The organism is Actinobacillus porcitonsillarum (assembly GCF_003101015.1).
Lineage (GTDB): Bacteria > Pseudomonadota > Gammaproteobacteria > Enterobacterales > Pasteurellaceae > Haemophilus_A > Haemophilus_A porcitonsillarum.
Map to the genome: position 1 here is coordinate 1,065,001 of NZ_CP029206.1, position 230,686 is coordinate 1,295,686.

The 230,686-nt window shown below is 39.8% G+C and carries 197 protein-coding genes, 3 tRNA genes, 2 rRNA genes, 1 pseudogene, 1 CRISPR repeat array and 3 riboswitches (2 of these 207 running past the window's edge); of the genes and pseudogenes, 131 read left to right on the forward strand and 72 right to left on the reverse strand.

The features are described 5' to 3' along the window. From DDU33_RS05310 to DDU33_RS05350, 8 genes are all read left to right on the forward strand, one after another. Window positions 1-439, forward strand: a 23S ribosomal RNA gene (locus DDU33_RS05310); it begins 2,455 nt to the left of the window's first position. Window positions 440-597: 158 nt separating this feature from the next. Continuing rightward, window positions 598-713, forward strand: a 5S ribosomal RNA gene (rrf, locus tag DDU33_RS05315). A 191-nt stretch (window positions 714-904) separates the two neighbouring features. Beyond that, complete coding sequence (locus DDU33_RS05320; RefSeq protein WP_039895535.1) at window positions 905-2,494, forward strand: ABC transporter substrate-binding protein; 1,590 nt, start codon at window positions 905-907, stop codon at window positions 2,492-2,494. 156 nt (window positions 2,495-2,650) lie between these two features. After that, window positions 2,651-4,252, forward strand: a complete 1,602-nt coding sequence (locus DDU33_RS05330) for an ABC transporter substrate-binding protein (protein ID WP_108923573.1) — start codon at window positions 2,651-2,653, stop codon at window positions 4,250-4,252. Between the two features lie 88 nt (window positions 4,253-4,340). Next, on the forward strand, window positions 4,341-5,345 hold the full coding sequence (locus tag DDU33_RS05335) for an ABC transporter permease subunit (RefSeq protein WP_108923575.1): 1,005 nt from the start codon (window positions 4,341-4,343) through the stop codon (window positions 5,343-5,345). Between the two features lie 23 nt (window positions 5,346-5,368). Beyond that, window positions 5,369-6,259 (forward strand): ABC transporter permease subunit, encoded by an 891-nt coding sequence (locus DDU33_RS05340; protein ID WP_005818569.1) that lies wholly within the window; start codon window positions 5,369-5,371, stop codon window positions 6,257-6,259. Window positions 6,260-6,267: 8 nt separating this feature from the next. After that, on the forward strand, window positions 6,268-7,245 hold the full coding sequence (dppD, locus tag DDU33_RS05345; RefSeq protein ID WP_108923577.1) for a dipeptide ABC transporter ATP-binding protein: 978 nt from the start codon (window positions 6,268-6,270) through the stop codon (window positions 7,243-7,245). Between the two features lie 12 nt (window positions 7,246-7,257). Beyond that, a complete protein-coding gene (locus tag DDU33_RS05350) occupies window positions 7,258-8,241 on the forward strand; it encodes a peptide ABC transporter ATP-binding protein (protein WP_005818575.1) in 984 nt (327 codons plus the stop codon). Between the two features lie 84 nt (window positions 8,242-8,325). On the opposite strand, the gene groL is transcribed toward DDU33_RS05350, so the two are convergent. From groL to pyk, 4 genes are all read right to left on the reverse strand, one after another. Further along, window positions 8,326-9,969: a chaperonin GroEL gene (gene groL, locus DDU33_RS05355; RefSeq protein WP_108923579.1), complete on the reverse strand. Its 1,644-nt coding sequence runs from the start codon at window positions 9,967-9,969 to the stop codon at window positions 8,326-8,328. A 110-nt stretch (window positions 9,970-10,079) separates the two neighbouring features. Further along, complete coding sequence (locus DDU33_RS05360) at window positions 10,080-10,370, reverse strand: co-chaperone GroES (RefSeq protein ID WP_108923581.1); 291 nt, start codon at window positions 10,368-10,370, stop codon at window positions 10,080-10,082. Between the two features lie 134 nt (window positions 10,371-10,504). Continuing rightward, complete coding sequence (locus DDU33_RS05365) at window positions 10,505-11,872, reverse strand: alanine/glycine:cation symporter family protein (RefSeq protein WP_108923583.1); 1,368 nt, start codon at window positions 11,870-11,872, stop codon at window positions 10,505-10,507. A 104-nt stretch (window positions 11,873-11,976) separates the two neighbouring features. Further along, a riboswitch (glycine riboswitch) is annotated at window positions 11,977-12,086 on the reverse strand. A 216-nt stretch (window positions 12,087-12,302) separates the two neighbouring features. Next, window positions 12,303-13,742: a pyruvate kinase gene (pyk, locus tag DDU33_RS05370; RefSeq protein ID WP_108923585.1), complete on the reverse strand. Its 1,440-nt coding sequence runs from the start codon at window positions 13,740-13,742 to the stop codon at window positions 12,303-12,305. A 126-nt stretch (window positions 13,743-13,868) separates the two neighbouring features. On the opposite strand from pyk, the gene sixA reads away from it, so the two are divergent. The 3 genes from sixA to fis all read left to right on the forward strand — a co-directional run bounded on the left by sixA (window position 13,869) and on the right by fis (window position 15,841). Next, window positions 13,869-14,357 (forward strand): phosphohistidine phosphatase SixA, encoded by a 489-nt coding sequence (gene sixA / locus DDU33_RS05375; RefSeq protein ID WP_108923587.1) that lies wholly within the window; start codon window positions 13,869-13,871, stop codon window positions 14,355-14,357. Between the two features lie 215 nt (window positions 14,358-14,572). Then, window positions 14,573-15,541, forward strand: coding sequence for a tRNA dihydrouridine synthase DusB (gene dusB / locus DDU33_RS05380; protein ID WP_108923589.1), 969 nt, complete (start codon window positions 14,573-14,575; stop codon window positions 15,539-15,541). A gap of 6 nt (window positions 15,542-15,547) precedes the next feature. Then, on the forward strand, window positions 15,548-15,841 hold the full coding sequence (gene fis, locus DDU33_RS05385) for a DNA-binding transcriptional regulator Fis (protein ID WP_005818589.1): 294 nt from the start codon (window positions 15,548-15,550) through the stop codon (window positions 15,839-15,841). Window positions 15,842-15,904: 63 nt separating this feature from the next. On the opposite strand, the gene DDU33_RS05390 is transcribed toward fis, so the two are convergent. Then, entirely contained in the window at window positions 15,905-18,376 is a 2,472-nt protein-coding gene (locus tag DDU33_RS05390) for a TonB-dependent receptor (RefSeq protein WP_108923592.1), read from the reverse strand. A gap of 145 nt (window positions 18,377-18,521) precedes the next feature. After that, window positions 18,522-18,716, reverse strand: a pseudogene (locus DDU33_RS05395) (hypothetical protein); the annotation flags it as partial. 210 nt (window positions 18,717-18,926) lie between these two features. Between DDU33_RS05395 and DDU33_RS05400 the strand changes: the two are divergent. Then, the gene (locus tag DDU33_RS05400; RefSeq protein ID WP_108923594.1) at window positions 18,927-19,889 is read left to right on the forward strand and encodes an SEL1-like repeat protein; all 963 of its coding nucleotides are present in this window, start codon (window positions 18,927-18,929) and stop codon (window positions 19,887-19,889) included. A 141-nt stretch (window positions 19,890-20,030) separates the two neighbouring features. Here DDU33_RS05400 and metE read toward each other — a convergent pair whose 3' ends face one another. The 5 genes from metE to DDU33_RS05425 form a co-directional block, all read right to left on the reverse strand. Next, entirely contained in the window at window positions 20,031-22,301 is a 2,271-nt protein-coding gene (gene metE, locus DDU33_RS05405) for a 5-methyltetrahydropteroyltriglutamate--homocysteine S-methyltransferase (protein ID WP_108923596.1), read from the reverse strand. A 226-nt stretch (window positions 22,302-22,527) separates the two neighbouring features. Next, on the reverse strand, window positions 22,528-23,718 hold the full coding sequence (locus DDU33_RS05410) for a BaiN/RdsA family NAD(P)/FAD-dependent oxidoreductase (protein ID WP_108923598.1): 1,191 nt from the start codon (window positions 23,716-23,718) through the stop codon (window positions 22,528-22,530). Further along, the gene (locus DDU33_RS05415) at window positions 23,718-24,068 is read right to left on the reverse strand and encodes a DsrE/DsrF/TusD sulfur relay family protein (RefSeq protein ID WP_005818595.1); all 351 of its coding nucleotides are present in this window, start codon (window positions 24,066-24,068) and stop codon (window positions 23,718-23,720) included. The genes DDU33_RS05410 and DDU33_RS05415 overlap by 1 nt, the downstream gene beginning before the upstream one ends. Before the next feature lie 63 nt (window positions 24,069-24,131). Further along, the gene (locus DDU33_RS05420) at window positions 24,132-25,427 is read right to left on the reverse strand and encodes an NCS2 family permease (protein ID WP_108923600.1); all 1,296 of its coding nucleotides are present in this window, start codon (window positions 25,425-25,427) and stop codon (window positions 24,132-24,134) included. 33 nt (window positions 25,428-25,460) lie between these two features. Beyond that, the gene (locus DDU33_RS05425) at window positions 25,461-26,447 is read right to left on the reverse strand and encodes an oxidoreductase (protein ID WP_108923602.1); all 987 of its coding nucleotides are present in this window, start codon (window positions 26,445-26,447) and stop codon (window positions 25,461-25,463) included. 59 nt (window positions 26,448-26,506) lie between these two features. Between DDU33_RS05425 and ybaK the strand changes: the two genes are divergently transcribed. Further along, window positions 26,507-26,980 carry a Cys-tRNA(Pro)/Cys-tRNA(Cys) deacylase YbaK gene (gene ybaK, locus DDU33_RS05430; RefSeq protein ID WP_005818599.1) on the forward strand — a complete coding sequence of 158 codons (474 nt, stop codon included), beginning with the start codon at window positions 26,507-26,509 and terminating at the stop codon, window positions 26,978-26,980. A gap of 77 nt (window positions 26,981-27,057) precedes the next feature. Here the strand turns inward: ybaK and DDU33_RS05435 are convergent, their stop codons facing one another. The 4 genes from DDU33_RS05435 to DDU33_RS05450 all read right to left on the reverse strand — a co-directional run bounded on the left by DDU33_RS05435 (window position 27,058) and on the right by DDU33_RS05450 (window position 31,204). After that, entirely contained in the window at window positions 27,058-27,684 is a 627-nt protein-coding gene (locus DDU33_RS05435; RefSeq protein ID WP_108923604.1) for a YfgM family protein, read from the reverse strand. Between the two features lie 25 nt (window positions 27,685-27,709). Then, complete coding sequence (hisS, locus tag DDU33_RS05440) at window positions 27,710-28,984, reverse strand: histidine--tRNA ligase (protein ID WP_039895541.1); 1,275 nt, start codon at window positions 28,982-28,984, stop codon at window positions 27,710-27,712. A 93-nt stretch (window positions 28,985-29,077) separates the two neighbouring features. Next, window positions 29,078-30,190 (reverse strand): flavodoxin-dependent (E)-4-hydroxy-3-methylbut-2-enyl-diphosphate synthase, encoded by a 1,113-nt coding sequence (ispG, locus tag DDU33_RS05445; protein WP_005818603.1) that lies wholly within the window; start codon window positions 30,188-30,190, stop codon window positions 29,078-29,080. Window positions 30,191-30,199: 9 nt separating this feature from the next. Next, a complete protein-coding gene (locus DDU33_RS05450) occupies window positions 30,200-31,204 on the reverse strand; it encodes a RodZ domain-containing protein (protein ID WP_108923606.1) in 1,005 nt (334 codons plus the stop codon). Between the two features lie 213 nt (window positions 31,205-31,417). On the opposite strand from DDU33_RS05450, the gene DDU33_RS05455 reads away from it, so the two are divergent. Continuing rightward, window positions 31,418-32,968 carry a SulP family inorganic anion transporter gene (locus DDU33_RS05455; protein WP_108923608.1) on the forward strand — a complete coding sequence of 517 codons (1,551 nt, stop codon included), beginning with the start codon at window positions 31,418-31,420 and terminating at the stop codon, window positions 32,966-32,968. A 57-nt stretch (window positions 32,969-33,025) separates the two neighbouring features. On the opposite strand, the gene DDU33_RS05460 is transcribed toward DDU33_RS05455, so the two are convergent. Continuing rightward, on the reverse strand, window positions 33,026-33,679 hold the full coding sequence (locus tag DDU33_RS05460; RefSeq protein ID WP_005818608.1) for an OmpW/AlkL family protein: 654 nt from the start codon (window positions 33,677-33,679) through the stop codon (window positions 33,026-33,028). 251 nt (window positions 33,680-33,930) lie between these two features. On the opposite strand from DDU33_RS05460, the gene clpB reads away from it, so the two are divergent. Further along, complete coding sequence (gene clpB / locus DDU33_RS05465) at window positions 33,931-36,504, forward strand: ATP-dependent chaperone ClpB (RefSeq protein ID WP_108923610.1); 2,574 nt, start codon at window positions 33,931-33,933, stop codon at window positions 36,502-36,504. 155 nt (window positions 36,505-36,659) lie between these two features. On the opposite strand, the gene DDU33_RS05470 is transcribed toward clpB, so the two are convergent. Further along, window positions 36,660-37,052, reverse strand: coding sequence for a helix-turn-helix domain-containing protein (locus DDU33_RS05470; protein WP_108923612.1), 393 nt, complete (start codon window positions 37,050-37,052; stop codon window positions 36,660-36,662). Between the two features lie 133 nt (window positions 37,053-37,185). Here DDU33_RS05470 and DDU33_RS05475 point away from each other — a divergent pair, with 133 nt between their 5' ends. Together DDU33_RS05475 and DDU33_RS05480 are read left to right on the forward strand one after the other, a co-directional pair. After that, window positions 37,186-37,707 carry a zinc ribbon domain-containing protein gene (locus tag DDU33_RS05475; RefSeq protein WP_108923614.1) on the forward strand — a complete coding sequence of 174 codons (522 nt, stop codon included), beginning with the start codon at window positions 37,186-37,188 and terminating at the stop codon, window positions 37,705-37,707. Further along, entirely contained in the window at window positions 37,707-38,417 is a 711-nt protein-coding gene (locus DDU33_RS05480; RefSeq protein ID WP_108923616.1) for a hypothetical protein, read from the forward strand. Before DDU33_RS05475 ends, DDU33_RS05480 begins: the two co-directional genes overlap by 1 nt. Before the next feature lie 232 nt (window positions 38,418-38,649). On the opposite strand, the gene aspA is transcribed toward DDU33_RS05480, so the two are convergent. From aspA to purM, 3 genes are all read right to left on the reverse strand, one after another. Further along, the gene (aspA, locus tag DDU33_RS05485; protein WP_108923618.1) at window positions 38,650-40,077 is read right to left on the reverse strand and encodes an aspartate ammonia-lyase; all 1,428 of its coding nucleotides are present in this window, start codon (window positions 40,075-40,077) and stop codon (window positions 38,650-38,652) included. Window positions 40,078-40,209: 132 nt separating this feature from the next. Further along, window positions 40,210-40,488 carry a DUF1294 domain-containing protein gene (locus DDU33_RS05490; RefSeq protein WP_005818612.1) on the reverse strand — a complete coding sequence of 93 codons (279 nt, stop codon included), beginning with the start codon at window positions 40,486-40,488 and terminating at the stop codon, window positions 40,210-40,212. Between the two features lie 73 nt (window positions 40,489-40,561). Then, window positions 40,562-41,596: a phosphoribosylformylglycinamidine cyclo-ligase gene (gene purM, locus DDU33_RS05495; protein ID WP_108923620.1), complete on the reverse strand. Its 1,035-nt coding sequence runs from the start codon at window positions 41,594-41,596 to the stop codon at window positions 40,562-40,564. 249 nt (window positions 41,597-41,845) lie between these two features. Beyond that, window positions 41,846-41,890: riboswitch (PreQ1 riboswitch) on the forward strand. Between the two features lie 3 nt (window positions 41,891-41,893). On the opposite strand from purM, the gene queC reads away from it, so the two are divergent. Genes queC through DDU33_RS05510 form a run of 3 tightly spaced genes read left to right on the forward strand, consistent with a single transcriptional unit; the run spans window position 41,894 to window position 43,604 of the window. Continuing rightward, on the forward strand, window positions 41,894-42,559 hold the full coding sequence (queC, locus tag DDU33_RS05500; protein ID WP_108923622.1) for a 7-cyano-7-deazaguanine synthase QueC: 666 nt from the start codon (window positions 41,894-41,896) through the stop codon (window positions 42,557-42,559). Continuing rightward, complete coding sequence (queD, locus tag DDU33_RS05505; RefSeq protein WP_108923624.1) at window positions 42,552-42,974, forward strand: 6-carboxytetrahydropterin synthase QueD; 423 nt, start codon at window positions 42,552-42,554, stop codon at window positions 42,972-42,974. The genes queC and queD overlap by 8 nt, the downstream gene beginning before the upstream one ends. A gap of 9 nt (window positions 42,975-42,983) precedes the next feature. Next, on the forward strand, window positions 42,984-43,604 hold the full coding sequence (locus DDU33_RS05510; RefSeq protein ID WP_108923626.1) for a 7-carboxy-7-deazaguanine synthase QueE: 621 nt from the start codon (window positions 42,984-42,986) through the stop codon (window positions 43,602-43,604). A 52-nt stretch (window positions 43,605-43,656) separates the two neighbouring features. Here DDU33_RS05510 and nfuA read toward each other — a convergent pair whose 3' ends face one another. Beyond that, entirely contained in the window at window positions 43,657-44,256 is a 600-nt protein-coding gene (gene nfuA / locus DDU33_RS05515; protein WP_005818619.1) for a Fe-S biogenesis protein NfuA, read from the reverse strand. Between the two features lie 429 nt (window positions 44,257-44,685). Between nfuA and DDU33_RS05520 the strand changes: the two genes are divergently transcribed. The 17 genes from DDU33_RS05520 to DDU33_RS05600 all read left to right on the forward strand — a co-directional run bounded on the left by DDU33_RS05520 (window position 44,686) and on the right by DDU33_RS05600 (window position 60,835). Beyond that, window positions 44,686-46,035 (forward strand): Na(+)-translocating NADH-quinone reductase subunit A, encoded by a 1,350-nt coding sequence (locus DDU33_RS05520; RefSeq protein WP_108923628.1) that lies wholly within the window; start codon window positions 44,686-44,688, stop codon window positions 46,033-46,035. Between the two features lie 2 nt (window positions 46,036-46,037). Further along, complete coding sequence (locus DDU33_RS05525) at window positions 46,038-47,273, forward strand: NADH:ubiquinone reductase (Na(+)-transporting) subunit B (RefSeq protein WP_005818623.1); 1,236 nt, start codon at window positions 46,038-46,040, stop codon at window positions 47,271-47,273. Further along, window positions 47,273-48,043, forward strand: coding sequence for a Na(+)-translocating NADH-quinone reductase subunit C (locus DDU33_RS05530; protein ID WP_005818624.1), 771 nt, complete (start codon window positions 47,273-47,275; stop codon window positions 48,041-48,043). Before DDU33_RS05525 ends, DDU33_RS05530 begins: the two co-directional genes overlap by 1 nt. After that, window positions 48,043-48,666: an NADH:ubiquinone reductase (Na(+)-transporting) subunit D gene (locus DDU33_RS05535; RefSeq protein ID WP_005818626.1), complete on the forward strand. Its 624-nt coding sequence runs from the start codon at window positions 48,043-48,045 to the stop codon at window positions 48,664-48,666. Before DDU33_RS05530 ends, DDU33_RS05535 begins: the two co-directional genes overlap by 1 nt. A 1-nt stretch (window position 48,667) precedes the next feature. Beyond that, window positions 48,668-49,264 (forward strand): NADH:ubiquinone reductase (Na(+)-transporting) subunit E, encoded by a 597-nt coding sequence (gene nqrE / locus DDU33_RS05540; protein WP_005818628.1) that lies wholly within the window; start codon window positions 48,668-48,670, stop codon window positions 49,262-49,264. A 10-nt stretch (window positions 49,265-49,274) separates the two neighbouring features. Next, window positions 49,275-50,504, forward strand: coding sequence for an NADH:ubiquinone reductase (Na(+)-transporting) subunit F (gene nqrF / locus DDU33_RS05545; RefSeq protein ID WP_108923630.1), 1,230 nt, complete (start codon window positions 49,275-49,277; stop codon window positions 50,502-50,504). Between the two features lie 152 nt (window positions 50,505-50,656). Continuing rightward, a complete protein-coding gene (locus DDU33_RS05550; protein WP_108923631.1) occupies window positions 50,657-51,703 on the forward strand; it encodes an FAD:protein FMN transferase in 1,047 nt (348 codons plus the stop codon). A 13-nt stretch (window positions 51,704-51,716) separates the two neighbouring features. Further along, window positions 51,717-51,968, forward strand: a complete 252-nt coding sequence (gene nqrM / locus DDU33_RS05555) for a (Na+)-NQR maturation NqrM (RefSeq protein ID WP_005818632.1) — start codon at window positions 51,717-51,719, stop codon at window positions 51,966-51,968. A gap of 119 nt (window positions 51,969-52,087) precedes the next feature. Then, on the forward strand, window positions 52,088-53,257 hold the full coding sequence (gene mnmA, locus DDU33_RS05560; RefSeq protein ID WP_108923633.1) for a tRNA 2-thiouridine(34) synthase MnmA: 1,170 nt from the start codon (window positions 52,088-52,090) through the stop codon (window positions 53,255-53,257). A 13-nt stretch (window positions 53,258-53,270) separates the two neighbouring features. Further along, on the forward strand, window positions 53,271-53,750 hold the full coding sequence (gene trmL, locus DDU33_RS05565; protein WP_108923635.1) for a tRNA (uridine(34)/cytosine(34)/5-carboxymethylaminomethyluridine(34)-2'-O)-methyltransferase TrmL: 480 nt from the start codon (window positions 53,271-53,273) through the stop codon (window positions 53,748-53,750). A gap of 24 nt (window positions 53,751-53,774) precedes the next feature. Next, on the forward strand, window positions 53,775-54,296 hold the full coding sequence (locus tag DDU33_RS05570; RefSeq protein ID WP_108923637.1) for a TIGR00645 family protein: 522 nt from the start codon (window positions 53,775-53,777) through the stop codon (window positions 54,294-54,296). A gap of 88 nt (window positions 54,297-54,384) precedes the next feature. Continuing rightward, window positions 54,385-55,755 (forward strand): glutathione-disulfide reductase, encoded by a 1,371-nt coding sequence (gene gorA, locus DDU33_RS05575; protein ID WP_108923638.1) that lies wholly within the window; start codon window positions 54,385-54,387, stop codon window positions 55,753-55,755. Window positions 55,756-55,876: 121 nt separating this feature from the next. Next, a complete protein-coding gene (locus tag DDU33_RS05580) occupies window positions 55,877-56,731 on the forward strand; it encodes a hypothetical protein (RefSeq protein ID WP_108923640.1) in 855 nt (284 codons plus the stop codon). Window positions 56,732-56,839: 108 nt separating this feature from the next. Beyond that, window positions 56,840-58,384, forward strand: a complete 1,545-nt coding sequence (trpE, locus tag DDU33_RS05585) for an anthranilate synthase component I (RefSeq protein WP_108923642.1) — start codon at window positions 56,840-56,842, stop codon at window positions 58,382-58,384. A gap of 14 nt (window positions 58,385-58,398) precedes the next feature. After that, entirely contained in the window at window positions 58,399-58,983 is a 585-nt protein-coding gene (locus tag DDU33_RS05590; RefSeq protein WP_005818648.1) for an aminodeoxychorismate/anthranilate synthase component II, read from the forward strand. 35 nt (window positions 58,984-59,018) lie between these two features. Then, a complete protein-coding gene (gene trpD, locus DDU33_RS05595) occupies window positions 59,019-60,023 on the forward strand; it encodes an anthranilate phosphoribosyltransferase (protein ID WP_108923644.1) in 1,005 nt (334 codons plus the stop codon). Between the two features lie 59 nt (window positions 60,024-60,082). Continuing rightward, window positions 60,083-60,835, forward strand: coding sequence for a class I SAM-dependent methyltransferase (locus DDU33_RS05600; RefSeq protein ID WP_108923646.1), 753 nt, complete (start codon window positions 60,083-60,085; stop codon window positions 60,833-60,835). Window positions 60,836-61,095: 260 nt separating this feature from the next. On the opposite strand, the gene DDU33_RS05605 is transcribed toward DDU33_RS05600, so the two are convergent. Continuing rightward, window positions 61,096-61,410 carry a hypothetical protein gene (locus DDU33_RS05605; protein WP_208620297.1) on the reverse strand — a complete coding sequence of 105 codons (315 nt, stop codon included), beginning with the start codon at window positions 61,408-61,410 and terminating at the stop codon, window positions 61,096-61,098. A gap of 131 nt (window positions 61,411-61,541) precedes the next feature. Here DDU33_RS05605 and DDU33_RS05610 point away from each other — a divergent pair, with 131 nt between their 5' ends. Both DDU33_RS05610 and DDU33_RS10950 read left to right on the forward strand, forming a co-directional pair. Then, complete coding sequence (locus tag DDU33_RS05610) at window positions 61,542-61,931, forward strand: helix-turn-helix domain-containing protein (RefSeq protein ID WP_108923648.1); 390 nt, start codon at window positions 61,542-61,544, stop codon at window positions 61,929-61,931. 136 nt (window positions 61,932-62,067) lie between these two features. Next, window positions 62,068-62,334: a hypothetical protein gene (locus tag DDU33_RS10950; protein ID WP_208620298.1), complete on the forward strand. Its 267-nt coding sequence runs from the start codon at window positions 62,068-62,070 to the stop codon at window positions 62,332-62,334. Between the two features lie 553 nt (window positions 62,335-62,887). Here DDU33_RS10950 and DDU33_RS11035 read toward each other — a convergent pair. Then, window positions 62,888-63,109 carry a 4Fe-4S binding protein gene (locus DDU33_RS11035; RefSeq protein WP_420807412.1) on the reverse strand — a complete coding sequence of 74 codons (222 nt, stop codon included), beginning with the start codon at window positions 63,107-63,109 and terminating at the stop codon, window positions 62,888-62,890. A gap of 50 nt (window positions 63,110-63,159) precedes the next feature. On the opposite strand from DDU33_RS11035, the gene rdgC reads away from it, so the two are divergent. The 4 genes from rdgC to DDU33_RS05640 all read left to right on the forward strand — a co-directional run bounded on the left by rdgC (window position 63,160) and on the right by DDU33_RS05640 (window position 67,592). After that, a complete protein-coding gene (rdgC, locus tag DDU33_RS05625; RefSeq protein ID WP_108923652.1) occupies window positions 63,160-64,068 on the forward strand; it encodes a recombination-associated protein RdgC in 909 nt (302 codons plus the stop codon). 273 nt (window positions 64,069-64,341) lie between these two features. Continuing rightward, window positions 64,342-65,556: an aromatic amino acid transport family protein gene (locus tag DDU33_RS05630; RefSeq protein ID WP_005820023.1), complete on the forward strand. Its 1,215-nt coding sequence runs from the start codon at window positions 64,342-64,344 to the stop codon at window positions 65,554-65,556. 151 nt (window positions 65,557-65,707) lie between these two features. Then, window positions 65,708-66,922 carry an aromatic amino acid transport family protein gene (locus DDU33_RS05635; protein WP_108923655.1) on the forward strand — a complete coding sequence of 405 codons (1,215 nt, stop codon included), beginning with the start codon at window positions 65,708-65,710 and terminating at the stop codon, window positions 66,920-66,922. A 49-nt stretch (window positions 66,923-66,971) separates the two neighbouring features. Beyond that, window positions 66,972-67,592, forward strand: coding sequence for a beta-phosphoglucomutase family hydrolase (locus DDU33_RS05640; protein ID WP_108923657.1), 621 nt, complete (start codon window positions 66,972-66,974; stop codon window positions 67,590-67,592). A gap of 31 nt (window positions 67,593-67,623) precedes the next feature. Here the strand turns inward: DDU33_RS05640 and rnt are convergent, their stop codons facing one another. After that, entirely contained in the window at window positions 67,624-68,274 is a 651-nt protein-coding gene (gene rnt, locus DDU33_RS05645; protein ID WP_108923659.1) for a ribonuclease T, read from the reverse strand. Window positions 68,275-68,347: 73 nt separating this feature from the next. Next, window positions 68,348-68,755 carry a lactoylglutathione lyase gene (gene gloA / locus DDU33_RS05650; RefSeq protein ID WP_005820016.1) on the reverse strand — a complete coding sequence of 136 codons (408 nt, stop codon included), beginning with the start codon at window positions 68,753-68,755 and terminating at the stop codon, window positions 68,348-68,350. Between the two features lie 82 nt (window positions 68,756-68,837). On the opposite strand from gloA, the gene DDU33_RS05655 reads away from it, so the two are divergent. Genes DDU33_RS05655 through DDU33_RS05665 form a run of 3 tightly spaced genes read left to right on the forward strand, consistent with a single transcriptional unit; the run spans window position 68,838 to window position 72,577 of the window. Continuing rightward, a complete protein-coding gene (locus DDU33_RS05655) occupies window positions 68,838-69,659 on the forward strand; it encodes a hypothetical protein (protein WP_108925255.1) in 822 nt (273 codons plus the stop codon). A gap of 3 nt (window positions 69,660-69,662) precedes the next feature. Then, on the forward strand, window positions 69,663-72,383 hold the full coding sequence (locus tag DDU33_RS05660; protein ID WP_108923661.1) for an intermembrane phospholipid transport protein YdbH family protein: 2,721 nt from the start codon (window positions 69,663-69,665) through the stop codon (window positions 72,381-72,383). Further along, window positions 72,380-72,577, forward strand: a complete 198-nt coding sequence (locus DDU33_RS05665) for a YnbE family lipoprotein (protein WP_005820011.1) — start codon at window positions 72,380-72,382, stop codon at window positions 72,575-72,577. The genes DDU33_RS05660 and DDU33_RS05665 overlap by 4 nt, the downstream gene beginning before the upstream one ends. Before the next feature lie 33 nt (window positions 72,578-72,610). Here DDU33_RS05665 and folK read toward each other — a convergent pair whose 3' ends face one another. The 4 genes from folK to thiB form a co-directional block, all read right to left on the reverse strand. Then, complete coding sequence (folK, locus tag DDU33_RS05670) at window positions 72,611-73,090, reverse strand: 2-amino-4-hydroxy-6-hydroxymethyldihydropteridine diphosphokinase (RefSeq protein WP_005820009.1); 480 nt, start codon at window positions 73,088-73,090, stop codon at window positions 72,611-72,613. A gap of 12 nt (window positions 73,091-73,102) precedes the next feature. Continuing rightward, window positions 73,103-74,626, reverse strand: a complete 1,524-nt coding sequence (gene pcnB, locus DDU33_RS05675) for a polynucleotide adenylyltransferase PcnB (protein WP_420807413.1) — start codon at window positions 74,624-74,626, stop codon at window positions 73,103-73,105. Between the two features lie 64 nt (window positions 74,627-74,690). After that, on the reverse strand, window positions 74,691-75,137 hold the full coding sequence (gene dksA / locus DDU33_RS05680; RefSeq protein WP_005820006.1) for an RNA polymerase-binding protein DksA: 447 nt from the start codon (window positions 75,135-75,137) through the stop codon (window positions 74,691-74,693). 190 nt (window positions 75,138-75,327) lie between these two features. Then, window positions 75,328-76,320: a thiamine ABC transporter substrate binding subunit gene (thiB, locus tag DDU33_RS05685; protein ID WP_108923665.1), complete on the reverse strand. Its 993-nt coding sequence runs from the start codon at window positions 76,318-76,320 to the stop codon at window positions 75,328-75,330. 40 nt (window positions 76,321-76,360) lie between these two features. Then, window positions 76,361-76,466, reverse strand: a riboswitch (TPP riboswitch). Window positions 76,467-76,732: 266 nt separating this feature from the next. Between thiB and DDU33_RS05695 the strand changes: the two genes are divergently transcribed. The 6 genes from DDU33_RS05695 to DDU33_RS05720 all read left to right on the forward strand — a co-directional run bounded on the left by DDU33_RS05695 (window position 76,733) and on the right by DDU33_RS05720 (window position 85,162). Then, window positions 76,733-77,719, forward strand: a complete 987-nt coding sequence (locus DDU33_RS05695) for an amidohydrolase family protein (RefSeq protein ID WP_005821970.1) — start codon at window positions 76,733-76,735, stop codon at window positions 77,717-77,719. A 274-nt stretch (window positions 77,720-77,993) separates the two neighbouring features. Then, window positions 77,994-79,760, forward strand: coding sequence for an aspartate--tRNA ligase (gene aspS, locus DDU33_RS05700; RefSeq protein WP_108923667.1), 1,767 nt, complete (start codon window positions 77,994-77,996; stop codon window positions 79,758-79,760). A gap of 63 nt (window positions 79,761-79,823) precedes the next feature. Further along, on the forward strand, window positions 79,824-80,417 hold the full coding sequence (locus DDU33_RS05705; protein ID WP_108923669.1) for a Maf family protein: 594 nt from the start codon (window positions 79,824-79,826) through the stop codon (window positions 80,415-80,417). A 96-nt stretch (window positions 80,418-80,513) separates the two neighbouring features. Further along, entirely contained in the window at window positions 80,514-82,778 is a 2,265-nt protein-coding gene (gene cas3, locus DDU33_RS05710; protein ID WP_420807407.1) for a CRISPR-associated helicase Cas3', read from the forward strand. A 39-nt stretch (window positions 82,779-82,817) separates the two neighbouring features. Continuing rightward, on the forward strand, window positions 82,818-84,173 hold the full coding sequence (locus DDU33_RS05715; RefSeq protein ID WP_244175301.1) for an SIR2 family protein: 1,356 nt from the start codon (window positions 82,818-82,820) through the stop codon (window positions 84,171-84,173). 11 nt (window positions 84,174-84,184) lie between these two features. Continuing rightward, window positions 84,185-85,162, forward strand: coding sequence for a helicase HerA domain-containing protein (locus tag DDU33_RS05720; protein WP_208620288.1), 978 nt, complete (start codon window positions 84,185-84,187; stop codon window positions 85,160-85,162). Here the strand turns inward: DDU33_RS05720 and DDU33_RS05725 are convergent. Continuing rightward, the gene (locus DDU33_RS05725; protein WP_012478345.1) at window positions 85,106-86,080 is read right to left on the reverse strand and encodes an IS30-like element ISApl1 family transposase; all 975 of its coding nucleotides are present in this window, start codon (window positions 86,078-86,080) and stop codon (window positions 85,106-85,108) included. The two genes, DDU33_RS05720 and DDU33_RS05725, sit on opposite strands and share 57 nt — an antisense overlap. 340 nt (window positions 86,081-86,420) lie before the next feature. Here DDU33_RS05725 and DDU33_RS05730 point away from each other — a divergent pair, with 340 nt between their 5' ends. The 8 genes from DDU33_RS05730 to cas2 all read left to right on the forward strand — a co-directional run bounded on the left by DDU33_RS05730 (window position 86,421) and on the right by cas2 (window position 94,233). Further along, the gene (locus DDU33_RS05730) at window positions 86,421-87,326 is read left to right on the forward strand and encodes an ATP-binding protein (protein ID WP_208620289.1); all 906 of its coding nucleotides are present in this window, start codon (window positions 86,421-86,423) and stop codon (window positions 87,324-87,326) included. Between the two features lie 137 nt (window positions 87,327-87,463). Continuing rightward, entirely contained in the window at window positions 87,464-88,141 is a 678-nt protein-coding gene (gene cas5c, locus DDU33_RS05735; RefSeq protein WP_108925258.1) for a type I-C CRISPR-associated protein Cas5c, read from the forward strand. Then, window positions 88,138-89,925, forward strand: a complete 1,788-nt coding sequence (gene cas8c / locus DDU33_RS05740) for a type I-C CRISPR-associated protein Cas8c/Csd1 (RefSeq protein WP_108923676.1) — start codon at window positions 88,138-88,140, stop codon at window positions 89,923-89,925. The genes cas5c and cas8c overlap by 4 nt, the downstream gene beginning before the upstream one ends. Window positions 89,926-89,927: 2 nt before the next feature. Continuing rightward, window positions 89,928-90,791, forward strand: a complete 864-nt coding sequence (cas7c, locus tag DDU33_RS05745) for a type I-C CRISPR-associated protein Cas7/Csd2 (protein ID WP_108923678.1) — start codon at window positions 89,928-89,930, stop codon at window positions 90,789-90,791. Next, on the forward strand, window positions 90,791-91,456 hold the full coding sequence (cas4, locus tag DDU33_RS05750) for a CRISPR-associated protein Cas4 (RefSeq protein WP_108923680.1): 666 nt from the start codon (window positions 90,791-90,793) through the stop codon (window positions 91,454-91,456). The genes cas7c and cas4 overlap by 1 nt, the downstream gene beginning before the upstream one ends. 28 nt (window positions 91,457-91,484) lie before the next feature. Further along, window positions 91,485-92,693, forward strand: coding sequence for an HNH endonuclease (locus tag DDU33_RS05755; RefSeq protein ID WP_157951829.1), 1,209 nt, complete (start codon window positions 91,485-91,487; stop codon window positions 92,691-92,693). 153 nt (window positions 92,694-92,846) lie between these two features. After that, complete coding sequence (gene cas1c / locus DDU33_RS05760; protein ID WP_108925261.1) at window positions 92,847-93,860, forward strand: type I-C CRISPR-associated endonuclease Cas1c; 1,014 nt, start codon at window positions 92,847-92,849, stop codon at window positions 93,858-93,860. A 79-nt stretch (window positions 93,861-93,939) separates the two neighbouring features. After that, a complete protein-coding gene (gene cas2 / locus DDU33_RS05765) occupies window positions 93,940-94,233 on the forward strand; it encodes a CRISPR-associated endonuclease Cas2 (RefSeq protein WP_005821472.1) in 294 nt (97 codons plus the stop codon). A gap of 176 nt (window positions 94,234-94,409) precedes the next feature. After that, a CRISPR array of direct repeats spans window positions 94,410-96,836; the repeat unit is 32 nt; unit sequence GTCGCTCCCTTCGCGGGAGCGCGAGTTGAAAC. Window positions 96,837-96,979: 143 nt separating this feature from the next. Here the strand turns inward: cas2 and DDU33_RS05770 are convergent. The 6 genes from DDU33_RS05770 to focA form a co-directional block, all read right to left on the reverse strand. Next, window positions 96,980-98,137, reverse strand: coding sequence for a chorismate mutase (locus DDU33_RS05770; protein WP_108923685.1), 1,158 nt, complete (start codon window positions 98,135-98,137; stop codon window positions 96,980-96,982). 127 nt (window positions 98,138-98,264) lie between these two features. Then, window positions 98,265-100,295: an oligopeptidase A gene (gene prlC, locus DDU33_RS05775; protein WP_108923687.1), complete on the reverse strand. Its 2,031-nt coding sequence runs from the start codon at window positions 100,293-100,295 to the stop codon at window positions 98,265-98,267. An 88-nt stretch (window positions 100,296-100,383) separates the two neighbouring features. Beyond that, a complete protein-coding gene (gene pflA / locus DDU33_RS05780) occupies window positions 100,384-101,124 on the reverse strand; it encodes a pyruvate formate lyase 1-activating protein (protein WP_005821478.1) in 741 nt (246 codons plus the stop codon). A gap of 114 nt (window positions 101,125-101,238) precedes the next feature. After that, complete coding sequence (locus tag DDU33_RS05785; protein WP_108923689.1) at window positions 101,239-102,051, reverse strand: 5'-nucleotidase, lipoprotein e(P4) family; 813 nt, start codon at window positions 102,049-102,051, stop codon at window positions 101,239-101,241. 138 nt (window positions 102,052-102,189) lie between these two features. Beyond that, a complete protein-coding gene (gene pflB / locus DDU33_RS05790) occupies window positions 102,190-104,514 on the reverse strand; it encodes a formate C-acetyltransferase (protein ID WP_108923691.1) in 2,325 nt (774 codons plus the stop codon). Window positions 104,515-104,609: 95 nt separating this feature from the next. Beyond that, the gene (gene focA, locus DDU33_RS05795) at window positions 104,610-105,434 is read right to left on the reverse strand and encodes a formate transporter FocA (RefSeq protein WP_108923693.1); all 825 of its coding nucleotides are present in this window, start codon (window positions 105,432-105,434) and stop codon (window positions 104,610-104,612) included. A 202-nt stretch (window positions 105,435-105,636) separates the two neighbouring features. Between focA and DDU33_RS05800 the strand changes: the two genes are divergently transcribed. Next, complete coding sequence (locus tag DDU33_RS05800) at window positions 105,637-106,134, forward strand: YqaA family protein (protein WP_039896265.1); 498 nt, start codon at window positions 105,637-105,639, stop codon at window positions 106,132-106,134. A gap of 59 nt (window positions 106,135-106,193) precedes the next feature. Here DDU33_RS05800 and DDU33_RS05805 read toward each other — a convergent pair whose 3' ends face one another. The 3 genes from DDU33_RS05805 to dinB all read right to left on the reverse strand — a co-directional run bounded on the left by DDU33_RS05805 (window position 106,194) and on the right by dinB (window position 108,782). Continuing rightward, the gene (locus DDU33_RS05805; protein WP_005818871.1) at window positions 106,194-106,586 is read right to left on the reverse strand and encodes a YgiW/YdeI family stress tolerance OB fold protein; all 393 of its coding nucleotides are present in this window, start codon (window positions 106,584-106,586) and stop codon (window positions 106,194-106,196) included. Between the two features lie 173 nt (window positions 106,587-106,759). Beyond that, the gene (gene htpX / locus DDU33_RS05810) at window positions 106,760-107,626 is read right to left on the reverse strand and encodes a protease HtpX (RefSeq protein WP_005818870.1); all 867 of its coding nucleotides are present in this window, start codon (window positions 107,624-107,626) and stop codon (window positions 106,760-106,762) included. A gap of 82 nt (window positions 107,627-107,708) precedes the next feature. After that, window positions 107,709-108,782 carry a DNA polymerase IV gene (gene dinB / locus DDU33_RS05815; protein WP_005818869.1) on the reverse strand — a complete coding sequence of 358 codons (1,074 nt, stop codon included), beginning with the start codon at window positions 108,780-108,782 and terminating at the stop codon, window positions 107,709-107,711. 112 nt (window positions 108,783-108,894) lie between these two features. Between dinB and DDU33_RS05820 the strand changes: the two genes are divergently transcribed. Next, complete coding sequence (locus tag DDU33_RS05820; protein ID WP_005818868.1) at window positions 108,895-109,809, forward strand: LysO family transporter; 915 nt, start codon at window positions 108,895-108,897, stop codon at window positions 109,807-109,809. A gap of 134 nt (window positions 109,810-109,943) precedes the next feature. Next, window positions 109,944-111,596 carry a putative transporter gene (locus tag DDU33_RS05825; RefSeq protein ID WP_005818867.1) on the forward strand — a complete coding sequence of 551 codons (1,653 nt, stop codon included), beginning with the start codon at window positions 109,944-109,946 and terminating at the stop codon, window positions 111,594-111,596. Between the two features lie 59 nt (window positions 111,597-111,655). On the opposite strand, the gene DDU33_RS05830 is transcribed toward DDU33_RS05825, so the two are convergent. Further along, a complete protein-coding gene (locus DDU33_RS05830) occupies window positions 111,656-112,966 on the reverse strand; it encodes an isochorismate synthase (RefSeq protein ID WP_108923695.1) in 1,311 nt (436 codons plus the stop codon). A 133-nt stretch (window positions 112,967-113,099) separates the two neighbouring features. Here DDU33_RS05830 and DDU33_RS05835 point away from each other — a divergent pair, with 133 nt between their 5' ends. The 5 genes from DDU33_RS05835 (at window position 113,100) to priA (ending at window position 118,973) form a co-directional block, all read left to right on the forward strand. Further along, window positions 113,100-114,317 carry a pyridoxal phosphate-dependent aminotransferase gene (locus DDU33_RS05835; protein ID WP_108923697.1) on the forward strand — a complete coding sequence of 406 codons (1,218 nt, stop codon included), beginning with the start codon at window positions 113,100-113,102 and terminating at the stop codon, window positions 114,315-114,317. A gap of 66 nt (window positions 114,318-114,383) precedes the next feature. Beyond that, window positions 114,384-115,277 (forward strand): EamA family transporter RarD, encoded by an 894-nt coding sequence (gene rarD, locus DDU33_RS05840; protein WP_108923699.1) that lies wholly within the window; start codon window positions 114,384-114,386, stop codon window positions 115,275-115,277. Next, the gene (gene rarD, locus DDU33_RS05845) at window positions 115,271-116,149 is read left to right on the forward strand and encodes an EamA family transporter RarD (protein ID WP_108923701.1); all 879 of its coding nucleotides are present in this window, start codon (window positions 115,271-115,273) and stop codon (window positions 116,147-116,149) included. Before rarD (DDU33_RS05840) ends, rarD (DDU33_RS05845) begins: the two co-directional genes overlap by 7 nt. Then, window positions 116,142-116,762, forward strand: coding sequence for a LysE family translocator (locus tag DDU33_RS05850; protein WP_108923703.1), 621 nt, complete (start codon window positions 116,142-116,144; stop codon window positions 116,760-116,762). The genes rarD (DDU33_RS05845) and DDU33_RS05850 overlap by 8 nt, the downstream gene beginning before the upstream one ends. Continuing rightward, on the forward strand, window positions 116,763-118,973 hold the full coding sequence (priA, locus tag DDU33_RS05855; protein WP_108923705.1) for a primosomal protein N': 2,211 nt from the start codon (window positions 116,763-116,765) through the stop codon (window positions 118,971-118,973). 32 nt (window positions 118,974-119,005) lie between these two features. On the opposite strand, the gene DDU33_RS05860 is transcribed toward priA, so the two are convergent. Next, on the reverse strand, window positions 119,006-121,129 hold the full coding sequence (locus DDU33_RS05860) for a TonB-dependent siderophore receptor (RefSeq protein WP_108923707.1): 2,124 nt from the start codon (window positions 121,127-121,129) through the stop codon (window positions 119,006-119,008). 86 nt (window positions 121,130-121,215) lie between these two features. Here DDU33_RS05860 and DDU33_RS05865 point away from each other — a divergent pair, with 86 nt between their 5' ends. Then, the gene (locus DDU33_RS05865; protein ID WP_012478345.1) at window positions 121,216-122,190 is read left to right on the forward strand and encodes an IS30-like element ISApl1 family transposase; all 975 of its coding nucleotides are present in this window, start codon (window positions 121,216-121,218) and stop codon (window positions 122,188-122,190) included. A gap of 197 nt (window positions 122,191-122,387) precedes the next feature. On the opposite strand, the gene fhuB is transcribed toward DDU33_RS05865, so the two are convergent. The 4 genes from fhuB to DDU33_RS05885 form a co-directional block, all read right to left on the reverse strand. Next, on the reverse strand, window positions 122,388-124,352 hold the full coding sequence (gene fhuB, locus DDU33_RS05870; RefSeq protein WP_108923709.1) for a Fe(3+)-hydroxamate ABC transporter permease FhuB: 1,965 nt from the start codon (window positions 124,350-124,352) through the stop codon (window positions 122,388-122,390). Further along, a complete protein-coding gene (locus tag DDU33_RS05875; RefSeq protein WP_244175302.1) occupies window positions 124,346-125,245 on the reverse strand; it encodes an iron-siderophore ABC transporter substrate-binding protein in 900 nt (299 codons plus the stop codon). Before DDU33_RS05875 ends, fhuB begins: the two co-directional genes overlap by 7 nt. A 1-nt stretch (window position 125,246) precedes the next feature. Beyond that, a complete protein-coding gene (locus DDU33_RS05880; protein WP_108923711.1) occupies window positions 125,247-126,011 on the reverse strand; it encodes an ABC transporter ATP-binding protein in 765 nt (254 codons plus the stop codon). A gap of 133 nt (window positions 126,012-126,144) precedes the next feature. Further along, complete coding sequence (locus tag DDU33_RS05885) at window positions 126,145-126,888, reverse strand: YdcF family protein (protein ID WP_108923712.1); 744 nt, start codon at window positions 126,886-126,888, stop codon at window positions 126,145-126,147. 141 nt (window positions 126,889-127,029) lie between these two features. On the opposite strand from DDU33_RS05885, the gene DDU33_RS05890 reads away from it, so the two are divergent. The 6 genes from DDU33_RS05890 to DDU33_RS05915 are packed head-to-tail and all read left to right on the forward strand — an operon-like array spanning window position 127,030 to window position 132,810. Then, a complete protein-coding gene (locus DDU33_RS05890) occupies window positions 127,030-127,998 on the forward strand; it encodes a polysaccharide pyruvyl transferase family protein (protein WP_005820282.1) in 969 nt (322 codons plus the stop codon). Further along, window positions 127,988-129,178, forward strand: a complete 1,191-nt coding sequence (locus tag DDU33_RS05895) for a lipopolysaccharide biosynthesis protein (protein ID WP_108923714.1) — start codon at window positions 127,988-127,990, stop codon at window positions 129,176-129,178. The genes DDU33_RS05890 and DDU33_RS05895 overlap by 11 nt, the downstream gene beginning before the upstream one ends. A 2-nt stretch (window positions 129,179-129,180) precedes the next feature. Then, complete coding sequence (locus tag DDU33_RS05900; RefSeq protein WP_108923716.1) at window positions 129,181-129,951, forward strand: glycosyltransferase family 25 protein; 771 nt, start codon at window positions 129,181-129,183, stop codon at window positions 129,949-129,951. Further along, window positions 129,951-131,129 carry a hypothetical protein gene (locus tag DDU33_RS05905; protein ID WP_108923718.1) on the forward strand — a complete coding sequence of 393 codons (1,179 nt, stop codon included), beginning with the start codon at window positions 129,951-129,953 and terminating at the stop codon, window positions 131,127-131,129. Before DDU33_RS05900 ends, DDU33_RS05905 begins: the two co-directional genes overlap by 1 nt. Further along, a complete protein-coding gene (locus tag DDU33_RS05910; protein WP_108923720.1) occupies window positions 131,129-132,010 on the forward strand; it encodes a glycosyltransferase family 2 protein in 882 nt (293 codons plus the stop codon). Before DDU33_RS05905 ends, DDU33_RS05910 begins: the two co-directional genes overlap by 1 nt. Beyond that, window positions 132,010-132,810: a glycosyltransferase family 2 protein gene (locus DDU33_RS05915; protein WP_108923722.1), complete on the forward strand. Its 801-nt coding sequence runs from the start codon at window positions 132,010-132,012 to the stop codon at window positions 132,808-132,810. The genes DDU33_RS05910 and DDU33_RS05915 overlap by 1 nt, the downstream gene beginning before the upstream one ends. A gap of 48 nt (window positions 132,811-132,858) precedes the next feature. On the opposite strand, the gene msrA is transcribed toward DDU33_RS05915, so the two are convergent. Further along, the gene (msrA, locus tag DDU33_RS05920) at window positions 132,859-133,365 is read right to left on the reverse strand and encodes a peptide-methionine (S)-S-oxide reductase MsrA (protein ID WP_108923724.1); all 507 of its coding nucleotides are present in this window, start codon (window positions 133,363-133,365) and stop codon (window positions 132,859-132,861) included. 25 nt (window positions 133,366-133,390) lie between these two features. After that, entirely contained in the window at window positions 133,391-134,050 is a 660-nt protein-coding gene (gene yczE, locus DDU33_RS05925; protein WP_005820289.1) for a membrane protein YczE, read from the reverse strand. A 253-nt stretch (window positions 134,051-134,303) separates the two neighbouring features. Between yczE and DDU33_RS05930 the strand changes: the two genes are divergently transcribed. From DDU33_RS05930 to DDU33_RS05965, 7 genes are all read left to right on the forward strand, one after another. Further along, complete coding sequence (locus DDU33_RS05930) at window positions 134,304-135,566, forward strand: NupC/NupG family nucleoside CNT transporter (protein WP_108923726.1); 1,263 nt, start codon at window positions 134,304-134,306, stop codon at window positions 135,564-135,566. A 103-nt stretch (window positions 135,567-135,669) separates the two neighbouring features. Beyond that, on the forward strand, window positions 135,670-136,446 hold the full coding sequence (gene deoC / locus DDU33_RS05935; protein ID WP_108923728.1) for a deoxyribose-phosphate aldolase: 777 nt from the start codon (window positions 135,670-135,672) through the stop codon (window positions 136,444-136,446). Window positions 136,447-136,658: 212 nt separating this feature from the next. Further along, window positions 136,659-137,378, forward strand: coding sequence for a purine-nucleoside phosphorylase (deoD, locus tag DDU33_RS05945; RefSeq protein ID WP_005822742.1), 720 nt, complete (start codon window positions 136,659-136,661; stop codon window positions 137,376-137,378). Window positions 137,379-137,528: 150 nt separating this feature from the next. Beyond that, on the forward strand, window positions 137,529-138,470 hold the full coding sequence (gene argC, locus DDU33_RS05950) for an N-acetyl-gamma-glutamyl-phosphate reductase (protein ID WP_108923732.1): 942 nt from the start codon (window positions 137,529-137,531) through the stop codon (window positions 138,468-138,470). A 24-nt stretch (window positions 138,471-138,494) separates the two neighbouring features. Further along, window positions 138,495-139,349, forward strand: a complete 855-nt coding sequence (gene argB, locus DDU33_RS05955) for an acetylglutamate kinase (RefSeq protein WP_108923734.1) — start codon at window positions 138,495-138,497, stop codon at window positions 139,347-139,349. A 169-nt stretch (window positions 139,350-139,518) separates the two neighbouring features. Then, window positions 139,519-140,700, forward strand: a complete 1,182-nt coding sequence (locus DDU33_RS05960; RefSeq protein WP_108923736.1) for an aspartate aminotransferase family protein — start codon at window positions 139,519-139,521, stop codon at window positions 140,698-140,700. Window positions 140,701-140,954: 254 nt separating this feature from the next. After that, entirely contained in the window at window positions 140,955-151,814 is a 10,860-nt protein-coding gene (locus DDU33_RS05965) for an ESPR-type extended signal peptide-containing protein (RefSeq protein ID WP_108923738.1), read from the forward strand. Between the two features lie 200 nt (window positions 151,815-152,014). On the opposite strand, the gene fbp is transcribed toward DDU33_RS05965, so the two are convergent. The 4 genes from fbp to DDU33_RS05985 form a co-directional block, all read right to left on the reverse strand. After that, window positions 152,015-153,019 (reverse strand): class 1 fructose-bisphosphatase, encoded by a 1,005-nt coding sequence (gene fbp / locus DDU33_RS05970; protein ID WP_005819889.1) that lies wholly within the window; start codon window positions 153,017-153,019, stop codon window positions 152,015-152,017. 188 nt (window positions 153,020-153,207) lie between these two features. Then, entirely contained in the window at window positions 153,208-154,479 is a 1,272-nt protein-coding gene (locus DDU33_RS05975; RefSeq protein ID WP_108923740.1) for an NRAMP family divalent metal transporter, read from the reverse strand. A 269-nt stretch (window positions 154,480-154,748) separates the two neighbouring features. After that, window positions 154,749-157,355 carry an aminopeptidase N gene (gene pepN / locus DDU33_RS05980; RefSeq protein ID WP_108923742.1) on the reverse strand — a complete coding sequence of 869 codons (2,607 nt, stop codon included), beginning with the start codon at window positions 157,353-157,355 and terminating at the stop codon, window positions 154,749-154,751. A gap of 200 nt (window positions 157,356-157,555) precedes the next feature. Then, window positions 157,556-158,875 (reverse strand): MFS transporter, encoded by a 1,320-nt coding sequence (locus tag DDU33_RS05985; RefSeq protein WP_005819883.1) that lies wholly within the window; start codon window positions 158,873-158,875, stop codon window positions 157,556-157,558. Between the two features lie 328 nt (window positions 158,876-159,203). Here DDU33_RS05985 and mfd point away from each other — a divergent pair, with 328 nt between their 5' ends. The 5 genes from mfd (at window position 159,204) to DDU33_RS06010 (ending at window position 164,142) form a co-directional block, all read left to right on the forward strand. After that, complete coding sequence (mfd, locus tag DDU33_RS05990) at window positions 159,204-162,659, forward strand: transcription-repair coupling factor (RefSeq protein WP_108923744.1); 3,456 nt, start codon at window positions 159,204-159,206, stop codon at window positions 162,657-162,659. A gap of 44 nt (window positions 162,660-162,703) precedes the next feature. Then, complete coding sequence (locus DDU33_RS05995) at window positions 162,704-163,513, forward strand: Cof-type HAD-IIB family hydrolase (RefSeq protein WP_005819842.1); 810 nt, start codon at window positions 162,704-162,706, stop codon at window positions 163,511-163,513. 182 nt (window positions 163,514-163,695) lie between these two features. After that, window positions 163,696-163,771 (forward strand) — tRNA-Gly (locus tag DDU33_RS06000). 195 nt (window positions 163,772-163,966) lie between these two features. After that, window positions 163,967-164,053, forward strand: a tRNA-Leu gene (locus DDU33_RS06005). Window positions 164,054-164,066: 13 nt separating this feature from the next. Then, a tRNA-Gly gene (locus tag DDU33_RS06010) sits at window positions 164,067-164,142 on the forward strand. Window positions 164,143-164,258: 116 nt separating this feature from the next. Here the strand turns inward: DDU33_RS06010 and DDU33_RS06015 are convergent. Then, window positions 164,259-164,588: a DUF5339 domain-containing protein gene (locus DDU33_RS06015; RefSeq protein WP_005819899.1), complete on the reverse strand. Its 330-nt coding sequence runs from the start codon at window positions 164,586-164,588 to the stop codon at window positions 164,259-164,261. Between the two features lie 420 nt (window positions 164,589-165,008). Here DDU33_RS06015 and DDU33_RS06020 point away from each other — a divergent pair, with 420 nt between their 5' ends. From DDU33_RS06020 to DDU33_RS06105, 18 genes are all read left to right on the forward strand, one after another. After that, window positions 165,009-166,559 carry a cytochrome ubiquinol oxidase subunit I gene (locus DDU33_RS06020; protein WP_005819901.1) on the forward strand — a complete coding sequence of 517 codons (1,551 nt, stop codon included), beginning with the start codon at window positions 165,009-165,011 and terminating at the stop codon, window positions 166,557-166,559. Between the two features lie 12 nt (window positions 166,560-166,571). Next, entirely contained in the window at window positions 166,572-167,708 is a 1,137-nt protein-coding gene (cydB, locus tag DDU33_RS06025) for a cytochrome d ubiquinol oxidase subunit II (RefSeq protein WP_108923746.1), read from the forward strand. A gap of 9 nt (window positions 167,709-167,717) precedes the next feature. Further along, the gene (locus tag DDU33_RS06030) at window positions 167,718-167,816 is read left to right on the forward strand and encodes a cytochrome bd oxidase small subunit, CydX/CbdX family (protein ID WP_005821133.1); all 99 of its coding nucleotides are present in this window, start codon (window positions 167,718-167,720) and stop codon (window positions 167,814-167,816) included. A gap of 11 nt (window positions 167,817-167,827) precedes the next feature. Next, window positions 167,828-168,115 (forward strand): cyd operon protein YbgE, encoded by a 288-nt coding sequence (gene ybgE / locus DDU33_RS06035; protein WP_039896173.1) that lies wholly within the window; start codon window positions 167,828-167,830, stop codon window positions 168,113-168,115. 44 nt (window positions 168,116-168,159) lie between these two features. Continuing rightward, entirely contained in the window at window positions 168,160-169,434 is a 1,275-nt protein-coding gene (locus tag DDU33_RS06040) for a tetratricopeptide repeat protein (protein WP_108923748.1), read from the forward strand. A 114-nt stretch (window positions 169,435-169,548) separates the two neighbouring features. Then, window positions 169,549-169,947 (forward strand): tol-pal system-associated acyl-CoA thioesterase, encoded by a 399-nt coding sequence (gene ybgC, locus DDU33_RS06045; protein WP_108923750.1) that lies wholly within the window; start codon window positions 169,549-169,551, stop codon window positions 169,945-169,947. A gap of 24 nt (window positions 169,948-169,971) precedes the next feature. Continuing rightward, window positions 169,972-170,652, forward strand: coding sequence for a protein TolQ (gene tolQ / locus DDU33_RS06050; RefSeq protein ID WP_005821128.1), 681 nt, complete (start codon window positions 169,972-169,974; stop codon window positions 170,650-170,652). A gap of 72 nt (window positions 170,653-170,724) precedes the next feature. Further along, window positions 170,725-171,165 carry a colicin uptake protein TolR gene (gene tolR / locus DDU33_RS06055; RefSeq protein WP_005821126.1) on the forward strand — a complete coding sequence of 147 codons (441 nt, stop codon included), beginning with the start codon at window positions 170,725-170,727 and terminating at the stop codon, window positions 171,163-171,165. Between the two features lie 17 nt (window positions 171,166-171,182). Further along, a complete protein-coding gene (tolA, locus tag DDU33_RS06060) occupies window positions 171,183-172,565 on the forward strand; it encodes a cell envelope integrity protein TolA (RefSeq protein WP_108923752.1) in 1,383 nt (460 codons plus the stop codon). A gap of 19 nt (window positions 172,566-172,584) precedes the next feature. Further along, window positions 172,585-173,862: a Tol-Pal system beta propeller repeat protein TolB gene (tolB, locus tag DDU33_RS06065; RefSeq protein WP_108923754.1), complete on the forward strand. Its 1,278-nt coding sequence runs from the start codon at window positions 172,585-172,587 to the stop codon at window positions 173,860-173,862. A 20-nt stretch (window positions 173,863-173,882) separates the two neighbouring features. Beyond that, on the forward strand, window positions 173,883-174,365 hold the full coding sequence (gene pal, locus DDU33_RS06070) for a peptidoglycan-associated lipoprotein Pal (RefSeq protein WP_005820194.1): 483 nt from the start codon (window positions 173,883-173,885) through the stop codon (window positions 174,363-174,365). 169 nt (window positions 174,366-174,534) lie between these two features. Continuing rightward, complete coding sequence (locus tag DDU33_RS06075) at window positions 174,535-175,929, forward strand: basic amino acid/polyamine antiporter (RefSeq protein WP_108923756.1); 1,395 nt, start codon at window positions 174,535-174,537, stop codon at window positions 175,927-175,929. Window positions 175,930-175,941: 12 nt separating this feature from the next. Then, a complete protein-coding gene (locus DDU33_RS06080; protein ID WP_108923758.1) occupies window positions 175,942-176,718 on the forward strand; it encodes a DUF998 domain-containing protein in 777 nt (258 codons plus the stop codon). A gap of 14 nt (window positions 176,719-176,732) precedes the next feature. Beyond that, a complete protein-coding gene (gene argE / locus DDU33_RS06085; RefSeq protein ID WP_108923760.1) occupies window positions 176,733-177,866 on the forward strand; it encodes an acetylornithine deacetylase in 1,134 nt (377 codons plus the stop codon). Window positions 177,867-177,906: 40 nt separating this feature from the next. Next, window positions 177,907-178,593 (forward strand): thermonuclease family protein, encoded by a 687-nt coding sequence (locus tag DDU33_RS06090; RefSeq protein ID WP_108923762.1) that lies wholly within the window; start codon window positions 177,907-177,909, stop codon window positions 178,591-178,593. Then, window positions 178,586-179,776, forward strand: coding sequence for an aminotransferase class V-fold PLP-dependent enzyme (locus tag DDU33_RS06095; protein WP_108923764.1), 1,191 nt, complete (start codon window positions 178,586-178,588; stop codon window positions 179,774-179,776). The genes DDU33_RS06090 and DDU33_RS06095 overlap by 8 nt, the downstream gene beginning before the upstream one ends. Window positions 179,777-179,876: 100 nt before the next feature. Further along, window positions 179,877-180,851: a 6-phosphofructokinase gene (pfkA, locus tag DDU33_RS06100; protein ID WP_005820183.1), complete on the forward strand. Its 975-nt coding sequence runs from the start codon at window positions 179,877-179,879 to the stop codon at window positions 180,849-180,851. 77 nt (window positions 180,852-180,928) lie between these two features. Then, a complete protein-coding gene (locus DDU33_RS06105; protein WP_108923766.1) occupies window positions 180,929-181,642 on the forward strand; it encodes a YwiC-like family protein in 714 nt (237 codons plus the stop codon). A 29-nt stretch (window positions 181,643-181,671) separates the two neighbouring features. On the opposite strand, the gene DDU33_RS06110 is transcribed toward DDU33_RS06105, so the two are convergent. Both DDU33_RS06110 and pepA read right to left on the reverse strand, forming a co-directional pair. After that, window positions 181,672-182,736 (reverse strand): AI-2E family transporter, encoded by a 1,065-nt coding sequence (locus tag DDU33_RS06110; protein ID WP_108923768.1) that lies wholly within the window; start codon window positions 182,734-182,736, stop codon window positions 181,672-181,674. A 287-nt stretch (window positions 182,737-183,023) separates the two neighbouring features. After that, window positions 183,024-184,520, reverse strand: a complete 1,497-nt coding sequence (gene pepA, locus DDU33_RS06115) for a leucyl aminopeptidase (protein WP_108925267.1) — start codon at window positions 184,518-184,520, stop codon at window positions 183,024-183,026. A gap of 189 nt (window positions 184,521-184,709) precedes the next feature. Between pepA and lptF the strand changes: the two genes are divergently transcribed. The 7 genes from lptF to DDU33_RS06150 all read left to right on the forward strand — a co-directional run bounded on the left by lptF (window position 184,710) and on the right by DDU33_RS06150 (window position 192,065). Then, entirely contained in the window at window positions 184,710-185,813 is a 1,104-nt protein-coding gene (gene lptF, locus DDU33_RS06120) for an LPS export ABC transporter permease LptF (RefSeq protein ID WP_108923770.1), read from the forward strand. Further along, window positions 185,814-186,893 carry an LPS export ABC transporter permease LptG gene (gene lptG, locus DDU33_RS06125; RefSeq protein WP_108923772.1) on the forward strand — a complete coding sequence of 360 codons (1,080 nt, stop codon included), beginning with the start codon at window positions 185,814-185,816 and terminating at the stop codon, window positions 186,891-186,893. A 3-nt stretch (window positions 186,894-186,896) separates the two neighbouring features. Beyond that, complete coding sequence (locus DDU33_RS06130; protein ID WP_108923774.1) at window positions 186,897-187,775, forward strand: NAD(+) kinase; 879 nt, start codon at window positions 186,897-186,899, stop codon at window positions 187,773-187,775. A 176-nt stretch (window positions 187,776-187,951) separates the two neighbouring features. Next, complete coding sequence (gene glyA, locus DDU33_RS06135) at window positions 187,952-189,217, forward strand: serine hydroxymethyltransferase (protein WP_108923776.1); 1,266 nt, start codon at window positions 187,952-187,954, stop codon at window positions 189,215-189,217. 58 nt (window positions 189,218-189,275) lie between these two features. Next, window positions 189,276-189,914 carry a phosphoribosylglycinamide formyltransferase gene (gene purN / locus DDU33_RS06140; RefSeq protein ID WP_108923778.1) on the forward strand — a complete coding sequence of 213 codons (639 nt, stop codon included), beginning with the start codon at window positions 189,276-189,278 and terminating at the stop codon, window positions 189,912-189,914. Between the two features lie 110 nt (window positions 189,915-190,024). After that, window positions 190,025-190,690: a response regulator gene (locus DDU33_RS06145; protein ID WP_108923780.1), complete on the forward strand. Its 666-nt coding sequence runs from the start codon at window positions 190,025-190,027 to the stop codon at window positions 190,688-190,690. After that, window positions 190,683-192,065, forward strand: a complete 1,383-nt coding sequence (locus tag DDU33_RS06150) for an ATP-binding protein (RefSeq protein WP_108923782.1) — start codon at window positions 190,683-190,685, stop codon at window positions 192,063-192,065. The genes DDU33_RS06145 and DDU33_RS06150 overlap by 8 nt, the downstream gene beginning before the upstream one ends. A gap of 47 nt (window positions 192,066-192,112) precedes the next feature. Here the strand turns inward: DDU33_RS06150 and ruvB are convergent, their stop codons facing one another. The 4 genes from ruvB to DDU33_RS06170 form a co-directional block, all read right to left on the reverse strand. After that, entirely contained in the window at window positions 192,113-193,111 is a 999-nt protein-coding gene (gene ruvB / locus DDU33_RS06155; RefSeq protein WP_005820159.1) for a Holliday junction branch migration DNA helicase RuvB, read from the reverse strand. Between the two features lie 3 nt (window positions 193,112-193,114). Then, window positions 193,115-193,717, reverse strand: coding sequence for a Holliday junction branch migration protein RuvA (ruvA, locus tag DDU33_RS06160; RefSeq protein ID WP_108923784.1), 603 nt, complete (start codon window positions 193,715-193,717; stop codon window positions 193,115-193,117). 90 nt (window positions 193,718-193,807) lie between these two features. Beyond that, complete coding sequence (paeA, locus tag DDU33_RS06165) at window positions 193,808-195,106, reverse strand: polyamine export protein PaeA (RefSeq protein ID WP_108923786.1); 1,299 nt, start codon at window positions 195,104-195,106, stop codon at window positions 193,808-193,810. A gap of 39 nt (window positions 195,107-195,145) precedes the next feature. Then, window positions 195,146-195,784 (reverse strand): TIGR01621 family pseudouridine synthase, encoded by a 639-nt coding sequence (locus DDU33_RS06170; RefSeq protein WP_108923788.1) that lies wholly within the window; start codon window positions 195,782-195,784, stop codon window positions 195,146-195,148. Between the two features lie 47 nt (window positions 195,785-195,831). On the opposite strand from DDU33_RS06170, the gene DDU33_RS06175 reads away from it, so the two are divergent. Beyond that, entirely contained in the window at window positions 195,832-196,464 is a 633-nt protein-coding gene (locus DDU33_RS06175) for a histidine phosphatase family protein (RefSeq protein WP_108923790.1), read from the forward strand. 43 nt (window positions 196,465-196,507) lie between these two features. On the opposite strand, the gene DDU33_RS06180 is transcribed toward DDU33_RS06175, so the two are convergent. The 9 genes from DDU33_RS06180 to DDU33_RS06220 form a co-directional block, all read right to left on the reverse strand. Beyond that, the gene (locus tag DDU33_RS06180; RefSeq protein WP_108923792.1) at window positions 196,508-197,131 is read right to left on the reverse strand and encodes a LysE family transporter; all 624 of its coding nucleotides are present in this window, start codon (window positions 197,129-197,131) and stop codon (window positions 196,508-196,510) included. Window positions 197,132-197,135: 4 nt separating this feature from the next. Further along, a complete protein-coding gene (locus DDU33_RS06185) occupies window positions 197,136-197,609 on the reverse strand; it encodes a phosphatidylglycerophosphatase A family protein (protein WP_108923794.1) in 474 nt (157 codons plus the stop codon). A gap of 8 nt (window positions 197,610-197,617) precedes the next feature. Next, a complete protein-coding gene (gene thiL, locus DDU33_RS06190) occupies window positions 197,618-198,577 on the reverse strand; it encodes a thiamine-phosphate kinase (protein WP_108923796.1) in 960 nt (319 codons plus the stop codon). 60 nt (window positions 198,578-198,637) lie between these two features. Further along, window positions 198,638-199,072 (reverse strand): transcription antitermination factor NusB, encoded by a 435-nt coding sequence (nusB, locus tag DDU33_RS06195; protein WP_005820144.1) that lies wholly within the window; start codon window positions 199,070-199,072, stop codon window positions 198,638-198,640. Between the two features lie 42 nt (window positions 199,073-199,114). Then, window positions 199,115-200,443: a type IV pilus secretin PilQ gene (gene pilQ / locus DDU33_RS06200; protein ID WP_108923798.1), complete on the reverse strand. Its 1,329-nt coding sequence runs from the start codon at window positions 200,441-200,443 to the stop codon at window positions 199,115-199,117. Between the two features lie 9 nt (window positions 200,444-200,452). Beyond that, window positions 200,453-200,842 (reverse strand): pilus assembly protein PilP, encoded by a 390-nt coding sequence (locus tag DDU33_RS06205; RefSeq protein WP_108923800.1) that lies wholly within the window; start codon window positions 200,840-200,842, stop codon window positions 200,453-200,455. Window positions 200,843-200,859: 17 nt separating this feature from the next. Further along, entirely contained in the window at window positions 200,860-201,276 is a 417-nt protein-coding gene (locus DDU33_RS06210) for a hypothetical protein (RefSeq protein ID WP_244175303.1), read from the reverse strand. Between the two features lie 94 nt (window positions 201,277-201,370). Beyond that, a complete protein-coding gene (locus tag DDU33_RS06215; RefSeq protein ID WP_108923804.1) occupies window positions 201,371-201,904 on the reverse strand; it encodes a hypothetical protein in 534 nt (177 codons plus the stop codon). Next, window positions 201,892-202,572, reverse strand: coding sequence for a hypothetical protein (locus DDU33_RS06220; RefSeq protein WP_108923806.1), 681 nt, complete (start codon window positions 202,570-202,572; stop codon window positions 201,892-201,894). The genes DDU33_RS06215 and DDU33_RS06220 overlap by 13 nt, the downstream gene beginning before the upstream one ends. Before the next feature lie 124 nt (window positions 202,573-202,696). Here DDU33_RS06220 and DDU33_RS06225 point away from each other — a divergent pair, with 124 nt between their 5' ends. The 4 genes from DDU33_RS06225 to DDU33_RS06240 all read left to right on the forward strand — a co-directional run bounded on the left by DDU33_RS06225 (window position 202,697) and on the right by DDU33_RS06240 (window position 208,053). Next, window positions 202,697-205,303 carry a penicillin-binding protein 1A gene (locus DDU33_RS06225; RefSeq protein ID WP_108923808.1) on the forward strand — a complete coding sequence of 869 codons (2,607 nt, stop codon included), beginning with the start codon at window positions 202,697-202,699 and terminating at the stop codon, window positions 205,301-205,303. Window positions 205,304-205,557: 254 nt separating this feature from the next. Continuing rightward, the gene (aroK, locus tag DDU33_RS06230) at window positions 205,558-206,079 is read left to right on the forward strand and encodes a shikimate kinase AroK (RefSeq protein WP_005820134.1); all 522 of its coding nucleotides are present in this window, start codon (window positions 205,558-205,560) and stop codon (window positions 206,077-206,079) included. Window positions 206,080-206,112: 33 nt separating this feature from the next. Beyond that, window positions 206,113-207,201 carry a 3-dehydroquinate synthase gene (gene aroB / locus DDU33_RS06235; protein ID WP_108923810.1) on the forward strand — a complete coding sequence of 363 codons (1,089 nt, stop codon included), beginning with the start codon at window positions 206,113-206,115 and terminating at the stop codon, window positions 207,199-207,201. 3 nt (window positions 207,202-207,204) lie between these two features. After that, window positions 207,205-208,053, forward strand: coding sequence for a Dam family site-specific DNA-(adenine-N6)-methyltransferase (locus DDU33_RS06240; RefSeq protein WP_108923812.1), 849 nt, complete (start codon window positions 207,205-207,207; stop codon window positions 208,051-208,053). 11 nt (window positions 208,054-208,064) lie between these two features. On the opposite strand, the gene DDU33_RS06245 is transcribed toward DDU33_RS06240, so the two are convergent. Both DDU33_RS06245 and DDU33_RS06250 read right to left on the reverse strand, forming a co-directional pair. Next, window positions 208,065-208,289, reverse strand: coding sequence for a sulfurtransferase TusA family protein (locus DDU33_RS06245; RefSeq protein ID WP_005820131.1), 225 nt, complete (start codon window positions 208,287-208,289; stop codon window positions 208,065-208,067). 10 nt (window positions 208,290-208,299) lie between these two features. Beyond that, entirely contained in the window at window positions 208,300-209,337 is a 1,038-nt protein-coding gene (locus tag DDU33_RS06250; protein WP_108923814.1) for a YeeE/YedE family protein, read from the reverse strand. 311 nt (window positions 209,338-209,648) lie between these two features. On the opposite strand from DDU33_RS06250, the gene thrS reads away from it, so the two are divergent. The 13 genes from thrS to DDU33_RS06315 all read left to right on the forward strand — a co-directional run bounded on the left by thrS (window position 209,649) and on the right by DDU33_RS06315 (window position 227,085). Further along, a complete protein-coding gene (thrS, locus tag DDU33_RS06255; protein WP_005820128.1) occupies window positions 209,649-211,580 on the forward strand; it encodes a threonine--tRNA ligase in 1,932 nt (643 codons plus the stop codon). Between the two features lie 176 nt (window positions 211,581-211,756). Next, window positions 211,757-212,470, forward strand: a complete 714-nt coding sequence (uppS, locus tag DDU33_RS06260) for a polyprenyl diphosphate synthase (protein WP_275936203.1) — start codon at window positions 211,757-211,759, stop codon at window positions 212,468-212,470. Between the two features lie 12 nt (window positions 212,471-212,482). Then, complete coding sequence (locus DDU33_RS06265; protein WP_108923816.1) at window positions 212,483-213,358, forward strand: phosphatidate cytidylyltransferase; 876 nt, start codon at window positions 212,483-212,485, stop codon at window positions 213,356-213,358. 11 nt (window positions 213,359-213,369) lie between these two features. Beyond that, a complete protein-coding gene (gene rseP / locus DDU33_RS06270) occupies window positions 213,370-214,686 on the forward strand; it encodes an RIP metalloprotease RseP (protein WP_005820125.1) in 1,317 nt (438 codons plus the stop codon). A 58-nt stretch (window positions 214,687-214,744) separates the two neighbouring features. After that, complete coding sequence (bamA, locus tag DDU33_RS06275; protein ID WP_108923818.1) at window positions 214,745-217,132, forward strand: outer membrane protein assembly factor BamA; 2,388 nt, start codon at window positions 214,745-214,747, stop codon at window positions 217,130-217,132. A gap of 74 nt (window positions 217,133-217,206) precedes the next feature. Beyond that, a complete protein-coding gene (locus tag DDU33_RS06280) occupies window positions 217,207-218,061 on the forward strand; it encodes an OmpH/Skp family outer membrane protein (protein WP_005820123.1) in 855 nt (284 codons plus the stop codon). Further along, window positions 218,061-219,083: a UDP-3-O-(3-hydroxymyristoyl)glucosamine N-acyltransferase gene (gene lpxD / locus DDU33_RS06285; RefSeq protein ID WP_005820122.1), complete on the forward strand. Its 1,023-nt coding sequence runs from the start codon at window positions 218,061-218,063 to the stop codon at window positions 219,081-219,083. The genes DDU33_RS06280 and lpxD overlap by 1 nt, the downstream gene beginning before the upstream one ends. Before the next feature lie 36 nt (window positions 219,084-219,119). Further along, the gene (fabZ, locus tag DDU33_RS06290; RefSeq protein ID WP_005820121.1) at window positions 219,120-219,584 is read left to right on the forward strand and encodes a 3-hydroxyacyl-ACP dehydratase FabZ; all 465 of its coding nucleotides are present in this window, start codon (window positions 219,120-219,122) and stop codon (window positions 219,582-219,584) included. A 31-nt stretch (window positions 219,585-219,615) separates the two neighbouring features. Next, window positions 219,616-220,410, forward strand: a complete 795-nt coding sequence (gene lpxA / locus DDU33_RS06295; protein ID WP_005820120.1) for an acyl-ACP--UDP-N-acetylglucosamine O-acyltransferase — start codon at window positions 219,616-219,618, stop codon at window positions 220,408-220,410. A 153-nt stretch (window positions 220,411-220,563) separates the two neighbouring features. After that, window positions 220,564-221,662 (forward strand): peptide chain release factor 2 gene (gene prfB, locus DDU33_RS06300; RefSeq protein WP_108923820.1). Its coding sequence is split into 2 segments (ribosomal slippage): window positions 220,564-220,638 and window positions 220,640-221,662, totalling 1,098 coding nucleotides; the frame shifts between segments, so codons are not numbered across the junction. An 88-nt stretch (window positions 221,663-221,750) separates the two neighbouring features. Continuing rightward, window positions 221,751-222,728 carry an AEC family transporter gene (locus DDU33_RS06305; protein WP_108923822.1) on the forward strand — a complete coding sequence of 326 codons (978 nt, stop codon included), beginning with the start codon at window positions 221,751-221,753 and terminating at the stop codon, window positions 222,726-222,728. Between the two features lie 20 nt (window positions 222,729-222,748). Continuing rightward, window positions 222,749-226,222 (forward strand): DNA polymerase III subunit alpha, encoded by a 3,474-nt coding sequence (dnaE, locus tag DDU33_RS06310; RefSeq protein WP_108923824.1) that lies wholly within the window; start codon window positions 222,749-222,751, stop codon window positions 226,220-226,222. A gap of 38 nt (window positions 226,223-226,260) precedes the next feature. Then, complete coding sequence (locus DDU33_RS06315; RefSeq protein ID WP_005820116.1) at window positions 226,261-227,085, forward strand: alpha/beta hydrolase; 825 nt, start codon at window positions 226,261-226,263, stop codon at window positions 227,083-227,085. A gap of 50 nt (window positions 227,086-227,135) precedes the next feature. Here DDU33_RS06315 and DDU33_RS06320 read toward each other — a convergent pair whose 3' ends face one another. The 3 genes from DDU33_RS06320 to purT are packed head-to-tail and all read right to left on the reverse strand — an operon-like array spanning window position 227,136 to window position 230,305. Further along, window positions 227,136-227,888 (reverse strand): esterase family protein, encoded by a 753-nt coding sequence (locus DDU33_RS06320; protein WP_005820114.1) that lies wholly within the window; start codon window positions 227,886-227,888, stop codon window positions 227,136-227,138. A 9-nt stretch (window positions 227,889-227,897) separates the two neighbouring features. After that, window positions 227,898-229,076 (reverse strand): ATP-grasp domain-containing protein, encoded by a 1,179-nt coding sequence (locus DDU33_RS06325; protein WP_108923826.1) that lies wholly within the window; start codon window positions 229,074-229,076, stop codon window positions 227,898-227,900. Between the two features lie 47 nt (window positions 229,077-229,123). Then, window positions 229,124-230,305: a formate-dependent phosphoribosylglycinamide formyltransferase gene (purT, locus tag DDU33_RS06330; RefSeq protein ID WP_108923828.1), complete on the reverse strand. Its 1,182-nt coding sequence runs from the start codon at window positions 230,303-230,305 to the stop codon at window positions 229,124-229,126. A gap of 231 nt (window positions 230,306-230,536) precedes the next feature. Between purT and DDU33_RS06335 the strand changes: the two genes are divergently transcribed. Then, window positions 230,537-230,686: the 5' end (the start) of a TonB-dependent receptor plug domain-containing protein gene (locus DDU33_RS06335; protein WP_108923830.1), read on the forward strand. The gene runs 1,788 nt beyond the window's last position; the window shows 150 of its 1,938 coding nt (coding positions 1-150); it begins with the start codon at window positions 230,537-230,539; the stop codon falls past the right edge of the window.

A 230,686-nucleotide genomic window follows, 5' to 3' on the forward strand; every position in this document is an offset into this window, starting at 1 on the left:
CCGCCCAAGAGTTCATATCGACGGCGGTGTTTGGCACCTCGATGTCGGCTCATCACATCCTGGGGCTGAAGTAGGTCCCAAGGGTATGGCTGTTCGCCATTTAAAGTGGTACGCGAGCTGGGTTTAGAACGTCGTGAGACAGTTCGGTCCCTATCTGCCGTGGGCGTTGGAGAATTGAAAGGGGCTGCTCCTAGTACGAGAGGACCGGAGTGGACGCATCCCTGGTGTTCCGGTTGTGTCGCCAGACGCATTGCCGGGTAGCTACATGCGGAAGAGATAAGTGCTGAAAGCATCTAAGCACGAAACTTGCCTTGAGATGAGTTCTCCCAGTCTATAAGACTGTAAGGGTTGTTGGAGACTACGACGTAGATAGGCATGGTGTGTAAGTGTAGTGATACATTGAGCTAACGTGTACTAATTGCCCGAGAGGCTTAACTATACAACCTCAAGCGTTTTTGGAAGGAACGTGAGAGAGTTGATAAGCGAAAAGCTTAAACGAACTAAACAAAAAACGAATAAAGATACTCAGACAGCTTGTTTCGAATTAAGATTAAAGAAAGAACAAAAGAAAAGAGATAACAATCATCGACCGGATATTCTGGCGACCATAGTGCGGTAGTTCTACCTGACTCCATTCCGAACTCAGAAGTAAAATGCCGTAACGCCGATGGTAGTGTGGGGCTTCCCCATGTGAGAGTAGGGCATCGCCGGATTGAATTAAGGAACCCTGAGCTTAGAGATAGGCTTGGGGTTTTTGCTTTTTTATATTCTTTTAGTATTCGATTTACTCATATCCATAGATCATTTTGCATATTTCCTAAAAATCTTTTTTTCTAAACGTTGATCATTTTAGAGAGTAAAAGTAAACTCCAAGCTATAAATTTAAATTTATAACAGGAATAACATAAAAAAGCTTTCACAACTCTCTTTACTTGCTTTACTTACATTGTCGGGAGCTGCACTCGCAAATCCCAAAACATTCACCTACTGTATTGAAGCTTCTCCAGCTTATCTGAACCCTCAGATTGGAACAGATGGTGCAACTTTAGACACATCTCAAGCACTTTATAATCGCTTAGTGGATTTTGAGCGTGGCACAACAAATTTAATCCCTTCTTTAGCCGAAAAATGGGATGTTTCTAAAGATGGCAAGATCTATACTTTCTACCTACGCAAAGGCGTAAAATTCCACTCAAATAAAGAATTCACACCGACCCGAGATTTTAATGCTGATGATGTGATTTTTTCTTTCAGCCGTCAGCTAAATAAAGATCACTATTTCCATAAAGTATCGGGCGGAAGCTATGAATTCTTCTTAGGCATGGATATGCCAAATATCATTGAGCGAATTGAGAAAATCGACGACCACAAAGTAAAGTTCGTACTTAAAGTACCGAATGCGCCTTTCCTGGCAAATATCGCGATGGATTTTGCTTCCATTTTCTCGGCGGAATATGCCGATCAGATGTTAAAAGCAGGAACACCGGAAAAAGTCGATACCCAACCGATTGGAACGGGTCCTTTTGAGTTTGCAGGCTTCCAAAAAGATGCTTATGTTCGCTTTAAAGCCTTTGAACAATACTGGCAAGGTCGTTCTAAACTTGATCGTCTTGTCTTTAGCGTAACGCCTGATGCTACGGTGCGTTATGCAAAATTGCAGAAAAATGAATGTCAGGCAATGCCATATCCGAATCCGGCAGACATTGAACAGATGAAAAAAGATGATCTTTTAAACTTGCTCACTAAATCCGGCTTAAATATCGGTTATATCACGATGAACATGGACAAAAAGCCGCTGGATAATCAAAAAGTTCGCCAAGCTTTAAATTATGCAGTAAATAAGAAAGCGATTTTAGAATCCGTTTATCAGGGCACAGGCGTGGTTGCGAAAAATCCAATGCCACCGACAATTTGGGGCTATAATGATGAAATCCCTGAATATGAATATAACCCGGAAAAAGCAAAAGCCTTGTTAAAAGAAGCCGGTTTTGAAAATGGCTTTGAGACAGAACTTTGGGCAATGCCGGTTGCTCGCCCTTATAACCCAAATGCACGCCGCATGGCTGAAATGATCCAAGAGGATTGGAAGCAAATCGGTGTGAATGCCAAAATTGTGAGTTATGAATGGGGAGAATACCTCAAACGTATGGAAAACGGTGAGCATATTACGGGTATGATGGGCTGGACGGGCGATAATGGCGATCCAGACAATTTCTTAAATACATTACTCAGTTGTCATGCGGTTAAAGCCGGATCGAATTATGCCCATTTTTGTCATAAAGAGTATGATGAATTAGTCACAAAGGCAGCACAAGAATCAAATAAAGAAAAACGTGCGGAAATGTACAAAAAGGCACAAGTGATTGCCCATGAACAAGCACCATGGTTGCCAATTGCTCACTCAACAACCTATTTCCCGGTTCGTAAGGAGGTTCGCAATTATGTGGTAAGTCCTTTTATGTCACATAATTTCTATGGAGTCGAATTAGAATAGCCTTTATTTTCTTGATAAGCGGTTGAATTTCTGTGAAATTTTGCAAAATTTCCATGAAATTTAACCGCTTTGCTTTTAAATAGCTTGATGTTAAGCCAAAAATAAGTATATTCAATAAATCTTTCATTATTATGTATAACACTTTGGGAGTGAGCCATGAAAAAATTAGCGAAATTTTCATTAATGAGTTTAGCACTTGCTTCTGCAACGGCAGTGGCTGTGCCAAAAACGTTTGTTTACTGTTTAGAAGCATCGCCGACTTACATGAACCCACAATTTGCCACAGATGGTGGCACATTTGATGCGATTGGTCAGACTATCTTTAACCGTCTTGTGGATTTTGAAGATGGAAGCACAAATGTGATTCCTTCTTTGGCTGAAAAGTGGGATGTTTCTGAAGATGGTAAAACATACGTCTTTCATTTACGCAAAGGCGTAAAATTCCATACGACTAAAGATTTCAAACCAAGCCGTGATTTTAATGCAGATGACGTTGTTTTTTCATTTAACCGCCAATTAGATCCAGCGCACCCATACCACAAAGTTTCAGGTGGAAATTATGAGTATTTCACCAGTATGGATATGCAAAATATCATTGATAAAGTGGAAAAAGTGGATGATTACACGGTTAAAATTAGCTTAAAAGTGCCTAACGCCCCATTTTTAGCCAATTTAGCGATGGATTTTGCTTCTATTTTCTCGGCAGAATATGCAGATCAATTAGCGAAAGCCGGCACACCGGAAAAACTTGACCAAAACCCGGTGGGTACAGGTCCTTTCCAATTTGTTGATTATCAAAAAGACTCACAAGTGCGCTATAAAGCCTTTGAACAATACTGGGAAGGAAAAGCAAAAATCGACCGCTTGGTCTTTGCTATTACGCCGGATGCTTCAGTACGAATGGCAAAATTACAAAAAGGCGAATGTCATGCTGCACCTTATCCAAACCCGGCTGATTTAGACGCATTACAAAAAGATCCGAACATCAATGTAATGAGCCAAGCAGGTCTAAATATCGGCTATTTACACTTTAATACACAAAAAGCACCTTTTGATAATGTTAAAGTTCGCCAAGCTTTAAACTATGCAATTAATAAAGATGCGATTATCAAGTCTGTATATCAAGGTGCGGGCGAAAAAGCGAAAAACCCAATTCCACCAACAATGTGGAGCTACAATAATGACGTAGTGGATTACGACTACAACCCGGAAAAAGCAAAAGCCCTATTAAAAGAAGCCGGCTTTGAAAACGGCTTTGAAACAGATTTATGGGCAATGCCGGTTTCTCGCCCGTATAACCCAAATGCACGCCGTATGGCTGAAATGATCCAAGAAGATTGGAAAAAAGTTGGCGTGAATGCGAAAATTGTCAGCTACGAATGGGGCGAATACATCAAACGCCAACGTGATGGCGAACATAAAACAGGGATGATGGGCTGGAACGGCGATAACGGCGATCCGGACAACTTCCTCAATACGCTATTAAGTTGTGCAGCTGTAGAAGCTGGGGCGAACTACGCAAAATTCTGTAACAAAGATTTTGATAAACTTGTCACAGATGCGGTACAAACCACAGATAAGGCAACACGTACAGAACTTTATAAAAAGGCACAAGTTCTCTTTAAAGAACAAGCACCATGGGTAACGATTGCACACTCAACAACCTACTTCCCGATTCGTAAGGAAATTTCAGGTTATAAAGTAAGCCCATTCAGCTTACATAATTTCTACCGTGTTGATTTTGTCGAAACAAAATAATATGCCTTAATAGGATGGCACAATAGTGTGCCATCTTTTAAAACAAGCGGTTTAAATCGCTTCACATTTTGCAAGATTATTATTCATTATGTTTTCATTTATTTTAAAACGCATTTTAATGGTCATTCCGACTTTTATTGCGATTACGTTAATTACTTTTGCGCTGGTGCATCTTATCCCGGGGGATCCGATTGAAATCCGCATGGGAGAACGCGGCTTAGATCCTGCGGTTCATGCTCAAATGATGGCACAACTCGGGCTAGATTTACCGTTGCCGGAGCAGTATTTCAACTATATTAAGGGTGTATTACAAGGCGATTTAGGTAATTCGTTTCGTAATAACGAACCCGTCTTAAAAGAATTTTTTACTCTTTTCCCGGCGACCGTTGAACTCGCTTTTTTTGCTTTGTTATGGTCTTTAATTTTGGGGATCTTTTTAGGCGTGATTGCCGCAGTGAAAAAAGATTCGTGGATTTCCCACGTCGTGACAACGCTTTCTTTAACTGGTTATTCCATGCCAATTTTCTGGTGGGGCTTAATTCTAATTCTTTACCTTTCCACACCGTTAGGGCTACCTGCATCGGGACGTTTACCTTCAGAGTTTTGGATTGAAGCCAATAGCGGATTTATGCTTTACGATACTTGGGTTTCAGATGAACCGGGAGCATTCATTGCTGCCATTAAATCTTTAATTTTACCGTCAATTGTACTTGGTACGATTCCTTTAGCGGTTGTCACTCGTATGACTCGCTCTTCTATGTTAGAAGTGTTAGGCGAAGATTATATCCGTACCGCAAAAGCCAAAGGGCTAAGCACAACCCGTATTGTCATTATTCACGCATTGCGTAATGCCTTAATTCCTGTAGTCACTGTGGTTGGCTTGATTGTGGGGCAACTTCTTTCCGGTGCGGTATTAACGGAAAACATTTTCTCATGGCCGGGGATTGGTAAATGGGTGATTGATGCGATTAACGCACGAGACTACCCGGTATTACAAGGTTCGGTATTGATTATTGCGACAATCATCATTTTAGTGAACTTACTCGTTGATGTCGTTTATGGCATTGTGAATCCACGTATTCGCCATACTTAATAAAAATTTAGGAGTGATTTTTAATGTCCTCAACAACACTTTCAGCGCCCGTACCCAAAACGCCATTACAAGAGTTTTGGTACTATTTCTGTCAAAACAGAGGGGCGGTTATTGGTTTAGCCTTTATTGTAATTGTGCTTTTTATGGCAATTTTTGCCGAATGGGTCGCACCTTTTGATCCGATTGCACAAAATCGTTCAGCATTACTGCTTCCCCCAATGTGGTTTGAAGGCGGTAACGCAAGCTATATTCTCGGTACGGATGATATTGGGCGAGATATTCTCTCTCGCATTATCCACGGCGCAAGACTTTCCGTCTTTATCGGGTTAATCATTGTGGTTATGTCTTGTGTACTTGGCGTTATTTTAGGCTTATTGGCAGGTTACTATGGTGGTACGTTGGATATCCTTATCATGCGATTTGTCGATATCATGCTTGCTATACCAAGCCTTTTATTAACCATTGGCGTGGTAACGATTCTCGGCCCTTCACTGATGAATGCAGCCATTGCGATTGCGATCGTCTCGATTCCAAGCTACGTGCGTTTAACACGTGCTTCGGTGATGAGTGAAAAAAATCGTGATTATGTGGTTGCCTCACGTGTTGCTGGTGCGAGTGTATGGCGGTTAATGTTTATCGTTATTTTACCAAACTGCTTAGCACCGCTTATCGTACAGATGACCATGGGCATTTCTAATGCCATTTTAGAGCTAGCAGCACTCGGTTTCTTAGGTATCGGCGCTCAACCACCTACACCGGAACTTGGCACAATGCTTGCTGAATCTCGAGGCTTTATGCAATCGGCAAACTGGTTAGTGACTATCCCGGGTTTAGCGATTTTATCTTTAGTGCTTGCCTTTAACTTAATGGGCGATGGCTTACGTGATGCCCTTGATCCAAAACTCAAACAATAGGAGGAAAGATGAGTTTATTAGAAGTGAAAAATCTTTCCGTCCATTTCGGCAGTGAAAAAGCCCCCTTTAAAGCCGTTGATCGCATTAGCTACACGGTAAATGAAGGCGAAGTATTGGGCATTGTTGGCGAATCGGGATCGGGTAAATCGGTAAGCTCGCTTGCCATTATGGGGCTGATTGATTTCCCAGGGCGAGTGATGGCGGAAAATCTTACCTTTAACGGCAACAACTTACTTGCCTTAAAACCAAAAGAAAAACAAAAAATCGTAGGGGCTGATGTTTCTATGATCTTCCAAGATGCCATGACGAGCTTAAACCCCAGCTACACCGTAGGCTACCAAATTATGGAAGCCTTAAAAGTGCATCAAGGCGGCTCAAAAGCCTCTCGCCGTGAACGTGCGATTGAGCTTTTAACCATGGTAGGAATTCCCGATCCGACTTCTCGTTTAGATGTCTATCCGCATCAACTTTCGGGCGGTATGAGCCAGCGTGTCATGATTGCTATGGCAATTGCTTGCAATCCGAAATTATTGATTGCCGATGAACCAACAACCGCTTTAGACGTTACCATTCAAGCACAAATTATCGACCTTCTGCTTGAATTACAACGTAAAGAAAACATGGCACTGATTTTAATTACCCACGATCTTGCGTTAGTGGCAGAATCAGCTCATCGCATTATTGTGATGTATGCAGGGCAAGTGGTTGAAGAAGGGAAAGCCGAGGAAATCTTTAAATCGCCTCTACACCCTTACACCCAAGCCTTATTAAAAGCCTTGCCGGAATTTGCTGAGGGGAAATCTCGCTTACAATCGTTGCCGGGCGTTGTACCAGGGAAATACGACCGCCCACAAGGCTGTTTGTTAAACCCTCGTTGTCCGTATGCAACAGAGCAATGCCGACAACAAGAGCCTGAATTACGAATGGTCAATGGCAGACAAGTGAAATGCCATACTCCGCTTAATGCGGAAGGATTACCTGCATAATCGGAGAAAAATATGCAAAAAACAGAACAAAATTCACCGCTTCTTGATGCAAAAAATCTAAAAAAATACTATCCGGTTAAGCAAGGCATGTTCAAAAAGCCAAAGCTGGTAAAAGCCGTTGATGGCGTATCTTTTACGCTCGAACGTGGCAAAACCCTTGCTGTGGTTGGCGAATCAGGTTGTGGAAAATCAACCCTTGGGCGCATGCTCACCATGATCGAACAACCGACAGAAGGCGAGCTTTTTTATAACGGGCAAAATTTTCTAGTCAATGATAAAGAGACCGCTGCTTTACGCCGTAAGAAAATTCAAATTGTGTTCCAAAACCCGTACAGTTCTTTAAACCCACGTAAAAAAGTGGGCGATATTTTAGAAGAACCGTTGCTTATCAACACTGATCTTTCTGCTAAGGAACGTAAAGAAAAAGTGTTGGAAATGATGGCAAAAGTGGGGCTAAAACCGGAATTTTATGACCGCTATCCGCATATGTTTTCAGGCGGACAACGTCAGCGTATCGCTATTGCACGAGGCTTAATGTTACAGCCGGATATTGTGGTGGCAGATGAACCTGTCTCAGCGTTAGATGTATCTGTACGTGCGCAAGTGTTAAACCTTATGATGGATTTACAAGAAGATATGGGACTCTCTTATGTCTTTATTTCTCACGATTTATCGGTGGTAAAACATATTGCAGATGAAGTGATGGTCATGTATTTGGGTAGATGTGTGGAACAAGGTAATGTAAACGAGATTTTTGAAAATCCTAAGCACCCTTATACACAAGCCTTACTTTCGGCTACACCAAAATTAAATCATGAAGAGCGACAAGAGCGCATTAAATTAACCGGCGAACTCCCAAGTCCGCTTAACCCACCAAAGGGCTGTGCTTTCCACGCACGTTGCCGATTTGCCACAGAGCGCTGTCGCATTGAACAACCGCAATTAGAAACCTATGCAGATGGTCGAAAAATTGCTTGTTTTGAAGTGGTATCGTGAGAAAATAAAACCAGTAATTTACTGATTTGTGAAAAATTAAAGCCATTAGGAATAATCCTAATGGCTTTTTAAATGGAGGGAGAATTACATCATTCCGCCCATGCCACCCATACCGCCCATTCCAGCGCCTAGGTCAGCTTTTTCTTCTTTTGGTAGGTCTGTTACCATACATTCCGTGGTAATCATTAAACCTGCGATAGAGGCCGCAAATTGTAATGCAGAACGGGTTACTTTAGTTGGGTCTAAGATACCCATTTCTAACATATCGCCGTATTGTTCTGTACCTGCATTGTAACCATAGTTACCTTTACCGTCTTTTACATTACGAGCGACAACAGATGCTTCTTCACCAGCGTTTGTTACGATTTGGCGAAGTGGTGCTTCCATTGCACGAAGTGCTAAGCGGATACCCACGTTTTGTTCTTCGTTATCGCCTTTTAGGGTCTCAGCGACTTTGCTTGCAGCACGAACTAATGCAACACCACCTCCTGGTACGATACCTTCTTCCACAGCAGCACGGGTTGCGTGAAGGGCATCATCTACACGGTCTTTTTTCTCTTTCATTTCAACTTCTGTTGCCGCACCGACTTTGATTACTGCGACACCGCCAGCTAGTTTAGCCACACGCTCTTGGAGTTTCTCTTTGTCGTAGTCTGAGGTTGAGTCTTCGATTTGTTGGCGGATCTGTGCAACACGAGCTTTGATTTGTGCTTCATCGCCAACGCCATCAATGATGGTGGTGTTGTCTTTTGAAATCACCACACGTTTTGCCTGACCTAACTCTTCGATAGTCGCTTTTTCAAGTTCCATACCGATCTCTTCAGAGATAACTGTACCCGCAGTTAAAATCGCAATGTCTTGTAACATTGCTTTACGACGATCGCCAAAGCCAGGTGCTTTCACTGCAGCCACTTTCACGATACCACGCATCGTGTTCACAACTAAAGTTGCTAATGCTTCGCCTTCGATATCTTCTGCGATAATCAATAACGGTTTGCCCGCTTTTGCTACTGCTTCTAATACAGGTAGAATTTCACGGATATTTGAAATTTTCTTATCCACTAAAAGAACGTATGGGTTTTCTAATTCTACTGTGCCTGCTTCTGGTTTATTGATGAAGTATGGCGATAAGTAGCCACGGTCGAATTGCATACCTTCAACCACATCTAACGCATCTTCTAAACCTGTACCATCTTCAACGGTAATTACGCCCTCTTTGCCCACTTTTTCCATTGCTTGAGCAATTAATTTACCCACAGTGCTGTCTGAGTTTGCAGAAATTGTACCCACTTGTTCAATCTCTTTTGAGGTTTCGCACGGTTTAGAGAGCGATTTTAACTCTTCAACAACGGCTGCCACCGCTTTGTCGATACCACGTTTTAAATCCATCGGGTTCATACCTGCGGCAACGGCTTTTAAGCCTTCATTTACAATAGCTTGAGCCAATACGGTTGCAGTAGTGGTACCGTCACCTGCCGCATCGTTTGCTTTAGAAGCCACTTCTTTAACCATTTGCGCGCCCATATTCTCGAATTTATCTTCTAATTCGATTTCACGAGCAACAGATACACCGTCTTTAGTGATGGTTGGTGCACCAAAGGCTTTGTCTAATACTACGTTACGACCTTTCGGGCCTAAAGTTACTTTTACTGCATCTGCTAATACATTTACGCCCTTTAACATTTTTACACGAGCGTCATTACCAAATTTTACGTCTTTTGCTGCCATTTTTTATTCCTTGTAGGGACACACTGCGTGTGTCCGTGATTAATTTGTAAAAATATTTAATGATTTAACCGCTTGTTGTAGCTGGACACACGCAGTGTGTCCCTACAAATTTATTCAACGATCGCTAAAATATCGTTTTCAGAAAGAATTAACACTTCTTCGCCATCAATTTTTTCTGATTTCACGCCATAACCTTCGTTAAAAATAACCGTATCGCCAACTTTAACAGCTAACGCTTGCACAGTGCCATTTTCTAAAATACGGCCAGTACCAACGGCAATAACCTTACCACGGGTTGATTTTGTTGCCGCAGAACCGGTTAAAACGATACCACCTGCAGATTTAGTTTCAACTTCTTCACGTTTTAAAATTACTTTATCGTGTAATGGACGAAGAGCCATAATTATTATCCTCTGAGTTAAAAATAAAATACTTTACGCTTATAAGCGTAACAGTTTGCTAGATTGGGGATAGAAAAGTGATTTTCAAGAGAAAAATGAAAAAAAAACACGCCGAGTGGCGTGTTTTTAAGTGATTACATAATTTCTCCCTTTTTCAAGCGGAAGAAATAGCTTTTTGTTTCTTCAATGATCACTTTACGTAAAGCGATAAGCGCAATGAGGTTAGGGAAAGCCATCAGACCATTCACAATGTCAGCAATAGTCCAAATTGTTTTGAGTTCTAAGAATGGTGCGGCAGCAATTAAGGCAACAAAAAGGATACGGTAAAATTTAATCCCTTTTGTTCGTCCATTTGTTAAGTAAACAAAGCAGCGCTCCCCATAATAGCACCAGCCAAGAACCGTGGTGAAAGCAAAGAAAACTAACCCTACGGTAACCACAATTGCACCAAATGAGCTATCTAAACCTTGCGTAAAGGCTTGTGTGGTTAATTCTGCTCCTTGTGTTTGACCATTCCAAGTTCCTGTAAGAACAATAACAAGACCTGTCATTGTACATACGATAATGGTATCTAAGAAAGTACCTGTCATAGAAATCAGTCCTTGGCGAACCGGCTCTTTTGTTTGTGCAGCAGCCGCCGCAATAGGGGCTGAACCTAAGCCGGATTCGTTAGAGAAAATTCCTCGTGCGACCCCGAGTTGAATTGCTTGCATGACGGTAAAGCCAACAGCACCACCTAAAGCCGCTTGAGGATCAAATGCCGCATGAACGATTAAAAGAATTGCATCCGGCAATTTTTCAGCATTTAAAATTAAAACACAAACTGAAGCGATTACATAAGAAACCGCCATAAATGGCACGATCACACTTGCGATTTTAGAGATACGTTTTACACCACCAAAAATAATTGCGATGACAATGATGGTCAGTACAATGGAGCTAAACACAATAGGAATATCAAAGGTCGCTTCTAAAGAGTGTGTAATACCGTTTACCTGTGGGAATGTCCCAATCCCGACTAAGGCAACTAAGACACCAAAGAAAGCAAAAGCTTTGGCTAACCAGCGCCAATTTTTACCCATACCCATTTCGATATAGTACATTGGACCACCAGCGATAAAGCCATCTTTATCTCGGCCTCTGAATTTGATCGCTAATAACCCTTCTGAGTACTTTGTTGCCATCCCTAATAAGGCAATAAGCCACATCCAGAATAATGCCCCCGGACCTCCCGAATGAATTGCCGTTGCAACACCAACAATGTTACCTGTTCCGATGGTTGCAGCAAGAGCCGTGGAAAGTGAAGCAAATGCAGAAATATCGCCTGTTTGTCCTTCACTTTTCTCTGGCTTAAACATGTAGACAAAAGCACGTAATAATTGTGAAATCTGAATGCCTTTTAATGCCAGTGTGAAATAAATTCCTACACCGGAAAGGAGGATAAGCAGGGGAGCTCCCCAAATAAAACTACTGATTTGACTTAAAATAGTGTCGATTGACATTTGATAATTCCTCGTAAATTCGGTTTACAAGGAAAGAAAAGCGAAATGCAAGCGGTAAGAAAATGCAAAAATTTTGCAAAATATGACCGCTTGTTAAGATAAAACTTTTCTCCCCTGTCCTTTTGCCTGAGCGTTTCACATTAGTTGCCTAATATTTTCGCCTTCGGCGTCCATTTTCTGCATCTGCAGATTGGATCTCTCCAAGGGTTCGTCCAGTAACAGTCCTCGCATATAATATGCACCTGAAAGAGTTTACCTCGTCGGTGAAATGTTAATTCATTTCTCTCCAGCTACCTTCATCCGAACATTCTCTTTTAAAAAGAGGTAGAAGATTCTATCAACTCTTTTGGATTCGTCAAGCGTTGCAGAAAAAAATAAACCCACGTAGTTACATGAGGTAATTACGTGGGTTTAAATTATTCAGAATAAATTATTCAACTTTTAAGATACGGCAAGTATTTGTGCCGCCTTCTTTTAACTCATCACCGTGAGTAAGAAGCACTAAATCGCCGCTTAATAAGTAACCTTGTTCTTTTAATAATGCGATAGCTTTTTTCGCACCATCAATAGTACGGCTTTCTTCATCGTAGAATACCGGTGTTACACCGCGGTATAACGCACAACGATTTAACGCACGTTGGTTACGAGACATTGCATAAATTGGTAAACCAGAGCTGATACGGCTCATTAATTTTGCTGTTTCGCCTGAGTGAGTTAATGCAACAATCGCAGATACGCCTTCTAAGTGGTTTGCGGTGTACATTGCAGACATTGCAACAGCTTCATCAATGCTTGCAAATGTGCCTTCCATACGGTGGCGAGAGATGTTGATGCTAGGCATTTTTTCTGCACCTAAACATACTTCTGCCATTGATTTAACCGTTTCAACCGGGTAATCACCATTTGCAGTTTCGCCTGATAACATTACTGCATCAGTACCATCTAATACTGCATTTGCCACATCCATAACTTCCGCACGGGTTGGCATTGGTTTCTTAATCATTGATTCCATCATTTGTGTTGCAGTAATAACCACACGGTTTAATTTACGTGAACGACGGATTAAACGTTTTTGTACACCAACTAATGCTGCATCGCCAATTTCAACACCTAAGTCACCACGTGCAACCATGATTACGTCTGCACCTAAGATGATATCGTCCATTGCTTCTTCAGTTGCAACAGTTTCAGCACGTTCTACTTTTGCTACGATTTTCGCATCTAAACCTGCTGCTTGTGCTAATTGACGAGCATAGTTTAAGTCTGCGCTTGATTGAGGGAATGAAACCGCTAAGTAATCAACGCCGATTTTCGCAGCTAATTTGATGTCTTCTTTATCTTTTTCTGTCAATGCTGGCGCTGATAAACCACCACCTAATTTGTTGATCCCTTTGTTGTTTGATAATGGACCACCAACAGTTACTTCAGTGTGTACTTTTACGCCTTCAACCGCTAATACTTTTAATTGAACGTTACCGTCATCTAATAAAAGAATATCGCCCGGAACAACGTCATTTGGTAGATTTTTATAATCTAAACCAACAGCTTCTTGATGACCTTCACCACGTGGTAAATCTGCATCTAAAGTAAATTTGTCGCCGATATTTAAGAAAATTTTACCGTCTTTGAAAGTTGACACACGGATTTTAGGACCTTGTAAGTCACCTAAGATCGCAACCGTTTTACCTAATTTTGCTGCAATTTCACGTACTTTGCTTGCACGTTCCATATGATCTTCAGGCACACCGTGAGAAAAGTTCATACGAACCATATTTGCACCGGCAGCAATAATTTTCTCTAATGTATTGCCACGGTCTGTTGCTGGACCTAAAGTGGTTACAATTTTGGTTCTTCTTAATTTTCTAGACATTGATTACTCCATAGAATAGTTTAGATTTTGAAAAAATTTTCTTTTGCAGTAGTTAAACAGCACAAAACGGCGTACATTATACGCCTAAAAAATACGAGTGGGAATAAAAAATAAAGGGGATTTATTATGAAAATCTGGATTATGCGCCATGGCGAAGCAGGATTTAATGCTTTAACCGATAGCCAAAGAAAACTGACTGAGGCTGGAAAACGAATGGCTTACCAACAAGGGATTTATTTAGGAAAACAGCTAAATAATGAGCAAAATTATTTAGATAAAATTATTGTTAGCCCTTACTTACGTACACAAGAGACCTGGGATGAAGTTGAAAAGGGGATGCAAGCGGTTGGATTTATCCCATCTTTTGCAAATGTGATTGAAACCTGGGAAGGCATTACGCCAAGCAGCTCGCCAGAACAGGTAAGCGATTATTTAGCCTTTCTTGAAAGCGAAGGTGCAAAGCATGTTCTGTTGATTTCTCATTTGCCGCTGGTTTTTGATTTGGTTCAGCATTTAACGCAGTATCAGCAGAGTGTTCATTTCTACCCTGCTGTTTTGGCTGAAATTGAGTGGGATGGCATGATTGGAAAGCTACTTACCGTTGAAAAACCATAAATGATGGTAAAAAGTGAAAAAATTTGATTTTTTTCGTGTTTGGCTAAAATTTAGGCTTCCAAAATGCTCAAAAAATGCGTATTATACGCCCCCTTGACTAAAGAAGTCGATTCTTTAGTTGAGGAAATAAACAAAAGTACGATTTTATGTACTTTTACAATACTTCTGTGTAGATATTATTTTGTGGTTAAGTGTGAAATAGGCAAAGGGTTAATATGCGAATTGGACAATATGAATTTAAAAGCCGTATTTTCCTCGCGCCCATGGCTGGCATTACTGATCAGCCATTCCGCCGTTTGTGTAGCCAATTAGGTGCAGGCTTAACCTTTTCTGAAATGATGTCTACCAATCCTGATGTATGGCATACTGAAAAATCCAAATTACGTTTAGCACATCATCGTGATATTGGCGTAAATGCCGTACAAATTGCAGGAGCCGATCCAACTGAAATGGCAGAAGCTGCGAAAGTAAATGTTGCGTATGGAGCAGAAATTATTGATATCAATATGGGATGTCCGGCTAAAAAGGTTAATAAAAAAATGGCAGGCTCTGCCCTTTTACGTGAGCCAAAATTAGTTGAAAACATTTTAAAAGCAGTGGTAAATGCTGTTGATGTACCTGTCACGTTAAAAATAAGAACAGGTTGGGATTTGGAAAATCGAAATTGCTTAGAGATTGCTCACATTGCTGAACAGTCGGGTGTTTCTGCTTTAACGATTCATGGTCGCACACGAAGTTGTTTATTTGAGGGTGTGGCAGAATACGAAAGTATTAAAGCGGTAAAGCAAGCTGTTTCAATCCCTATTATTGCTAATGGTGATATTACTTCGGCTGAAAAGGCAAAAGAGGTTCTTGATTATACGGGGGCTGATGCTGTAATGATTGGTCGAGGCGCTTATGGTCGCCCTTGGTTATTTAAGGAAGTGAATGATTTTTTAGAGCATGGAGCATATTCTTCTTTATCGTTAGATAAAAAATGCCATTTGATGTTACGACATGTTACCGCTCTTCACCAATTTTATGGAGAAGAAAAAGGGTATCGTATCGCACGTAAACATGTGGGATGGTATAGTGAGAACTTATTGCCGGGCTCAAATTTTAAACGTACTTTCAATGCATTAGATACGACAAAAGCTCAAATAAAAGCATTGGAAGATTTTGTAGAATCTCTTTTAATTGGATAGAGGAAAATGATTGAACAACCAGTAAACAACCCATTAACAGTAACAATGCTGAATGCACAAGCTCAACAAGTGGTAAAACCGCTTCGTGATAATGTTAAAGCAGCATTAAAAAATTATTTAGCGCAGTTAAATGGTGAAGATCCAACAGAATTATATGAATTAGTGTTATCTGAAATCGAACATCCAATGTTAGATATGGTAATGCAGTATACTCGTGGTAACCAAACTCGTGCAGCAACGATGTTAGGTATCAACCGTGGTACATTACGTAAAAAATTAAAAAAATACGGTATGGGTTAATCTGACTGTTTATTTCATTATAGAAACCTCACAATGGGCTAACCATTGTGAGGTTTTTTTAGCTTAAAACTTATAGTTAAAACCTACATTGAAATTACGTCCAATTTGGGGAATATAGGGTAAAAAAGTTTCATGGGCATATACAGCTTCATTCAGTAAGTTATTCGCTTTGAGGAAGAGTTCGTACTCGCCTTTTGCTAATTTGTTCTGATAAGTGAGCCCAAGATTCAGCATATTATGCCCTTGCGTGACATTTTCAAATTTTGAAATGCGATGTTGCGTAAAGACACGGTAATACTCTAATTCACCGTTGAGGTTTTCAGTAAAATCACTTTTAATACGAGCCCCGACACGAATTGGTGGAAGTCGTGGGGTGTACATTTTAGCTTGCTCTTCATACACAGGCTCTTGTACACGAATTTGACGCTCAATTCCCATCTCATTTCTGACTTTAGATGCTGCTCGCCATAGTTTCATTTTAGGGTTTTCCTGCATTAGCTTTTCTACTGCTTTGGTAAATTCAGGGTTATCAACATAGCTCACTTTATCACTGGTGCGAATATCGTGAGCTTTTAAGTAACCTTTCACGTAATCACCGAATAGGCTGATATGATGTTTTGGTGTAACTTGATAACCAAAATTAACTTCCACACCATAGAAGCGAGCAGGAGCTTGCATATAGCGATTAATGCGTAAATCGCTATCTTGCTTCATTGAAGCAGGACCTCTCCCTGAATTGAGTGTATAGAGATAGGTATAGTTATCAAAGTTGTATAAGAATCCACTCAAATAATAGCTAAATTTATCGCCTTCATAACTTAACCCTAAATCAAGGTTATTGGATTTTTCTTTACTTAGCCCTTTATTACCCATTTCAAATGAGTTTGTTGCCAAATGCATACCGTGTGCATACAGCTCTTGTGCATTAGGAAGCCTTTCTTGGTGCGAAGCGGTCAGAGAGAGTTTATGATTTTCTTTAAATGCCCAATGCGCACCTAACGCAAAAGAGTGTGCTGTTTTTTTATGTGCTTGAGTTAAAGCATAGTAATTATCCATGGCATGAGCTGTTTCCGGTCTTTTACTATCAATATATCCAAGAGAGAGAAACTCATTACGTACTTTTTCATGATCGTAATCTTTGGTAACTTTTTGTTTTTCTAAACGAGCAGAGGCTTCAAAGGTAATATCATTCCATTGATAGCTTTCTAAACCGAATAAACTCCAGTTCTGCATTTTGTTATTGTTTAGTAACTGCTGTACGCCACGATGTTTGTGGGTTGCTGAATCCTCTGGGGATAATGCACTATTTTTTTGTTCAAGGTATTGAATGCCCCATATTCCCGTTAAATTCCCGATTGGGCTATGTACAAATTCCAGACGAGTGGTAAGCCCTTTATTTTTAAAGAGATTTGCTGCTTTTTCTCCCTCTATTTCTCCGTGCTGATAATTTACACGGCTTGCGTTAAATCTCAATTTATCAACATACTTAAAAGGTTCGATAATCTCGCCTCTAAAATCGTAACGCTGACTTTTCAAATCGACATAAGGCGTAGCTGACAAACCATGGGCATGACAATCCGCCATATTTACACCCGGATTAGCCCAAAAGAGATGTTGATCATCAGCAAGTTCAGGGTAAGGGAATAAATAGGGATATTGTTGTTTAACACTTTCATCAATAATCCTTACCGCACAGCCTTCATAAATATGATTATGAGCAGGTAATCCATATTTATTTTGGCGTTCGGTATAGGCAAGCCCTAAATAGCCTTTTTCATGAATCCAAGATATGCCAGCCGTGCCAACTTGTGATTTCGCCCAACTTTCAGGGACATGTGAAAGATTTTGATAGCTCATCTCTCTACGATTAAAAGCTTTTTTATCTGCATAAGTGCCATAACGATAATGTGGCGTTTTGTAGTTCCCCGCTTGTTTTGATAAGCCTTCAAGATGAACGGCTATACTCGGATGAATGGCAAAGGTAACACCTGCTGTGGTCAATTTTTCATTGTTATTGGTATTAAAACGGAAACCCACCTCGCCCTTAAGTCCATTCTGCGGCATAAAATTCGGAATTTTATTATCAAGTACGTTGATTACTCCAGCAGCATTGCCTGAACTGTATAGCAAGGTAGAAGGCCCCCTAACGATTTCAACTTGTTTAGATAATGTTGTATCCACCGTTATCACATGATCCGGCGACATAGTGGACATATCCACCACATCACTATTATTTTGTAATATCTTGATACGCTTGCCTTCTTGCCCACGAATAATCGGCGCTGAAGCACCGCCACCATACTGGTTAGAATGAATTCCTAACTCACTAGATAAAGCATCTCCAAGTGTTGTTGATTTCTGTTTGAATACTTTTCCATCTATCAGTTTATCACTTACATTCGGGCGATCCCCTAGCAAGTTACTCTCCGCCACTTTGGCTTCGACTTGAATTTCCTCAAGTTCCGCCCCTTCTTCTGCATATGCACATACAGAAAAAAGCGAAATTATGGAAAGCGTTATAGCATTTTTTTTCATTTTGTCTCCTTAGATAATTAACCATATTTTTTTTATGGGATAATAAATAAAAAGGAGAATAAAATCAATTAAAGCTTAATTTTTTTATGGGTTTGATAATAAGAAAAAGGGCGTTAAATATAACGCCCTAGAGTAAATCTTAAAATTAACCCAATTCCTTCCTCAATTTCTTCGTCACCTCCACCATCACTTGCAACTGCTCAATGGTTTCTTTCCAGCCACGGGGTTTTAAGCCGCAGTCTGGGTTTACCCATAAGCGTTCTTTTGGTACGACTTTCAAGGCTTTGCGCAACAAGTGTTCGATCTCTTCCGCTTTTGGAACGCGTGGGCTGTGAATGTCGTTTAACTCGGAATAACACATATGGGAGGGGATTATGGGAGGCATTTGGCTCCCCTTTGTTTTATTAAACGGTAAACAGCTCCAAATTGCTCATAAATTCAACACCCATTACAAAATCCAATAAAAAACCACTGATTACATCTTGATTGCATTTTGTTTTTTTTTTGTATAATTTCACTATCTTAAAACTATCGTCAAAAGGAAAACAAAATGACACTTCGTAAAACCCTACTTTCTACCTTATTACTCTCTTTTACCCTTATTGGAAATGTTTATGCTGAAACAGCAGAAGAGAAATTTAACAGAGCATATCAATATATCGAACAAGAAAATTATCAAGTGGCTTTTCCTATGTTTAAGGAATTGGCTGAACAAGGGGATGCAGGAGCTCAATATAATTTAGGCTTAATGTACGACAATGGGTATGGTGTTAGCCAAGATTATAGCCAAGCAGTCAAATGGTATCAAAAAGCGGCTGAGCAAGGGGTGCTACAGGCTCAATTTAATTTAGGTTTTATGTACGAAAAAGGAGACGGTGTTCGCCAAGATTACCATCAAGCAGTCAAATGGTATCAAAAGGCAGCAGAACAAGGGGATGCAGAGGCTCAATTTAATTTAGGTAATATGTACAGCAAGGGACGAGGTGTTAACCAAGATTATCATCAAGCAGTCAAATGGTATCAAAAAGCCGCTGAACAAGGAGATGCAAAAGCTCAATTTAATTTAGGCGTAATGTACGACAACGGACGAGGGGTTAGCCAAGATTATCACCAAGCGGTTAAGTGGTATCAAAAAGCGGCAGAACAAGGATTGGTTGATGCGCAATACAATTTAGGTAATATATACATATACTTTACCCAAGATTATCAACAAGCAGCCAAATGGTACCAAAAAGCAGCTGAACAAGGATTGGCTGATGCTCAATATAATTTAGGTGTAATGTACGGAAATGGATATGGTGTCAGTCAAGATTATTATCAAGCATTCCAATGGTATCAAAAAGCGGCTGAACAAGAGTTTGCAAAGGCTCAATTCAATTTAGGCATAATGTTTTACAATGGACAAGGCGTTCAACAAAATGATGCTGCTACAATAATATGGTTTGGAAAGGCTTGTAATAATGGTAGCCAAGAGGCTTGTGATGCTTATCGTCAATTAAGAGAGATGAAATAATCTATCTAGCAAAGTTGAGTACAAATTTGGGCTAATGTGATTAGCTCTGCAATAAATCAATCTCATTTTTTCAATGATTTCAATAAATTAAATGTAGGGGCGAAATATCTTTCGCCCCATTGCACCACAAAATCTGCTAGATCAACCCAATTCCTTCCTCAATTTCTTCGTCACGTCCACCATCACTTGCAACTGTTCGATAGTTTCTTTCCAGCCTCGGGTTTTTAAGCCACAGTCTGGGTTTACCCATAAGCGTTCTTTTGGTACCACTTTCAAGGCTTTACGCAACAAGTGTTCGATCTCTTCCACTTTTGGTACGCGTGGGCTGTGGATGTCGTACACGCCCGGTCCGATGTCGTTCGGGTATTTGAAGTCAGCAAAGGCGGTGAGTAATTCCATATCGGAGCGTGAGGTTTCAATGGTAATCACGTCCGCATCTAAGCCGGCAATTGCTGGCAAAATGTCGTTGAACTCGGAATAACACATATGGGTATGGATTTGGGTGTCATCTTGCACGCCCATATAGCTTAAACGGAAGGCTTCACCCGCCCATTGCAAATAATCGTCCCAATCTGACCGCTTGAGTGGCAAGCCTTCACGGATGGCAGGTTCATCAATTTGGATCACTTTGATCCCAGCCGCTTCTAGATCCAACACTTCGTCCGATAACGCCACGCCGATCTGTTTGCAGACCGTTGAGCGTGGAATATCGTTACGCACGAACGACCATTGTAAAATCGTCACAGGACCTGTCAGCATTCCTTTCATCACTTTGTTGGTGAGGCTTTGGGCATATTGCGACCAACGCACCGTCATCGGTTCAGGGCGAGCTACATCGCCATAAATCACAGGCGGTTTGACACAACGTGAACCGTAACTTTGCACCCAACCAAACTTGGTAAAGGCAAAGCCGTCAAGCAATTCGCCGAAATATTCCACCATATCGTTACGTTCCGCTTCGCCGTGAACCAGCACATCTAAGTCTAACTCTTCTTGGCGGCGAACCACATATTCGATCTCTTTTTTCATCGCCGCTTCGTAATCCACAAGGCTTAAATCGCCTTTCTTAAAGCTCGCACGGGCGTGGCGGATTTCGCTGGTTTGAGGGAATGAACCGATATTTGTCGTTGGTAAAAGCGGTAAGTTTAGCCACGCATTTTGCTTCGCAATACGCTCTGCAAATGGCGATTGACGGCGATCCGCTCCTTCAGGCAAGTTGGCTAAACGAGCTGCCACTTCTGCACGGTGGATCTCTGTTGATGTCGCACGGGCATCAGCCGCCGCTTGGCTTGCGTCTAATTGCGCTTGTACCGCTACACGACCTTGTTCAAGTGCGGTCTTAATTACCGACAATTCTTCGACTTTTTGTAGCGTAAAGGCAAGCCATTGATAAAGTTCAGGTTTATTCGCTTGTAGTTGCGTTTCCACCGCTAAATCATAGGGCGTATGCAACAATGAACAGCTTGGAGCAACCCATAAACGCTCGCCGAGCTTCGCCTTTAACGGCTCAAGCAGATCTAACGCCTGATTTAAGTTCGCGCGCCAAATGTTACGCCCGTCAATCACCCCGGCAGACAGCACTTTGCTGTAATCTTCAAAGGCGGCAAGCTGTTCAGGCGAACGGATTAAATCTAAGTGCAACCCATCAACCGCTAAGCCTTTGAGCAACTCTGCGTGTTCTGCCACCGAACCGAAATAGGTCGCTAATAACAATTTTGCATTCACTTGGCTTAATTCTGCATAGACCGCTTGATAAGCTGCCAGCCACTCCGCCGGTAAATCTAAGGCTAAAGCAGGCTCGTCAATTTGGATCCATTCCACGCCTTCCGCTGCAAGTGCGGTTAAAATTTCACGGTAAACGGGGACAAGTTTGTTTAATAACTCAAAACGATTGAAGGCTTCGCCTTTCTCTTTGCCTAACCAAAGGAAGGTTAATGGCCCGACAATCACAGGTTTGACATTTAAGCCTAAGGCTTTCGCTTCACGGATTTGATTAACGTAGTGAGCTGGGTTGGCTTTAAATTCGGTGTTTTTGTGGAACTCAGGTACGAGATAGTGATAGTTGGTATCGAACCATTTGGTCATCTCAATAGCAAATTGATCTTTGTTACCACGAGCCAGCTGGAAGTATTGAGAAAGCGTTAAATTTTGGCTGTCAAAACCAAAACGAGCAGGAATTGCCCCCGTTGCCACTTGCAGATCTAAAATATGATCGTAAAAAGTAAAATCGCCCACCGCCACGAAATCAGCATTAGCTTCTGCTTGGTGTTTCCAATTTTTTTCACGCAAGGCTTTGGCTAAATCTAATAAATCTTGTTCTGCAATTTCACCACGCCAGTAACGTTCTTGTGCAAATTTTAATTCACGTTTCGCCCCAACACGTGGAAAGCCTAGAATGTGGAATGTTGTCATAATATGCTCCTATTTATGGATGAATTTAAATTGGATTCATCATCTATGAAATATGATTATTATGCAACTTCATAATTTTCAATATTATCATGAAACTTATTCATGCTGAAACCAAGAGGAAAGCGGTTAATTTGTAAGAGTATTTTGATGTTATATTGATGTTTCTGTGGTGGCTTTAAGGCAAATGTATAACACCAAAACAGTCTGAAAAATTAACCGCTTGCTTTTAATACGAATGAATAATGCCTTCAGCACAAGCGAAAGCAGAAGACCAGGCCCATTGGAAGTTGTATCCCCCTAGCCAGCCGGTAACATCAAGAACTTCACCGATAAAGTAGAGACCTTTCACGTGTTTGGCTTCCATCGTTTTCGATGAGATATGATCGGTATCCACGCCCCCCATCGTAACTTCAGCTGTGCGATAGCCTTCGGTTCCGTTTGGTAAGAATTGCCAATGATGAATAAAAAGTTCTAGCGAGATCAACTCCGTTTTGGATAATTGAGCAATCACTTGATCTTTTAACATTTTTTGTTCAAACCAAAGTTCTACGAGCTTTTTCGGTAAATAGCGACTTAACACCGTTTTTAGCTGCAATTTTGGCGAAGATTGACGTAATTCGAGTAAGATCTCTAAAATGTCATTATCAGGCAGTAAGTCAATTTCGACACTTTCGCCCAAGTCCCAATAATTTGAAATTTGCAGAATGGCAGGGCCTGATAAGCCTCGATGTGTAAATAACATTTGGTTATTAAAGGTCATTCCTCGATTGCTCACGCTGACCGGTAATGAGATACCGGATAACTCGGCAAAAGGTTTATCGTTTTCTTTCCACGTAAAAGGCACAAGGCTGGCTCTTGGTGCTATAACCGGAATATCAAATTGTTCGGCAATTTTATAGCCAAATGGGCTTGCACCGAGAGCCGGCATTGAAAGCCCGCCGGTTGCGATGACAAGATGAGGCGTTTGATAGCTTTCACAAGCGGTCTGAATTTGGAAAAAATCTGCAATTTTTTCAACAGAAATGACCGCTTGTCTGAGTTGAATATCTACTTTGCCTTTTTCACATTCTGTTTGGAGGAGATCAACAATTTGCTGAGCGCTTTCATCACAGAAAAGTTGTCCGAGTTCTTTTTCGTGGTAGGAAATCCCATAGCTTGCAACTAAGCCGATAAAATCCCAGTTGGTATAACGAGCTAGAGCGGATTTCACAAAATGGCGATTTTGGCTTAAATAATGATGAGGTGTAACCTCTAAATTGGTGAAATTACAGAAGCCACCGCCCGACATTAAGATTTTGCGTCCAATTTTTTTGCCTGAGTCTAATACAATGACCTTTTTGCCACTTTGCCCCAGTTGAGCGGCGCAAAATAGCCCGGCAGCCCCTGCGCCGATGATCACAACATCAACATTTTTCATTAGAAATTTAATACCTTATCTGCTTCCATTGTCCAATCGGCAAGTTCGCTTAATGTGCCGATCTCCACGCCTTCCGCTAATGGAAGTTCTGTAATACCTCGTGCGTTTGTGCAGGTTTTACAAAGTTTGATGGTTGCGCCTTGAGAGGTTAAGATTTCCAGCATCTGCTGGATATGGTAGCCTTCTGCCGGATTTTGTTTGGCAAGCCCGCCGATAACCGCATCAGACATTAAAAATAGCTTGATTTGGGCTTTATGTTGTTCTTGAATTTGTAGTGCTAGGCGCAGGCTGCTGAAGAAAGCTTCATTGCCATAAGGTGCGGCGTGAACGATAAAAAGTAATTTTTGCATAGGTTATTCTCCATTTTTCCATTGAATGTAAAAGAAGACGCCATTTTGCGTCTTCTTGTTTGATTAACCAACCCAGATAAATTTTGCAATAAAGAGTAGAGAAACGACAGCAACAGAAGGGTTAATTTCTTTCCAACGACCGGTACAGCCTTTCATCACGCAGTAGCTGATGAAGCCAAAAGCAATGCCTTCTGTGATGGAGTATGTAAACGGCATCATTGCTGTTGTAATGAACGCTGGTGTTGCTTCGGTTAAATCGTCCCATTTTACTTCAATAAGGCTGGAAGCCATTAAAATGCCGACAAAGACTAAAGCGCCAGCGGTAGCATAAGCCGGTACTAATCCTGCGAGCGGAGAGAAGAAAATGGTTAAAAGGAATAACAGACCGACCACTACTGCGGTTAAACCGGTGCGACCGCCAACCGAGACACCAGAGCCACTTTCAATATAGGTACTGATAGCTGAAGTTCCCATAAATGAGCCAACCATTGCGGCGCTACTATCGACTAATAATGCCTGTTTCATTCTAGGGAAGCGACCTTGTTCATCAGCAAAGCCGGCTTTTGTGGTTACGGCAATTAAAGTGCCTGATGAGTCAAAGAGATTGACAAGCAGGAATGAGAAAATAATGCCGAGTAAGCCAACATCTAAAGCGCCGGCAATATCAACTTGCCCAACAACGGCTTCTAAACTTGGTGGCATAGACATCACGCCGTTGAAGGTTACGGCAGGATCGAAAATTAACGCTAAAGCGGTAACAACCGCAATTGACACTAATACGCCGGAGTGAATACCTTTAGCGGCTAAGATCACAATAATGAAAAAGCCTAATACGCCCATTAACACTTTTGGATCGTGTAAATCGCCAAGGGCAACAAGGGTTGCTTCATTTGGAATAACCAGCCCCATATTTTTAAAGCCGATTAAGGCAATAAATAGCCCAATACCAGCCCCGATACCGACACGTAGTCCAAGCGGAATGGCAGACATAAACCAGTAGCGAATTTGTAAGATTGTGAGTAAAAATAATCCGACTGAACCGAGGAAAATTGCACCCATTCCCACTTGCCAAGAGTAGCCGAGCTTTTGAACAACCACAAAGGCAAAGAACGCATTTAGCCCCATTGCAGGTGCTAAAGCAATCGGTAGGTTACTGAATAAACCCATCGCAATAGTTCCGAATGCGGCAATTAAACAGGTGGTCACGAATACTACTTGTGTATCCATTCCTGCCACGCCAAGAATAGAAGGGTTTACAAAAACAATGTAAACCATCGTAAAGAAAGTGGTAATACCGGCAATAATTTCGGTTTTTGCATTACTGCCTTTTTCTTTTAACTGAAAGAGTTTTTCCAACATAATTTATCTCTTTAAATCTCAAACCAAAGGTGTTTAATAATCTAATACTTGCGCCAGAAGCTCAATGGCTAAAAAGGCTAAGCTGAATTTTTGTTCATCGGCAACAGACCAGAATTGCAAGCTATTTTCTGATTTTGATAATAACTGGCTGATTTGAAGGGCGTTTTGCTCTTCATCTTCGCCATTTTTCACGGCGGTAACGATGTTTTCTTCATTAAATTGTAGCCAGTTTTGAGCTTTCCAGCTTTCGCTTATTGCTTCAACATCAAGTGCATACTCAGATTGTACCGAGATCATTTGTGATATGCCGTAAAAGACCGGCACTTGCACTGAATGGAATTGCACAGAAGCGGTTAAATTTGGTAAAACTTTTGCAAGTTGTAGCTCAAATACACGAGAGAACGGTAATTTTTTCTCATCGCCTTGAACGTTGGCAGGCACTACGTCAAAAGCAATACGTTCAGCATTTTCATCAAATGGAATGCCATTGAGTAAACGTGCAGTTTGACCGGCAAGCTCTTTGACTTTTTCATCGCCAAAATAAGCAGATGGGAGCAAAGAGGTAACAAAAATATGTTGTAAAGGGTAATCTAATAAAGGTTTTAACGCTAACGCTAATTGTGAAATTTGTGGATTAGCAAGGGCAACGATATTTCGCTCACGTAAATTTGCTAATGCTTCATCATTCACACTTGGCACAATAACGGGTACATTACCGATTAGCGCAGTAATGCCATATAAATCTAAGATAATACAGCCTGCTTGAGTGGCTTTGGCAAGCACTTCGGCTTGTGCCATTGGCGCAGCAAAAAGAACGTGTGTGAATTGCGACCAATCTAAATTATCTAATTCAAATTGTTCAACGGCTTTGGCTCCTAGGCGTAAGTTTTGTTCTTCGCCGAAGGGTTCAAGTTCCACGGCGGAAACTTTATCTAAAGTCAAATCGCTGTTTTCTAAGGCTTCAAGTAATTTCTCAGCTAAGGTAAAATCAGCGGCAATGGCAAGATGAATATTGGACATTTTATCTTCCTCTTTAGCTATTAAAAACTGATTATACCTTAAATTTACAGGAACGGACGATGACACCTGCAGTAAACTTACTTAAAAAGCAAAAAATTTCTTTTACGTTACACCCTTATGAACACGATCCCAATAATACAAACTTTGGACAAGAAGCGGTTGAAAAGTTAGGCATTGATGCCAATCAGACCTTTAAGACCTTGTTAGTGGCAGAAAACGGCGATCAGAAAAAACTTGCCGTGATGGTTGTGCCGGTTTCAAGTACACTCAATTTAAAACGTGCGGCACACGCATTAAATGTGAAAAAAGTGGAAATGGCAGATAAAGATATTGCACAAAAAACTACGGGCTATTTATTAGGTGGTATTAGTCCATTAGGGCAGAAAAAACGTTTAACCACGGTTATTGATAAATCAGCCGAGCAATTTGCAACGATGTTTGTATCCGGCGGGAAGCGAGGATTAGATATTGAACTTTCGCCACAAGATTTGGCAAAGTTATTGGATGCAAAATTTGAGGAGATTAAGGAATAATTTTTCTCCTTGTAAAGAAAATCCCCTTAAAGTATGTTTTAAGGGGATTTAAATTTTTTAAGTTATTGATCAACAAATTAAAGATTATTGATTTTTAAATCAATTAACGCTTTTTCTGATTCACTTGTTGCTGTTGTTTTTAGTTGCTCATAAGCACTTTTTGCTGCAGCTTTATCGCCTTTTGCAGAGAGAATATCTGCGCTTAAAAGTTGTTTACGAGATTCCCATGCGCTTCCTTGAATTTGTGCAAGAACAGCAAGTGCTTCATCGTATTGTTTAAGTTGGTAGCCAATTTCAGCTAAACGGAAGCGAATTACAATTTGTAATGTTGCATCATTCGTTGCAGAAAGCGCATTTTGAAGTAAGGTTTGTGCTTTGGCATAATCTGCTTGCGCAATAGCTTGCTTAACTTCTTCTAATTGTGCAAAAACAGCATAGTTAGTTCCTTTCGCTTCTTCCAAAAATTTTGCGACAAGCGGTTGATTTTTAGCTGGATCTTGCAGATACGCTTCCATTGTATTTTGGTAAGACGTTGAAGCCTGTATTGCTGATTCAACTTGATGTTTTTTCCAGAAATTCCAGCCAAAAGTGGCGGCAGCACAGATAAAAATTGCTAATAAAATAGGTGTACTGTTTGCTTTAAACCAATTTTTAGCTTCTTCAAATTGTTGTTCTTCGGTTTTATTAAGGTATTCGCTACTCATTTGATATTAGATCCTTATTGATAGATTATGAAAAACGTTTTTGTAATTCAGCGACTAATGCTGTTTGAGGAACTGTAATTTGTTCCATACCGCTACGAAGATCTTTGATCACAACGGTTTTTTCGGTAACTTCGCTTTCGCCGATCACTAATGCGAATTCAGCTTCCAGTTTATCTGCACGTTTAAATTGTTTTTGGAATTTACCGCCAGAGCAGTGTGTCATAACACGTAAGTCCGGTAATTCTGAACGTAATGTTTCTGCAATTTGGAATGCATTAAGTGTTGCACCTTCGCCTGAATAAACAATGTAAACATCGACTGCTTTTGCCACGGGTACATCTTTATTCACTTCTTGTACTAATAGCACTAAGCGTTCTAAGCCCATTGCAAAGCCAACGCCCTGAGTTGCGTGTCCGCCTAATTGTTCCACTAAACCATCGTAGCGACCACCACCACAAACCGTACCTTGTGCGCCAAGTGCAGAGGTTACCCATTCGAAAACGGTTTTATTGTAGTAATCTAAACCACGAACCAATTTAGGATTTACTTCATATTGAATACCCATCGCATCAAGTAGTGAACAAAGCTGTGTAAAGTGTTCACGGCTTTCCTCATCAAGGTAGTCTAATAATTTAGGCGCATCATTTAGGACTTCTTGTAAGGCTTGATTTTTCGTATCTAAAATACGTAATGGGTTTTTAACCAAACGTTCTTTTTCTTCATCGCTCATAAGTGATTGATGTTGTTCTAAAAATGCAACAAGAGCAGAACGGTAATTTGCACGAGCTTCTAAAGAACCAATCGAATTTAGTTGTAATGACACGTGTTGATCAATGCCTAACGCTTTCCATAAACGAGCCGTTAAAATAATCAATTCTGCATCAATTTCTGGGTTTGGGATCCCGAACACTTCCACACCGGCTTGGTGGAATTGGCGGTAACGCCCTTTTTGTGGACGCTCATGGCGGAACATTGGTCCCATATACCATAGGCGTTGTTCGTTATTGTAGATCCAGCCTCGTTCGATAGCTGCACGTACACAACCTGCTGTCCCTTCAGGGCGTAGGGTTAATTGTTCATCATTATCCCAAAAGGTGTACATCTCTTTTGAAACCACATCGGTTACTTCGCCAATTGCACGTGCAAAGAGCGGTGTACTTTCTACAATTGGCATACGCACTTCAGAATAGCCATAGCTTGCCAATACATTGCGTACTTTGGTTTCAACCCATTGCCATAAAGGGGTTTCGGTTGGAGAACAATCGTTCATACCACGAATTGCTTGAATTGTTTTTGCCACAATATTGTCCTTATTTTTACACCGAGTTAATCTCGATGATCATGTAAAAAAGTGAACAGCACGAGAGAACCCCTCGTGCCATTTAATGATTTTTTATGCCTTAGTCATCATAATACGTTGCGATTGTTCTGCAACTCGCGCGCGTATTTTAGCTTCTAGTTGATCAATCAGTTTATCGTTATCAAAACGTTCTTTTTGACGAACACCATCAAGGTAGAAGCCACTCATTTTATTACTGCCGGTAACACCTAAGTCAGAAATGAGAGCCTCTCCCGGTCCATTAACAACACAACCGATAATGGAAACGTCCATCGGCGTTAAAATATCTTCTAAACGTTGTTCTAGTGCATTCACAGTTGCAATCACGTCAATTTCTTGGCGAGAGCAAGTTGGACAGGCGATAAAGTTAATCCCACGTGAACGAATACGGAGAGATTTTAAAATATCAAAGCCGACTTTTACTTCTTCTACGGGATCGGCTGCAAGCGAAATACGTAAAGTATCGCCAATGCCTTCTGAAAGTAACAATCCTAGCCCAATTGCAGATTTTACCGAGCCGGCTCTTGCGCCACCTGCTTCTGTAATGCCTAAATGTAACGGTTGCTCAATTTGTTTTGCAAGTAATCGATAAGATTCGACCGCTAGAAAAACATCAGAGGCTTTTACGCTTACTTTAAATTGATCGAAATTGAAACGATCTAAAATATCCACGTGGCGTAAAGCACTTTCTAATAATGCTTCCGGAGTAGGTTCGCCGTATTTTTCTTGGAGATCACGCTCTAGTGAGCCAGCATTTACCCCAATTCGAATAGGAATGTTTTTATCTTTTGCACAATCAACAACGGCACGAATCCGATCTTCATTACCGATATTACCCGGGTTGATACGTAAGCAGTCTACGCCATATTCAGCGACTTTTAAAGCAATGCGGTAGTCAAAATGAATATCGGCAACAAGTGGGACATTGACTTGCTGTTTAATCAGTTTAAATGCTTCTGCCGCATCCATTGTAGGTACTGAAACACGTACAATATCTGCACCGACACGCTCTAATGCTTTAATTTGATTTACGGTCGCTTCAACATCAGTTGTTCGTGTATTCGTCATTGATTGAACGGTAATAGGCGCATCGCCGCCGACCGCAACATTACCTACCCAAATCTTTTTAGATTCACGACGTTTAATCGGTGAATGATTTAATGACATAATTAATCCTTATTGAGCTAAAGGTAATTTAATGCGAGCAACACGACCATCAATTTTTAGCGGAACTAATTGACCTTTATAATAGAGTTTAACATTAGCTGGAGCGCCAATGGTTAAGCGATATTGCTCATTTCCATTAAAGGCTAAAACTTCGCCATTAGTATAAAGTTTTTCAGCTAAACTTTTTTTACTTTTCGTATTTTTTACGGTAATCCAGCTCTCTTTTCCAGTAATTTCAATACGTAATTCATCATTAGATACTGCAGCAGGTTGCTCTGTTTCTACTGGATTGGTTTGAGTTTGTTGCAGCACATTCGCACTCTCAATTTGAGGCGCTACTTCTGTTGCAACAGGGGCAGGTTGTGTAGCCAGCTCTTGTGTTGTTGGTGTAGGAGCCGTTTCAGACGATTGAGCAACTTGAGCTACTGGTTGAGCAGGTTGTTCATTTGCTGGCGCAGCTGTATTAGCAACGACTGTTTCGGTATTCGTTGTAGCCGGTTGAATAATAGGTTCAACTTGAGTAGCCTGATTTGTGTTAGCTGGTGTTGGAGTTGCTTCAACAGGAATAGCATTATTAACGAATTGATCGCGATTTTGTTGCTCCGCTTGATAATCTTGCCACCACCATAGTAGTGTCATACCAATAGCTCCCAACAATACGAAGATTGTAAGGTATTTTACCCATTGATTTTGTGATTTTTGTACAACTTTCTCTGATGATGTTTTATGTAAAATTTCTTTAGGAATGGTTACTTCGCCGTAGTTTACACTTGATACCAGTTCTTCTGGTAAGCGTAAGAAACGAACATAGTTACGAACATAGCCTCGTACAAAAGTTGGAGCAACGTTCTGTAAGATAAAAATATCGTTTTCTAATGATTCAAGATGTGACTTTTTCAGATTTGTTTTTTGCGCAACATCTTCAATAGAAAGATTTAATGCTTCGCGTGCGCTTTTAAGTTGCTGCCCGAGTGATAAAGTTGGTTGAGACGTGGTATTAATTGATTCAGTCATAACTAAGCTCTTAATATAAAATACACAAAATTATTCGGAAGTTTAAAGAGGTAACGCTCATTTTGCAATCCAATCTACAGAAATTTGCAAAAAAATTCATTATAGCGGTCATATTTTACTAAATTTTTGCCAAAATCTGATATATGGCAAAAAATTTAGGAAAAATCAGGCGTAGAATATCCACCATAAATGTTTCTATCTTGGTAATTTGATATGTCGGAAAATAGTAAAGCTCGCCTTCTGAAACAAAATTTTGCATCCGGTCTCGTTGTCTTTTTGGTCGCCTTACCACTTTGTTTAGGGATTGCTTTAGCATCAGATGCACCTCCGCTATCGGGTATTATTTCAGGTATTGTCGGGGGGATTGTCATCGGTTGGCTAAGTACGTCACATATTAGTGTTTCTGGTCCAGCGGCAGGGTTAGTGGCGATAGTGGTTGCGACTATTAGCCAATTAGGTTCGTTTGAACTTTTCCTTTGCGCCGGCGTGGTTGCAGGTGCGATTCAGCTTTGTTTAGGCTTTATGCGAGCAGGGAGTATAACCAATTATATTCCTGTCGCTGTGATTGAAGGTATGTTAGCTGGGATTGGTATTCTGATTATTTTCAAACAGCTACCTTATGCTTTGGGAACAGAGGAATTTTCATTAAGCAGTACAAATTCATTTATCAACATTCATCTTGGTTCGTTAATTATTGCGTTGGTTTCTATTTTCATTATGTTGGGTTGGGATTCCTCGCCAAAATTGAAAAAAGTAAAATGGCTTCCTTCAGCACTTATTGCGGTATTGGTCAGCGTTATCATTAACCGTCTTTTTATTTCATCTGGCAGTTATTTAGCCATTCCTGAAAATCAGCTTGTTCAGCTTCCTGTGCCGCATTCCTGGGATGATATGAAACATTTAATTGTATTACCTAATTTTAGCGGTTTTACAAATAGTATTGTTTGGATCACTGGGGCGACAATTGCTGCTGTTGCATCTATTGAAACATTATTGTCTGTGGAAGCGGCAGATCGTCTCGATGTTAAGCGCCGAATTACCGACTCCAACCAGGAATTACGGGCGCAAGGCGTGGGTAACATTATTTCTTCTTTAATTGGTGGTCTTCCAATTACGGCTGTGATTGTTCGTTCGTCAGCGAATGCAAATGCTGGTGCGACACATAAAATATCCGCCATTATTCATGGTATTTTATTGCTAGTTTGCGTGTTAATGATCCCTTCTATTTTAAATGAGATCCCATTAGCGACCTTGGCAGCAGTCTTAATTTTAGTCGGTTATAAACTAGCAAGACCTTCTACTTTCCAACACTTTTGGCAAAAAGGGATCTACCAATTTATTCCTTTTATCGCAACGATGATCGCAGTGGTGTTATTTGACTTATTAAAAGGAGTTGGATTAGGTTTAATTATCAGTATCCTATTTATTCTTCACGGTAATATGAAGCGTGCTTACTATTTAAGTCGTGAGGAATTAGCTGATGCTTCACAGATAACCCTTAATTTGGCGGAAGAGGTTTCGTTTCTAAATAAAGCGGCAATTAAGAAAACATTGAAAAATGTGCAACCTAATTCAACGGTCATTATCAACGCTCAGCATACATCTTATATTGCCTGTGATGTGCTTGAATTAATTGAAGATTTTGCCAATATTTATGCTAAAGAAAATAATATACATGTTGTATTGAAGGGCTTTAAAGCGGATTACGATAACCAAGTGGATCAAACAACGAATATTCGAGTTGAGCATCATCATCGCATCTAATAAAAATAGGCTAATTTTTCAAAAAATTAGCCTATTTTTTATGTGTTTAGCAGTCTATTAGAAACGAACACCAAAACCTGCAAAATACACAAGCGGATCAAGTTTAAGTTTTACTTCATGATCTGCTCCTAGAGCACTAAATTTCGCCGTAGTTTTGATATGGGTATACCAAGCAGCCGCATTAAAATAGAGATTGTCTGTTAATTTCACATCTACCCCTAAGTTAGCAACTGGTCCGAATGAGTGTTTTTTAACATCTAAGTTAGTCACAGCTGGATGAACAGATTTTGCGTGATAGAAGCGGGTATAGTTTAAACCTGCACCAACATATGGACGCACTTTAGAATCGGCATCAAAGAAATAGTATTGCGCATATAGGCTTGGCGGTAATTGTTTAACAATTGCCACACGGCCTAGATTTTCACCAGCACCTAAAAGAGGCACTTTAGCATTGATTTTATGTGAAAATGGTGTTGCACCGAGTAGTTCAATACCAATATTATCAGTGAACATATAGGTACCAGTTAAACCCAATTGTGTATTGTTTTTCACATTTAAATCGACATCAATTGGTGTTTTTGTAGTAGAACTTGAATTTGCATCTACGGTAACTGCACCTGCTCTAAAAATTACACTTCCTGCTTGATGCGCCATTGCTGAACTTGCAACTAATGCACCACCTAAAATAATTGCTAATGTTGTTTTTTTCATAAGTAAATCCCTCTAAGTTATCTCTACCTAAAGATAGGTAGATTGCGCTAGTGTAAATAATTTGAATAGAATGTTATTGATAACGATCAAATTTTTAACATTTACACACTCCGAATGGGGTATTTATTTTATTTTTGTGATCTATTTCACATTTTCTCTTGAAATTTTTTAGGCTATCTCCATTTATTGTAGTGCTGAAGTTTTGCACAAAATGCAAAATCGGTACAGATTAAAAAATGAGAGGAAATGATATGAACTTTGAAAAATTCACAACAAAATTACAAGAAGCGATCGCAGAAGCGCAGTCCTTAGCGGTTGGCAAAGATAATCCTTATATTGAACCAGCTCACTTACTTTATGTACTTTTAAAACAGCAAGATGGCTCGATTGCCCCTTTGTTTACGGCTTTGAATGTGCAACCGCAACAATTAAATAGCGAATTAGAGGCAATTTTACACCGCTTGCCTCAGGTACAAGGCGGAAATACACAACCATCGCAGCAACTTATTCGTTTACTAAACCAATCTGATAAGTTGGCGCAACAATTTGGCGATAGTTTTATTTCATCAGAACTCTTTGTGCTTGCAGCTTTGGACGATAACGGTGATTTAGGAAAATTATTTAAGAAATTTGGTTTAACAAAAGAAAAAGTCACACAAGCCATAAACCAAATTCGAGGAGGAGAAAAAGTGAATAATCAAAACGCAGAAGAAACCAGACAAGCATTACAAAAATATACGATTGATTTAACAGAGCGTGCACGTGCAGGTAAATTAGATCCTGTTATTGGTCGTGATGAAGAGATCCGCCGCACCGTGCAAGTGTTACAACGCCGTACGAAAAACAACCCTGTTCTTATTGGGGAACCTGGTGTGGGTAAAACCGCTATCGTTGAAGGTTTAGCACAGCGTATCGTAAATGGCGAAGTGCCGGAAGGTTTAAAAAATAAACGTGTGTTATCGCTTGATATGGGGGCATTAATTGCCGGTGCAAAATATCGTGGCGAATTTGAAGAACGCTTAAAAGCGGTATTAAATGAATTAGCCAAAGAAGAAGGGCAAGTAATCCTCTTTATTGATGAAATTCATACAATGGTCGGCGCAGGTAAAACCGATGGGGCAATGGATGCAGGCAACTTATTGAAACCATCCCTTGCTCGTGGTGAATTGCACTGCGTGGGAGCGACAACTTTAGATGAATACCGTCAATATATTGAGAAAGATGCCGCATTGGAACGCCGCTTCCAAAAAGTGTTGGTAGATGAGCCAACTGTTGAAGATACGATTGCGATTTTACGTGGTTTGAAAGAACGTTATGAAATTCACCATCACGTACAAATTACCGACCCAGCGATTGTGGCGGCAGCAACCCTTTCACATCGTTATATCTCAGATCGCCAATTACCGGACAAAGCGATTGATTTAATTGATGAAGCGGCTTCCAGCTTGCGTATGGAAATTGACTCTAAACCAGAGCCATTAGATAAACTTGAACGCCGTATTATTCAACTTAAATTAGAACGCCAAGCGTTACAAAAAGAGGAAGACGAAGCAAGCCGCCAACGCCTTGCAAAATTAGATGAAGAATTGACCGCTAAAGAGCGTGAATATTCGGAATTAGAAGAAGTTTGGAAAGCAGAAAAATCAGCTTTATTAGGCACGCAGCATATTAAAACTGAGTTAGAAAATGCACGTATTGCATTAGAACAAGCTCGCCGTGAGAGCAATTTAGAAAAAATGGGCGAACTTCAATACGGTAAAATCCCAGCCCTTGAAAAACAACTTCAAGAAGCGGTAAAACGTGAAGAAGAAGGTGGCGATAACCATTTACTTCGCACTAAAGTAACCGATGAAGAAATTGCCGAAGTGCTTTCAAAAGCGACTGGTATTCCGGTTTCTAAAATGATGGAAGGCGAAAAAGACAAATTACTCCGTATGGAAAATGTGTTACACGCCCGTGTGATTGGTCAAAACGAAGCGGTTGAAGCTGTTGCCAATGCGATTCGTCGTAGCCGTGCTGGATTATCTGATCCGAATAAACCAATCGGTTCATTCTTATTCTTAGGTCCAACTGGGGTAGGTAAAACAGAACTTTGCAAAACGTTAGCGAATTTCTTATTTGACGATCCAGACGCAATGGTGCGTATTGATATGTCAGAATTTATGGAAAAACACAGCGTGTCTCGCTTAGTCGGTGCGCCTCCGGGTTATGTAGGTTACGAAGAAGGTGGTTATTTAACCGAGGCTGTTCGCCGCCGTCCATATTCGGTGGTATTGCTAGACGAAGTAGAAAAAGCACACCCAGATGTGTTCAATATCCTGCTTCAAGTGTTAGATGATGGACGTTTAACAGATGGACAAGGTCGTACCGTAGATTTTCGTAATACGGTTGTGATTATGACCTCAAACTTAGGTTCGCACTTGATTCAAGAAATGCCAGAAGCAAGTTATGCGGAATTAAAAGAAGTCGTGATGTCTGTGGTATCACAACACTTCCGCCCAGAGTTTATCAACCGTATTGATGAAACAGTGGTGTTCCACTCACTTGGACAAGAGCATATTCGTTCGATTGCACGTATTCAATTAGAACGTTTAATCAAACGTATGGCAGAACGTGGTTATGAGGTAACCATTACCGATGCAGCAATTGACCATATCGGTAAAGCAGGATTTGATCCACTCTTCGGTGCTCGTCCACTTAAACGTGCGATTCAACAAGAGCTTGAAAACCCATTAGCACAGCAAATTTTAGGCGGTAAATTATTACCAAATAGACCTGTTGTAGTCGATTACCAAGATGACAATTTAGTGATTAAAAATAGTTAATGACGATAAAAGGGAGCTTCGGCTCCCTTTTCACTTATGCAAGCAGTTGAATTTTGCTTGCTTAATGGAAAATGGAATTAGGCGAAAAAAATTTAACCCCATTAATTTAGCAGACACATCAATGTTGAATTGTCTATTCACTAGAGCTTAAGCTACTACTTATTCTTAAGTAGTTCATTCATTTCTAATAAAAGTTTATTTTCCCTTTTCAAATTCTCAATTGTTTCAGCTTGATGGGCAATTATTAATTGTTGGCGTTGAATCTCAAGTTGCATATCACTATTTGCGTTGCTAAAAAATGCATTATTAAATGAACTTGTATTTGTAGAATTAGCAAATTGAAACTGAGCTTCACCATAAGAAAGCAATTCCAATACATCAACACCTAAAACATCGGTAATTTGTTCTAAACGATCTAAATTCAGACGTGTATCACCACGTTCAATTTTTGCATAACCTTGAGTGGACATATTCAATTTCATCGCCATTTCCTCTTGAGTCCATTGATGGCTTTCACGTAAATAACGGATTTTTTCATTTGTTTTCATAAATAAGTACTTTCTGTATAGGTAAATCAACAATTTAGGAATGTGAATTTTACTCTTAGTTGATTGTAGCATTGAATTTGAGAAATGTATAATTTGTCTAATTTTTATCTATTCGTTAATATAAGGAAATCAAATGGAAAATGAAACAATAATCCTTGCCCTAAGAATCATTGCCTCACTATGCTTTTGGGGCTTTATATTAACCTTTCTATTTAAAGGGATTAAATATCTTTATCTACGCTTCATAAAAAAACAACCTGTTGATATATCTTTTGATAAGCCAATGTCTGATGAAGAGAAAATGAAAATTGCACAAGAAATTGGTGAGAATAAACACAAAAATTCTATTTTTCAGACAATATATAACGTCCTGTTACTAATAATAGCAACACCTTTTTTATTAATTGGTAAGTTAATTAAAGGTGTTATTTATGTATTCATAAAACGTTGCCCAAAATGTAAAGCAGAACAAATTGAAGAATTAGGTTCTAAAGAGATTGATAGATGGCTTGATTATAAAAAAGTCGATGAACGTCTAGCATCAGGAAAAACTAAAACAAGGCATGTACAAGTAACTAAGGTAAAAATTCGATACGATTATCGTTGTAAAAACTGTGGACACCATTTCAGTGAAACAGCTACTAGAGAAAAATAATGCTTACAGAAAAATTTAAACACACAGCTCTTTCTTTTGCTGGCTGTGATGGTGGAAATCCAAAATCTGATGTATGGTTCTGTGGCTTAGAATGGGGCGGAGAACAAAAAGAACTACTTGATCCAGCCATTGATGAAAACAGTATTTATTCTTGGTCATCTGAAGAGTTTGAAGGTGCGTGGACTGCACAATACAATCAAAAAATTTGCTGGTTTCTATGGTATTTTCATAATTTAGAGTGGAACGAAAGAGAAAATAGCGAAATTTTTGTTAAACGGCATCATATTCTTTATAGCCAAAAAGAAAATGGCATAGGTTTTAAAATGAATATGTTACCAATCAGTTTTCCTAATCGAAATAGTGTTAATTGGAATGAAACTCTTCAAGAATTAACGGGAATAAATTCATTTTATGAATACCGAGAATGGTGTGTTACATATCGAGGGGAATTTTTTAGAAAAATCGTACAAAAATATCAACCCAAAGTCATTGTTTGTACTGGAATTTCTGAGGTAAATAATTTTGCCCGCTTTTTCACAGGGAAACCAGATTTTACTTATTCGGATAATTCAGAGCTAAAAATTGCCTATACTAAATTTGAAAATGCACTAATTTGTGTTAGCCCATTTTTTGGTGGGGCATCAGGTATTAATTCCTACGAAAAAATGGAAATTCTAGTAAATGATATCAAACTGCAATTAGAAAAATAACTACGATAATAAGGTATGAAAGAGCTGAGCTGATTTGATCTGGTAGATCCTCCAGAGTTCGTTGCCCGTTTTGCCAAATCTCCCCTAACCCCTCTTTGCTAAAGAGGGGTTAGGGGAGATTTGTAGAAATCAAAATCGGAGTGAGAGAATACAAAATCCCGGTGAATCACTTCAGTTATCAAGCGGTCATCTTTTTGCAAACTTTTGCAGAAATACGACCGCTTTATTTAACTTATTCTTCTTCCGTAAACTTCGCCGCTTTATAGGTTGGGTTCATTAAGTTTTCCACAGAGAGAATATCATCAAGTTGTGCTTCAGTGAGTAAGCCCATTTCTAACACCACTTCACGCACGCCTCGTCCTGTTTGAGCACAGATTTTACCAACAATATCGCCATTGTGGTGACCGATGAATGGGTTGAGATAAGTCACAATGCCGATTGAGTTAAACACGTAGTTTTGGCAAATTTCGCGGTTTACGGTAATGCCATCAATACATTTATCGCGTAAGTTCACGCACGCATTGGCAAGGATGTCGATAGATTCAAACATTGCTTGTCCAATTACAGGCTCCATTACGTTTAATTGAAGTTGTCCTGCCTCGGCAGCAAAGGTAATGGTGGTGTCATTGCCAATTACTTTAAAGCAAACTTGGTTTACCACCTCAGGCACAACTGGGTTTACTTTAGCAGGCATAATTGAAGAACCTGCTTGTAATTCAGGTAAGTTGATTTCATTTAAACCTGCACGAGGGCCTGAAGAGAGCAAACGTAAGTCATTACATACTTTTGAAAGTTTTACCGCAGTACGTTTTAACGCGCCGTGAACCATCACATAAGCACCGCAGTCAGAAGTTGCTTCAATTAAGTTTTCAGATAATACGCAAGGTAAACCTGTTACCTCAGAAAGATGTTTAACAACTAAATCAGAATAGCCTTCAGGGGTATTTAAGCCCGTGCCAATCGCAGTTGCACCAAGGTTCACTTCAAGTAATAATTTCGCTGTGCGTTTTAAATTGCGGACTTCTTCATCCAGCAACACCGCAAAGGCTTTAAACTCTTGACCGACGGTCATTGGTACCGCATCTTGTAATTGTGTGCGTCCCATTTTTAATACACCAGCAAATTCTTCAGCTTTTGCTTCAAAACCTTTTTGTAAGTAACGGACTTTTTTAATTAAGTGCATAATGCTGTTATATACAGCAATACGGAAGCCCGTAGGGTATGCGTCATTAGTTGATTGGCTCGCATTAACGTGATCCATTGGATTCACAATTTTGTATTCGCCTTTTGCATGACCAAGGATTTCAAGGGCAAGGTTTGCGACCACTTCGTTAGTATTCATATTAACCGAAGTACCTGCACCGCCTTGATAAACGTCTGATGGGAATTGATCCATGCAACGTTTATTGACAAGGATTTCATCACAAGCCTGAACGATCGCTTTGGCAATTTTTTTCGGAATCGCACCAAGTTCGCCGTTTGCAAGAGCCGTTGCTTTTTTAACCATAACCATGCCACGTACAAATTCAGGAACATCAGAAATGGTATTTTTGGAAATATTAAAGTTTTCAACCGCTCTTAATGTATGAATCCCCCAGTACGCATCATTGGGTACTTCTCTTTCGCCTAATAAATCCACTTCAACACGAACGTTTTTCATATAAACCTCAAAAAAATTTAAGTAATCAAATCGGGGGAGATCATAACGATTTTAGAAAATAGAAAATGTGATATAGATCACATTTCTTGAAGGCGATACAGGATATAAATTCACTATTCGGATTAGTTTTTTTTATGAATGGAACAGGTGGAGAAAGTAAAGCGTAGGTAAACCAAGCAACCAAAATAGCCCAGATACCACTACGGCAGTATGAAATTGCCAATGTTTTGTTTTATGTTTGATATATTTCATTGCTAAAAATGTACCAATAAATCCACCTGCAACACAAAGGGAAAGTAGATAGGATTCAGGAATACGCCATTCGCCTTGAATGGCCTTTTGTTTATCTCGGTACATGAAGATAAAGCTCACTAAATTGATCACGAGAAAGCAAATAAAAAAGAATTGCATAAGAACCTCAATAAAAAACCGCTTGTGAAATGATATTAACACAAGCGGTCTATTTTCTTTTATTTTTTACGAATTAGAGGATTTCGACTTGTTCAGTACCTTCGCCTAAAGCTTCGATTTTACCGATAACCCACACTTTTTCGCCAGCTTGATTTAACACAGCTAATGCTGTTTCAGCTTCTTTTTCCGGTAGCGCAATAACCATACCGACACCGCAGTTGAAAGTACGGTACATTTCATAACGGCTGATATTGCCTTTTTGTTGTAACCAATTAAAGATCGCAGGCCATTCCCAACTTTTTTCTTGGATAACCGCTTTTGTATTTGCCGGTAAAACACGTGGGATATTTTCCCAGAAACCGCCACCGGTTAAGTGAGCAATCGCATGAACATCTACCTGTTTGACTAACTGAAGCACTGATTTCACATAAATTTTAGTTGGTGCTAATAAATGTTCACTCAGTGGTTTACCTTCTAAGTCATCTGTCGCTTTTGCACCACTGATTTCAAGTACTTTACGAATTAAAGAATAACCATTTGAATGAGGGCCGCTTGAAGCTAAAGCAACTAGCACATCGCCGGCTTTTACCGCTGAGCCATCAATGATTTCTGATTTTTCAACAACGCCAACACAGAAACCGGCTAAATCGTAATCGCCTTCGTGATACATTCCCGGCATTTCGGCAGTTTCACCACCAACTAATGCACAACCAGACATTTCACAACCATCTGCGATGCCTTTAATCACATCTGCCGCCACATCGACTTCTAATTTACCTGTCGCATAATAATCTAGGAAGAAGAGCGGTTCCGCACCTTGTACGACTAAATCATTTACGCACATTGCAACTAAATCTTGACCGATCGTATCGTGTTTATTCAGATCAATGGCTAAACGTAATTTTGTTCCTACACCGTCTGTACCTGAAACTAAAATAGGTTCTTTATATTTTGTCGGTAATGCGCATAATGCACCGAAACCGCCTAAGCCTCCCATAACTTCAGGACGGCGAGTACGTTTTACATCGCCTTTAATGCGTTCGACCAATTCATTACCAGCGTGAATATCAACGCCAGCGTCTTTATAGCTAAGTTGTGTGTTGCTCACAGTAAAAACCTCAACAGAGTATATTGGATAAAATCGGGGGGATTATACCATTAAGCAAACGTTTGCGGTATAGGAAATTCGGAAAATCTTATGTAGTTGTTTTGTAAATAGCGAAGAAATCCCCGCATTACAAAGACAAATTTCGAAAAGTCATCTATAATTTACCACTCATTAAGCGGTTAGATTTTGCGATAAATTAACAAAAAATGAATGTATAAAAATCAGCAAAAATCAGACCGCTTTACTTTTAATCTCGTGGTTCGAAAACCTCCCACGCAAAAAAACTAAGGATACAAAATGCAACAACCTCAAAAAGCGATCGTCATTTTTTCTGGCGGTCAGGATTCGACTACCTGCCTTTTTCAAGCTATTGCGGAATTTGGTAAGGAAAATGTGGAAGTTATCACTTTTCAATATGGGCAACGTCATGCGATTGAACTCGAAAAAGCGCAATGGATTGCTCAAGATCTTGGTGTAAAACAAACTCTCGTTGATACTTCACTTATCAAAGCGATTACTTCAAATGCGTTGATGGACGAGCAGGCAAAAATAGAGCAACAAGGCGATAAACCAAATACGTTTGTGGATGGTCGCAATGCGCTTTTTTTACTTTATGCTGCAATTTACGCAAAAGGACAAGGCATTCAAACAATTTTTACAGGCGTATGTGAAACAGATTTTAGCGGTTATCCGGACTGTCGTGATGTTTTTGTTAAATCAATGAATGTAACGCTCAATTTAGCCATGGATTACAACTTTAACATTCGTACGCCATTGATGTATTTGACGAAAAAAGAAACATGGCGATTAGCGGATCAGCTTGGCGCTTTTGATTATATTCGTGAGCATACTCATACTTGTTATTTAGGCGTTGAAGGCGGCTGCCATACTTGCCCAAGTTGTTTATTGCGTGAAAAAGGGCTAAATGAATATCTTGCAGAGCGAGGAGAAAAGCATGTTTAAAATTGCTAAAGAATTCAGTTTTGACATGGCACATATGCTCGATGGGCATGATGGGAAATGCCAAAATTTACATGGACATACCTATAAATTACAAGTTGAGGTAACGGGTAATTTACATCTTGATGGTGCAAAAAGAGGGATGGTCATGGATTACTCAGATTTAAAAGCGGTGGTTAAACAGCATATTTTAGATCCTATGGATCACGCTTTTATTTACGATTTGCAGAGTGAGAAAGAAACTAAAGTTGCACAATTACTGATGGATTTAGATTCTAAAGTGTACGGTATTCCAAGCCGCACAACGGCGGAAGAGATGGCAAAATATATGTTTGAAAAACTTGCCAACGTTGGGCTACCTGTCAGCCTTATCCGTTTATGGGAAACGCCAACCTCTTATTGTGAATATAGCCGATAAGGATATGTGATGATTTTTAGTACGATTACCTATCCTATTGTTGAAATTTTTGAGAGTTTACAAGGTGAGGGATTTAATACGGGGATGCCGAGCATTTTTATCCGATTTGGCAAATGTAATTTAACCTGCTCATGGTGTGATACGCCTTATCATCAATTTGACAGCTGGACATTACCCCAAATTTTGGAAAAAGTAGAAGGCTATCAGGCAAAAAACATTATTATTACAGGAGGAGAACCGACTATCCAACCTAATTTGACGGTTTTGCTTGATGAATTAAAACGCCGAGGTTATTTTTTAGCGATAGAAACTAATGGGCTAAAAGATATTCCAAGCCAAATTGATTATATCGCAACAAGCCCGAAGCGATTGTATGCTGAAAAGTATCAACGCCGTTGTATTCCCTTTGCGCATGAAGTGAGAATTGTTGCAGATGAGAATGTGATCGCTTTTTGTGAACAAATCGAAGCACAAATTAATGCGGAGCGTTATTATCTCTCTCCTTGTGAGGTTGAAGGAAAAATGAACTTACTTGAGACCATTACACAGATTGGTTTGCTGAATCAACGTAAAAATAAACCTAAGTGGCAGCTAAGTATTCAAACACATAAAATTGTGGGGATTGAGTAAAGCATATCTAGTCTAATATACAAAAAGGTCGAACAAATGTTCGACCTTTTCTTTAATAGTAAGAGTGTTCACCATGTTGATGTTCTGTCACATCTTTTACGCCTGCTAATTCATCAGGGAATTGGAGCAGAAGTTGTTTTTCGATACCTTCTTTTAAGGTTACATCAACCATTGAGCAACCATTACAGCCACCACCAAATTGTAAGATTGCAAATTTATCTTCAGTGACTTCAATCAAAGTAACTTTACCGCCATGGCTGGCAAGTTGAGGGTTGATTTGGGTTTGAATAACGTAATCTAAGCGTTCAATAAAAGGCGCATCATCTGCAACTTTACGCATTTTGGCATTAGGTGCTTTTAATGTGAGTTGTGCTCCCATTGGATCCGTTACATAATCAATTTCAGCTTCATCAAGAAATGGTAAGCTAATTTCATCAACAAATGCAGAAAAACCATTATATTGGAACTCTGTATCGGTATCTTCTACGGCATTTGGTGGGCAATATGACACACCACACTCAGCATTTGGTGTACCCGGATTAACGACAAAGATACGAATGTTAGTACCTTCTTCCTGTTGTTCTAATAAACGGCGAAAATGAGTTTGAGCCGTTTCTGAAATAGAAATGTGAGTAGTTTGTTCTTGTTCCATATTCTTTCTCATCTTAAATAATTGAGTAATTTTATAAAGTATTCTACGCCTTATCCTATTGTGAATCTAGCTTAAATTAAGCAATTTAAACAATAAATAAACATAATCATCTTTCATAAAGAACCTCTAATCATTTGGAGGTAGGTATTTATTCGTGTTTACTTGATATATTGATAAAGTTCAATTATTCAAGAGATAAAATGTAAAAAAATTGTGTTTTTATGGAAAGATGCTCCTGTTTTGGGGTAGAATAGGGTGTTTATTTTACCTCGTGATAACACGGTGTAAAAATCTGATTTGAGAAATTTGGTAACTTTAGGAATAAGTGGGGGAATTCGTTTATTTCTACATTGAAGTTACAGCTCAAGAGAAGGGGTTGCGAGTTTTCGCAATCGTATTTTTAACCCAAGAAAAAGTAGTGCAAATAATATGATTACAATCAAAAAAGGCTTGGATTTACCGATTGCAGGTAAGCCGGCACAAGTAATCCATAACGGCAATACCGTTAATGAAGTTGCGATCCTTGGCGAAGAATATGTAGGTATGCGTCCTTCAATGAAAGTCCGTGAAGGCGATGTTGTCAAAAAAGGTCAGGTTCTTTTTGAAGATAAAAAGAATCCAGGCGTTTTATTTACAGCACCTGCAAGTGGTACTGTGGTTGCGATCAACCGTGGTGAGAAACGTGTTCTTCAGTCTGTGGTGATCAAAGTTGAGGGTGATGAGCAAATTACCTTTACTCGCTATGATGTGGCGCAATTAAAAGCCTTAACCGCTGAGCAAGTAAAACAAAATTTAGTGGAATCAGGTTTATGGACTGCGTTCCGTACTCGCCCATTCAGTAAAGTACCTGCATTAGATGCGAACCCATCTTCTATTTTCGTAAATGCAATGGATACGAATCCATTGGCAGCGGAGCCGGAAGTGGTTTTAAAAGAATTTGAAGCCGATTTCAAATATGGTTTAACGGTATTAACTCGCCTATTTGAAGGGCAAAAACCCGTTTATTTATGTAAAGATGCGGATAGTAACATTCCTTCAAGCCCAGCGATCGAAGGTGTAACCATTCAATCATTTAATGGTCCTCATCCTGCTGGCTTAGTAGGTACACATATTCACTTTATTGATCCGGTTGGTGCAACCAAACAGGTATGGCACTTAAATTACCAAGATGTTATTGCAATTGGTAAGTTATTTACTACTGGCGAATTATTTACTGATCGTGTGATTGCTTTAGCTGGTCCACAAGTGAAGAATCCTCGTTTAGTGCGTACTCGTTTAGGCGCAAATCTTTCACAATTAACGGCAAATGAATTAGAAGTAGGCGAAAATCGTGTGATTTCCGGTTCAGTTCTTTGTGGTGCGAAAGCGTTTGGTCCGGTCGATTATCTTGGTCGTTATGCATTACAAGTTTCTGTCATTGCTGAAGGTCGTGAAAAAGAGTTTATGGGATGGATTTCTCCACAAGCTAATAAATTCTCGATTACACGTACTGTGTTAGGTCATTTCGGACGTAAATTATTTAACTTTACAACGGCTGAAAATGGTGGCCATCGTGCAATGGTTCCAATTGGTAACTATGAGCGTGTTATGCCATTAGATATTATCCCGACATTATTACTTCGTGATTTAGAAGCGGGGGATACAGATTCAGCGCAAGCGTTAGGTTGCTTAGAGCTAGATGAAGAAGATTTAGCATTATGTACTTTCGTTTGTCCGGGTAAAACCGATTATGCTCCACTCTTACGCCAAGCGTTAGATAAGATCGAGAAGGAAGGTTAATAATGGGTTTAAAAAATCTTTTTGAAAAAATGGAACCTGCATTTTTACCTGGCGGTAAATATGCAAAGCTCTATCCATTATTTGAAGCAATGTACACACTAATGTACACGCCAGGTTCTGTTACACGTAATACAACCCATGTACGTGATGCATTGGATTCAAAACGTATGATGATTATTGTTTGGTTAGCGTTACTTCCTGCCGTATTTTACGGTATGTATAACGTTGGTCATCAATCAATCAATGCAATTTTAAGCATGAATACCACCGTTGAAGCATTAGCAGCAAAAGACTGGCACTATGTGTTAGTTCAAATGTTAGGCTTAGATGTTTCTGCAACAGCCGGTATTGGCAGCAAAATGGCGCTAGGCGCAGTATTCTTCTTACCAATCTACTTAACCGTATTTGCGTTAGGTTCATTGATTGAGATTATTTTTGCGGTTGTGCGTGGTCACGAAGTAAACGAAGGTTTATTCGTAACAACCATTCTTTTTGCGTTAATTGTTCCGCCAACATTACCTTTATGGCAAGCCGCTTTAGGTATTACGTTTGGTTTAGTGGTTGCGAAAGAAGTATTTGGTGGCGTAGGTAAAAACTTTATGAACCCGGCTTTAGCAGGTCGTGCGTTCTTATTCTTTGCATATCCAGGGCAAATTTCAGGTGATTTAGTTTGGACTGCAGCAGACGGCTTCTCTGGTGCAACCGCACTTTCTCAATGGGCAGTGGGTGGCCAAGCAGCACTTAAACATGTTGCAACAGGCGAACCAATTACTTGGATGGATGCTTTCTTAGGTAATATCCCAGGTTCTATGGGCGAAGTTTCAACAATCGCATTAGCAATTGGTGCAGCAATTATTGTGTTTGCCCGTATTGCTTCATGGCGAATCATTGCAGGTGTAATGGTTGGTATGGCTGGCATGGCAACTTTATTTAACCTCATCGGTTCAGATACTAACCCATTATTCTCTATGCCTTGGCATTGGCACTTAGTATTAGGTGGTTTTGCAATCGGTATGTTCTTTATGGCAACGGATCCAGTATCTGCGGCATTTACCAATAAAGGTAAATGGTGGTACGGTATTTTAATCGGCGTAATGGCTGTGTTAATCCGTGTTGCAAACCCTGCATACCCAGAAGGTATGATGTTAGCGATTTTATTTGCTAACCTATTTGCTCCGATCTTCGACTACTTAGTGGTTCAAGGTAACATTAAACGTAGAAAAGCGAGAACTGCATAATGGCTAAATTTAATAAAGATAGCGTAGGCGGTACTTTAACCGTCGTTGTGTTGTTGAGCTTAGTCTGTTCTCTTATCGTAGCAGGTGCAGCTGTAATGTTAAAACCTGCTCAAGAGATCCAAAAACAGCTTGATAAACAAAAAAATATTTTACAAGCGGCTGGTTTAATGCAAAAAAATACCAATGTTCAAGAAACCTATGCAAAATTCATCGAACCTAAAATCGTGGATTTAGCAACAGGCGATTATGCTGAAGGTATTACCAATTTTGATGCAAAAGCGGCAGCAAAAGATCCTGCTCAAAACGTGAAAATCGCACAGGCTGATGATAAAGCTGGCATTAAAACTCGCGCAAAATATGCTGAAATTTATCTTGTAAAAGATGAAAGCGGTAAAGTAACTCAAGCCGTGTTACCAATGTATGGTAATGGTTTGTGGTCTATCATGTATGGTTTTGTTGCAGTACAACCTGACGCCAACACAATCAATGGTATTACTTACTATGAACAAGGTGAAACAGCAGGTCTTGGTGGCGAGATTGCAAATCCAAACTGGCAAAAATACTTTGTAGGTAAGAAATTATTTGATGAGCAAGGCAATGTCGCTTTAACTGTTGCTAAAGGAGCTTCAGCAAATAAAGATCATGGTGTAGATGGTCTTTCCGGTGCAACTTTAACTTCAAATGGCGTTGATGGTTCATTTAAATATTGGTTTGGTCCACAAGGTTTTGGTCCATTCTTAGCAAAATTTAAAGCAGCAGGAGCTAACTAATGGCTAGTAACAATCTTAAAAAATTATTGTTATCGCCGGTAGCGGATAACAACCCGATTGCATTACAAATCTTAGGTATCTGTTCTGCACTTGCGGTAACCACTCAGTTACAAACAGCAGTAGTAATGGCGATTGCAGTAAGTTTAGTAACAGCTTTCTCAAGTATGTTTATTTCAATGATTCGTAACTATATCCCAAATAGTATTCGTATCATTGTGCAAATGGCGATTATTGCATCGTTAGTAATTTTGGTGGATCAAATTTTACGAGCTTATGCTTATGATCTTTCTAAACAGTTATCCGTATTCGTGGGTTTGATTATCACAAACTGTATCGTAATGGGACGTGCTGAAGCATTTGCAATGAAATCTGCACCATTAGAAAGCTTTGTAGATGGTATCGGTAACGGTTTAGGTTACGGTGTTATTCTTGTAATCGTGGCATTCCTTCGTGAATTAATTGGTTCAGGAAAACTCTTTGGGGTAACTATTTTCCAAACGGTTCAAGATGGTGGTTGGTATCAAGCTAACGGCTTATTCTTATTAGCACCAAGTGCGTTCTTTATTATTGGCTTCTTAATCTGGGGCTTAAGAACGTGGAAACCAGAACAAGTGGAGAAATAAGATGCAAGAATTACTTAGTATTTTTGTGAAATCAGTATTCATTGAGAATATGGCGCTTTCTTTCTTCCTTGGTATGTGTACATTCCTTGCGGTGTCTAAGAAAGTATCAACAGCATTTGGTTTAGGTATTGCGGTAATTGTAGTATTAGGTATTGCTGTTCCTGCAAACCAAATTGTTTATGAAAACGTCCTAAAAGATGGTGCGCTTGTTGAAGGTGTAGATTTAAGTTTCTTAAACTTTATTACCTTCATTGGGGTAATTGCTGCATTAGTTCAGATTCTTGAAATGGTGTTGGATAAATTCTTCCCTGCACTTTATAGCGCATTAGGTATTTTCTTACCATTGATTACAGTAAACTGTGCAATTTTTGGTGCGGTATCATTCATGGTTCAACGTGAATATACGTTAGGACAATCAGTTGTTTACGGTATCGGTGCAGGTACAGGCTGGATGTTAGCAATCGTAGCACTTGCCGGTTTAACAGAAAAAATGAAATATTCTGATGTGCCTGCAGGTTTACGTGGTCTAGGCATTACCTTTATTACCGTTGGCTTAATGGCGTTAGGCTTTATGTCATTCTCAGGTATTCAACTATAAGGAGTAGATTGTGGATAGTAATTTTATTTTCGGTATTATCGCATTTACTGCTCTTGTATTAGTGCTTGCGGTTATTATCCTTTTCGCTAAATCGAAATTAGTTGATTCAGGCGACATTACGATCTCTATCAATGAAGATCCATCAAAAGCGATTACCTTACCGGCTGGTGGTAAATTACTTGGCGCATTAGCGAGCAAAGGCATTTTCGTTTCATCAGCTTGTGGTGGTGGTGGCTCTTGTGGTCAATGTATCGTAAAAGTGAAAAGCGGTGGTGGTGAGATTTTACCAACTGAGCTTTCACACATTACTAAGCGTGAAGCCAAAGAAGGTTATCGTCTTGCTTGCCAAGTAAACGTGAAGAGCAATATGGATGTAGAACTTCCAGAAGAGATCTTTGGCGTGAAAAAATGGCAATGTACCGTTATTTCTAACGATAACAAAGCGACTTTCATTAAAGAGCTTAAATTAGCAATTCCAGAAGGCGAAGAAGTACCATTTCGTGCCGGTGGTTATATCCAAATTGAAGCAGATCCGCATACAGTTAATTATAAAGACTTTGATATTCCTAAAGAATATCATGAAGACTGGGATAAATATAACTTATGGCGCTATGTTTCTAAAGTGGACGAGCCAATTATCCGTGCTTATTCAATGGCTTCATATCCGGAAGAGAAAGGCATCATTATGCTTAACGTGCGTATTGCAACGCCTCCACCAAGCAATCCGGATGCACCTCCAGGTCAAATGTCTTCATACATTTGGTCATTAAAACCGGGTGATAAAGTAACGATTTCTGGTCCGTTTGGTGAATTCTTCGCCAAAGAAACCGATGCAGAAATGGTATTTATCGGTGGTGGTGCTGGTATGGCACCAATGCGTTCACATATCTTTGACCAATTAAAACGTTTACACTCTAAACGTAAAATGTCATTCTGGTATGGTGCACGTTCTGAGCGTGAAATGTTCTACGTTGAAGATTTCGACCAATTACAGGCAGAAAATCCAAACTTTACATGGCATGTGGCACTTTCAGATCCACTTCCTGGTGATAGAGAAGACTACTTCCGTGGCTTTATTCATAATGTTCTTTATGAAAACTACCTGAAAAACCACGAAGCACCGGAAGACTGTGAATACTACATGTGCGGACCTCCGATCATGAACTCTTCTGTGATCAAGATGTTAAAAGATCTTGGTGTAGAAGATGAAAACATCTTATTAGATGACTTCGGTGGTTAATAAACGATCTTAATAATTGAGAGATAAGCGGTTAAATTTGTAAAATGTTTTGCAAATTTGACCGCTTTTACTTTACCTTTCTCAATCCCCTAACTATCAGACTTATGCTATAATCGCCCAAGTTTTTATCTAAGATTTTGGTGAGTAAATAAATGAAAAAACTCCTTTTAATTTTAACCACACTTTTTGCTTTAACAGCGTGTAAACCAGAACCAAAACAAATTGCCTTTGAAGGTAAAACAATGGGAACAACTTACCACATTAAGTATATTGATGATGGTAGTGTGAAAAATTTACCTAAAGCCGAAGAGGTTCAAGAACAGCTTGATCAGCTTCTTAAAACGGTAAATGATGAGATGTCCACTTACCAAAAGGACTCTCAAATTACGCAATTTAACCAATCTCGTGAGGTAAATGTCCCTTTTAGCGTCTCTACGGATTTCGCTAAAGTGGTTGAAGAGGCAATTCGATTAAATAAAGTTACCGAAGGAGCCTTAGATGTTACCGTAGGTCCATTAGTGAATTTATGGGGGTTTGGTCCGGATAAACGTTTAAATAAAGTACCAAGTGCCGAGCAAATTGCAGAACGAGCAGCACGAGTCGGGATTGAAAAAATTTCTGTGGCGTTTGGTGATAACGATCGCAAAAATGGTAAAGGTTTACTAACTAAAAAAGTGCCAGAGCTTTATCTTGATCTTTCTGCAATTGCAAAAGGGTTTGGCGTAGATAAACTTGCTGAACATCTTGAAAAACTTGGTTTAGCAAACTATCTTGTTGAAATCGGCGGCGAATTACGTGGTAAAGGCAATAATTTACAAGGTCAAGCGTGGAAAATTGCGATAGAGCAACCAACCTTTGCACAAGGTCAAGCGGCTCAAATTACCGTGCCATTACACAATTTAGGTATGGCAACTTCAGGAAATTATCGTAATTATTTTGAAGATGAACAAGGCAATCGCTTATCACATATTATTGATCCGAAAGCATTAGAGCCTGTTCGCCACAATTTAGCCTCAATCACGGTTCTTGCACCAACAACAATGACCGCTGATGGCTTATCCACAGGGCTTTTTGTTCTAGGGGCAGAAAAAGCGCTTGAAGTCGCAGAGCGTGAAAAATTACCTGTTTTCTTAATTATTAAAAACGGGGAGACATTTGAGACACAAATGTCGAGCGAATTTAAGAAACTCATTAACTAATCGTGGAGTAAATATGGAAACGATATTATTAACTTTTGGCTTTTTTATTGCGGTAATTTTTGCCATGTCGATTGGCTTTATCATTAAAGGTAAAACAATCAAAGGCAGTTGCGGTGGGATCACTGCATTAGGTATGAAAAAAATGTGCGATTGCGAAGAACCTTGCGATAATCTGAAATCAAAAATCGCAGATGGTACAGCAGATCCTAACGAAGTTGCTCGTTTTGAAAAGAAAGCCGAGCCACAATTCTACGAAGTAAAATAATGTGATATATCAAGCGGTTAAATTTGTAAAAATTTTTGCAAAAATAACCGCTTGCGGTATATCCATATCCTTTTTTAATCATAACGTGCTTCGCCTTTAACGAAGTAAACGGGAGAACTATGTCAAATTCTAATCTATTACAATCATCTACTTATGATTCACATTTTCCGCCTTTAACGGAAGAACAGCGTGCTGAAAATGCCAAGAAAAAAGTTATTATCGGTATGTCCGGCGGGGTGGACTCCTCGGTTTCGGCTTTTATTCTTCAACAGCAAGGCTACCAAGTTGAAGGCTTATTTATGAAAAACTGGGAAGAAGATGATGATACTGATTATTGTACTGCGGCGGCTGATTTAGCAGATGCCCAAGCCGTTGCGGATAAACTCGGTATGAAGCTACATAAAATTAATTTTGCCGCAGAGTATTGGGATAATGTTTTTGAACACTTTTTAAGTGAATATAAAGCAGGGCGTACTCCAAATCCGGATATTTTGTGTAATAAAGAAATTAAATTTAAAGCATTTTTAGAATATGCAGCAGAAGATCTTGGTGCAGATTATATTGCAACCGGGCATTATGTCCGCCGTTCGGGCGATGATGAGAATGCGCAACTTTTACGTGGTTTAGATACGAACAAAGATCAGAGTTACTTCCTTTACGCATTAAGTAAAAAGCAAGTGGGGCAAAGCCTTTTCCCCGTTGGCGAAATTGAGAAGCCAATTGTGCGTAAAATCGCAGAAGATCTCGAGCTTGCCACAGCGAAGAAGAAAGATTCAACCGGCATTTGCTTTATTGGAGAGCGTAAATTTAAAGATTTCTTAGCTCGTTTTCTGCCAGCGCAACCGGGTGAGATCAGAACGGTAGATGGCAAAGTCGTTGGTCGCCACGATGGGTTAATGTATCACACACTAGGGCAACGTAAAGGGCTTGGCATTGGTGGTGTGAAAGGGTTAAGTGAAGAGCCATTTTATGTGGTAGAAAAAGACCTCATCAATAATGTGTTAGTGGTTGCTCAGGGACATGATAACTCAGCTTTACTTTCAACCGGATTGATTGCCAGCCAGTTAAATTGGGTTGATTTGCAGCCAATTCGTGAAAACTTACGCTGTACGGTAAAAACGCGTTATCGCCAAGAGGATATTCCGTGCGAAATCCACCCGATTGATGATAATACGATTCGTGTGATGTTTGACGAACCACAAATCGCGGTAACCCCAGGGCAATCCGCCGTATTTTATTTAGGCGAGGTTTGCTTAGGTGGCGGAATCATTGAAGAACAATTGAAGTAAGTGGTTGCTTAAAATGTTAGATATTGTGTTATATGAACCTGAAATTCCACAAAATAGTGGGAATATTATTCGTCTTTGTGCTAACTGTGGCTTTCGCTTACATATGATTGAGCCTTTAGGCTTTACGTGGGACGATAAAAAATTGAAACGCTCCGGTTTGGATTATCACGAGTTTGTCGATATTCAGAAATATAAAAATTTTGATGATTTTTTAGATCGAGCTAAGCCTAAACGTTTATTTGCGCTTACTACCAAAGGCGAGCCTAATCATAGTGATGTACATTATGAATTGGGCGATTTTTTGATGTTTGGACCTGAAAGCCGTGGGATTCCAAAAGCGATTTTAGATACGTTACCGATGTCGCAAAAAATCCGTATCCCAATGTGTAAAGATAGTCGTAGTATGAATTTATCTAATTCGGTCGCTGTTGTCGTCTATGAAGCGTGGCGACAATTTGGCTATGCTAATGCAGTACCGAGACAACCTATTTAATTAAATTTTTTAGGTAAAATATTTATGAGTAGAGAATTACAAACGAGACAGAGCATTTTAGGTAATATTATTTTTGCCAGCCGTTGGTTACAACTGCCAATTTATTTAGGCTTGATTATTGTGCAAGGTATTTATGCCTATAAATTTACGAAATCGCTTTATAGCCTTATCATGAATCTGAATGAGATGGATTCAGACACCATTATGTTGGCAGTGTTGAATTTAATCGATGTTGTCATGATTGCAAACCTGTTGGTTATGGTAATTGTTGGTGGATATGAAACCTTTGTTTCAAAACTTAATGTTGATGAGCATCCAGATCAACCAGAATGGCTAGATCACGTGAATTCGACTATTTTGAAAGTAAAACTTTCAATGGCAATTATCAGTATTTCATCTATCCATTTATTACAAACATTTATTAACGCTCATAAGCTTGCGGATAAAACAATTATGTGGGAAGTGATTATTCATATCGCTTTTATTATTTCAGCGATTGCGATGGCGCATATTGATCGTGTACTGAATAGTGCGCATAAACATTAGACCTATTGCAACAATTTAACATCTTTTGTAAAAAGTGATTAGAATTAGCCCGCTTGTATTTTAACTTTTAAGAATTAAGGAACAGATGATGACTAAACATTACGACTATATTGCGATTGGCGGTGGTTCAGGTGGTATTGCTTCTATTAACCGAGCGGCGAGCTATGGAAAAAAATGTGCCATTATTGAAGCAAAACATTTAGGTGGCACTTGTGTAAATGTGGGCTGTGTGCCTAAAAAAGTGATGTTTTATGGCGCACAAGTGGCAGAAGCGATTAACCACTATGCACCTGATTATGGTTTTGATGTGAGCGTCAATCAGTTTGATTATGCTAAATTAGTCGAAAGCCGTGAAGCCTACATTAGTCGAATTCACATCTCTTATAATAATGTGTTGGCAAAAAATAATGTAGATGTGCTAAATGGTTTCGCCAAATTTAAAGATGCGAAAACGATTGAAGTCAGTTATGCCGATGGTTCATCAGAATTAGTTACTGCAGATCATATTTTGATCGCAACAGGTGGTCGCCCAAGTATTCCAAACGTAAAAGGGGCAGAATATGGGATTGATTCTAATGGCGTGTTTGCTTTAACTTCGCTACCAAAAAGTGTTGCGATTGTGGGAGCAGGTTATATTGCAGTGGAATTGGCCGGGGTATTAAGAAGCTTTGGCGTAGAAACGCACTTATTTGTTCGCCAACATGCGCCATTACGTAGCCAAGATCCGCTGATTGTAGATACGCTATTAGAAGTATTTGAGCAAGACGGTATTCAATTACATACGCAAGCGATTCCGCAAGAAGTGATTAAAAACAGCGATGGATCTTTAACTTTAAAATTAGAAGATGGTCGTGAAACTCACACTGAAATGCTAATTTGGGCAATTGGTCGTGAGCCGGCAACGGATGTGATCAATTTAGAGGTAACGGGCGTTGCAACAAATGAACGTGGCTTTATTAAGGTTGATAAATTCCAAAATACCAATGTTGAAGGCATTTATGCGGTAGGCGATATTATTGAAGGTGGAATTGAATTGACACCGGTTGCAGTTGCAGCAGGCCGCCGTTTGTCAGAACGCTTATTCAATAATAAGCCTAATGAACATTTAGATTATAACCTTGTTCCAACGGTTGTATTCAGCCACCCACCTATCGGCACAGTTGGTTTAACCGAGCCACAAGCCATTGCACAATATGGGGCAGAAAATGTGAAGGTTTACAAATCGTCTTTCACACCAATGTATAGTGCTGTAACCCAACATCGCCAGCCTTGCCGTATGAAATTAGTATGCGCAGGTAAAGATGAAAAAATTGTCGGTTTACACGGCATTGGTTTTGGCGTGGACGAGATGATTCAAGGTTTTGCTGTTGCCATCAAAATGGGGGCAACCAAAGCAGATTTTGATAATACTGTTGCAATTCACCCGACAGGTTCAGAAGAATTTGTTACAATGCGATAATTTTTATACAGAAGAGAAACCCTATATAAACTATATAGGGTTTACTACGTTTTCTATTTAAAATTTTGCAGATAGTGTTTTGGCAATTTTGTACTCGGATTATCTTATAGGACATAAATTTATGAATAAAATCTTGGCTTTTTGTGGCTTAAGTTTCATTTTCTTTATTTCATCTTGTGATCGCTCAATTGAATCTCGATTAAGTGAACAAGAAATCAATACAAATAGAGCTGATAATGAGGTAGAAAAAGCAGAAGAAAAAATGATTACAACTGAAAAAAGTAGTCAGAGTATTGAAAACAATAAGGTTGGAAATCATTCATTAGTCCCAAATGAGGCTAAAGTAACTCCGGAAAGCAAATCTAATATTGAAATGGTTTTACCAGAAAAAACAAAAATAGTCTCTAATAAAATGGAAGAAACTAAAACCGAAAAAGATCATTCTGTTTTAACAAGTGAAGAGTCTCGTAGTACGATTAAAAGCATATCTAAACAAGATAAAATAGAAGCTCTGCCTAAAGGAACAAAAAATCCAAGAATTGAGACATCTTTAGCTAAGGCAGAAGAAAATAAAAAAGGGCAAGCTAAAAGAAGTGCACCAATAGAGGTTAAAAAGCAGCCTCAGACAACTAAAGTGGATAAACAAAGCAAAATTGAAGCTACAACAGTGGCAACGAAGGAAAATAATCAAGTAGTTAAACAAAATAAAACGGATACTACAATTAAAGAAGATAAATCCGCACTCAAAAACCAAATTTCGAAGGTTAATAAAAAAATACCTGAAAATGATGGTACCTACGAAGATGGGAAACTTGTGAGTAATTTCTCCGAGGAAGAATTACGTTTAGGTGCTCAAAAGCCATTATCCAAAGAAGAGATTAAATATTTCAAACTGCAATGTCGTTATGCATTGATGTCAGAACAAGATATCATTGAGAATGGTTGTCAGAGTAAAAAAGTAGCAATTTCTCGTTAATTTTAAATAGCACAAAGTCATTTGTGCTATTTTTTTATGAAGAGCTTGACAAAAGTGTTTTGTACTAGTTTAATAGTACAAAATCATAAGCCAAAAGGATAATAAAAAATGGCAGTGCAAATTCAACAAACCTCCATTCCTTATTTTGCGGATACCACTTCCCTTTATCACACACTATGCGGCAATCGTCCGCATACCTTATTGCTGGATTCAGCAGAAATTCAAAGCAAAAATAGCCTAAAAAGCCTGCTCTTTGCTCAATCTGCGCTACATATTTCTTGTATGGGGCAAACAGTTTATTTTGAACCGCTAACCCCAAATGGCAAAGCAGTTATTCCACAAATTAAAACAGCATTAGAAAATTTAGCACCTGCGCCAATTTGCGAAATTTGCTCTGAATCTAACTGCTTGCAAGCGGATTTCCCGTCTATTCCTCTTCATTTAGATGAAGATAGCAAACTTAAAACAACAACTATTTTTGATGCACTACGTGTTGTGAGCCAATTATTTAAAGAGACTGAATTTCCTATCTATTTAGGTGGGCTGTTTAGCTATGATTTGGTGGCAAATTTTATTCCAATGGAAGGTATTTCGCTCAGTGATGATGGCTTAAGTTGCCCGGATTATAGCTTTTATTTGGCGGAGCAGTTGGTCTTTATCGATCATCAAACCGAGCAAGCAACTTTGCACACCTTCTGTTTTGATCCGAATGAACAAGCTCATTTGCAACAAAAAGCGGTCGAATTTACCGACAAATTAGCAAATATCGAGCCTTTTGATATCACGTCTGAAAAAGTTGAGGCTGAAGTCCAAGAGAATTTAGATGATGAGGCATTTAAGCAGATCGTTTGCGATCTTAAACATCACATCAACATCGGCGATGTCTTCCAAATCGTACCTTCTCGCCGTTTTAGTTTGCCTTGCCCGAATACACTTGCGGCATATCGCCAGCTGAAAATCAATAATCCAAGCCCTTATATGTTCTATATGCAAGGCGAAAACTTTACGCTGTTTGGCGCTTCGCCGGAAAGTGCATTGAAATACGCAGAGCATAACCGCCAACTTGAGATTTACCCTATTGCCGGTTCTCGCCCTCGTGGCTTTGATGAAAACGGCAATATTGATTTAGAGTTGGATTCTCGCTTAGAGCTAGAACTTCGTTTAGATCAAAAAGAGTTGGCAGAGCATTTAATGCTAGTGGATTTAGCCCGTAATGATGTGGCTCGAGTAAGTCAATCCGGCACACGCAAAGTGGTGGATTTAATGCAAATCGACCGCTATTCGCAAATTATGCACTTAGTTTCTCGAGTAGTAGGAACGCTTCGTACTGATTTAGACGCACTGCACGCTTATCAAGCCTGTATGAATATGGGCACGCTTACCGGTGCGCCAAAAATCAAAGCAATGCAATTGATTTATCAATTTGAAAAACAAAAACGGCATAGTTACGGCGGAGCGGTGGGCTACCTTACTTCTGAAGGCAATTTAGACACCTGTATCGTGATTCGCTCCGCTTTCGTGCAAAACGGAACGGCGTATGTTCAAGCCGGTTGTGGTGAGGTGCTGGATTCCGATCCGCAATTAGAAGCAGACGAAACCCGCCACAAAGCAAGAGCGGTGCTAAAAGCAATTCAACAAGTTAATCAAGGTTAGGCAAGGAGGAAAAAATGGCAAATATACTTTTCGTGGATAATTTTGATTCCTTTACTTACAACCTTGTCGATCAGTTTAGAGAATTAGGTCATCAAGTTACGATTTTCCGCAACGACTATCCACTGCAAGATTTTTTAGCCAAAGCACAGAATACCGAAGATTGCTTGGTAGCACTCTCTCCCGGGCCGGGTAATCCAGCAGAGGCTGGCAATCTATTGGCAATTATTCAGCAGTTAAAAGGAAAAGTCCCGATGATCGGTATTTGCTTAGGACACCAAGCGATTATCGAAGCCTTAGGCGGCGAAGTAGTGCATACCGGCACAGTTCTGCATGGCAAGGTGTCTAAAATCGAACACGATAATCAAGCGATGTTTGCTGGGATCAACAATCCAATGCCGGTGGCTCGCTACCACTCGTTAATGGGCGATAAACTCCCCGAAGAATTGGAAGTGAATGCGTGGTTTGGGCATATTGTGATGGCAATCCGCCATAAAACATTGCCGATTTGCGGTTTCCAATTTCATCCCGAATCTATTTTGACGGTGGAAGGCACAAAATTACTCAAACAAGCGATTGAATGGCTTATCAAACAAAAATAATATTTTGCACTCAATCGAATAATAAGGAAGAACATATGCAAACCGAACAACTTTTGGAAAAACTTTTCAATAAACAACCGCTTGCACAACAAGAAGCACAATTTTTCTTTACCGAAATTATGCAAGGCAAGCTAACTAATGAACAGCTTGCCGGAGCGTTAATCGCCTTAAAAATTAGAGGGGAAACTATCGAAGAGATTTCAGGTGCGGTTTCTGCAGCACTTGAAAATGCACAGCCGTTTCCAACACCGGATTATGCTTTTGCCGATATTGTAGGAACGGGTGGCGATGGGCATCACACCATCAACATATCAACGGCAAGCGCCATTGTAGCGGCAACAATGGGCTATAAAATCGCCAAACACGGCAGCCGTAGCGTATCCAGTAAAACGGGGGCAAGTGATGTGCTATCCGAATTAGGCATTAACATTATGGTTTCGCCAAATATCTCTCGCCAAGCCCTTGATGAAATTGGCGTTTGCTTCCTCTTTGCACCGCTTTATCACAGCGGATTTAAATATGCCGTACCGGTTCGACAAGCATTGAAAACACGCACGCTGTTTAACATTCTCGGGCCGTTGGTTAATCCGGCAAGAGCAAAACGCCAATTATTAGGTGTTTATTCGCCGGAAGTCCTTGAAATTTATGCCCAAACGGTAAAAGCGTTAAATCACGAACATACCATTGTTGTTTATGGTGCTGGGCTTGATGAAGTGGCGGTACACGGCGAAACGCAAGTGGCAGAAATTGAAAATGGACAAATTCGCTACTACACGCTTACCCCAGAAGATTTTGGTGTACAACGACACAGCCTAGAAAGTTTACGAGGCGGAGAACCTGCGGAAAATGCCGCCAAAATTACCGCTTTATTACAAGGAAAAGGCGAAGCGGCGCACATTGATGCCGTTGCCGTCAATGTTGCAATGTTGATGAAAACCTTTGGCGAAAGCGATTTAAAGCTCAATGTGGCAAAAGTAAAAGCTGTTTTAGCCAGCGGTAAAGCATTTGAAACCTTGCAAAAATTAGTAAAATACCAGTAAGATACACGCCCGAGATAATCTTCGGGCGTTTTATTTTATTTGCTAACGAGAGGCCATCTGTGAAAAAAAGCATCTACGACACTCCTATCTTTTTTGAACGCTATCAACAACTTCGCCAAAATCCTATCAGTATGAATGAAGTGGTGGAAAAGCCAACAATGTTTTCCATGTTGCCCGATCTCAAAGGCAAAAAAGTCTTAGATTTAGGCTGTGGTACGGGTGTACATTTAGCGCATTATTTACAGCTTGGTGCAAAGCGTGTCGTAGGGCTGGATTTGTCTGAATTGATGTTAAAAAAAGCCACAGACGACCTCTCTTTACAGTGGAAAAAAGGGCAAGATTTTGACTTTCACTGCTTGCCAATGGAGGCGTTAGAGCAGATCGAAGAAGCCGAATTTGATGTGATTACCAGTTCGTTTGCATTTCACTACATAGAAGATTTTTCAGCATTACTTGCAAAAATTTCGGAAAAATTGACCGCCTGTGGTACGCTTATTTTTTCCCAAGAACATCCAATCGTTACTTGTTATCGCCAAGGCTATCGCTGGGAGAAAAATGAACAAAAACAACAAGTTGCATATCGCTTGAATTATTATAGGGAAGAGGGCGAACGAGATCGGAGCTGGTTTCAACAAGGTTTTAAAACTTATCATCGAACAATAGCAACGATTTTTAATCAGCTCATTCAAGCAGGATTTGAAATTACTCAGGTAGAAGAGCCCATGTTGGCAGCCCAACCTGAATGGCATCATGAATTCAAAGATTTGCAACACCGCCCACCATTGCTTTTTATTAAAGCGGTCAAGAAATAAGGAAAATTTGCTTGTGGGTTAAGTGGTTTCTCAACCGCTTATTCATATAATAAATCTATAAAAATTTAACCCAATGATTTATTTTGCTTTGGCTTGTAGTTTTTTGCGGATTAGCTACACTTGCGGAAGTGTTAAGGCGAAGCTTTTTAAGCGAGTATCTAGTAGCCTTACTGATAATAAAGGACGTTGAACAACTTAACCTTGATTAATCCTTTTGAATAAAAGAAAACCCGATAGAGTATCGGGTTTTCTCTTTTAGTTTAATATAAAACGTATCCTTTAGCTCGTAAGTTTTTTACTTCATCTTCCCAAGCTTGTAATTCTTGTGGGGGAACGCCATAACGATAACCGTCTGCTTTCATGCAGCTTATAATAAGTGTTGTTTTTTCCGTAACTTCAACCTTATTCATACCAACATCATAGGTGCATTTAGCGAATTTGTTGTTGGCATCATGTAGGCTAACACCTTCTTTAAACCATCTGTTAGTTGGTTTTTCAGGCATAGGATGCATTTGTGCACAAGCAGCCAAAGTTGAACAAATAGCTATAAGTGTGGTTAGCTTCAAGATTTTCACATCAAACTCCTTTGGTATCAATATTGGTAAAAAATTGGCGTAATGATATACTTAGCCTAATTTTCAATCCACTCACTGAAAGAGCAATTTATCACTCTTTCAGTACTAAAAAATAACTAAAAAGGTCGTTTATGGAAACCTATGAAAAAATCAAAATGATGAGAGAAATGAACCAATGGACGCAGGAAGAAGTGGCTGAAAAATTGGGAATGTCCACAACAGGTTATGCCAAAATTGAACGTGGTCAAACGAATGTGAGTGTAGAAAAATTAAAACAAATCGCCCAAATCTTTAATATCAATATTGCCCAGTTATTAGATGACAATGAAAAACTTGTTATTTGTTCCATTGGCGATAACCATTCAAATTATAATAATTATTTTGGAATGAATGAAAAACTTATCGCGCAAAATGAAAAACAACAACTAGAAATTCAATTGAAAGATGAGTTGCTTAAACAAAAAGATGCAGAAATCACCGCTCTTAAAGAATTAATTGAACTTCTAAAAGGCACAAAATAACACTTCCCTTTTACCCAATGTACAAATACACCAAACTCACCGAACACCTTAAACATTTGATTGAAACAGGCGAATTGAAACCACACGAGAAATTACCGTCTTTGTGAGATCAGGTGTAACGTTCGGGGGGAGTTTGATGACGGTGTTAAACGCTTATCAAGAGTTAGAGGCTCAAGGGATAATTTATTCGGTGCAAAAGAGCGGTTATTTTGTTGCACCTTTTTACCTATCTTCTCGTCCGAACGCCAACAGTGAAATTAGGTTGAACAAACAAATCGAAATTAATTCGTTGGTGTTTCGTTATCTGAAATCCATTCAAGTTATGGATATTGTGCCTTTGGGGTCGCCTTTTCCAAGCTACGATTATCTTAATCCGCCCAAATTGCTACAAATTCTAAGTTAGCTTAGCCGTGATAGAACGCAAATTGGGCCACCGCCTATGTTGTCGGGCAATGCGTAATTATTCAACCACTCCCATTCCAATCGCTGTTACATAACAAGCGATTTTACATTCCTTACCCATTTTAAATTCAAACCGCTCCGATCACTGTATCTAATCTTGATTTTTATTTTGTTGAGAATTATTATCGTTTATTAGGTCTTAAAGAAAGGAGATAGTTAATTGATGAAAAAGAATGTAATTATAATATCAGGCATTGTATATAGCCTTACTCAATATATTTTTGTAAATATATAATCGTATGATTTATGCTAATACAAAATTGCGGTTCATCTGAGTAAAATAGGAGAGTGTATGATATGTTATCGGCACTATTATTGGAATAATTATATACTATATATTTAATTATGTTACGGGGTATGAATTAAAAGGAGTTATAGGGTTTGTTATTTTTGTGAGTTTAACAACTTTAGGTTGTGTTTATTTTCCAAAATTGATAAAAAAGATGGAATAGAGACATTATTGTCAATTAGCAAATTGATATATTTTAAAAAAATCACTCCATTCGTAACCCAATCGCTGACATATAACAAGCGATTTTACATTCCCTACAACCGTTACATTTTTCAGTATCAATATCTAATTGCGCGGAAATCGCATTTGGAGCAGGTTTGTTGGCTGGTGTGCTTTTTTGAACGCTATGAGCTGTAATGTTTGGGCGCAGGCGGATGTTTGCTTTAAAAGTAAACAATGAAAAATAACAAAGTGTTTTCCTCAAAATTCAAGTAAAATAGCTTATCTATTGAAATTTATTAAGAAGGAAGCGGAATGTGGTTTAAGAACGTTATGATCTACCGTTTAACGAGCGAGCTTGCGTTAAATGAGAGTGAATTAGAAGCACAATTACAACAAACAAAATTTACCCCTTGCCAGCAGAGCGATATGCAAAAATTTGGCTGGTCTCAACCGCTTGCAGGCTCTGATCTGCATTATTTTTCTCAAGGTAAACAGTTTTTATTCGTTTCTCATAAAGAAGAAAAGTTGTTACCGGCAAATGTGGTTAAGCAAGAAACAGAAGCAAGAATTAAAGAGTTAGAAGCGAAAGAAGCTCGTCAATTGAAAAAAACGGAAAAGCAGGCAGTAAAAGATCAGGTTGTTTCTGTTTTATTGCCTCGAGCATTCAGCAAACATCAATTTACGGCAATGTGGTTAGATTTAGAAAATCAGCTGGTTTATGTCGATGCCGCTTCAGCAAAACGGGCGGAAGATACGTTGGCATTACTGCGTAAAACATTAGGTTCATTGCCGGTTGTCCCTCTTTCATTTATTTTGCCACCGGCAGAAGTGATGACCAACTGGATCGCCAAAGGGCATACACCGGCATGGGTAACGTTATTAGAAGAGGCGGAACTCAAATCATTTGAAACAGAAAGCGTGATCCGTTGCAAACGCCAAGATTTAGAAAGTGAAGAAATCACCCCACATTTACAAGCGGGTAAATTTATTACCAAACTTGCAATTGATTGGGAAAATCACTTCTCTTGTGTGTTAAACGAAGACGGCACATTAAGCCGAGTGAAATTTGCCGATGAAATTCGAGAAAAAAATGATGATATTCTCAAAGAAGATATTGCCCAACGCTTCGATGCGGATTTCTTGCTGATGACAGAAGAATTAAAACTGTTTACACAAAAAATCAGCGAAGAATTTGGGGGCATTAAAGAGGGAATGGCTTAACGAAGTTTGTGCTATAAATAAAAAATCCCGATGTTATGCAATAGTTGCATTATAGGATGGACGCCACACCGGCGTCCATTTTTTTTGGATAAGAGATATTCATTGTAATAATTACTTCTTACATGCTCTTTTCATTCTTTTGACTAATAAATAATCTAGTGTAAACAAATGTTTACGAAATGAAAAATATTTTACATTTTTAGCATATTTTTGTGGAAAAAACGCTTTTTTCTATTAAAATCGGGTTGTTCATTTTTATTGACAGGTGTTTATATGAAAAATAAAACATTAGGAAGCACCTTAATCGTTGCAGGAACAACGATTGGTGCGGGTATGCTTGCAATGCCACTGACTTCAGCTGGGATTGGTTTTGGTTTTACCGTGGCGTTATTAGTCGCTTTATGGTTATTGTTGTGCTTTAGTGCGTTATTGTTTGTGGAAGTTTACCAAACCGTAGAAAGTGATGCGGGGATTGGGACTTTAGCGGAAAAATATTACGGCACTTTTGGTCGTATTGTGTCGACCACCGTATTGATCGTTTTCTTATATGCGATTTTGTCCGCTTATGTTTCGGGCGGTAGCTCAATTTTAGCTGGTGTGTTGCCAACTATTGTGGATGCAGAAACCACGACCAAAATTGCCGGTGTGATTTTCACGGTGTTTTTTGGCTCCTTTATTGTTATCGGTACAACCAGCGTGGACGTGATCAATCGTATCTTGTTTACCACAAAAATTTTGGCGTTTGTGTTGGTATTGTTTTTGCTGTTGCCAAAAGTCTCTATTGATAACTTATTGGAAATGCCGATTAACAATGCGTTATTGATTTCGGCAAGTCCTGTGTTTTTCACGGCATTTGGCTTCCACGGCTCAATTCCTAGTTTGAACAAATACTTAGAAGGCAATGTTAAAGCATTACGTATTTCTATTTTAATCGGAACGTCTATTCCGCTTATCGCTTATATTTTATGGCAGTTGGCGACCCACGGCGTATTAAGTCAAACGGAATTTTTGAAAATCTTAGAACAAGATCCAACCTTAAATGGTTTAGCCGAAGCGGTGCGTCAAATTACGGGTAGTACGATGATCAGTGTTGTGGTTAAAGTGTTCTCGGCATTAGCGTTAATTACCTCTTTCTTAGGCGTGGCATTGGGCTTATTTGAAGCCTTAGAAGATTTGCTCAAACGTGTGAAAATCAATGCAGGGCGTAAAACCTTAGGCTTATTAACCTTTATTCCGCCAATGCTTTTTGCCTTCTTCTATCCAAAAGGTTTTATTACCGCATTAGGCTATGCAGGGCAAATGTTTGCATTCTATGCGATTGTGTTACCGATTGCGATGGTTTGGAAATTACGTAGCCAATCGCCTGATTTAGCTTATCGTGTGAAAGGCGGCAATGCTTCCTTGCTTATTGCTTTAGTAATCGGGGTATTTATTGTGATTGTACCGTTCTTGATTGAACAAGGCTGGTTACCGCAGGTTGTGGGTTAATGATTGCGGTTTCAAGCGGTGGAATTTGGGTAAAAATTTGCAAAAATTTAACCGCTTGCACAAAATAAAATGTAGGGACACACTGCGTGTGTCCGTTGTCGATATGGCGGACACACGCAGTGTGTCCCTACAAATTTATATAGGAGAAAAAATGAAGAATAAAATTTTAGGTAGTGCTTTAATGATTGCAGGTACTACCATTGGTGCCGGTATGCTTGCGATGCCGCTGACTTCAGCCGGTATGGGCTTTGGTATGACTTTGGTATTATTAGTGGGATTATGGCTATTACTCACTTACACAGGCTTACTCTTTATGGAAGTTTACCAAACCGCTAAACGACCTGATGTCGGGGTTGCAAGCCTTGCAGAACAATACTTTGGGATGACAGGGCGTGTCTTAGCCACAGTAAGTTTGCTTATTTTGCTCTATGCGTTATTAGCCGCTTATATCACCGGCGGCGGTTCGTTAGTGTCAGGATTACTGCCTGAAGCAGAGGGGGATACTAACCTTAAAATCGGGATTTTATTATTTACCTTTATTTTAGGCGCATTTGTTGTTGTGGGCATTAAAGGTGTGGATGGTTTAACCCGTTTACTCTTTATCGGTAAAATTATTGCCTTTGTTTTTGTCTTACTGATGATGTTGCCAAAAGCAAAATTAGAAAATTTAACCGCCGTGCCATTAGATAATTTACTCGTGATTTCAGCCGTGCCGATTTTCTTTACATCATTTGGTTTCCACGTGATTATGGGCAGTATCAACAGCTATCTTGAAGCGGATATTCGTAAAATTCGTGTCGCGATTTTAATTGGTACCTTGATCCCACTTTCAGCCTATTTATTATGGCAATTGGCAACCCACGGTGTATTAAGTCAAAATGAATTTGTTACCTTACTAAACCAAGATCCAACCTTAAACGGCTTAGTAAAAGCGACAAGCCAAATTACAGGCAGTACAATCTTAGGAGAAATGGTGCGAATTTTCTCCGCACTTGCGTTAATTACCTCTTTCCTTGGCGTTGCGATGGGCATTTTTGAAGGGGTTAGCGATTTATTAAAACGTGTCAGATTACCGCACAACCGCTTTATGCTTACGCCATTAACCTTTATTCCGCCACTTGCCTTTGCTTTATTCTATCCAAACGGCTTTATTGCAGCATTAGGTTACGCCGGTTTACTCTTTGCCTTCTATGGATTGATTTTACCGATAGGCTTAGCGTGGAGAACACGTCAGTTACATCCTAACTTGCCTTATCGTGTCGCAGGTGGAAATATCGGTTTAGTGTTAGCCTTTATTATGGGGATCATCATTATTGTCATTCCATTCTTAATGCAAGCAGGGATTTTACCGAGCGTTGCAGGTTAATTTTATTGAATATGCCCCTTGCGAGGGGCTTTTTTATGAGGCAAACAAAATGTTAAAAGAAGAGATTTTAGATCAATACCAAGCATTGATTTTTGATATGGACGGCACCTTGATTGATACGATGTCAAGTCATGCACTTGCTTGGGAAAAAGCCGGAAAAGAACTCGGCTATGATGTAAAAGGCGATGTGATGTATCAATTAGGCGGTGCTACCTCCTTTACTATTGCAAAAGCAATTATGGAACAATATCAAGTGCCCGCGCATTATTTAGAGCAGTTTGTGCAAATAAAACGAGAAATCGCAACGCAAATGATTTTGGAAAATGCGACTTTGTTACCCGCTTTTGACATCGTGAAAAATCAATTTGGGAAAAAACCAATGGCATTAGGCACAGGCTCCCATCGAAAATTAGTTGAGTTACTGTTTAATCGCTTTCAATTAACGCCTTACTTTCAAGTCGTGGTAGATTCCGAAGATGTGACAAAGCACAAGCCCGATCCGGAAACATTTTTACGCTGTGCAGAAAAATTGGGCGTGAAGCCAGAACATTGTTTAGTCTTTGAAGATGCTGATTTAGGTATACAAGCAGCATTAGCCGGTGGAATGGATGTGTTTGATGTCAGAACACAGAAGATTACGAAGGCTGGTATCATGGAGGATTTTAAATAGATAAAAATCCCAGAAATTTCTGGGATTTTTGTTAAGCATTTTGTGGTGGAACTATGGGATATCCACCGAGATCTTTTAGGCGATTGACCATAGTACAGAACAATTCTGTGGTTTTTTCTGTGTCATATAATGCAGAATGAGCTTGTTTACCATCAAAGGCGATATTTGCCATTTGGCAAGCCTTAACCAAAACCGTTTGACCATACATAAAACCTGCAAGTGTCGCAGTATCAAACATGGCAAAAGGGTGAAAAGGATCTCGTTTTGCATTGATTCGTTTAGAGGCAGCTTGCAAGAAGCCTTGATCAAAAGCCGCATTATGTGCCACGATAACCGCACGTTGGCAGCCTTGGTCTTTCATGGCTTTACGCACCATTTTAAACATTTCAGGAATGGCAATATTTTCAGGGACAGCCCCACGTAGAGGGTTATCAATATCAATGCCGTTAAATTTGAGCGAGTCTTGGTTGATATTTGCCCCTTCAAATGGCTGAATATGATAGTGGCATTTTTGATCGGGCACTAAATAGCCGTTTTCGTCCATTTTTACCGTAATGGCAGCAATTTCTAATAGCGCATCCGTTTGGGCATTTAAGCCTGCCGTTTCAACATCAATAATAACCGGCAAATAACCACGAAAGCGGTTCTTTAATAAGTGATAATCGGGAGTTTGTTGTTCCATAAACAGAGATAAACTTCTATCGTCAAATAAAAAGGCACGAGTCGTAACCCGTGCCGACAAAATCGCTTAAAGATTAGTTACCTAAAGCGTCTTTTGCCTGTTTGTTTTCAATAAATTCAATTTTGTAACCATCCGGATCTTCCGCAAAAGCGATAACGGTTTTACCGCCTAATACCGGACCCGGTTCACGTGTAATTTTACCACCTGCAGCGCGGATAGCTTCTACGGTGCTATAAATGTCATCAACACCAAGAGCAATATGACCATAAGCAGTGCCTAGTTCATAACTCTCTACACCCCAGTTATAAGTTAGTTCAATGACCGCACCTTCGCTTTCATCGCTATACCCAACAAAAACGAGCGTATATTTATATTCTGGATTTTCACTTCGGCGAAGTTCTCTCATTCCTAAAACTTCTGTATAAAATTTGACAGAACGTTCCAAATCGCCAACGCGTAGCATCGTATGTAAAATTCGCATTGCTAAATCCTCTTAAAAGTTAAAAAAACGGAGATATTATGGCATAATTCTACTTTAAAATCATTTTTCTATGCTGATTATTATGTCCCATTCTCACGATTCTGAAAAAAAATATGAAATTTCAAGCCACGCCTTTTTACCTATGGGGGCAATGCTTTTTATCGAAATGGTGGTAAATCACTATTTTGCGCCTGCCAACATGATTTTTATTTCGCCTTATCTATTGGCTTTTTTTATTGCGGTATTGATTAGTCTTTTTGTTTTTTGGAAAGGGCAAATTTGTCCGGGGCAAACTGGTCGCTTGACCTTTGTCTTTAAATTTTTCTTGTTATTTGCATTAGGCAACTTAGCCTATTCGCTCGCTTTCACGCCTAAACATACACCTTTACTCATTGCGGGGATCTCCTCACTAATCTTAACTTTAGTCTATTGGTCGTTACCTGATGAGGAAAAACTGTATAACACGATAATGTACTGCGGTTTTGCTATGGTTGCTGTGGGAGCTATTTTATATTTGCTTGTGTATTGGGTAGAAATCCCGTCTTTATTTAACTGGGTTAGAGCCAATAATTTTGCTCAGTTGTTACTTGGGATTTTATTAGCAGGCTGGTATATGATGTTGGCAAAAAGTCGCTTAGACGTTTTTTTCAAATTGCTTGTTCAACTGGCACTTTTGGTTTTAGTCTTGAATTATTTTTGGGTTGCATTTGTCTTATACCAACAGTTACAAATTATGCCTGAAATGAGCTTAATGCCTTATGTTCTGTATTTTGCATCGCAATTTGTGATTTTTGCTTGCCTCGCTTGGTTGTTGCTTGGCAAAGGCGAAAAACAGGTTAAAAACCCGTTAGGTTGGTCATTAGCGACTTTCTGTGCCATGCTTTATCCTTTAACCAATATCTAATTTATGCTCAAACGCATCTTCGTTGCTTTTGTTATTTTATTTGTGCTACTGCTTGTAGGTAGCACGATGTTGCTTACCAGTAGCCAATTTAGCACTGTGGTAAATACTTTTTTACCAAAAGAGTGGCAAATTTCGGTTGAAAAAGGTGGTTTTCAACTTCAGCAAGAAGGTGCATCTCTTCCTCAGTTCACGCTTCGTTATCAGGCATGTTCACTTGCCACAGTAGAGGATATACAGCTGAATTGGGGGATCTCGAAAAAATTAACCGCAGAACGAGTGTCTTTGGATTACAGCTGCCTGATGAATATGCCAACTTCAGACACAAAACAAGAGACGTTTTCACTTAATCCTATTTTGGCACTATTGCCTGAAAGCGAAGTGATGGTTAAATCGCTTGTATGGAAAAATGTTCCTGAAGATCTAAATCCTCGATTAAAGCAACTCTTGAATGAATCCACACAGCTAAATGTGGCGTATACGCAAAACATTTTAGCGGCTAAAGTGATGCAACAAGCGGTTCAATTTGATGGAAAATTTGCTAATAACCAATTAAGCGGTAATCTTTTTTATCAACCTTCCGGTGAAGAAAAGCATAATCTATTATTTTCTACCCAGCTTGGCGATAATTTGCTTGCCATGCCAAAACAATTTGAAGGCGATTACCATTGGCAGCTGCCTAAAACCTTAATCAGCAATGAAGAATTGCGAGCAGGAAGTGTCTTGCTTAATTGGACTCCCAATGAAGAAAATGCGTTAGTCGGGACGCTCGCATTTACGTCAGAAAAACAGCCTAAAAATACCTTAAAGCTACCGTTTAAATTTGACTTCAATGCTTTGGATATTTACCAAGGGAAATTTAATTGGGAATGGCTAAAAGATTTTCCTATCAATGGTTCAACCACGGCAACGATTACGCCGAAAAATTTACTCAAGGGCGAGATTTTCCCTATTCAGACACAATTTAGGGCTAACTTTTTCTCCCACGATAAACATACCTTAAGTATTGCAACCACAAAAGGCGTGATTAAAAGCCCTCATGAATTTGATTTGCCGTTTACGTTATCAGGCTATGTAAAATACAATTCGTTTCGTTTGTTTAGTCAAGCAACAATTCAGGCAAATGAAAAAGGAATGCAATTTTCGCCGAAGTCAATGTTCCATATTATCAGCGGTAAAGAGCGTTTACTCACGATAAAAGAATTGACGATTCCGTTAGGTAATATCCGCTTTGATCGCTATGGGGTAACTGGGCGTTTCCAAGCGAGTTTTAAAGGCGAAACGCCGGACTTCCAAGACATTGATTTACATTTAGATGGCTCTGCAAATCATTTCAAAATGGGGCTGCTGGACTTTTTCGATAACTATGCCGGAAAATCTCATCAGCAAGATTTATGGCAATGGCGGTTATCGGGGAATGCACATTTAAAAGCGCTCAATAGTAAAATTGCCTTAGACGGAAAAGGGCAGTGGCATTCAAATTTGGTTCAAATTAGCCAGTTAAACGGCAAGATGGCACAGGTAAAACATAAAAGTATTTTTATTCCTCAAACCGAATTGCGTTTAACATCGCCGGTTAAATTTGCCTATGAAAAATGGCATTTAATGGGTGGTGCTGAGATTATTTCACCCGAAATTCAATTTAATTATGGTGGAAAATTATTACGTCCAAGTACTAAATTGAATTTTGATGGAGAAATTGAAAAATTACGTTTTAACGGGCAAATTCAAGCTGGAAAAGTTGGTCCGATACAACTTTCTGCACAACGTCATTTAAATGAAAAATCCTCACGAAGTTCTTTCCAAGGGCAACTTCGCTGGGATAAACAATCGGCAAATGTTTTCCAACCGTTAATTCCGCCAAGACGTAATTGGATAATCAAAGCCGGCACAGTAAGCGGATATACTGATTTTCATACCTTAGCCACAGAGGAAGGCGGATTAGTTGCAAGCGGTCAAATTTCCATTAAAAATGGCGGATTGTCATTACCTAATGGTGAAATTAACGGCATTGAATTCACTTTGCCTTATGCGTTAGATCGCGGACAATTTAAATTTGGAGAAAAGCAACCAATTGCCGTCACCATTGCAGAAATGAATTTGGGATTACCCATTTATGATATTCATCTGAATATAGATGGTTATTACCCTTATTCTGCTTCAAAACCGCTTAATTTAAGTAAGCTGACGATGCAATTATTGGGCGGGAACCTAATGGTGGAGCGTTTGTCTTTACCACAGCGAGAACCGGCTTACTTAAAATTAGAGAATATTGATTTTGAGCAGATAATGTCGCTCATGCAATATCAACAAATTGATTTAAAAGGGCGGGCAAGTGCGGTATTACCATTTTGGTTAAATGGCGATCCTTGTTATATTTGTGATGGTTTATTAACGCAATCAGCCACTTCTAATTTAAAAATTTCGCCAGAACTGATGGCGGCAATCTCAAAAAGTAGTGGTTATTCAGAACAAATTTTGTTGTATCTCCTAAATGATACACGGATCAATGATTTACGTAGTTTAATCAACGTTGGCAAACAAGGCGATATGGTGTTAGATGCTAAACTTAAGCTCCAACTTAACCAACAAGAGAAAGCAAAAGTGAATTTTAATTACAACCATAAAGAAAACATTTTTCATTTATGGCATTTAATCAATACCGGTTCTTATGTTGAACAGGGTATTGAAAATAATCTTTATCAAAAACTGGATAATAAAAAATGAAACCATTGATTTTATTTGCAATGTTAATCCTAAATTTAACCGCTTGTACGCCTAAAATTCAGTTAGAAACACCGGCAGAAGGGATTACAATCAATATGAATGTGGTTGTTGATCATAAAATTGAGGTCAAAATGGATGAGCAATCAAGGGCTGTGATTACAACAAGCGAGAATTTAGAAGAGCAAGCAGAATAAAAATGCTTCCCCTCATAAGCAAGGGGAAGCATTTTAATTAAAAGTAACCATTTGATGATTTTTAAACGTTTGGTAGAGATCTTCTAATTTTTCGCCCTGTGGCAAGATCAATTCTGGCGATAAATCATAGAGCGGTACAATTACAAATTCACGGTTTTTCATTTCAATATGCGGCACGATTAAACGCTCATTTTGAATTTGCTCATTGCCATAAAGGAGAAGATCTAAATCAAGCGTTCTTTCTCCCCATCTCCGTAAGCGAACACGCCCTTGCTGATTTTCAATTTGTTGTAATCGATCAAGTAAATCTAAAGCGGCTAGATCTGTTTTAAACTTAGCAACCGCATTAACGTAATCCGGCTGATCTTGAGGGCCTAATGGTTTTGAGCCATAAAAAGGGCTTACCTCAAAATCAATTGCAAATGTTTTTAACGATTCAACCGCTTGTTTTAGTTGTTCTAACGGATTATCAAGATTTGAGCCGAGAGCAACGTAAACTGTTTTTAATGTCATACTCATCTCTTTTTATTCCGCTTTATTGCTGGTTTTTTTCTTACGGCGAAAGGTTTTACGGCGGCGTTTTTTCTTCTCTTCATCTGCTACATGTGGTAATTTTTTAACCGCTTGTAACATTTCTGCACGTTGTTGATCGTTGCTAAATTGGAATTCATGCCACCAAGCCGACAGCTCAACGAGATCGCCCCCTTCAATTTCTGCACGCATAACCAGTAAATCGAAACCGGCTCGGAATTTTTGTGCCTCTAACGTTTGTAAAGGACGTTTTCCTGTGCGGCGAGTCATTTGAAATTGAAGTGCCCAGATTTCACGAATTACCCCTGTATGACGGCGGTGTAATGCCACCGATTTACAGCTTTCATCTAAAATATCGTTGGCGGCTAACATCATCGAATCGTGGTTATTTAAGCCACCTTCGTTTTTAAGCTCATCAATTTTTTCACGTAATGGATACCAGAAAAGCGCCGCAAATAAGAATGCCGGATTAACCGGTAATTTATCTCGAATACGCTCATCAGTTGAGGTTAGCGCTTTGGTAATCATACGCTCTGCATTTGAATCTTGCTTTTCAGTAAAAAACGGCATAAGTACCGGGAAAAGCGGTTCAAATAACGCATATTCACGCAATAATTGATAAGTTTTTAACCCTGCACCGGATTGCAATAATTTTAACGATTCATCAAATAAACGTGCCGCAGGGATCATTTTCAGTAATGGTGCCATTTCTTTGATCGGATCAGCTGTCGCACGATCTAAGAACATATCTAATTTTGCCATAAAGCGGATGGCACGTAACATACGTACCGGATCTTCCTGATAACGCTGAACAGGGTTACCGAGTAAGCGTAATTTGCCTGCGTTTAAATCTTCCAATCCATTGAAAAAATCGTAGATTAAGTTATGGCGAGGGTCGTAGTAAAATGCATTAACGGAAAAATCTCGGCGTTCGGCATCTTCACGCATGGTGCCGTAAACATTATCACGTAAAAGCATACCGGCATCGCTGATTTTAGAGATTTTGTCATTGGTATGATTTTCATGACCTGCACGGAAAGTGGCAACTTCATAGATTTCACGTCCAAAGACAATATGTGCCAAACGGAATCGGCGACCGACTAAACGGCACTGACGACCAAAAATCTTTTGCACTTCTTCCGGACGAGCATTGGTTGAAATATCAAAGTCTTTCGGTTTTTTACCTAGCAGTAAATCACGGACACATCCCCCGACAATGTAGGCTTCATATCCTGCTTTGTGGAGTTTTTCAACGATAGATAATGCTTGCTTTGGAAAATCTTTTGTCGTGATTTGGTGATGTGCGGCATTGATCGTAAATTTTTTATGTAGGATATGCGAAGGAACTTGCTCTTGTGCTCGTTTGTTTTTAGCACGAGACGCTCGTTCAGATGAAACCTGTGCTGAACGAGTAGGACGGTTATCTATTTTCTTTTCTTGTTGAATGGCATTAACATCAGAAGATGTTTTACCTTTTTTAGAACGAGAAAAAAAGGATTTAAGATAATTAAAAATAATTCACCTCAATCTGGTATTACAAGTAAATAACGGAGAATGTTCAATCACTCTCCGTTGCTTTTGATTATAAACCCATTTGTTTCTCGCGGATTTCAGCGAGAGTTTTACAGTCGATACATAAATCTGCTGTTGGACGAGCTTCTAAGCGTTTTAGACCAATCTCAACGCCACAGGTTTCACAGTAGCCGTATTCATCTTCTGAGATTTTATGAAGCGTTTGTTCAATTTTCTTTAATAATTTACGTTCACGATCACGGTTACGTAATTCTAAACTGAACTCTTCTTCTTGAGTTGCACGGTCTGCCGGATCTGCAAAGTTTGCTACTTCTTCTTGCATTTGGCTCTTCGTGCGTTCAGCTTCTTCCATGATTTGCGCATGCCACGCTTTAAGAATTTTAGTGAAGTGCTCTTTTTGCGCTTCATTCATATATTCTTCGTTTTTCTTTAATTCGTAAGGTTTAACACCAGCTAATGCTAATAAACCTAAAGACGTGGTGTTTGCCACTGCCATAGTACACTCCTGTTGTTGGAATTATTCCCATAAATGGATTCGAGAGTCAAAAATAATTCGGGGATATTTTAAGGTCGCTATTGATATCAGAACTTATCCCGTTTGGCAAATACTTTTTTGAAAAATTGAATTTATTTACGATGAAAAATAAAACAAAATGGAGAATCCTTCTCCATTTTGCAATACTTTCTTATTTTGTGACCGCTTGCTGCCACGTTGCTAACCAATTGCGAATAACATCACTATTGGGCTGTTGGTTATCTAATATGTTGATTTTAGGCAATGCACTCAATTTCGGGTCTAAATCGCCTGAAATCACGGGTTTCATAATATTCGCTTTAGCAATAATTTTTTGTGATTCCGGTTTATGTAAGAAGCGTAAAAATTGTTGCGCAAGTGCTTTTTGTGAACTGCTTTTTAAAATAGCGGCTAATTCTACTTGGACTAAATGCCCTTCTTCAAAAATCGCCGCCACATTTTTGTCATCATTTTCATACCATTGATGATAAAGCGGAGAGGTTGTATAGCTTAACACTAAATCCGCTTCGCCTTTTAAATAAGCTCCATAAGTTTCAGACCAACCTTTGCCAATAGTCACGGTATGTTTGGCTAATTTTTTCCAAAACTCTGAAATGTTGCCTTTTGAGGAGAGGGCTTGATTTACCCACACTAAAAAACCACGTCCTACGGTGCTGGTTCTTGGATCTTGATAAATAACTCTTAAGTCTTGGCGCTCCATCAGCTCTTTTAAGGAGGTTGGTGGATTTTTTAATTTTTCTTTATTGTAGATAAAGGCATACTCCCCGTAATCGTAAGGATAGAACGTATGACTTTTCCACATAAACGGGAGCGATAAATCTTGAGTTGTGAGGTCATTTTCTGCAAATAACCCACTTTTTTCTGCTTCAGGTTGGGTAAAGTTATCAATACCGACAACCACATCTGCTTTCGTTTTATTGCCTTCTAAACGGACACGGTTTAGCATGGTAACGCCGTTTTCAAAAGGGAGAAAGCGAACATCACATTCACAATCTTTTTCAAATAATTTTTCTAATTCGGCTGCCGGCCCATATTTAGAAGCGAAGGAATCGTAGGTGTAAACATTTAATACAGGCTTTTCAGCAAAAGCAGAAAGAGAGGTGGTGAGAGCAGAGAGTGCGATAATAAATTTTGTTGGTTTCATTTTATAGCCCTTTGTTTGATGCAAAGGATTTCGGGAAGAATATGATGATCTTCTCAAATCCCTACGCTGATATTAGTCAGTTCAGGTTCTACGGATTGATAATTGCTATCTCTCAGCCTTCAAATAAGGCACTCCGATGAGAACGTTGGGATTTTATGCAAAAAAAAAGAGAAATTCAACCGCTTGCAAACGTTTGCTTTTTTCAAAAAAATCGTTATACTATCGCCCTAGTCCAAACACAGGAACTAGAAATGAATCTTCATACATTAACTCCATATACTTTTTCTCAGCTACACTTCAATCTACGAGGTGTAGCTCTTTTTTTATTCATTTCTATTGTTATTTTTTAATTAAAGATCGCTTTATTGAAGCGGTTTTTTTTCGCCTAAATTTTACAAGAGGATAGCAAATAATGAGCCAGTTGATTCGTACCCTAAAAGGACATATTCGTGATGAAATTATCAAAAAAGGCGGTTGGGTAAATGCACACGCACATGCCGACCGTGCTTTTACAATGACGCCAGAAAAGATCACGATATACCAAAATGCGAATCTGCAACAAAAGTGGGACTTGGTTGATGAAGTAAAACGTCAATCAACCGTTGATGATTATTACCGCCGCTTTAGCCAAGCGATTGAACTGATGATCTCACAAGGGGTTACTGCATTCGGGACCTTCGTTGATATTGATGGCGTTTGTGAAGACCGTGCGATTATCGCCGCACACAAAGCACGTGAGGTTTACAAAAGCGATATTATTTTAAAATTCGCTAACCAAACCTTAAAAGGTGTGATTGAGCCGACGGCAAAAAAATGGTTCGATATCGGTTCTGAAATGGTTGATATGATTGGTGGCTTACCATACCGTGATGAATTGGATTACGGCAAAGGCTTAGAAGCGATGGATATTCTTATGGATAAAGCAAAATCGCTTGGCAAAATGTTGCACGTTCACGTGGATCAATTTAACACACCAAAAGAAAAAGAGACCGAACAACTTTGTGATAAAGCGATTGAACACGGTATGCAAGGGCGAGTGGTGGCTATTCACGGGATTTCAATCGGGGCGCATCCAAAAGAGTATCGCAAAATGCTTTATCAAAAAATGCGTGATAGCCAAATGATGGTAATTGCTTGCCCAATGGCGTGGATTGACAGTGGTCGTAAGGAAGATTTACAGCCATTCCACAACGCTCTAACACCGGCAGATGAGCTTATTCCTGAAGGCATTACCGTGGCGATTGGCACAGATAACATTTGTGATTATATGGTGCCATTATGTGAAGGCGATATGTGGCAAGAGCTTAGCTTACTTTCTGCAGGTTGCCGTTTCACAAATTTAGAAGAAATGTCTAATATCGCAAGTATCAATGGGCGTAAAGTTCTCGGGCTTCTGTAAAGCTATGATGTAAATACAAACTCCAAACTTTAAAAAGACTACGTAGGGGCGGGGTTTATCCCCGCCCGTAAACGCTCTCTGATGATTAGGGTGGGGATAAACCCCACCCCTACAAATGAAATTAAATATTTATGTCATAAAAACATAATATTTACAAATTGTCTTAAAAATTAGACCGCTTATTCGTTATTCTCTCCAAATCCCACCGATTTTCCGTTATAATCCCAAAGATTTTTTCAAAATAAAACCTATTTCAGATTTAAAGGATAATTTTATGATGCGTTCTCATTATTGCGGTGCGTTAAACCGTTCGCACGTTGGTCAAGCGGTTACATTAAGCGGTTGGGTACACCGTGTACGTAACCTTGGTCGTTTTATTTTTATGCAAATTCGTGACCGTGAAGGAATTGTACAAGTTTTCTTTGATGAAAAAGATGAAGCCATTTTTAAAGTCGCTTCTGCATTACGTTCAGAAGCTTGCGTGCAAATCCAAGGTGAAGTGATTGCTCGTGATGAAGCACAAATCAATAAAGAGATGGCAACGGGCGAAATTGAAGTGCTGGTAAAAAATGTTTTGGTTTATAACAATGCCGATGTTTTACCGCTCGACTTCAACCAAAATAATACCGAAGAACAGCGTTTAAAATACCGTTATTTAGATTTACGCCGTCCTGAAATGGCAGAAAAATTAAAAACACGTGCCAAAATTACCAGCTTTGTGCGCCGTTTTATGGACGATCACGGCTTCCTTGATATTGAAACGCCAATGCTTACTAAAGCAACGCCTGAAGGTGCTCGTGACTACTTAGTGCCAAGCCGTGTGCATAAAGGTAAATTTTATGCCTTGCCACAATCGCCTCAGTTGTTCAAACAATTGCTGATGATGTCAGGCTTTGACCGTTACTATCAAATCGTAAAATGTTTCCGTGATGAAGATTTACGTGCAGATCGCCAGCCTGAATTTACCCAAATCGATGTGGAAACTTCATTTATGACTGCAGAAGAAGTCCGTGCGGTAATGGAAGAGATGATTCACGGTTTATGGTTAGATCGCTTAAATGTCGATTTAGGTAAATTCCCAATGATGACGTGGCAAGAAGCGATGGATCGTTTTGGTTCAGATAAACCGGACTTACGTAACCCATTAGAATTAGTGGATGTTGCCGATATTCTGAAAAATGTTGAATTTAAAGTGTTCAATGAACCGGCAAATTCTCCAGATGGACGTGTAACCGTATTAAGAGTGCCAAATGGTGCAACCTTAACCCGTAAACAAATTGATGAATACACTCAATTTGTCGGCATTTACGGTGCAAAAGGCTTAGCGTGGGCGAAAATTAACGATGTGAATGCAGGTATGGAAGGTATCCAAAGCCCTGTGGCAAAATTCTTAAATGAAGAGGTGTTTAACGCGTTAATTGAGCGTACATCGGCACAAAGTGGCGATATTCTTTTCTTCGGTGCAGACAAATGGCAAGTCGTTACCGACTCAATGGGTGCATTGCGCTTAAAAGTGGGGCGTGATTTAGGCTTAACCGACTTAACGGCGTGGAAACCATTATGGGTGGTTGATTTCCCTATGTTTGAACGTGATGATGAAGGTAATTTATCGGCAATGCACCATCCGTTTACCTCTCCAAAAGGATTATCGCCGGAAGAACTAGCGGCAGATCCGGTCAAAGCGGTCGCAAATGCTTATGATATGGTTATCAACGGCTACGAAGTGGGCGGCGGTTCAGTACGTATTTTTGATCCGAAAATGCAACAAACCGTGTTCAATATTTTAGGCATTAACGAAGAAGAACAAGCGGAGAAATTTGGCTTCTTATTAGACGCATTAAAATTTGGTACACCGCCACACGCAGGTCTTGCGTTCGGTTTAGATCGTTTAACGATGTTGATTACCGGTACAGAAAATATCCGTGATGTGATTGCCTTCCCTAAAACAACAGCGGCAGCGTGCTTAATGACAGAAGCACCGAGTTATGCAAATCCGCAAGCGTTGGAAGAGTTAGCGATTGCAGTAACAGCAAAAGAATAAATCAGTTTAGTAAATGCGGTCAGATGACCGCATTTTTTTATCGCTTAATTTTGGAAAATAAAGATGAATAAAACCATTTACCTTGCTTCAAATAGTCCTCGAAGATGGGAAATCTTACAACAATTAGGATTAAATCTTTTAAGAATTGAAGGGGAAATTGATGAAACCCCTTACGAAAATGAAGAAGCAAAAAGCTACTGTTTACGGATTGCCGAAGCAAAAAATAAAGCCGCACAAGCGGTTCATTTTACTCAAAATCTTGCAGATTATCCTATTTTAACAGCCGATACGACCGTTTCTATTCATAACCAAATTTTGGGAAAACCGAAAGATAAAGACGATGCTTATCGTATGCTTAAATTGCTTTCAGGGAAAACGCATCAGGTTTTTACTGCCGTTTGTGTCAGCTACCAAGGTAAACAATTTTCAGTGCTTCAAACCAGTGATGTCACATTTAAAACGCTCACAGATCAAGAAATTCACGCTTATATTGAAACCAAAGAGCCTATGGATAAAGCAGGCGCTTATGGTATTCAAGGATTAGGTGGGATTTTTGTTCAGCATTTATCAGGTAGCTTTACAGGCGTAATGGGATTACCGGTTGCAGAAACGGCAGAGTTGCTCAGACAATATAATTTAAATCTTTTGATAAAATAAAAATCTTGATCTACTTCTCAAAAATAACTTTTACTAATACACATTTTATTTATCTTTTTATAAGATAAAAATAAATACTAGTATATGAGAGAAGATATGATTTATTACGCCCATTCCGTTGAAAACCAACCCGAATCCCAATGGCAAACCTTAAGCAACCATCTTTCCCAAGTTGGCGAGATGGCGGCGGGATTTGCCGCTGTTTTTGGAGCGCAGGAAACCGCCCGATATACCGGGCAGCTGCACGATTTGGGCAAATATACGGAAGCGTTTGATAAACGGTTGCACGGAGGTCCTTCTGTTGACCACGCCACCGCAGGTGCGAAAATTGCGATAGAACGGTTCGGCGACAAGGCAGGTAAGTTGATGGCGTTCTGCATTGCTGGCCACCATGCCGGTTTGGCTAACGGCGATGGCGAGGGCGATAACCGCCGCACTTTGACGCAACGCCTTGCCTTGTCTTTCGGCATAGACATTCCCAAGCTTGATCCTGTTTGGCAGCAGGAAATCACCCTGCCGGAAAAGCTGCCCGCACCGCCCTTGAAGGCCGACGCTCATCACAAATGGTTTTTCTATGCCTTCTTTACCCGCATGCTGTATTCTTGCCTGGTGGATGCCGATTTTCTCGATACCGAGGCCTTTTATGTTTCCCGTTCCGTTGAAAAAAACACCATACAACGCGGCGGCCATCCCGATTTAAACGCCTTGCAACAGCGCTTCAACGTCTTTATCGAATCTTTCAGACGGCCTACCGAACAGGCGGCGACCGAAGCCGAACAACGCCGCGCCGAGCTTAACCGCCTGCGCAGCAACATTCTCGACCATGCCGTCGCCCAAGCCGGCGAGGCACCCGGCCTGTTTACCCTTACCGTGCCCACCGGTGGCGGCAAAACCTTCACTTCGATGGCATTTGCTTTGGAACACGCCAAGCGTTACGGTATGCGGCGCGTGATTTACATCATCCCCTTTACCAGCATCATCGAGCAAAACGCCGCCGAGTTTCGCAAGGCCTTCGGCGATTTGGGCGAAGCCGCCGTGTTGGAACACCACAGCACCTTCGACGACAGCAAGCTCAAAAACCAGCACAGCAAAGACAAGCTGCGTCAAGCCTCCGAAAACTGGGATATGCCCGTGGTGGTAACCACCGCCGTGCAGTTTTTCGAATCGCTGTTTGCCGACCGCTCCTCGCGCTGCCGCAAGCTGCACAATATCGCCGGCAGCGTGATTATCCTCGACGAAGCGCAAATGCTGCCGCTCAATCTGCTGCTGCCCGTGATGCAGGCCATCAAAGAGCTGGCGCGAAACTACCGTTGCAGCGTGGTAATGTGCACCGCCACCCAGCCCGCCGTACAGGCCGAACACGGCTTTTACCGCGGCTTTGAAAATGTGCGCGAAATCGCCCCGAATCCGACCGCACTTTTTGAGCAACTGCGCCGAACCACCGTGCAGCACATCGGCCTGCAAACCGATGTCGACCTGTTGGAAAAGCTCGGGCAACACCGGCAAATGCTCATCATCGTCAACAACCGCCGCCACGCCCGCAGCCTGTATGACAGCGCCAAACAGCTTGACGGCGTGTTCCACCTCACCACCCTGATGTGCGCCAAACACCGCAGCCAAATGCTGGAAACCATCCGAGGCCGTCTGAAAAACGGCGAACCCTGCCGCGTGATTGCCACTTCTTTAATCGAAGCGGGCGTCGATGTCGATTTCCCGCTGGTGATGCGCGCCGAAGCCGGGTTGGATTCCGTCGCCCAAGCCGCCGGACGCTGCAACCGCGAAGGCAAAAGGCTGCCTGAAGAGAGCTTTGTTTGGATATTCCAGCCCGAAGCGCAATGGAAAGCTCCTGCCGAACTCGGGCTGCTCTCCGGCGTGATGCGCTCCGTAGTGCGGCAGTATGCTAGCGATTTACTGTCTGTGGAGGCTATCGCCAGTTACTTTAGCGAAGTCTACCAACTCAAAGGCGCTGAGCTGGACCAGCGCCGAATTCTCGCCATGCACCACAACGCAGGCAGCAGTCTCAACTTCCCCTTCCAAACCATCGCGGCAAAGTTCCGCATGATCGAAACCCATATGCAGCCGCTCATCATCCCGTTCGACGATGAGGCAGAACGCCTGATCGACGGCCTGCGCCACGCCGACCAGATCGGCGGACTGTTGCGCAAACTCCAGTACTACACAGTGCAAATCCCCGAAAGTGTGCTAGACGCCTTGCTGAAAGCCGGACGCATTGAAGCCATCAACGAACACACTTTCGGCAAGCAGTTTTACAGCCTAATCGGGCTGGATTTGTATGATGAAGTGGCGGGGTTTTCTTGGGAGGATAGTAACTTTATTCATTCTGAGAATTTTGTTTTTTAATTGATGTGTAGTGTTTTTTATAAAATAGGAGTATTGAAAGTGAATGAAAAGATTAATGTTATTAAAGTTCGTGATGACTATGAACCAATAAAATTTGAGCCAATAGATGGCTCGGAAAAATTTAAAGTTTGTGAAAATCAAAAATCCTCATGGACTGATGGAGAGTTTAGCAGCAAAGATTTACGCAGCAGAATTGAGCCTTGGCTTACTTCACTTTTCCAATCTGAACATCTTTCCTTGCTCATAGGTTCAGGATTAACTCACGCAGTACACTACTTAGCAGCAGGAAGAGGTGCTGCAGGAATGTCTGCTTTGAGTTTAAGTAACTATGAAGATGAAATAAATAATAAAGCAAAAGAATCTGCAAACAAGACGGGTCGAAAAGAAGGTAATTTGGAAGATCAGCTTCGTGTTGCGAATGAATTACTGCGTGGATTGGAAATTTTAGGTGATTTAAAGGCTGATAGTTTACGTAATGAATTAAATAAAGGAATGACAAACTTTTCCCAATCAATTTTAAATAGTGAAAACGGTATTGCAACAGCTAGTGATGAAAAACGAGAAGCGGCGTTTAATGCCTTAGTTACTTTTCTGATGAGTTTTGCCAGCCGAATTGGTGTGCGCGATCGTTTAAATATTTTCACAACAAACTATGATCGTTTGATTGAAGCAGGAGCTGAAATTGCAGGTTTGCATTTATTAGATAGATTTCTGGGAAATCTTATGCCGATTTTCCGTTCTTCGCGTTTAGATCTAGATATGCACTACAACCCACCTGGAATACGAGGAGAGCCAAGATATTTGGAAGGTGTTGCTCGCTATACAAAATTACATGGTTCTGTAGATTGGGTGCAGACAGATCGAGATATACGTCGTATTGGGTTGCCATTTGGTGCAACTGATATTACTCCTTTCTTACAAGCTCCAAGTTTGAACGGTGCAACCGCTAATGAGTTAATGATTTATCCAAATGCGGCTAAAGATAGGGAAACAGCAGGTTATCCTTATGTGGAATTATTTCGAGATTTTGCATCTGCTGTTTGTCGTCCAAATAGTGTATTGGTAACTTATGGATACAGTTTTGGAGATGAACACATTAATCGGGTCATTCGCGATATGCTGACCATTCCTTCAACGCATTTAGTTGTCATTTCTTATGATGATCCACTTGGTCGTATTATGCAAACTTACGAAGAGATGGGAAGACCTTCTCAAATTAGTTTGATGATTGGAGCAGAATTGGCTGATTTAACTAAGCTGACACAAAATTATCTACCAAAGGCAGCGATTGATAAAACGACATTTCGAATGAGTGAATTGTTAAAGCAGCGTATGGGGGCAGTTCAATCAGAAAAAGAACAAATCAACCAAGAAGATAATAATGATTTGGTATAGGGAGATTTATCATGAGTTTATCACCTTTAGCTTATACTGATTCTTTGCGTATTGGTACGATTGATTTTGTATCACCTGATGAAATTAAAGTGCTGTTGGATATAGAAGCGCCTGATGGCGTTGCTCTCAATACTGGTACGCCTCGCCCCTTTCCTCGTATTAACGGTTATGTGCTTATTCCAAGTGACGCTGGTTACTTGGTTGCACAAGTAGAGTGGATTACGATTGAACGTTCTCAATATCCGAAGCGTAAAGGAGTGCAGGATTTTGGCTTAATGGACTTACCTTATCCATTAAGAAAAATGAGCTTAAATCCGTTGGGTTGTTTATTTTATGCGGATAGAAGTTCGGACGGCAAAGAAAATTATCGCTTTCAGCGAGGTGTTGAGAGTTATCCAACCGTTGGTGCGCCTGTATTGTTACCAACGCAGGCTCAACTTAAAGCCATTGTTGAATCGGGTGATAACCGTTCTGTTTTGATTGGTCATAGTCCATTGGCGGCTAATGCTGAGGTAATGATAGATCCAGACAGGATTTTTGGTCGTCATTTGGCGGTTTTAGGAAATACAGGTAGCGGAAAATCTTGCTCTGTTGCGGGGCTGATTCGTTGGTCTTTAGACGCAGCAAAACAAAATAAAGGTTCGGATCCCAATGCTCGTTTTATTGTGCTTGATCCGAATGGCGAATATGCGAATACTTTTCGAGATATGGGGCAAGTTCGGGTATATGCAGTTGAGCCAATTGAAGAAATTGAGCAATTGCAGATCCCTTTGTGGTTTTGGAATAGTGCTGAATGGAGTGCTTTTACTCAGGCAAGTGGTAAAACTCAGCGTCCAACATTAATTCAGGCTTTAAGATCGGTTCGTGATGGTGCATTAAATACAGTTGCTACACCTAGTTATGAGATGCGTCGTTATTTACGTCTTGAATTGTCAAACCAAGTGCAACGATTTTTTGAAGTAAACTTCATAAGGTGTTTTCCAACCTAAACATTTACGTGGTCGTAAATTCAGTTTATTGATCACCTGTTGAATATCAACTTCGCTCCACTGATTGATGTCTTGGTGCTTCGGAAAGTATTCACGAAGTAACCCATTTGTATTTTCATTCGTTCCCCGTGTCCACGGTTGATGCGGCTCGGGGAAGTAAAATTCTACACCCAGTGCTTCTGTTACCAAACGATGTTGGGCAAATTCTTTACCACGGTCTGGCGTAATTGACCGCAATATATGTGAATCCAGCAATTCAATCATGGCTTTTTGGACTGCTTCGGCTTTTTTGGCAGGAATTTTCTTCACCAACTCAAAACGACTTTTGCGTTCCGTCAGCGTCAGCAAACAAGCTCCACCCGCTTTACCCAGTACGGTATCGGCTTCCCAATGTCCAAAGCGACTGCGATTTTGCGCCGAAATGGGACGGTCGTTCAAATGGTTGGATATCTGAATTTTGCCACGTTTTTCATGATGATTTTTTGTATGCCGTGTTTTGCCTTTGTGGCGCAGTTTGCGACTGGCTTTGCGTTCGCCTATATCAAACAACCCTGAATAAATACCACGATAAATGGTTGAATAACTAATGGATAATTCAGATTTTTCCAATTTTAATCGTGCGCTGATTTGTTCGGGCGACCAGTTTTCTGTCAGAAACTTTTCTTGCACCAAATTGAAATATTCAGGCTGCTCTAATTTGCGCTGTGCTTTGCTATTTTGACGATGCTTCAAATAGCTGTTTTGTGCGTTCGTTGCACTGTAGCTTTCTAGAGCGTGTCGTTTCAGCTCGCGAGAAATGGTGCTGGAGCTACGTCCCAGTGCTTTGGCAATTTCTGCTTGTTTTTTGCCCTGTGCGAGTAAAATCATTATCTTTTCTCGCTCGTTTATTGTAAGATGTCGGTAGGAAGTACTCATCATTTGGAAGTGGTTTTTGTGTGGAAACAAAATTATATTCTAGTTGATGAGTACTTCTTTTTTTGTTGCACTTGGATTGTAAATTCAGCGTACATTAGTTAGTATTACACAATTAGAGCGTAATGCAGGATCTCCTTGGGGGAAATTTCCTGCGCCCAAAAACTTTTTTGAAAAAATAAAAATATGGCAGGAAGGATTAGCTGAACAAGATTCTTTTACTGATGAAGAGAAAAGCGTACTACAATCTATTCAGGATAAAATTGCTAATTTTGTTAGCAATCGTAGCGGGCAATATCCAACTTATGAATTTACACGCAATGAAATTAACGAATTTTTAAATTTATTGCAAACAGCGCATTCCACATTTGGCGGGAGTGATAATGATATTTTACCTATTGATGCTGATATACCGCGTCCATTTACAGGAGAGGAATTCTTACGTAGTGTTGAAGCCAATGCTGAATTATTAAATGTTTCTGAATATGTAGAAACCATGCTTATGCGTATTCGTACATTGCTTTCAGATAGCCGCATGAAAATAGTTTCAAACCATCAAGAAGCATTTACATTAGATGAATGGCTAACCCATTATATTGGTGGAAACCAAGCAGAAAATGGTCTTGTTACCGTTATAGATCTTTCTTTGGTTCCTGCCGAAGTTATTCATTTGATTACAGCGGTGATTGCTCGTATGACCTTGGAGGCTTTACAACGTTACCGAAAACTCAATCAGGGGAAGACTCTACCAACGGTTTTGGTAATGGAAGAGGCTCATACATTTATTAAACGATATAAAGATGATGTAGAAAATCAAAGCTCAGCAACAATTTGTTGCCAAGTTTTTGAAAAGATTGCGAGAGAAGGTCGTAAATTCGGATTAGGTTTGGTTTTATCTTCGCAGCGCCCAAGTGAACTTTCCCCGACGGTACTTTCGCAGTGCAACAGCTTTCTTTTGCATAGGATTAGCAATGATAGGGATCAGGAATTGGTGCATAAGTTAGTACCTGATAATCTTCATGGCTTATTGCGTGATTTGCCTTCACTCCCTTCTCGCCATGCAATTTTATTAGGGTGGGCATCGGAATTACCTATTCTAGTAAAGATGAGAGATTTGCCGGAACAGCATAGACCGAAATCTGATGACCCAGACTTCTGGGCTGTATGGTCTGGGCAATCAGAACGAGAAGTTAATTGGAGAGCAATTGCAGATGATTGGCAGCAAGTTAATGAAGCAGATATTGATGATTAATGAAACTGTTTCTGAATTTGTTTTTTATAAAGTACGGTCAATTTCCCAACAGTTTTGTAAACTTCCAAGCAAATCCGACCGCTTGTATGCCATCTGAAAATCAAAAAGCAGCAGAGCAATTAAAAACGGAGAAAAATATGCCAAACAAAATACGCCTACACATTTGGGGCGATTACGCCTGTTTTACCCGTCCGGAAATGAAGGTGGAGCGGGTGTCTTACGATGTCATCACGCCGTCGGCGGCGCGCGGGGTGTTGGCGGCGGTGCATTGGAAGCCGGCGATCCGCTGGGTGATTGACCGCATTTATGTATTGAAGCCGATCCGTTTTGAATCGGTGCGGCGCAATGAGTTGGGCGGCAAGATTTCGGAGAGCAAGGTCAGCGGGGCGATGCGGCGCAAGAGCGTGGAGGATTTATATACGCTGATTGATGACGACCGCCAGCAACGCGCGGCGACGGTGCTGAAAGATGTGGGCTATGTGATTGAAGCCCATGCAGTGCTGACGGCAAAAGCGGGCGAGGGCGATACGATTACCAAGCATATCGAGATGTTTAAGCGGCGGGCGTCGAAGGGGCAATGTTTCCAGCAGCCGTGCATGGGCGTGCGCGAGTTTCCGGCGCATTTTGCTTGGGTGGATGATGACGGCGATTTTCCCGCATCATGCCTGTCTGAAAACGAAGCCAACCGCGATTTGGGCTGGATGCTGCACGATATTGATTTCGATCACGGCAATCTGCCGAAATTTTTCCGCGCGGAAATGAAAAACGGGGTAATCGAAGTGCCGCCGTTTTACGCCGAGGAGGTGAAAGCATGATTTTGGCTTCACTGGCGCGTTATTACCGCCGCTTGGCAACGCAAAACGATGATTTCGGCAACCCGAAAGTGCCGCCTTACGGCTTTAGCGAGGAAAAAATCGGCTGGATTTTGGTGTTGGATAAAGAAGGCCGTCTGCAAGACGCGGTGCCGAATTTAACGGCGGATAAAAAGCCGCAGCCGAAATTGATGAGTGTGCCGCGCCCTGAAAAGCGCACGTCGGGCGTCAAGCCGAATTTTCTATGGGACAAAACCGCTTATGCCTTGGGTGTGGAAGCCAATAAAGATAAGGCGCAGGCGAAAACAGAACCTGTGGTGCCGTCTGAAAAAACCTTCGAGGCGTTCCGGCAATATCATTTGGATTTGCTGCAACACGAACAAGACGAAGGTTTGCAGGCGCTCTACCGCTTTTTGCAACACTGGCAGCCTGCGCAGTTTGCCGATTATCCGTGCCTGTCTGAAACGCCGGACGCCAATGTGGTGTTCGCTTTGGATAAGCCTTCTGCCTTGATTCACAAGCGCGAAGCGGCGCAAACGCTGTGGGCAGGCCGTCTGAAAAGCGACGAGGCCGAGCAGGGCTTGTGTCTGGTCAGCGGCGAAGAAGCGCCGATTGCGCGGCTGCATCCGGCGATTAAGGGCGTGTTCGGCGGACAGAGTTCGGGCGGCTCGATTATTTCGTTCAATAAAGAATCCTTTGCTTCGTTCGGTAAAGAGCAAGGGGCGAATGCACCGGTGTCGGAAGTGTCGGCCTTTGCCTATACCACCGCGTTGAACTATCTGCTGCGCCGCGAAAACGGCCATTGCCTCACCATCGGCGATGCCAGCACGGTGTTTTGGGCGGAAGCTGCCGACAGCGAAACCGCCGCCGCGGCCGAAGATTTCTTTGCCGACATCATGACCCCGCCCGATGACGAGCAGCAAAGCCAAAAAGTATTCGATATTTTGGAGCAAATCGCCAAAGGCCGCCCTTTGCAGGAAATCGCGCCCGATCTGTCTCCCGATACCCGCTTTTATATCTTGGGCTTGGCGCCGAATGCGGCGCGGATTTCCATCCGCTTTTGGCTGGATACCACGTTCGGGCAGTTGGCGGCGAATCTGGCGCAGCATTGGCAGGATTTGTCTCTGGAGCCGCGGCCGTGGAAAACCGCACCGTCGGTATGGCGTTTGTTGCTTCAGACGGCCGTATTGGGCAAAAGCGAAAACATTTCCCCCGTTTTGGCAGGCGAGATGATGCGCGCCGTAATCGGCGGCACGTTGTATCCCATGAGCCTGCTGGCGCAGCTGATCGCCCGCATCCGTGCCGACGGCGATGCCAACGGCTTGCGCGTTGCCATGATTAAAGCCGTGTTACAGCGGCGTTTCAGAAAAGGTCTTATTCACGAGGAGGTTTCCATGAGTTTGAACACCGAAAGCCGAAATACGGCTTATCTGCTCGGGCGGCTGTTTGCTGTGCTCGAGCGTATCCAGTATCAGGCGCTGGGCGAATTGAATGCGGGCATTGCCGACCGCTATTACGGCTCCGCATCCGCCGTGCCGTTTTCCGTTTTTCCGCGTCTGTTGTCGGGCGCCAAGCACCATTTGTCGCGCCTGCGTAAAGACAAAGCTGGCATGGCGGTTAATCTCGACAAAGATTTGGGCGAGATTATCGCCATGCTGCCTGAAACTTTCCCGCGCCATTTGAGCATCGACGAACAAGGCCGCTTTGCCATCGGCTATTACCAACAAAAGCAAAGCTACTTCGCCAAAAAAGATCCCGCAGTTACCCAACCACATGAAGGAGAATGAAAATGTCCATCCAAAACCGCTATGAGTTCGTTTACTTTTTCGACGTAACCAACGGCAATCCCAACGGCGACCCCGACGCCGGCAATATGCCGCGCCTTGATCCCGAATCCAGCAAAGGCTTGGTTACCGACGTGTGCCTGAAGCGCAAAATCCGCAATTTTGTCGAACTCGCCAACGAAAACCAGCCGGGCTACGAAATCTACGTGAAAGACAAAGGCGTGCTGAACCTGCAAAACAAACGCGCCTATGAAGCCTTGGGCATCGAATCCGAAGCCAAAAAGCTGCCCAAAGACGAAGCTAAAGCCCGCGACATCACCGCTTGGATGTGCAAAAACTTCTTCGATATCCGCACTTTCGGCGCCGTGATGACTACCGAAGTCAACAGCGGCCAAGTGCGCGGCCCCGTGCAACTGGCGTTCGCCCAATCCATCGATCCTATCGTGCCGCTGGAAATCTCCATCACCCGCATGGCCGTAACCAACGAAAAAGACCTCGAAAAAGAGCGCACCATGGGGCGCAAATACATCGTCCCCTACGCCCTTTACCGCGTACACGGCTTTATCTCCGCCAACCTTGCCGCCAAAACCGGCTTTTCTGACGACGATTTGGCGAAATTATGGGAGGCATTGAAACTGATGTTCGAGCACGACCGCTCCGCCGCCCGCGGCGAAATGGCGGCACGCAAACTCATCGTGTTCAAACATGACAGCGCCCTCGGCAGCCTGCCCGCGCACAAACTGTTCGACGCCGTTAAAGTCGAGCGCGTGGGCGGCGAAAGCGGCACGCCGGCATCGGGTTTTGCCGATTATCAAATCCGTGTCGATTCAGACGGCCTCAACGGTGTGAGCGTGGAAGAATTGCTGTAATGCCCGATGTGCAAAATTTTGCAGCAAACCCACCGCTTGCAGGCACGGAGGAACGGGGTTTGCCCACCGTTTCCCTCTCTGCCCTGCAACACTACGCCTTCTGCCCGCGCCAATGCGCGTTGATTCACAACGAGCAGGCGTGGGCGGAGAACTATCTGACCGCGCAGGGGCGTTCGCTGCACGAGCGGGTGGATTCGGGCGAGCCGGAAACACGCAAAGGTGTGCGCTTCGAGCGCAGCGTGCATGTGTCGGCGCAGCAGCTGGGTATCAGCGGAATTGTCGATATGGTGGAACATGATTTGGTTTCAGGCAGCCTGAAGCCCGTTGAATACAAACGCGGCAAGCCCAAGCCCGAACCGTTCGACGAAATCCAGCTTTGCGCGCAGGCGCTGTGTTTGGAAGAGATGACCGGACAAACCATCGCCGAGGGCGCGCTGTGGTATATGCAAACCCGCCACCGCGTGCCGGTGGTGTTTTCAGACGGCCTTAGGGCGCAAACGCTGGCCGTTATCGCCCAAGTGCGCGACCTCTTGGCAAGCGGGCAAACCCCGCCGCCGGTGTACGGCAAACGCTGCAAAGCCTGTTCGCTGGTGGAGGTTTGCCAGCCGAAGTTGTTGGAGAAGGATAGGTCGGTGGGGTATGTGGAAGGGTTGTTCGAAGGGTAAGTTAATATTAATTGGTAGGAATAAAAATATGAAATGCTTTTTATGTGAACAGGATAACGTTGAAATGTCATTGGAGCATTCTATTCCACAGTTTCTTGGTGGAAAGAAAAGCGATGATAAATTTAAAAGATTAAATTTGTGTAAGTTGTGTAATAGTAAATTGGGTACTCATGTTGATGCGAGGTTTGCTCGTTCTTTCATAAATGCAATGGAGCTAAATGAATTTAATAATGATATATTTGGGGGGAGATTGACATCTCTAAAATTTGATGCTGGTGATGAGATTCATGATTTGATTCCTGAAAATAACTATGTGGAAATGATGAGTAATGAGAAATCTGTTGCATTCTGGATTAAAGAAAATACTCCAGATTTTCTTGGTTTGGTAGGAGGACATGCACCACTGAGTAAAAGCAAAATCTCTCAGTTATTTTTATTTATAACCAAAGAAGATTTAAGCGAAGCAGAATTAAAGCAATTATTAAATGATATTATATTGAAATTTAAAGATTATAAGAAATTAGAGATTTTACTTTGCATGAATTTTTCTTGTGGCTCAGTTGCAACTGAAAAGGACTTGGCTGCATATCGCAAACAAATAAAATCTATGTTTGATATTAGGGGGTTAAAATTTATTTGGGAGTTTAGTGATAAAGAATTAAATATTGCAAATAGACTAAGACCTGATGGTAAGGACTTTAAAGCAAATGTTTTATTTGATTTAAATGATTGGGTTAGATTCTTATCTAAATTATTTTTAGGTATATTGTGTGGATATTTGGGTAATCAATTTACAAAAAATCCAGTTGGGTTAAAATTAATTGATATATTAAGGACATATTCATCTAGAGTCGTGTTGTCAGAAAGTGATATAAATAGATTAAAACACCCTCTTAAGATGAGCCAAGTTAACCTTTTCTTGTTAGAAAGAGGTTCTATTACTGTTTCTATTTTTCAAATAGGAGATGATATTGTTGGTTTGCTGGGAATAGGAGATAATATATATGCTTTAAGAATATGCAAACAACAAGATTTATCTAAAATTGAAAAAGATAAATTAAATATTAGCTCGGATTTCTGTAGAATTCCAGAAGGAATAACCCTTGTATTAAATAAAAATAGTGATAAATATCTGGAATATAATACCAAGGATTTCTTTTTGGAAAAGTTTTTTGATGAAAAATTTCCAGGGATTTTGGAAAGGCAAAAATTAGAAATAATTAGTTTGTTAAAATAAGCGATGGTGTTTGCCCTTTGGCTCACACGAGTTGGTAGATTATCTGTTTTTCGTTTTACGCCGTCTGAAAACAATACGTTATTTTTCAGACAGCCTAAACAACAAGCCGTTTCAAAACAAAAGTTTGGTCAAAATCAAGGGAGTTTTTTAACCATGCGCAAGCTGCAAAATACGCTGTATATCACCACGCAGGGCAGTTATCTGCATAAGGAGCGTGAAACGTTGGTGGTGGAGCAGGAGCGCAAAAAGGTGGCGCAATTGCCGGTGCATTCCATCGGGCATATTTTCTGTTTCGGTAATGTACTGGTGTCGCCGTTTTTGATGGGGTTTTGCGGCGAAAACAATGTCAATCTGGCGTTTTTTACCGAAAACGGGCGTTTTTTGGGGCGCTTGCAGGGGCGGCAGAGCGGCAATGTGTTGCTTCGACGGGCGCAATACCGGTTGTCGGAACACAATCCGGTGCCGATTGCGCGGCATATTATTGCGGCGAAGATTCAGTCGGGCAAGCGGGTGTTGCAGCGGCGGCTGCGCAATCACGGCGAGCAGCAGGAGGTGCAGGCGGCGGTATCGGCGCTAAATTTTAGTTTGCAGCAGTTGAAGCGGGCGGAAAGTTTGGAATTAATCCGCGGGATTGAGGGCGATGCGGCGGCGCGTTATTTCGGCGTGTTCCGCCAGTTGCTGCGCGAAAACAGCGGTTTTGCCTTCGATGGCCGCAACCGCCGCCCGCCGCGCGACGGGGTGAATGCGTTGCTGTCGTTTGTGTACAGTATTTTGGGCAAGGACATCAGCGGCGCGCTGCAAGGCGTGGGTTTGGATCCGCAGGTGGGTTTTCTGCACGCCGACCGCCCGGGGCGCGACAGTTTGGCGCAGGATATTCTGGAGGAGTTCCGCGCGTGGTGGGCGGACAGGCTGGTGCTGTCGCTGATTAACCGCGGGCAGATTAAGCCGCAGGATTTTGTAACCGAGGCGGGTGGGGCGGTGAATATCAAGCCGGAGGCGCGCAAGCTGCTGTTTCAAACCTTGCAGGCGAAAAAGCAGGAAAAGATTGTGCATCCGTTTTTGCAGGAGGAAGTGGAAATCGGATTATTGCCTTACATTCAAGCGATGTTGCTGGCTCGCCATTTACGTGGCGATTTGGCGGAATATCCGCCGTTTTTGATGAGATAGTACAAGCGGTCATATTTTTATGAAAATTTGCAATTTCGTCGAAAAAGTTACCCAGCTGTAAAGTCTTTAAGGAGAGAATATGCTAATGCTGATTACCTACGATATTTCGTTCGACGATCCTGCCGGGCAAGCAAGGTTGCGCCGTATTGCAAAGCATTGCCTTGATTATGGTGTCCGTGCGCAATATTCAGTATTTGAGTGTGATGTGACACCAGATCAATGGGTAAAGCTGAAACAAAAATTATTGGAGACCTATAATCCCGAGTGCGACAGTTTACGTTTTTATCACTTAGGCAGTAAGTGGCGTAATAAAGTCGAGCATCACGGCGCAAAACCTGCTGTTGATGTGTTCAAGGATGTGCTGATTATCTAGCGCTAACCCATGGTTCTCATCAAAATGCCGGCAGATTAGCGAATGGCTAATCTATTGCGTTCTTTAACAATTGAAATAATTGATTAAACTTCTTAAAATAAATGCGTTTTTAAAGTGGTAGGTTAGCGATTTAGCTTATGTACCGCCTTGAAAATACTGCTGTTTTTATAACGGCAGTCGCTCCCTTCGCGGGAGCGCGAGTTGAAACTCTAATATGAGAAAATCAAGTTTTTTTTTTTAAAGTCGCTCCCTTCGCGGGAGCGCGAGTTGAAACGATTTTTTGGATTTGTCAATTAAGGTATGACTGGTCGCTCCCTTCGCGGGAGCGCGAGTTGAAACAGCGTTATAAAGTAACCGTCAATCAAAAAATTTTAAGTCGCTCCCTTCGCGGGAGCGCGAGTTGAAACAGTGGTTGGTAGTTTAGCTGTTAAACCAAAAACGTCGCTCCCTTCGCGGGAGCGCGAGTTGAAACATAAAAAGTATTTAAATTTATGATTGCCAATCCTTGTCGCTCCCTTCGCGGGAGCGCGAGTTGAAACAAATTTTTTTATCGCAATGCCACTATATATAAAGCGGTCGCTCCCTTCGCGGGAGCGCGAGTTGAAACCCATATGTGGGGAAATCGGGAAAAAAAAATTTATGTCGCTCCCTTCGCGGGAGCGCGAGTTGAAACATTATTTGATGGCTAGAAATTGTAAAATATAACTTGTCGCTCCCTTCGCGGGAGCGCGAGTTGAAACATGTTCTTTGAAAAATTTTTTTTATCGGCAATGCCAGTCGCTCCCTTCGCGGGAGCGCGAGTTGAAACTGTCAATCCAGATCTTACAAATTCCACATAATCAAGTCGCTCCCTTCGCGGGAGCGCGAGTTGAAACAAACCAAAAAAGATCAAGGCTTTTGTAACAAATAAGTCGCTCCCTTCGCGGGAGCGCGAGTTGAAACGAAATTGTAAAATATAACTTGATTTGGTATATGTAGTCGCTCCCTTCGCGGGAGCGCGAGTTGAAACCCATATATGGAAAAATCAAGTTTTATTTTATAAAAGTCGCTCCCTTCGCGGGAGCGCGAGTTGAAACCCTCTTGTTTTACGATTGCTTACGCCTTGCCTATGTCGCTCCCTTCGCGGGAGCGCGAGTTGAAACTATATATAGTAAGCATTGCCAATAAAAAATTTTTGTCGCTCCCTTCGCGGGAGCGCGAGTTGAAACGATTGACAAAATAATGCTAGAATTTATCGTTTGAGTCGCTCCCTTCGCGGGAGCGCGAGTTGAAACATTCTAAAAGCCTTGATCTTTTTTGGTTTAAAAGGTCGCTCCCTTCGCGGGAGCGCGAGTTGAAACATCAGATCCCGTTTATCGCTGTTTAGCCTTTCAGGTCGCTCCCTTCGCGGGAGCGCGAGTTGAAACTCAAATATGGCCTTAGGTATTATTTTTTATTAGTGTCGCTCCCTTCGCGGGAGCGCGAGTTGAAACATTACAAATGTCTTGATCGTTTTTGGTTTAAAAGGTCGCTCCCTTCGCGGGAGCGCGAGTTGAAACAAACCAAATTTTGCAATTTTTAGACCGCTGAAAATTGTCGCTCCCTTCGCGGGAGCGCGAGTTGAAACGAAGAATTGGCAAATGATAAATTAAATAAAAGTTGTCGCTCCCTTCGCGGGAGCGCGAGTTGAAACGATTGACAAAATAGGGTTAGAATTTATTACTTGAGTCGCTCCCTTCGCGGGAGCGCGAGTTGAAACGTATTATAAAGTAGTTATTTTGTTTTGTCAATCGTCGCTCCCTTCGCGGGAGCGCGAGTTGAAACGGATTTTGTCAATTAAGAATTTACAGCTTTTGACGGTCGCTCCCTTCGCGGGAGCGCGAGTTGAAACAGGTATTATTTTTTATTAGTATAATAAATAAACAAGTCGCTCCCTTCGCGGGAGCGCGAGTTGAAACAGATTTTATCAAGTGATATTTTCTAGTTTTTGGGTCGCTCCCTTCGCGGGAGCGCGAGTTGAAACATATATGGGAAAATCGGGAAAAAAAAATTTATCGAGTCGCTCCCTTCGCGGGAGCGCGAGTTGAAACAGATTTTATCAAGTGATATTTTATAGTTTTTGGTAGTCGCTCCCTTCGCGGGAGCGCGAGTTGAAACGGCTTGGTAATGCCGCCTCATACGCATTCAGCACATGTCGCTCCCTTCGCGGGAGCGCGAGTTGAAACGTGGAATTGGCAAATGATAAATTAAATACTTTTTAGTCGCTCCCTTCGCGGGAGCGCGAGTTGAAACAAGGTGGCGATGCCGATGATATGCGTAAATATGCGGTCGCTCCCTTCGCGGGAGCGCGAGTTGAAACTTATCTTCTAGGTAGCCTAATGCCGTAGTTGTTGTCGCTCCCTTCACGGGAGCGCGAGTTGAAACATTGAGATATCATAAACATCTGCCATTGCTCTAGCGTCGCTCCCTTCGCGGGAGCGTGAGTTGAAACCCAAGTAAAAGTATTATGGACTGAAGCCAATGGGGGGCGCTCCCTTCGCGGGAGTGCGAGTTGAAACATATCCAGCTTGCGCGCCATATCTAGCCCTAAAAGTCGCTCCCTTCGCGGGAGCGTGAGTTGAAACGCCCTAGCCTGTCAAGTTTTGTTACGACAACATTTCTCGAGAGCATTAGTTTAAGCTTAAAAGCCAGTCTAATTATTTAAGAGAAGAATGAATGAGATATTAACTACTCCATTTATGTTAATATGTGTAATCTGTTGTAAACCTTAGATTTTTACAGGCTCAATAATTTCACTCGGATAGCAGCCTAAAACTTTTAAGAAACTGGTTACCTCTTTAAGTTCCGCTAATGCTTTTTGAGTGTTCTCGTTGTGCATATTGGCTTCGAGTTCCACGTAGAACATCTCTTCCCAAGGTTTGCCGTAAATTGGGCGAGATTCTAATTTTATCATACGAATATCGTGATTTTTAAAGACAACTAAAGCATCAACCAGCGCACCGGCTTGTTGAGTGGTGGTCATTAAAAGAAGTGTTTTCGTTTGTACTTGCGGAGAAACGTTGATCGCTTGTTTAGCAACAACAATAAAGCGCGTGATATTGTTGGTTTGGTTTGCAATGTCGGTTTTGATATTGGTTAAACCGTATAATTTTCCGCCATCTTCATTGCCTAAAGCGACAATATTCGGTTTATTTAAACGTGCCACCATTTGCATTGCGTGCGAGCTGCTCTCACAATATTTAATATGAACACGATCAAGGCTTTGGATAAATTCACTGCATTGCTGTGCCGGTTGTGGGTGGGTATAAATGGTATCAATATCGCTCACATCAATGTTGCCATTGGCAAGAATGCAATGTTTGATCGGATAGGCAAGCTCTCCCACAAGCGCTAAATCGGTGTGTTGAAGTAAATCATACACCTCATTGATCGAACCTGAAGTTGTATTTTCAAGCGGTAATACGCCAAAATCGGCTTCTCCATTGCTAACTTTATCAAATACCTCTTTAAACGAAGCGCAGCTTAATTCAACTAATGCCCCTTGATATTTTTTCGCAAATTGACGAGAAGCCATATTAGAATATGAGCCTCGCATACCAAGAAATGCAATCGAAACACGATCTTCTTTTTGCTCGTTTAACTTATTTTGCAAATAATGCTGTTGAGTTAAAACGGAGTCTTCAATAATACGCTGGAAAATTTGTGTTACATATTGTGGGTCAAGTTGATAATTTTCCGCTTCGGCAAAATTAACTAACTCTTGCAGTAATGCTTTTTCACGCACGACATCTCTTAACGGTTTTTGAGTAATTTCTTTGCTACGCACCACATCAAATGCAAGGCGGTGGCGTTCAGAAAGCAATTTCAAAATATGGCGATCAAGGTTGGTAATTTGGGTTCGAATATCAGATAAATCTAAAGACATTGTGCGATTCTCATTAAAATAGGGTAATGGCAAGATTATAGCGATTTCAGCTATAAAAAAAAGATAAGCGGTCGGTTTCTGATCCTTTTTTGCAAAAAATCAATGGAAACAGACCGCTTGATCAACGTTACGCAATACCTTTATGGCGTAATAACGCATCTAAGGTTGGTTTACGCCCACGGAAGCGTTCAAATAACACCATCGGTTCTTCTGACCCGCCTCGGGTTAGAATGTTATCGAGGAAGGATTGTCCGGTTTGACGATTGAAGATCCCTTCTTCCTCAAATTTTGAGAATGCATCTGCAGAGAGAACTTCAGCCCATAAATAGCTGTAATAACCAGCAGCATAGCCACCCGCAAAAATATGGCTAAAGCTATGCGGTGTGCGTACCCAATCCGGTGTTTTAACAACGGCAACATCAGCTTTAACGGCTTTTAGCGTATCTAAGACTAACCCTTCTCGTGGTTGGGCTAAATGTAAACGGAAATCGAACAAGCCGAACTCTAATTGACGAAGCACAAACATTGCTGCTTGGAAGTTTTTCGCTTTGAGTAATTGTGTCAATTTTTCTTTTGGTAATGGTTCGCCCGTTTCGTAATGCCCAGAAATAAATTGTAACGCCTCTTCTTCCCAGCACCAGTTTTCAAGGAATTGGCTTGGTAGCTCTACGGCATCCCAAGGCACACCGTTGATCCCGGCGACATCGCCGACATCAATTTGGGTAAGCATATGATGAATGCCGTGTCCAAATTCGTGGAATAAGGTTGTTACTTCATCGTGAGTAAATAACGCAGGTTTATCGCCAATCGGTTTATTAAAGTTACAGGTTAAATAGGCTACCGGTTTTTGCAATGAACCATCGGCAAGACGTTTTTGGTTAATGCAATCATCCATCCAAGCACCGCCACGTTTATTTTCTCGTGCGTATAAATCTAAATAGAATGAGCCTCGTTCTTCGTTATTTTCATCGTAAATTTGGAAGAAACGGACATCTTCATGCCAAGTATCAATGCCAAATTTTTCTTCGATACGTAAGCCGAAAATACGTTTCATCAATTCAAATAAGCCAGAAAGAACACGATCTTCAGGGAAATACGGGCGAAGTTCCTCATCGTTAATAGAATAAAGCGCTTGTTTTTGTTTTTCGCTGTAAAAAGCAATATCCCAAGGCTCTAGTGTTTCTACACCATAATTTTCCTTCACGAATTGTTTTAGCTCGCAAATTTCTTTTTTGCCTTGCTCTTTCGAACGGTTTGCAAGATTTTCTAAAAATTCGACCACTTGTTGTGGGTTTTCCGCCATTTTGGTTGCGAGCGATAAATCCGCATAAGTGGCAAAACCGAGCAGTTGTGCCATTTCTAAGCGTAATTTCAGTTTTTCGTCAATATTAGCGGAGTTATCCCATTTGCCGGCATTTGAACCTTGATCGGAAGCGCGGGTTGCATATTCTTTATAGACCATTGCGCGTAATTCACGGTTTTCGCAATAGGTTAAGACCGGAAAATAGCTTGGGAATTCAAGGGTAAAACGGTATCCCTCTTTTCCTTTGCTTTGAGCAGACAATTTCGCCGCTTCTAAGGCAGATTCCGGCAAGCCTTTTAATTGCGTTTCATCGGTAATGATGATGTCCCAACCCATTGTTGCATCTAACACGTTATTGCTAAATTCTGCGCCTAATTCAGATAAGCGAGCAGACACTTCGCCATAGCGTTTTTGTTTATCGGCTGGGAGAGAAATCCCAGATAACTCAAAATCACGTAAGCTATTTTCAATGGTTTTTTGTTGTGCTTTAGAATAAGTCGCAAATTCAGTCGAATTTTTGAGCTTTAAATAGCCTTGATATAAACCTTGATGTTGCCCAGCCCAAGTGCTGTATTCAGAAAGAAGAGGTAAACAAGCTTGATAAGCTTCACGCAATTCAGGCGAATTTTTTACACCATTTAAATGGCTTACCGGTGACCATGCTCGAGAAAATTTATCGCCGGCAATAGCTTGTGGTAAATAGAAATTATCCCAAGTCGGATTTTCGATTTGAGCCACTTTTTCGATGGTTTCACGACACTCTTTGATCACTGCTTCTACGGCAGGTTGAATATGTTCCGCCTTAATTTGGGAAAAGGCAGGTAATCCTGTGTAATTTAGAAGTGGATTTGACATATATATTCCTTCTTATTAAATGATAGGGATGCTGAAACAGCATCCCTCGTAAGTAAAAGTTTCTGAAAATTTGACCGCTTGCAAAAAATTAGAATTTAACGGTATGCCCGTAGCTTTCAATAATGTCTTTTAAATGTTCTAATTTTTCTTTTGGTGGTGGTAATACGCCTTCGAGTTCATATTTATAGCCCAAGGTTTCCCATTTATGCGCACCTAAACGATGGTATGGGAGTAATTCTACTTTTTCAATATTTTCCATACCTTGAATGAATTGACCTAAGCGGTGTGCTGAATCGTCATCATCGGTATAACCCGGCACAACCACATAGCGAATCCACGTGCGTTTATTGAGCTTTTGTAAATAACGGGCAAAATCCAGCGTACGTTTGTTAGAAACACCGATTAAATCTTGATGAATTTCATCATTTAACTGTTTGAGATCAAGTAAAACTAAATCTGTAACCTCTAACATTTCATCAACTAATGGGCTGTAATGGCGCACAAAGCCGTTAGTGTCTAAGCAGGTATCAATGCCTTCTGCTTTACAAGCACGGAACCAATCACGGACAAATTCCATTTGTAGTACCGCTTCGCCACCAGAAGCCGTTACACCGCCCCCTGTTGCTTTCATAAAATGTTTATAGGTTACAACTTCTTTCATGAGATCTTCGACACTGATCTCTTTCCCACCGTCTAAATCCCACGTATCTCTGTTATGACAGTATTTACAACGCATTAAACAGCCTTGCAAAAAGAGAATAAAACGAATACCGGGACCATCTACGGTTCCACAAGATTCATAAGAGTGATAACGGGCTAAAACTGACATGGTACTTTCCTATTAAAATAGATAATGAAGCTCTAATTGTTTTATATATAAATTGCCCCTACAACGAAGAATAGGGGCATTGTTATTATATAATAAATTTTGGAGGGAAACTGTTTATTTTCCATCCCACGCTTTGACTGCGTCATGACGAATTTTTACACGGCTTTGTGCATCGCCTTTATAGTAATCTTTGGCTAAACCGCCTTCCCAATCACCATAATTTGGGTTTGGTAACACAATGAATTTTTTACCGAATTCTTGGCTATTTTGATCAACAAAGGCACGGCGTTCTGCATTAGATTTTTTATAGGTTGCATCACCAAAGTCATTTAAGTTATCGCCAATGTATAATACTATTTCATAGCCTTGTTTTTCGATTTCTGCAAAACGAATGGATTTGTTTGATTTATCTTTTTTCAAATAAAGCGTTTCTTCACTCACACCGGTAAAGCCAAGTTCTTTCATATCATCTAAAGTACCAGCTTTTTCTGTACTATCTTTACGGTTAGATACATAGAACATTTTGCCACCATGGCTATTGACGTAGTTGTTAAATTCAACTGCACCAGCAATGGCTGTGGTTTGACGAGCATCTACCCAACGAGTCCAATCTTTTCCGTCAAAGGCTTTGCCGTTACGTACTTGCCAGCCTGCATAGGCACTGTTATCTAACATTGTTTCATCTAAATCAACAACAACGGCTTTTTTCTTACCTTTTGGTGCTTTTGCCTGATCAAACATCAATTTCGCTGTATTAAAAGCTTGGTAAGCCAAAGCTTGATATTCGCCAGATTGTTGAACCCAGTTTAACCCTAATACGGCTTGCTCTTGTAATTGGACATCACCCTCAATTTTATTGCTGCAAGCGCTTAAAACAATTGAAGAACTTATTAATAGTGCTGTTAACGTCATTTTTATATTTTTCATACTGTTTTCCTTTAGTAGTTTTTAATAAATGATAGGTAAAGCAAAGGGAACAATCATTGCTCCCTTTGAATATATTATATCATATTGTATTGTAAGTAGATATTTTATTCGAATATTGACTTACTGCACTTAATTTTCCTACATACATTCAGTAAATGTACGAGTAATAACGTCTTGTTGTTGCTCTTTCGTTAAAGAGTTGAAACGTACCGCATAACCTGAAACACGAATGGTTAATTGTGGATATTTTTCAGGATGCTCAACCGCGTCTAATAACGTTTCACGGTTCAATACGTTTACATTTAAGTGCTGACCACCTTCAACCGTTGCTTCGTGGTGGAAGTAACCGTCCATTAAGCCCGCAAGGTTACGTTTTTGAGCTTCGTAATCTTTACCTAATGCATTTGGTACGATAGAGAAGGTATAAGAAATACCGTCTTTCGCATATGCAAATGGAAGTTTAGCCACAGATGTTAATGAAGCTACCGCACCTTTTTGGTCACGACCGTGCATTGGGTTAGCACCTGGTCCAAATGGCGCACCAGCACGACGACCGTCTGGGGTGTTACCTGTTTTCTTACCATAAACCACGTTAGAAGTAATAGTAAGTACAGATTGTGTTGGTGTTGCGTTGCGGTATGTTTTGAGTTTCTGAATTTTCTTCATGAAACGTTCAACTAAATCAACAGCGATATCATCTACACGGTTGTCATTGTTACCGAATTGTGGATATTCGCCTTCGATTTCGAAGTCTGTTGCGACATTTTTCGCTACGCCAACCACTTCGCCTGCTTTGTTTTTGATTTCAATATCAGTACGAATTGGTTTAACTTTTGCATATTTAATAGCAGATAATGAGTCCGCTGCCACAGAAAGACCAGCAATACCACATGCCATTGTACGGAATACATCACGGTCGTGGAATGCCATTAACGCTGCTTCATATGCATATTTATCGTGCATAAAGTGGATGATATTTAATGCGGTTACATATTGTGTTGCCAACCAATCCATGAAGCTGTCTAAGCGAGTCATTACATCGTCATAATCTAAGTATTCGCTTGTGATTGCATCAGTCTTAGGACCTACTTGGTCACCTGATTTCTCATCCACACCACCATTGATTGCGTATAATAATGTTTTCGCTAAGTTCGCACGTGCACCAAAGAACTGCATTTGTTTACCTACCACCATTGGCGATACACAACATGCAATTGCGTAGTCATCGTTTTCGAAGTCTGGGCGCATTAAGTCATCGTTTTCATATTGAACTGATGATGTATCGATAGATACTTTAGCCGCATAATGTTTGAAGCCTTCCGGTAAGCTCTCTGACCAAAGAATTGTTAAGTTTGGTTCTGGAGATGGACCCATTGTGTAAAGGGTATTTAAGATACGGAAGCTGGTTTTCGTTACTAATGTACGACCGTCTAAGCCCATACCTGCTAAAGTTTCAGTTGCCCACATTGGGTCGCCAGAGAATAATTGATCGTATTCAGGTGTACGTAAGAAACGAACCATACGTAATTTCATTACTAAGTGGTCAATTAATTCTTGTGCTTCTTCTTCAGTAATTTTGCCCGCTTTTAAATCACGCTCGATATAAATATCTAAGAATGAAGATACGCGACCGAATGACATTGCCGCACCGTTTTGTGATTTAACCGCTGCAAGATATGCGAAGTAAACCCATTGAACCGCTTCTTGTGCATTTGTTGCTGGGTTTGAAATGTCGAAGCCGTAAGAAGCTGCCATTTCTTTCATTTTGCCTAAAGCACGGTGTTGCTCCGCAATTTCTTCACGTAATTGAATGGTTGCTTGGATATCTTCGCCTGATTCTAATTTCGCTTGTAATGATGCAAATTGACGTTGTTTATCTTTCATTAAGAAATCTGCACCATAAACCGCTAAACGGCGATAGTCACCAATGATACGACCACGACCGTAAGCATCAGGAAGACCTGTAATTACGCCCGATTTACGGCAACGTAAAATGTCCGGCGTATAAACATCGAATACACCTTGGTTGTGAGTTTTACGGTATTCTGTAAAGATTTTCTCTACTTCTGGATTTAATTCGCGGCGGTAAACTTTGCACGAACCTTTAACCATATTGATACCACCAAACGGCATAATGGCACGTTTTAAAGGTGCATCCGTTTGAAGACCAACGATTTTTTCTAATGCTTGATCAATATAACCCGGTTTATGAGAAGTAATGGTTGATGGAGTTTCACAATCAATGTCATAAGGTTCGTGAGTTTTGTTCTCAACCTTAATTTTTTCCATTACTTCATTCCATAACTTAGTTGTCGCTTCTGTTGCGCCCGCTAAGAATGATTCGTCACCTTCATACGGTGTATAGTTTTTTTGGATAAAATCACGTACGTTTACTTCAGTTTGCCAGTCGCCACCGGTAAACCCTGCCCACGCTTTTTGTTGAGCTTCAGTTAGTTGAGTCATTTTAAGTCCTCTATTTGTTAGTAAATTAAGTTGATAAGCGGTGTGTTTTTAGCAAAATTTTACAAAAAAATGACCGCTTGAATTTGAAATCAGAATTAGTGCTTACGGATATGTAAGAACCATTGCACCATACCGATACAGAAGGCACCACCAACAATGTTACCTAGTGTGACCGGAATTAAATTTTTCACGACAAAATGATAAGTATCTAAATCTGCATATTGTGCAGCATCTACCCCAATGGCTTGCCAGAATTCAGGAGAAGCCGATTGGGCAATAAGAATCCCCATTGGAATCATAAACATATTGGCTACACAGTGTTCAAAGCCTGAAGCAACAAATAAACCAATTGGAAGAATCATAATAAAAGCTTTATCGGTTAAGCTTTTACCTGCATATGCCATCCAAACTGCAATACACACCATGATGTTACATAGAATACCTAATGTAAATGCTTCTCCCCAAGTGTGGTGAATTTTATGTTGTGCCGTTTTTAGAATCGTTAAGCCCCATTGTCCGTTTGCAGCCATGGTTTGTCCTGCAAACCAAATTAGTGCAACAATGAGAAGACCACCGATGAAGTTACCAAGATAAACAACAACCCAGTTTTTAAACATTTGAGCCCACGTGATTCTGTGGCTGGCTTTAGCAACAAGTGTCAGTGTTGAAGAGGTAAAAAGCTCTGCCCCAAACACAACACACATAATAACCCCCACAGAGAATACTGTGCCACCAAGGAATTTAGACACACCCCATGCAACATCGGACGCCCCTGTTTGGGTAGTTGTGTAATAAACGAAAGCGAGTGCAATAAATGCACCTGCTGTGATTGCGGAGATGAAAGAGTAAAATTGATTTTTGGTTGCTTTGTAAACCGCGCCATCTTCTGCGATTTTTGCCATTTCAGCAGGAGAAAACATTTGCTATCCTTGAAATAAAAAAATTTGAAAAATGATAAGATTTGTTGAGAATTATAGACCTGTTAGGCTCATCTTCAAAATAAAAAGTGATCAAATTAGTGGGGTTCAAGCACCTTTTTTTGATGTACCTCAAACTCAATGTAAAATGAAACATAATTTAAATTTTTTATTAACTATTTTTTAACAAAATAACGCATATATGATTACAGACTATCTCTTATCTTTTTTTAGTTTGTTTTTTTCAGCAGAAAATCAATTAGTCACGATGTTTGTGAGTGGCTTCTTAAGTTCGACTTTATTACCTGGTAATTCAGAAGTGATCTTTAGTACCCTAGCTGGACAGCAAATCCTCCTTGATAAAGCGTTATGGTCTCCGTCTCTCGTTATGCTCATCTTAGTGGCAACATTCAGTAATGCATTAGGGAGTTTTGTGACATATCTCATGGGAAAGCTCGTTCCTAAACCGATTGATCCTAAAAATCGTTATGCAAAGTGGGCTTTAGCAAAGAGTGAAAAATATGGGGCGGTAATACTGCTATTGAGTTGGTTACCACTTGTTGGCGACTTATTATGCGGTATAGCAGGTTGGCTTAAATTTCCTGTAAAACAAACCCTGTTTTATCTGATAGTAGGTAAGTTTTTACGTTATCTTTTACTGCTTTTTTCGGTGTATCCTTTTGTAAAATATGTTGTAGAATAAAATAAGCGGTCATATTTTGTAGTGCATTTACAAAACAAGACCGCTTGTCATTTTAGTGATTATTTTTTAATAATTTGTTTTACATCAATTTCAGTTTTATTCCACTCAGTATCGACTTTGCCTCGAATTTGGATGGTATCTGCCGGGCTGATGGTTTGACCATTCCAAGCACGTTTGCTGACATCAATTTGGATTTCGCCTGTGCTGTCTTTAAAAATAAACTCATCTTTATCAATTTGCTTAATGATATTACCTTCAATAATTGCAGGAGTATCATCGCTTGCTTTTAGTGCATCTGCAACGGTTTTTACTGCGGCACTTTCATCAAAGAAGCCTTGGGTTTGAGAACGTTGCGTACCGTCATTAAATCCACCGTGATGACGTTCGCCATCTTTTGCCACTGTTACCGTTGATACAGCAAGTAAGGTTGTTAAGATAAGTGCTTTTTTCATAAATAAATTCTCCGAATTAAAATTAAAGTTTATGTATTCCAAAGGTCTCCCTTTGTTGAGAGGTATTAAACCAAACAAATCTTAAAAAAAACTTAAGAAATAAAAATTTTTTGATTTTTTTGAAAAAAGTAAGCGGTCAAAAAAATTTGACCGCTTGTTATCATTTAAGCATTTTATAAATTACGTAATGCTTCAATACGTTTTTCGAGTGGCGGGTGGCTCATGAAGAGTTCTTTTGCCGGTGCATTAATCATAAATGCAGCAAGTGAACCCTCCATTGCTTGTGGCTCATGTACGCTTTGTAAACGCTGTAATGCCGCAATCATTTTTTCTTTTCCGACTAACTGTGCAGAACCTGCATCAGCACGGAATTCACGATAGCGTGAGAACCACATCGCAATCATCGTTGCAAGCACACCAAAGACCATTTGTAATAGAAGATCCACAACCCAGAACACAAGAGTATTTGTGCTGCTGTTACCATTTTCATCTTTTGTGCTGGCAACTGCCGTTGAAATCATACGTGATAGGAAGATCACGAAAGTATTTAGAACTCCTTGAAGTAATGTCATTGTCACCATATCGCCATTTGCAATGTGGGCAATTTCGTGAGCAACAACGGCTTCAGCTTCATCGTGCGTCATGTTATCTAATAAACCGGTACTCACGGCAACAAGTGAGTTGCTTTTGGTTGCGCCTGTTGCGAAGGCATTAACATCCGCGGAGTGATAAATGGCAATATCCGGCATAGGAATATTGGCTTGCTGTGATTGGCGTTTTACGGTGTCAAATAACCATTGTTCTGCACCAGAACGAGGCTGAGTAATGACTTCAGCCCCCACAGAGCGTAATGCCATTGACTTTGACATAAAAAGTGAAATTAAAGAACCCGCAAAACCAAATAGCATTGACATCACTAAAATGCCAGCGGTGCTACCGCCTTGGATGCCGGTTACTTTAAAAATAATGTTTAATACAATACCCAGAACAAAGGTAATTGCAAGGTTAGTTAATAAAAAGAGAATGACACGTTTTGCCATTAGTTTTAATCTCCAATAAAAAGGTAATGAACTTCATAATAAATGGGGAATATAACCCTACATTCAAGGGATTAGACCATAATTATTCCCATAAATTTAACTGATTTGCAACTTTTTTGTCTGGAAAATGAACACTTAAACCAATAAGCCGAATTTTTCGTCCTTCACGGCGTTTCCAAACCTGATGGAGTAGAAGAAGAAAGTTCTGCAATGTTAATCCTTCAGTCGTTCTTTCTATGGTGGTTTGGGTAAAGTCATCAAATTTAAGTTTAATCGCAAGTTTTTTAAAATCGTGTAATGGCGTATCGCCCCAGTTGCGTTGAATACGAAAAACCAATTTATGAAAAAGATCATCAAGGAAATGTTCAGCCACTTCAAGTTGGTCAATATCTTCTAATAATGTATTTTCGACTGCAAGTGATTTGCGGGGACGATTTACCTCAACTTCTCTCGGATCGATACCATGGCAGAAATCCCATAATCGTTGCCCAAATTTGCCAAACTCTTGATAAATCAATGCCTTATTCGCTTTTTGAACATCTTGGCATTGATGGAAGCCCATCTGTATTAACTTCTCATGTGTAACTTTTCCAACCCCGGGGATCTTTTTTAACGGTAACGTTTGAATAAAACCATTGACTTCCTCGGGTGTGATCACAAATTGCCCATTTGGTTTATTTTGATCAGAGGCTATTTTCGCTAAAAATTTGAGTGGTGCTATGCCAGCAGAAGCGGTGAGTTTTAACTCTTGCCAAATGTCTTGGCGAATGGCTTGTGCAATCCAAGTGGCAGAACCAGCATATTTCTCGCAATCCGTCACATCTAAATAGGCTTCATCTAGGGAAAGCGGTTCAATTAAATGGGTGTAGCGTTGAAAAATTTGATGGATTTGTTCTGAAACCGATTTATAAAGTGGCATATTTACCGGCAATAAAATCAAATTCGGGCAACGTTTAAACGCTTGAGCAGTCGCCATTGCACTATGTAAACCAAATTTTCGAGCTTCGTAGTTGCAAGTCGTTAATACGCCTCGCTTATCTGCACTCCCGCCAACAGCAATCGGCTTGCCTTGGAGAGTGGGATTTTCGCGCATTTCTACGGCAGCATAGAAACAATCCATGTCAATATGGATAATTTTTCGTGTCTTTGTTTGCAAAATGTTACCTTATTTCGACCGCTTGTTGTATGGATATAAAAACAGTTTTATTTTACCTTGATACTGTTAAAATTTCCAATTAAATGCATTTCTTTTTATGGTATTTATTTTCATGTTATACGGTCTTGCTATTGTTTTAATTCCACTTTTTATTGGATACCTTTTTAAAGTGACCCATCACGGGATATTATCCATCGTAAATAAAGTGGTTAGTATTTGCCTTTACTTGATTTTATTAGTTATCGGGATTTCACTCGGGCAACTTGATGATATTGTGACAAAACTACCACAAATTGGTACAACGGCACTCACATTAAGCCTGATAATTCACAGTTGTAATATTTTGGCTTTGGTTGTCTATGATAAATGGCAACCCATGAAACGAGACGTTGTGGCTCAAGATGAGCTTCCTTCACGTTTCTCACAGCTATTAGATTCACTAAAATTGGTTGGTACAACGATGGCAGGCGGAATTTTGGGCTTTTTAACAAAAGGCATTGTCGAATTTCCTTTGCATGCCAGTACCTATGTTTTGGTAATTATGATTTTCGGGGTGGGTATTCAGCTTCGTAATAGTGGTATTCCTTTAAGAGAAGTTTTTTTAAATAAAAGAGGGATTTATACCTCGATAATTTTTATTATCAGTAGCCTAATTGGGGGGGCGATTGCGGCTTGGGTATTGGCTCTTCCTTTAGCAAAAGGACTTACTTTTGCCTCTGCGTTTGGGTGGTATTCGCTTTCGAGCGTTTTAGTCAATGATGCTTGGGGAGCGATTTATGGCAGTATTGCATTTTTCAACGATCTTTCTCGCGAGATTTTATGCTTATTCATGATCCCATTTTTTATGCGTTTATTCCCCTCGACCGCAGTGGGATTAGGCGGTGCAACCTCGCTAGATTGTACATTGCCGATTATTCAAAAATCAGGTGGTATTCAAGTTGTGCCGTTAGCCATTAGCTTTGGCTTTATTGTGAATTTAGTTGCGCCACTATTGCTTGCCATCTTTATAGGATTGGGTTCTGTTTAAAATCCATTCCGTTTAAAAAATGATAAATAAAAAAATCTCATCCATCTATCTTCGCAATTTTTGAACTAGATCGCATTTTTTCGTGTGAAGCTTTGCTAAACTTTCAGCAGTTTTATTTTTTAGAGAGGCTTCACATGAGCGAAATAGCATTAACCGTAAGCCTGTTATCCTTAGTTGCCGTTATTGGTCTATGGATAGGGCATATAAAAGTAAGGGGGGTAAGCCTAGGCATAGGCGGTGTATTATTTGGAGGGATTTTTGTTTCTCATATTATGGGCGAATATGGCATTAAACTAGACGCTCATACCCTACATTTTATTCAAGAATTCGGGCTCATTTTGTTTGTTTATACCATAGGCATTCAAGTTGGGCCCGGTTTTTTTGCTTCGTTAAGACAATCAGGACTAAAACTTAATGGCTTTGCTTTGCTTATTGTCGGGATAAGTGGCGTATTGGTTGGCTTGCTACATAAACTTTTTGATATCCCTTTGCCCGTTATTTTGGGCATTTTCTCCGGAGCGGTCACCAATACTCCCTCTCTCGGTGCAGGGCAGCAACTTTTAGCGGAGCTCGGCGCTGATACTGCCGTTATGGGCATGGGGTATGCCATTGCTTACCCGTTTGGTATCGTGGGGATTTTACTCTCGATGTGGTTAGTCCGTATCTTGTTTAAAATCAATGTAGATAAAGAAGCAACACGTTTTGAAAGCGAAACACACAGCAAAAAAGAGGGGCTCAGTACATTAAATGTACGTGTTACCAATCCTAATTTAAATGGATTGCTTTTAAAAGAATTACCCGATTTTGAGCTACATGATGTTGTTTACTCCCGTATAAAAAGGGAAGAAACATTATTTGTCCCTAAAGTGGATACGATGATTCAAATTGGCGATGTGCTACATCTTGTGGGAGAGCCTGCAACATTACATAAAATGCAACTGATTTTAGGCGAAGAGGCACATATTTCCCTTTCAACCAAAGGTACTATGTATCGAACAGAGAGGGCAGTTGTCACGAATGAAAAAGTCTTTGGTAAGCAAATTCGCCAATTAATGTTAAAAGGCAAGTATGATGTTGTTATTTCTCGCCTAAACCGAGCGGGTGTCGAACTCGTGCCAAACGGCGAAATGGTCTTACAATTTGGTGATGTGCTCAATTTAGTCGGGCGACAAGAAGATATCGAAGCTGTGATGTCAATCATTGGGAATGCCAAACAAAAACTACAACAAGTCCAAATGCTCCCTATTTTTATCGGCATAGGATTAGGTGTTCTCCTTGGTTCTGTACCGATTTATTTACCCGGCTTCCCGGTTGCCTTAAAGCTAGGCTTAGCCGGTGGGCCTTTAGTTGTCGCTTTAATTTTGGCGAGAATAGGCAGCTTTGGTAAACTCTATTGGTTTATGCCACCAAGTGCAAACCTTGCTTTACGCGAAATTGGCATTGTCCTGTTCTTGTCTGTTGTAGGTTGGAAAGCTGGAGATCATTTCTTTAGTACATTATTAAGTAATGAAGGGCTTGAGTGGATTGGCTATGGGGCAATCATTACATTTGTGCCATTAATGATTACAGCCGTCATTGCTCGTATTTACGGGAAACTGAATTATTTAACGCTATGTGGGTTATTAGCCGGTTCAATGACCGACCCTCCTGCACTAGCTTTTGCCAACACCCTCAAAGAAGACAGCGGAGCGGCGGCGCTTTCCTATGCGACAGTCTATCCTTTAGTGATGTTTTGTCGGATCATATTGCCGCAAATTTTAGCGATTTTGCTTTGGACAGTGGGCTAAGTACTTGAGTTATAAGCGGTTAGATTTGTTTTGTGAATAACAAATCTAACTGCTTGTTTTTATTTCAATAATTTAGCCAACGCTTGCGATTTTCGTTCGATTTCTTGCCATTCAGAAAGCGGTTCGGAATCTTGTACGATGCCCGCACCAGCATAAAGGGTTACTTGATTTTGTTTAATTTGGGCAGAGCGGAGAGTAACGCAAAATTCAGCTTCGTTTTCTCCCCAAATCCCAAGCGTACCGGCATACCACCCACGTGTGAAAGGTTCATTTTCAGCGATAAACTGCTTCGCTTTCGCGCGAGGCAAACCGGCAACGGCGGCTGTTGGGTGAATACGAATTAAACATTCACTATCCGAAATTGTTGGTTTTAAAACTGCCTGAATTTTGCGGCGTAGATGTTGCACATTGTGCAGACGTTTGATCTCAGCCTTGCCGATCTCAATGTGCTCAACGCAATCTTCAAGATGACGAGTAATGTCGTCCACTACTAACTGATTTTCATAGACATTTTTCGTATCATTTAAAAGCCATTGGGCATTTTGTTCCGTCTGATCTAAATCTTCCGTCACGGCAACGGTACCGGCCAAGGCTTCCGTATAGAGATTTCTGGCTTGACGTAAATATAATCGTTCTGGCGTTGAGCCGACAAAGACGGTTTCGCTATTTTCTGCCCATAAGAAATGGTAACAACCTAAGTTAATTTTTTGGCTTTGTTCTAATAATTCATAAGCGGAAATCGGTTTATCAAAAGTTAAGCAAATCGCATTTGCCAGCACGACTTTACTAAAGTTTTGTGCTTGAATTTCATTGATTGCTTTATTGATATTTGTTTGCCAGCCTTCAAAATCACAAGCGGTTTTACGATCAATAAGTTTGTTTGCAAGAGGTTTATGTGCAAAAGAGCTATTTGAAAGCGGTGCTAAGTCATTTTGTTGCGCCTCAAATGTTGCAAAATAATCGTCAAAATTAACCGCTTGAGAGGTTTCAGTGGATAAATCAAGATAAAAATAAGCGGTAAGATTTTGTTGCTCTTTTACCAATTTTAGGCGAGGTAATACAAAGCAACATTCGCCTTCAAATTGTAATCCACCGATGAGGGGGAAGCCTGTCTGTTGAATAAAGGCTTGTGCCGTTTCTAATTGCTGAAAGGTTTTTACTGCCCCGAGCGTTATGACGGTTTGATCACGATCTCGATTTTTGAGGAAAAAATGCGGATAGATGTTTTTTTGTGCATTTAAGCCAGCTAAAAAGGCAACATTCTCATCAGATACGCAAACAGAGGCTTGAATTTCTATCAATCCTTGTAGAGATACTTGTTTGGCAAACTGTTCGCTAAGTTGTTGTTTTAATTGACTAAAAATTGACATAATCCGCATTTCTAAAAAATTAAAAAGTTATTTTTAAAAAAGGTCATTATTTTAGCCTATTTCCCCTTTTTTTTCCTCTAAAATCGGAGTAAAGTTCAACAATTCGTTAATAAAATGATAACAGGAAGAAAAAATGGAACGTTTCCCGAAGTCCGATAAATTAGCACAAGTTCGCTATGATATTCGTGGACCTATTCATAAAGAAGCCCTCCGTCTTGAAGAAGAGGGGAATAAAATTTTAAAGTTAAACATTGGTAACCCAGCCCCTTTTGGTTTTGAAGCACCTGATGAAATTTTAGTTGATGTTATTCGTAATTTACCAACGGCACAGGGTTATTGCGACTCAAAAGGTTTATATTCGGCACGTAAAGCGATTGTGCAATACTATCAGTCTAAAGGAATGCGTGGTATGGACGTCAATGATGTCTATATTGGTAACGGTGTTTCAGAACTGATTACGATGTCAATGCAAGCCTTATTAAATGAAGGCGATGAGATCTTAATCCCAATGCCGGATTATCCACTTTGGACCGCGGCGGCAACCCTAGCAGGCGGTAAAGCGGTACATTATCTTTGTGATGAAGAAAATGAGTGGTTCCCAGATGTAGAAGACATCAAAGCAAAAATTACGCCAAGAACCAAAGCAATTTTAGTCATCAACCCGAATAACCCTACGGGAGCAGTATATAGCCGTGCAGTGTTATTAGAAATTGCGGAATTGGCACGTAAACATAATTTAATGATCTTTGCCGATGAAATTTACGAGAAGATTATTTACGATGGTGCGGTTCATCATCATATTGCGGCATTAGCACCGGATGTTTTAACCGTAACTTACAACGGTTTATCAAAAGCTTATCGTGTTGCAGGTTTCCGTCAAGGTTGGATGGTATTAAGTGGACCTAAAGCACAGGCAAAAGGCTTTATTGAAGGTTTAGATATGCTTTCTTCCATGCGTTTATGTGCAAATACGCCAATGCAGCACGCGATCCAAACCGCATTAGGTGGCTATCAAAGTATCAATGAATTTATTTTACCAGGTGGACGTTTACTTGAACAACGTAATAAAGCGTGGGAATTATTAGTACAAATTCCGGGGATCAGCTGTGTGAAGCCGAAAGGGGCGATGTATATGTTCCCGAAAATTGATACGGAAATGTATGGTATTAAAGATGATGCAAAATTTATTTACGATTTGCTTCAAGCGGAAAAAGTATTATTAGTGCAAGGCTCCGGCTTCAACTGGCATAAACCGGATCACTTCCGAGTGGTGACTTTACCTTATGTTCATCAGTTGGAAGAGGCAATCGGAAGATTGGCGAATTTCTTAAAAACATATCGTCAAGAGTAATCTCTTTTTTCATAAAAAGCCCTATATTGTCTTATAGGGCTTTACTTATTTTCTCATCATATTGATATGCTTGGTGTATTTTGTTCTCTACTGGCTTCACTGTTATTTGGTGGGCTTTACTATCTAGCGACTTGGCTACGCCCTTTGGAAGGGCAAGAGATCTTTGGATTTCGAATGTTGGTTACGTTGCCTTTTTTGTTTTTAGCGGTTTTTGTCCTTAAAAAACAGGCTGAATTTATCGCTTTTCTAAAACGGATCAGACAAGAACCTTACTTGATTTTGGTGCTGATTTTTACTGCCTTTTTTGTCGGGCTACAAATGTGGCTTTTCCTTTGGGCGCCGAATAGCGGTAGGGCAATTGAAGTATCTATCGGCTATTTATTGATGCCAATTATGATGGTTATTGCCGGAAAGTGGATATATAAAGAATATCTCTCGGTTTGGAAATGGATTGCCATTATTTTAGCCGGCATAGGCGTGTTAAGTAATGTCATTCAGACCGGTGCTTTTTCTTGGGCGAGTGCGGTGGTATTAACGGGGTTCCCATTTTATTTTATGGTGCGCCGAAAATTTAATATCGCTCATATTCATAGCTTTATTTTAGAAGTAACCATTTTAATACCGGCAGCACTTTATTTTATTTCTCCAGTCGATTTAAAACAGATTGAAACCGTTAATGAACATATTTACTTTGCCTTATTTCTGCTCGGTTTACTCAGCGGTGTTGCATTAATTTCGTACACAATGGCGAGTTATTTAGTCCCTTTTAATGTATTAGGGCTATTAGGTTATTTAGAACCGGTTGCAATGATGGCAATTTCATTTTTTATTGGCGAAACATTAAAGCCGGAAAGTTACATTTTGTTAATTTGCTTATCTTTTGCGATTTTATTTTTAATCATTGATGGGATCTTAAATATCCTTAAACAACAGAAAAAACGGAAGGCGAAGCAATGTTAAAAGGTATTCTCTGTTGTATGGGGGCAAACTTTCTTTTTGGCATAGGTTATTATTTTGCCATTTTACTACGCCCATTAAATGGCGAAAGTATGTTTGGCTATCGCATTTTTGTGCTAGCACCTTTTATTTTATTGGCGATATTTTTATTTAAACAGACGGGTAAATTCGCTGAACTTTGGCAAAAAATTAAGCAAAAACCACCGCTTGTATTTATTTTATTATTACTCGCATTGAATACAGGTGTTCAACTTTGGTTATTTCTTTGGGCACCTAATCACGGTCAAGCGTTAGAGGTTTCTATTGGTTACCTATTGCTCCCGATTACGGCAGTAACTTTAGGAAAAATTGTATTTAAAGAGCAGTTTACAAGGTTAAAATGGCTGGCGGTCTTTTTTGCCGTTATCGGCGTTTTTTCAAATGTATTGCTAAGCGGAACATTCTCTTGGGCAACGCTTGTTGCAGGGCTAGGGTATCCGATTTACATTACACTTCGCCGCTATTTTGGTATTAACCACCTTGCTTCTTTTTTTGTTGAGCTTATTTTGGTAATACCTTTTGCGCTTTATTTTATTTTGCAAACGGATATGCAACCGATTTTGGCAGAAAATAAATGGATCTATCATTTTCTTGCTTTATTTGGTTTGGTTAATGGTGCAGCATTTATTTTTTATATTGCCTCAAGTAATTTATTGCCCGTTAATGTATTAGGGCTTTTAGGTTATGTTGAGCCGCTTGTTATGTTATTTATTTCCTTTGCTATTGGTGAAGTTTTAGAAGCTAAATCATATTTATTGATGATTTGTTTAACCATTGCAATTTTATTATTAACCTTAGATAGTTTTAAGCAGAAGAAAAGAGGGAAATATGAATGATATTGTCAATTATTGGGGATTTTTAACCGCTTGCGTGTTATTAAATTTAACACCTGGCGCTGATACTATTTATATTTTAACCCGATCAATAGCCGAAGGAAGACAAGCAGGACTAATGTCTGCACTAGGGATTTTAACCGGCATATTCTTTCATATCTTAGCCGTATCTTTAGGATTAGCCGGCATAGTAGCTCATTCTCCAACATTGTTTGCAATTTTAAAATATGCAGGGGCAATCTATTTAGCCTATTTAGGCATAAAAATGTGGCGGACTTCTTTCCAGCTTGAGCGGATTGACTTAGATAAATTACCACTATGGAGAATTTATCGACAAGGGGTTATTACCAATATACTTAATCCAAAAGTGGTCTTGTTTTTTCTGGCATTATTGCCACAATTTGTGAGTAGCTCACTTGAAAATACATTTTTCCCTTTTTTCTTTTTGGGAATTACCTTTTTATCAACCACCTCTATTTGGGTTATTATTCTTGTTTTAGCCGCAGCACCTCTTGGAAATTTATTACGTCAAAATCCGATGGTAGGAAAATGGCTCAATAAAATTTGTGGCACGATTTTTATCGGATTAGCACTTAAAATCGGGTTAGAAAAATAAATGAAATTCGTCCGTGTGGCACTGCCAGTGCCGTTATACCGTTATTTTGATTACCTTTTACCCTCGACATTTTCTGTTTTGCAAGGGACAAGAGTTGTTGTGCCTTTTGGTAAGCAGAAAAAAGTTGGGATTGTGGTCGATTTTCCAAAACAGAGTGAGATTGCCCTTGAAAAATTAAAGCCGATTGAAGCGGTTTTAGATCAAGAAGCCATTTTTAATGAGGAAATGTGGCAACTGCTTTTATGGGCGGCTCGTTATTATCACGAACCGATTGGAGAGGTTCTCAATTCAGCACTGCCCGTAAAATTACGCAATGGCGAAGCGGCGGAGATTAGCGTACCTGATTATTTTGTGGTCAGCGAAAAAGGGCGTATGGCTTTACAACAAGGGGAATTAAAGCGAGCGAAAAAACAAGAAACGCTATTACAAGCGGTCATTTCTTTTGAATTTTTTACCAAACCGGTAGACTGCACGCCAGCAACCTGGAAAGCCCTATTAGATAAAGGCTTTATTCAAAAGCAAGCAACCTCTTACATTGCGCAAGATTGGCAAAAAAAGTTGCAAAATCAACCGCTTGTTAATCAAAGTAACCGCCTCGTACTGAATAAACAACAAACGCTTGTGGTTAGCCGATTGAATGCCCAAAAAGAGTTTGGCTGTTTTTTATTGAATGGCGTAACCGGCTCGGGGAAAACGGAAGTCTATCTACAATTTATTGAAGAGGTGTTGCAACGAGGTAAACAGGTTTTAGTTCTTGTGCCGGAAATCGGCTTAACACCTCAAACCATTCAACGCTTCCAAGCCCGTTTTAATGTTGAGATAGATGCTTTACATTCTCATCTTAATGAAACAGAACGCCTCAATGTATGGCTACGGGCAAAGTATGGCGAAAGTGCGATTGTTATCGGCACACGTTCAGCCTTATTTACCCAGTTTAAAGATCTCGGTGCGATTATTATTGATGAGGAGCACGATCCTTCTTTTAAACAGCAAGAAGGTTGGCGTTATCATGCTCGGGATCTAGCCGTCATCAGAGCGAAACACCTTGATATTCCGATTGTATTAGGTTCTGCAACGCCAAGTTTAGAAAGTGTCCAAAATGTGAAGAATGGCAAGTTTTTCCCTTTAACCCTTTCTGCTCGAGCAGGCAATGCGCAAAATGTGCAACAGCAAATCATTGATTTAAGAACACAACGAGTGAATGCCGGCTTATCTGAAAAGCTTCTGGCAATGATGAAAAAACATTTAGAGCAGGGTAATCAGGTCATGCTGTTTTTAAATCGGAGAGGATTTGCACCTGTACTGCTATGCCACGAATGTGGCTGGGTTTGCGAGTGCGAAGCCTGCGATAAGCCTTATACTTACCATCAAAAACAGCGTGTTTTACGTTGCCATCATTGTGCTTCACAACGGGTTATTCCTCGTCAGTGTGGGCATTGTGGTTCAACGCACCTACTTACTACTGGGCTTGGTACGGAGCAGTTAGAGCAGGTATTAAGTGAGCGTTTCCCAAGCTACCAAATTAGCCGTATCGACCGAGATTCAACGGCAAGAAAAGGGACATTAGAAAAGCATTTAACCGATATTCAACAAGGAAAAAGCCAAATTTTGATCGGCACGCAAATGCTGGCAAAAGGGCATCATTTTCCGAATGTAACCTTAGTTGCCATTGTAAATGTTGATTCCGCACTATTTTCTACCGATTTCCGTGCCGAAGAGCGATTAGCGCAGCTTTATTTGCAGGTTTCAGGCAGAGCAGGACGAGCGGAGAAACAGGGAGAAGTGGTGCTACAAACGCACTATCCGGAGCATCCATTACTGAAAACGTTGGTTGAACAAGGATACGAAGCCTTTTCTGAAGAAGCCTTATCGATCAGACGATTGATGACTTTACCGCCTTTTTCAGCACAAGTGCTTTTTAAAGCGACAGGGAAAAATAGCGAACAGACTCAACAATTTTTGCAGAGCCTGATGAGTTATTTAAAAGAAAAAGTGAATGAATTAGGCATTACCAATATGCAAATCTTACCGCCTTTTTCGGCACCTTTAGCGAAAAAAGCAGGGCATTACCGTTGGTTGCTTTTAATTCAACACGCTTCACGAGCTTCAATTCAGGCATTGATGAACGCCTTTGATCAAGAGCGCGATCAATATTGGAACCCTTCACAAATCCGCCTTGCGATTGATGTAGATCCGTTGGAGATTGGCTAGAAAGAAGGGACACATCGTGTCCCTTTTGTCATTTAGAATTTATAACTTACTGTTGCATTTACTTTACGTTCTGCACCGTAGTAACAGTAGAAATCACAAGCTGCGATATATTTACGGTTACCTACGTTATCCACGTTTACTTGAGCTGTCCAATTTGGCGTAATCGCATAACGAGCCATTAAATCCACCACTGTTGCTGACGGCACGCGGTAGTGCGAATAAGTATTCCATTGGCTTTTTGTAGTTACGCTATGACCTATATAACGAACTCCAGCTCCAATAGTTAAACCGTTCAATGCTCCGTTATTAAAGGTGTAAGCGGTTTTTGCAGAAACTACCGTTGTTGGAACATATTGATTGCGTACTTTCTCACCCATAGTTAAACCACGATTAACAACAGTATTCTGGCTGGTGACTTTAATTTCAGACTTAGTATAAGTATAGGCAAGTGTAGCATTCCAGTTCTCAGTAAGATTTACATCTGCTTGAACTTCAATGCCTTTTCGATACGTTGGGTCATCGCTACTTTCTGTAATACCTGTTCCTGTGTTAGAACCTACCAATGCCCCTGTATCTTTCGCACGGAAGCCGGCCACTGTGATCACGCCATCTAACCAAGTTGGTAAGTATTTCACACCCACTTCATATTGGCGTGTGATGTTCGGATCATACAAGGTTTGCGTACCGCTTAAGCCCACAGGTAAGTTGAAAGATTCGCTATAACTGAAATATGGGTTTAAGCCATACGGTGCTTCGTACATAAAGGAAGCAGAGTAAGAAGTATGGTTATCTTTTACCGTTTGGGTTGATGTATATTCATTTTGTTTCGCACGGTCGTGGCGAATGCCTAAGCCCAACACATATTTATCCGCAAAGCGTGATTGGTTTTGTAAATAGAAACCTAACTGGCGAGCTTTGATTGTTCTATGTGTTGCTCCAGCAATACTTTGAGCCTGATTCCAACCAACCTGTGGGTTGAAAATGTTAGTGTTAGTAGTCGCTCCAAAGCCCATTGAGTCATACATAGTATCTATTTTGTTATGGCGGTAGTCCGTACCTACAACAAGCGTATTCTTCAACCAATCATTTTTGAAATCCCAAGACAAATGATTGTCTGTGGCGTGTGAAATGGTTTTACCGTTGTTATAAATTAAACCACGAGCTACTGAACCTGTTGCATCAACTGATGTGAAGGCATAAGAACCACGGTGGAAGTTATCCGCATGAGCATAGCGATAACTTGAGTTTACTCGTAGACCGTTACCAAAATCGTGACTTAATTCATAACCGATAGAGTATTGTTTATTATGTTCACGATCGTTCACTGGGTCGCCAAGGTTGCTATTGCGATCAATGTAAGCTCCATTGGCAGATACAAGTGTTCCGTACGCTGGAAAGAAGTTATTACTCGGCGTGCCGTAATCTTTTTGATAGCTGGTTAATAAGCTTAAACGGGTTTTATCGGAAATATCCCACTCAATCGTTGGAGCTAAATAGAGAGTTTTATTATTGGTTTTATCCCATTCGCCATCTTCGTTGTTTAATGTCGCCACAACACGATAACGCAAACTTTCGTCATCAGTCATTTTACCAGTGTAATCCGCACCGAAACCATAGGTGTTATTTGTACCAAAATTCGTTTTGAATTCCCCTTTACCGATTTGGTCACGGTGTGCACGTTTGGTCACATAGTTAATTAAACCGCCCGATTGTGCTGCACCAAAAGTCATTGAGTCTGCACCTTTTGTTACTTCAACAGCTTCTAAACCAAAACTTTCTACATAAGGCGTAAAGAAGCCATAACTGAAGGTGGGTAAGCCGTTTACTGCTTGTGAAACTTCCGCACCACGCACACGGAACCAGTTTGTGTTGGTGTCGTTACCAAACACTTGGTTCGCAAAACCTGCTTGGTAGCGACCAATTTCATCGACTTTTTTCACGTCTTGTTTATCTAGCTCATCACGAGAAATGGCTATCGCTGATTTTGCTTGATGTACAGGTACTTCACCCATTTTATACATCGAGCCACCACCAACAACTGCAACTTCATCTAACGCTGCAACATCATTTTTTGTCGGCTCGTTTGCCATTGCATTACTTGCAATGGCAAGTAGTACTACTTGAGAAATTGTTGAATAAACAAATGTTTTTTTCATGCTGAATTTACAATCCAAGTGCAACAAAAAAAGAAGTACTCATCAACTAGAATATAATTTTGTTTCCACACAAAAACCACTTCCAAATGATGAGTACTTCCTACCGACATCTTACAATAAACGAGCGAGAAAAGATAATGATTTTACTCGCACAGGGCAAAAAACAAGCAGAAATTGCCAAAGCACTGGGACGTAGCTCCAGCACCATTTCTCGCGAGCTGAAACGACACGCTCTAGAAAGCTACAGTGCAACGAACGCACAAAACAGCTATTTGAAGCATCGTCAAAATAGCAAAGCACAGCGCAAATTAGAGCAGCCTGAATATTTCAATTTGGTGCAAGAAAAGTTTCTGACAGAAAACTGGTCGCCCGAACAAATCAGCGCACGATTAAAATTGGAAAAATCTGAATTATCCATTAGTTATTCAACCATTTATCGTGGTATTTATTCAGGGTTGTTTGATATAGGCGAACGCAAAGCCAGTCGCAAACTGCGCCACAAAGGCAAAACACGGCATACAAAAAATCATCATGAAAAACGTGGCAAAATTCAGATATCCAACCATTTGAACGACCGTCCCATTTCGGCGCAAAATCGCAGTCGCTTTGGACATTGGGAAGCCGATACCGTACTGGGTAAAGCGGGTGGAGCTTGTTTGCTGACGCTGACGGAACGCAAAAGTCGTTTTGAGTTGGTGAAGAAAATTCCTGCCAAAAAAGCCGAAGCAGTCCAAAAAGCCATGATTGAATTGCTGGATTCACATATATTGCGGTCAATTACGCCAGACCGTGGTAAAGAATTTGCCCAACATCGTTTGGTAACAGAAGCACTGGGTGTAGAATTTTACTTCCCCGAGCCGCATCAACCGTGGACACGGGGAACGAATGAAAATACAAATGGGTTACTTCGTGAATACTTTCCGAAGCACCAAGACATCAATCAGTGGAGCGAAGTTGATATTCAACAGGTGATCAATAAACTGAATTTACGACCACGTAAATGTTTAGGTTGGAAAACACCTTATGAAGTTTACTTCAAAAAATCGTTGCACTTGGTTTGACAATTCAAGATTTTATAAAAGTCCTCTAAGTTAAGATCTTATTGTAAAAAATAACGTAATAGTGATTGCACAAAACTATTTGTAGGGGCAAATTATATTTGCCCTCAACGCATTATCAGGACATTAGGGCAAATATAATTTGCCCCTACAAAAATAGATTTTATACTTTGTACAACTGCTACCTAATATCAAAATAATTAAACCCTTCTTACCATCAGCAAGAAATAAGTCCCCCCAATCAGCGTTGCCACTAAACCGGCCGGCACTTCATAAGGGAATAACATCTGTCTGCCTAGCCAGTCGGCAAACACCATAATCAAACCGCCTAGAAGGGCTGAGATTAAAATCTGGGAACTCGCTCGGTTTACGCCGAGAAAACGGGCGATATGTGGGACGAGCAAGCCGATAAAACTGAGCGGTCCGATAATCAAAGTCGCTAACGCCGTCAGTAATGCGGTAAATAAAATCAAAATCCAGCGAGTGCGTTTTAGGTTTAGCCCTAAGGCTTGTGCCATCGGGGCTTGTAATGCCAATAACTCAAGCCAACGGCTGAAAATCAAGCTAATCCCTAGTAGAACAAGGCTTATCAAGAAAAACGGCACGGCAAGATCCGCCCCGATTTGTTGGGTCGAACCCGATGTCCACGCAATCAGTTGGTTCGCTCTTGGATCGCCACTGGCAATAGCAATGCGTTGCAAAGTATCAAACAATGCCGACAGGCTGATCCCTGTGAGTAGCACCTTTTCGGGCAACATTCCGTTGCGTTGGTTGATCGCTGTCAGCACCAACAGAGCCACAACCGCCCCTGCGATACCTGCCAGCCAATACCATTCCGTTTGAGCCGAGCCGGCAAGGAACAGCACGGCTAAAATCCCCATACTGGTGCCGGATGACACGCCGAGCAATTCAGGGCTTGCCATCGGGTTTAGGGTTAAGCGTTGTAATAACACGCCAGCCACAGCCAATAAAATCCCAACAGCAAGGGCGGTCAAAATACGTGGGTAACGTAGCTCGACAAGCGGTGCGTAAAATTCGTTAAATTCCAATACATTCCAACCGCTTGTGCCTTTGCCTAATGCGAGTGCAAGCCATAGCACGAGTGCGAAAACAAACACAATCGGTAGTAAGGTGTAGCGATGAAAACGGCGAGATAGGCGAGTTGATGTTTCTGTTAAACGCCCCGTATTTGACAGCGAACGGAACATCAGCCACAGCAGTAACGGTGTGCCAAGCAGAGCCGTTACCGCCCCCGTCGGCAAGTTAATCCCTTTAAAATGGGCAAGCAGTTGTAGCAGTAAATCCGTGACCGCCAGCAGTAACGCCCCACCAGCAAACGCCCCGAGTAATTGCCATTTCAGCGTTCGCACACCAAGCTGGCGAATAATGGTGGCGGACGCTAACCCGATAAAACCGAGCATACCGACACAACTTACCACCGCTGAAATCATATAAGCACTGATAAATACCCCGAAAAAACGCAGTCGATTAACAGGCACACCAAGGCTTTGGGCATTGCTGTCGTTTAAGGAAAGTATGGTGAGCGGACGAAGCAACATTGCAATTAATCCGCCACAAATCACCGCTTGTATTGCCAAAAATTGCGGGTCTCGCCAGCTCTCTTGTGCCAAAGAGCCAGCCCCCCATTGTGCCAAGCCCCGTGCTTCTTCAGGGTAAAACAACATCATCAAGGCGGAGAATGAACCGAAATAGAGATTAACCACCAAGCCAGCCAAAATCAGCAACAACGGCGACATTGTTTTTCGCATTGCTAACGTCAAAACCAAGATCAGGCTTAAACCAGCCCCGACTAACGCAATGGCACTTGAACTTATGTCTAGCCAATTCGGTGCAAAAATAGCGGTAATAAACAGGGCAAACTGCGAGCCGGCACTGATCCCAAGCGTATTATCGGAAGCCAACGGATTTGCCATCACTTGTTGCAACAGCAAACTTGCCAGACCGAGCATTCCGCCAGCCAATAACGCAATGGCAATGCGAGGCAAGGTGTAGCTTTGAATTAACAAAATATCGAGATTGTCACTGGCTTGAAACAGACTAACAAGGGATTGCTGTTCAGGCAGTTGCACGCCGAGTAGCCACATTATCAGCCCGATAAAACAAGCGGACAGTAGAACAAACAACATCTGTGGACGATTTACCATTGCTCGCCTCCGTGAATTAAGCCGTTTGCCAGCACTTCCGCAAAGCGTTGTGCCGATGGAATAGCCCCGAATGTCCAGACTTCAGGCAAAATCAGCGGATCTTTTGCCATTGCCAATTTTTGCCATAAGGTGTTGTATTTCAAAGCAGAACCGATATTTGACGGATAGGGTTTAACCACGACAAAACGGCTCTCAGGCGGTAATTTCGCCAGTTGGGTCACGTCTATAATCTCAAATCCCCAGTTGTTGTGATTGCCTTGCCAACCGTTTTTAAAACCAAGTTGCGACAGCACCGCTCCAAACGGACTATTTTCTGCATAAACTCGCAGGTGACGTGTGTCGATAAACTGCACCAACAGCACAGGACGATCAGTAAAGGGTTGTACAAGCGGTCGAATTTCAGCAATTTTTTGCCAATAGTGATTGAGTAACTGTTCCGCTTGTTCAGGCTTTTCAATAATATCGGCAATTTGCTGAGTGGCTTCGACCACATTCTGCCACGCATCGCCTTCTTTATAGAAATCGACCAAATGCACCTTGCCGAATTTTTCCAACATCGGCGTGGCAGACGCATAAAATGAAGAGTTGATAAACAGCAAAGGCTGAGCGTCTAGCTGTGTCGAGAGTTGCCAAAGCTGTTCGGGGTTCGGTTGCAAACGAATACCGAGATCGAGCGTATTTTCAGGCAGTTTTGGTTCAGATACCCAGACTTTGTAATTTTTTGCATCACCAACGGCTTTGGGTTGTTCATCAAGGGCGATTAAGGTTTCAGCTACCGTCCAGTCCAATGTCGCTAGACTAGGTTGCGGTTCACTTGCGGATAGGGTGTTTGCAAAAAAGAGGGAGAAAGTGACCGCTTGTAGCCATACTGTGAGCTTTTTTAGGTTTATCATCTTAATAAAAACTCACAGGTCTGCCCGTTTCAGGGTGGTTGATCACATTCAGCTCAATCCCATAAATCGCCTTTAAAGATGGGGTATTGATAATTTGTTGAGAATTGCCTTCAGCAAGTAACTTGCCACTGTGCAGAGCGACAAGATGATCGCAGTAGCGAGAAGCAAGGTTAATATCGTGGATCACAATGATCACGCCTAAATTCAGCTCTCGGCTCAGTTGCTGGATCAGTTCCATTACTTCCACTTGATGAGCAATATCTAACGCCGCCAAAGGTTCGTCTAACAGTAAAAATTGACTTTGTTGTGCCAGCAACATTGCCAGCCAAATACGAGAACGTTCGCCACCCGATAACACATCGACTAGCTGATCGGCAAATTTTTCCGTATGTGTCAGAGCTAAAGCACGCTCAATCGCCTGCTTGTCTTGAGCCGTTTGACGACCAAAAAGCCCGTTCCACGCATAACGCCCCATTGCAATTAGCTCTTTTGCGGTTAAGTTGGTGGCTTGTGGAAGATGTTGTGGAAGATAAGCGACACGTTTGGCAAACTCACGGTTTGACCAAGCGTCAAGCGGTTGGTTATCAAAAAGAATTTCACCCGATGAAAGCGGTTGCTGTTTGGCAAGCAATTTGATTAAAGTGGATTTGCCTGAGCCGTTATGCCCGATCAATCCATACACTTTTCCTTGTTCAAATTGCACCGAAATCGGCTGTAACAGCGTACGATTTGGAATGGCAAAACTTGCCTGTTTAACCACAAACATAAAAATCCGAGTGAAATGTAAAACCTAAAATAGGTAATTATTCTAATTGTAAATTATTCTCATTAAAACAGGTTTTACATTTCTTTGCGAATTAATGATGAGTTTGCTGTTTAATTACGCAATTTTAGCTATGCTATTTTTCTTTCCAATAACCGAGCCATTCTTTTAGGAATAGCATAATATTGTCCATTGCGCCCGATTGTGGGACAAAATACATAAAATTAATATACTCAGAAGGCGTTTTCCCATAACCAACACCTGCGGGTAATACGTGAAAACCTTGTTGTTCAAACAAAAGTTTGGCTCGTTGCATATGCCAATTTTGAGTAACAAGAATAATAGTATTGATGCCTTCTTTTTCTAAGATATCTTTCGTATATAACGCATTTTCTTTTGTCGTTTTTGCCTGGCTCTCAATCCATTTTGTCGGGACATCAAAAAACTGTTTAAATTCCTTGGCAATGATTTCAGCTTCTGAATTTCCATTTGGTGCCGAGCCTGTTGCTAAAATGGGTAATTGTGTTTCTTTATGTAAGTACGCGGCATAACGCATACGTTCTAGCTCATTATTTGTAACCGTTAGTTTTCCGTATAACTCGTTGCTATCACGTAAACCACCACCTAACACAACGATGGCTTGTGCTTGGCGATAATCTTGTAGTGTTAAAGTGTTTTCTTTGACTAAAGAGTTGCTTAAAAGCGTTGCCATAAACGGCGTGCTAAAGAGATAAAGCAATGCAATGCCAAGAATAGTCAAACTTCGGCTGATTTTTTTGTAATGCAAGCGGTAAAAAATCAGAGATAAAATCCAAATTACCGCAATGTTAAAAGGCGGAAGTGCCATTGCCGTGAGAATTTTTGTGAGATAAAAAAGCATAACGATCCTTTTAATTTTTTTAGCGTATTTTGCGTGATTTATTGCTAAAATGCACCATTATTTTTTATCCCTTAATTAAGGGAACAGTTTTGGCTCGGATTTGTCTTATAGGCGTTTACTTTTTTAGGATTTTATTTACATATGAACCCAGTACTTCTATCTTTAAAACAACAATTAAAACAAATTGAAGAGTGCATCATTGATAAAAATGATGTGCTATATTTTGACTATCCTTTACATCTTAATGTCGGTGATTTACTGATTTACGCCGGCACAGAGCAGTTTTTTAAAGATTATCAAATCAATATTCGTTTACGCCGTTGCTTACAAGCATTTGATTTAGCCGAAGCCAAAAAATATGTTAATAAAAATACAACGATTTTGTGCCATGGCGGTGGTAATTTTGGCGATCTTTATCCAAGTATTCAAAAAATGCGTGAAGATATTGTGCGTGAATTCCCTAATAATCGAGTGATTTTATTACCTCAAACAGCGCATTTTTCAAATGATGAGGCGATGAAAAAATCAGCGGCAATTTTTGCTAAACACCCTGATTTACATTTGTTTTCTCGTGATACAAAAACTTTTGAACTCATGAAAATGCATTTTTCTGATAAGGTTAAATTGTCGCCAGACATGGCTCATCAACTTTATGGAACTTTACCGCAAAAAGATTTAAGCCAAACCAATGGGCAAACACTTTATTTTTTACGTAAAGATATCGAGAAGAGCCATATTGAAGCTGAAATCCAAGCGACTTTACCAAATTTAGATAATGTAAAAGATTGGGAAGATATTTTATTACCAAGTGATATGAAATTTGAGCTTTGGTGTAGCCGTATTTCAAAGTTAGCAAATCGCTTCCATTTAGCGTTTTTGAAAAATAAAATTAATGATTTATGGTATCAACATTCAATGCAAGTGATTCAACGCTGTCAAACGATTTTTTTAAGTTATGATCGTGTTGTAACAAGCCGTTTGCATGGGCATATTTTCTCTTGCTTGTTAGGATTGCCAAATGAGGTATGTGATAACTCATATGGTAAAAATACGGGTTACTATAATCAATGGACGAAAGAAATTTCTTATACGAAATTATATGAAAAATAATCGACAACTTATTACGCTTATTGCGGTAACTATATTAAGTATGGGGCTAACGGTCGTGAGCTCCTTTATACTTGCACGCTTTCTTTCTGTTGATGATCGTGGCGCGCATCAGCTCTTTATTACAACAGTCTCTTATGTTGTGACGCTTTCCACGGGAGGTGTCGGGTTTGCTTGTGCGTTGTCTATGCGTAATAAGCAGTATTTAGGTTGGCGATTTTATTTTCTTTGCTTTTTGATTTTGAGTGCTGTTGTTGCTGCATTAAGTTGCTTATTCTTTGATTTTACGGCATTTGAATTTCTCTTTATTCTCAATGTTTTACTGACCGCGATTTTAACGATTACGCTTGAAAAAAGTAAAATTGAACCGACATTAAAGGTTTATCGAGCCCTCACTTTTCAGCAACCGGTATTGTTGGTGCTGGTTTATGGTTTAGGTTATTTATTTTTAGGTGAGCAACCGCTTGAAGTAGCAATTTACCTTTTAACGCTCTTCAGTGCTATTCAAGGCATTGCTTGTTTATTTTATTTAACAAAATTAGAACGCCAGTTTGTAAAAACGCATGATGTCACTGAAATTGATCGAAAATTCTTTCTTAAAACGTGGTTTAAGCAGAATTTGTATCAAACTTTTGGGGCAACGACTTCCAGTATTGATAAATTTTTAATTGTGTCTTTATTAGGAAATTATGTTTTAGGGCTTTACACGGTTTGTATTATTTTTGATTCGTTAGTCACGAAATTTATCAATATGTTAAGTGACTATTATTATTCAGGATTGTTGAATCATGTAAATCGACTTAAATCGGTACTCATTATTGTATTTTTAATGAGTGTTGCGGCAATTATTTTAGTGCCATTATTAGCAGAGCCCGTGATTCGCTTTTTCTTTAGTGCGAAATATGTTGAAGTTGCTCCGGTTTTAATTTTGTTTATTCTAAATTCTATTATTGCGGGCTTATCATGGATCTTGTCGCAAAATATGTTGTTACAAGGTAAACAAATTTTATTAGCAACACGGCAAGTTATTTCCTTAGTGATTTTTGTTGGATTATTCTTCTATTTAAAAGAATATCAATTATATGGTGTAGCTTATGCCTTTATTGGGGCAAGTATGACCCGTTTAATTATTTCAATCGTATATTATTTTAAATATCCGGTGAAATTATCAAAAGCAGAGTAAAAATGAAAAAATATTTAATTTCTTTAGAAAAAGATGTGCAAAGACGTGAGCTCTTTTTCTCTCAACCAGACACACAAGATTTTCAAATCTTCAGTGCAATCAACACAATGAGTTTATCATCAGAAGAATTGGAAAACATGTTTGATGTCACTCAATTTGAAAAACATTACCACCGAGCCGTTACCAAAGGTGAAATTGGCTGTACCATGAGCCATTTAAATGTTTATCAATGGATTGTTGATGATGAAAGCATTGCTGAAGAGGATTACGCTTTAGTTTGTGAAGATGATGTACTCTTTTCGGCAAATTTTAATGAAAATTTGACCGCTTTATTAAATGAAAAACTGACGGCAGATATTGTATTAGTCGGACAATCTAAAATCCCTACTTTTGATGATGTTGAGTTAAGTATAAATTACCCAACAACCTTTAAATGGATGCAGAAAAAGATTGGGCAAACAGGCTATTTTTACGCCTATCCTTATAAGAATTATTTTGCTGGAACAGTGGCTTATTTAATAAAAAAATCAGCAGCTCGCCGTTTTCTAATGGAACAACAAAAAACGTTACCTTTTTGGTTGGCTGATGATTTTATTTGGTTTGGCGAAAAATTCGATATGGATATTTTGGTAGTACGTCCGTTAATGGCAATTGAAAATCCAACATTAGTGAGTAATTTAGAAGCATTACGTGGTTCACTCAATAATAATATGCTGAAGAAATTATTGAAATTTCCATTGAAAAAGCTTCTTGCAATTAAGAGAAACCTATAATGTCCGCTTTAGTCAATTTATTTTATTTATATGATCCTTGGTTTTTCCATGTGATACGTATGAGCTTGCTATTCGGCGTTGTTGCTATGTTATGGTTCGGCTATAAATGGTATAACAAAGCACAAACGCAATTTGTGATTCCGGTGGATAGTTTAATGGTTAGCCTTGCCTTAATTGTTTTATCGGTTATCCCTCTTCTCGTGAATGGCACACGAGAATTCGGCGTTATCAGTATGTATGTCAAATCCTTTATCGTATTTTGCTTTGGTATAGTGATTTACAACGTCTTTTATTTAAATGCTGAAAACAAGCCACAACTTATGCGTGATTTGAATATCGGTATTTCTGTTCAAGGTGTTATTGGTATATTAGCGCTACTCGGAGTGCCGTTTGTGGTGGATTTAGCGATTAATACAAACTCTGTGATGGGGGGACATTTACCTCGTTTTATTGGTTCTGAGCAAGAATACCGCCTTTATAATTTAACTTCATCGGCATTTTTCCCATTAAGTGCTTTTTATTTAATGTTGTTACATTTTATTTTAGCGGTACATGCAAAAACTAAGCCACTTAATAATGTGTATCTCTTTTTATTACTGTGTATCGGATTAATTTCAGGGCGTACATTTTTAATTTTTTCAGCGGTAAGTATTTTTATTTATTTCCGTATTCGTTATATTCCGGCACTTGTTGCATTTGGGTTATTATGTTTAGGTTTAGCTTATTTTTACCCAACGCATCCTTACGTTGAACATGCTTTAGAGCCGTTGATTAATTTATTTCATGGTAATAATTTGAGTTCATCGACAGATACGCTGTTAAATAAACATTTATTTATGCCGGAATTAAAACAACTAATGATGGGCGATGGTTTATATTATCAACCAAATGGTTGGAGTTATTACGGTGGCTCTGATTCAGGCTTTATTCGTCAAGCATTATATGGTGGTGTAGGTTATATTGTCGTTTGTTTCTTATTTACGGCTTATTTTGTAAAACGTATAGCAGATAATTGGTTTAACGGCAGTTGGATTTATATTTTATCAACACTGTTTTTACTTAGCGTATTGAATATCAAAGCAGATACTTATGCTTATCCGGGGCTAATGACGACCTTTTTAATGTTTATTTCTTTATTTGGAAATAACGGAAAATTAAAGATCTTTGAGAGAAAATAATGTTTAGTATTATTGTGCCTTCTTATAATCGTAATGCAGAAATTCCCGCATTATTGGAAAGTTTAACGCAGCAAACGGTTAAAAATTTTGAAGTCATCATTGTTGATGATTGTTCTCCTCAACCGCTCAAAGTCGATCAATCGTATGATTTTGAGGTAAAAGTCATTCGCAATGAAAAGAATAAAGGTGCTGCAGGAAGCCGTAATGTCGGGGCAGAAAATGCTTCGGGAGAGTGGTTACTTTTTCTTGATGATGATGACCGTTTTGCGGATAACAAATGTGAGTTATTGGCGAAAGCCATTACAGCACAACCCGACAGCAATTTTATTTATCATCCGGCAAAATGCGAGATGGTTAATGAAGGTTTTAGCTATATCACAAAGCCAATGACACCGGAGCTCTTAACGCTAGAGAATATTCTCTTAGCGAATAAAGTGGGCGGAATGCCGATGATTGGAATTAAAAAAACGTTTTTCGAACAGCTGGGCGGGTTAGCGACAGATTTAAAATCGTTGGAAGATTATGAATTTGTATTGAAAGTTGTTTCAAATGCAGAACTCAAAGCGATTTTTGTCGATCAGCCACTCAGTATTTGTGGATTCCATACAAAACGAGCCAGTGTTTCAACCAATACAACAAATACAGAAAAAGCGATTGAGCAAATTCAGCAAAAATATGTCAAAACACCAGAACAGCAAAAGCATTTTGCACTTAATTCGCTTTATATGTTGGCTTATCCGTGTGCGATGAATTTATCACGCCAAGCGGCAAGTTATTATTTTAAGATGTTTAAAATAAGTCATAGTTTCAAACATCTGATTATTGCGTTAGTGACATTTATTTCACCTAAGTTAGCAATCAATATGAAAAGGTTTATTTAATGAAATTTTCGGTCTTAATGTCGTTATATACGAAAGAAAATCCTCAATTTTTACGTGAATGTTTTGATAGCTTGAAAACACAGACGGTGCAAGCGGATGAAGTTGTTGTACTGTTTGATGGACCCGTTACTCCTGAACTAGATGCTGTTGTGCAAGAGTATGAAACACAATTACCAATTAAAGCGGTTCGTTTTCCTCAAAACCGAGGCTTAGGAAAAACACTCAATGACGGGCTAAACTATTGCTCACATGAGTGGGTTTTCAGAATGGATACCGATGATATTTGTGTACCAGAACGTTTTGAAAAACAAGTCGCTTTTATTGAACAAAATCCTGAGACCATTATTTTTGGTGGGCAAATTGCAGAATTTGGCGAACATATTCAAGATATTGTTGCCTATCGCAATGTGCCAACCGATAGCAAAGAAATCATTAAATTTACCCGCTTGCGTTGTCCATTTAACCATATGACCGTGGCTTATCAAAAATCGAAAGTATTAGAGTGTGGTGGTTATCAAGGGCTACAAGAAGACTATACGCTCTGGATAAAAATGGTTGCAACAGGGCTAAAAGTGGCTAACTTACCTGATATTCTTGTGTATGCTCGAGTAGGAAACGGTATGGTTGGTCGCCGCCGTGGTATGGGACAATTTAAATATGAGTGGGAACTTTACAAACTCAAAAATCAATTGCATATCCATGATCCACTAAGTGGCTTTGCAATTTTCTTAATGAGAGCTATTCCAAGAATTTTACCATTAGGTATGTTGAAAGCAGTTTATGGTCTATTAAGAAAATAAAACAAAAAATCGCTATAACCTCAAATGTTATAGCGATTTTTTGTTTTTTTATTGATTTTTTAGAATTTCATTCATCAATTGAATATCAATATGGCAATAGCCATTTGGGTTTTTATCTAAATAATCTTGATGATACTCTTCTGCCGGAAAGTAATGTTCCAACATCTCATTTTCGACTGCAAGTGGCTCAGCATACTGTTTTTGTAACTCTGCTAAAGCATGATTGATGACGGGAATATCTTGTGGATCAACATAGTAAATCCCTGTGCGATATTGAATCCCTTTATCTTCCCCTTGTTGATTCACACTCACTGGATCGATGACTTTGAAATAATAATCCAATAATTTAGCTAAAGAAATTTTATCTGCATCGTAAGTGACTTTAACCACTTCAGCATGACCACTACCGGCACAAACATCTTGATAGCTCGGATTATCCGTATTGCCATTGGCGTAGCCCGATTGAGCATCAATTACACCATTGATACGTTGCATAAAGGCTTCGGTTCCCCAAAAGCAGCCGCCTGCTAAATAAATCTCATGGATATTTGACATAGTTTCCTCATTGGTAAAAGGTAAATTAAATTTGACCGCTTACTGAAACAGTAAAACGTTTTTCTAATAAAATATAAGTGCCTTGAATAATCCAGCCTACGCTAATAGCAAAGAGCAGTGTACTCACCCCAAAAGTGCCGCCTAGAAATATACCAAAACCGCAGACACTCACTTCAATTGCCGTTCTTACTTTCCCTACATTCCAGCCATATTTCTGGCAAATTCCCACCATCAATCCATCACGAGGTCCGGCACCTAATTTACAAGAAAGGTAAAATGCTGTACCCACACCAAAAATGAAAATACCGAGAAGCATAAAACTGATACGAGTAAATATGGCTTCTGGCGAAGAGAGAACTCGGGTGGTGAGATCAGCAAAAAACGCGATAATTAAGATGTTGAGTATGGTGCCAAGCCCGAAACGCAATTTGAATGGAACCCAAAGTAAAAGAACAACAACGCTAATAAGTGCAATAGAAACACCTAATGATATGCCTGCTTGTAGTGCAATCCCTTGTGAAAGCACAGTCCAAGGTGCGTTACCGAATTGCGCTAACACTAATAATCCTTCCCCAATGCCCATGCTTGCCATAGCAATAGAGATGATGGCGAGATTGAGCCATTTTACTTCCCATTGATGAGAGGCAGCCCAAGGCATGAGAGGAATCGGTGTTTTTTTCGACATACGGTGTTTGGTTATAACGGAAAATCATGTAAGCAATATAACATACTCTTTTTAAACTGTTATAACATTTTCATCTAAGTTATAGAAGCAGAGAAGTGCATTGTAAAAAAGCGTTAAAATTTTGAGGCATATCTCTCAAAATTCACAAAAAGCACAAGATTTTTTTTGTAAAAATCTGTATAGTTACGGAACTTTTTTCTAGGCTCGTTTTTTGAGGTAAAAAACGATTAATTTTTTCTTTTGAGGTTATTTTATGAGTACGTTAAACAGCCTGTTAGGTATTGTTGTGCTTTTAGCGATTGCTTTTGTGCTTTCAACCAATAAAAAAGCAATTAATTACCGTACCGTATTTGGTGCATTAGGTTTACAAATCGGTTTAGGCGCATTAGTGCTTTATGTGCCAATTGGTCGTCAAGCTTTACAAGCATTAGCGGATGGAGTGAACAATGTTATTGGTTACGGTTTTGAAGGGATTAAATTCGTTTTCGGTGGCTTAGCCAGCGATAAAATTTTTGAAGTAATGGGCGGAGATGGTTTTATTTTCGCTGTACGTGTTCTTCCTTCTATTGTTTTCTTCTCTGCTCTTATTTCTCTCCTCTATTATATTGGCGTAATGCAAGTTTTAATTAAAATTATCGGTGGTGCATTACAAAAACTCCTTGGTACTTCAAAAGCAGAGTCAATGTCTGCTGCTGCTAATATCTTTGTTGGTCAAACAGAAGCTCCGCTTATTGTTAAACCTTATATTAGCAAAATGACTCAATCTGAATTATTCGCTGTAATGTCAGGTGGTTTAGCGTCTATTGCAGGTTCTGTAATGGCGGGTTATGCAGGTATGGGCGTGCCATTAACTTATTTAATCGCAGCTTCATTTATGGCGGCACCGGCAGGTTTATTATTTGCGAAAATCTTATTACCACAAACTGAACAATTCAACGATGATATGACGAAAGTTGAACTAGAACAGCCAGCAAACATTTTAGATGCTGCGGCTGCAGGTGCAGGTGCTGGTATGCAACTTGCATTAAACGTGGGTGCAATGTTAATTGCATTCGTAGCGTTAATTGCATTATTAAACGGTATGCTTGGTGGTGTCGGTGCTTGGTTCGGTATGCCTGAATTATCATTAGGCATGGTTTTCGGTTGGGTATTTAGACCGCTTGCATGGGTAATCGGTGTGCCTTGGGAAGAAGCACATATTGCAGGTCAAATGATCGGAACGAAATTAGCGATTAATGAATTCGTAGGATACTTAGAGTTCTCTAAATATTTAAGTCCAGAATCAGCAATCCAATTAACCGATAAAACCAAAGCAATTATTACCTTTGCACTTTGTGGTTTCGCAAACTTTAGCTCAATTGCAATTTTAATTGGTGGTTTAGGTGGTATGGCGCCAAATCGTCGTGGCGATATCGCAAAATTAGGGATTAAAGCGGTTATCGCAGGTTCGCTTGCAAACTTAATGAGTGCGACCATTGCAGGTTTATTCATTGGTTTAGGCGGTTCGGTTCTTTAACCGAACTTAACTAGATAAAACACCACTGGCAACAGTGGTGTTGTTGTATCTGAGGCACGGAAACGTTTGCTTGATTGTGCCTGATTATAATAGGAGGCTCATCATGAGCTTAAAAGATTCAGCGAAAACAGCGTTGTCATTGATGGACTTAACCACCTTAAACGATAACGATACTGATGAAAAAGTGATTGCCCTTTGCCAACAAGCGAACACCGCTTTTGGTACACCGGCAGCGGTTTGCGTTTATCCTCGCTTTGTACCGATTGCTCGTAAAGCATTAAAAGAAACCGGCATTTCTCATGTAAAAATTGCCACGGTGACTAACTTTCCGCATGGGAATGATGATATTGATATTGCAGTGGCTGAAACGAAAGCCGCTGTTGCTTACGGTGCTGATGAAGTCGATGTCGTTTTCCCATATCGAGCATTGATGGCAGGGAATGAAGAGGTTGGCTTTGAGCTGGTTAAACAATGTAAAGCGGTCTGTTTTGCTCAAAATGTTGCATTAAAAGTGATTATTGAGAGCGGCGAATTAAAAACAGAAGCGCTAATTCGTAGAGCGAGCGAAATTGCAATTCAAGCCGGCGCTGATTTTATTAAAACCTCAACCGGTAAAGTGCCGGTAAACGCAACACTTGAATCGGCACGTATTATGTTAGAGACTATCCGTGATTTAAATGCCACCGATAAAGTGGGCTTTAAAGCTGCCGGTGGTGTAAAAACCAGTGAAGAAGCTGAGCAATATCTTGCATTAACGGCTGAAATTTTAGGAAAAGATTGGATTAACCCAGCGCATTTCCGTTTTGGTGCTTCAAGTTTATTGGCAAATCTTTTAGCCACGTTGAATGACCAACAAGCTAAAGTGGTTGCTGGGTATTAAGGTAAATTCCCCTCTCTCTGCCATAGATTTCTGAACGAAGCCTATGGCTGTCTCTCTCCCACAAGGGGAGAGAGTAAAATGCTATTACCAGAATAATAGTAGATTAAAACCCTCGCCCCTTGTGGGAGAGGGAAAGATTTTGCTTCGTTTAGAAGCAAAATCAGGGAGAGGGGGAAAATCTCATTTTATAAAACAAACAGAGGAACAAAAAAATGACTCCACATATTAACGCACCGGCTGGTGCATTTGCAGATGTTGTAATTATGCCGGGCGATCCGCTTCGTGCAAAATACATCGCAGAAACTTTCTTAGAAAATGCAGAACAAGTAACAAACGTTCGTAATATGTTCGGTTATACCGGTACTTACAAAGGTCGCCGTATTTCTGTAATGGGACACGGTATGGGTATCCCATCTTGCTCAATCTATGCGAAAGAGTTAATTACTGAATATGGCGTGAAAAAAATCATTCGTGTCGGTTCTTGCGGTGCGGTTCGTGAAGATGTGAAATTACGTGATGTAGTTATCGGCTTAGGTGCGTGTACAGACTCTAAAGTAAACCGTATGCGTTTTAAAGATCACGATTTTGCTGCAATCGCAGATTTTGATATGACCGCGGCAGCTGTTCAAGCAGCGAAAGAAAAAGGCGTGAATATCCGTGTGGGTAACTTATTCTCTGCTGATCTTTTCTATACTCCAGATCCATCTATGTTTGATGTAATGGAAAAATACGGCATCTTAGGTGTTGAAATGGAAGCGGCGGGTATCTATGGTGTTGCAGCAGAGTTCGGTGCAAAAGCATTAGCAATTTGTACAGTTTCAGACCATATTCGTACTCACGAACAAACCACAGCTGAAGAGCGTCAATTAACCTTCAATGATATGATTGAAGTGGCGTTAGAGTCAGTATTGATCGGCGATAAAGCTGAATAATTCACTTAATCCCTTAGCTTAGGCTAGGGGATTTTTTTTCGATTAGGTTGGAATTAAAATTCATAAAAAATGAATAATTATTCATTTTGCTTGAGTTTAAGAAAAAATAGGCATAAACTACGCTCGTATAAACAAACAAAAGGAAGAATAATGAGCAAATATAAAATTTTTGTCGATGGCGCAGTGGGAACAACAGGACTACGCATTTTTGATCGCTTAGCTGATGCCGAGGATATTGAACTTTTAACCTTACCTGAAGATCAACGTAAAGACCTCAATGCACGTGTTGCAAAAGTGGCAGAAGCGGATTTAACTTTTCTCTGCTTGCCGGACGAGGCGTCAAAAGAATTAGTCGCTCACGCACCAAGCCACGCTAAAATTTGTGATACATCAACAGCTCATCGTGTTAATCCGGATTGGGTGTATGGCTTTGCGGAATTGAGCGGACAAGCAAAAAAAATCAAAAACGCTCATCGTGTTGCCGTTCCCGGTTGCCACGCAACGGGTTATATCGCATTGGTGCGTCCATTGGTTGAGAAAGGGCTTCTACCGGCAGATTATCCACTCTCTTGCCACTCTTTAACGGGCTATTCCGGTGGTGGAAAATCGATGATTGCCGAATATGAAGATGAACAGCGTGCAGAAAAATATGCTGCACCACGTGTTTATGGCTTAGCCCTTAAACATAAACATTTACCTGAAATGCAAGCACTCACAGGCACGCAACAGCCACCGATTTTTACGCCAGTCGTTGCAGATTATTATAGTGGTATGTTGGTTACGGTTCCGCTCCCGATGTCAGCGTTACAAGCGGTCAAATCCGGCGAAGAAATTGCAAATTGCTTTGCGAAGTATTATCAAGGCAGCAAACTCATTCACGTACATCCGTTTGCGACATTACCTGAAGACGGTATGCTTGCCGCAAATCAACTAACGGGCAAAGATAATTTAGAAATCTTTGTTTATGGCAATGAAACCCAAGTTCTTTTAGCTGCACGTTTTGATAACTTGGGCAAGGGGGCATCAGGTGCGGCGGTGCAATGTATGAACATTATGCTAGGACGTGAAGAAACGGCAGGATTAGCCCTTTAATTTGAAACGGTACTCGAGGACGATATGCAAACCAACGAAATCAATCAACTTGCAAATTTATTAGAAAAATCGACCGCTTATTTAAATCAATGGCAAGATAAAACCATTGTTGTGAAATACGGCGGTAATGCGATGATTAACGAGGGCTTAAAAAAAGCTGTGATGCAAGATATTTTCTTGCTGAACCAGCTAGGCGTGAAAGTCGTATTGGTTCACGGTGGAGGCCCTGAAATTTCTCAAGGGGTAAAACTATTAGGCAAAGAACCACAATTTATCAATGGGCTACGTGTTACCGATCAAGATACAATTAACGTTGTATTACAGATGTTAGCCGGAAAAGTGAATAAAAGCCTAGTTGCCTTATTAAAAGGGAAAGGGATTGGGCTGTGTGGTATTGATGGCAATATGTTGCTGTGTGAAAAGCTCCAAGATGAAGTTGATTATGGCTTTGTTGGCGAAATTACGCACGTCAATACCGATACATTGAAAATGGCACTAGAAAATGGTTTTATCCCCGTGGTTTCTACGGTAGGCGTAGATGAAAATGGCGTAGTGTATAACATCAATGCAGATACGGCAGCGAGCAAAATTGCCATTGCCTTAAAAGCAGAAAAGCTAGTAAATATGACAGATATTGCCGGTTTATTGCGTGATCGCTACGATGAAGAAACCCTTATTCCTGAAGTGGAAGTGGGAGAGGTGCAAGGTTTGATTGATCAGGGCATTATTGCCGGTGGAATGATTCCGAAAATTGCTTGCTGCACCGACTTTATCAATGCCGGCGGTGTTGAAGCTAACATTATTGACGGACGTATTGAACACGCCATTCTTGTGGAATTATTTGGTGGCAAAAATGGAACAAGGTTTTATAAAAAGTAATCATTTTGCGATATTATGTCGCACTGGCACGTAAGCTATTTTAAGAAATTTGTGTAGGGGCAGGGTTTATCCCCGCCCCTACGAAAAAAATGAGGCTTCTTTGCTCATCTTACAAAGTTTAAATACTTGGTAACAGAAAAAAGCCTGTGGGCGAAATAAGGAAAAGAAAATGACAAATAATGACATCAAAAAATTAGATCATGATTATATTGCTCAAACTTATGGGCGTTTTGATTTAGCCCTTTCACACGGTAAAGGTTGCGATGTATGGGATTTTGACGGAAAGCAATATTTGGATTTTACCAGCGGTATTGGGGTAAATAGCCTCGGTTGGGCAGATGAAGATTGGTTATCTGCGGTTGTTAATCAAGCCGGTAAATTAGCACATACCTCTAACCTCTTTTTTACTGAGCCTTCGGCACAGCTTGCCAAAACATTGGTCAATACAAGCGGTCTAAAACGTGTATTTTTTGCTAATTCTGGGGCGGAAGCGAATGAAGGTGCAATCAAAACTGCTCGTAAATATAGTCACGATAAATATGGCAAAGACAGAGCAACAGTTTTAAGTTTAGTCAATTCTTTTCACGGACGGACAATTTCAACCTTAGCGGCAACAGGGCAAGATGTTTTCCATCAACATTTTTTCCCGTTCACACAAGGATTTGAGCATACACCGGCAAATGATATTCAAGCCCTTGAACAACGTTTAAAAGAAAACGATGTTTGCGCCATTATCTTAGAAGTGGTGCAAGGCGAAGGTGGCGTTTGTGCGTTAGAGGCAGACTATATGCAAGCGGTGCAACAATTATGCCAATCACAAGATATTATTTTTATTATTGATGAAGTACAAACCGGCATTGGGCGTACAGGTAGTTTATTTGCCTATCAACAATTTGGACTTCAGCCGGATATTATTACGTTAGCAAAAGGCTTGGGAGGCGGCTTGCCAATAGGCGCGTTTGTGCTAGGCGAAAAAGTAGCAAATACGCTTGGGAAAAGCGACCACGGTTCGACCTTTGGTGCAAATCCGGTAAGCTGTGCGGCGGCAAATGCGGTGCTCGCCAAAATAGATAATCACTTTTTAGCAGAAGTGAGCCGTAAAGGGGAAAAACTCCGTCAAGCCTTGGCAGATTTACCTCATGTAAAATCGGTCTCGGGGTTAGGCTTAATGCTCGGCATTGAATTTGAGGAAAACATTAAAGCCGCAGATGTGGTGGCAAAATCAATTGAAAACGGCGTTTTATTTTTAACCGCAAAAACAAAGTTGCGCTTATTACCACCGTTAATCATTAGTGATGAGCAAATTGAACATGGCATTTCAGTATTGAAAAGTGTGCTCAGCAAGATGTAATCGATTGCTTTTTCTATAATCAAAAATGGTCATCATTAAGATGACCATTTTTTTAAGAAATGTAAATAAATGATTGCCAATGAGTAAGTTTTGTAAATGAATGCAATCAAAGTACAACCGAACCTAAAATACATCTAAAATAAGAAAAATGCAATACTTTTGCATAAAATTTATTTATGAATTAAATTTTGTTCACAATTTTTTGTTATGAAAATTGTGGTTTTTTGGGGCTATTTTATTTTAGGGGTTTTACTATGAATAAAATATTCAAGGTAGTTTGGAACCATGCTACGCAAACGTTTACGGTTGTTTCTGAACTAGCTAAAAATCGAGGGAAGGTCTCTTCTCAAACAGATGAGAGAGGTGAACTTTCAACATCAAGAAGTTCAAGTGGTCAGATTTCTGGTGTTAGAGGTTTAACGCTTACTGCAATATCCTCCTTCTTTATCCTTTCAACTTTCTCACATAATGTTAATGCTGCTATTGCAATTGGGACTAATTCTGGGATATATGCGGCAACAGGCGATGGGACTACAAGTACAAGTGTTTCTAAAGGAACTACTAGTACGAATGTTTATGCTTATAACTACTATAACCCTGGTTCTAAATCTTATTCAAATAGATTAGCTGTTGAAGGGACAGGTAATACATTTTCTGATGTAAACTGGTCAGAAGGTATTGCTATTGGGCGATATACTAACGCCGTTAGCCAGACTGGTGTCGCAAGTAGTGTGGCAATTGGTGATTATGCGAATACATCAGGAGCTCTATCGGTCGCTATCGGTCCAATGGCACAAACAGGAAATATCGGCTCAGTTGCGATTGGTACTGCTTCTCTTGCTTATGGTTTTAACTCTTTAGCTATCATGCGACAATCAGCCGCAACAAGTGACTTTGCTATGGCAATGGGCTCTGCAGCATGGGCGGATGGTCGTTCAAGTGTGGCAATGGGTTCTTCAGCTACGGCGAAGGGTAAACAATCTTTCGCTTTAGGTAGTGCCGATCATGTGAATTTAGCTGGTGATCCAGGTAATGAAACATTAAGAACAAAATACGATGGTATGAATAATACCCAGTCTAATGGGGATCGTTCTTTCGCGATTGGTACATCTGCTAAAACCAATGGTAATGACTCTTTTGCATTAGGTTCAGATGCTCAAACCGGAACATTTAAGACTGAGAGAGATTCTTTTTTAAATGCAGATGTATTGAACCCGGATGTTGCGGCGCAAAGCTCATTTGCGATGGGGACAAAAGCTAGAGCATCTCAAGAACGAGCTTTCGCTTTAGGTACAACAACAAATGCGACTGGTGTTGATGCTTTTGCGCTTGGTACGAATGCAACTGCGAATCAAACAAGAAGTATTGCCTTTGGTACAAATACGACCTCAACAGGTGTCGATTCATTTGCGTTAGGGACAGAGGCAGATGCACGTGCAAATAATACCGTTGCTTTAGGTACAAATGCGACTTCAACTAAAGATAATGCTTTTGCACTTGGTACAAATGCATCTGCGACAGATTTATATGCTCTTGCACTTGGTGGAGAAGCAAAAGCATTTGGTAACGTATCTGTAGCTATTGGTGGTGCAGCTCATGCTACACAAGAAAACTCAATGGCAATTGGTCGCGAAGCTCGTTCTTATGGAAATAACTCTATTGCAATGGGTTCTTTTGCTAATGTTGCGAGTGAACGTTCTATTAGTATTGGAACTTCATCTGTAGTAAGAACAGATAAAACAGTAGCGATTGGTTCAGAAGCGTTGGTTGAACAAAATGCTAGTGGTAGTGTTGCTATTGGTGAAACATCAAAAGTTGTAAAAGGTGCTGAGAATTCTACTACGATTGGTTTTAATTCAACTGTAAGCGCTAAAAATGCGTCAGCAATTGGTGCGAAAGCGGTTGCATCTCATGAAAATGCAGTTGCATTGGGTTCAAATTCAGTAACTCGAGCTGCAACAAAAGAAACAACAGCAACAGTAAATGGTATTACTTATGGCGGATTTAGTGGTACGAATCCTTCAAGTGTAGTATCTGTTGGTAATGTTGGTGCAGAGCGTCAAATTGTAAATGTTGCTGCAGGTAAAATCTCATCAGATTCTACTGATGCAATTAATGGTTCTCAACTTTATGCGACAAATAACATTATTGGTAATGTAGCAAGTAGCATTGTAAATAACCTTGGTGGTGATGCTAAGGTAGATGGTAATGGAAATATTACTTTTAGTAACATTGGTGGAACCGGAAAAGAGACTATTCACGAAGCAGTACAAGCAGCAAAAACAGAAGTTAAAGCTGGTACAAATACTCGCGTAGAGAGTGCAAGTGCTACAGATGGTCATACAATCTACACTGTTCATGCAAATAACACTAAAGTGACTGAAGGCGAAGGTATTTCAGTTACCTCAACAACTAATGCTCAAAGTGAAACGAGCTATACAGTTGCCTTAAATGAAGACACTAAAAAACAGCTGAAAAAAGAAGAATCGGCTTCCGCAGGAAATAGTAATGTTAACGTTACGCTTAATGCTTCTAAAAATAATACAGGCGGTAACGACTATATTGTCACGTTAAATAACACATTAAATTTAACTGATGCAGGTTCTATTACTATTGGTGGAACAACTATCAATAATGATGGTTTAAAAATTACCAATGGTCCAAATATTACTTCATCAGGCATTGATGCAGGCGATAAGAAAATTACTAACGTGACAGCAGGAGATGTTTCTGTAAATTCGAAAGATGCTGTTAACGGTAGTCAGTTATACGCAACAAATCAAAATGTGACAACTATTCGTAATGAAGTTGCGAAAGGTTGGAATATCACTACATCGGGTAATACGACTACATCAAATGTAAAAGAAAATGTAGCGATGGGTGATACCGTAACCATTGATGGTGGTAACAACATTCAACTTACCCAAGAGGGTAAAAAAATTAGTATTGCAACCAGCATGACCCCGACCTTTACTAACGTAACGACGGGCAATACTGTCATGAATAATGATGGTTTAACAATCAAAGGTGGACCGAATGTTACAACATCAGGTATTGATGCTGGCAATAAAGTAATTACTAATGTATCAAACGGTAGCATTTCAGTTGATAGTAAAGATGCTGTAAATGGTAGCCAACTGTATTCTGTTAAAACTGTAGCTGATAGTGCTCTTCAATCTTTCACAACAAGCGTGAATGGTCAGAATGTAGAAACAATTAATAAAGATAATAACGATGTTGGCTTTGTTAATGGTAAAGGCACAACTGCGCGTAACGATAATAAGAATATTACTTTTGATATAAATACTACGTCATTAACTGCAGATGATAAAGGTAATGTGACTGCAGGTGATACAACGGGCGATACTTTTGTAAAAGCTGGCGATATTGCTGTAGCGATCAATAAAGCTGCTGCGGCTGCAAAAACAGAAGTTGAAGCAGGTAGTAATATTGAAGTTGCGAGTAAAACAGGTGCTAATGGTCAAACAATTTATAATGTTTCAACCTCGGCGAATCCAACGTTTACTAGCGTTACAACGGGTAATTCAGTATTGAATGACTCAGGTTTAACGATCACTGGTGGCCCAAGCATCACAAAAGATGGTGTTAATGCTGGTGATAAGAAAATTACCAATGTAACTGAAGGTAATGTGTCAGCAGACTCAAAAGATGCAGTTAATGGTAGCCAATTATATGCAACAAACCAAAATGTGACGAACATTACTAATGAAGTCGCGAAAGGTTGGAATATCACTACATCGGGTAATACTACAACTCCGGCAACAGAAGCTAAAGTTGAAATGGGTAATACGGTAACCATTGATGGTGGTAACAATATTCTTCTTACCCAAGACGGTAAAAAAATCAGTATTGCAACCAGCATGACCCCAACCTTTACTAACGTAACAACGGGCAATACTGTCATGAATAATGATGGTGTGAAGATTACTGGTGGTAAAGAGCCTGTGACGATTACTAAAGATGGTTTAAATAACGGCAATAATACCATTACTAATGTTGCTCCAGGCGCGAATGGTACGGATGCGGTAAATAAAGACCAGCTAGAAAAAGTAAATAGTACTGCATCAGCGGGTTGGAATTTAACTGTAAACAGCTCGAATAGTTCAAATGTAGCACCAAATGCGACCGTCGACTTAGCAAATAAAGATGGCAACATCATTATCACGAAAGAAGCAAACAATGTGACTTTTGGCTTAAATGATAAGTTAACGATTGGTGGTAAAGATGGCCAAAACGGTAAGATTGGTTTAGATGGCGCAAACGGTACCATTGGTTTAAATGGTAAAGATGGCGTATCTGCAAATATTACTGTTAAAGATGGCAAACCAGGCGTTGATGGTAAAAATGGTACAACTCGTATTGTTTATGAAAAAGCTGATGGCTCAACAGAGGAAGTTGCAACATTAAACGATGGGTTGATCTTTACTGGCAATAACGAAGTTCAGAATGCGCATAAACTTAACAGCGTGGTTAAAGTTGTTGGCGAAGGTGTTAATAAGGCCGTTTCTGATAGCTTCAAGAGCGCATCTGGCAACATTAATGTGAAAGCTAATGGTTCTGATACCCTTGAAATTCAGTTGAATAAAGATATCAACTTAACGACAGATGGTTCTGTAACTATTGGTGATACTGTAGTAAACCAAAATGGCGTAACTATTAAGAATGGTCCAAGTATTACCAAAGATGGTGGCGTTAATGCGGGAGATAAGAAAGTTACCAATGTCACTGCAGGTAATGTGTCAGCAGACTCAAAAGATGCGGTTAATGGTAGCCAATTATATGCAACAAACCAAAATGTAACCAATATTACTAATGAAGTTGCAAAAGGTTGGAATATTACTACATCAGGTAATACAACTAATCCAACAGTGACTAAAGTTGCGATGGGCGATACAGTGACTATTGATGGTGGTAATAACATCAATATTACTCAAACGGGCGCAAATATCAGTATTGCAACCAGCATGACCCCAACCTTTACTAACGTAACAACGGGCAATACTGTCATGAATAATGATGGTGTGAAGATTACTGGTGGTAAAGAGCCTGTGACGATTACTAAAGATGGTTTAAATAACGGTAATAACACTATTACTAATGTTGCTCCAGGCGTGAATGGTACGGATGCGGTAAATAAAGACCAGCTAGAAAAAGTAAATAGTACTGCATCAGCGGGTTGGAATTTAACTGTAAACAGCTCGAATAGTTCAAATGTAGCACCAAATGCGACCGTCGACTTAGCAAATAAAGATGGCAATATCGTTATCACGAAAGATGCAAATAACGTAACCTTTGCTTTAAACAACAATCTGACGATTGGTGGAAAAGACGGTAAGATTGGCTTAGATGGCACAAATGGTACCATTGGTTTAAATGGTAAAGATGGCGCGTCTGCAAATATTACTGTGAAAGAGGGAACTCCTGGCATCAATGGTAAAGATGGTGAAACCTTAACTCGCATTGTATATACCGATCCGAATGGTACAACACACGAAGTTGCAACCTTAGATGATGGCTTGAAATTTGCGGGTAATAAAGGTGAAACTATCGCGAAGAAATTAGGGGAAACCTTAAGTGTTGTTGGTACGCTAGCAAATGAAAGTGCCGCTTCCGCAAACAACATTCGAGTAGATAGCGAAAATGGTCAGTTAGTTGTTAAGATTGCGGAAAATCCAAGCTTTACCAGTGTTGTAACGGGTAACACCACGACGAATACTGATGGTGTGACGATTACCGGTGGCACGAATGGCACAGTAAGTGTGACGAAAGATGGCATTAATGCCGGTAATAACACGATTACCAACGTTGCTAACGGAACTATTTCTGAAAGTAGTAAAGAAGCGGTTAATGGTAGCCAGTTATATGCGACAAACCAAAATGTAACGAATATTACTAATGAAGTTGCGAAAGGTTGGAATATTACCACATCGGGCAATACCCAAAATTCGACAGACGCTAAAGTTGAAATGGGTAATACAGTCACTATTGATGGTGGTAATAACATTCAACTTACCCAAGACGGTAAGAAAATTACTATTGCAACCAGCATGACACCAAGCTTTACCACAGTAACGACGGGTAATACTGTCATGAATACTGATGGGGTAACGATTACAGGTGGAAACAAAGATACTGTAAGTCTTGGTAAAGATGGTTTAAATAACGGTAATAACACTATTACTAATGTTGCTCCAGGCGTGAATGGTACGGATGCAGTTAATAAAGATCAGTTAGATGCGGTGAATAGCACAGCATTAGCGGGTTGGAATTTAACGGTAAACGGCACAAACAGCTCGAATGTCGCTCCGAATGCAACGGTAGACTTAGCGAATAAAGATGGCAACATCATTATTACGAAAGACGCAAATAACGTTACATTTGCATTAAATGACAATATTACAATTGGTGGTCAAGGAAAAGATGGCACTGATGGTAAAGATGGTCAAATTGGTGTTGCAGGAAAAGATGGTAAAGATGGCGTCGTTATTAATGGTAACGGCACGATTGGCATCAATGGACGTGATGGTGTTGATGGCAAACCAGGTAGCAATGCAACCTTAACCGTGGTAGAAGGCAAACCAGGTATTAATGGCAAAGACGGTGACACTTTAACACGTATTGTATATACCGATCCGAATGGCACAACGCATGAAGTTGCAACCTTAGATGATGGCTTGAAGTTTAAAGGTAACACTGGCGAGACGATAGCGAAAAAATTAGGCGAAACGTTAAGCGTAGTGGGAGCTTTATCGGAGACAGCGGAAGCATCAGCAAACAATATTCGTGTAGATAATGTGAATGGTGAATTGGTTGTTAAGATTGCGGAAAATCCAAGCTTTACCAGTGTTGTAACGGGTAACACCACGACGAATACTGATGGTGTGACGATTACCGGTGGCACGAATGGCACAGTAAGTGTGACGAAAGATGGCATTAATGCCGGTAATAACACGATTACCAATGTCGCTAACGGAACTATTTCTGAAAGTAGTAAAGATGCGGTTAACGGAAGTCAGTTATATGCAACAAACCAAAACGTGACGAACATTACTAATGAAGTTGCGAAAGGTTGGAATATTACTACATCAGGTAATACTAATAACCCAGAAGTGACTAAAGTTGCGATGGGCGATACAGTGACTATTGATGGTGGTAATAACATCAATATTACTCAAACGGGCGCAAATATCAGTATTGCAACCAGCATGACCCCAACCTTTACTAACGTAACAACGGGCAATACTGTCATGAATAATGATGGTGTGACGATTACAGGTGGAAGCAAAGATACTGTAAGTCTTGGCAAAGATGGTTTAAATAACGGTAATAACACCATTACCAATGTGGCTCCAGGCGTAAATGGTACGGATGCAGTTAATAAAGATCAGTTAGAAGCGGTAAATAGCACAGCATCAGCGGGTTGGAATTTAACGGTAAACGGCACAAACAGCTCGAATGTCGCTCCGAATGCAACGGTAGACTTAGCGAATAAAGATGGCAACATCATTATTACGAAAGAGAACAATAACGTTACATTTGCATTAAATGACAATATTACAATTGGTGGTCAAGGAAAAGATGGCGCTGATGGTAAAGATGGTCAAATTGGTGTTGCAGGAAAAGATGGCAAAGATGGTGTCGTCATTAACGGTAACGGTACAATCATTGCAGGTCGTGACGGCGTAGATGGCGTAGATGGCCAAATTGGCGCGACAGGTAAAGACGGTGCATCAGTCGTATTAAACGGTAAAGATGGCTCAATCGGCTTAACCGGCCCGAAAGGTGCAGATGGTAAAGATGGCGCAAGTGCTAACATCAGCGTGAAAGACGGTGAGAAAGGCATTGCAGGAAACGATGGTAAAGACGGCGAAAGCAAGACACGAATCGTTTACGAAAAACCAAATGGTGAAACCGAAACAGTTGCGACATTAAATGATGGTCTTTACTTTACGGGCGATAATGTAAGTTCAGTGATAGCGAAAAAACTGAATGAGACATTAACGATCAAAGGTAACTTAAGCGAAGATGCAGCGGTAACCGATAAAAACTTACGTGTAGATAACGTAGATGGTGCTTTAGTCATTAAGATGGCAAAATCTTTAGCCGACTTAACGAACGCAACCTTTACTGATTCTACAAGTGGCATTACCACGGTAATTGGTGGCAATGGTACAACGATTACTGGCGGTGCGAATGGCACAGTAAGCCTCACGGATAAAGGTTTAGACAATGGTAATAACACCATTACCAATGTGGCACCGGGCGTGAATGGTACAGATGCAGTTAATAAAGATCAGCTAGAAGCGGTGAATAGCACAGCATCAGCGGGTTGGAATTTAACGGTAAATGGCACAAACAGCTCGAATGTTGCTCCGAATGCAACGGTAGACTTAGCGAATAAAGATGGCAACATCGTTATCACGAAAGACGCAAATAACGTAACCTTTGCTTTAAACAACAATCTGACGATTGGTGGTAAAGACGGCAAAGACGGTCAAATTGGCGTAAGCGGTAAAGATGGCAAAGATGGTGTCGTCATTAACGGTAACGGTACAATCATTGCAGGTCGTGACGGCGTAGATGGCGTAGATGGCCAAATTGGCGCGACAGGTAAAGACGGCGCATCAGTCGTATTAAACGGCAAAGATGGTTCAATCGGCTTAACTGGTCCGAAAGGCACGGATGGTAAAGATGGTGTAAGTGCTAATATTTCCGTGAAAGATGGCGCTAAAGGCTTAGATGGAAACGATGGTAAAGACGGTGAAAGCAAGACACGAATCGTTTACGAAAAAGCAGATGGCACAACGGAAGAAGTAGCGACGTTAAATGACGGCTTAATCTTCACAGGTAACAACGAAGTTAAGAATAATCATAAGCTTAACAGCGTAGTGAAAGTGGTAGGAGAAGGCGTAGATAAAGCGGCATCAGAAAACTTCAGTAGTGCTTCAGGTAACATTAATGTGAAAGCGAATGGCTCGGATACCCTTGAAATTCAGCTAAACAAAGATGTGAATTTAACGAAGGACGGTTCTGTCACAGTTGGTAACACTGTAGTGAATAACGAAGGTGTGAAAGTTGGTGATACATCATTAACTCAAGATGGCTTAACTATCAAAGATGGTCCAAGTATCACGAAAGATGGTATCAATGCAGGTAATAAAGTTATTACAGGCGTTGCTGATGGCGATATTTCTGCAAACTCAACTGAAGCAGTAAATGGATCACAGCTTTATACTGTTCAAGAAGCAGCTAAAGCTGCGAAGACAGAAGTTAAACAGGGTGATAATATTACTGTAACGGAAGATATTGGCGGTAATGGTCAATCTATTTATACCGTTTCGGTCAACAAAGATCTTGATTTAACTAAAGATGGTTCTGTTACTATTGGTAACACTGTAGTGAATAACGAAGGTGTGAAAGTTGGTGATACATCATTAACTCAAGATGGCTTAACTATCAAAGACGGTCCAAGTATCACGAAAGATGGTATCAATGCAGGTAATAAAGTTATTACAGGCGTTGCTGATGGCGATATTTCTGCTAATTCAACTGAAGCAATAAATGGCTCACAACTTTACAATGTGAAGAATGAGTTAACTCAGAATGCATTTGGTCTGAAAGACGAAAATGGAAAAGAAGTCATTCAAGATCTAGGTACAACGGTCTCTGTAATAGGTGATGGCAATGTGAAAACAAATGTGATCACAAAAGGAGATGGTACGAAAGCATTGGAAGTTAGTTTAGGCTCAGACATCTTAGTTGGCAAAGACGGAAAAGATGGTAAAGACGGCTCTATTGGTGTAACTGGTAAAGACGGCGCATCAGTCGTATTAAACGGCAAAGATGGTTCAATCGGCTTAACTGGTCCGAAAGGCACGGATGGTAAAGATGGTGTAAGTGCTAATATTTCCGTGAAAGATGGCGCTAAAGGCTTAGATGGAAACGATGGTAAAGACGGCGAAAGCAAGACACGAATCGTTTACGAAAAAGCAGATGGCACAACGGAAGAAGTAGCGACGTTAAATGACGGCTTAATCTTCACAGGTAACAACGAAGTTAAGAATAATCATAAACTTAACAGCGTAGTGAAAGTGGTAGGAGAAGGCGTAGATAAGGCGGCATCAGAAAACTTCAGTAGTGCTTCAGGTAACATTAATGTGAAAGCGAATGGCTCGGATACCCTTGAAATTCAGCTAAACAAAGATGTGAATTTAACGAAGGACGGTTCTGTCACAGTTGGTAACACTGTAGTGAATAACGAAGGTGTGAAAGTTGGTGATACATCATTAACTCAAGATGGCTTAACTATCAAAGATGGTCCAAGTATCACGAAAGATGGTATTGATGCCGGAGATAAGAAAATCACTAACGTAGCAGCTGGTAACGTTTCTGCATCTTCTAAAGACGCTGTAAATGGAAGTCAGTTATATGCAACAAACCAAAATGTAACTAACAATACAAATGCTATTAATAACGTTACAACCACAGTAAACAAAGGATGGTATGTTACAACCTCTGGTAATACGGAGACATCCAATGTGAAAAGTAATGTTAAGATGGGTGATACTGTTACAATTGATGGTGGTAAGAACATTAAAGTTAAACAGTCTGGTAATACAGTATCTGTAGCTACTGTTGATGACCCATCATTTAATAGTGTTACAGTCGGTGGCAATAATGGTGTAAATATTTCTTCAACCGAAGCTAAAGACGGTGTGAAAGAGTTAAGCGTTGGTTCTACGAATGCTCCTACTCGAGTAACAAATGTAGCTGCTGGTGTGAGAAATACAGATGCCGTTAATGTTGGTCAGTTAAAAGGTGTTGTAAACAATATTGATAACAAAGTGAATAATATGAATAAGGACTTGAAAGCTGGTATAGCAGGTGCTATGGCTGCAGGAAACTTATATCATGCAACTATTCCAGGTAAATCTATGGTAGCAGCAGGTGTTGGTACCTATAAAGGACAAGCTGCGTTATCTGTTGGTTACTCTCGTTTATCTGACAATGGTAAAACAGGTGTTAAAGTATCATTTAATACTGATTCTCGAGGCGGTGTAGGTGCTGCTGCGAGTGTTGGATACCAATGGTAAACTGACTTTTGAATAGTTAATACTATTTAATCTTTAAGAGCTAAGTTTAAACTAGAACTTAGCTCTTTTTTTATTATCAATTAGCAAGGTATTCTTATATATAATAAAGACCTTCTTATAAAAGAAGGCCTTTATTACTTTTAGGGATTTTGATTGATCGTTTAATATTAATTGTAAAAAATAATATTGAATTTAATTATTTAGTTTGAAGATTCTTGCATAAATTTAACCGCTTGTTTAACCATAGATGTTGAGCCGGTAAAGAAAGGAACTCGTTGGTGTAGCTCCGTCGGTTTAATATCTAAAATTGGATTTATTCCATCGGTTGCCATACCGCCGGCTTGTTCGGCTAAGAATGCGATTGGATTACCCTCATATAATAAGCGGAGTTTACCTTTCGGATAAACGGTTGAAGTTGGATAAATATAAATCCCACCTTTTAATAAATTACGGTGGAAATCAGATACTAATGAACCAATATAGCGTGAAGAATAAGGGCGTTTAGTCTCTTTATCGCTTTCTTGGCAGTATTTAATAAAGCGTTTGACACCTTGTGGGAAGGTAACGTATTGTCCTTCATTGATCGAATAATATTTTCCTTCTTCAGGCATTTTTAGATCTGGATGAGAGAGAATAAATAAACCGAGAGATGGATCGTAAGTAAAGCCATTCACACCGTTACCGGTTGTATAAACCAGCATAGTAGAAGAACCATAGGTAACATAGCCTGAAGCAACTTGTTTACGTCCTTCTTGTAAAAAGTCCTCCATGGTAACGGGGGTTCCAATGGGTGACACGCGTTTATAAATAGAGAAGATGGTTCCAACGGAAACATTGACATCAATGTTGGAAGAGCCATCAAGAGGATCTGTCATCAGGATATATTTAGCATTGCGTCCACGTTCATTATCAAATGCAACAAAACTATCGTCTTCCTCAGAAGCAAAACCTGCCACATCTTCACGAGCAATCAGTGCTTTTTTCATGGTTTCGTTAGCGAATACATCTAATTTCATTTGGGCTTCGCCTTGAATATTTTCAGAACCTGCTACGCCTAAAATATCTTGGCTTAAACCCGCACGGTTAATTTCTCGATGAATAATTTTTGCGGCAAGGCGGATAGAAGAGAGGATGCCACTGAGTTCCCCTTTCGCTTCGGGGTATTCAGCTTGTTTTTCAATAATAAATTCACCTAGTGTTTTCATAGTACATTCCTTTTATTATGTTAAGTTAGAGAATTGTTAAATTATTATAGAGGGGAATAGAGATTAGCTCTAATGAGAGATGGTAATTTTGTGAAGTAGATCACAAATTTTATGATGTAGAATGTAATATAAAAAATGAGAGAGAGGTTAGTCATACCTTTCGCTCATTTTCTAGAGAATACTGAGAATTAACTAATTAACCCTAATTCATAAACCACAAAAAGCAGTGTGAAGGCAGTTAAATAAGTTAAACCAACAACGGCTAACCAGAATAAACCGCCTTTAACACGGTGTTCTCCTTTTAATACAAGAGAGAAGTTTAACCATGCAAAAATTGGGGTAGAAACGAATGAACAAATCATCGCAAATGTGAGCATTTTTGCTACATCACTCATAAATGCGGTAATAATGATAATGCCGATAGCGGATGTGACGGTCATCCAAATATTTAAACTTGCCACAGAGCTTTCTTTTCTACGCAAAATTAAACGTAGTGCTTCATTATTCGCACGTGAATAGCCATCAATTACGGTAATCGTTGTGCCAAACATACACATAAATGCAATTAAGGCGATAAGTAGTTTAGACCAGTCTCCGATTGCAAAAGAGTACATTTTAATTAACTGGGCAATATATTTTACGCCTGCTTGTTCAACCACTTCGCCTGAGCCATATTGTACGATTGCACCTAAAGCTAAGAATATGATTGCTAGAATTGCTGTGCCGATAAAGCCTACGTTAAAGTCGAAGATGCCATCTTCAAAACTCACTTTACTTAAACGGCGTTTTGCGACCACCCACATAGAGTTGATTGCTGAAATTTCAATTGGTGCCGGCATCCAACCCATTAACGCAACGATAAAGCCTAAAGAAGCAAGATTCCAAGGGCTTGGTTCTACAAAGTCTGGTGCAATTTGTACGCCACCTTTGATCGCTGCAATCACAACCGCAGAAACGGTAGAAATGGTTAATGCGATCATAATCCATTTAGAGAGCTTATCTAGGAATTTGTATTGCCCGAGCAGTAAAATTCCCCAGGTAACAATAATAATGATGGTACTTGCAGTTGAAATACTGAGATCGATGCTTAACCCTAGAGCAGAAATGATGAATTTTAAAATCGCCGCAGTAACAATACCAACTGCTGCGGTATTGATCATGGCAGCAATTACGTTAAGAATAAAGAATACAACAAGATAGATATTCCCTTTTTCTTGATAGCCTTCTAACAAGGTTTTATTTGATCCTAGTGTATATTGCACACCAAAGCGGAAGAACGGATATTTAAAGAGATTGGCTAAAATAATGATAATCGCTAATTGCCAGCCGTAAATTGCCCCAGCTTGTGTTGAGGCAACAATATGTGAGCCACCAACCGCTGCAGAAGCCATTAAAATTCCCGGCCCCATTGCTTTAAATTTAGAAGTCCAACTCGATGATTGTTCTATTTCTTGAGTCATAAAAAGTTCCTTTAAATTAGAAAATTATTTGAATAAAATTGATTGTAATCAATAATAAAAGAAAAAAATAGCGTTATTTTAAGATTTTTTAGCATTTTAATCTGTGCTTGTAATTATTTTATAATGTTTTTGAGATTGTATTGAAGTATAATGCTGTATTTTGTAGTTTGGTTGGTTTATTGTGCTGATATGTTTTGGGGTGAAAAGAATTTTATAAAATAAAAAAGAGGCTAAAACATTTCTGCTTTAGCCCCTAGTCTTTTGTCTTTCTATTGCAATACTTTTTCGACTTTCTCAAATAAATCTCGAGCAAGGTTATCTAAGTTTTTCAGACGTTCAAGCCCTCGTTTCATCAGCGTTTGACGTTGATTATCATAGCGCGAAAGTTTAATCAGAGGTTCAATTAAACGAGAAGCCACTTGAGGATTGCTTTCATTTAATTTGATTAACATATCTACTAAGAAGCGGTATCCAGAGCCGTCTGCATTATGGAATGCTTTTGGGTTTTGGCTTGCGAAAGATCCAACTAACGAGCGAATGCGGTTTGGGTTATTGATGTTAAAGCTACGATGCTCAAGTAACCCTTGTACAATTTCAAGGACATTTTCATCAGGTCTTGTTGCTTGAAGTGCAAACCATTTATCCATCACTAAACCATCTTGATGCCATTTTTCTTCGAAATCGGCTAATAATTCATCTCGACATTCTAGCTCTGCTTTTGTTGCTGCAGAGAGTGCAGCAAGTGTATCAGTCATATTATCGGCAGTGGCATAATGTGCTTTAACCAATTCTTCGCCACGATCAGTAAATGCCAAATAAGATAAGCATACATTTCTTAAAGCACGTTTTGCCATATCTTCAGCATTGACTTGGTATGCGCCACATTCATTAATATGATAAAGTTGAACAAAATTCGTTTCAAAATGTGCAGCGATAGACTCAAGCAAATACTCTCTCACTTTAGCAATACCAATTGGATCGATATTTTTGAATAGCTCTGCAAACTCTGTTTCTTTTGGTAACGTCAGCATCAATGCCGTTAATTGAGGATCGGTTACATTATTGAGCAACATCGCCAGTGCATCGGCAAATTTCTCTGAGAATTGGAGTAATTCACCTTGTTGTAAGCGGGCTAAATTTTCTTTTAATTCATTATTAAATAGGGTTTGAATAGCATCCCAACGAATAAAATCATTATCCGCAAATTTTAATAATGCAATAAGTTGCTCGGCTGAATAATCAAAGTCTAAACGTACAGGTGCAGAGAAATCCCCTAATAGTGCTGGAACAGGGCGTTCATTTACATGATGAAACTCAAACGTTTGTTGTTCTTGCGTGACATTTAATATCTCATTAATGCTTTCATTTTGGTAAATAAGTGGAATTTTTTGACCGCTTGTTTCGCCAATTAATGCAACTTTTAACGGAATATGTAAATTTAATTTTTCGAGCTGATCCGCTGTTGAAGGTGTATGCTGGGTTACGTGTAATCGATAAATTTGGCGAGCTGCATCGTATTCATCGCTTACTGTTAATTCAGGCGTACCTGATTGGCTATACCAACGGCGGAATTGTGTTAAATCAATGCCTGAAGCGCGTTCCATTGAGGAGACAAAATCTTCACAGGTTGCCGCTTTGCCATCATTTTCTTGAATATAAAGCTGCATGCCTTGTTGGAATTTTTCTTCGCCAAGTAGCGTATGTAACATACGGATAACCTCAGCCCCTTTTTCATAGACGGTTACCGTATAGAAGTTATTCATCTCAATCACTTTTTCAGGGCGGATGGGGTGTGCCATTGGGCTGGCATCTTCGGCAAATTGAACAGCTCTTAATAAGCGAACGTCTTCGATACGCTTAGCAGGACGAGACCATAAATCAGACGTAAATTCTTGATCACGGAAAACGGTTAAACCCTCTTTTAAACTTAATTGGAACCAATCACGACAAGTTACTCGATTTCCTGTCCAGTTATGGAAGTATTCGTGTGCAATCACACTTTCAATATCTAAATAATCGGTATCGGTTGCTGTTTCCGGTTTAGCCAAGACAAATTTAGAGTTAAAAATATTTAGCCCTTTATTTTCCATTGCTCCCATATTAAAGAAATCCACCGCAACGATCATATAAATATCTAGGTCATATTCTAAGCCGAAGCGTTCTTCATCCCATTTCATTGAGCGTTTTAAACTTTCTATTGCCCACGAAGCACGATCTAAATTACCTCGATCTACATAGATCTCTAATGCAACTTTACGTCCGCTTTTGGTAATGAAATAGTCGGTAAGTAAGTCAAAATCGCCAGCAACCAATGCAAATAAATAGCTTGGTTTAAAGAAAGGGTCTTCCCATTCAACCCAATGGCGCCCGTCAGTTAAATCGCCTTGTGCAATTCGGTTACCGTTAGAAAGTAAGAACGGGTATTTTGCTTTATTAGCGGTAATTTTTGTTCGATATTTTGCAAGAACATCAGGACGGTCTAACATATAAGTAATTTGGCGAAAGCCTTCTGCCTCACATTGAGTACAAATTGCATCACCAGATTGGTATAGACCTTGTAAGGAAGTATTTTGCGCAGGATTTAAACCGGTTTCAATTTGTAGTTCAAATTGATCTGCAACAGCCGAAACGTCAATAGTTAAAGACTCATTGTCTTTTTCAACGTTTGAATAAGGCTCTCCATTGAGTTTTAACGATAAAAAATCAAAGCTATGCCCATCTAAACGTAAATGGGTTGCGCCTTCCACTTTACGTTCAACCTTTAATGTTGAAGTCACAAAAGTGCGATCTGCATCTAATTGAATATCTAATGAGATATCTGTGATAGTAAACTCTGGTGCTCGGTAATCTTTTCTAAACTTAGCTTTAGGCTGCATAACGTCTTCCTTAGTCTTTTTGTATCTAGGTGGGGATTTCTTAACCATCAAAAAATAGCAGTCATTGTACTAGAATAATTGCAAATTTTCATATAAATCTTATGCCAAGTGTAAGCTAAATTTGAAAGGAATTTTAAGGTAAGTGAGGAGGATTAAAGCAAAAAGCCTTATTAAAATAACAAGGCTTTTGCGAGAAATGATTAAACTTCGGTTAAATCAAGATTTTTTGTTTCTTTTGAGGCGAATAATGCAAGTAGTGTAATAAGAGCATTTATTGCTAGATAGATACCGACACCCATTAAGCCGTACGCTGCATTGATTTTAATTGCAAATGTTGCAGCAATGGTTGCACCAACAATAGAAGCAAAATTATATGCTAAAGATGCACCGGAGTAGCGCACTTCAGTTGGGAATAATTCTGGTAATAATGCTGCCATTGGACCAAATGTCATTCCCATAAAAATCATACCAACGACTAAGAATGCAAAAACCGTTAGTGGAGTACCGTTTCCAAGGAATACTGGCATTAATAAACCAAAAATACCAATACCGGTGGTTACATAAATTAACCATTTACGGCGACCAATTTTATCAGCGTAAACACCAGATATACTGATAAAAATACCGAATACGATAGCGCTTAATAGAAGTAAACCGGTGAAAGTATTAGATGGAATACCTAAGCCCATAGGGTGCCCTGCTTCAGAAAGCGTTGGTGCACTTTTTGAGTAAATTTGAGCAAATGCAGTCATGATATAGAATAAAACATAGGTTGCCGTCATGATGAAGGTACCAATAATCAACGGTTTTAAGTGATTTTTAAATACTTCACTTACTGGTGCAGCATGTTTTTTACCTTTTTCTTCCGCTTCTTTAAATACATGACTTTCATGTAAGCTAATACGAACATATAGTCCTACCGCAACGAGTACAACGGAAGAGACGAATGGAATACGCCATGCCCATTCTACTAGCGCTTCTTTTCCATAATAGTAGCTCACTAAAAAGAAAGCACCATTTGCTAAAAATAAACCAATCGGGGCTCCTAATTGTGGGAAGGTACCATACCAAGCACGTTTACCATCTGGGGCATTTTCAGTTGCCACTAATGCAGCACCTCCCCATTCACCACCTAAACCGATACCTTGTCCGATACGGCATAAGCAGAGCAAAATGGTTGCCCAGATACCAATACTCTCATAATTTGGTAATAAACCGATAGTTACGGTTGAACCGCCCATCAATAATAATGATGCGACTAAGGTTTTTTTACGACCAATTTTATCGCCGAAATGCCCAAAAAGAGCAGAGCCGATAGGGCGAGCAAAAAAGGCAAGGGCAAGAGTTGAAAGTGAAAGAAGCTCATTTGAAACAGGATCATCGCTATTAAAAAACTGTGTATTGAAGACTAATACAGCAGCGGCAGCGTAAATATAGTAATCAAAAAACTCAATGGCTGTCCCCACCATGGCTGCAATCGCCACTTTATGAGGATTATTTCTTAAAGTATGTTGTGTCATATTTAAATATTCCAAATATCCGAAAAAGAGCCTGAACATTAGCATTTTGAAAAAGAGAAAACAACTTTATAAGCCAAGCAATTTTCTTTTTTAATAGTGTTATTCTCTTTTGTTTTGTTGTAATTTAGATTTTTGTACTGTTTTTTATCTTTTGTTGAACTTTTAAACCATTTCTAAACAATGAAACATTCATTAAATTTTTTTACTAAATTTATTTTTTTCGCATATAAAATGCTCAAATTCCACATGATAGAAATTTTTGCAACCCATCTTTAGAGCGAGTACAATTCCTTCATTTGCAACATTTCGGATAAATCAAACCGCTTGTATGTCATTTGAATTTCAATTTCGTCTGCCGAAAGCGGACAGCACACATCAAGATCATCAAACTTTAGGTAACTTAATCGGGCATTCTGATATCCTTGCGATTGTGCAGGCAAGCCAGCAATTTCAAGGCTTGACTGTCGTTGTTACGCCTGATACCCGTACGGCGTTGCGGTTGGAAAAAAGTTTGCCGAGCTTTACTAAACTGCCTGTACAGCTTTTTCCTGACTGGGAAACCTTGCCTTACGACAACTTTTCGCCCCATCAAGATATTATTTCCGCCCGTTTATCTGCGTTATTTCAGTTGCAACAAGGACAGAAGCAGATTTTCCTGTTGCCAATCAACACCTTATTACAAAAAGTCTGTCCGCCGAGTTATTTGGCAAACAATGTATTGTTGATTAAAAAAGGCGACCGTTTTTCGATTGAGAAATTACGCTTACAGCTGGAAAATGCTGGTTATCGAGCGGTGGAACAAGTGCTGGAATATGGCGAATATGCGGTGCGAGGGGCATTGCTCGACCTTTATCCGATGGGAGCAAATTCCCCTTATCGTTTGGACTTTTTTGATGATGAAATCGACACGATCCGCACCTTTGATGTGGATAATCAACGTACCATTGAGCAGATTGATGAAATCAATTTATTGCCAGCCCACGAGTTCCCGACAGATAGCAACGGGATCGAGTATTTTCGTGGTAAGTTCCGTGAACAATTTGGTGAAATTCGCCGTGAACCTGAACATATTTACCAACAGGTGAGCAAAGGCATTTTGAATGCAGGGATTGAATACTGGCAACCGCTCTTTTTTGAACAAATGGCGAGCTTGTTTGATTATCTGCCTGAACAAACGTTGTTTATTACCTTTGCCGATATTCAGCAAAAAGCCGAGCAATTTCAACAAGATACCGCAAGACGTTATGAAAGTCGCCGTGTCGATCCGATGCGACCGCTACTTCCACCTGAACAGCTTTGGTTCAATATCGATCAGATTAACCAACAGCTAAAAGGCTATCCACGTTTAACTTTAACTAACGAGAAAGTCCGCAGTTCGGCGGCGAAGCAGAACGCCAACCTTGAGCCGTTGCCTGACATTGCGGTGCAATCCAACCAAAAAGAACCTTTTGCCTCTTTTTTACAGTTTCAACAGAAATTTAAGGGGCAAATTCTCTTTTCGGTGGAAACGGAAGGCAGACGGGAAACCTTGCTGGAGCTACTGGCACCGCTAAATATCAAGCCAAAGCAAGTGAAGCAACTGTCTGAGAGCAATTCGTCAATTTCTTTGCTAATTTCACCGCTTGACCAAGGGTTTATTATTGAAACAAGCGGTCAAAAACTGGCGATAATTTGCGAAACGGATCTGTTAGGCGAGAAAGTACAGCAAAGTCGCCGACAAGAGAAAAGCCGTAAAACTGTTAATCCCGATACCTTGATCCGCAACCTTGCCGAGCTGAAAATCGGGCAAGCGGTGGTGCATTTGGAAAATGGCGTGGGGCGTTATGGCGGTTTAACCACCCTTGATGCAGGCGGTATTAAGGCGGAATACCTTGTGTTGCATTATGCCAACGATGCCAAACTTTATGTGCCAGTGGCTTCGCTCCATTTAATTAGCCGTTATATCGGCGGAACGGACGAAAATGCTCCGTTACATAAACTGGGATCGGAAGCTTGGGCGAAAACTCGCCAAAAAGCGGCGGAGAAAATTCGTGATGTAGCGGCGGAGTTGCTTGATGTCTATGCGAAACGTGAATCGCAAAAAGGCTTTGCGTTCGAGTATGATCGAGATGCGTTCGTGCAATTTAGCAACACTTTCCCGTTTGAAGAAACCGAAGATCAGAAAACGGCGATCAATGCGGTGATTAGCGATATGTGCTTGCCGAAAGCGATGGATCGCCTTGTGTGTGGCGATGTCGGCTTTGGTAAAACCGAAGTGGCAATGCGAGCGACCTTCTTGGCGGTAATGAACCATAAACAAGTGGCGATCCTTGCTCCGACAACCTTGTTGGCACAGCAACATTTTGAGAATTTTAAAGATCGTTTTGCTAATTATCCGATCAATGTGGAAGTGCTTTCCCGTTTCAAAACCGCCAAAGAGCAGAAAGAGATTTTGGCAAAAGTGGCGGACGGCAAGGTCGATATTTTGGTCGGCACGCATAAATTATTGCAAGAAGATGTTCAGTTCAAGGATCTCGGCTTGCTGGTGATTGACGAAGAACACCGCTTCGGCGTGCGTCAAAAAGAGCGAATTAAGCAACTGCGAGCCAACATTGATATTCTCACGCTCACGGCAACACCAATTCCAAGAACGCTCAATATGGCGTTGAACGGAATGCGAGATCTGTCGATTATCGCCAGTCCGCCGGCTCGTCGTTTGTCGATCAAAACCTTTGTGCGACAAAGCGATGATACGGTAATCAAAGAAGCGATTTTGCGTGAAATTCTGCGTGGCGGACAAGTGTATTATCTGCATAATGATGTGGCGACCATTGAAAATACCGCCCAACAGCTTGCCGAACTGGTGCCGGAAGCTCGTATTGTGATCGGGCACGGGCAGATGCGAGAGCGTGAGTTGGAACGGGTTATGTCCGATTTCTACCACCAGCGTTTTAATCTGCTGGTTTGCTCAACCATTATTGAAACAGGGATTGACGTGCCGACTGCCAATACCATTATTATTGAACGAGCGGATAAATTCGGCTTGGCACAGCTACACCAACTGCGTGGGCGTGTCGGACGTTCGCACCACCAAGCCTATGCCTATATGCTAACCCCACCGCCAAAAATGCTGACCAAAGATGCACAGCAACGGCTTGAAGCGATGAGTAGCATTGATAACCTTGGGGCTGGCTTTGTGCTGGCGACCCACGATCTTGAAATTCGTGGAGCGGGTGAACTGCTGGGGAGCGAACAGAGCGGACAGATTGAGAGCTTAGGTTTCTCACTCTATATGGAACTGCTTGAAAATGCGGTCAAAGCCTTGCAAGAAGGGCGTGAGCCTACTTTAGACGAAATTACCCAACAGCAAGTGGATATTGAATTACGCGTGCCTGCGTTACTGCCTGATGATTATCTGCCTGATGTTAATATGCGTTTGTCGTTCTATAAACGGATTGCCAGTGCAGAGAGTGATGAAGCCTTAAAAGATCTGAAAATCGAGCTGATTGACCGCTTCGGCTTACTGCCGGAAGCCACGAAAAACCTGTTCCAAATTACCCAATTACGCCATTTGGCAAAAGGATTACAGTTGAAAAAAGTCGATGCAGGGATCAACGGCGGTTATCTTGAGTTCAAACCAACCGCAACGCCTGATCCGATGAAGTTCTTAAAACTAATCCAAGCGGATAAAAATGTCTATAAATTTGATGGTCCGTTGAAGTTCCGCTTTACCAAGCCAATGGAACGGGCGGAAGATCGTTTGGCATTTGTGGCGGAGTTGATTGAAGGATTGGCTAAGTCTTAACTTGTACGATATTGCTTAACATTTATTAACAGTAGGAATTTTTTATGGCGAAATTGAGCAGCCCGATTAAAATTGTCTTTTTTGATATTGATGAAACTTTATACTATAAAAAAGAAGTACGAATTCCCCGTTCTATTTCTGAACAAGTGCTTCCGAAACTGCGTGCGAACGGGATTATTCCTGCGATTGCAACCGGCAGGGCTTATGGTGCTTTTCCTGAGGCTCTCAAGCCGCTGATGAATGAAAACGGCTTTGAGCTTTTTGTTACCATTAATGGGCAATATAACCTTTATCGTGATCAAATTATTAGTGAATATCCACTAACAAAAGAACGAATTGAGCGCATTTTAGTGAAACTGAAAGCTCTCGATATTGAATATGCATTTGTTACGGCGGAAGAAATTGCGGTCTCCCGTAATACGCCAGAAGTTGAAGAATCGTTGCGCCCGATAAAAGCCGATTATATTGTTGATCCTGATTTTTATTTATCACACACCGTTATTCAACTCTTAGCCTTTTTCCCACAAGAGAGAACGGAAGAGGTTGTTGCCTCGGGTGTGTTAGAAGATGATTTGAAAGAAGTTCGCTGGCATAAGTATTCTGTTGATTTACTGAATAAACAGAATTCTAAAGCACGAGGAATTCAAGATGTGCTTCACTATTTCGGTTTTAGCCCTGAAAATGCGATGGCATTTGGTGATGGGTTAAACGACTTAGAAATGATTTCAGCCGTGGGCTTTGGTGTTGCAATGGGTAATGCAGAGGTGGAATTAAAATCTGTGGCGGATTATGTTACCTTACCGATTGAGCAAGACGGTATTTTAGTTGCTTTGCAAAAATTGGGAATAATTTAACCGCTTGAAAACTGCTTTAGCAAGCGGTTCGATTTGTTTGATCTCTTGCGAATTTTGGCAGAACAGTATGGCGGTTTAACTTTTAAGCAAATAAAACCAGTGTTTTAATTTTTATTTGACAAACAAGGGAATTGCAATAAAATACGCCACGAACAAAACGTCATCTCTCCATAACGTTTTAAGCGGGAATAGCTCAGTTGGTAGAGCACGACCTTGCCAAGGTCGGGGTCGCGAGTTCGAGCCTCGTTTCCCGCTCCATTTTATAGATAGCACCGAAAGGTGCTTTTTTTTATTCTGATTCCTCTGGCTAACTTATATTCTATTTAGATGATTTTTATTCAATCAGTTAAAGGTTAAGAAAAAAGTTCTTGCAGAATTCTATCAGAACAAATATCATATACCTCGTTGTTTGGTACTACTAAGTATCAATCAAAAATTCAATGTTATATTGATGCCCGAGTGGCGGAATCGGTAGACGCAAGGGATTTAAAATCCCTCGCCTTTCGGGGCGTGCCAGTTCAAGTCTGGCCTCGGGCACCATTTAATTATCTATGCGGGAATAGCTCAGTTGGTAGAGCACGACCTTGCCAAGGTCGGGGTCGCGAGTTCGAGCCTCGTTTCCCGCTCCATTCTAAAATGATAGCACCATGAGGTGCTTTTTTTATACCTAAAAATCTTATATTAAATAATTGTTTCAAGTATTTAAAAACAAAAAAAACCGAGATTTAATCTCGGCTCTTTAATATTAATGTTTTTGCTTCAGTGTATTTAAGGCAGTTAATCCTTTATCACAACTTTTTTGCTGTAGATCAGATTCCATTTTAGCAATTTGTTGTTTAGTTGTTGATAACTTACTTTTTAATTTTGCAACTTGAGTATGGGTACCAGGTTGTCTCTCAGCATCTCGAATAAGTGTATCTGCGACACTAAACATTTTTTTACACTGTTCTGTTAGTTTTGTTGCCGGTGTTTTTCCAATATTAAGGGATGATGTTTTTACCGCTGCATTTACATTTAAACTAAACAACATGATAAAACTAACAGGAAGTAATGTGATAAAAAACTTTTTAAGCATGTTTTTACCTTTTTCAGTTATAGTTAAAATCTATGGTGTAGATGTGATGTGTAACAAATTTTGCGAAGCGTAGCACGGTTTAGGTAAATTGTCAGCATTAAATGAGTAAAAAATCATTTTATTTTTTTGAGTTTGCTCAAAAAATAAAAAGAAAAAATAAAAAATTGCTTAAAAAGTTGTTTTTTATTTTTTTAGAAGTTAAAAAAAGTCAATAAAGTTTTAACAATACTATTAAGAGGTTAAATTGATGTTAAATTCTGCTGTTTTTTATTTTTATGTTTAAAGGTAGAATACGTTCCTGAAACTTTATTGTACCTATTGTAAGGGAGTACTTTTGCGTTAGGTCAAAGTTTTATGGGGGGATTATTCGAAGATTTTCGAATAATATATTCATGCATATTATTAAGTAAGAGGTTTGAGATGTTAGACTTTGTAGAACTCTCACGTTTGCAGTTTGCTTTAACTGCACTCTATCACTTCTTATTTGTGCCGCTTACATTAGGCCTTTCTTTCGTACTTGTTGTGATGGAAACGCTTTATGTAACCACAGGTAAAGAAGTATATAAAGATATGACTAAATTCTGGGGTAAATTATTTGGTATTAACTTTGCTTTAGGGGTGACTACCGGTATTACTATGGAATTCCAATTCGGAACCAACTGGTCATATTATTCTCACTATGTAGGAGATATTTTTGGTGCACCACTAGCTCTTGAAGGGTTAATGGCGTTCTTCTTAGAATCAACATTCGTTGGTTTATTCTTCTTTGGGTGGGATCGTTTATCTAAGAAGAAACATTTATTAGCAACATACTGTGTTGCATTCGGCTCAAATTTCTCTGCAATGTGGATTTTGGTTGCAAATGGTTGGATGCAAAACCCTGTGGGTTCTGAATTCAATTTTGAAACCATGCGTATGGAAATGACAAGCTTCTCAGATCTTGTTCTTAATCCTGTAACCCAAAGTAAATTTTTACATACAATCACTGCTGGCTACACTTGTGGTGCGATTTTTGTATTAAGTATTAGCGCATACTATATTTTAAAAGGTCGTGATTTAGGGTTTGCTAAACGTTCATTCTCTGTAGGTGCAAGTTTTGGCTTATTTGCTATCCTTGCAGTTCTCCTTATGGGCGATGAGTCTGGCTATGAAATCGGTAAAGCACAGCCTGTAAAACTAGCAGCAATGGAAGCTGAATGGGAAACCCATCCTGCTCCTGCCGCATTCAATGCGATTGCGATCCCAAATTCAGAAGCTCGTACAAATGAATTTGCAATTCAAATTCCTTACTTAGGCGGTGTGATTGCTACTCGTTCTTTTGATACAGAAATTAAAGGTTTAAATGATATTCGTAAAGAGAACGTAGAGCGTGTTCGTAATGGTGCAACTGCGGTTGTATTATTAGAAAAATTACGCTCAGGAAACTATACGGAAGAAGAGAAAACAGCCTTTAAAGCAGTACAAAAAGACTTAGGCTTTGGCTTGTTGTTAAAACAATATGTAAATGATGTAACGACAGCAACAGAAGAGCAAATTATCAAAGCGGCAGATGCAACAATTCCAAATGTGGGACCTAACTTCTGGGCATTCCGTTTAATGGTTGGTTCAGGTATGTTAATGTCCGTGATTATTGGATTAGCATTCTTCTTTAACTACCGTGGTACAGTGGGTAAAAATAAATTGTTCCTTAAAGCGGTATTATGGTCAATGCCATTACCATGGATTGCAATTGAATCAGGTTGGTTCTTAGCTGAATATGCTCGTCAGCCTTGGGCAGTATATGAAATTTTACCAACAGGTATTTCAGCATCAAATTTAACAACGGGAGAATTATGGCTCTCAATTGGTTTACTCTGTGGTTTATACACAGTATTCCTTGTTGTTGAAATGTATTTAATGTTCAAATATGGTCGCCTTGGACCAAGTTCATTAAAAACTGGTAAATACTACTTTGAACAATCTGCGAAATAAGAGGAATAGACTATGTTAGATTATGAAGTTCTCCGCTTTATTTGGTGGATCTTAATTGCGGTATTGTTAATTGGTTTTGCGATTACTGATGGCTTTGATATGGGCGTTTTAAATCTTTTACCAGTCATTGGTAAAAGTAACACAGATCGCCGAATCATGATTAACTCTATTGCTCCTCACTGGGATGGTAACCAAGTCTGGTTATTAACAGGTGGTGGTGCGATTTTTGCAGCATGGCCAACTGTATATGCAACGTCTTTCTCAAGTTTTTATCTTGCGATGGTACTTGTTCTTGCTGCATTATTCTTCCGTCCGGTTGGTTTTGAATACCGTGCAAAAATTGATTCACCAAAATGGCGTAATGCTTGGGACTGGGCTTTATTCGTTGGTGGCTTCGTTCCGTCATTAATTTTTGGTGTAGCATTTGGTAATTTACTACAAGGTTTACCTTTTGAATTCAACCAAATTAATCAAGTGCAATACACAGGTAGCTTCTTCGGTTTATTAAATCCGTTTGCATTACTTTGTGGTGTGGTAAGTTTAGCTATGCTTACAGCACAAGGTGCTACTTGGTTACAAATGAAAACAACGGCAGATTTGCGTAATCGTGCAAGAGCATGGGCACAACTTTCTGCAGGCGTTGCACTTGTTGCATTCGTATTAGCGGGTGTATGGTTATACTTTAAAGATGGCTTTGTATTAACGAGTGCTTTAGATCATCATGCACAATCGCTATTAACAAATAAAACCGTAAGTGTTGAAAGTGGTGCATGGTTTAAGAATTATGCCGAAATGCCTGTATTATGGGTAGTACCTGCAATCGCAGTATTAGGTGCTTTATTGACTATTTTGGCATCTAAAGCGAATCGTTCAGGCTTTGCTTTCTTTAGTTCATCATTGATGCAAATTGGTGTTATTGTAACAGCGGCTGTATCTATGTTCCCATTTGTAATGCCTTCTATTTCTCACCCGGAAATGAGCTTAACTATTTGGGATGCGACAGCAAGCCATAATACTTTAACTATTATGTTCTATGCAGCATGCTTCTTTGTACCAATTGTATTGCTATATACAATTTGGTCATACATCAAAATGTATGGTCGTCTTGATGCTAAGTTCATTGAAGACAACAATAGTACAGCATACTAAGGAAATATTATGTTTTATTTAACGTGGTTCTTCGGCATGTTCCTTGCTATCTATTTTGCTGTATTTATGACAGTTAAAATTGAAAAAACAGGTAAATTTGACGAATAGGTTGTAATAGAATGATTAACTCACTCTATTCATTAACAAGAAAGGGCTGGCTACAAGCCCTTTCTTTTATCCTAGCCCTAGGAATGTTTATTGCTATTTTGATGTATTCAAATATTTTTGCACAATATTTTGGTGGTAAAATTCCTTATTTAGCGCTTCTTGTTTTTTATGGAATGGCTATTTTAATGATTCATGCAGTAGGTTTTGATATAAAAAGCCGATTATGGAAATGTATTTTTATGCCATTATGGGGATATGTGATTATCATCTCTGCATTGATAATGTTAGTTTTTAAATAAATAAAGAGCCTTTGGGCTCTTTATTTTTAATGACAAGAGTTTGTATGAGTTTAGATATTGATCGAATTAATCAGCAGCTTTTAATTTTTGCAAAAGAAGTGAGAGTGGCATTTGATAATAAAGATTATCTATTAGCCAAAGATATTTTGGAGTCGAAAGTACTTAAATTAGCGCCTAATGTACCCCTTGCTCTTTCAGATCTTGCATTTGCTGAGAGTAAGTTAGGTAATCATCTCACGGCGTATAATCATTTAATGAAGGCGATTCAGGTCAGCGGAATTCAGGTAAACTCCGCCATTTATGATGAATTAGTCTCTGTGACACAAAAATTACATCGCTATGAAGAAAGTCGATATTACGCAAAACTTTCCTTGAAGGTAAAGAAAGAAGAAGTTTCTAAAGAGAAAGTTACCATATTCCCCATACCTAGCATGGCTCCACCTGGATTAAGCCATGATAAAAGTAAAAATCTTATTTGTTACTCCCTATTTGGGCAGCTTCCTCGTTATTGTGAAACCGCTGTTATTAATAGCCGTATTGCTTTACAAATTTATCCGGAGTGGACGTGCCGTTTTTATGTGGATGATAGTGTTCCTAAAAATATTATTCAGCGCCTTGAAGCCAATGGTGCGCAGATTGTATATGTAACGGAAGAACAAAAGAAAATCTCAGGCTTATTTTGGCGCTTTTTTGTTTTCGATGACAAAGATGTTCAATGTTTTATTATTCGTGATGCAGACTCTTTGCTTTCTTATAAAGAGAAAGCAGCCGTTGATGAATGGCTATCTTCAGGTAAATGGTTTCATATTATGAGAGATGCATACGAACATTCTGAGCTGATATTGGCAGGAATGTGGGGAGGATATGCCGGCGTTCTAAAAAATATGGAAGAGTTGGTAACAAAGCATTTTTCGAACCTCTCCATTTTAAACAAAACAATTGATCAAGTATTTCTGAGAAAAATAATTTGGCCTACGGTTTCTCAAAGCGTCATTGTTCATGATAATTATATGCTGGAACCAAATAGTTTGTGTTATCCAGACTATCCTATTTCAGAAATAGAAAAGATCCCCTATTTTCATGTAGGAATGATCGATTCAGGGATAAAAACAGTTAAATTTTATTTAGATAAAGCTTATATAGGACATGTAAAATGGTTCTTACAAGATGAAGATGGTAATGAGGTCTGTTCCTATGTTTCCTTATCAAAACAATATTCAGATGACTATATTGTGGAAGTGAATCTACCTTATCACTATAGCCTTAGAATTGCAGAAAATCAGTGGCATTTTTCATACCAACTTATCCATGAAAATTAAATGCTATTTTTTATTACAAAACACTTGCACAACTTTCTCGCTATATCTAAAATAGTAAGCTAATTTCGCCTAATTTTTAGGCGTTTTTATGTTTTGTTAGTAGGAGATTTTATTTTGGATTTTCCTATACGAGTTTATTACGAAGACACAGATGCTGGCGGAGTGGTTTATCATGCTAATTACATCTGTTTTTTCGAGCGAGCAAGAACAGAATTCTTACGGCAAAGTGGTTTCTCTCAGCAGCAATTATTAGCTGAAGATATTGCATTTGTAGTAAAAAAGCTTTCTATTGATTATAAATCTCCTGCTCGTTTAGATGACTTATTAACAATAAAAACGATCATCACAGAAGTGAAGAAAGCAACCATTGTTTTTAATCAACAATTGTGGAAAGACGATATTTGTTTAAGTGAAGCTACTGTTATAGTAGCAAGCGTTAATTTAACGAAGATGAAACCTATCGCCATTCCTAATCATATTTTGAATGCTTTACAAGCGGTTCAAAAGTATTAATTTTTTACTAATTCGGAGTTTTAAATGGAAACTGGATTTGACCTTGTTTCTTTATTTGCGCAAGCAAGTATAGTGGTTAAGATTGTTATCTTAATCCTTATTGCATTCTCGGTATTATCTTGGGCGATTATTATTCAACGTAGCCGTACACTTACAAAAGCTAATAAAGATTCTTTAGCATTTGAAGATAAATTTTGGTCTGGCGAAGATTTAAATCGTTTACATGAAGGTTTAGAAAATCGCCGTGATGGTTTAAATGGTTCAGAACAAATTTTTTATGTGGGATTTAAAGAGTTTTCACGTTTACAAAATGCCAACCCTGAAGCGCCAGAAGCAATTATTCAAGGAACAAGCCGTGCAATGAATCTTGCTTTAAATCGTGAAGTTGAAGGTTTAGAAAGCTATATTCCATTTTTAGGTACCGTAGGTTCAATTAGTCCATACATTGGTTTATTTGGTACGGTATGGGGGATTATGCACTCTTTCATGGGGTTAAGTGCGGTAAAACAAGCGACTTTACAGTCGGTTGCTCCGGGGATCGCAGAAGCATTGATTGCTACGGCGATTGGTCTATTTGCGGCAATTCCAGCAGTAATGGCATATAACCGTTTAAATCTACGAGTAAATAAATTAGAGCAAAATTACGCAAACTTTATTGATGAATTTACTACGATTTTACATCGTCAAGTATTCTCAAAAAAATAATAAATGTGTAAATAAGTTAGTAGATTTGACCGCTTGCATGGGCAAATCTTAACAAGATAAAAAGAGGAATATATGTCTTACCGCCGTCGTAAACGTAATGACATTAAATCTGAAATCAACATTGTGCCATTTTTAGATGTACTATTAGTGTTGTTGCTTATTTTTATGGCAACAGCACCGGTAATCAGCCAAAGTGTTGAAGTAAATTTACCAGAAGATAGACATAGTCAATCGGTAACAAATGAAGATAAAACACCTGTTATTTTACAAGTAGCGGGCGTCGGATTATATAAGTTAAAAATTGATGGGAATTTTATCACTGGTGCAAATGGCGAAGATCTCAATGATCAAGAAGTTGTTGCATTTGCCGGTGAAGAATTTAAAAAAGATCAGAATACCGTATTTTTAGTGGCTGGTGATGCAACCGTACCTTATGAAGAAATTATTAAAGGTATTGTGCTGCTAAAAGAAGCAGGTATTGAGAAAGCTGGTTTAATGACCCAAGGTAAATAATTATTCAAGGATAATGTGTGAGATCTCGAAACGATAGACTTGAATTTGCAGTAATCATCTCCTTTCTTCTACATATTGTATTGATAGGATTGCTTTTACTTGGTTCAATGTTTACTGATACGACGTTACCTGAAGCAGCTGGTGGAAATGGTGGTAGTGGAGAGGAATTCGAAGCTGTCATGGTTGATACTGGGCAAGTGGCAGCAGAATATGGGCGTTTAAAATCAGATAAAAAAGGAACGTCATCACCTAAAGTTGTTGAAGAAACACCTGAAAAAGTTGAGGAGACTGAAGAAACTTCTACTGAACAAGAAGTTGCTCAACAACAGGAAAAGGAAAAAGAAAAAGCATTAGAAGAACAGCAACGTGTTGCAAAACTGTTAGAACAGAAAAAGCAACAAGAGCAAAAAGAAGAACTTCGTAAAAAAGCTGAAGAACAGCGTCAGCAAGAAATAGCTAAACAAGAGCAACTAAAGCAAGAACAGTTGAAACAAGAGCAACTTGAAAAGCAAAAGCAAGAAGAAGCCACGCGGAAGAAAGCGGCTGAAGCAGCTCGTTTGAAAGCTGATGCTGAAGCTAAACGTTTAGAAGCTGCAGCTAAACAAGCAGAAGAAGAGAAAAAAGCTAAAGAGGCTCAGCAAAAGGCGGAAAAAGAAGCCAAGTTAAAAGCCGAAAAAGAAGCGAAAGAGAAAGCGGAAAAAGAGGCTAAGCTAAAAGCTGAAAAAGAAGCGAAAGAGAAAGCAGAAAAAGAGGCTAAGCTAAAAGCTGACAAAGAAGCGAAAGAGAAAGCGGAAAAAGATGCTAAATTAAAGGCTGAAAAAGAAGCGAAAGAGAAAGCGGAAAAAGAGGCTAAATTAAAGGCTGAAAAAGAAGCGAAAGAGAAAGCGGAAAAAGAAGCTAAGCTAAAAGCTGAAAAAGAAGCAAAAGCCAAAGCAGCGGCCGAGGCGAAAGCAAAAGCTGATGCAGAAGCAAAAGCGGCTGCAGCTAGAGCAAAAAATAATAAGGCATTAGACGACTTCCTTGCTGGTGGTGATATCGGTGGCGGTTCTAGTGGTGGTGGAAATAAAAATTCTGCAGGATCACAAGGAAACGGAAACGGTAAAGGAATTGGCGATGGTAAAGGTGTTGCGGATAGAGGGTATGAACAGCTAATTAAGAAAAAATTAGCTCGCACATATCAAGTTGATCCGAGCTTTAGTGGTCGTGAATGTCGCGTTAAAATCAATATTGAACGTGATGGACGTATTTCTAGTCATCAAGTGATTTCTGGTCCTGATGATATTTGTCGCGCTGCAATAGCAGCCATTACAAGAGCGAGAGATGTTCCACGTGCACCAAATGATGAAACGTATAGTAAATATCAGTCACCAGTTATTAAATTTGGGCTGAAAGTTTTATAATTAACCCAGGGGTTTAAATATGAATCTAAAATCTCGTATTACGAGTGTATTAGGGATTATGACATTATTATTTAGCAATGTAGTTCGTGCTGAATCTGATGTTGTAATTTCTGTTGATGAAGGTGTGAGCATGGCTCAACCTATTGCTGTTGTTCCTTTTAAAGGTGGTGCTTCAGCTGATGTTGCACAGATCGTATCAGATGATTTACGAAATAGTGGTAAATTTACACCAGTAGAGCGTTCAAAATTACCGGCACAACCAGGTTCAGCAGGGGAGGTTGTTTCTCAGCAATGGACTGATATTGGTGTCGATATGGTTGTTGTTGGGCAAGTTACGCCAGCTGGTGGCGGATATAATGTCGCTTATCAATTAGTTGATGTATTAAGTAATCCCGCAGCTGTCCTTGCTCAAGGAGCATTTAACGTTCCAGCAGCACAAATTCGTCAGGGCGCACATACGGTAAGTGATCAAGTTTTTGAGAAAATTACTCAAATTCGTGGGGCATTTAGAACAAAAATTGCTTATGTGGTGCAAAGAGGTGTATCATCATACGAACTTCGTGTTTCTGATTATGATGGATTCAATGCTTTTACTGTTGTAAAAAGCAAAGAGCCTCTCATGTCTCCAGAATGGTCGCCTGAAGGTTCAAAATTAGCTTATGTAACGTTTGAAAATAAGAAACCACAGGTTGTTGTTCATGATCTTCGTTCTGGGGCACGTCGAGTCGTAGCTGCTTTAAAAGGACATAATGGTGCTCCAGCATTCTCGCCTGATGGTTCAAAAATTGCATTCGCTTCGAATCAAGATGGTGAGCTAAATATTTATGTTGTTGATGCGAATGGCGGTACGCCAAGTAAATTAACTGCAAATGCGGGGAATAATACCGAACCGAGTTGGTCTCCAGATGGTGGTTCTATCTACTTTACTTCAGACCGTTCAGGTTCTCCACAAGTGTATAGAATGAGTTCATCAGGTGGCGGAGCTAGCGCCGTAGGTGGTGGAAAAACCTATAATGCTAAAATGTCATCGGATGGCAAAAGTTTAATCATGATTGCTGGTGATAAAGTTGTAAAACGTGATCTTGCTTCAGGTGGCACAGAAGTATTAAGTTCAACGTTTTTGGATGAAAGTCCAAGCATTTCACCTAATGGCATAATGGTTATTTATAGCTCTACCAAAGGTACGAGTAAAGTGCTACAATTGGTGTCTGCAGATGGTCGCTTCAAAGCAAATCTGCCGGGTGCGGGAGGACAATATAAATTCCCAGCTTGGTCACCTTATTTAACAAAACAATAATTTTCTCTTAGGAGTTACAAATGAAAAAACTAGCTAAAGTTTTAATGGTAGCAGCACCAGCTTTCGTATTAGCAGCGTGCAGCAGCTCAACAGATAACGCAGCAGCAAATGCAAATGGTGCAGGTGTTAACGGTGCAGATGTAAATGGTCAATCTTTCGGCGGTATCTCTGCTCAAGATTTACAAACTCGTTACAACACAGTTTACTTCGCATTTGATAGCTATGCAGTTGAAGGTGAATACCGTCAATTATTAGATGCTCATGCACAATTATTAAACGCAACTAAAGCGAACGTAACTGTTGCAGGTCACGCAGATGAGCGCGGTACACCAGAGTACAACATCGCATTAGGTCAACGTCGTGCGAACGCAGTACAAAACTACTTAGCACAACAAGGTGCAACAAATGTTTCAACTGTATCTTACGGTGAAGAAAAACCAGCTGTGTTAGGTCACACAGAAGCTGATTACGCGAAAAACCGTCGTGCAGTATTAGAATACTAATTTTAAATTTATTAGTTTCTTGACAATAAAGCCCTGAGATTATCAGGGCTTTATTTGTATCAAATGTATATGTTTTATCTCTTTATATAATTTGGGCAAGTATTATGCCTTATTCTGTTTTTATGATAAATTATGCGCTTTTCTAAAATAAGTCGTTTGGGTTATATCAATGTCGCAAGGTAAAGTTGGGCTTTTTTCCCTAACAGCATTAGTGCTAAGTTCTATGATCGGATCGGGGATATTTAGTTTGCCTCAAAACATGGCAGCTGTTGCCGGAACAGAAGCTCTATTGATTGGGTGGGGAATTACAGGAATTGGGATTATTTTCCTTGGTTTATCTTTTTTCTTCCTTTCGCGATTAAAGCCTGAATTAGATGGTGGAATTTATACTTACGCTCGAGAAGGGTTTGGCGATTTAATCGGTGGACTGGCGGCTTGGGGGTATTGGCTATGTACTTCTATTGGCAGCGTGGGATATCTTGTAGTTGCTTTCAGTGGTTTTGGGATGTTTTTTGATACGCCGGAAACAACACTATTTGGGCATGGAACAACCTTTATTTCAATTCTTTGTTCTTCAATCATTGTATGGCTTATCCATCTTCTCATTGCTAAAGGCGTAAAAGAAGCTGCTTATGTCAATTTGATTGCAACAATTGTTAAGGTTTTACCTCTCATTATCTTTATTTTGGTAGCAATTTATTTTTTCTCTTTTGATGAATTCAAACGTGATTTTAGTGGCAAAACATTAAATTCATCGTTAATTGAGCAAGTGAAGAACACTATGCTTATTACGCTATGGGTTTTTGTCGGCGTTGAAGGGGCAACCGTATTATCTGCTCACGCTAAAAAGAAAAAGGATGTAGGTATTGCCACCATTTTAGGAATTACCATTGCATTAGTGCTTTATGTTTTGATTACTTCACTTTCTTTAGGTATTTTACCCCGAGAAGAGATTGCCGGAATGGCAAATCCCTCTATGACCGGGTTAATGGAACATATGATTGGTACAAGCGGTAAGATTTTAATTACGTTTTGCTTAATTGTTTCTGTGCTGGCTTCGTATATGAGCTGGACAATGTTTTCTGCTGAAATTATGTTCCAAGCGGCAAAAACTAGCGTATTCCCAGCGTTTTTAAATAAAGAAAATGAAAACGAAACGCCAATAACTTCACTATGGTTAACAAATGTTGTTATACAGTTGATACTTGTTGTGGTTTTCTTTACAAGTAAAGGCTACGAAGTGCTGATTCAATTAGCCACCACCATGATTTTGATTCCCTATTTTTTAGTCGGTGGTTATTTACTTAAAGTTGCGTTTCAAACTAGAAGTGCTTGGTATATTAAATTTACAGGATTTATGGCAACCCTTTATGGCTTTTGGCTGGTTTATGCCGCTGGCATCGATTATTTATTGCTTTCTGTTATTTTATATATGCCTGGAGTTGTGCTATTTTTTTATACACGTTATCAGAAAGAAAAAGCGCTGTTATTTTCAGGCGTTGAAAAAGGTGCTTTGTTGATGTCATCGGTGCTGTTTGTTAGTGCCATTTATGCTTTGGTTTAAAGGCTTATTTGTATGAAGGTTAAATTTCTTGAAAACTTACTTAACCAAGTGGCTTCTGTCTCACATAAAGTAAGAGATTATTTTAATAATGGTTCGTTTGGCATCGCCATTTACCCTTATTTAATGCATCCTTGTGTCAGAAAAAGTCTTACAGGGTTAATGTTACTTGTGGCTGTATTATCTGCTTTTGGGGGCGTTTTTTATTTATTTGGGGAACATGTTGCCATTTTATTTAGCGAGCGTTCAATTACGGCTTATGTTCATCATTCCACGTTAGAACTCTTTTTCCCGATAGGTACGATGGTCGATGGAAAGGAAAGTGTATTATCAACCATGCCTCAGGTCATGCGAGCGATATTTGAATATCAAGCTTATATGTTTGTGCCTTTCTATTTTTTAGGTATCTATCGAATGTCGAATAAGCATTATTGGATTCTCAGTGGGCTTTTAGCTATTTGCTTTGCGATTGGCTGTTTACTTGTTTCAGGAATTACAACCGGTCACTACACAGAAGGCGGTTTACATAATTTAGGGTTGGGCATTACCATTATTATTGGAAATCTGGTTTTACTTATTTCAGGGCTTGATATGCCTAGATCGTATTTAGCTAAATTTAAGTATTACAGTTTGCTTTTAGGCTTTATCGGCTTAGGTTGCTTAATTTTTACGATGATTGTTCCGAGTGTTTTCTCGCCAATTTTAGAACGTATCAGTATTTATACCATTATGATTTGGGAAATTTTAGCTGGTTTTGCGTTATTAAAATGCCAATCCTTGAAACATGCATAATCGGGAGAATATAGATGAAATTTGTAGAAAGATATCGTCAATTGATCGCCATTCCTACTATCTCAAGTTTAGAAGCTTCGGAAGATCAATCCAATAAGCAACTGATTGAATTATTAGCAAATTGGTTAAATGAGCTAGGCTTTCACACCGAAATCTTAGCAGTGGAAGATAGCCGAAATAAATATAATCTCTTAGCAACTTATGGCGAGGGAGAAGGTGGTTTATTACTCGCCGGTCATACTGATACTGTTCCTTTTGATGAGGGAAAATGGACATATAATCCGTTTCATTTAACGGAAAAAGAGGGCAAATTTTATGGCTTAGGTACTGCTGATATGAAGGGCTTTTTTGCCTTTGTGGTTGATGTCGTGAGTAGTTTGGATTTAACCAAAATACAAAAGCCTATTCGTATTTTGGCAACGGCTGATGAAGAGACCACGATGTTAGGCGCAAGAACCTTTGCTCAATACAGCCATATTAGACCGGATTGTGCCATTATTGGCGAACCAACGTCATTAAAACCAATACGCGCACATAAAGGGCATATGGGAGAGGCGATTCGCATTACGGGCAAAAGTGGACATTCAAGCGATCCTGAGCGTGGTATTAATGCGATTGAGCTTATGCATGAAGCAATAGAGCATTTAACCATGATGCGTAATCAATTAAAAGAGCGTTACCACAACCCATTTTTTAAAGTGCCTTATCCAACAATGAATTTTGGTAATATTCACGGTGGCGATGCAATTAATCGTATTTGTGCATGTTGTGAATTACAGCTTGATATGCGTCCATTACCCAATTTACCGGTGGAAGATTTACACCATCTTATGTTGGAACATTTGGCGCCAATGTTAGAAAAATATCAAGATTTAATTGAAATTCGCCCGCTTCATCATGGTATTCCCGGTTATGAATGTGAACATTCGGCACAAATTGTACAAGTGGTCGAAAAATTATTGGGAGAACGTTGTGAGTCGGCTAACTATTGTACGGAGGCGCCTTATATTCAGCAATTATGCCCGACATTAGTTTTAGGGCCTGGGTCTATTGAGCAAGCACATCAGCCGGATGAGTTTTTAGAAACGAAATACATTGAACCAACGAGAGAACTTCTCACGAAGTTAATTCATCACTTTTGTATGTAATTGAGAGCCTACGGAAGTAGGCTCTGCTTAATATAATCTCATGAAATCACTTTCTTTTCTCTTTTTGTTTATTTTCATGCAAATTTCACCGCTTGTTTATGCCGCAAATGAGCGTGAATTTCAATGCAAAGTCATTGGCATTAGCGATGGAGATACGCTAATGTGTTTAAAAGATCGCACGCCAATTAAGGTTCGTCTTAAGCATATTGATGCGCCCGAATCTTCTCAACCTTATGGCAACCGAGCGAAACAGGCTTTAGCTAATTTAGTTTTTAAAAAGCAAGTCACACTGCGAACTAATGGCTATGATAAGTATCAGCGGTTATTAGCGGTGGTTTATGAAGGCGAACAAAATATCAATTTAGCCTTAGTTCAGCGCGGAATAGCGTGGGCTTACCGAGAAACACAACCCATTTATGAGCAAGCTCAGCAGCAAGCCAGACAGCAAAATTTAGGGCTATGGCAGGATAAAAATCCGCTTAACCCAGCCGAATGGCGACGTATTAAGGGAACGGGCTATTCCTCAAATCATTCGAGTGCATCAACGCCCTCATTCCTTCAAATGGGCGGTTATGATTGTAGCCAAAAGTTAAGTTGTGCTTATTTTAAAACTTTTGAAGAAGCTAACCGCTATTTTCGTCAGTGTGGTTCAAAAACAATGGATGGAAATGGCGATGGCATTCCTTGCAACTCGTTATACAGAAAAATGAAAAGACGTCATGAATAATCAATTTCGACAACATTTCCCTTTTTTCCAACATTCTCCGGATTGGTGTTATTTAGATTCTGCGGCAACAACATTAAAGCCACAAGTTCTCATTGATAGTACCGCTGCTTTTTACGCTTCGGCAGGATCTGTTCATCGTAGCCAATACGATTTGGCTCAAACACAGCAGTATGAATTGGCGAGAGATTTGGTGGCTAAACGTTTCAATGTTGCAAATCGGGAAGCGGTTATTTGGACAAGCGGTACAACCCATGCGATCAATCTTGTGGCTTATGGATTAGAGCATTTGCTGAAAGAAGGCGATGAAATTGTCATTTCAGTTGCGGAACATCATGCGAATTTTATTCCTTGGCAGCAACTCGCTGTAAGAACAAAAGCGAGCTTAAAAGTGCTCCCGGTTAATGAGCATTATCAGATAAGTGAAGATGAATTAAGAAATGTTTTGTCTCCAAAGACCAAAATTGTGGCGTTTAATTTGGTATCTAATGTAACGGGTGTGAGACAACCGGTAGAGAAATTGGTGGCGCACATCCGCCAAAATAGTCAGGCTTATATTTTGCTTGATATTGCCCAAGCCGTCTGTTCCGAAAAAGTGAATGTTCAAGAAATCGGTGCTGATTTTTATACTTTTTCCGCCCATAAAATGTATGGCCCGAATGGAGTTGGTGTGTTGATGGGACGTTTGCAAAGTTTAGCAGAATTACGACCGCTTTTTTATGGCGGTAAAATGCTAAAAGAGGTAAGCGAACAGCATTTAACGCTTGCTGATTTGCCTTATCGCTTAGAAGCCGGAACGCCAAATATCGCCGGTATTATTGGTTTTGGGCAAGTTTTACAATGGTTGGAACAGTGGGATTTTGAACAACTCAATAACGAACTTTATCAACTGGCTAATGACGTTTACAAGCGGTTAGAAAAATATCCTCATTTGCAAATATTGGGCTCACATATTAGCTCAACGATTAGTTTTACAATTCAAGGAGTTCATCATGCAGATGTTGCCGCTTTTTTAACGGAAAGTCAGGTCGCTATTCGAGCAGGGGAGCATTGTGCGAAACCTTATATACGCTATTTAGCTCAACAAGGCACATTACGCCTCTCACTTGCACATTACAATAATACCGAAGATATCGACCGCTTCTTTCAAGCTTTGGATTTTGCATTAGAGATTTTATCGGAGTAGATCAAAAAACTAGTAATTTTGTGGTAGAATCATGCAATAAAATGGTTTAAGCTAACTTCAATTTCAAATTTTTTTAATTTTTAAAATATAAGGTGTCAAAATGGCTAAACAAATTAAACGTATAGCAGTCTTAACCAGTGGTGGTGATGCGCCAGGTATGAACGCCGCAATTCGTGGTGTAGTGCGCGCAGCATTAAGTGAAGGCTTAGAAGTTTATGGTGTTCAAGATGGTTATTATGGTTTATTCCATGACCGTGTGATTAAACTTGAGCGCCGTTCAGTATCTGAAGTGATCAACCGTGGTGGTACATTCTTAGGTTCTGCTCGCTTCCCTGAATTTAAAGATCCTGCGGTGCGTGCAAAATGTGTTGAAACATTAAAAAAATATGAAATCGATGGATTAGTGGTTATCGGTGGTGATGGCTCATATATGGGCGCAAAATTATTAACTGAAGAACACGGCATTGCGTGTATCGGTTTGCCTGGTACCATTGATAACGATGTTGCAGGTACAGATTATACGATCGGTTTCCAAACAGCGCTTGAAACGGCATTAGAAGCAATTGACCGTTTACGTGATACATCAACATCACACCAACGTATCTCTATCGTTGAAATTATGGGACGTCATTGCGGTGATTTAACGCTAAGTGCTGCACTTGCTGGTGGTTGTGAATATATCGTCGTACCAGAAAAAGGCTTAGATAAAGAGTCGCTCATGCGTAATATTGAAGACGGTTTTAATAAAGGTAAACGTCACGCAATTATTGCGATCACAGAATTAATGACGGATGTTCACCAATTAGCAAAAGAGATCGAAGCTCGTTTTGGTCATGAAACCCGTGCAACCGTATTAGGACACACACAACGTGGTGGCGCACCTTGCGCATTTGACCGAATTCTTGCTTCTCGTATGGGCGTATATGCTGTAGAGCTTTTATTACAAGGCTTTGGTGGTCGCTGCGTGGGTATTCAAAATGAAAAACTTGTTCACCACGATATTATTGATGCGATCAATAATATGCGCCGTCCATTTAAAGAAGATTTATTTGAGACTTCTCGCAAATTATTCTAATCATTTTTAAAGAAGCGGTTGAAAAACCGCTTTTTTTGGCAGATAATTCTGACTAAATTAGTCAAGATTTATGTCCTATGTTTAAAGAAAAACCGGTTATTTCAAATCAATATGGCGCTTTAGCCATGGCGCTCTTGCCCTTTTTATATGCTTTTATTGAAGCTAAACAATGGCGCTACGAACTTATTTTGTTTGGTGTTGCTTGGCTTTTTCTTTATCTCTTTTCTTACCCGTTTTTTCAACTATTTAGTAAAAAAATTACGCCTCGAAATAAACGTTGGGCAATAATTTATTTTGCCTTCAGCCTTGCCTTTGCTTTACCTGCGCTTGTTACTCAACCATATCTATTGTTTTTTATTTTGCCTCTATTTCCTTTGGGGATTATTCAGTATTTTTATGCTAAAAAACGAGATGAACGCCATTTAATCAATGATATTGCCGGTATTTTAGTTTTCGGTGTAGTGGGAATGGCAACTTATTATTTAGCCACTTCCTCACTGGATTTTCGCTTTTTGCTTCATCCTACGTTCTTTTTTATTGCAACGACATTTTATGTGAAAAGTATGGTAAGGGAACGTAAGAATCCGCTCTATCTGGAGTTGAATATACTAAGTCATATGTTGTTAGTTGTGATTTACCTTATTTTAGGAAAGGATATACTTTTTACTTTTTATCTTTTTGCGTTAGCGCGAAGTATTCTTGTACCTTATTTAGGCTGGAATGTGAAGCAAGTTGGGATGTTTGAATTTATTACCTTAACGCTATTTTTAATTGCATTATGTTTTTCATAAAAAAGGGCGAATGACTCGCCCTCAATTGATTATTCTATTTTTTCTGCATTTTCTAACTCGGGAACATAGCCTAATAAAACGGCATATTGAATGGTTCTTGGGCTTGATTCAAGGGCAATTTTCAGTGCCATAGTCAATGGTACGGAAAGCAGCATGCCAACAGTACCAAGTAGCCATCCCCAAAATAGTAAGGACAATGTGACCACAAGGGTAGATAGCCCTAATGTTTTTCCCATCATCTTAGGCTCTAGAATGTTACCAATGATCATATTGATCGCAACAACACCAATTGTAACACCAGCCGCAATAGGGAAATCATTAAGAATTAGCGCTTGCAAAACAATCGGAATACCTGCCAGTATAGAGCCTATATTGGGAATATAATTTAACAAAAATGCTAAAACAGCCCATAATACTGCGTATTGCACACCAAAAGATTCCAGTAACAACCAAATGCAAAAGCCGGTTAAAGCACTGACTACTGTTTTAACCCCTAAATATCGGATAATACTTTCAACCACACGATTGATATGATCTTCTTCTTGCTTGATTTTTTTAGGGTTGTTATGACTAAAAGCAATCGCCAATTTATGCTTAATCGTAGGGGATTCAAATAACATAAACACCACGACAAGTAAGAGCATAAAAATGTTAGAAACCACATCCGAAAAACTGAGTAGCAATCGACTCACTAATCTCATGACAACGCTCGGGTCAAAATTATCCAAAATACTCATTTCAGGCAGAGATATCGGGAGATTCCACTTTTGAATAAAACCTTCTAAGGTATTGAGTTTCATTGCCAATGTCTCTTTATAAAGCGGAATGGACGTTGTAAATTCTCGAATGGTATTGTTAATCATGCTGGCGAGAAAAAAGAAAGCGATGATAAACAAAACAAATAAAAAGGCGACAGCCAGTCCAAGTGGGATTTTTCGATTTGTCATAAACCGAATCACCGGAGAGCAAATAATGGCGATAAATAAGGAGAGTAAAAATTGAATAACAATTTCTCCGGCTAATTTCACGCCGGCTAAAATGATGACGACAGCAGCTGTTGCCAAAAAAAAGCGAGTTAAGGAAGATGTTTGCATAAGAATACCGAGTAAAGCGGTTAAATTTGTTTATTATTTCTGTATTATGTAGTAACTGCAAAAGCATACGTAGGGACGCCACGCTGGCGTCCATTCTAGAGTATCCAGATAAAATACATTATTAACAATATGACCGTTATTTTACAGATGTAGAATTGTTTACTTCTGTTTGTATTTATGACGGACGCCAGCGTGGCGTCCCTACTCTCCATTTTATTAAATTAAGGAATTGTGCATTTGCTACATAATATCGAACTATTTTGCAAATTTAACCGCTTGTATATTGATTAAATAGATGCTTTGTTAATGAGATATTGGCTAAGTAGTGGCACGGGGCGACCCGTTGCTCCTTTTGCTGCACCTGATTTCCATGCTGTTCCTGCAATATCAAGATGAGCCCATGGATATTTCTTCGTAAAGTTAGACAAGAATTGTCCGGCTGTAATAGCACCACCTAAACGTCCGCCAATGTTAGCAAGATCAGCAAAGTTTGATTTTAATTGCTCTTGATATTCTTCTCCTAGCGGTAGTCTCCAGGCTTTATCATCAGCTTGTTCTGCTGCATTAAGGAGATCATGAGCAACGGTATTATGAGTGGACATTAAACCGCTATTATGTGAGCCAAGGGCAATCATACAAGCACCTGTTAGGGTGGCAACATCAACGACCACTTCTGGTTCGAATCGCTCAACGTAAGTGAGCGTATCACATAAAACTAAGCGTCCTTCCGCATCGGTATTTAACACTTCCACGGTTAAGCCATTCATGGTGGTTAGAATATCTCCTGGGCGGTAAGCATTACCATCAGGCATATTTTCACAGCCGGCAAGCACACCAATGACGTTTAAAGGCAGATTCATTTCGGCTAAGGCTTTCATTGTGCCATAAACCGATGCTGCACCGCCCATGTCATATTTCATTTCATCCATTGCTTCAGCCGGTTTAATTGAAATGCCGCCAGAGTCAAACGTTAAACCCTTACCTACCAGTACAATTGGCTTCGCATCAGGATTTGGGTGGTTTTTATATTCAATGACTGAAAGATAAGCCGGATTTTCCGAACCACGAGAAACAGCTAAATAAGCATTCATACCTAATTCAGCCATTTGTTTTTCATCGACAATCGTGGTTGAAATTGTCTCATATTGTTCTGCTAATGCTGTTGCTAGTTTCGTAAGGTAAGCCGGATTGCAAACATTAGGCGGACAATTTGCGACATTTTTAGCGGCACTTACACCTAAAGCGATTGCACTACCTTGTTTTAACGCTCGTTCTGCTTCCGCTAAATCTTTACGATGCGCCACATTAAAAATCACACGACGTAGTTCACGTTTCGTTTCAGGCTTGATGCTTTTAAATTCATTATAACTATATTGGGATTCTTGAATTGCCTCAATCGCAAAGCGGACGTTCCAATAAGCCGAGCGCCCTTTGACATGAAGTTCGGTTAAAAATGATACGGCTTCGGTCGTGCCGGTCTCATTTAATACTTGAATTGATTTTTGGGTAATTTGTTTATACTGGCGTTCGGTAAGTTCACGTTCTTTACCGCAACCGACAAGAAGGATTCTATCGGCAGGTACATTGGGTACGCTATGTAATAAAAGGGTTTGACCGGCTTTGCCTTCTAAGTCCCCTTTGCGTAATAAATTGCTTAGATAGCCATCACTTAGCTTATCTAACTGCTCTGCTGCACTCGATAAACGGCGAGGTTCATATACGCCAACGACTAAACACCCTGTACGTTGTTTTTCGACACTTCCGTTTTTTACGCTAAATTCCATAAATACTCCCGTGATTTTTTTGAGATAAAGAGGTATGATATCGCTTTTACAAGCGGCTGATTTTACAAAAAAGTTTGCAAAAAAGCTTAATAACGCATAGCCGCTTGAACCTAGCGAAAAAATATAGGTCATAACCTACCGATTTGCAAAGAAATTGCAAGTAATAAATTGATAAATGAGAGCTTTAGTGTGATTTTAAGTCGATATTTAACCAAAGAGATATTTAAGAGCCAAATTGCGATACTTTTCATATTGTTATTGATCTTCTTTTGCCAACAATTAGTTCGAGTATTGAGTTCTGCTGTCAGTGGAAAAGTTCCGGCAGATTTAGTGGTCAATCTATTGGGATTAGGCATGCCGAGCATGGCACAACTTATGTTGCCATTATCGCTTTTTATTGCATTATTGCTTACTTTAGGGCGTTTTTATGCTGAAAGTGAAATTACGGTAATGCGAGCGTGCGGTATTGGGCAAGGTTTATTAGCAAAGGTCGCATTATTCCTTTCCATTTTTACGACGGCATTAGCGGTGTATAACGTTTTTTGGCTCACGCCATGGTCAATCAATAAACAGAGTGAATTATTAGCTGAGGCGAAGGCTAACCCTCGATTTAGCGCATTGTCGGCAGGTCAATTTATGACAGCTGGCGGCTATGTGCTGTTTATTGATAACATAAATTATGAACAGAATAAGTTAAATGACATTTACGTTTTCCAACCGGATAAGCAAAAGAAAAATCGCCCCTCTGTCATTGTCGCCGATAGTGGCGAATTAAAAGGACTACCTAATGGCGATCAGATTCTTACGTTAGAAAATAGTACAAGATATGAAGGTACCGCAAAAGTTGCAGATTTTCGTATTTCGCATTTTGAAAACTATACAGCATATTTGGGATATCAGGACGTGAATTCTGATGAGAAATTAGTGCAACGTGCAGATTTTACAAAACTAATGGCAGACAATTCATCAGAAGCAAAAGCAGAATTACAATGGCGTTTTGCCTTGATTTTTGCAACGCCAATTATGGCATTGCTTGCCGTACCAATGAGTAGTGTAAATCCAAGGCAAGGGCGCTTTGCGAAATTATTACCGGCGTTGTTGCTTTATTTAATCTATTTCTTACTGCAAAGTACCCTTAAATCATCAGGAGCATCGGGTAAACTTGACCCAACAATTCTTATGCCGGTTGTTTCGGTGGCTTTCTTAATTTTAGGCATTGTTATGAATTCGTGGGATAGCAAATGGATGTCGAAATTACGTTATCGTTTTAATTTTAAGAAGGCGGTGGCATAAATGAGATTTTTCGGTATGAATGTTCTTGAAAGATACATCGGTAAAACAATTTTATCTGCGATTCTCTTAACGCTCTTTTTATTGGTTGGGCTAGGCGCAATCATCAAATTCGTTGAAGAATTTAAGGCAGTTGGGAAAGGCAGCTATGATGCGTTATTAGCCGCATACTATACCTTTTTAACGATTCCTCGTGATGTTGAAACGTTTTTCCCGATAGCTGCACTACTTGGTTCATTGCTAGGTTTAGGTAATCTTGCCAGTCGTAGTGAATTGGTGGTTATGCAGGCATCCGGTTTTTCTCGCTTCCGTATTGGACTTGCGGTGATGAAAACGGCGGTACCACTGATTTTGTTTACGATGATCATTGGCGAATGGGGTGTACCACAAACGGAGCAATATGCTCGTGATATGCGTTCGGTTGCACAAAGTGGTGGTTCAATGCTTTCTACAAGCGGTGGTTTTTGGGCAAGAGATGGCGAAAATTTTGTCTATATTCGCCGCATTGGTAGTGAAACACAGCTCAATAATCTCTCTATTTACCATTTTGATAAAAAAGAGTTAAAGTCAATTACTCAAGCTGCAGAAGCGAAATATACAAATGACTGGATCTTAAAAAAGGTTGAAAAATCAATTATTGAAGGGAATACCATTAAACAGTCCAAAGAAAAAGATCAACCTTGGCAAACGAGTATCACGCCAAGTAAGTTAGGGATTGTCTCCTTAAAGCCGGAATCGCTTTCGATTACCGGGTTAGCGGATTACGTAGGCTTTTTAAAAGAAACTGGGCAAGATCCAAAACGTTTTGAGATCACTTTCTGGCGAAAAGTGTATCAGCCAATTTCTATGGCGGTTATGATGTTATTGGCAATTTCCTTTATTTTTGGACCGCTTCGTAGTAGTACGATGGGAGCCAAAATTGTTATTGGGATCGTTGCCGGCTTTATGTTCTATGTTGCCAATATTGTGTTTGGCAATATGAGCTTGATTGCAACTTGGTTACCGGTTTCTATCGGGGCATTGATACCAAGTTTGATTTGTTTGAGTATTGTTTGGTGGCTACTCACCAAGAAACGAGATTAAGCGATGAAAAGAGCCTTTCAAACGATTGCGATTGTGGGGAAACCACGACACGATATTGCATTAGAAACGCATTTAGTAGTCTATAATTGGTTGAAAGATCGCCATTATGATGTTTTGGTGGAGCATAAAATTGCAGAGCAATTGCAGATCCCACAAGGTAAAACATTAGCTGAAATCGGTATGTTTGCGGATTTGGTTATTGTGATTGGTGGCGATGGTAATATGCTTGGTATGGCTCGTCAGCTCGCCAAATATCAAGTACCGCTTATTGGCATAAATCGTGGTAATTTAGGCTTTTTAACCGATATTGTTCCTCAAACCGCTTTTGAACAATTATATAATTGTTTAGAGAAAGGCGAATATATCATTGAAGAACGCTTTTTATTGGAAGCGCATATTGAGCGTAATGGGAAAACAATTTTATCGAATAATGCCTTGAATGAAGTGGTTATTCACCCAAGTCAAATCGCCCGTATTATTGAGTTTGAGGTTTATATTGATGGTAAATTTGCTTTCTCTCAGCGTTCTGATGGATTGATTATTGCCACCCCAACTGGCTCAACAGCTTATTCACTTTCAGCCGGTGGGCCGATTTTAACACCGAATATGAATGCGATCGCATTAGTCCCAATGCATCCTCATACGCTCTCTTCCCGCCCATTGGTGGTTGATGGCGATAGTCATATTTCACTGCGTTTTGCTCAATATAATCAAACAAATTTAGAAGTGAGTTGTGATGGGCAATTTGACTTACATTTCACCCCTGAAGATCGTGTGATTGTACGCAAAAGTCCGGATAAACTCCGTTTATTGCATCTTAAAGATTATAACTATTTTACCGTGCTTGGTTCTAAATTAGGGTGGTCGAGTAAACTTTTCTAATTTTCGTGCTTCTTTGTATTAAACAAATTCATTTTAATATGAGAATTTAGCAAGATAAATTCTTTAAAAAAAGCTACCTTCTAACATCAAAAATGTGTAAAATGCACCGTATCACACAAACGCAAACGTTTGCTTTTGTTGTTTCTTTATTTTAATTAACTTAAGAGGAACCTTGAATGTTTACAGCAAATATGAACATCAAAGATTACGATCCGATTTTATGGAAAGCAATCCAAGACGAAAATACACGTCAAGAAGAGCACATTGAATTAATTGCTTCAGAAAACTATGCAAGCCCACGAGTTATGGAAGCGCAAGGTTCTCAATTTACAAACAAATATGCAGAAGGTTATCCAGGTAAACGTTACTATGGTGGTTGTGAATATGCTGATATCGTTGAACAATTAGCTATTGACCGAGCAAAAGAGCTTTTTGGTGCTGATTATGCTAACGTTCAACCACATTCAGGTTCACAGGCTAATGCTGCCGTTTATGGGGCGTTAATCAATGCTGGTGATACAATCTTAGGCATGGATTTAGCTCATGGTGGTCACTTAACTCACGGTGCAAAAGTGAGCTTCTCAGGCAAAATTTATAATTCTGTACTTTACGGTATTACCGCAGATGGTTTAATTGATTACGAAGATGTCCGTCAAAAAGCATTGGAATGTAAGCCAAAAATGATTGTGGCGGGTTTCTCAGCATATTCACAAGTGGTTGATTGGGCAAAAATGCGTGAAATTGCCGATGAAGTTGGTTCTTATTTATTTGTTGATATGGCTCACGTTGCAGGCTTAGTTGCTGCTGGTATCTATCCAAATCCATTACCACACGCACACGTAGTGACAACAACAACGCATAAAACATTAGGTGGCCCACGTGGTGGTTTAATTCTATCTGCTTGTGGCGATGAAGAAATCTATAAAAAATTACAATCATCAGTATTCCCAGCAAACCAAGGGGGGCCGTTAGTACACATTATTGCAGCGAAAGCAGTATGCTTTAAAGAAGCATTAGAGCCTGAATACAAAGTATATCAACAGAATGTATTGAAAAATGCAAAAGCGATGGTAGAAGTATTCAAAAAACGTGGTTACGATGTGGTTTCTAACGGTACGGAAAACCATTTATTCTTAGTAAGCTTTATCAAACAAGGTTTAACCGGTAAAGCTGCCGATGCTGCATTAGGTCGTGCAAACATTACCGTGAATAAAAACTCTGTACCAAACGATCCACAAAAACCATTCATTACTTCTGGTATTCGTGTGGGTACACCAGCGGTAACACGCCGTGGTTTTACTGAAGCAGATGTTACTGAATTAGCCGGCTGGATGTGTGATGTACTTGATGCTATCGGCACAGAAAACGAAGAGAAAGTAATTGCTGATACAAAAGAAAAAGTACTCGCAATTTGTAAACGCTTACCGGTTTATGCAAAATAATTGAGGATAAGTACTCTAAGCCCCGAGTTTTCGGGGCTTTTTTCTAGGATAAAGTAAAATGAAAAAAATAGTTGTTTTAATTTCTGGAAATGGCTCAAATTTGCAAGCTATTATTGATGCGCAGACAAGCGGTCGAATTTCCGGCAAACTTTGCGGTGTGATTGCCAATAAATCTGATGCTTTTGGTTTACAGCGTGCTAAAAAAGCCAAAATCCCGGCTTTTGTGTTTGAGCGTAAAAATTTTTCTTCAAATCTCGATATGGATTTAGCCATTGCCGAACAAATTGAGGCTCTAGAAGCTGATCTTATTGTGCTTGCCGGTTATATGAAAATTCTCTCGAATGAATTTGTTGAACGCTTTAGTGGGAAAATTCTTAATATTCATCCTTCACTTTTGCCCAAATATGCAGGTTTAAATACCTATCAAAGAGCAATGGAAGCCGGTGATAGTGAACACGGAATGACTATTCATTTTGTTAATCAGATACTTGATGGCGGTGCGGTGATTTTACAAGCGAAAGTACCGATTTTCCCAGACGATGAAGTGGAAGATGTGGTAGAGCGTGTTCAAGAGCAAGAACATCGTTGTTATCCTCTAGTTATTGAGTGGTTTTGTCAAAATCGTTTGGTAGAGCGGGAAGGAAAAGCCTATTTAGATAGCGTTTGCTTACCTCCGGAAGGATATAGTAGCGATTAACTATTTTCTTAAGTATTTTTTAAGATTTCTCTGATTTAATGATTAAAATAGTAAGCGGTCATTTTTGTAAAATTTTTTGCAAAACAGACCGCTTGATAAATGGAGGAAGTATGCGAATTTTACTCATTGAAGATGATAAGTTAATTGGCGAAGGAATTAAGTTAGGGCTTACCAAGCAGAATTTTGCCGTGGATTGGTTTACAGACGGTAAATTAGGTTTTGATGCTCTTTTTTCTGCAGAATATGATGCGGTTATTTTAGATCTCTCTTTACCTCGAATGGACGGTTTAGACATCCTTAAGCAATGGCGTAAAGAGAATAATCATATCCCGGTTTTGCTCCTTACCGCTAGAGATACGTTAGATGAACGTATTTTAGGCTTTAATGCAGGCGCAGACGATTATCTCTGCAAACCTTTTGCTTTAATGGAAGTGGTTGTACGTTTACAAGCGTTAATTCGCCGTAGCCATCAACAAGTCTCTTCAGAAATCGTAATGGGTGATTTAGTGATAGATAGTCATACTCGCCGTGTAACCCTAAATGGAGAAGATATCTCACTCACTGCAAAGGAATTCCGCTTATTAGAACTTTTTGCCCATTATAAAGATCGTGTGCTTCCACGTTCTTCAATTGAAGAAAAACTATACAGTTGGGATAATGAGGTAAGCAGTAATGCCTTAGAAGTTTACATCCATAATTTGAGAAAAAAACTAGGTAAATCATGGATAAAAACCGTTCATGGTGTCGGCTATAAATTAGGAACGTCAGATGCTTAATTTGTTTGAAAAGCAAAGCTTAAGAGCCCGTTTAATTATCTTTCTTTCTCTCATCACGCTTGTTGTTGCTGTGGTTACAACGATCATGGGATGGAAAACCTTGCGTAAAGAGATCAACACGCTTTTCGATACGCAGCAAATCTTTTTTGCAGAACGTTTGGCTTCTTCTAAAATTGCCGAAGGATTTCATCAGGTACAAGAAAGTGCTGATTTTTATTTTGCAGATGTGGATGATGAAGCGCTCTCGTTTGCTATTTTTACTTGGCGTGGCGAGCAAATCATCAATGATGACAGAAATGGTCGTTTTATTAAATTTGCGCCGAAAGAGGGATTCGATACAGTTATTTCTGAAGAATATGATGAAGATGAAATTGAAACAGAAACTTGGCGTATTTATTGGTTAAAACATAATGATGTCTATATTGCCGTTGGGCAAGAACTTGAATACCGCAATGACTTAATCAATAAAGTCATTCTCTCTCAAATGGGAAGCTGGCTGCCTGCTTTCCCTATTATGATTTTAGGTATATTTTGGATTGTAAGACGAGAATTTCTTTCCCTGAAACGTTTAGAACAACAGGTTAAAGCACGTAAACCAGATGAGACCGAACTCATTGATGAAACCTCTCTTCCTAAAGAAGTTCTGCCTTTAGTAAAAGGATTGAACCGTTATTTTAAACGAACCCAAACCATGCTTAATCGAGAAAGACGTTTCACTTCTGATGCGGCTCATGAGTTACGTAGCCCATTAGCCGGATTACGTGTTCAAACAGAATTAGCACAAATGACAATGAACGATCCGGAAATACACGCTCAAGCGTTAAATAACTTAACTTTAGGGATAGATCGTATATCACAACTGATAGAACAGCTGTTGGTGCTATCACGTTTAGAAAATATTGAACATCTCGATGATCTTGAGGCCATTTCATGGCGCTCTCTATTAGAGCAAGATGTCAGTGAACTCTATACAAAAGCTGAGAGAAAACAAACTGATATTCAAGTTGATATAAAAAGTGAACCAAAACAACAAGGCAAACCTTTATTACTTCACTTAATTTTACGTAACTTGTTAGAGAATGCGATTAACTACACGCCAAATGGAAGTTTAATTAAATTAACTCTTTCAGAAGAAAAATTAGTGATAGAAGATAATGGTCATGGTGTTAGTGAAGCGGACTTACTAAAATTAGGGCAACCTTTTTTCCGCCCAACAGAGCGACCTAATAAGGGGCAAGAAGAAAAAGGAAGTGGCTTAGGGCTTTCTATTATTAAACGGATTAGCGAGCTTCATGGATTTACTTTAGTATTCAGTAAAAGCTCTCTAGGGGGATTAAAAGTTGAGATTGGATTTAATTCAATTTTAGACATCTAAAATGAAAAAGGTTGGAGTAGCTATACTTCAACCTTTTGATGTCTATATTATCGATATTTTTTTAAATGCTCATAAGTCCGTTGTGTTGCAATGCGCCCTCTTGGAGTCCGTTGTAAAAAGCCTTGTTGGATAAGGTAAGGCTCTAAAACATCCTCAATCGTATCTCGTTCTTCGCCAATGGCAGCTGCAAGGTTATCCAAACCGACAGGACCTCCATCAAAGCGATCTACAATCGCTTCAAGTAGTTTGATATCCATGAAATCGAAACCTTCCGCATCAACATCTAGCATAGATAATGCCTGCTTTGCAATTTCTGAACTAATAATTCCATTATTACGTACATCGGCATAATCACGCACTCGGCGTAATAATCGGTTCGCAATTCGAGGAGTACCTCTTGAACGGCGAGCAATTTCATGGGCGCCGCTTTCAGAAAGGTTTAAATTTAGGCAATTTGCACTTCGTTGAACGATAGACGTGAGATCATCCACGCCATAAAATTCTAGACGTTGCACAATACCGAAACGATCTCTTAGCGGAGACGTTAAAGAGCCTGCTCGTGTTGTGGCACCGATCAAGGTAAATGGCGGAAGATCGAGTTTGATAGATCGTGCGGCAGGGCCTTCGCCTATCATAATATCTAACTGATAATCTTCCATGGCAGGGTAGAGCACTTCTTCTATTGCCGGTGATAATCGGTGAATTTCATCAATAAAAAGGACATCATAAGGCTCAAGGTTTGTCAGCATAGCGGCTAAATCCCCCGCTTTTTCGAGCACTGGGCCTGATGTTGTACGAATGTTTACGCCCATTTCATTGGCGACAATGTTAGCCAGTGTTGTTTTTCCGAGCCCCGGTGGACCAAAAATAAGCAAATGATCAAGAGCTTCATTCCGTAGCTTTGCCGCTTGAATGAAAATTTCCATTTGTTGGCAAACAGAAGGTTGGCCAACGTAATCTGCAAGGAGCTTCGGACGAATAGCTCGATCAATAATTTCTTCTTCACGCTTTGGTGTGGCGCTGATAATTCTATCTGCTTCAATCATATGTTATAGCGCGTTCTTTAACGCCTCTCGAATAAGTTGTTCGCTTGTTGCACCTACCAGATTGACTTTTTTGATCATTTTTTCTGCATCAGCAGGCTTATATCCTAAGGCAATGAGAGCATCACGGGCTTCATCACTCGGTTCAGCAGATGATGCCATGATGGTTTCATGAGGTTGTTCAACAAATAAGTCTGTTTGGGATAAGCCTTTAAACTTGCCTTTTAACTCAACTAATAACCGCTCTGCCGTTTTCCGTCCAATGCCTGGAATTTTTGTGAGTTTGGCTAATTCTTCGTTTTCTACCGCACTGGCAAATTGAGAAACCGACATCGCAGAAAGAATGGCAAGGGCTAATTTAGGACCAACACCATTCGTTTTGATGAGCTCTCTAAAAAGCGTTCTGTCTTGCTTTTGGGCAAAGCCAAATAATAGATGTGCATCTTCTCGCACGACTAAATGCGTAAAGATGGTTGTATCTTCGCCAATTTGAGGTAAATTATAGAAACTTGTCATCGGCAAAAGTAGCTCGTAGCCAACACCTTGAACATCTAACAGCATTTCAGGCGGTTGTTTTTCAATAATTTTGCCATGTAATCGACCGATCATAAGATTCCTTAGGTCTATTGTTTAAAAATATGATGAAGTTTAACATAAACTGTATAAAAAATCATTATTATTTATACAGCAGTAATGGAATTATTCGGCTTTAATATCTTTTCTAAACGAAACCATTAACTGGTCAATTTTGAAATTTTCCGTATCAATAATTTCAAACTTATATTGATCGTAGAGAACAAAATCCGTTTTTTTCGGAATTTTTCGTAGCATATACATCATAAAGCCCCCAATCGTCTCATAATTTTCCGGATTTGGGAAAGATTCGATATCTAAGGCTTTCATTACGTCCTCTAAAGGCGTTGCACCATCAATAAGCCAAGAATCTTCATCACGGCGGACAATTTGTTCTTCTTCTGTTGAAACTAATTCTCCCATCACAATGCTCATTACATCATTTAAGGTAATAATGCCGACCACCAAAGCGTATTCATTGACGATAACGGCAAAATCTTCGCCGGCAGATTTAAATAGCTCAAGCACTTCATAAAGTGAAAGTGTATCAGGAATAAAAAGCGGCTTACGTAATAATCGTTGATCCGTGAGTGAGACACTTTCGTTTTTAAGGTATTGGGTCAGTAAATTGTGTGACTCGACATACCCTAAAATTTTATCTAAACCATTATCACAAATCAGTAATTTAGAGTGTGGATCTTCGCCAATGGTTTGAAGCACTTGTTCTTTATTATCGGTGCGATCAAGAAAAATAATGTTTTCACGTGTCGTCATGGTTGAAGTTACACGGCGCTCTTGCATCTCAAAGACATTTTCAATGAGATAGTGTTCATGGGTTTTTAGCACCCCTGCTTTCGCCCCTGCATCAACAACGGCAACAATATCTTCAGTTGTCATATTGTCTTGGCGCACGGTTGAAATGCCAAATACACGAAACATCATATTGGCAATAAAGTCAAAAAACATCACAAGCGGTTTAAAAAGAAAAATACTAAACGACATGATACCGATAGTACGTACTGCGATTTTTTCCGGATGAGTCATCGCCAATCTTTTTGGCATCAGATCAGCAAATAAAACAAATGAGGAAGTAACGAGCGCAAAGGCAGTCCATGAGGCAGCACTATCTACCCATTCGGCTTGGGTATATTGTGAGAACAGTTGGCTAAAATAAGGATTGATCGCACTTTCTCCCACAACCCCACCAAAGATTGCCACCATATTTAAGCCGATTTGCACTACGGTAATAAAGCGCCCTGGTTGCTCTTGTAATTTCATGACTTTTTCAGCACGCAAATCGCCTTCATTTACCATGGCTTGTAGTTTTAATTTTCTGGCACCGGCTAATGAAATTTCAGCGGCAGAAATGACAGCACTGATAATGATGAGTAATAAGATGATGAGGATTGCTTCAAATAAGCCCATGATAATGTAGATGCTCCTTAGTAAGATAAACGATGTTTATTATAGCGTATTTTGGTAAATTTTTTGCCAAATCAGACCGCTTGTTGGCGGTGTTTGAATACAAAAATGGGTATTTTGATACTCAAATTCTAGCTGATAGGCGTGTAAATACAGGCGGTCAGCCTTTTCGCCACCATATAGTGAGTCGCCTAAAATAGGGCTACCCAAACTCTTCATCGCAACTCGTAATTGATGTGTTCTCCCCGTGTGAGGATTGAGCGTAAACCACCGAAGTTGAGGGGCAACGGATTGTGAAGTAAATTGCGTTATCGCAGGGTTTTCTTTGGTATGACAGAGTTTCCAAGCGCTATTTCGGGATTTTTTCATATCGCCAACAATTTTTCCCTGTTTCTTTTTAGGTTTTGCTGTACTGAGTGCCCAATAGGTTTTTTGAATTTTGTGTTGCTTAAATAAGTGATAAAACTCAACCGCCGCCTCTTTTGTTAAAGCGAGAATCAGCAAACCGGAAGTCGCTTTATCAAGACGATGAACAAGCCAAACTTGCGGAACACTGAGTTGCAGTGCAATACGTTCTGTAAGCCCTGTGGCTTCGTTATCTTTATGTACGCTAATACCTTCAGGTTTATCAATGACAATAAAATCAGGGTGCTGGAAGCAGACTGTAAAATGGGAGGACATTTGCTATAATCTCGTAAAATTTTTCATTATTTTAGCAAGGAAATACAATGGCATTGAACATTTATTTAGTTCGACATGGCAAAACGGTGTGGAACATCGAGGGGCGATTACAAGGCTCGGGAGATTCCCCGTTGGTTGAAGAAGGAATTGAAGGGGCAAGAAAAGCGGGAAAAGCGCTTCAACATATCCCTTTTTCGGCGGCTTATTCAAGCATGCAAAAACGTGCACAAGATACAGCGAATTTCATTTTGGCGGAAAATCAGCACAAAAATATTCCTCATTTTCATCACAAGGGCTTAAATGAATTTGATTTTGGCAGTTGGGAAGGAACCAAATCCGTAGATTTATATGAGAATGATGAATATTGGGTTATGAAAAAAACGCCGGCAGAGTATAAAGCTGAAACGAACGGAGGAGAAACCTACGAACAACTTTATCAGCGTGCCTTAACGGCATTTAACCATATTGCTCAGGTACATCAAGATCATGAAAATGTGTTAATTGTCGCTCATGGCATGACGCTCACGGTTTTAACGGCAGTGTTAAAAGGTTTACATTGGTCGGAGTGCCGAGATGAAACAAAACATAGTTTTGTGATTAACACGGCGATCAATATTGCTCAAGTGGAGAATGGGCAGGTAAGTTTAATTGAATTTAATAACGTGGAACATTTAGCTTAATTGAATTTGCAAGCGGTCATAAAAATTTGACCGCTTGTATTTTTTAAAGGAAGTAACTTATTCCGTCATAAATTAATTTTGAGCCAAACGCGATAAAAATTACACCGGCAATATTATCAATATAACGACTATATTTTGTATAAAATAATCTTACGGGTTTGCGTGAAAATAAAAATGCAACTAAACAGAAATAAATAAATGTTGAAATCACAAATAAAAACAAAAGTTCAAAGAGTTGAATAGTCTCTGTAAAATTGCCTAAAAAAGCAGAAATAACACTGGTGAAATAAACGCCGGCTTTTGCATTAAAAATATTGATCATCAGCCCTTTTCTGATTTCAGTGAAAGGACGAAGTACAATAAGGTTTTGTTTATTTTCATTAAATTGCGCATTTTGCGTGCTCTTTATCATCTTCAAACCGATATAAATCAGATAGCTTCCACCAAGGAGCATAATGATATATTGAATTATCTCGCCTGCACTGTGTTTTAGCCATGCTAACCCAAATATCGCAAATGCTGCCCAAAAGATAATCCCGAGAGAAATCCCCGTTGCGGCAAGAAAACCAGCCTTATTCGAATGACTAGCAGATTGTTTTACCACGTAGAAAAAATCAGGACCTGGGCTTGCTAAGCCTACTAAATGAATAAAAAGAATTGTCAGCATATCATTAAATAATAACGTAAATAAGATGTAATGAAATTAATGCAAAAATTGCTGCAATAATATCGTCGAGCATAATACCTAACCCACTTTCAAATTTTTCATCAAAATAACGAATAGGGTAGGGTTTTAAAATATCAAATAAGCGAAAAACAATAAATGTTAAAATATAATAAAGGGTATTATATTCAGGTAAAAAAGCAAACATAAGGAAAATCGCAACAATTTCATCCCAAACGATGCGGCCATCATCATGTACTTGCAGATCATCAGCCGTTTTTTGGCAAATATAACAACCTGAGATAAAAGAAATCAATGTCAGTACAAGGAAGAAAAATGGGCTATGCGTTATTTCCCAAAACAATATTGCAACTAAAAGCCCGACGAATGTGCCCCAAGTGCCTGGTGCCGGTTTGAGTAAACCGGACCCAAATCCGACAGCGAGAAAATGAATAGGTTTTTTTAAGTTGGGTTTTATCATAATAAATCCTATTTAAAGTGATCAAATCCACCTTGTTGAGGTAAGGGGACGATTTGGTGATTTTTATATAAAATAAGACCGCTTGTTGATGGTGTTATTTTTCCAATACAAGTGACCTTAATACCTTGAGAACGTAAGGTTTGCTCCATTTTTTCACGGTTATCGTTACTCACAGTAAAGCAAAGTTCGTAATCTTCGCCACCGGTTAGTGCAAATTGTTCTGCTTGATTTTCATAGACTGAAAGCAAGTGTTGAGAAAGCGGCAGCCCTTCAAGGTAAAGTTCGGCACCAACTTGGCTTTTCTTTAAAATATGCCCTAAATCGGCAAGTAGTCCATCGGAAATGTCTATCGCACAGCAAGAAAAAGCATTTAACGCCAGTCCTAGCTCAACACGAGGTGTTGGACGAAGATGTCTTTGTACTAAATAGCGGTAAGATTCGGTGGATAAATTACCATTTTTTAATAAGAGATCTAAACCGGCTGCGCTATCGCCTAATGTGCCCGAAACAAAAATCCAATCGCCAATTTGAGCTTTGTGGCGAAAGAGGCCCTTTCCTTTTGGCAATATGCCTTGCGCAGTAAGTGTGAGTGAGAGATGACCTTGTGTCGTATCGCCACCAATTAAATCAACATGGTACCGATTTAAAATAGCAAATAAACTTTGGCTAAATTCAGCCAACCAATTATGTTGGATCTTAGGTAAAGTTAGTGCAAGTGAAATCCATGCCGGAGATGCTCCCATTGCGGCAAGATCACTTAAATTTACCGCAACGCTTTTATAGGCAAGATCAGATGCAGAGATATTTGGCAAAAAGTGAGTGCCGCATACAAGTGTATCCGTAGTTATTGCGAGAGTATCATTTGCCCCGATTTGGGTAACAGCACAATCATCGCCAATAGAGAGAGAGACATCTGCACGTTGTGAAGGCTTGCTAAAATACTGTTGGATAAGATCAAATTCGCCCATCGTTATCTCTTTTTAATAAAAAAAGCGAGCTTTTGCCCGCTCTTTGTTACATAGAATAGATTATTTACGACCTAAAGAAGGTGCTAGTTTATCTAAGACGCCATTGATATATTTGTGGCTATCGTCGGAACCAAATGCTTTAGCCACTTCGATGGCTTCGTTGATAATGACCTTGTAAGGAGTATCTTGTTCAAAATGGAGCTCAAAAGCAGCCATACGTAAAATACTACGTTCAATTAAATCCACATTTTCCGGATTACGATCTAAAAACGGTTGTAATGAGCGATCAATTTCATCAATACTTGCAACGGTGCCACGAAAAATACGCGTAAAGAGTGCTTTATCAATTTTACCTTCTGTATCAGGATCTTCTGCTGCAAAAGTATCAGTATGAAATACCAGTTCAATTTCTTCTACGCTGTTTTGTGAAATAGCCCAAGAGTATAAGGCTTGTACCGCACATTCTCTAGCACGGCGGCGAGGAGTTAGTTTCATATAACCTCTATAAAATAAGTAATAAAAATCCTTTATATTCTATCATAGTTTCTTGCTATTTTGTTTGGATTTCTGAGGTCGCGCATTTATATCATTTGCTTGAATAATATAAGGTGTAACAAAAATAACCAATTCTCGCTTACTAATTTGATCTTTCTGATAACTAAAGAGATGTTTCAAAAAGGGAATTGAGCCTAATACAGGGACACGATCACTATCTTTTGTTTTTAAATGTTGGAAAATCCCTCCTAAGACAATGGTTTCGCCATGTTTGGCAAAAACTTGCGTATTTAACTCTTGTTTATCAATAGAGACGGCAGCATTGTCTGAAGTAGAGCTTATAACAGACTGTCCTTGTGAATTTTGCGTTACGACTAAATCCATCAAAATTTGGTTATCTTTAGAGATATGTGGTGTAACTTGTAACCCAAGCACCGCTTCTTTAAATTCCACATCATAAGTTTCAGATTTACGATCATAAATGGCATAAGGGATCTCGGTACCTTGTTTGATGCTGGCTAATTTTTTATTAGTCGTAAGCAATCGAGGGCTTGCAATAATTTCAACACTGTTTTCTTGTTCTAGTGCAGAGAGCTCAAGATCAAGTACTTTGGAATTGATTGAAGCAACTTGTAATACCGCAGAGGCTCCGCCACTTACAGGAAAATTCACATTAAGATTTTTGGTTGAATCCACGCCATTTCCTTCAAGTGTTCCTCCCAATCGGCTATGGGAAGCATTTGGCGATAACATACCCCAACGAACGCCAAGTTCATGTAAATTTTCGCTACTGATAGTCACGATTCTCGCTTCAATGGCAATTTGTTCGGTAGGTTTATCTAACTCTTTGATAAGAGACACCATATTTTTTATAGAAGATGGATTATCTTTGATAATTAAGCTATTACTCCGTTCATCAAAGTGAATATACCCGCCATCAGATAAAACGGAGCCATTACCTTTGGTAAGGGAATCAATGACTTCAGATGCTTTGGCATATTGTAGTTTTATTGTTTTTGTTACGATGATAGGTTTTTTTTCAACAACGATTTCAGCTGTTTTTACAGGTGGTTGAGGGATATCTACACGATTTTCTTCTTTCTTTTCACTCACGTAGTAAATGTTGCCTTCTTTACTTAAATCAAGTTTATTGATTTTTGTGATACTTTTTAAAATGGTTTCAAGCGGACTATTTTCTAAGCGTAACGTGGTAAAGCTATCCACATCTTGATTCAGTACAATATTTGTTTCGGATTCGCCTGCAAGATAAGTAAGAATTTGTGGCGTAGGCGCATTTTTTAAAATTAATGAATATTGGTTCGCAAAAAGAGAAAAAGGAATAAAAAATAATAAATAAAGCCATTTTTTCATCTGATTATCCTAAATTTTTAATGTGATTTCATGGGGCGATTGACAATTTTCTGTTAATGCCCAATTTATGTATTTAATATTTTTTAGTGTGATTTCAGTAAATTGAATAAGTGATTCTTTAAGAAAATCATTTGCCGCAAAATCAAAAATTTGATTATGCTTATCGATAAATAAAGATTTTATATTATCGTCTTTTTTGATGATGCCAATGAGTTTTAAATCTTCAAATTCAACGGGGAGATTTAATTCATTTATTTTTTCGGGTAAGGGGCATGTTGTAAAATTCTGTAATGATTTTGTCGGTTTTTCTTCTTTGTTTGTCTTTTCTCCCTCTCCATAAAATGGATCGGCGAATAAAAGATTTGGTATAAAAAGCATAAAATAAAGTAACTTTTTCATTTGTGTTTTCCTTGTCATTATTCAATGAGCTGTAACGTTGCATTAAGCTGAATTAAATGCGCTCTATTCAATTTAGTTAAGCTAAGTTCTTTAAATCGCAGCATTTTAAAGCCAGTAAGATCATGAATGATCGTAAAAATCGTTTTGGGCTGCTGATTAATCGTAATCGTGATCGACCTATTGTTTTCCATGCTCCATTGAATATTCTCAACTTCTGCATGATAGCGATGAAACAATTGTTCAAGGCTTTGACTGATTTGAGATAATGTCTTGTCTTTTTCATTTTGCTCTTTTTGCTTATTCATTAAATTTGCAAATAATGTTGCTTTTTTTACCGCTTCTTGCTCAAGATTCTGATATTCTTCTTCAAACTTTTGATAAGAGTGTTGATGTCGAAGCATTTGTGATGTTGGATAAGTTATTGTTACTAACACAAGTAATATGATTATTTTTCTTAAGTGTAGATTTAAATAATCAATAAACTTAAATAAGGTGGAATGAGGCTTTAAATAAAAAGCTTGAATATATTTATTTATCATGATTTTTCTGTGTGATAATTAAGCTAAATTCTGTTTTTGATTTTTCATTCGTTTGTAGATTCTCTACTTTAATTGAAAACCCTTTTTCTTCTAAAAAATCTTCTAATGTGGAGAGTTCTTGCTGTTTTTCATACTTGCCTATTATTTTTATTTTTGTGCCATTTTCGTCGTAAAACCGAATATCTGAAATTCCACCGGATTTAATAGGCACTTGCTGAATTAAATAATTAAATTTTGTTACGAGCTGAGCATCTAGTAAGGTGCTTAAATCTAGAGTATGAGTATATTTAGATTGCTCAATTTTCTGTTCCAACTGACTTAACATGCGCTTTTTTTGTTGAATTTGATCAACAAGTAACAGCTGTTTTGCGGTAGCATTTTGTTGATAAATAAAGGTCATGCTAAAAACGAGCATGCTGAAAAAGCCGGTAAAAAGTAATTTAATGACGGCGTTAGCATGAGTCTCTCCCCACTTTTCTTGATGAAAAGCAGTCAGGTTTATTCCTTTTTCTAGCTGTGCCATAGTGCTGCTCCTAAAGCTAAAACATAAATTTCGGGATGGATTATCTCTGAAGGTAAGCACAAGCTCTCAAGAGATATTGCATCTTCAGGCATCTCTGGACAAAAAATTAATTCGTTTTCTTTAAATGTAAATGCTTTGTTTTGGTAAACATAATTGAACATTTTTTGGTTTTGCTGTTCACTATTAAGTAGCGCATGAATTCCTCTTTGCCAGCAATGAAGTTCGCAGTCTAAAATGGTCTGCTTATTGATGATAAGCGGATCGGCAAATGCTTTACGTAAAGCATAAATAGATACTCGCTTGACACTTTGATTCGGTATTTCTGTGGTAGTAAAGTCAAAATACATCTCTTCAAGAGGGATAGGGAGTTCCTGCTTTATCATTTGTAATACCTGCTTATGTTGTGTTGTTTGAGAATGCGTATTCGCTGTTACATAATATTTTCGCCAAATATATTGATAGGGAATTGGGCGAATTAAATGACTCAAGGTGTGAGGTTGAAACTGTTGTTTAATGAATGTCGTTAAATCAATCGGCTTTTTTTGCCAGATGACATGTTCTTGCCCATGTTGAAAATGGACTAAACAGCAATATTCATTGTTCTCAGCGATACCTACTTTGAGGGAGATTGAGGATTTCTTATTTAAAAGTAATGTAAAGAATGACATATAATTTCCCAATTTATCAGTTTATTAGCGATTTAAAGTGTTTTTTCATTTATACTTAGCATTATTTCATGAGCTATATTAGTAGTTCTTCTTTATTTGTCATTTACCAAAAGAGATTTTTTCGATGAAGATCGCAAAAATAATTTTAAGTACTTTGCTTACCTTGTTGATTATTGGCGGTATTGCGGCAGCTGTGATTTATATGCATATCCGCGAGAGTTTGCCCGATGTATCAACACTTAAAAATGTTGAACTCCAACAGCCTATGCAGATTTTTACTGCAGACGGAAAATTAATGGGGGAAGTAGGGGAAGAAAGACGTATACCGGTTAAATTATCAGATATCCCAAAACCTTTAATTGATGCAATTATTGCAACGGAAGACGTTCGATTTTATGAGCATAAAGGCGTTGATCCGAAAGGTATTGCTCGGGCTTTATATCGTTCAAGTCAAGGGGATACGCAAGGTGCGAGTACGATTACACAGCAGTTAGCTCGCAATTTTTTCTTAACACCAGAACGAAATATTGAACGTAAAATTAAAGAAGCAATTCTTGCCTTAGAAATTGAAAAAGTATTAACTAAAGATGAAATTTTAGAGCTTTATCTTAATAAAATTTATTTAGGTTATCGTTCTCATGGTGTTGCGGCGGCAGCAAAAACCTATTTTAATAAAACATTAGATCAATTAACGCTTGGTGAAATTGCAATTATTGCAGGTTTACCAAAGGCACCTTCTACGATGAATCCAGCTTATTCAGTTAAGCGCGCGGAAAATCGACGTAATGTGGTGCTAGGGCGTATGCTTGAGGTTGGAAAAATCACTAAAGAGCAATATGAAGCTGCTAAAAAAGAGATTGTAGAGTCAAAACTTTATGGTGCTGCTTTAGAATTTAGGGCGGATTATGTGACTGAAATGATTAGACAAGAGATGGTTAAACGTTTCGGTGAAGAGGTCGCTTATAACAAAGGCTTTAGAGTTTATGCCACGGTTCTTTCTACAGATCAAAAAGCTGCTCAAGAAGCTTTGCGTGAAAACCTTATTCAATATGACCGCAGACATGGCTGGAGAGGTGCATCGAAACTTTGGGATGGTAAGGCGTGGGATGATGAAAAAATTATTGATCATTTAAGTAAATTACCTAATTCAGAGCCATTTACTGCGGCTGTGGTAATGTCGAGTAATAAGAATAGCTATACGATTATGCTACCGAATGGCGATAAGGTTGATATGAAAAAATCAAATGCGTCATTTGGGCGTTTGATTAAATTAAATACTGGAGAACAAATTTGGGTACGCCAAGCTAAAAAAGGTGGTGAATGGCATTTAGGACAAATACCAGCTGTGAATTCAGCATTAGTATCTCTAAATAGCGATAATGGTGCTATTGAGGCTATTGTTGGGGGCTTTAGCTTTGAACAAAGTAGTTTTAATCGAGCAACCCAATCACTTGTTCAAGTTGGTTCTTCAATTAAGCCATTTATTTATGCTGCAGCGATGAATAAAGGATTGAGTTTATCAAGCACGATTAGCGATAGTCCTATTACAATTACTAAACGAGGACAAAAGCCTTGGACACCTAAAAATGCGGATGGGCGTTATGAAGGTCCTCTTCGTTTACGTGTGGCCTTAGGCAAATCTAAAAATATGGTTGCTATTCGTACATTACAAATGGCGGGTGTGGATTATGTTGCCGAATATTTAGAGCGTTTTGGTTTTAACCGCAATCAATTTGTTGCAACAGAAGCGCTTGCTTTAGGTGCGGCATCATTTACGCCATTAGAAATGGCTCGTGCTTATGCGGTATTTGATAATGGTGGTTTTTTAATTGAGCCTTATATTATTGAGCGAATTGAAGATAGCCAAGGTAATGAATTATTCAAGGCAAATCCTGCTGTTGCTTGTATTACGTGTAATGATATCCCAGTTAAATATCCAGAACCGGAATATTTTGATGGGGTAAAAATTCATAATGAAGAGCAGTTATTTCAATCTTTAAAAGATAATGAAACAGTATCAACAGATGAAGTAACGGAAGAGGTTGTTGATAGCGAGGAACCTGTAATTGCTCCGAAAATAAAAGATAATGCACCAAGCTTAATGGCTGCTTCTACAAAAAATATATCGGGAACGATATACGCACCAAGAGTAATTAGTGGAGAACTAGCTTTCTTAATAAGAAGTGCTTTAAATAGTGCTATTTATGGAGAACAAGGGCTTTCTTGGAGAGGAACGAGTAAAGATCTTGCGAATACCTTTAAGCGTAAGGATATTGGAGGAAAAACAGGAACAACAAATAATGCTAAGGTAACTTGGTATGCTGGATTTGGAGCTAATATTGTTACAACGGTTTATGTCGGTTTTGATGATAACAAGCATGATTTAGGTCGTGGAGAAGCTGGTGCTAAGACAGCGATGCCAGCATGGGCAAATTACATGAAAGTTGCGCTTGCTGACAAAAAAGATCGCGAAATACCATTACCTGCTAATATTGTTGAAGCGAAGGTTGATGCGACAAGTGGATTCTTAGGTAACAGTGTTTCAGAGTATTTTATTAAAGGGACTGAACCAACGAAAAAATACGTTGTAGAAAGAGCCTATGATATCTTAGATAAACAATCTACTCCTACACAGCCTCGAGTCTCGCCAAAAGATGCGGGAGGAGGAGTACGTTTAGGGTTGCCTCCGAAAGGCGTATTAGCATCGCCTTCTGGTGGAGAATTATTCTAAGCTATTTGATATACATAATTTTTAGGGATAATTTTCCCCTAAAGGTTGAAATTAGGTACAATTTCTTGAGATAATTGTACCTAATTATTTTTAGGCGATTTGTGGTGTTTTTTAATCAAGTTGAGTCGAGAAGTTAAATGATGATTTTTCGCGATTTTTTTCATAAAACAGACCGCTTGTAATTTAGATAATACAAGCGGTCGTTTTTCTTCCCACAAGTCAAAGGTAAACAACTCTTTTTTAATGAGAAGACAATGGCAGAAAAACGCAATATTTTCTTAGTAGGTCCAATGGGGGCTGGCAAAAGCACAATCGGTCGCCAATTAGCTCAAATGCTCGGAATGGAATTTTTTGATTCAGATTCGGTTATTGAAGAGCGAGCTGGTGCAGATATTGATTGGATCTTTGATGTTGAAGGCGAAGCAGGTTTCCGCAAACGTGAAGAGCGCATTATCAATGAATTAACTCAAGGGCAAGGTATAGTTTTATCAACGGGTGGTGGTTCTGTTTTATCTAAAGATAATCGTAATATGCTTTCAGCTCGTGGTATCGTTATCTATCTTGAGACAACCATTGATAAACAGTTCGAGCGTACACAGCGTGATAAAAAACGCCCTCTATTACAAACGGAAGATCCAAGAAAAACCTTAGAAGAATTAGCAAAAATTCGTAATCCGTTATATGAAGAAATTGCGGATATTACGCTGCAAACCGATGACCAAGCTGCTAAAGTTGTGGCAACAAATATTATTGATATGATTGATAACTTACAGTAAATCATAGCTTTTTAATAAAATAAGGTGGCAAGTATGTTACAAGTAAATGTTGAGCTAAAAGAACGTCGTTATCCGATTACGATCGCAGCAGGTTTATTAACTAAGCCTGAAAGTTATGCACCATTAAAGGCAGGCGATAAAGTGATGATCGTGTCTAACCCGACAGTTGCTCAACATTACCTTGCTACCGTTGAAAACACGCTGAAACAGTTAGGTTGCTCGGTTGATTCGGTGTTGATTCCTGATGGCGAAAAATATAAAACGCTCGAATCATTAAATATGATTTTTACGGCATTGCTGGAGAAAAATCATAATCGAGATACCACGCTTATTGCGCTTGGTGGCGGAGTGATTGGTGATGTTGCCGGTTATGCAGCGGCTTCTTACCAGCGCGGTATTCGTTTTATTCAAATTCCAACCACATTACTTTCTCAAGTCGATTCTTCTGTGGGAGGCAAAACCGCAGTCAATCATCCATTAGGGAAAAATATGATTGGCGCATTCTATCAACCGATTTCTGTGATCATTGATACAAATACCCTTCATACCCTAGCAAAACGAGAAGTGAGTGCCGGTTTGGCGGAAGTGATTAAGTATGGGGCGATTTTCGATCTGCCATTCTTTGAATGGTTGGAAGAAAACATTGATAATTTGGTTGCTTTAGAACAAAGTGCTTTAGAGTATTGTATTCAACGTTGTTGCCAGCTAAAAGCAGATGTTGTGGCAAGAGATGAAACTGAAAAAGGCGATCGTGCCTTATTAAATTTAGGACATACTTTCGGACACGCAATTGAAGCGCATATGGGCTATGGCAACTGGTTACACGGTGAAGCCGTTTCAGTGGGAATGCTGGAAGCCGCCGAGTTATCCCGTATCTTAGGCGATTTAACCGAACAAGATGTTGCCCGTTTAGAAAAATTATTGGCAAGAGCCGTGCTCCCAACGATCTCGCCTGATAGTATGGAACCGCAACAATACTTACCTTATATGTGGCGAGATAAAAAAGTGTTAAGCGGTCAGCTTCGTCTGATCTTACTTAAATCCCTTGGCAACGCTTATGTAACGGCACAAGCAACTGAAGAACAGGTTGTCGCAGCGATTGAAAAATTTACGCAAAGATAAAAAATGAGCGAAAAACAACGTGCTTTTCTCAAATGGGCTGGCGGTAAATACCGTTTAGCTCAAGATATTCGTAAGAACTTGCCCCCAAGCATTCCGCAGGGGGCTTGTTTCGTTGAGCCGTTTGTTGGTGCAGGTTCTGTGTTTTTAAATACCGATTTTGATCGCTATTTACTGGCGGACATCAACCCCGATCTCATTAACTTATTTAATGCAGTAAAAAATAATGTAGAGCACTATATTCAGCAAACACAAGCACTTTTTCTTGCGCCTAACGCCAATAGCAAAACCTTTTATCTTGCTCGCCGAGCCGAATTTAACGCCTCTGAAGATCCTTTTCAGCGTTCGGTCTTGTTTCTCTATTTAAACCGTTTTGGTTTTAACGGTTTATGTCGCTATAACAAAAAACGGGGCTATAACGTCCCCTTTGGGCGTTATAAAACACACTATTTCCCTGAAAAAGAGCTACGTTTCTTTGCCCAAAAAGCCCAAAAAGCAGAATTTATCTGTGCGGATTTTGAACAGGTTTTTGCGTATTTAAGAGAAAAAAACGACAACTATATCGTCTATTGCGATCCGCCTTATGCACCTTTACAGCAAGATACGAACTTTACCCAATACGCCGGCGGTGGTTTTAGTTTAGAGCAGCAAATTCGTTTAGCTAAATTGGCAAAACAGGCGGCATTTAATCATATTCCAGTGTTAATTTCTAACCATGATACCGAATTTACCCGTCAAATTTATCAAGGCGCAACACTAACCAAAATACGTGTACAGCGTTCTATTGGGCAGAAAGCCGAATCTCGGGGAAAGGTTGCTGAATTACTTGCTTTATTTACGAAAAATGGGGAATGACTCCCCATTTTTTAGGCTTTTTGAATCACAATTTCCCAAGCTGCATCATCTACCTGAGCAAAATGAGTTACTGGATAGCCATTTTCAGCTGCCCAACGGGGTAAGTTTTCGGTGGCTTCAGCACAGGTAAATTGAATTAGCAATTCATCGCCAGTCTCCAATTCGATGATTTTCTTTTTGGCTTCCATTAATGGAAAAGGGCATAAATGTCCATTCGTATCAAGTACATAACGCATAATGTTCTCCTTAATTAACTTGTTTTGTTGGGCGGACGTAAATGAAATAACACATAATCCATACGCCAACCATAATGAAGAAGAGCGATATCCAACCTTTAGCACTCATCACGGCGGTTGCCGTTAAGCCATTGCCAATGGTACAGCCACCAGCCAAGGAAGCACCGACTCCCATCAATAATCCACCGACGACGCTATTGCGGAAGGTTTTTAGATCAGGCATTCGCCATTTAAATTCACGGCTACCTTTTGCGGCAATATAAGAACCGAGCATAATTCCTAATACAAGAAAAACGCCCCAGTTAATCCGTTTCATTTCGCCAGTGGTTAAAAACATCACAATATTTGCGGAAGGACCTGTAATACCTAAACCAGCCGTTTTGCCATCTAAGCCATTGACAGCCCAAGCGGCAAAAGCGAGCAAACCAACCAAAATACCTGCAACAAATGGATGTAATTTTTTCTCAAAAAGATAATGACGAAGCCCTGTATAACGAGCAGGCAATGTTGCCATTTTAAGCGTCGGTTTGCTCAGGATTTTATATACGCCAAAAACCGTTACTACAATTAATAACGCCACAAGCCACCAAACCGAAATCCCTAATGTCGCAGCAAGATTTTCATTCATCTTGCCGTATTGTCCCATTGCCTTCGTGAAATCGCTTAATGCTCCAAATCGCATAGCTGCTGCACTAATCATATACATAATCAATGCCACCCAACTGCTGATTAAGCCTTCCCCTGCGTGATACCACGTTCCTGTCGCACAACCGCTGGCAAGGATAATACTAATACCAAACAGAATCGATCCAATCACAATGGAAAACAGCGAGAAATCTTTATAAGGCGAACCGATGTAACCAAGTTCCATCAAGGTTAAAACACCAATACTTTGCACCGAAATGGCGATTAACAAGGCATAAAACATTCGATGATTTTTTGCAAGATACATATCTCGAAAACCACCGGTTAAGCAGAAACGAGAGCGTTGAAAGACAAAGCCAAGTAATCCGCCGATTAGCAAGGCTGAGAGAAATGACCAAAACATAACTAAACCTTAGTATAATGTAATGTGAAAGGAGATTATATTTTAAGCAAACGTTTTCTTCTGTCAAAATGCAAAATGTTATTTTGTGATGTTGTTCACAAAATAATTTGAGATACTGAAAATGACGTTTTTTTGTGATAAAATACACTTGCTTTTTCGTCCGCCCGTTTGTGAGGGCGAGTAAAGCAACTTGCAAAAAAATTTGAAAAACTGACCGCTTGCAAGCGGTCTTTTGTTTTGAAAAATTTACAAATTTTATTTAAATCAACAAGTAACCTTTCGTATGGGTTACCACTGTATAAGGATTAACAATGCCAATTATTACTTTACCTGATGGCTCACAACGCCAATTCGACAACCCAGTTTCTGTGATGGAAGTGGCTCAAAGTATCGGTGCAGGTCTTGCGAAAGCAACAATCGCAGGGCGTGTAAACGGTGAACGCCGCGATGCTTCTGACATTATCAGCGAAGATGCTACCCTTGAAATTATTACCGCAAAAGATGAAGACGGTTTAGAGATCATCCGTCACTCTACGGCACACTTACTGGGGCACGCAATCAAACAACTTTTCCCGAACGTGAAAATGGCGATTGGTCCGACAATCGACAACGGTTTCTACTATGACATTGATTTAGACCGCTCTTTAACCCAAGAAGATATTGATGCGTTAGAAAAACGTATGTTAGAGCTGGCGAAGACCAATTACGATGTGGTAAAAAAACGAGTGAGCTGGCAGGAAGCAAGAGATACGTTTGAAAGCCGTGGCGAGCCGTACAAAATGGCGATTTTGGACGAGAATATCAGTAAAGATGATCATCCGGCGCTTTATCATCACGAAGAATATATCGATATGTGCCGTGGTCCGCATGTGCCGAATATGCGTTTCTGCCATCACTTCAAATTACAAAAAGTGGCAGGGGCATACTGGCGTGGCGACAGCAAAAATAAAATGTTGCAACGTATTTACGGTACAGCATGGGCAGATAAGAAACAACTTGCCGACTATTTACAACGCTTAGAAGAAGCGGCAAAACGTGACCACCGTAAAATCGGTAAAGCGTTAGATTTATACCATATGCAAGAAGAAGCACCAGGTATGGTGTTCTGGCACAATGACGGTTGGACGATTTTCCGTGAGCTTGAAACCTTCGTGCGTACTAAATTAAAAGAATACGATTACCAAGAAGTAAAAGGTCCGTTTATGATGGACAGAGTACTTTGGGAGCGTACAGGTCACTGGCAAAACTATGCGGATTTAATGTTTACTACCCAATCAGAAAACCGTGAGTATGCGATTAAACCAATGAACTGCCCGGGGCACGTTCAGATTTTCAATCAAGGCTTAAAATCTTACCGTGATTTACCAATTCGTATGGCGGAGTTTGGTTCTTGTCACCGTAACGAGCCATCGGGTTCACTGCACGGTTTAATGCGTGTACGTGGCTTTACTCAAGACGATGCCCATATTTTCTGTACAGAAGAGCAAATTGAGAGTGAAGTAACCAGCTGTATCAAAATGGTTTACGACATTTACAGCACCTTTGGTTTTGAAAACATTGCCGTAAAACTTTCAACACGTCCGGAAAACCGTATCGGTGACGATGCAATGTGGGATCGTGCCGAAGAAGGTCTTGCAAACGCATTACGCAATAACGGCTTGGAATATGAAATTCAAGAAGGCGAAGGTGCATTTTATGGCCCAAAAATTGAGTTCGCCTTACGTGACTGTTTAGATCGTGAATGGCAATGTGGTACGGTGCAATTAGACTTTGCTTTACCTGGTCGTTTAGATGCCTCTTATGTGGCAGAAGACAATGGTCGCCGTACTCCTGTGATGATCCACCGTGCGATTTTAGGCTCAATCGAGCGTTTTATCGGTATTATCACCGAAGAATACGCAGGCTTCTTCCCAGCGTGGTTGGCACCGGTTCAAGCAGTGGTAATGAACATTACCGACAGCCAAGCGGAATACGTGCAAAAAGTAGTGAAACAACTTTCTGACGCGGGCTTGCGTGTGAAAGCGGATCTACGTAACGAAAAAGTTGGCTTTAAAGTACGTGAACACACCTTACGCCGTGTGCCTTATATGCTTGTTTGCGGTGATAAAGAAATCGCTGAAGGCAAAGTCTCTGTGCGTACCCGTAAAGGTGCAGACTTAGGCACTTACAAAGTAGAAGAGTTTGTCGAAATCTTAAAATCACAAGTACGTGGACGTGAGTTGAAGTTACTTGGCGAAGAATAGTTTTTTGCAAACTATCATTGAAAAAACACCGCTTGCAAGGGCGGTGTTTTTTTGTCTGTAAAATAGGGAATTTTCTTTAATATGTTTAGTTAGCTGCTGGTTTAACTAGGCGAGAAGGCGATCCTATGCTATAGTTAAAGCCATTTGTATATGATTTAATTTAAAGCGAGATTTTTGTGAACTTTGATCCTCAAAATATGCCTAAACACGTTGCAATTATTATGGACGGTAACGGTCGCTGGGCAAAGCAGCAAGGGAAATTACGCGTTTTTGGCCATCAAAATGGCGTAAAAGCGGTGCGTTCTGCGGTAAGTTTTGCAGCAAAACATGGTATTAAAGTTTTAACACTCTATGCTTTTAGTAGCGAAAATTGGAGTCGCCCCGAAGCTGAAGTTTCTGCTTTGATGGCGTTATTCATGAAGGCTTTGGACTCTGAAGTTAAGAAATTACACAAAAATAATATTCGTTTGAAAATTATTGGCGATAAATCGGGTTTTAGTGAGACGCTACAAAAACGTATTACTGAATCTGAACAATTAACCGCAACCAATACAGGGCTGATTTTAAATATAGCCGCAAATTACGGGAGCTATTGGGATATTACTCAAGCTGCTCAAAAAATGGCAGTGAAAGTGAAACTGGGTGAAATATCGGTATCAGACATTACCCCTACACTTTTTCAAAATGAGCTAGTCACAGAACATCAGCCTCAAGTTGATTTACTTATTCGAACAAGCGGTGAGCAAAGAATCAGTAACTTTTTATTATGGCAGATTGCTTATGCGGAACTCTTTTTTACCCCTGTACTTTGGCCGGATTTTAATGAGCAAGTTTTTAGTGAAGCAATTATGGCTTATCAACAACGCGAGCGACGTTTTGGTGGCTGTTAAGAGGAAAAATCAATGTTAAAAGAACGTGTATTATCTGCCATTGTGATGGTTTTAGCTGTCTTAGGCGCTATATTTGGGCTTTCCCCTTTACCTTTTACCATTTTTCTAGCCGCATTAGTTGTGATTGGAATGTGGGAGTGGGCACAGTTTATTGGTTTTAAAACACCAATGGCGAGAGCTGTGGTGGCTTCGGTTACGGCAAGCCTCTTTTTGTTGTTGATTGTGGCAAATACAGACTACATTATGGCGGCTCGTTTTTTAACAGATACGAGTGCGATTATCCTGTTTGTCTCTTGTGCATGGTGGCTGTTAGCCTTGGGTTTGGTTGTGACTTATCCTAAATCGGCTGCGATTTGGGAAAAATCAGTTGTTGCCAAATGCTTATTTGGTCTATGCACTTTAGTTCCTTTTTTTGTGGGAATGCTAGCGCTTCGTTTCCACAATTATAGCGTGGATCATTTTCAAGGTACTTACTTATTACTTTATGTTTGTTTATTAGTTTGGGGTGCCGATTCTGGGGCTTACTTCTTTGGACGAGCATTCGGTAAACGAAAACTTGCATCTAAAGTTTCTCCAGGTAAATCATGGGAAGGGGCGTTAGGTGGTTTATTAACATCGGGTATTATTGCGTTTGTTTTCTTAAAACTTGCCCCTCAAAATGTGTTTGGTCAAGAATTGGCAACAGTTCCTTTTATTCTATTATCGGTGGCGACAGTAGCGATTTCTGTGCTCGGTGATTTAGCAGAAAGTATGTTTAAACGTCAAGCTGGGATTAAAGATAGTAGTAATTTAATTCCTGGGCATGGTGGTGTTTTAGACCGCATTGATAGTTTAACGGCGGCGATTCCATTCTTTGCAACGTTTTTCTTTTTTGTTTTATTGAAGTAATTTTATTATTTATGGTGTCGATTATTGCCTTTTTTATACTGATTTGCGTTTTAGTCTTTGTGCATGAATACGGGCACTTTTGGGCTGCGCGCCAATGTGGGGTAAAGGTTATTCGATTTTCTATCGGATTCGGTAAGGTTTTATTCCGTAAGAAAGATAAACATGGCACAGAATTTGCATTTTCTTTAATTCCACTCGGCGGCTATGTTCAAATGTGGAATGGAGAGGAAGAGATTGATGCGCCTAAAGAACAAGCATTAGGGCAGAAATCGATACTTCAACGTGCTTTTATTATTATTGCGGGACCAGCGGCGAATTTTATTTTTGCACTTTTGGCTTATTGGGTGGTTTTTATCAATGGCGTGCCGACATTAAAACCTGTGATTGGTGAAGTGCTCCCAAATAGTATAGCTGCTCAAGCTCAACTTCCTTTAGATTTTGAGTTTAAACGCGTTGATGGGCAACATGTTCAAGATTGGGAAAGTACCACACTTGCATTAATGGGGAAAGTGGGGAGTCAACAAGTTGAGGTGGAAGGAGAAAATGTTGATGGACATAGTCCTCAACGATTTGTTCTCGATTTAAGCCAATGGAATATTGATGGTACCCAGGAAAGTCCTTTAACGAGCTTGGGAATTCGTCCAATAAATCGAATTGTACAGCCAGAGATTTTGCAAGTACTTCAACAGTCAGCAGCAGAAAAAGCTGGCATTAAGGCTGGCGATGTGGTTTTATCAATAAATCAAAAGCCTTTTGACTGGCAGTATTTGATTGAAACTGTAAAAACAGGAAAAGCCGTTGAGTTATTGATTAAACATGAAAATGCTCAAACAGAACAAATTTCTTTGATACCGGAAAAGAAAGATAATCGTTATGTCATTGGTATTGTGCCGAAATATGAGCCTATTCCAGAGAAGTATCGGACGGTATTAAAGTATGGTATGCTAGAGGCGTTTAGCCAAAGTGTGCATAAAGTAGGCTCACTCGTTAAAACAATTTTACAATTTATTGGAAATTTAATGACGGGAGAGTTGTCTCTAAAAAATATGGGCGGTCCTATTTCAATGGCAAAAGGCGCTGGGGCAACGGCTGAAATTGGTTGGATATATTATTTAGGATTTATGGCATTGATCAGTGTAAATCTGGGTGTTATGAATTTATTTCCGATTTTACCGTTAGACGGTGGGCAACTTGTACTTTTATCTGCAGAAGCAGTAAGACGGAAGCCTCTTTCAGAATCGTTGCAACTACGTTTTCAACAAATAGGTATGGCTTTTGTATTGGGCTTAATGGTGTTTGCGTTTATTAACGATATCATCCATTTCTAAATTTTTACAAGCGGTATATTCCGCAAATTATTTTGCAAAACATTCATAGGATAATTTCATGAAAAAATTATTACTTTCTTCGCTTTTACTTGCAAATGGTGTTGCAGTTGCTGCGCCATTTGTCGTAAAAGATATTCGTGTTGATGGTGTTCAACCGGAAACAGGTGCTGCGATTATTTCTGCGCTACCGGTTAAAGTTGGGCAAACTGCAACAGATTCTGATGTTGCTAATGTTGTTCGTAGCCTTTTTGTTCAAAATCGTTTCCAAGATGTGCGTGCAACACGTGAAGGTAATACGCTTGTCATTAAAGTTGCTGAGCATCCTTTAATTAATGTTGTTGATATTGAGGGTAATAGCGCGATTCCTAAGGATGCGTTAGAGCAAAATTTAAAAACAAATTTAATTAATAAGGGTGAAGTCTATGATGCTCAAAAAATTGAATCATTTAGACAAGCATTATTAGAACATTATCATGCAATTGGTCGTTATAATGCTGTCATTAATACTGTAGTTAATCCCTCAGAAAATGGAGGAATGAATGTAAAATTCAATATTACAGAAGGTGATGTTGCTTATGTAAAAAGTATTACTTTTGAGGGAAATCATGTATTTAGTTCAAAAGAATTAACAAAACAATTAGAAATTCAACCAAATGTTTCTTGGTGGAATATTTTTGCAAGTAGTAAGTTTGAGGCTCAGCCTTATTCTAAAGATTTAGAGATATTACGTGATTATTACATGAATCGTGGCTATGCTAAATTTGCACTTACTGGCACGGATGTAAAATTTTCGGAAGATAAGAAAAATGTCGATTTAGTTTACCAAATTTCTGAAGGGGAAGAGTATAAAGTAAGTGAAATCCGTATTTTAGGTAATACCGCAAATATGGATAAAGAGCTAAATGCGGTTCTAAAAGATTATCCAGTTGGTGATCTTTTCCGTAAAGATGAGCTTTTGAAAATTGAAGAAAGTATTAAGCAAAAATTAGGTGAGAATGGATTTGGTTCTGCAAAAGTAGATTTATATCCAAAATTTAATGAAGCAGAAAAAACAGTTCAAATTAATTTCGTCGTAGATGCAGGTCAACGTATTTATGTTCGTAAAATTCGTTTTGAGGGTAATGATGTTACAGCGGATTCTACATTGCGCCGAGAAATGCGCCAACAAGAAGGTGCATGGTTATCTACAACAGCTACGGCATTGGGTAAATCTCGTTTAGAGCGTACGGGTTTTTATGAAAGTGTTGATATGAACATGGTCGATGTGCCGAATACGAATGACCAAGTTGATGTTGTGTATAAAATTAAGGAACGTAATACCGGTAGTATTAACTTCGGTATTGGTTATGGTACAGAGAGTGGTATTAGCTACCAAGCCGGTATTAAACAAGATAACTTCTTGGGAATGGGCTCAACAGTTAGCTTAAATGGGACTCGTAATGACTATGGAACTAGTGTAAATTTAGGATATACCGAACCATATTTTACTAAAGATGGCGTGAGCTTGGGGGGGAATGTTTTCTATGATGATTACGATAACTCAAAAAGTGATACAGCTTCATCTTATAAGCGCCGTAGTTATGGGGTAAATGGTACTTTAGGTTTTCCTGTGGATGAAAATAATTCATACTATTTAGGGCTTGGTTATACTCATGATACTTTAAAAGGTGTTCAACGTGAATTTACGCGTGAGAAATATGTAAATTCAATGAATTTTAAAATTAATGAGAAAGATCCAGCTTACTATTCAAAAATGAAAGCGGATGATTTCGATTTTTCATTTGGATGGAATTATAATAGTTTGAATCGTGGTTACTTCCCAACAGAAGGTGCTACAGCAAATATTGGTGGTAAAGTCACAATACCTGGCTCAGATAATAAGTACTATCGTTTGAATGCAGATTTTAGAAATTATCAACCATTGAATAGAGAGCACAAATGGGTTATTTCAAGTCGTGCAGGTGTCGCTTATGCTAACGGTTTTGGTGGCAAAGAAGTGCCTTTCTATCAGTTGTATAGCGCGGGTGGTATTGGTACCCTACGTGGGTTTGAATATGGAGCAGTTGGCCCTAAAGCTATTTATTATTCCGCAGAAAACAGAGGCTTCACAAGTGCAAGTGAAGATGTCGTTGGTGGTAATGCAATGGCTTACGCAAGTCTAGAATTGATTACGCCAACCCCATTTGTGAACGACAAATATCAGCATAATGTAAGAACATCGCTATTTGTTGATGCAGCGAGTGTGTGGAATACAAAATGGAAACGAGCAAGTTATCCGACCTTACCTGATTACAGTGACTACAAGCGAGTACGGGCTTCAGCTGGTATAGCATTCCAATGGATGTCGCCAATAGGTCCACTAGCATTCTCGTATGCAAAACCAATTAAAAAATATGCGGGTGACTCTATTGAGCAGTTCCAATTTAATATTGGTAGTTCATTCTAAAAGTTGTAAATTAAGCGGTTGATTTTGTACTTTTTGTAAAGTTGACCGTTTGTAATTATTTTAAGGATTAAAACATGAAAAACTTATTTAAAACAACGTTATTAACAACAGCATTAGCAACATCATTAGCGGCAAACGCAGCTGATACCATTGGTTTTGTAGACCCAAATTATGTCATGCAAAATCATCCCGTATTACTAGATGCAACGGCTAAATTTGAAAAATTTATGAAAGATAGCCAAAACCAATTTGGGGATGAAGATAGAAAGTTAGCAGCAGAAAATAAACGTTTAACAGAAGAACGTAGCAAAATTAATGCAGATGCTCAAAAATTACAGAAGGAACAAGAAGCCGTTGAGTCTTCTATTAAGAAAAAAGTGGCTCAATTAGAAAAAGATGCTCCTCGTTTACGTTCAAAAGAAATTCAAGCTCGTCAAGCAAAAATTTCAAATGAAGCAAAAGCCTTTGAAACAAAAGTTGCAGCAATTCAAAAACGTGAAGCGGATTTTATGAAAAAGGCCCAGGACTTTCAGAAGCGAGCTGATGCTTTCCAAAAAAGAATTGATGCGGCAAATAAAAGTGTAGGAGGATTAAATCCACAGGATGTGCAAAAACAAGCGGTGGAAGAAGTCAATGCTACAATTAAAGAAGTTGCTAAATCAAAAGGTTATACTTTGATTCTTCAACCACAAGTTGCACTTTATGCGGAAGATGAAGGTAAAGATATTACTGAAGCTGTGTTAAATGCAATTAAAGCAAAACATCCAGAAATTAAATTACCAGAGCCTAAAGCAGTAGAGCAATCAAAAGAAACAGAATCTAAGGCTGAAGAATCTAAAGTGGAAGATGTAAAAGCTGAGCAACCAAAAGTAGAAGATGTGAAATCTGAAGCAGCATCAGAAGCTAAACCAGAAGAAGCGAAAAAATAATGGCAACTTTCCGTTTAGGTGATTTAGCGGAGCATATCGGTGGCACTTTACGGGGTGACACCGATTTGGCTATTCAAAGCATTGCCGCATTAGATAAAGCAAATGCTTCGCAAATTACATTTATTTCAAATGCAAAATACCGTGAAAATTTAACCGCTTGTCAAGCTGGTGCAATTATTGTCAGCCAAGATGATGTGGCTTTTTGCCGTGAAGACCAAAATTTGGTGATTGTAGCAAATCCGTATGTTGCTTATGCTTTACTGGCTCAATATATGGATAGCACGCCTAAAGCTGCTTCTCAAATTCATCCTTCGGCAGTGATTTCTCCTGATGCGATTTTAGCGGATAATGTGTCAGTAGGCGCAAATGCGGTAATTGAAGCTGGCGTAAAATTAGCAGAAGGCGTAACGGTTGGCGCAGGTTGTTTTATCGGACAAAACAGTGAAATTGGTGCTCGCACTCAATTATGGGCAAATGTTTCTGTTTACCATAATGTTAAAATCGGCGCAGATTGCTTAATTCAAGCTTCCGCAGTGATTGGCTCGGACGGTTTTGGTTACGCTAACGATAAAGGGCAGTGGATTAAAATTCCTCAAACCGGTGGCGTCATTATTGGTAATCGAGTTGAAATTGGTGCTTGTACTTGTATTGATCGTGGCGCATTAGATCCAACCGTGATTGAAGATAACGTCATTATTGATAACCTTTGCCAAATTGCGCATAACGTTCATATTGGTTATGGTACAGCGGTTGCTGGTGGGGTGATTATGGCTGGTAGCTTAAAAGTGGGACGTTTTTGTCAAATTGGTGGAGCGAGCGTACTTAATGGCCATATGGAAATCTGTGATGGTGCGATTATTACCGGTATGAGTATGGTGATGAAGCCAATTACAGAAAAAGGCATTTACTCATCAGGAATTCCTGCTCAAACCAATAAAGAGTGGCGTAAAACAGCAGCTCTTACAATGAACATTGATAAAATCAATGAACGTTTAAAAGCAGTTGAAAAGAAATTAGCATAATTTATTAAGCATGTTTTTATTGAGGTCTGAACAATAATGGCAATTGAAATTCAAGAAAATAGAGAACCTAAAGTAATTGAAGTAACTGAAATCATGGGAATGCTCCCACATCGTTATCCTTTTTTATTAGTGGATCGCGTAACGGACTATGAAGAAGGCAAATGGTTAAGAGCGGTCAAAAATATTACGGTCAATGAACCTTGCTTTACCGGTCATTTCCCTGAAAAACCGATTTTCCCGGGCGTATTAATTTTAGAAGCCATGGCGCAAGCAACAGGCGTATTAGCCGTTGCAACTTATGGTAAAATGAAAGAAGGCGAGCTTTATTATTTTGCGGCAATTGATAATGCTCGTTTTAAACGTCCGGTTGTACCAGGCGATCAGCTTGTTTTAGAAGTTGAATTTATTAAAGAGATGCGTGGCATTACAAAATTTACCGGTAAAGCTTATGTTGATGGTAAGCTTGCTTGTGAAGCCGATTTAATGTGTGCAAGAAAATAACTTTATACCCAAATAAAGAGGGGATTTTATTATGCGTTTAATTGATTCAACCGCAAAAATCAGTCCGTTAGCTGTTATTGAAGATGGTGCTCAAATAGGTGCTCATGTTGAAGTCGGACCATTTTCTGTTATTGGCAAAGATGTCAAAATCGGAGCAAGAACCAAAATTCATTCACACGTTGTAATTAACGGTGTGACGGAAATTGGGGAAGATAACCAAATTTTCCAATTTGCGAGTATTGGTGAAATCAATCAGGATTTAAAATATCAGGGCGAGCCAACAAAAACGATTATCGGGCATCGTAACCGAATTCGTGAAAGTGTGACCATTCATCGTGGTACAGTCCAAGGTGGTGGTGTAACGAAGATTGGCAATGACAACCTGTTTATGATCAATTCACATATTGCTCATGACTGTTGTATTGGTAATCGTTGTATTATTGCCAATAACGGCACATTAGCCGGTCACGTTACATTAGATGATTTTGTGATTGTGGGCGGTATGTCAGCCATTCATCAATTCGCCGTTATTGGTTCGCATGTTATGCTTGGTGGCGGTTCAATGGTTAGCCAGGATGTTCCACCTTACGTCATGGCACAAGGCAACCATGCCCGTCCATTTGGTATTAACTTTGAGGGCTTAAAACGCCGTGGTTTTGATAAACCTGCGATGCATGCGATTCGTGCGGCATATAAGCTAATTTACTCAAGTGGTAAAACAGTAGAAGAAATTCAGCCTGAGTTAGAAGAAATGGCTCATAAAGAACCTGCTGTTGCGGTCTTTTTAGATTTCTTTAAACGTTCAACGCGCGGCATCATTCGTTAAGCTTGAATGAATATCTACGGTATGGCAGTAATGAGGTAAGGCTTTATTACTGCTATATTTTTTATGATTAAGCGGTTGTTTTTATATAAAATGTTACAAAATGCTTATTATGATGAATTAAATAATCATGTTTAAATTTCAATAGGGACTATTATGTTTGAATTGAATCCAATCAAAACCCAATTATCAGATCTCGCTGAACGCACAAATACCCTTAGGGGGTATCTTTGACTTTGATCTTAAGGTAGAACGCTTAGAAGAAGTTAATGCAGAGTTAGAGCAACCGGAAATTTGGAATACGCCGGAAAAAGCACAGGCTTTAGGTAAAGAGAGAGCCTCACTTGAGATGGTGGTTAATACAATCAAAGCGTTAGATCAGGGGATTGAAGATGTTGAAGGGTTGATTGAACTTGCTGTTGAAGCAGAAGATATTGATACTTTTAATGAAGCACAGGCGGAAGCGGATCAATTAGAAGAAAAACTTGCCAAACTTGAGTTTCAGAGAATGTTTAGTGGTCAGCACGATGCGGCGGATTGTTATGTGGATTTACAAGCCGGTTCGGGCGGTACTGAAGCGCAAGATTGGACAGAAATGCTTTTGCGTATGTATTTACGTTGGGCAGAGAGCAAAGGATTTAAAACTGAGTTAATTGAGGTTTCAGACGGCGATGTTGCTGGGCTAAAATCAGCAACTATCCGAGTGTCCGGCGAGTATGCTTTTGGCTGGCTTCGTACCGAAACAGGTATTCATCGTTTGGTGCGTAAAAGTCCGTTTGACTCAAATAACCGCCGTCATACCTCATTTGCAGCTGCCTTTGTTTATCCGGAAGTGGATGAAGATATCAATATCGAAGTCAATCCGGCAGATTTACGTATTGATGTATATCGAGCATCAGGCGCAGGTGGTCAGCACGTGAATAAAACAGAATCTGCGGTGCGTATCACACATATTCCATCGGGTATTGTGGTGCAATGTCAAAATGGTCGCTCACAACATCAAAATAAAGATCAAGCGATGAAACAGCTTAAAGCAAAACTTTATGAGATGGAAATGATGAAGCAAAATGCGGAAAAACAAGCGATGGAAGAAAGTAAATCTGATATTGGTTGGGGGAGCCAAATCCGTTCTTATGTGCTTGACGATTCGCGCATTAAAGATTTGCGTACCGGTGTTGAAAATCGTAATACGCAAGCGGTTTTAGACGGCGATTTAGATAAGTTTATTGAAGCGAGTTTAAAAGCAGGTCTATAATTGGTAAACTTTCAGGTAAATTTGACCGCTTGTATTTGGTGTAGTAAAAAGTGGGGGAATCCCACTTTTTTCATTCTGTGAGGTTGCTATGTTTTTTGCTTCCCTACAATTTAGTATCAGCACAACATTACCCATTATTCTGTTAATGGTTGCCGGTGTTTTTTTACGCCGTAAGAAATTTATTGATGAAGCCTTTTGCCAAACGGCTTCTAAGCTAGTATTTAATTTTACGCTCCCAATTATGCTATTTCTTAATATGCAAAAGGGTGAGTTGGATTATCAGGCGCATCTTTCCTTAGTATTAACAGGCATTGTAGGGACACTCATTACCTATTTTCTAGCAGAATATTGGGCGAGCAAACACATTAAAGAACGTACCTTTCGAGCCGTTTTTGTACAGGGAACGTTTCGCAGTAACGTAGGGATTTTAGGGCTTGCATTGGTGGTCAATGCGTATGGTAATGAAGCGGTGGCAGGAACATCAGTATATGTGGCATGCCTGATTATTTTATTTAACATCTTAGCCGTTATTACTTTAACGAAATCTTTTGCGAAAGGTAAAATGTCCATTCGTGCTTTACTGTTTAGTATTCTGAAAAATCAGCTGATTTTGGCCGTTATCGCAGGTCTGGTGGTCAATTATTATCAAATTTCATTACCAACGCCTTTGTTGAAAACAGGGCAAGCAATTGCGTCTATGACTTTGCCTTTAGCGCTGATTTGTACGGGCGCAAGTATTGATTTTAAAGCATTGAAACAATTTAAACGCCAGCAAAATGAAGATAATCGTAACTATTTAGTGTTGCTTTCTGCTATGGTGCGGTTGATTATTGCACCGATTATTCTTTTTTCGCTAGGAAAATGGGTATTCCAACTTAACGCAATGGAATTAGGGATTATCTTTTTAACCGCTTCATCACCGGTGGCTGCTGCAACTTATGCAATGGTGCGCCATTATGGTGGCGATGCAACATCAACGGCGAATTTGATCGGCATTACGACCGTTGGTTCAATGTTTAGCTCAACGATTGGTTTATTATTACTTAGACAGCTTGGCTGGATTTAATTATTTTTTTTAAGGTTTTTATGTCTCCTCGTTTTGTTCATCTTAAAGTTCACAGTGATTTCTCTATGATTAACGGTTTAGCGAAGGTTAAATCGTTAGTTAAAGCTGCTGCAGCCGATAATATGGTAGCAATGGCTTTAACGGATTTTACTAACTTTTGTGGATTGGTGAAATTTTATGGCGAGTCGCTTGCTTCCGGCATTAAGCCTATTATCGGGGCGGATATTCTCGTGCGTTCGGAGCCGGAAAGTGAAGAGGTTTACGAACTCACGTTATTGGCGAAGAATAATCAAGGCTATCATAATATTACGCTATTACTTTCAATGGCTTACCAACAAGGCTATGCTGATTTACCGCTTGTTGAAAAAGCGTGGTTGGCAGAATATAACGAAGGCATTATTGTCCTTTCCGGCGGACGTTCTGGCGATGTGGGCAAAGCCTTGTTAAAAGAAAATGTAAAAGAAGCCGAAAATCTGACCGCTTTCTATCAACAATACTTTCCTAATCATTTCTATTTTTCGGTTTGTCGAACAGGGCGAACCGATGAGGAACGCTATATTTCTGCTGTCGTGCCTTTTGCTAATCAAAAAGGCATTCCTATCGTGGCGGTTAATGATGTGGTGTTCTTAAAAGAAGATGACTTTGATGCCCACGAAATCCGTGTTGCTATTCACGATAGCTATACACTGGACGATCCTAAACGTCCTAAAAAATATTCACCACAGCAATATTTCCGCTCAGAAGAGGAAATGTGTCGTTTATTCGCAGATTTACCAAGTGCACTAGAAAACACTATAGAAATTGCAAAACGTTGTTCGGTAACCGTGCGTTTAGGCGAATATTTCTTACCGAATTTCCCAACGGGTAATTTAACGACAGAAGAATTTTTGATTAAAAAATCGGAAGAAGGGCTGGAAGAGCGTTTGGCCTTCCTCTTTCCTGATCCTGAAGAGAGAGCAAGCAAGCGTGAGGTTTACGATAAACGATTGCAAGTTGAGCTCGATGTGATTAACCAAATGGGCTTCCCGGGTTATTTCTTGATCGTGATGGAGTTTATTCAATGGTCAAAAGATAACGGTATTCCTGTTGGACCGGGACGAGGATCGGGGGCTGGCTCATTGGTGGCTTATGCGTTAAAAATTACCGATTTAGACCCGCTTGAATTTGATTTACTTTTCGAACGCTTCCTTAATCCGGAACGTGTTTCAATGCCGGACTTTGATGTCGATTTCTGTATGGATGGTCGAGATCGAGTTATTGATCACGTGGCTGAAACCTATGGGCGTGATGCAGTATCGCAAATTATTACATTCGGTACGATGGCGGCAAAAGCGGTTATTCGAGATGTAGGGCGTGTATTAGGACACCCTTACAGCTTTGTGGATCGTATCTCTAAATTAATTCCGCCAGATCCGGGCATGACGTTAGAAAAAGCCTTTGCTGCCGAGCCCAAATTGCCTGAGCTTTATGATAGTGATGAGGAAGTTAAAGCACTCATTGATATGGCGCGCAAGTTAGAAGGCGTTACTCGAAATGCCGGTAAACATGCGGGGGGCGTGGTGATTGCGCCGACTAAAATTACCGACTTCTCGCCACTATATTGCGACTCAGAGGGGTTACATCCGGTTACTCATTTTGACAAAAATGATGTGGAATATGCCGGATTAGTGAAGTTTGACTTCCTAGGCTTGCGGACTTTAACCATCATTAAATGGGCGTTGGAAATGATCAATGCTCGTTTAACGGCGGAAGGGAAAGAGCCTGTTCGCATTGAGAGTATTCCATTAAATGATAAAAAATCCTTTGATTTATTATTAGCAGCCAAAACGACAGCGGTATTCCAGCTAGAGTCTCGGGGTATGAAAGATCTGATTTCTCGCCTTAAACCGGACTGCTTTGAAGATATTATTGCATTGGTGGCACTATTCCGCCCCGGCCCGTTAGAGTCCGGTATGGTGCAGAACTTTATTGACCGCAAACACGGCAAGGAAGAAGTCTCTTATCCGGATGCACAATATCAACATGAGTGCTTAAAACCGATTTTAGAACCAACCTATGGCGTAATTGTTTATCAAGAACAGGTTATGCAGATCGCTCAGGAGTTGGCGGGCTATACCTTAGGTGGTGCAGATTTACTTCGCCGTGCGATGGGTAAGAAAAAGCCGGAAGAAATGGCGGCACAGCGAGAAATCTTTGAAAAAGGTGCGATCGAGAAAAATATTGATGGCGAGCTGGCGATGAAAATTTTTGACTTGGTAGAGAAATTTGCCGGGTATGGATTTAATAAATCGCATTCAGCTGCTTACGCACTCGTTTCTTATCAGACCTTATGGCTGAAAGCGCATTATCCGGCAGAATTTATGGCGGCGGTAATGTCTTCGGAGATGGATAACACGGATAAGATCGTTGGCTTGTATGATGAATGCATCAATATGGGACTTACCGTTGTTCCGCCTGATATTAACAGCGGTAAACACCATTTTTCAGTAAATGAAAAAGGCGAAATTGTTTATGGGTTAGGCGCAATTAAAGGGGTTGGTGAAGGCCCGATTGATGCGATTTTAGAAGCCCGTCAAAAAGATGGCATTTTCAAAGATTTGTTCGATTTAACCGCCCGTGTTGATCTGAAAAAGATTAACCGCAGAACCTTTGATGCACTTATTATGTCCGGCAGTTTAGACAAATTAGGGCCGCATCGTGCAGCTTTGATGAAAAATTTAGAAGACGCTTTAAAAGCCTCGGATCAACATACCAAAATGGAAGCTTTGGGGCAGAGCGATATGTTTGGTGTTTTAACGGAAACACCGGAAGAGGTGCAAAATGCCTATGCCAATACGCCCAAGTGGTCTGAGCAAGTGGTTTTAGATGGCGAACGGGCAACTTTAGGTTTATATTTAAGCGGACACCCCATCGGACGTTTTCTAAAAGAGTTGGCTCATTATGCGCCGGTACGCTTAAATGAGTTGCAACCGACATATCGAGGACAAATGGTTACGGTTGCCGGCATTGTAATGAGCTATCGTGTCGCAGTAACCAAACGAGGAAGTCGGATTGGTATTGCAACCATTGAAGATCGCTCGGGCAAGTTGGATATTACTCTGTTTTCAGAAGCACTTGAGACCTACGGCGATTTATTCATCAAAGATAGTATTATTATTGCGACAGGCTCCGTTCAATTTGACGATTTCAGCGGCGGCTTGAAAATGTCTGCTCGTGAAATCGCAACCCTTGATGAAGCTCGTGTAAGAAATGCTAAGAGCCTAGCATTAGCGATTCATCAAGAGCAATTAAATGCAAAATTTGTTAAAGAATTAACCGCTTGTATTGAGCCTTATAAAGCCGGTGTTCTACCATTGCATTTTTATTATCAAAGCGAACAGGGGCGTGTACTACTGAAAAGTGGTGTAGAGTGGCGTGTTACCCCGAAAGAAGAAATGCTTACAGGGCTTAAAAATTTACTAGGCGAAAGTTCTGTGGAACTTGAGTTTGAATAATGTAAATAACAACATTGAATTGATATTGAGAAGTGAAAATGGATCCATTACAGTATTATTTTCTTGAAATGCGAGAACATTATTTAGATGTTCCTTACCTTAACCAAGCTCGCCGAGTTCGTGTGCTGTTACCTAAAGGGTATAGAGAGGAGGCTGGGCATTATCCTGTGTTATATATGCACGATGGGCAGAATGTTTTTTACAGCAAAGAATCTTATTCTGGCTATTCTTGGAAGGTTATTCCAACGATTAAACATCATAAAGAATTCCCAAAAATCATTATTGTTGGGATTGATAATGCCGGTAAACATCGTTTAGATGAATACGGACCTTGGCGAACAGATACAGGCTCAACACCTGAAACACAAAATGCCGGTGGTTATGGTATGGACTATGGTCGTTGGGTTGTTGAAACCGTGAAGCCTTTTATCGACCAACATTATCGTACAAAACGTGATCGTGAACATACTTTACTTGCAGGGAGCTCGATGGGAGGGATTATTACTGCTTATATGGGCGCAGAATATCCCGAGGTCTTTGGTCATTTAGGCGTCTTCTCTTTAGCTTCATGGTTTAGCGAATCCGCTTTTATGGCGTTTATTCACTCGCATCCGTTAAACCAAGCGAGTAAAGTTTTTATCCAAGTGGGGACGAAAGAGGGCGATGATGTTGATTCATTATTTATCTCAAATATGAATCAGGCTTATATTGATTGCACTCTCAACTATTATCAGGCTTTGCTCCGGACAGGGCATCCATTAGATAATATTCGTTTACGATTGATGGCAAATGAAATTCATCATGAAATGCATTGGGCAGATCATTTTGTTGAATTTTTGCAGTTTTCACTGATGAATCAATAATTGACACGATATTTCTGAATAAAAAACACACCTTGCGGTGTGTTTTTTGCTTAAATAATCCCTTGTTCTTCTAATTTACCTAAGAAATAAGGCATTTGAACTCGCCACCAAGGCCAGTCGTGATCGACATCGTGTCCCCAATAATCAAACCAAGCCGGAATGCCTTTTTCTCTAAACGCCTCTTCTAAACGTTTGGTACTCACAACGTGTTGCTCTTCCCAAGCACCTTGACCAACGGCAACAATATAGTGATTACGGTAATAGTGATCTAAGAACCAGCTATCGTGTTGATTCCAAAGATAATCAATTGGCGAGTTAAAATAAACTGCTTCATCGCCGTAGTATTCATCGGTAAAGAAACGTGCATCATAGACGCCGCTTAGCGCAATTGCCGTATCAAATAGATCTGGGTGGCGGAGCGCAAAGTTAATCGTATGGTAAGCTCCCATGCTGCAACCTGTTGCGATCATTGCGCCGCCCCAATGAGATTCGTGGCGAATTAATGGTACTAATTCATTCACAATATAGCGGTCGTAAGCGTTATGCGCTTGTGCCATATCGTGTCCAGATTTCCATTCTGCAAGCCAAGATTCGCTATCAAAAGAGTCGGGGGTATAGAATTTAATTAAGCCACGTTCAATAAAAGAACGGCAAGCATCAATCATACCAAAATTGCCGTATTCGTTTTGGTTTCCGCCTGATGAAGGGAACACAATAACAGGTTTACCTGCATGTCCATAGACGTTGAAATGCATTTCACGTCCTAATTCGCCACTCCAATGGCTACGTCTTTCAAAGTGCATAAATCCCCCTTAGTTCTTCTCTTGCGCAAAACGAACAATCTCGTGCATTTGCTCCATGGTTTCTGTACGAGCCAAAATACCGTGTTCGCCCATAATTTTAGCAAACACACCCGGAACTGTTTGCACGCTGATGATGTTGCCTGCGTATTTTTGACATACTTCATCAATGCTGTGTTTGTAGTTTTTGTTTGCCTTACGAGAAATATAAACCACATTCCAAGGGTGCGTGATGTTTGAGTAGAATTTATTTTCTTTCACAATATTGGCATATTCTTTGAACACATCAAAATCGTTCGCATAGTTCCACATATCGATGGTTAAACCACCCGGTGGACGGCAGTTGATTTCAAGCGGCATTAATTCACCGGTTTTTTTCACACGGAAATATTCAAAGTGGAAGAAACGTTCACGCACTTTAAAGGCTTCTACACATTTTTCACCTAATTTGACTAAATCTTGTTTGATTTCACGTGGTACGTAATAGAACATATCGTTGTCTTTTTCAACGGTATCTAATACTACTTCAGAATACTCAAGGCTTGAGTAGAACACGATATTGCCGTCTTTATCGGTTAAGCCGTCAAAGGTCACGATATCGCCTTCAATGAACTCTTCCATAATATATTCAACGTGCGCATTTTTGTAACCAAAAAAGGCTTCTAATTCGTCCGCACTTTTGATTTTGTAAGTATCGCTCGCCCCAACGCCGGAGTTTGGTTTGATGATCACAGGGAATTTAAGCTCTTTGGCTAGTTTACGTGCATCTTCATCATCTTTAAACACACGGCCTTTCGCCACTTTTAAGCCCGCTTTGTGGAACACTTCTTTCATTTGTGCTTTGGTTTTGATTGCCAACATATCTTCGTTTTTATAGCCCGATACATTGAAATCCGTACGCAATTTTGCGTCTAACTCAAGCCAGTATTCGTTGTGCGATTCCACACGATCAATGCGACCATATTTGTGAGCAAAATAACCGACTGCACGGTAAACTTGCTCATAGTCTTCCATATTATCCACACGATAATACTCAGTTAGCGAGTTGCGTAAGCCTTCGCTTAGTTGCTCGTAAGGTGTGTCTGCAATCCCCAAGGTATTAAAACCACTTTCACGCAATCTCACTGCAAAAGTCTCGAAATTGGCAGGAAAATGTGGGGAAATCATTACAAAGTTCATTGGTCTTTGCATAATACTTCCTATATTGAATGATTTATAATTTGTTTAAATTATGATAATTAAAGCACAATTTTTAACTTTTCGTAAGCTCGTTGTGCTTTATTTCTTGCTTTATCGCTATCTTGATCTCTGGCTAAAATCACCCCTAATCGGCGATGTCCATTGACTTCGCCTTTACCAAATAAGCGAATATTAGTTCCAGCCTCTTCAAGCACTTTATCTAAATTGCCAAAAACAACATTATCGGATTTCCCTTCAACCACGATTGCTTTAGAAGCTGCCGGCGAGATTTGATAAATTTCAGGAATGGGTAAGCCTAAAATCGCCCTTGCGTGTAGTGCAAATTGCGATAATTCTTGAGAGATCATCGTAACCATACCGGTATCGTGCGGACGAGGCGACACTTCATTGAAAATAATCTCATCGCCACAAACAAAAAGTTCTACGCCGAAAATCCCTCTACCGCCCAGTGCTGAGGTAATTTTTTCTGCTACTTCTTGTGCTTTTTGCTGTGCTTTTTCCGACATCATCTGCGGTTGCCAAGACTCTCGGTAATCGCCATCAATTTGAATATGCCCGATAGGTGCAAGGAAAGAGGTGCCGTGAATATGACGAACGGTAAGTTGGGTAATTTCATAATCGAATTGAATAAACCCTTCGACAATCACTCTGCCACCGCCGGCACGACCGCCCTCTTGAGAATAATTCCACGCTTTTTGGATTTGTTCGGCAGATTTAATAATCGACTGCCCGTGACCGGATGAGGACATAATCGGTTTGACAACACACGGAATACCAATCTCTTTAATGGCGGATTGGAAATCTTCAAAATTATCGACAAAGCGATAAGGCGAGGTTTTTAAGCCTAGTTCTTCAGCGGCTAAACGGCGGATACCCTCACGGTTCATCGTTAATTGGGTCGCTTTAGCGGTAGGAATAACACAATAGCCCTCTTGCTCTAGCTCAACTAATGTTGCTGTTGCAATAGCTTCTACTTCAGGCACAATAAAATCAGGTTTTTCTTGCTCAACTAACGTACGCAAAGCTGCTCCGTCTAACATTGAAATGGTATAGGCTCGATGGGCAACTTGTTGTGCCGGCGCATTTTCATAGCGATCAACAGCGATAACTTCAACGCCTAAACGTTGTAGCTCAATTACCACCTCTTTGCCAAGTTCGCCAGAACCTAGCATCATCACTTTAGTTGCTTTGGGTCTTAATGGGGTACCGATAGCGGTCATTTTTTTGTTCCTTTTTACAAAGTTAAGCAAACGATTGCGTTCCATTATACTGAAAATTTAAGTTTCTGCATAACATTCACTTGAAAAAGGAGGAAGAAATATCAAATATGAATATCTTTCATAATGAGTAAGAAAAATCTTCAGCTACTTTATGTCATTAAAATCGCCAAATTAGTTAGATTTTAGAATATAATTCGAGGCATTAAGGTCTTTTAATTTTGGAACTACATTATGAAAAAAAATCTTATCACAACATCTCTTTTACTCGCATTGCCAACCTTGGCTTTTGCTCAAAGTGAAACAACGAAAGCAGAGTTAGATACAGTCACTGTTTATTCAGCTTATGCTACCCCCGTAAACCAAGACAAAACCGCTTCTTCA

Bases quoted from the DNA above. Each gene is read 5' to 3' on its own strand.
- DDU33_RS05535 (WP_005818626.1), top strand. From the start codon at position 48,043: ATGGCTAGTAACAATCTTAAAAAATTATTGTTATCGCCGGTAGCGGAT.
- DDU33_RS05995 (WP_005819842.1), top strand. From the start codon at position 162,704: ATGGCGAAATTGAGCAGCCCGATTAAAATTGTCTTTTTTGATATTGAT.
- DDU33_RS06040 (WP_108923748.1), top strand. From the start codon at position 168,160: ATGAGTTTAGATATTGATCGAATTAATCAGCAGCTTTTAATTTTTGCA.
- DDU33_RS05330 (WP_108923573.1), top strand. From the start codon at position 2,651: ATGAAAAAATTAGCGAAATTTTCATTAATGAGTTTAGCACTTGCTTCT.
- DDU33_RS05805 (WP_005818871.1), bottom strand. From the start codon at position 106,586: ATGAAAAAAGCACTTATCTTAACAACCTTACTTGCTGTATCAACGGTA.
- dusB (WP_108923589.1), top strand. From the start codon at position 14,573: ATGCGAATTGGACAATATGAATTTAAAAGCCGTATTTTCCTCGCGCCC.
- paeA (WP_108923786.1), bottom strand. From the start codon at position 195,106: ATGGGCTTATTTGAAGCAATCCTCATCATCTTATTACTCATCATTATC.
- DDU33_RS06185 (WP_108923794.1), bottom strand. From the start codon at position 197,609: ATGATAAAACCCAACTTAAAAAAACCTATTCATTTTCTCGCTGTCGGA.
- DDU33_RS06080 (WP_108923758.1), top strand. From the start codon at position 175,942: ATGAAGGTTAAATTTCTTGAAAACTTACTTAACCAAGTGGCTTCTGTC.
- metE (WP_108923596.1), bottom strand. From the start codon at position 22,301: ATGACAACATTCCACATTCTAGGCTTTCCACGTGTTGGGGCGAAACGT.
- DDU33_RS05365 (WP_108923583.1), bottom strand. From the start codon at position 11,872: ATGTCAATCGACACTATTTTAAGTCAAATCAGTAGTTTTATTTGGGGA.
- DDU33_RS06150 (WP_108923782.1), top strand. From the start codon at position 190,683: ATGCTTAATTTGTTTGAAAAGCAAAGCTTAAGAGCCCGTTTAATTATC.
- DDU33_RS05725 (WP_012478345.1), bottom strand. From the start codon at position 86,080: ATGATGAGTACTTCCTACCGACATCTTACAATAAACGAGCGAGAAAAG.
- nusB (WP_005820144.1), bottom strand. From the start codon at position 199,072: ATGAAACTAACTCCTCGCCGCCGTGCTAGAGAATGTGCGGTACAAGCC.
- cas8c (WP_108923676.1), top strand. From the start codon at position 88,138: ATGATTTTGGCTTCACTGGCGCGTTATTACCGCCGCTTGGCAACGCAA.
- DDU33_RS05490 (WP_005818612.1), bottom strand. From the start codon at position 40,488: ATGCAATTCTTTTTTATTTGCTTTCTCGTGATCAATTTAGTGAGCTTT.
- DDU33_RS05415 (WP_005818595.1), bottom strand. From the start codon at position 24,068: ATGCAAAAATTACTTTTTATCGTTCACGCCGCACCTTATGGCAATGAA.
- DDU33_RS05705 (WP_108923669.1), top strand. From the start codon at position 79,824: ATGAATAAAACCATTTACCTTGCTTCAAATAGTCCTCGAAGATGGGAA.
- mfd (WP_108923744.1), top strand. From the start codon at position 159,204: ATGTCATTTGAATTTCAATTTCGTCTGCCGAAAGCGGACAGCACACAT.
- DDU33_RS06095 (WP_108923764.1), top strand. From the start codon at position 178,586: ATGAATAATCAATTTCGACAACATTTCCCTTTTTTCCAACATTCTCCG.
- DDU33_RS06090 (WP_108923762.1), top strand. From the start codon at position 177,907: ATGAAATCACTTTCTTTTCTCTTTTTGTTTATTTTCATGCAAATTTCA.
- DDU33_RS05455 (WP_108923608.1), top strand. From the start codon at position 31,418: ATGTCGGAAAATAGTAAAGCTCGCCTTCTGAAACAAAATTTTGCATCC.
- rnt (WP_108923659.1), bottom strand. From the start codon at position 68,274: ATGGAACAACAAACTCCCGATTATCACTTATTAAAGAACCGCTTTCGT.
- DDU33_RS05420 (WP_108923600.1), bottom strand. From the start codon at position 25,427: ATGTTGGAAAAACTCTTTCAGTTAAAAGAAAAAGGCAGTAATGCAAAA.
- pflA (WP_005821478.1), bottom strand. From the start codon at position 101,124: ATGTCAGTTTTAGCCCGTTATCACTCTTATGAATCTTGTGGAACCGTA.
- rseP (WP_005820125.1), top strand. From the start codon at position 213,370: ATGGTGTCGATTATTGCCTTTTTTATACTGATTTGCGTTTTAGTCTTT.
- nqrE (WP_005818628.1), top strand. From the start codon at position 48,668: ATGCAAGAATTACTTAGTATTTTTGTGAAATCAGTATTCATTGAGAAT.
- rarD (WP_108923699.1), top strand. From the start codon at position 114,384: ATGCTTGGTGTATTTTGTTCTCTACTGGCTTCACTGTTATTTGGTGGG.
- DDU33_RS06245 (WP_005820131.1), bottom strand. From the start codon at position 208,289: ATGCGTTATGTACTTGATACGAATGGACATTTATGCCCTTTTCCATTA.
- DDU33_RS06205 (WP_108923800.1), bottom strand. From the start codon at position 200,842: ATGAAAAAGTTACTTTATTTTATGCTTTTTATACCAAATCTTTTATTC.
- sixA (WP_108923587.1), top strand. From the start codon at position 13,869: ATGAAAATCTGGATTATGCGCCATGGCGAAGCAGGATTTAATGCTTTA.
- DDU33_RS06240 (WP_108923812.1), top strand. From the start codon at position 207,205: ATGAGCGAAAAACAACGTGCTTTTCTCAAATGGGCTGGCGGTAAATAC.
- DDU33_RS05850 (WP_108923703.1), top strand. From the start codon at position 116,142: ATGAATGATATTGTCAATTATTGGGGATTTTTAACCGCTTGCGTGTTA.
- DDU33_RS05885 (WP_108923712.1), bottom strand. From the start codon at position 126,888: ATGCTTTTTTATCTCACAAAAATTCTCACGGCAATGGCACTTCCGCCT.
- DDU33_RS05830 (WP_108923695.1), bottom strand. From the start codon at position 112,966: ATGTCAATTTTTAGTCAATTAAAACAACAACTTAGCGAACAGTTTGCC.
- aspA (WP_108923618.1), bottom strand. From the start codon at position 40,077: ATGAAAAACGTTCGTGTTGAAGTGGATTTATTAGGCGAAAGAGAAGTA.
- mnmA (WP_108923633.1), top strand. From the start codon at position 52,088: ATGTCAAATTCTAATCTATTACAATCATCTACTTATGATTCACATTTT.
- trpE (WP_108923642.1), top strand. From the start codon at position 56,840: ATGGCAGTGCAAATTCAACAAACCTCCATTCCTTATTTTGCGGATACC.
- cydB (WP_108923746.1), top strand. From the start codon at position 166,572: ATGTTAGATTATGAAGTTCTCCGCTTTATTTGGTGGATCTTAATTGCG.
- tolR (WP_005821126.1), top strand. From the start codon at position 170,725: ATGTCTTACCGCCGTCGTAAACGTAATGACATTAAATCTGAAATCAAC.
- DDU33_RS05530 (WP_005818624.1), top strand. From the start codon at position 47,273: ATGGCTAAATTTAATAAAGATAGCGTAGGCGGTACTTTAACCGTCGTT.
- bamA (WP_108923818.1), top strand. From the start codon at position 214,745: ATGAAAAAATTATTACTTTCTTCGCTTTTACTTGCAAATGGTGTTGCA.
- DDU33_RS06170 (WP_108923788.1), bottom strand. From the start codon at position 195,784: ATGTCCTCCCATTTTACAGTCTGCTTCCAGCACCCTGATTTTATTGTC.
- pyk (WP_108923585.1), bottom strand. From the start codon at position 13,742: ATGTCTAGAAAATTAAGAAGAACCAAAATTGTAACCACTTTAGGTCCA.
- aspS (WP_108923667.1), top strand. From the start codon at position 77,994: ATGATGCGTTCTCATTATTGCGGTGCGTTAAACCGTTCGCACGTTGGT.
- DDU33_RS05470 (WP_108923612.1), bottom strand. From the start codon at position 37,052: ATGAAAACAAATGAAAAAATCCGTTATTTACGTGAAAGCCATCAATGG.
- DDU33_RS05510 (WP_108923626.1), top strand. From the start codon at position 42,984: ATGATTTTTAGTACGATTACCTATCCTATTGTTGAAATTTTTGAGAGT.
- DDU33_RS05905 (WP_108923718.1), top strand. From the start codon at position 129,951: ATGTCCGCTTTAGTCAATTTATTTTATTTATATGATCCTTGGTTTTTC.
- cas4 (WP_108923680.1), top strand. From the start codon at position 90,791: ATGCCCGATGTGCAAAATTTTGCAGCAAACCCACCGCTTGCAGGCACG.
- DDU33_RS05435 (WP_108923604.1), bottom strand. From the start codon at position 27,684: ATGAGTAGCGAATACCTTAATAAAACCGAAGAACAACAATTTGAAGAA.
- yczE (WP_005820289.1), bottom strand. From the start codon at position 134,050: ATGTCGAAAAAAACACCGATTCCTCTCATGCCTTGGGCTGCCTCTCAT.
- DDU33_RS06075 (WP_108923756.1), top strand. From the start codon at position 174,535: ATGTCGCAAGGTAAAGTTGGGCTTTTTTCCCTAACAGCATTAGTGCTA.
- gloA (WP_005820016.1), bottom strand. From the start codon at position 68,755: ATGCGAATTTTACATACGATGCTACGCGTTGGCGATTTGGAACGTTCT.
- DDU33_RS06015 (WP_005819899.1), bottom strand. From the start codon at position 164,588: ATGCTTAAAAAGTTTTTTATCACATTACTTCCTGTTAGTTTTATCATG.
- DDU33_RS05610 (WP_108923648.1), top strand. From the start codon at position 61,542: ATGGAAACCTATGAAAAAATCAAAATGATGAGAGAAATGAACCAATGG.
- DDU33_RS05665 (WP_005820011.1), top strand. From the start codon at position 72,380: ATGAAACCATTGATTTTATTTGCAATGTTAATCCTAAATTTAACCGCT.
- cas3 (WP_420807407.1), top strand. From the start codon at position 80,514: ATGATTTATTACGCCCATTCCGTTGAAAACCAACCCGAATCCCAATGG.
- DDU33_RS05335 (WP_108923575.1), top strand. From the start codon at position 4,341: ATGTTTTCATTTATTTTAAAACGCATTTTAATGGTCATTCCGACTTTT.
- glyA (WP_108923776.1), top strand. From the start codon at position 187,952: ATGTTTACAGCAAATATGAACATCAAAGATTACGATCCGATTTTATGG.
- DDU33_RS05660 (WP_108923661.1), top strand. From the start codon at position 69,663: ATGCTCAAACGCATCTTCGTTGCTTTTGTTATTTTATTTGTGCTACTG.
- pepN (WP_108923742.1), bottom strand. From the start codon at position 157,355: ATGCAGCCTAAAGCTAAGTTTAGAAAAGATTACCGAGCACCAGAGTTT.
- DDU33_RS05965 (WP_108923738.1), top strand. From the start codon at position 140,955: ATGAATAAAATATTCAAGGTAGTTTGGAACCATGCTACGCAAACGTTT.
- DDU33_RS05785 (WP_108923689.1), bottom strand. From the start codon at position 102,051: ATGAAAAATATAAAAATGACGTTAACAGCACTATTAATAAGTTCTTCA.
- DDU33_RS05580 (WP_108923640.1), top strand. From the start codon at position 55,877: ATGAATAAAATCTTGGCTTTTTGTGGCTTAAGTTTCATTTTCTTTATT.
- DDU33_RS05520 (WP_108923628.1), top strand. From the start codon at position 44,686: ATGATTACAATCAAAAAAGGCTTGGATTTACCGATTGCAGGTAAGCCG.
- DDU33_RS05895 (WP_108923714.1), top strand. From the start codon at position 127,988: ATGAAAAATAATCGACAACTTATTACGCTTATTGCGGTAACTATATTA.
- DDU33_RS10950 (WP_208620298.1), top strand. From the start codon at position 62,068: ATGACGGTGTTAAACGCTTATCAAGAGTTAGAGGCTCAAGGGATAATT.
- gorA (WP_108923638.1), top strand. From the start codon at position 54,385: ATGACTAAACATTACGACTATATTGCGATTGGCGGTGGTTCAGGTGGT.
- DDU33_RS05910 (WP_108923720.1), top strand. From the start codon at position 131,129: ATGTTTAGTATTATTGTGCCTTCTTATAATCGTAATGCAGAAATTCCC.
- DDU33_RS05900 (WP_108923716.1), top strand. From the start codon at position 129,181: ATGAAAAAATATTTAATTTCTTTAGAAAAAGATGTGCAAAGACGTGAG.
- DDU33_RS05590 (WP_005818648.1), top strand. From the start codon at position 58,399: ATGGCAAATATACTTTTCGTGGATAATTTTGATTCCTTTACTTACAAC.
- DDU33_RS05550 (WP_108923631.1), top strand. From the start codon at position 50,657: ATGAAAAAACTCCTTTTAATTTTAACCACACTTTTTGCTTTAACAGCG.
- DDU33_RS05875 (WP_244175302.1), bottom strand. From the start codon at position 125,245: ATGATAAACCTAAAAAAGCTCACAGTATGGCTACAAGCGGTCACTTTC.
- DDU33_RS06305 (WP_108923822.1), top strand. From the start codon at position 221,751: ATGTTTTTTGCTTCCCTACAATTTAGTATCAGCACAACATTACCCATT.
- DDU33_RS06280 (WP_005820123.1), top strand. From the start codon at position 217,207: ATGAAAAACTTATTTAAAACAACGTTATTAACAACAGCATTAGCAACA.
- DDU33_RS06145 (WP_108923780.1), top strand. From the start codon at position 190,025: ATGCGAATTTTACTCATTGAAGATGATAAGTTAATTGGCGAAGGAATT.
- DDU33_RS05720 (WP_208620288.1), top strand. From the start codon at position 84,185: ATGAGTTTATCACCTTTAGCTTATACTGATTCTTTGCGTATTGGTACG.
- ybaK (WP_005818599.1), top strand. From the start codon at position 26,507: ATGACACCTGCAGTAAACTTACTTAAAAAGCAAAAAATTTCTTTTACG.
- argB (WP_108923734.1), top strand. From the start codon at position 138,495: ATGCAAACCAACGAAATCAATCAACTTGCAAATTTATTAGAAAAATCG.
- DDU33_RS06265 (WP_108923816.1), top strand. From the start codon at position 212,483: ATGTTAAAAGAACGTGTATTATCTGCCATTGTGATGGTTTTAGCTGTC.
- pfkA (WP_005820183.1), top strand. From the start codon at position 179,877: ATGGCTAAACAAATTAAACGTATAGCAGTCTTAACCAGTGGTGGTGAT.
- folK (WP_005820009.1), bottom strand. From the start codon at position 73,090: ATGACATTAAAAACAGTTTACGTTGCTCTCGGCTCAAATCTTGATAAT.
- focA (WP_108923693.1), bottom strand. From the start codon at position 105,434: ATGTTTTCTCCTGCTGAAATGGCAAAAATCGCAGAAGATGGCGCGGTT.
- trpD (WP_108923644.1), top strand. From the start codon at position 59,019: ATGCAAACCGAACAACTTTTGGAAAAACTTTTCAATAAACAACCGCTT.
- deoD (WP_005822742.1), top strand. From the start codon at position 136,659: ATGACTCCACATATTAACGCACCGGCTGGTGCATTTGCAGATGTTGTA.
- fabZ (WP_005820121.1), top strand. From the start codon at position 219,120: ATGGCAATTGAAATTCAAGAAAATAGAGAACCTAAAGTAATTGAAGTA.
- deoC (WP_108923728.1), top strand. From the start codon at position 135,670: ATGAGCTTAAAAGATTCAGCGAAAACAGCGTTGTCATTGATGGACTTA.
- DDU33_RS06215 (WP_108923804.1), bottom strand. From the start codon at position 201,904: ATGGCACAGCTAGAAAAAGGAATAAACCTGACTGCTTTTCATCAAGAA.
- DDU33_RS06250 (WP_108923814.1), bottom strand. From the start codon at position 209,337: ATGTTTTGGTCATTTCTCTCAGCCTTGCTAATCGGCGGATTACTTGGC.
- pal (WP_005820194.1), top strand. From the start codon at position 173,883: ATGAAAAAACTAGCTAAAGTTTTAATGGTAGCAGCACCAGCTTTCGTA.
- prlC (WP_108923687.1), bottom strand. From the start codon at position 100,295: ATGTCAAATCCACTTCTAAATTACACAGGATTACCTGCCTTTTCCCAA.
- trmL (WP_108923635.1), top strand. From the start codon at position 53,271: ATGTTAGATATTGTGTTATATGAACCTGAAATTCCACAAAATAGTGGG.
- DDU33_RS06220 (WP_108923806.1), bottom strand. From the start codon at position 202,572: ATGTCATTCTTTACATTACTTTTAAATAAGAAATCCTCAATCTCCCTC.
- DDU33_RS05400 (WP_108923594.1), top strand. From the start codon at position 18,927: ATGACACTTCGTAAAACCCTACTTTCTACCTTATTACTCTCTTTTACC.
- rarD (WP_108923701.1), top strand. From the start codon at position 115,271: ATGTTAAAAGGTATTCTCTGTTGTATGGGGGCAAACTTTCTTTTTGGC.
- DDU33_RS05695 (WP_005821970.1), top strand. From the start codon at position 76,733: ATGAGCCAGTTGATTCGTACCCTAAAAGGACATATTCGTGATGAAATT.
- DDU33_RS05880 (WP_108923711.1), bottom strand. From the start codon at position 126,011: ATGTTTGTGGTTAAACAGGCAAGTTTTGCCATTCCAAATCGTACGCTG.
- DDU33_RS05835 (WP_108923697.1), top strand. From the start codon at position 113,100: ATGGAACGTTTCCCGAAGTCCGATAAATTAGCACAAGTTCGCTATGAT.
- DDU33_RS05525 (WP_005818623.1), top strand. From the start codon at position 46,038: ATGGGTTTAAAAAATCTTTTTGAAAAAATGGAACCTGCATTTTTACCT.
- thiB (WP_108923665.1), bottom strand. From the start codon at position 76,320: ATGAAACCAACAAAATTTATTATCGCACTCTCTGCTCTCACCACCTCT.
- DDU33_RS05450 (WP_108923606.1), bottom strand. From the start codon at position 31,204: ATGACTGAATCAATTAATACCACGTCTCAACCAACTTTATCACTCGGG.
- fhuB (WP_108923709.1), bottom strand. From the start codon at position 124,352: ATGGTAAATCGTCCACAGATGTTGTTTGTTCTACTGTCCGCTTGTTTT.
- aroB (WP_108923810.1), top strand. From the start codon at position 206,113: ATGTTACAAGTAAATGTTGAGCTAAAAGAACGTCGTTATCCGATTACG.
- DDU33_RS05860 (WP_108923707.1), bottom strand. From the start codon at position 121,129: ATGAAAAAAACATTTGTTTATTCAACAATTTCTCAAGTAGTACTACTT.
- lptG (WP_108923772.1), top strand. From the start codon at position 185,814: ATGAGATTTTTCGGTATGAATGTTCTTGAAAGATACATCGGTAAAACA.
- DDU33_RS05930 (WP_108923726.1), top strand. From the start codon at position 134,304: ATGAGTACGTTAAACAGCCTGTTAGGTATTGTTGTGCTTTTAGCGATT.
- DDU33_RS05985 (WP_005819883.1), bottom strand. From the start codon at position 158,875: ATGACACAACATACTTTAAGAAATAATCCTCATAAAGTGGCGATTGCA.
- rdgC (WP_108923652.1), top strand. From the start codon at position 63,160: ATGTGGTTTAAGAACGTTATGATCTACCGTTTAACGAGCGAGCTTGCG.
- DDU33_RS06030 (WP_005821133.1), top strand. From the start codon at position 167,718: ATGTTTTATTTAACGTGGTTCTTCGGCATGTTCCTTGCTATCTATTTT.
- DDU33_RS05825 (WP_005818867.1), top strand. From the start codon at position 109,944: ATGAGCGAAATAGCATTAACCGTAAGCCTGTTATCCTTAGTTGCCGTT.
- DDU33_RS05630 (WP_005820023.1), top strand. From the start codon at position 64,342: ATGAAAAATAAAACATTAGGAAGCACCTTAATCGTTGCAGGAACAACG.
- DDU33_RS05755 (WP_157951829.1), top strand. From the start codon at position 91,485: ATGAAATGCTTTTTATGTGAACAGGATAACGTTGAAATGTCATTGGAG.
- DDU33_RS05890 (WP_005820282.1), top strand. From the start codon at position 127,030: ATGAACCCAGTACTTCTATCTTTAAAACAACAATTAAAACAAATTGAA.
- DDU33_RS05425 (WP_108923602.1), bottom strand. From the start codon at position 26,447: ATGTCCAATATTCATCTTGCCATTGCCGCTGATTTTACCTTAGCTGAG.
- nqrM (WP_005818632.1), top strand. From the start codon at position 51,717: ATGGAAACGATATTATTAACTTTTGGCTTTTTTATTGCGGTAATTTTT.
- pepA (WP_108925267.1), bottom strand. From the start codon at position 184,520: ATGGAATTTAGCGTAAAAAACGGAAGTGTCGAAAAACAACGTACAGGG.
- DDU33_RS05865 (WP_012478345.1), top strand. From the start codon at position 121,216: ATGATGAGTACTTCCTACCGACATCTTACAATAAACGAGCGAGAAAAG.
- lpxD (WP_005820122.1), top strand. From the start codon at position 218,061: ATGGCAACTTTCCGTTTAGGTGATTTAGCGGAGCATATCGGTGGCACT.
- fis (WP_005818589.1), top strand. From the start codon at position 15,548: ATGATTGAACAACCAGTAAACAACCCATTAACAGTAACAATGCTGAAT.
- dksA (WP_005820006.1), bottom strand. From the start codon at position 75,137: ATGGCAGTGGCAAACACCACGTCTTTAGGTTTATTAGCATTAGCTGGT.
- purN (WP_108923778.1), top strand. From the start codon at position 189,276: ATGAAAAAAATAGTTGTTTTAATTTCTGGAAATGGCTCAAATTTGCAA.
- fbp (WP_005819889.1), bottom strand. From the start codon at position 153,019: ATGAAAACACTAGGTGAATTTATTATTGAAAAACAAGCTGAATACCCC.
- purT (WP_108923828.1), bottom strand. From the start codon at position 230,305: ATGACCGCTATCGGTACCCCATTAAGACCCAAAGCAACTAAAGTGATG.
- thiL (WP_108923796.1), bottom strand. From the start codon at position 198,577: ATGGGCGAATTTGATCTTATCCAACAGTATTTTAGCAAGCCTTCACAA.
- DDU33_RS05655 (WP_108925255.1), top strand. From the start codon at position 68,838: ATGTCCCATTCTCACGATTCTGAAAAAAAATATGAAATTTCAAGCCAC.
- DDU33_RS05635 (WP_108923655.1), top strand. From the start codon at position 65,708: ATGAAGAATAAAATTTTAGGTAGTGCTTTAATGATTGCAGGTACTACC.
- dppD (WP_108923577.1), top strand. From the start codon at position 6,268: ATGAGTTTATTAGAAGTGAAAAATCTTTCCGTCCATTTCGGCAGTGAA.
- cas1c (WP_108925261.1), top strand. From the start codon at position 92,847: ATGCGCAAGCTGCAAAATACGCTGTATATCACCACGCAGGGCAGTTAT.
- tolB (WP_108923754.1), top strand. From the start codon at position 172,585: ATGAATCTAAAATCTCGTATTACGAGTGTATTAGGGATTATGACATTA.
- ruvB (WP_005820159.1), bottom strand. From the start codon at position 193,111: ATGATTGAAGCAGATAGAATTATCAGCGCCACACCAAAGCGTGAAGAA.
- pflB (WP_108923691.1), bottom strand. From the start codon at position 104,514: ATGACTCAACTAACTGAAGCTCAACAAAAAGCGTGGGCAGGGTTTACC.
- pilQ (WP_108923798.1), bottom strand. From the start codon at position 200,443: ATGAAAAAATGGCTTTATTTATTATTTTTTATTCCTTTTTCTCTTTTT.
- DDU33_RS06180 (WP_108923792.1), bottom strand. From the start codon at position 197,131: ATGCTGACAATTCTTTTTATTCATTTAGTAGGCTTAGCAAGCCCAGGT.
- argE (WP_108923760.1), top strand. From the start codon at position 176,733: ATGAAATTTGTAGAAAGATATCGTCAATTGATCGCCATTCCTACTATC.
- queC (WP_108923622.1), top strand. From the start codon at position 41,894: ATGCAACAACCTCAAAAAGCGATCGTCATTTTTTCTGGCGGTCAGGAT.
- DDU33_RS06320 (WP_005820114.1), bottom strand. From the start codon at position 227,888: ATGCACTTTGAAAGACGTAGCCATTGGAGTGGCGAATTAGGACGTGAA.
- groL (WP_108923579.1), bottom strand. From the start codon at position 9,969: ATGGCAGCAAAAGACGTAAAATTTGGTAATGACGCTCGTGTAAAAATG.
- DDU33_RS06175 (WP_108923790.1), top strand. From the start codon at position 195,832: ATGGCATTGAACATTTATTTAGTTCGACATGGCAAAACGGTGTGGAAC.
- DDU33_RS06225 (WP_108923808.1), top strand. From the start codon at position 202,697: ATGAAGATCGCAAAAATAATTTTAAGTACTTTGCTTACCTTGTTGATT.
- DDU33_RS05770 (WP_108923685.1), bottom strand. From the start codon at position 98,137: ATGTCTTTAGATTTATCTGATATTCGAACCCAAATTACCAACCTTGAT.
- queD (WP_108923624.1), top strand. From the start codon at position 42,552: ATGTTTAAAATTGCTAAAGAATTCAGTTTTGACATGGCACATATGCTC.
- DDU33_RS05350 (WP_005818575.1), top strand. From the start codon at position 7,258: ATGCAAAAAACAGAACAAAATTCACCGCTTCTTGATGCAAAAAATCTA.
- DDU33_RS06325 (WP_108923826.1), bottom strand. From the start codon at position 229,076: ATGCAAAGACCAATGAACTTTGTAATGATTTCCCCACATTTTCCTGCC.
- DDU33_RS05475 (WP_108923614.1), top strand. From the start codon at position 37,186: ATGGAAAATGAAACAATAATCCTTGCCCTAAGAATCATTGCCTCACTA.
- DDU33_RS05480 (WP_108923616.1), top strand. From the start codon at position 37,707: ATGCTTACAGAAAAATTTAAACACACAGCTCTTTCTTTTGCTGGCTGT.
- DDU33_RS05460 (WP_005818608.1), bottom strand. From the start codon at position 33,679: ATGAAAAAAACAACATTAGCAATTATTTTAGGTGGTGCATTAGTTGCA.
- DDU33_RS06130 (WP_108923774.1), top strand. From the start codon at position 186,897: ATGAAAAGAGCCTTTCAAACGATTGCGATTGTGGGGAAACCACGACAC.
- htpX (WP_005818870.1), bottom strand. From the start codon at position 107,626: ATGGCAAAACGTGTCATTCTCTTTTTATTAACTAACCTTGCAATTACC.
- thrS (WP_005820128.1), top strand. From the start codon at position 209,649: ATGCCAATTATTACTTTACCTGATGGCTCACAACGCCAATTCGACAAC.
- cas2 (WP_005821472.1), top strand. From the start codon at position 93,940: ATGCTAATGCTGATTACCTACGATATTTCGTTCGACGATCCTGCCGGG.
- DDU33_RS05975 (WP_108923740.1), bottom strand. From the start codon at position 154,479: ATGACTCAAGAAATAGAACAATCATCGAGTTGGACTTCTAAATTTAAA.
- DDU33_RS05390 (WP_108923592.1), bottom strand. From the start codon at position 18,376: ATGAAAAAAAATGCTATAACGCTTTCCATAATTTCGCTTTTTTCTGTA.
- msrA (WP_108923724.1), bottom strand. From the start codon at position 133,365: ATGTCAAATATCCATGAGATTTATTTAGCAGGCGGCTGCTTTTGGGGA.
- dnaE (WP_108923824.1), top strand. From the start codon at position 222,749: ATGTCTCCTCGTTTTGTTCATCTTAAAGTTCACAGTGATTTCTCTATG.
- DDU33_RS06105 (WP_108923766.1), top strand. From the start codon at position 180,929: ATGTTTAAAGAAAAACCGGTTATTTCAAATCAATATGGCGCTTTAGCC.
- DDU33_RS05340 (WP_005818569.1), top strand. From the start codon at position 5,369: ATGTCCTCAACAACACTTTCAGCGCCCGTACCCAAAACGCCATTACAA.
- DDU33_RS06110 (WP_108923768.1), bottom strand. From the start codon at position 182,736: ATGCAAACATCTTCCTTAACTCGCTTTTTTTTGGCAACAGCTGCTGTC.
- DDU33_RS05640 (WP_108923657.1), top strand. From the start codon at position 66,972: ATGTTAAAAGAAGAGATTTTAGATCAATACCAAGCATTGATTTTTGAT.
- cas5c (WP_108925258.1), top strand. From the start codon at position 87,464: ATGCCAAACAAAATACGCCTACACATTTGGGGCGATTACGCCTGTTTT.
- DDU33_RS05570 (WP_108923637.1), top strand. From the start codon at position 53,775: ATGAGTAGAGAATTACAAACGAGACAGAGCATTTTAGGTAATATTATT.
- ruvA (WP_108923784.1), bottom strand. From the start codon at position 193,717: ATGATCGGTCGATTACATGGCAAAATTATTGAAAAACAACCGCCTGAA.
- DDU33_RS05410 (WP_108923598.1), bottom strand. From the start codon at position 23,718: ATGAAAAATGTTGATGTTGTGATCATCGGCGCAGGGGCTGCCGGGCTA.
- ispG (WP_005818603.1), bottom strand. From the start codon at position 30,190: ATGTCATTAAATCATTCACCGATTAAACGTCGTGAATCTAAAAAGATT.
- aroK (WP_005820134.1), top strand. From the start codon at position 205,558: ATGGCAGAAAAACGCAATATTTTCTTAGTAGGTCCAATGGGGGCTGGC.
- priA (WP_108923705.1), top strand. From the start codon at position 116,763: ATGAAATTCGTCCGTGTGGCACTGCCAGTGCCGTTATACCGTTATTTT.
- tolQ (WP_005821128.1), top strand. From the start codon at position 169,972: ATGGAAACTGGATTTGACCTTGTTTCTTTATTTGCGCAAGCAAGTATA.
- DDU33_RS05960 (WP_108923736.1), top strand. From the start codon at position 139,519: ATGACAAATAATGACATCAAAAAATTAGATCATGATTATATTGCTCAA.
- clpB (WP_108923610.1), top strand. From the start codon at position 33,931: ATGAACTTTGAAAAATTCACAACAAAATTACAAGAAGCGATCGCAGAA.
- DDU33_RS06020 (WP_005819901.1), top strand. From the start codon at position 165,009: ATGTTAGACTTTGTAGAACTCTCACGTTTGCAGTTTGCTTTAACTGCA.
- lpxA (WP_005820120.1), top strand. From the start codon at position 219,616: ATGCGTTTAATTGATTCAACCGCAAAAATCAGTCCGTTAGCTGTTATT.
- cas7c (WP_108923678.1), top strand. From the start codon at position 89,928: ATGTCCATCCAAAACCGCTATGAGTTCGTTTACTTTTTCGACGTAACC.
- DDU33_RS05915 (WP_108923722.1), top strand. From the start codon at position 132,010: ATGAAATTTTCGGTCTTAATGTCGTTATATACGAAAGAAAATCCTCAA.
- argC (WP_108923732.1), top strand. From the start codon at position 137,529: ATGAGCAAATATAAAATTTTTGTCGATGGCGCAGTGGGAACAACAGGA.
- DDU33_RS05820 (WP_005818868.1), top strand. From the start codon at position 108,895: ATGTTATACGGTCTTGCTATTGTTTTAATTCCACTTTTTATTGGATAC.
- ybgE (WP_039896173.1), top strand. From the start codon at position 167,828: ATGATTAACTCACTCTATTCATTAACAAGAAAGGGCTGGCTACAAGCC.
- DDU33_RS05360 (WP_108923581.1), bottom strand. From the start codon at position 10,370: ATGGCTCTTCGTCCATTACACGATAAAGTAATTTTAAAACGTGAAGAA.
- nfuA (WP_005818619.1), bottom strand. From the start codon at position 44,256: ATGGAACAAGAACAAACTACTCACATTTCTATTTCAGAAACGGCTCAA.
- DDU33_RS06315 (WP_005820116.1), top strand. From the start codon at position 226,261: ATGGATCCATTACAGTATTATTTTCTTGAAATGCGAGAACATTATTTA.